200 protein-coding genes, 10 tRNA genes and 6 pseudogenes (1 of these 216 cut by a window edge) are annotated in these 230,686 nt (G+C 23.4%); 125 read left to right on the forward strand and 91 right to left on the reverse strand.

Going from position 1 to position 230,686, the window contains the following annotated elements; genetic code table 11:
* The first annotated feature begins 18 nt into the window (after positions 1–18).
* From D9V62_RS01350 to ribA, 7 genes are all read left to right on the forward strand, one after another.
* Positions 19–801 (forward strand): enoyl-ACP reductase, encoded by a 783-nt coding sequence (locus tag D9V62_RS01350; protein ID WP_158340019.1) that lies wholly within the window; start codon positions 19–21, stop codon positions 799–801.
* 117 nt (positions 802–918) lie between these two features.
* Complete coding sequence (rnb, locus tag D9V62_RS01355; protein ID WP_158340020.1) at positions 919–2,865, forward strand: exoribonuclease II; 1,947 nt, start codon at positions 919–921, stop codon at positions 2,863–2,865.
* Positions 2,866–2,980: 115 nt separating this feature from the next.
* Positions 2,981–3,622 carry a YchE family NAAT transporter gene (locus D9V62_RS01360; protein WP_158340021.1) on the forward strand — a complete coding sequence of 214 codons (642 nt, stop codon included), beginning with the start codon at positions 2,981–2,983 and terminating at the stop codon, positions 3,620–3,622.
* 54 nt (positions 3,623–3,676) lie between these two features.
* Positions 3,677–4,342, forward strand: coding sequence for a lipoyl(octanoyl) transferase LipB (gene lipB, locus D9V62_RS01365; RefSeq protein WP_158340022.1), 666 nt, complete (start codon positions 3,677–3,679; stop codon positions 4,340–4,342).
* A 69-nt stretch (positions 4,343–4,411) separates the two neighbouring features.
* Complete coding sequence (gene lipA / locus D9V62_RS01370; protein ID WP_158340023.1) at positions 4,412–5,311, forward strand: lipoyl synthase; 900 nt, start codon at positions 4,412–4,414, stop codon at positions 5,309–5,311.
* A gap of 101 nt (positions 5,312–5,412) precedes the next feature.
* Positions 5,413–6,123 carry an orotidine-5'-phosphate decarboxylase gene (gene pyrF, locus D9V62_RS01375; RefSeq protein ID WP_158340024.1) on the forward strand — a complete coding sequence of 237 codons (711 nt, stop codon included), beginning with the start codon at positions 5,413–5,415 and terminating at the stop codon, positions 6,121–6,123.
* An 82-nt stretch (positions 6,124–6,205) separates the two neighbouring features.
* Positions 6,206–6,796, forward strand: coding sequence for a GTP cyclohydrolase II (gene ribA, locus D9V62_RS01380; RefSeq protein WP_158340025.1), 591 nt, complete (start codon positions 6,206–6,208; stop codon positions 6,794–6,796).
* 249 nt (positions 6,797–7,045) lie between these two features.
* Here ribA and cls read toward each other — a convergent pair whose 3' ends face one another.
* The 8 genes from cls to trpD form a co-directional block, all read right to left on the reverse strand.
* The gene (gene cls / locus D9V62_RS01385) at positions 7,046–8,506 is read right to left on the reverse strand and encodes a cardiolipin synthase (RefSeq protein ID WP_158340026.1); all 1,461 of its coding nucleotides are present in this window, start codon (positions 8,504–8,506) and stop codon (positions 7,046–7,048) included.
* Between the two features lie 267 nt (positions 8,507–8,773).
* On the reverse strand, positions 8,774–9,184 hold the full coding sequence (gene yciA, locus D9V62_RS01390) for an acyl-CoA thioester hydrolase YciA (protein ID WP_158340027.1): 411 nt from the start codon (positions 9,182–9,184) through the stop codon (positions 8,774–8,776).
* Between the two features lie 43 nt (positions 9,185–9,227).
* Positions 9,228–9,761, reverse strand: a complete 534-nt coding sequence (locus tag D9V62_RS01395) for a septation protein A (protein WP_158340028.1) — start codon at positions 9,759–9,761, stop codon at positions 9,228–9,230.
* Positions 9,762–9,787: 26 nt separating this feature from the next.
* Positions 9,788–10,531, reverse strand: coding sequence for a YciC family protein (locus tag D9V62_RS01400; protein WP_158340029.1), 744 nt, complete (start codon positions 10,529–10,531; stop codon positions 9,788–9,790).
* Between the two features lie 113 nt (positions 10,532–10,644).
* Positions 10,645–11,454 carry a tryptophan synthase subunit alpha gene (gene trpA, locus D9V62_RS01405; protein ID WP_158340030.1) on the reverse strand — a complete coding sequence of 270 codons (810 nt, stop codon included), beginning with the start codon at positions 11,452–11,454 and terminating at the stop codon, positions 10,645–10,647.
* The gene (gene trpB / locus D9V62_RS01410) at positions 11,451–12,638 is read right to left on the reverse strand and encodes a tryptophan synthase subunit beta (RefSeq protein ID WP_158340031.1); all 1,188 of its coding nucleotides are present in this window, start codon (positions 12,636–12,638) and stop codon (positions 11,451–11,453) included. Before trpB ends, trpA begins: the two co-directional genes overlap by 4 nt.
* Before the next feature lie 34 nt (positions 12,639–12,672).
* The gene (gene trpCF, locus D9V62_RS01415) at positions 12,673–14,031 is read right to left on the reverse strand and encodes a bifunctional indole-3-glycerol-phosphate synthase TrpC/phosphoribosylanthranilate isomerase TrpF (RefSeq protein ID WP_158340032.1); all 1,359 of its coding nucleotides are present in this window, start codon (positions 14,029–14,031) and stop codon (positions 12,673–12,675) included.
* Between the two features lie 2 nt (positions 14,032–14,033).
* Positions 14,034–15,044, reverse strand: a complete 1,011-nt coding sequence (gene trpD / locus D9V62_RS01420) for an anthranilate phosphoribosyltransferase (RefSeq protein WP_158340033.1) — start codon at positions 15,042–15,044, stop codon at positions 14,034–14,036.
* Between the two features lie 143 nt (positions 15,045–15,187).
* Here trpD and D9V62_RS01425 point away from each other — a divergent pair, with 143 nt between their 5' ends.
* From D9V62_RS01425 to topA, 3 genes are all read left to right on the forward strand, one after another.
* On the forward strand, positions 15,188–16,117 hold the full coding sequence (locus D9V62_RS01425) for a DMT family transporter (RefSeq protein ID WP_158340034.1): 930 nt from the start codon (positions 15,188–15,190) through the stop codon (positions 16,115–16,117).
* On the forward strand, positions 16,086–16,820 hold the full coding sequence (locus D9V62_RS01430; RefSeq protein ID WP_158340035.1) for a pseudouridine synthase: 735 nt from the start codon (positions 16,086–16,088) through the stop codon (positions 16,818–16,820). Before D9V62_RS01425 ends, D9V62_RS01430 begins: the two co-directional genes overlap by 32 nt.
* Positions 16,821–16,948: 128 nt before the next feature.
* The gene (gene topA, locus D9V62_RS01435; protein WP_158340036.1) at positions 16,949–19,516 is read left to right on the forward strand and encodes a type I DNA topoisomerase; all 2,568 of its coding nucleotides are present in this window, start codon (positions 16,949–16,951) and stop codon (positions 19,514–19,516) included.
* A 4-nt stretch (positions 19,517–19,520) separates the two neighbouring features.
* Here topA and D9V62_RS01440 read toward each other — a convergent pair whose 3' ends face one another.
* Positions 19,521–20,327 (reverse strand): inositol monophosphatase family protein, encoded by an 807-nt coding sequence (locus D9V62_RS01440; RefSeq protein WP_158340037.1) that lies wholly within the window; start codon positions 20,325–20,327, stop codon positions 19,521–19,523.
* A gap of 210 nt (positions 20,328–20,537) precedes the next feature.
* On the opposite strand from D9V62_RS01440, the gene rlmN reads away from it, so the two are divergent.
* The 4 genes from rlmN (at position 20,538) to glyA (ending at position 25,467) form a co-directional block, all read left to right on the forward strand.
* A complete protein-coding gene (gene rlmN, locus D9V62_RS01445; protein ID WP_158340038.1) occupies positions 20,538–21,620 on the forward strand; it encodes a 23S rRNA (adenine(2503)-C(2))-methyltransferase RlmN in 1,083 nt (360 codons plus the stop codon).
* Positions 21,621–21,720: 100 nt separating this feature from the next.
* Positions 21,721–22,836, forward strand: coding sequence for a flavodoxin-dependent (E)-4-hydroxy-3-methylbut-2-enyl-diphosphate synthase (gene ispG, locus D9V62_RS01450; RefSeq protein ID WP_158340039.1), 1,116 nt, complete (start codon positions 21,721–21,723; stop codon positions 22,834–22,836).
* A 40-nt stretch (positions 22,837–22,876) separates the two neighbouring features.
* Positions 22,877–24,154 carry a histidine--tRNA ligase gene (gene hisS, locus D9V62_RS01455; RefSeq protein ID WP_158340040.1) on the forward strand — a complete coding sequence of 426 codons (1,278 nt, stop codon included), beginning with the start codon at positions 22,877–22,879 and terminating at the stop codon, positions 24,152–24,154.
* Positions 24,155–24,213: 59 nt separating this feature from the next.
* Positions 24,214–25,467: a serine hydroxymethyltransferase gene (gene glyA / locus D9V62_RS01460; protein WP_158340041.1), complete on the forward strand. Its 1,254-nt coding sequence runs from the start codon at positions 24,214–24,216 to the stop codon at positions 25,465–25,467.
* A 58-nt stretch (positions 25,468–25,525) separates the two neighbouring features.
* Here glyA and bioD read toward each other — a convergent pair whose 3' ends face one another.
* Positions 25,526–26,230, reverse strand: coding sequence for a dethiobiotin synthase (gene bioD, locus D9V62_RS01465; protein WP_158340042.1), 705 nt, complete (start codon positions 26,228–26,230; stop codon positions 25,526–25,528).
* 199 nt (positions 26,231–26,429) lie between these two features.
* Positions 26,430–27,452 carry a biotin synthase BioB gene (bioB, locus tag D9V62_RS01470; RefSeq protein ID WP_158340043.1) on the reverse strand — a complete coding sequence of 341 codons (1,023 nt, stop codon included), beginning with the start codon at positions 27,450–27,452 and terminating at the stop codon, positions 26,430–26,432.
* A gap of 79 nt (positions 27,453–27,531) precedes the next feature.
* Here bioB and bioA point away from each other — a divergent pair, with 79 nt between their 5' ends.
* Positions 27,532–28,818 (forward strand): adenosylmethionine--8-amino-7-oxononanoate transaminase, encoded by a 1,287-nt coding sequence (bioA, locus tag D9V62_RS01475; protein WP_158340044.1) that lies wholly within the window; start codon positions 27,532–27,534, stop codon positions 28,816–28,818.
* Positions 28,819–28,824: 6 nt separating this feature from the next.
* On the opposite strand, the gene pgl is transcribed toward bioA, so the two are convergent.
* Both pgl and mfd read right to left on the reverse strand, forming a co-directional pair.
* On the reverse strand, positions 28,825–29,829 hold the full coding sequence (gene pgl, locus D9V62_RS01480; protein WP_158340045.1) for a 6-phosphogluconolactonase: 1,005 nt from the start codon (positions 29,827–29,829) through the stop codon (positions 28,825–28,827).
* 46 nt (positions 29,830–29,875) lie between these two features.
* Complete coding sequence (mfd, locus tag D9V62_RS01485; protein WP_158340046.1) at positions 29,876–32,296, reverse strand: transcription-repair coupling factor; 2,421 nt, start codon at positions 32,294–32,296, stop codon at positions 29,876–29,878.
* A gap of 733 nt (positions 32,297–33,029) precedes the next feature.
* On the opposite strand from mfd, the gene D9V62_RS01490 reads away from it, so the two are divergent.
* The 4 genes from D9V62_RS01490 (at position 33,030) to gap (ending at position 37,245) form a co-directional block, all read left to right on the forward strand.
* Positions 33,030–34,229: an FtsX-like permease family protein gene (locus D9V62_RS01490; RefSeq protein ID WP_158340047.1), complete on the forward strand. Its 1,200-nt coding sequence runs from the start codon at positions 33,030–33,032 to the stop codon at positions 34,227–34,229.
* Entirely contained in the window at positions 34,222–34,914 is a 693-nt protein-coding gene (gene lolD, locus D9V62_RS01495) for a lipoprotein-releasing ABC transporter ATP-binding protein LolD (protein ID WP_158340048.1), read from the forward strand. Before D9V62_RS01490 ends, lolD begins: the two co-directional genes overlap by 8 nt.
* Positions 34,911–36,152, forward strand: a complete 1,242-nt coding sequence (locus D9V62_RS01500) for an FtsX-like permease family protein (protein ID WP_158340049.1) — start codon at positions 34,911–34,913, stop codon at positions 36,150–36,152. The genes lolD and D9V62_RS01500 overlap by 4 nt, the downstream gene beginning before the upstream one ends.
* Before the next feature lie 97 nt (positions 36,153–36,249).
* Entirely contained in the window at positions 36,250–37,245 is a 996-nt protein-coding gene (gene gap / locus D9V62_RS01505; RefSeq protein ID WP_158340050.1) for a type I glyceraldehyde-3-phosphate dehydrogenase, read from the forward strand.
* A gap of 88 nt (positions 37,246–37,333) precedes the next feature.
* Here the strand turns inward: gap and queF are convergent, their stop codons facing one another.
* Both queF and fldA read right to left on the reverse strand, forming a co-directional pair.
* A complete protein-coding gene (gene queF, locus D9V62_RS01510) occupies positions 37,334–38,125 on the reverse strand; it encodes an NADPH-dependent 7-cyano-7-deazaguanine reductase QueF (protein WP_158340051.1) in 792 nt (263 codons plus the stop codon).
* Between the two features lie 72 nt (positions 38,126–38,197).
* The gene (fldA, locus tag D9V62_RS01515; protein ID WP_158340052.1) at positions 38,198–38,707 is read right to left on the reverse strand and encodes a flavodoxin FldA; all 510 of its coding nucleotides are present in this window, start codon (positions 38,705–38,707) and stop codon (positions 38,198–38,200) included.
* Between the two features lie 288 nt (positions 38,708–38,995).
* Here fldA and phrB point away from each other — a divergent pair, with 288 nt between their 5' ends.
* The 7 genes from phrB (at position 38,996) to D9V62_RS01550 (ending at position 48,240) form a co-directional block, all read left to right on the forward strand.
* Positions 38,996–40,438: a deoxyribodipyrimidine photo-lyase gene (phrB, locus tag D9V62_RS01520; protein ID WP_158340053.1), complete on the forward strand. Its 1,443-nt coding sequence runs from the start codon at positions 38,996–38,998 to the stop codon at positions 40,436–40,438.
* A gap of 5 nt (positions 40,439–40,443) precedes the next feature.
* The gene (locus tag D9V62_RS01525; RefSeq protein WP_158340054.1) at positions 40,444–41,187 is read left to right on the forward strand and encodes a Nif3-like dinuclear metal center hexameric protein; all 744 of its coding nucleotides are present in this window, start codon (positions 40,444–40,446) and stop codon (positions 41,185–41,187) included.
* A 60-nt stretch (positions 41,188–41,247) separates the two neighbouring features.
* Complete coding sequence (locus D9V62_RS01530; protein ID WP_158340055.1) at positions 41,248–43,986, forward strand: 2-oxoglutarate dehydrogenase E1 component; 2,739 nt, start codon at positions 41,248–41,250, stop codon at positions 43,984–43,986.
* Between the two features lie 16 nt (positions 43,987–44,002).
* The gene (sucB, locus tag D9V62_RS01535; RefSeq protein ID WP_158340056.1) at positions 44,003–45,217 is read left to right on the forward strand and encodes a dihydrolipoyllysine-residue succinyltransferase; all 1,215 of its coding nucleotides are present in this window, start codon (positions 44,003–44,005) and stop codon (positions 45,215–45,217) included.
* A 242-nt stretch (positions 45,218–45,459) separates the two neighbouring features.
* Positions 45,460–46,152, forward strand: coding sequence for a 2,3-diphosphoglycerate-dependent phosphoglycerate mutase (gpmA, locus tag D9V62_RS01540; protein ID WP_410051781.1), 693 nt, complete (start codon positions 45,460–45,462; stop codon positions 46,150–46,152).
* Between the two features lie 235 nt (positions 46,153–46,387).
* Positions 46,388–47,350 (forward strand): 6-phosphofructokinase, encoded by a 963-nt coding sequence (gene pfkA, locus D9V62_RS01545; RefSeq protein WP_158340058.1) that lies wholly within the window; start codon positions 46,388–46,390, stop codon positions 47,348–47,350.
* 104 nt (positions 47,351–47,454) lie between these two features.
* Positions 47,455–48,240: an MIP/aquaporin family protein gene (locus D9V62_RS01550; RefSeq protein ID WP_158340059.1), complete on the forward strand. Its 786-nt coding sequence runs from the start codon at positions 47,455–47,457 to the stop codon at positions 48,238–48,240.
* Here D9V62_RS01550 and tpiA read toward each other — a convergent pair.
* The 7 genes and pseudogenes from tpiA to serS form a co-directional block, all read right to left on the reverse strand.
* Positions 48,237–49,010 carry a triose-phosphate isomerase gene (gene tpiA, locus D9V62_RS01555; protein ID WP_158340060.1) on the reverse strand — a complete coding sequence of 258 codons (774 nt, stop codon included), beginning with the start codon at positions 49,008–49,010 and terminating at the stop codon, positions 48,237–48,239. The genes D9V62_RS01550 and tpiA overlap by 4 nt on opposite strands.
* 117 nt (positions 49,011–49,127) lie before the next feature.
* A pseudogene (gene ihfB, locus D9V62_RS01560) lies at positions 49,128–49,413 on the reverse strand (integration host factor subunit beta).
* 79 nt (positions 49,414–49,492) lie between these two features.
* Complete coding sequence (rpsA, locus tag D9V62_RS01565) at positions 49,493–51,169, reverse strand: 30S ribosomal protein S1 (RefSeq protein WP_158340061.1); 1,677 nt, start codon at positions 51,167–51,169, stop codon at positions 49,493–49,495.
* A 140-nt stretch (positions 51,170–51,309) separates the two neighbouring features.
* Positions 51,310–51,959: pseudogene (cmk, locus tag D9V62_RS01570) on the reverse strand ((d)CMP kinase).
* Positions 51,960–52,038: 79 nt separating this feature from the next.
* Complete coding sequence (gene aroA, locus D9V62_RS01580) at positions 52,039–53,322, reverse strand: 3-phosphoshikimate 1-carboxyvinyltransferase (RefSeq protein WP_158340064.1); 1,284 nt, start codon at positions 53,320–53,322, stop codon at positions 52,039–52,041.
* A 58-nt stretch (positions 53,323–53,380) separates the two neighbouring features.
* A complete protein-coding gene (serC, locus tag D9V62_RS01585; RefSeq protein ID WP_158340065.1) occupies positions 53,381–54,466 on the reverse strand; it encodes a 3-phosphoserine/phosphohydroxythreonine transaminase in 1,086 nt (361 codons plus the stop codon).
* 24 nt (positions 54,467–54,490) lie between these two features.
* The gene (gene serS / locus D9V62_RS01590) at positions 54,491–55,774 is read right to left on the reverse strand and encodes a serine--tRNA ligase (protein WP_158340066.1); all 1,284 of its coding nucleotides are present in this window, start codon (positions 55,772–55,774) and stop codon (positions 54,491–54,493) included.
* Between the two features lie 269 nt (positions 55,775–56,043).
* Between serS and trxB the strand changes: the two genes are divergently transcribed.
* The 3 genes from trxB (at position 56,044) to aspS (ending at position 59,297) form a co-directional block, all read left to right on the forward strand.
* The gene (trxB, locus tag D9V62_RS01595; protein ID WP_158340067.1) at positions 56,044–57,000 is read left to right on the forward strand and encodes a thioredoxin-disulfide reductase; all 957 of its coding nucleotides are present in this window, start codon (positions 56,044–56,046) and stop codon (positions 56,998–57,000) included.
* A gap of 111 nt (positions 57,001–57,111) precedes the next feature.
* Positions 57,112–57,330, forward strand: coding sequence for a translation initiation factor IF-1 (gene infA / locus D9V62_RS01600; RefSeq protein ID WP_158340068.1), 219 nt, complete (start codon positions 57,112–57,114; stop codon positions 57,328–57,330).
* A gap of 197 nt (positions 57,331–57,527) precedes the next feature.
* Positions 57,528–59,297 (forward strand): aspartate--tRNA ligase, encoded by a 1,770-nt coding sequence (gene aspS / locus D9V62_RS01605; protein ID WP_158340069.1) that lies wholly within the window; start codon positions 57,528–57,530, stop codon positions 59,295–59,297.
* Here aspS and znuB read toward each other — a convergent pair.
* Both znuB and znuC read right to left on the reverse strand, forming a co-directional pair.
* Complete coding sequence (gene znuB / locus D9V62_RS01610; RefSeq protein ID WP_158340070.1) at positions 59,292–60,092, reverse strand: zinc ABC transporter permease subunit ZnuB; 801 nt, start codon at positions 60,090–60,092, stop codon at positions 59,292–59,294. The genes aspS and znuB overlap by 6 nt on opposite strands.
* A 39-nt stretch (positions 60,093–60,131) precedes the next feature.
* Positions 60,132–60,848 carry a zinc ABC transporter ATP-binding protein ZnuC gene (znuC, locus tag D9V62_RS01615; protein ID WP_158340071.1) on the reverse strand — a complete coding sequence of 239 codons (717 nt, stop codon included), beginning with the start codon at positions 60,846–60,848 and terminating at the stop codon, positions 60,132–60,134.
* 530 nt (positions 60,849–61,378) lie between these two features.
* Between znuC and D9V62_RS01620 the strand changes: the two genes are divergently transcribed.
* A complete protein-coding gene (locus D9V62_RS01620; protein ID WP_158340072.1) occupies positions 61,379–62,458 on the forward strand; it encodes a peptidoglycan DD-metalloendopeptidase family protein in 1,080 nt (359 codons plus the stop codon).
* Between the two features lie 61 nt (positions 62,459–62,519).
* On the opposite strand, the gene pyk is transcribed toward D9V62_RS01620, so the two are convergent.
* A complete protein-coding gene (pyk, locus tag D9V62_RS01625; RefSeq protein ID WP_158340073.1) occupies positions 62,520–63,965 on the reverse strand; it encodes a pyruvate kinase in 1,446 nt (481 codons plus the stop codon).
* Between the two features lie 279 nt (positions 63,966–64,244).
* On the opposite strand from pyk, the gene zwf reads away from it, so the two are divergent.
* From zwf to tsaB, 5 genes are all read left to right on the forward strand, one after another.
* On the forward strand, positions 64,245–65,720 hold the full coding sequence (zwf, locus tag D9V62_RS01630; protein ID WP_158340074.1) for a glucose-6-phosphate dehydrogenase: 1,476 nt from the start codon (positions 64,245–64,247) through the stop codon (positions 65,718–65,720).
* 174 nt (positions 65,721–65,894) lie between these two features.
* A complete protein-coding gene (gene htpX, locus D9V62_RS01635; RefSeq protein ID WP_158340075.1) occupies positions 65,895–66,770 on the forward strand; it encodes a protease HtpX in 876 nt (291 codons plus the stop codon).
* Between the two features lie 302 nt (positions 66,771–67,072).
* Positions 67,073–67,282, forward strand: coding sequence for a cold shock-like protein CspC (gene cspC, locus D9V62_RS01640; protein ID WP_158340076.1), 210 nt, complete (start codon positions 67,073–67,075; stop codon positions 67,280–67,282).
* Positions 67,283–67,568: 286 nt separating this feature from the next.
* Positions 67,569–69,122, forward strand: coding sequence for a TerC family protein (locus D9V62_RS01645; protein ID WP_158340077.1), 1,554 nt, complete (start codon positions 67,569–67,571; stop codon positions 69,120–69,122).
* 92 nt (positions 69,123–69,214) lie between these two features.
* On the forward strand, positions 69,215–69,886 hold the full coding sequence (gene tsaB, locus D9V62_RS01650) for a tRNA (adenosine(37)-N6)-threonylcarbamoyltransferase complex dimerization subunit type 1 TsaB (RefSeq protein ID WP_158340078.1): 672 nt from the start codon (positions 69,215–69,217) through the stop codon (positions 69,884–69,886).
* A 128-nt stretch (positions 69,887–70,014) separates the two neighbouring features.
* Here tsaB and minE read toward each other — a convergent pair whose 3' ends face one another.
* Genes minE through minC form a run of 3 tightly spaced genes read right to left on the reverse strand, consistent with a single transcriptional unit; the run spans position 70,015 to position 71,857 of the window.
* Complete coding sequence (gene minE / locus D9V62_RS01655) at positions 70,015–70,266, reverse strand: cell division topological specificity factor MinE (protein WP_158340079.1); 252 nt, start codon at positions 70,264–70,266, stop codon at positions 70,015–70,017.
* A 2-nt stretch (positions 70,267–70,268) separates the two neighbouring features.
* On the reverse strand, positions 70,269–71,081 hold the full coding sequence (minD, locus tag D9V62_RS01660) for a septum site-determining protein MinD (RefSeq protein ID WP_158340080.1): 813 nt from the start codon (positions 71,079–71,081) through the stop codon (positions 70,269–70,271).
* A 23-nt stretch (positions 71,082–71,104) separates the two neighbouring features.
* Positions 71,105–71,857 (reverse strand): septum site-determining protein MinC, encoded by a 753-nt coding sequence (minC, locus tag D9V62_RS01665; RefSeq protein ID WP_158340081.1) that lies wholly within the window; start codon positions 71,855–71,857, stop codon positions 71,105–71,107.
* A gap of 270 nt (positions 71,858–72,127) precedes the next feature.
* Here minC and rsmC point away from each other — a divergent pair, with 270 nt between their 5' ends.
* Positions 72,128–73,144, forward strand: coding sequence for a 16S rRNA (guanine(1207)-N(2))-methyltransferase RsmC (rsmC, locus tag D9V62_RS01670; RefSeq protein ID WP_158340082.1), 1,017 nt, complete (start codon positions 72,128–72,130; stop codon positions 73,142–73,144).
* 7 nt (positions 73,145–73,151) lie between these two features.
* Here rsmC and D9V62_RS01675 read toward each other — a convergent pair.
* A tRNA-Leu gene (locus D9V62_RS01675) sits at positions 73,152–73,239 on the reverse strand.
* A gap of 10 nt (positions 73,240–73,249) precedes the next feature.
* Positions 73,250–73,320 (reverse strand) — tRNA-Cys (locus D9V62_RS01680).
* A 172-nt stretch (positions 73,321–73,492) separates the two neighbouring features.
* Here D9V62_RS01680 and D9V62_RS01685 point away from each other — a divergent pair.
* Positions 73,493–73,577: transfer RNA gene (locus tag D9V62_RS01685), tRNA-Ser, on the forward strand.
* 65 nt (positions 73,578–73,642) lie between these two features.
* Here the strand turns inward: D9V62_RS01685 and D9V62_RS01690 are convergent.
* A complete protein-coding gene (locus tag D9V62_RS01690) occupies positions 73,643–74,665 on the reverse strand; it encodes an OmpA family protein (protein WP_158340083.1) in 1,023 nt (340 codons plus the stop codon).
* A 180-nt stretch (positions 74,666–74,845) separates the two neighbouring features.
* The gene (gene murJ / locus D9V62_RS01695; RefSeq protein ID WP_158340084.1) at positions 74,846–76,381 is read right to left on the reverse strand and encodes a murein biosynthesis integral membrane protein MurJ; all 1,536 of its coding nucleotides are present in this window, start codon (positions 76,379–76,381) and stop codon (positions 74,846–74,848) included.
* A gap of 141 nt (positions 76,382–76,522) precedes the next feature.
* Between murJ and pyrC the strand changes: the two genes are divergently transcribed.
* Complete coding sequence (gene pyrC, locus D9V62_RS01700; protein ID WP_158340085.1) at positions 76,523–77,566, forward strand: dihydroorotase; 1,044 nt, start codon at positions 76,523–76,525, stop codon at positions 77,564–77,566.
* A 39-nt stretch (positions 77,567–77,605) separates the two neighbouring features.
* Here pyrC and flgN read toward each other — a convergent pair whose 3' ends face one another.
* Entirely contained in the window at positions 77,606–78,013 is a 408-nt protein-coding gene (gene flgN, locus D9V62_RS01705; RefSeq protein WP_158340086.1) for a flagellar export chaperone FlgN, read from the reverse strand.
* A gap of 50 nt (positions 78,014–78,063) precedes the next feature.
* On the reverse strand, positions 78,064–78,720 hold the full coding sequence (gene flgA, locus D9V62_RS01710) for a flagellar basal body P-ring formation chaperone FlgA (RefSeq protein WP_158340087.1): 657 nt from the start codon (positions 78,718–78,720) through the stop codon (positions 78,064–78,066).
* 234 nt (positions 78,721–78,954) lie between these two features.
* Here flgA and flgB point away from each other — a divergent pair, with 234 nt between their 5' ends.
* From flgB to D9V62_RS01760, 10 genes are all read left to right on the forward strand, one after another.
* On the forward strand, positions 78,955–79,371 hold the full coding sequence (gene flgB, locus D9V62_RS01715) for a flagellar basal body rod protein FlgB (RefSeq protein WP_158340088.1): 417 nt from the start codon (positions 78,955–78,957) through the stop codon (positions 79,369–79,371).
* Positions 79,372–79,376: 5 nt separating this feature from the next.
* Positions 79,377–79,787, forward strand: coding sequence for a flagellar basal body rod protein FlgC (gene flgC / locus D9V62_RS01720; RefSeq protein WP_158340089.1), 411 nt, complete (start codon positions 79,377–79,379; stop codon positions 79,785–79,787).
* Between the two features lie 10 nt (positions 79,788–79,797).
* Positions 79,798–80,475, forward strand: a complete 678-nt coding sequence (locus tag D9V62_RS01725; protein WP_158340090.1) for a flagellar hook assembly protein FlgD — start codon at positions 79,798–79,800, stop codon at positions 80,473–80,475.
* 51 nt (positions 80,476–80,526) lie between these two features.
* Positions 80,527–81,738 carry a flagellar hook protein FlgE gene (locus tag D9V62_RS01730; protein WP_158340091.1) on the forward strand — a complete coding sequence of 404 codons (1,212 nt, stop codon included), beginning with the start codon at positions 80,527–80,529 and terminating at the stop codon, positions 81,736–81,738.
* Positions 81,739–81,760: 22 nt separating this feature from the next.
* The gene (gene flgF, locus D9V62_RS01735) at positions 81,761–82,501 is read left to right on the forward strand and encodes a flagellar basal-body rod protein FlgF (RefSeq protein ID WP_158340092.1); all 741 of its coding nucleotides are present in this window, start codon (positions 81,761–81,763) and stop codon (positions 82,499–82,501) included.
* A gap of 12 nt (positions 82,502–82,513) precedes the next feature.
* Complete coding sequence (gene flgG / locus D9V62_RS01740) at positions 82,514–83,296, forward strand: flagellar basal-body rod protein FlgG (protein WP_158340093.1); 783 nt, start codon at positions 82,514–82,516, stop codon at positions 83,294–83,296.
* Between the two features lie 73 nt (positions 83,297–83,369).
* Positions 83,370–84,086, forward strand: coding sequence for a flagellar basal body L-ring protein FlgH (locus D9V62_RS01745; RefSeq protein WP_158340094.1), 717 nt, complete (start codon positions 83,370–83,372; stop codon positions 84,084–84,086).
* A 196-nt stretch (positions 84,087–84,282) separates the two neighbouring features.
* The gene (locus tag D9V62_RS01750) at positions 84,283–85,389 is read left to right on the forward strand and encodes a flagellar basal body P-ring protein FlgI (protein WP_158340095.1); all 1,107 of its coding nucleotides are present in this window, start codon (positions 84,283–84,285) and stop codon (positions 85,387–85,389) included.
* Positions 85,389–85,703, forward strand: a complete 315-nt coding sequence (locus tag D9V62_RS01755; protein ID WP_158340096.1) for a rod-binding protein — start codon at positions 85,389–85,391, stop codon at positions 85,701–85,703. Before D9V62_RS01750 ends, D9V62_RS01755 begins: the two co-directional genes overlap by 1 nt.
* Before the next feature lie 20 nt (positions 85,704–85,723).
* The gene (locus D9V62_RS01760; RefSeq protein WP_158340097.1) at positions 85,724–87,358 is read left to right on the forward strand and encodes a FlgK family flagellar hook-associated protein; all 1,635 of its coding nucleotides are present in this window, start codon (positions 85,724–85,726) and stop codon (positions 87,356–87,358) included.
* A 135-nt stretch (positions 87,359–87,493) separates the two neighbouring features.
* On the opposite strand, the gene rne is transcribed toward D9V62_RS01760, so the two are convergent.
* On the reverse strand, positions 87,494–90,199 hold the full coding sequence (gene rne, locus D9V62_RS01765; protein ID WP_158340098.1) for a ribonuclease E: 2,706 nt from the start codon (positions 90,197–90,199) through the stop codon (positions 87,494–87,496).
* A 310-nt stretch (positions 90,200–90,509) separates the two neighbouring features.
* Between rne and rluC the strand changes: the two genes are divergently transcribed.
* From rluC to D9V62_RS01820, 11 genes are all read left to right on the forward strand, one after another.
* A complete protein-coding gene (gene rluC / locus D9V62_RS01770) occupies positions 90,510–91,454 on the forward strand; it encodes a 23S rRNA pseudouridine(955/2504/2580) synthase RluC (protein ID WP_158340099.1) in 945 nt (314 codons plus the stop codon).
* A gap of 65 nt (positions 91,455–91,519) precedes the next feature.
* Positions 91,520–91,684 carry a 50S ribosomal protein L32 gene (gene rpmF / locus D9V62_RS01775; RefSeq protein WP_158340100.1) on the forward strand — a complete coding sequence of 55 codons (165 nt, stop codon included), beginning with the start codon at positions 91,520–91,522 and terminating at the stop codon, positions 91,682–91,684.
* A gap of 109 nt (positions 91,685–91,793) precedes the next feature.
* The gene (fabD, locus tag D9V62_RS01780; RefSeq protein ID WP_158340101.1) at positions 91,794–92,723 is read left to right on the forward strand and encodes an ACP S-malonyltransferase; all 930 of its coding nucleotides are present in this window, start codon (positions 91,794–91,796) and stop codon (positions 92,721–92,723) included.
* A 4-nt stretch (positions 92,724–92,727) separates the two neighbouring features.
* Entirely contained in the window at positions 92,728–93,459 is a 732-nt protein-coding gene (locus D9V62_RS01785) for a beta-ketoacyl-ACP reductase (protein ID WP_158340102.1), read from the forward strand.
* Positions 93,460–93,509: 50 nt separating this feature from the next.
* Entirely contained in the window at positions 93,510–93,749 is a 240-nt protein-coding gene (acpP, locus tag D9V62_RS01790) for an acyl carrier protein (protein ID WP_158340103.1), read from the forward strand.
* A gap of 50 nt (positions 93,750–93,799) precedes the next feature.
* Positions 93,800–94,435 carry a dTMP kinase gene (gene tmk / locus D9V62_RS01795; protein WP_158340104.1) on the forward strand — a complete coding sequence of 212 codons (636 nt, stop codon included), beginning with the start codon at positions 93,800–93,802 and terminating at the stop codon, positions 94,433–94,435.
* The gene (locus tag D9V62_RS01800) at positions 94,411–95,415 is read left to right on the forward strand and encodes a DNA polymerase III subunit delta' C-terminal domain-containing protein (protein ID WP_261979496.1); all 1,005 of its coding nucleotides are present in this window, start codon (positions 94,411–94,413) and stop codon (positions 95,413–95,415) included. Before tmk ends, D9V62_RS01800 begins: the two co-directional genes overlap by 25 nt.
* 41 nt (positions 95,416–95,456) lie before the next feature.
* Entirely contained in the window at positions 95,457–96,230 is a 774-nt protein-coding gene (locus tag D9V62_RS01805; protein ID WP_158340105.1) for a TatD family hydrolase, read from the forward strand.
* Positions 96,231–96,288: 58 nt separating this feature from the next.
* Positions 96,289–97,722: a PTS glucose transporter subunit IIBC gene (gene ptsG, locus D9V62_RS01810; protein ID WP_158340106.1), complete on the forward strand. Its 1,434-nt coding sequence runs from the start codon at positions 96,289–96,291 to the stop codon at positions 97,720–97,722.
* Positions 97,723–97,806: 84 nt separating this feature from the next.
* Positions 97,807–98,151 (forward strand): histidine triad nucleotide-binding protein, encoded by a 345-nt coding sequence (locus D9V62_RS01815; protein WP_158340107.1) that lies wholly within the window; start codon positions 97,807–97,809, stop codon positions 98,149–98,151.
* A gap of 28 nt (positions 98,152–98,179) precedes the next feature.
* On the forward strand, positions 98,180–98,737 hold the full coding sequence (locus tag D9V62_RS01820) for a hypothetical protein (protein WP_187312786.1): 558 nt from the start codon (positions 98,180–98,182) through the stop codon (positions 98,735–98,737).
* A gap of 179 nt (positions 98,738–98,916) precedes the next feature.
* Here the strand turns inward: D9V62_RS01820 and D9V62_RS01825 are convergent, their stop codons facing one another.
* From D9V62_RS01825 to pncB, 3 genes are all read right to left on the reverse strand, one after another.
* Positions 98,917–100,032: a porin gene (locus tag D9V62_RS01825; RefSeq protein WP_158340109.1), complete on the reverse strand. Its 1,116-nt coding sequence runs from the start codon at positions 100,030–100,032 to the stop codon at positions 98,917–98,919.
* A gap of 71 nt (positions 100,033–100,103) precedes the next feature.
* Complete coding sequence (gene asnS, locus D9V62_RS01830; RefSeq protein ID WP_158340110.1) at positions 100,104–101,504, reverse strand: asparagine--tRNA ligase; 1,401 nt, start codon at positions 101,502–101,504, stop codon at positions 100,104–100,106.
* 46 nt (positions 101,505–101,550) lie between these two features.
* The gene (gene pncB, locus D9V62_RS01835; RefSeq protein WP_158340111.1) at positions 101,551–102,771 is read right to left on the reverse strand and encodes a nicotinate phosphoribosyltransferase; all 1,221 of its coding nucleotides are present in this window, start codon (positions 102,769–102,771) and stop codon (positions 101,551–101,553) included.
* Between the two features lie 282 nt (positions 102,772–103,053).
* On the opposite strand from pncB, the gene pyrD reads away from it, so the two are divergent.
* From pyrD to D9V62_RS01850, 3 genes are read left to right on the forward strand one after another with little or no spacing between them, the layout of a single operon-like run.
* On the forward strand, positions 103,054–104,061 hold the full coding sequence (gene pyrD / locus D9V62_RS01840; protein ID WP_158340112.1) for a quinone-dependent dihydroorotate dehydrogenase: 1,008 nt from the start codon (positions 103,054–103,056) through the stop codon (positions 104,059–104,061).
* Positions 104,062–104,074: 13 nt separating this feature from the next.
* Positions 104,075–106,168, forward strand: coding sequence for a bifunctional 23S rRNA (guanine(2069)-N(7))-methyltransferase RlmK/23S rRNA (guanine(2445)-N(2))-methyltransferase RlmL (rlmKL, locus tag D9V62_RS01845; protein ID WP_158340113.1), 2,094 nt, complete (start codon positions 104,075–104,077; stop codon positions 106,166–106,168).
* Between the two features lie 21 nt (positions 106,169–106,189).
* Positions 106,190–107,971 (forward strand): ATP-binding cassette domain-containing protein, encoded by a 1,782-nt coding sequence (locus D9V62_RS01850; protein WP_158340114.1) that lies wholly within the window; start codon positions 106,190–106,192, stop codon positions 107,969–107,971.
* 35 nt (positions 107,972–108,006) lie between these two features.
* Here D9V62_RS01850 and D9V62_RS01855 read toward each other — a convergent pair whose 3' ends face one another.
* The 3 genes from D9V62_RS01855 to D9V62_RS01865 all read right to left on the reverse strand — a co-directional run bounded on the left by D9V62_RS01855 (position 108,007) and on the right by D9V62_RS01865 (position 113,439).
* On the reverse strand, positions 108,007–108,945 hold the full coding sequence (locus D9V62_RS01855) for a rhodanese-related sulfurtransferase (protein ID WP_158340115.1): 939 nt from the start codon (positions 108,943–108,945) through the stop codon (positions 108,007–108,009).
* A gap of 59 nt (positions 108,946–109,004) precedes the next feature.
* Positions 109,005–111,878 (reverse strand): valine--tRNA ligase, encoded by a 2,874-nt coding sequence (locus tag D9V62_RS01860; protein ID WP_158340116.1) that lies wholly within the window; start codon positions 111,876–111,878, stop codon positions 109,005–109,007.
* A 67-nt stretch (positions 111,879–111,945) separates the two neighbouring features.
* The gene (locus D9V62_RS01865; protein WP_158340117.1) at positions 111,946–113,439 is read right to left on the reverse strand and encodes a leucyl aminopeptidase; all 1,494 of its coding nucleotides are present in this window, start codon (positions 113,437–113,439) and stop codon (positions 111,946–111,948) included.
* A 202-nt stretch (positions 113,440–113,641) separates the two neighbouring features.
* On the opposite strand from D9V62_RS01865, the gene argF reads away from it, so the two are divergent.
* From argF to D9V62_RS01885, 4 genes are all read left to right on the forward strand, one after another.
* Complete coding sequence (gene argF / locus D9V62_RS01870) at positions 113,642–114,658, forward strand: ornithine carbamoyltransferase (RefSeq protein WP_158340118.1); 1,017 nt, start codon at positions 113,642–113,644, stop codon at positions 114,656–114,658.
* 112 nt (positions 114,659–114,770) lie between these two features.
* Positions 114,771–115,703: an aspartate carbamoyltransferase gene (pyrB, locus tag D9V62_RS01875; protein WP_158340119.1), complete on the forward strand. Its 933-nt coding sequence runs from the start codon at positions 114,771–114,773 to the stop codon at positions 115,701–115,703.
* A gap of 10 nt (positions 115,704–115,713) precedes the next feature.
* Positions 115,714–116,172, forward strand: coding sequence for an aspartate carbamoyltransferase regulatory subunit (gene pyrI, locus D9V62_RS01880; RefSeq protein ID WP_158340120.1), 459 nt, complete (start codon positions 115,714–115,716; stop codon positions 116,170–116,172).
* A gap of 39 nt (positions 116,173–116,211) precedes the next feature.
* The gene (locus D9V62_RS01885; RefSeq protein ID WP_158340121.1) at positions 116,212–116,595 is read left to right on the forward strand and encodes a Rid family detoxifying hydrolase; all 384 of its coding nucleotides are present in this window, start codon (positions 116,212–116,214) and stop codon (positions 116,593–116,595) included.
* Between the two features lie 68 nt (positions 116,596–116,663).
* Here the strand turns inward: D9V62_RS01885 and D9V62_RS01890 are convergent, their stop codons facing one another.
* The 13 genes and pseudogenes from D9V62_RS01890 to greA form a co-directional block, all read right to left on the reverse strand.
* Positions 116,664–118,463 carry a DEAD/DEAH family ATP-dependent RNA helicase gene (locus D9V62_RS01890; protein WP_158340122.1) on the reverse strand — a complete coding sequence of 600 codons (1,800 nt, stop codon included), beginning with the start codon at positions 118,461–118,463 and terminating at the stop codon, positions 116,664–116,666.
* Between the two features lie 368 nt (positions 118,464–118,831).
* Entirely contained in the window at positions 118,832–120,955 is a 2,124-nt protein-coding gene (gene pnp / locus D9V62_RS01895) for a polyribonucleotide nucleotidyltransferase (RefSeq protein WP_158340123.1), read from the reverse strand.
* Between the two features lie 266 nt (positions 120,956–121,221).
* A complete protein-coding gene (rpsO, locus tag D9V62_RS01900) occupies positions 121,222–121,491 on the reverse strand; it encodes a 30S ribosomal protein S15 (RefSeq protein ID WP_158340124.1) in 270 nt (89 codons plus the stop codon).
* Positions 121,492–121,588: 97 nt separating this feature from the next.
* A complete protein-coding gene (gene truB, locus D9V62_RS01905; protein ID WP_158340125.1) occupies positions 121,589–122,509 on the reverse strand; it encodes a tRNA pseudouridine(55) synthase TruB in 921 nt (306 codons plus the stop codon).
* A gap of 14 nt (positions 122,510–122,523) precedes the next feature.
* The gene (gene rbfA, locus D9V62_RS01910; RefSeq protein ID WP_158340126.1) at positions 122,524–122,895 is read right to left on the reverse strand and encodes a 30S ribosome-binding factor RbfA; all 372 of its coding nucleotides are present in this window, start codon (positions 122,893–122,895) and stop codon (positions 122,524–122,526) included.
* 58 nt (positions 122,896–122,953) lie between these two features.
* A complete protein-coding gene (gene infB, locus D9V62_RS01915; RefSeq protein WP_158340127.1) occupies positions 122,954–125,560 on the reverse strand; it encodes a translation initiation factor IF-2 in 2,607 nt (868 codons plus the stop codon).
* Between the two features lie 17 nt (positions 125,561–125,577).
* Positions 125,578–127,065, reverse strand: a complete 1,488-nt coding sequence (gene nusA / locus D9V62_RS01920; protein ID WP_158340128.1) for a transcription termination factor NusA — start codon at positions 127,063–127,065, stop codon at positions 125,578–125,580.
* A 151-nt stretch (positions 127,066–127,216) separates the two neighbouring features.
* Positions 127,217–127,298, reverse strand: a tRNA-Leu gene (locus D9V62_RS01925).
* Positions 127,299–127,349: 51 nt separating this feature from the next.
* Positions 127,350–127,679, reverse strand: a complete 330-nt coding sequence (gene secG, locus D9V62_RS01930) for a preprotein translocase subunit SecG (protein WP_158340129.1) — start codon at positions 127,677–127,679, stop codon at positions 127,350–127,352.
* Between the two features lie 116 nt (positions 127,680–127,795).
* Positions 127,796–129,135: pseudogene (gene glmM / locus D9V62_RS01935) on the reverse strand (phosphoglucosamine mutase).
* Between the two features lie 223 nt (positions 129,136–129,358).
* A complete protein-coding gene (ftsH, locus tag D9V62_RS01940; protein WP_158340130.1) occupies positions 129,359–131,191 on the reverse strand; it encodes an ATP-dependent zinc metalloprotease FtsH in 1,833 nt (610 codons plus the stop codon).
* An 84-nt stretch (positions 131,192–131,275) separates the two neighbouring features.
* A complete protein-coding gene (gene rlmE / locus D9V62_RS01945; RefSeq protein WP_158340131.1) occupies positions 131,276–131,896 on the reverse strand; it encodes a 23S rRNA (uridine(2552)-2'-O)-methyltransferase RlmE in 621 nt (206 codons plus the stop codon).
* A gap of 63 nt (positions 131,897–131,959) precedes the next feature.
* Entirely contained in the window at positions 131,960–132,439 is a 480-nt protein-coding gene (gene greA, locus D9V62_RS01950; RefSeq protein WP_158340132.1) for a transcription elongation factor GreA, read from the reverse strand.
* A gap of 500 nt (positions 132,440–132,939) precedes the next feature.
* Between greA and D9V62_RS01955 the strand changes: the two genes are divergently transcribed.
* The 5 genes from D9V62_RS01955 to cgtA all read left to right on the forward strand — a co-directional run bounded on the left by D9V62_RS01955 (position 132,940) and on the right by cgtA (position 136,253).
* On the forward strand, positions 132,940–133,194 hold the full coding sequence (locus D9V62_RS01955; RefSeq protein ID WP_158340133.1) for a BolA family protein: 255 nt from the start codon (positions 132,940–132,942) through the stop codon (positions 133,192–133,194).
* Positions 133,195–133,226: 32 nt separating this feature from the next.
* Positions 133,227–134,501, forward strand: a complete 1,275-nt coding sequence (murA, locus tag D9V62_RS01960) for a UDP-N-acetylglucosamine 1-carboxyvinyltransferase (RefSeq protein WP_158340134.1) — start codon at positions 133,227–133,229, stop codon at positions 134,499–134,501.
* 70 nt (positions 134,502–134,571) lie between these two features.
* Positions 134,572–134,895 (forward strand): 50S ribosomal protein L21, encoded by a 324-nt coding sequence (gene rplU, locus D9V62_RS01965; RefSeq protein ID WP_158340135.1) that lies wholly within the window; start codon positions 134,572–134,574, stop codon positions 134,893–134,895.
* A 1-nt stretch (position 134,896) separates the two neighbouring features.
* Positions 134,897–135,151, forward strand: coding sequence for a 50S ribosomal protein L27 (rpmA, locus tag D9V62_RS01970; protein ID WP_158340136.1), 255 nt, complete (start codon positions 134,897–134,899; stop codon positions 135,149–135,151).
* A 100-nt stretch (positions 135,152–135,251) separates the two neighbouring features.
* Positions 135,252–136,253: an Obg family GTPase CgtA gene (gene cgtA / locus D9V62_RS01975; protein ID WP_158340137.1), complete on the forward strand. Its 1,002-nt coding sequence runs from the start codon at positions 135,252–135,254 to the stop codon at positions 136,251–136,253.
* A 133-nt stretch (positions 136,254–136,386) separates the two neighbouring features.
* On the opposite strand, the gene rpsI is transcribed toward cgtA, so the two are convergent.
* Positions 136,387–136,779, reverse strand: a complete 393-nt coding sequence (rpsI, locus tag D9V62_RS01980) for a 30S ribosomal protein S9 (RefSeq protein ID WP_158340138.1) — start codon at positions 136,777–136,779, stop codon at positions 136,387–136,389.
* A 22-nt stretch (positions 136,780–136,801) separates the two neighbouring features.
* Positions 136,802–137,230, reverse strand: coding sequence for a 50S ribosomal protein L13 (gene rplM, locus D9V62_RS01985; protein WP_158340139.1), 429 nt, complete (start codon positions 137,228–137,230; stop codon positions 136,802–136,804).
* A gap of 295 nt (positions 137,231–137,525) precedes the next feature.
* Here rplM and D9V62_RS01990 point away from each other — a divergent pair, with 295 nt between their 5' ends.
* The 6 genes from D9V62_RS01990 to rplS all read left to right on the forward strand — a co-directional run bounded on the left by D9V62_RS01990 (position 137,526) and on the right by rplS (position 142,146).
* Positions 137,526–138,671: a chorismate mutase gene (locus D9V62_RS01990; RefSeq protein ID WP_158340140.1), complete on the forward strand. Its 1,146-nt coding sequence runs from the start codon at positions 137,526–137,528 to the stop codon at positions 138,669–138,671.
* 100 nt (positions 138,672–138,771) lie between these two features.
* Positions 138,772–140,124 (forward strand): signal recognition particle protein, encoded by a 1,353-nt coding sequence (ffh, locus tag D9V62_RS01995; protein ID WP_158340141.1) that lies wholly within the window; start codon positions 138,772–138,774, stop codon positions 140,122–140,124.
* 79 nt (positions 140,125–140,203) lie between these two features.
* Positions 140,204–140,461 (forward strand): 30S ribosomal protein S16, encoded by a 258-nt coding sequence (rpsP, locus tag D9V62_RS02000; RefSeq protein ID WP_158340142.1) that lies wholly within the window; start codon positions 140,204–140,206, stop codon positions 140,459–140,461.
* 29 nt (positions 140,462–140,490) lie between these two features.
* Positions 140,491–140,988: a ribosome maturation factor RimM gene (rimM, locus tag D9V62_RS02005; RefSeq protein WP_261979516.1), complete on the forward strand. Its 498-nt coding sequence runs from the start codon at positions 140,491–140,493 to the stop codon at positions 140,986–140,988.
* A gap of 14 nt (positions 140,989–141,002) precedes the next feature.
* On the forward strand, positions 141,003–141,758 hold the full coding sequence (trmD, locus tag D9V62_RS02010) for a tRNA (guanosine(37)-N1)-methyltransferase TrmD (RefSeq protein WP_158340143.1): 756 nt from the start codon (positions 141,003–141,005) through the stop codon (positions 141,756–141,758).
* A gap of 40 nt (positions 141,759–141,798) precedes the next feature.
* Positions 141,799–142,146, forward strand: coding sequence for a 50S ribosomal protein L19 (gene rplS / locus D9V62_RS02015; protein WP_158340144.1), 348 nt, complete (start codon positions 141,799–141,801; stop codon positions 142,144–142,146).
* Positions 142,147–142,220: 74 nt separating this feature from the next.
* Here rplS and tldD read toward each other — a convergent pair whose 3' ends face one another.
* Positions 142,221–143,675 carry a metalloprotease TldD gene (tldD, locus tag D9V62_RS02020; RefSeq protein WP_158340145.1) on the reverse strand — a complete coding sequence of 485 codons (1,455 nt, stop codon included), beginning with the start codon at positions 143,673–143,675 and terminating at the stop codon, positions 142,221–142,223.
* A gap of 168 nt (positions 143,676–143,843) precedes the next feature.
* Here tldD and aroQ point away from each other — a divergent pair, with 168 nt between their 5' ends.
* Entirely contained in the window at positions 143,844–144,299 is a 456-nt protein-coding gene (gene aroQ / locus D9V62_RS02025) for a type II 3-dehydroquinate dehydratase (RefSeq protein ID WP_158340146.1), read from the forward strand.
* Positions 144,300–144,387: 88 nt separating this feature from the next.
* Here the strand turns inward: aroQ and fis are convergent, their stop codons facing one another.
* Positions 144,388–144,687 carry a DNA-binding transcriptional regulator Fis gene (gene fis / locus D9V62_RS02030; RefSeq protein WP_158340147.1) on the reverse strand — a complete coding sequence of 100 codons (300 nt, stop codon included), beginning with the start codon at positions 144,685–144,687 and terminating at the stop codon, positions 144,388–144,390.
* A 116-nt stretch (positions 144,688–144,803) separates the two neighbouring features.
* Positions 144,804–145,748 carry a 23S rRNA pseudouridine(1911/1915/1917) synthase RluD gene (gene rluD, locus D9V62_RS02035; RefSeq protein WP_158340148.1) on the reverse strand — a complete coding sequence of 315 codons (945 nt, stop codon included), beginning with the start codon at positions 145,746–145,748 and terminating at the stop codon, positions 144,804–144,806.
* A gap of 147 nt (positions 145,749–145,895) precedes the next feature.
* Between rluD and D9V62_RS02040 the strand changes: the two genes are divergently transcribed.
* From D9V62_RS02040 to gshA, 6 genes are all read left to right on the forward strand, one after another.
* Positions 145,896–146,624: an outer membrane protein assembly factor BamD gene (locus tag D9V62_RS02040; protein ID WP_158340149.1), complete on the forward strand. Its 729-nt coding sequence runs from the start codon at positions 145,896–145,898 to the stop codon at positions 146,622–146,624.
* 142 nt (positions 146,625–146,766) lie between these two features.
* On the forward strand, positions 146,767–149,403 hold the full coding sequence (gene alaS, locus D9V62_RS02045) for an alanine--tRNA ligase (protein WP_158340150.1): 2,637 nt from the start codon (positions 146,767–146,769) through the stop codon (positions 149,401–149,403).
* Between the two features lie 193 nt (positions 149,404–149,596).
* Positions 149,597–149,782: a carbon storage regulator CsrA gene (gene csrA / locus D9V62_RS02050; protein WP_158340151.1), complete on the forward strand. Its 186-nt coding sequence runs from the start codon at positions 149,597–149,599 to the stop codon at positions 149,780–149,782.
* Between the two features lie 141 nt (positions 149,783–149,923).
* A tRNA-Ser gene (locus tag D9V62_RS02055) sits at positions 149,924–150,013 on the forward strand.
* A 10-nt stretch (positions 150,014–150,023) separates the two neighbouring features.
* Positions 150,024–150,097 (forward strand) — tRNA-Arg (locus tag D9V62_RS02060).
* Positions 150,098–150,185: 88 nt separating this feature from the next.
* A complete protein-coding gene (gene gshA / locus D9V62_RS02065; RefSeq protein WP_158340152.1) occupies positions 150,186–151,733 on the forward strand; it encodes a glutamate--cysteine ligase in 1,548 nt (515 codons plus the stop codon).
* A 97-nt stretch (positions 151,734–151,830) separates the two neighbouring features.
* Here gshA and metK read toward each other — a convergent pair whose 3' ends face one another.
* On the reverse strand, positions 151,831–152,970 hold the full coding sequence (gene metK / locus D9V62_RS02070) for a methionine adenosyltransferase (protein ID WP_158340153.1): 1,140 nt from the start codon (positions 152,968–152,970) through the stop codon (positions 151,831–151,833).
* Between the two features lie 263 nt (positions 152,971–153,233).
* Here metK and D9V62_RS02075 point away from each other — a divergent pair, with 263 nt between their 5' ends.
* Positions 153,234–153,911, forward strand: coding sequence for an endonuclease (locus tag D9V62_RS02075; protein ID WP_261979517.1), 678 nt, complete (start codon positions 153,234–153,236; stop codon positions 153,909–153,911).
* Positions 153,912–153,936: 25 nt separating this feature from the next.
* Positions 153,937–154,673, forward strand: a pseudogene (locus D9V62_RS02080) (16S rRNA (uracil(1498)-N(3))-methyltransferase).
* 83 nt (positions 154,674–154,756) lie between these two features.
* Here the strand turns inward: D9V62_RS02080 and rpiA are convergent.
* From rpiA to D9V62_RS02100, 4 genes are all read right to left on the reverse strand, one after another.
* Positions 154,757–155,419, reverse strand: a complete 663-nt coding sequence (rpiA, locus tag D9V62_RS02085; protein ID WP_158340155.1) for a ribose-5-phosphate isomerase RpiA — start codon at positions 155,417–155,419, stop codon at positions 154,757–154,759.
* Positions 155,420–155,596: 177 nt separating this feature from the next.
* Positions 155,597–155,671 (reverse strand) — tRNA-Gln (locus D9V62_RS02090).
* 22 nt (positions 155,672–155,693) lie between these two features.
* Positions 155,694–155,775: transfer RNA gene (locus D9V62_RS02095), tRNA-Leu, on the reverse strand.
* A 19-nt stretch (positions 155,776–155,794) separates the two neighbouring features.
* Positions 155,795–155,871: transfer RNA gene (locus tag D9V62_RS02100), tRNA-Met, on the reverse strand.
* Between the two features lie 142 nt (positions 155,872–156,013).
* Between D9V62_RS02100 and glnS the strand changes: the two genes are divergently transcribed.
* From glnS to queE, 4 genes are all read left to right on the forward strand, one after another.
* Positions 156,014–157,720: a glutamine--tRNA ligase gene (gene glnS / locus D9V62_RS02105; protein WP_158340156.1), complete on the forward strand. Its 1,707-nt coding sequence runs from the start codon at positions 156,014–156,016 to the stop codon at positions 157,718–157,720.
* Between the two features lie 127 nt (positions 157,721–157,847).
* The gene (locus D9V62_RS02110) at positions 157,848–159,512 is read left to right on the forward strand and encodes a CTP synthase (protein ID WP_158340157.1); all 1,665 of its coding nucleotides are present in this window, start codon (positions 157,848–157,850) and stop codon (positions 159,510–159,512) included.
* Complete coding sequence (gene eno / locus D9V62_RS02115) at positions 159,505–160,818, forward strand: phosphopyruvate hydratase (RefSeq protein WP_158340158.1); 1,314 nt, start codon at positions 159,505–159,507, stop codon at positions 160,816–160,818. The genes D9V62_RS02110 and eno overlap by 8 nt, the downstream gene beginning before the upstream one ends.
* An 88-nt stretch (positions 160,819–160,906) precedes the next feature.
* On the forward strand, positions 160,907–161,560 hold the full coding sequence (gene queE / locus D9V62_RS02120; protein WP_158340159.1) for a 7-carboxy-7-deazaguanine synthase QueE: 654 nt from the start codon (positions 160,907–160,909) through the stop codon (positions 161,558–161,560).
* 14 nt (positions 161,561–161,574) lie between these two features.
* On the opposite strand, the gene queD is transcribed toward queE, so the two are convergent.
* The 13 genes from queD to mutS form a co-directional block, all read right to left on the reverse strand.
* Positions 161,575–161,937: a 6-carboxytetrahydropterin synthase QueD gene (queD, locus tag D9V62_RS02125; RefSeq protein WP_158340344.1), complete on the reverse strand. Its 363-nt coding sequence runs from the start codon at positions 161,935–161,937 to the stop codon at positions 161,575–161,577.
* A 26-nt stretch (positions 161,938–161,963) separates the two neighbouring features.
* Positions 161,964–162,635: a peptidoglycan DD-metalloendopeptidase family protein gene (locus tag D9V62_RS02130; protein ID WP_158340160.1), complete on the reverse strand. Its 672-nt coding sequence runs from the start codon at positions 162,633–162,635 to the stop codon at positions 161,964–161,966.
* A 431-nt stretch (positions 162,636–163,066) separates the two neighbouring features.
* Positions 163,067–163,579, reverse strand: coding sequence for a 2-C-methyl-D-erythritol 2,4-cyclodiphosphate synthase (gene ispF, locus D9V62_RS02135; protein WP_158340161.1), 513 nt, complete (start codon positions 163,577–163,579; stop codon positions 163,067–163,069).
* A gap of 17 nt (positions 163,580–163,596) precedes the next feature.
* Complete coding sequence (ispD, locus tag D9V62_RS02140; protein WP_158340162.1) at positions 163,597–164,307, reverse strand: 2-C-methyl-D-erythritol 4-phosphate cytidylyltransferase; 711 nt, start codon at positions 164,305–164,307, stop codon at positions 163,597–163,599.
* Between the two features lie 52 nt (positions 164,308–164,359).
* Positions 164,360–164,560 carry a septum formation initiator family protein gene (locus tag D9V62_RS02145; RefSeq protein ID WP_158340163.1) on the reverse strand — a complete coding sequence of 67 codons (201 nt, stop codon included), beginning with the start codon at positions 164,558–164,560 and terminating at the stop codon, positions 164,360–164,362.
* 40 nt (positions 164,561–164,600) lie between these two features.
* Complete coding sequence (gene cysC, locus D9V62_RS02150; protein ID WP_158340164.1) at positions 164,601–165,221, reverse strand: adenylyl-sulfate kinase; 621 nt, start codon at positions 165,219–165,221, stop codon at positions 164,601–164,603.
* 18 nt (positions 165,222–165,239) lie between these two features.
* Entirely contained in the window at positions 165,240–166,658 is a 1,419-nt protein-coding gene (gene cysN / locus D9V62_RS02155) for a sulfate adenylyltransferase subunit CysN (RefSeq protein ID WP_158340165.1), read from the reverse strand.
* Positions 166,659–166,691: 33 nt separating this feature from the next.
* Positions 166,692–167,600: a sulfate adenylyltransferase subunit CysD gene (gene cysD, locus D9V62_RS02160; RefSeq protein ID WP_158340166.1), complete on the reverse strand. Its 909-nt coding sequence runs from the start codon at positions 167,598–167,600 to the stop codon at positions 166,692–166,694.
* 9 nt (positions 167,601–167,609) lie between these two features.
* Complete coding sequence (gene cysG / locus D9V62_RS02165) at positions 167,610–169,028, reverse strand: siroheme synthase CysG (protein WP_158340167.1); 1,419 nt, start codon at positions 169,026–169,028, stop codon at positions 167,610–167,612.
* A 158-nt stretch (positions 169,029–169,186) separates the two neighbouring features.
* Positions 169,187–169,924 (reverse strand): phosphoadenylyl-sulfate reductase, encoded by a 738-nt coding sequence (locus tag D9V62_RS02170; protein WP_158340168.1) that lies wholly within the window; start codon positions 169,922–169,924, stop codon positions 169,187–169,189.
* Positions 169,925–169,936: 12 nt separating this feature from the next.
* On the reverse strand, positions 169,937–171,640 hold the full coding sequence (cysI, locus tag D9V62_RS02175) for an assimilatory sulfite reductase (NADPH) hemoprotein subunit (protein WP_158340169.1): 1,704 nt from the start codon (positions 171,638–171,640) through the stop codon (positions 169,937–169,939).
* Positions 171,640–173,454 carry an assimilatory sulfite reductase (NADPH) flavoprotein subunit gene (locus tag D9V62_RS02180; RefSeq protein ID WP_158340170.1) on the reverse strand — a complete coding sequence of 605 codons (1,815 nt, stop codon included), beginning with the start codon at positions 173,452–173,454 and terminating at the stop codon, positions 171,640–171,642. The genes cysI and D9V62_RS02180 overlap by 1 nt, the downstream gene beginning before the upstream one ends.
* 171 nt (positions 173,455–173,625) lie before the next feature.
* Positions 173,626–176,034, reverse strand: coding sequence for a DNA mismatch repair protein MutS (gene mutS, locus D9V62_RS02185; RefSeq protein ID WP_158340171.1), 2,409 nt, complete (start codon positions 176,032–176,034; stop codon positions 173,626–173,628).
* Between the two features lie 161 nt (positions 176,035–176,195).
* On the opposite strand from mutS, the gene D9V62_RS02190 reads away from it, so the two are divergent.
* Together D9V62_RS02190 and D9V62_RS02195 are read left to right on the forward strand one after the other, a co-directional pair.
* Positions 176,196–176,825 carry a DsbA family protein gene (locus D9V62_RS02190; RefSeq protein ID WP_158340172.1) on the forward strand — a complete coding sequence of 210 codons (630 nt, stop codon included), beginning with the start codon at positions 176,196–176,198 and terminating at the stop codon, positions 176,823–176,825.
* Between the two features lie 173 nt (positions 176,826–176,998).
* Positions 176,999–177,874, forward strand: coding sequence for a 5'-3' exonuclease (locus tag D9V62_RS02195; protein WP_158340173.1), 876 nt, complete (start codon positions 176,999–177,001; stop codon positions 177,872–177,874).
* 22 nt (positions 177,875–177,896) lie between these two features.
* Here the strand turns inward: D9V62_RS02195 and yihA are convergent, their stop codons facing one another.
* Positions 177,897–178,502, reverse strand: a complete 606-nt coding sequence (yihA, locus tag D9V62_RS02200; protein ID WP_158340174.1) for a ribosome biogenesis GTP-binding protein YihA/YsxC — start codon at positions 178,500–178,502, stop codon at positions 177,897–177,899.
* A gap of 168 nt (positions 178,503–178,670) precedes the next feature.
* Here yihA and typA point away from each other — a divergent pair, with 168 nt between their 5' ends.
* Positions 178,671–180,500, forward strand: a complete 1,830-nt coding sequence (gene typA / locus D9V62_RS02205) for a translational GTPase TypA (protein WP_158340175.1) — start codon at positions 178,671–178,673, stop codon at positions 180,498–180,500.
* Between the two features lie 127 nt (positions 180,501–180,627).
* Here the strand turns inward: typA and gmk are convergent, their stop codons facing one another.
* A complete protein-coding gene (gmk, locus tag D9V62_RS02210) occupies positions 180,628–181,251 on the reverse strand; it encodes a guanylate kinase (RefSeq protein ID WP_158340176.1) in 624 nt (207 codons plus the stop codon).
* Between the two features lie 106 nt (positions 181,252–181,357).
* Positions 181,358–182,317: a tRNA-modifying protein YgfZ gene (gene ygfZ, locus D9V62_RS02215; protein ID WP_158340177.1), complete on the reverse strand. Its 960-nt coding sequence runs from the start codon at positions 182,315–182,317 to the stop codon at positions 181,358–181,360.
* A 148-nt stretch (positions 182,318–182,465) separates the two neighbouring features.
* Between ygfZ and prfB the strand changes: the two genes are divergently transcribed.
* The 13 genes and pseudogenes from prfB (at position 182,466) to tusA (ending at position 195,586) form a co-directional block, all read left to right on the forward strand.
* A protein-coding gene (prfB, locus tag D9V62_RS02220) for a peptide chain release factor 2 (protein ID WP_187312787.1) occupies positions 182,466–183,564 on the forward strand; the annotation gives its coding sequence in 2 pieces (ribosomal slippage) (positions 182,466–182,540 and positions 182,542–183,564; 1,098 coding nt in all).
* An 8-nt stretch (positions 183,565–183,572) separates the two neighbouring features.
* The gene (gene lysS / locus D9V62_RS02225; protein ID WP_158340178.1) at positions 183,573–185,081 is read left to right on the forward strand and encodes a lysine--tRNA ligase; all 1,509 of its coding nucleotides are present in this window, start codon (positions 183,573–183,575) and stop codon (positions 185,079–185,081) included.
* A 39-nt stretch (positions 185,082–185,120) separates the two neighbouring features.
* Positions 185,121–186,368 (forward strand): diaminopimelate decarboxylase, encoded by a 1,248-nt coding sequence (gene lysA / locus D9V62_RS02230; RefSeq protein WP_158340179.1) that lies wholly within the window; start codon positions 185,121–185,123, stop codon positions 186,366–186,368.
* 46 nt (positions 186,369–186,414) lie between these two features.
* A pseudogene (gene lgt, locus D9V62_RS02235) lies at positions 186,415–187,250 on the forward strand (prolipoprotein diacylglyceryl transferase).
* A gap of 14 nt (positions 187,251–187,264) precedes the next feature.
* Positions 187,265–188,059: a thymidylate synthase gene (gene thyA, locus D9V62_RS02240; RefSeq protein ID WP_158340180.1), complete on the forward strand. Its 795-nt coding sequence runs from the start codon at positions 187,265–187,267 to the stop codon at positions 188,057–188,059.
* Between the two features lie 76 nt (positions 188,060–188,135).
* Positions 188,136–189,455 carry a tRNA (N6-isopentenyl adenosine(37)-C2)-methylthiotransferase MiaB gene (gene miaB, locus D9V62_RS02245; RefSeq protein ID WP_158340181.1) on the forward strand — a complete coding sequence of 440 codons (1,320 nt, stop codon included), beginning with the start codon at positions 188,136–188,138 and terminating at the stop codon, positions 189,453–189,455.
* A gap of 8 nt (positions 189,456–189,463) precedes the next feature.
* Complete coding sequence (locus tag D9V62_RS03160; RefSeq protein WP_187312788.1) at positions 189,464–189,610, forward strand: hypothetical protein; 147 nt, start codon at positions 189,464–189,466, stop codon at positions 189,608–189,610.
* An 11-nt stretch (positions 189,611–189,621) separates the two neighbouring features.
* Complete coding sequence (ybeY, locus tag D9V62_RS02250; RefSeq protein ID WP_261979520.1) at positions 189,622–189,948, forward strand: rRNA maturation RNase YbeY; 327 nt, start codon at positions 189,622–189,624, stop codon at positions 189,946–189,948.
* Between the two features lie 71 nt (positions 189,949–190,019).
* Positions 190,020–190,883: a CNNM family magnesium/cobalt transport protein CorC gene (gene corC, locus D9V62_RS02255; RefSeq protein ID WP_158340183.1), complete on the forward strand. Its 864-nt coding sequence runs from the start codon at positions 190,020–190,022 to the stop codon at positions 190,881–190,883.
* Between the two features lie 141 nt (positions 190,884–191,024).
* Positions 191,025–193,616 (forward strand): leucine--tRNA ligase, encoded by a 2,592-nt coding sequence (gene leuS / locus D9V62_RS02260; RefSeq protein WP_158340184.1) that lies wholly within the window; start codon positions 191,025–191,027, stop codon positions 193,614–193,616.
* A gap of 28 nt (positions 193,617–193,644) precedes the next feature.
* Positions 193,645–194,649: a DNA polymerase III subunit delta gene (gene holA, locus D9V62_RS02265; RefSeq protein WP_158340185.1), complete on the forward strand. Its 1,005-nt coding sequence runs from the start codon at positions 193,645–193,647 to the stop codon at positions 194,647–194,649.
* Positions 194,650–194,669: 20 nt separating this feature from the next.
* Complete coding sequence (gene nadD / locus D9V62_RS02270) at positions 194,670–195,302, forward strand: nicotinate-nucleotide adenylyltransferase (protein WP_158340186.1); 633 nt, start codon at positions 194,670–194,672, stop codon at positions 195,300–195,302.
* Between the two features lie 47 nt (positions 195,303–195,349).
* Positions 195,350–195,586 (forward strand): sulfurtransferase TusA, encoded by a 237-nt coding sequence (gene tusA, locus D9V62_RS02275; RefSeq protein ID WP_158340187.1) that lies wholly within the window; start codon positions 195,350–195,352, stop codon positions 195,584–195,586.
* A gap of 109 nt (positions 195,587–195,695) precedes the next feature.
* Here the strand turns inward: tusA and asd are convergent, their stop codons facing one another.
* Entirely contained in the window at positions 195,696–196,808 is a 1,113-nt protein-coding gene (gene asd / locus D9V62_RS02280) for an aspartate-semialdehyde dehydrogenase (protein WP_187312789.1), read from the reverse strand.
* 324 nt (positions 196,809–197,132) lie between these two features.
* Here asd and D9V62_RS02285 point away from each other — a divergent pair, with 324 nt between their 5' ends.
* From D9V62_RS02285 to recD, 8 genes are all read left to right on the forward strand, one after another.
* Positions 197,133–197,720 (forward strand): YhgN family NAAT transporter, encoded by a 588-nt coding sequence (locus tag D9V62_RS02285; RefSeq protein ID WP_158340189.1) that lies wholly within the window; start codon positions 197,133–197,135, stop codon positions 197,718–197,720.
* Positions 197,721–197,865: 145 nt separating this feature from the next.
* Positions 197,866–199,053: a phosphoglycerate kinase gene (locus tag D9V62_RS02290; RefSeq protein ID WP_158340190.1), complete on the forward strand. Its 1,188-nt coding sequence runs from the start codon at positions 197,866–197,868 to the stop codon at positions 199,051–199,053.
* 30 nt (positions 199,054–199,083) lie between these two features.
* The gene (gene fbaA, locus D9V62_RS02295; RefSeq protein WP_158340191.1) at positions 199,084–200,166 is read left to right on the forward strand and encodes a class II fructose-bisphosphate aldolase; all 1,083 of its coding nucleotides are present in this window, start codon (positions 199,084–199,086) and stop codon (positions 200,164–200,166) included.
* Positions 200,167–200,296: 130 nt separating this feature from the next.
* Positions 200,297–201,142: a small-conductance mechanosensitive channel MscS gene (mscS, locus tag D9V62_RS02300; RefSeq protein ID WP_158340192.1), complete on the forward strand. Its 846-nt coding sequence runs from the start codon at positions 200,297–200,299 to the stop codon at positions 201,140–201,142.
* Positions 201,143–201,186: 44 nt separating this feature from the next.
* Entirely contained in the window at positions 201,187–201,774 is a 588-nt protein-coding gene (locus D9V62_RS03195) for an exodeoxyribonuclease V subunit gamma (protein WP_261979498.1), read from the forward strand.
* Positions 201,775–201,812: 38 nt separating this feature from the next.
* Positions 201,813–204,416 (forward strand): exodeoxyribonuclease V subunit gamma, encoded by a 2,604-nt coding sequence (locus D9V62_RS02305; protein WP_410051783.1) that lies wholly within the window; start codon positions 201,813–201,815, stop codon positions 204,414–204,416.
* On the forward strand, positions 204,391–207,879 hold the full coding sequence (gene recB / locus D9V62_RS02310) for an exodeoxyribonuclease V subunit beta (RefSeq protein ID WP_158340193.1): 3,489 nt from the start codon (positions 204,391–204,393) through the stop codon (positions 207,877–207,879). Before D9V62_RS02305 ends, recB begins: the two co-directional genes overlap by 26 nt.
* 14 nt (positions 207,880–207,893) lie before the next feature.
* Positions 207,894–209,711: an exodeoxyribonuclease V subunit alpha gene (gene recD / locus D9V62_RS02315; protein ID WP_158340194.1), complete on the forward strand. Its 1,818-nt coding sequence runs from the start codon at positions 207,894–207,896 to the stop codon at positions 209,709–209,711.
* On the opposite strand, the gene argA is transcribed toward recD, so the two are convergent.
* Positions 209,712–211,040, reverse strand: coding sequence for an amino-acid N-acetyltransferase (argA, locus tag D9V62_RS02320; RefSeq protein ID WP_158340195.1), 1,329 nt, complete (start codon positions 211,038–211,040; stop codon positions 209,712–209,714).
* A 167-nt stretch (positions 211,041–211,207) separates the two neighbouring features.
* A tRNA-Met gene (locus D9V62_RS02325) sits at positions 211,208–211,284 on the reverse strand.
* A gap of 159 nt (positions 211,285–211,443) precedes the next feature.
* On the opposite strand from D9V62_RS02325, the gene mltA reads away from it, so the two are divergent.
* The 5 genes and pseudogenes from mltA to nusB all read left to right on the forward strand — a co-directional run bounded on the left by mltA (position 211,444) and on the right by nusB (position 215,558).
* Entirely contained in the window at positions 211,444–212,514 is a 1,071-nt protein-coding gene (gene mltA, locus D9V62_RS02330) for a murein transglycosylase A (RefSeq protein ID WP_158340196.1), read from the forward strand.
* A gap of 11 nt (positions 212,515–212,525) precedes the next feature.
* The gene (gene ribE / locus D9V62_RS02335) at positions 212,526–213,005 is read left to right on the forward strand and encodes a 6,7-dimethyl-8-ribityllumazine synthase (RefSeq protein ID WP_158340197.1); all 480 of its coding nucleotides are present in this window, start codon (positions 212,526–212,528) and stop codon (positions 213,003–213,005) included.
* A complete protein-coding gene (thiL, locus tag D9V62_RS02340) occupies positions 213,006–213,980 on the forward strand; it encodes a thiamine-phosphate kinase (RefSeq protein WP_261979499.1) in 975 nt (324 codons plus the stop codon). It begins immediately after the preceding gene.
* A gap of 45 nt (positions 213,981–214,025) precedes the next feature.
* Positions 214,026–215,126, forward strand: a pseudogene (ribD, locus tag D9V62_RS03200) (bifunctional diaminohydroxyphosphoribosylaminopyrimidine deaminase/5-amino-6-(5-phosphoribosylamino)uracil reductase RibD).
* Between the two features lie 12 nt (positions 215,127–215,138).
* Complete coding sequence (gene nusB / locus D9V62_RS02355) at positions 215,139–215,558, forward strand: transcription antitermination factor NusB (protein WP_158340199.1); 420 nt, start codon at positions 215,139–215,141, stop codon at positions 215,556–215,558.
* Between the two features lie 69 nt (positions 215,559–215,627).
* On the opposite strand, the gene dxs is transcribed toward nusB, so the two are convergent.
* The 3 genes from dxs to D9V62_RS02370 form a co-directional block, all read right to left on the reverse strand.
* Positions 215,628–217,391, reverse strand: a complete 1,764-nt coding sequence (gene dxs, locus D9V62_RS02360; protein ID WP_158340200.1) for a 1-deoxy-D-xylulose-5-phosphate synthase — start codon at positions 217,389–217,391, stop codon at positions 215,628–215,630.
* A gap of 19 nt (positions 217,392–217,410) precedes the next feature.
* Entirely contained in the window at positions 217,411–218,295 is an 885-nt protein-coding gene (locus tag D9V62_RS02365; protein ID WP_158340201.1) for a polyprenyl synthetase family protein, read from the reverse strand.
* A 63-nt stretch (positions 218,296–218,358) separates the two neighbouring features.
* Positions 218,359–219,549, reverse strand: a complete 1,191-nt coding sequence (locus D9V62_RS02370; RefSeq protein ID WP_261979500.1) for an MFS transporter — start codon at positions 219,547–219,549, stop codon at positions 218,359–218,361.
* Between the two features lie 45 nt (positions 219,550–219,594).
* On the opposite strand from D9V62_RS02370, the gene D9V62_RS02375 reads away from it, so the two are divergent.
* Complete coding sequence (locus tag D9V62_RS02375; RefSeq protein ID WP_158340202.1) at positions 219,595–219,942, forward strand: TusE/DsrC/DsvC family sulfur relay protein; 348 nt, start codon at positions 219,595–219,597, stop codon at positions 219,940–219,942.
* A 6-nt stretch (positions 219,943–219,948) separates the two neighbouring features.
* Here the strand turns inward: D9V62_RS02375 and cyoE are convergent, their stop codons facing one another.
* The 5 genes from cyoE to cyoA form a co-directional block, all read right to left on the reverse strand.
* Positions 219,949–220,800, reverse strand: coding sequence for a heme o synthase (cyoE, locus tag D9V62_RS02380; RefSeq protein ID WP_158340203.1), 852 nt, complete (start codon positions 220,798–220,800; stop codon positions 219,949–219,951).
* A 27-nt stretch (positions 220,801–220,827) separates the two neighbouring features.
* Positions 220,828–221,154 carry a cytochrome o ubiquinol oxidase subunit IV gene (cyoD, locus tag D9V62_RS02385; RefSeq protein WP_158340204.1) on the reverse strand — a complete coding sequence of 109 codons (327 nt, stop codon included), beginning with the start codon at positions 221,152–221,154 and terminating at the stop codon, positions 220,828–220,830.
* A complete protein-coding gene (gene cyoC, locus D9V62_RS02390; protein WP_158340205.1) occupies positions 221,154–221,768 on the reverse strand; it encodes a cytochrome o ubiquinol oxidase subunit III in 615 nt (204 codons plus the stop codon). Before cyoC ends, cyoD begins: the two co-directional genes overlap by 1 nt.
* Position 221,769: 1 nt before the next feature.
* The gene (gene cyoB, locus D9V62_RS02395) at positions 221,770–223,743 is read right to left on the reverse strand and encodes a cytochrome o ubiquinol oxidase subunit I (protein ID WP_158340206.1); all 1,974 of its coding nucleotides are present in this window, start codon (positions 223,741–223,743) and stop codon (positions 221,770–221,772) included.
* A 65-nt stretch (positions 223,744–223,808) separates the two neighbouring features.
* Positions 223,809–224,648, reverse strand: coding sequence for a ubiquinol oxidase subunit II (cyoA, locus tag D9V62_RS02400; protein WP_158340207.1), 840 nt, complete (start codon positions 224,646–224,648; stop codon positions 223,809–223,811).
* Between the two features lie 291 nt (positions 224,649–224,939).
* Here cyoA and D9V62_RS02405 point away from each other — a divergent pair, with 291 nt between their 5' ends.
* The 5 genes from D9V62_RS02405 to lon form a co-directional block, all read left to right on the forward strand.
* Positions 224,940–225,245: a BolA family protein gene (locus D9V62_RS02405; RefSeq protein WP_158340208.1), complete on the forward strand. Its 306-nt coding sequence runs from the start codon at positions 224,940–224,942 to the stop codon at positions 225,243–225,245.
* Between the two features lie 142 nt (positions 225,246–225,387).
* Complete coding sequence (gene tig / locus D9V62_RS02410) at positions 225,388–226,701, forward strand: trigger factor (RefSeq protein ID WP_158340209.1); 1,314 nt, start codon at positions 225,388–225,390, stop codon at positions 226,699–226,701.
* 120 nt (positions 226,702–226,821) lie between these two features.
* Complete coding sequence (gene clpP / locus D9V62_RS02415) at positions 226,822–227,415, forward strand: ATP-dependent Clp endopeptidase proteolytic subunit ClpP (protein ID WP_158340210.1); 594 nt, start codon at positions 226,822–226,824, stop codon at positions 227,413–227,415.
* 87 nt (positions 227,416–227,502) lie between these two features.
* Positions 227,503–228,783, forward strand: a complete 1,281-nt coding sequence (gene clpX / locus D9V62_RS02420; protein ID WP_158340211.1) for an ATP-dependent Clp protease ATP-binding subunit ClpX — start codon at positions 227,503–227,505, stop codon at positions 228,781–228,783.
* Positions 228,784–228,962: 179 nt separating this feature from the next.
* Positions 228,963–230,686 carry the 5' portion of an endopeptidase La gene (lon, locus tag D9V62_RS02425; RefSeq protein ID WP_158340212.1) on the forward strand. The gene runs 610 nt beyond the window's last position, so only the first 1,724 of its 2,334 coding nucleotides appear in the window; its start codon is at positions 228,963–228,965; its stop codon lies beyond the right edge, outside the window.

The following is a 230,686-nucleotide window of genomic DNA, read 5'->3' on the forward strand; positions in this document are numbered from 1 at the left end:
TACTTTTGGAAATGTATTATGGGGTTCTTAAAAGGTAAAAAAATTTTAATAACTGGTATATCTAATGAAAGATCAATTGCTTTAGGTATTGCAAAATCTTTATATGTACAAAACGCAGAACTGAGTTTTGTTTGTCAAAATAAAAAAATTATTAATAAAATCAAATATTTAATTAATCCAATAAATTCGAATTCTATTTTTTTTTGCGATGTATCTGATGACGAAAACATTAAAGAATTGTTTTTTAATTTAAAAAAAATATGGAATAAATTTGATGGTTTTATTCACTCTATTGCGTATTGTCCTAAAGATCAAATGTATAAAGATTTTGTAGAAAATAGTACTAAGGAATCTTTTAATTTAGCTCATGAAATTAGTTCATATAGTTTTTTAAGTATGGCTAGAGAAGCAAAAAATATGTTAAATAAATTTTCTTCTTTAATTACATTATCTTACTTAGGAGCAAAAAGAGTTTTATCTAATTATAATATGATGGGACTTGCTAAAGCTTCTTTAGAGTCTAATGTTCGATATATGGCTTATTCATTAGGTAAAAAAGATATTAGAGTTAATGGTATTTCATCTGGACCTATTAAAACTATATCTTCTTATCAAATTAAAAATTTTTGCAAAATACAAAAATATCAAAAGTCAGTTTCATTAATTAAAAACTATATTACTAGTACACAAATAGGGAATGTTGCTGCTTTTTTATGTTCTAATTTATCAATTGGAATAACTGGTTCAATTATTTATGTTGATAATGGTTTCAATGTTAATATACCTAATGGAATAATTTAAAATTTAAAAACGAAGAATTTTTTTAATAAAATTTATCTATGATAATTTATAAATAAGTTATATATTAAAATTTATTAAAAAATAAAATTATTTGTTGAATAGTTAGGTCTTATAATGATGTTCCAGAACAATCCATTACTTGAACAATTAAAAAAAAATTTAAATAAGAAAACACCACGGGTTGAAGGAATAGTAAAAAGCACTGAAAGAGGATTTGGTTTTTTAGAAGTTGATACTCAAAAAAGCTATTTTATTCCTCCTAAAAACATGAAAAAAGTTATGCACGGAGATAAAATAACAGCGTTGTTAAAAATTGAAAAAGATCGTGAAATAATTGACCCCGAAAAACTTATTGAACCTTTTTTAAAAAGATTTGTAGGAAAAATTCAAAGAAAAGATAATAAATTATTCATCTTTCCAGATTATCCTTTTTTAAAAGATTTAATTATAATATGTTATCCTAAAAAAAACTGTAATAATTTATTTCAAACTGGAGATTGGGCAGTAGCTAATTTAGTACAACATAAACTTAATGGTAATTCTATATTTTGTGCTGAATTAATTGAAGAAATAGTAAAAGATAATGATCCATTAACACCATGGTGGGTAACTTTATCACGTCATAATCTCGAAAAAAAAGCACCTCTAATTGAATCACAAGATATTTTATTAAAAGATAATTTTAAAAGAAAAGATCTAACAAATCTTGATTTTATTACAATAGATAATGTTAATACAAAAGATATTGATGATGCTTTGTTTATTGAATCAACTAATAATGGAGATTTTTGTTTAACTGTAGCTATTGCAGATCCAACTTCATATATTGAAGTTGGCAGTAGATTAGATATAATTGCTGCTAAAAGAGGTTTTACAAACTATTTACCAGGTTTTAATATTCCTATGTTACCTAGGGAATTATCAGAAAATATATGCTCATTAATCCCTAATGAACGTCGTCCAGTTTTAGCATGTTCTATAATAATTAAAAAAGATGGACACATTTCTAATGTAGTTGATTTTTTTTTGGCATGGATTATATCAAAAGAAAAGTTATCATATGATGATGTATCAAATTGGATTGAAAAAAAAGGATTATGGAAACCATCAAAAAAATCTATTAAAAATCAAATTTCACTATTACATAAATTATGCTTATCACGTATTAAATGGAGAAAATTAAATGCTGTATTATTTAAAGACAGCTTAGAATATAGGTTTCAATTTACTGAAATTGGAATAGTAAAAAATATAATTATTGAAAAAAGAAGAATTGCTCATAAAATTATTGAAGAAGCAATGATAATTGCAAATATTGTAGCTGCAAATTTTTTATCAAAACATCTTGGATTTGGAATATACAATACACACTCTGGTTTCGATTCTATTAATGCTGAAAATGCAGTTTCTTTTTTAAAGCATTATCATTTAAAATTTACTGCAAAAGAAATAACAACATTAAAAGGATTCTGTAATCTTAGACGTGTTTTAAATATTTTATCAAATAATTATATTAATAGTCGTATTCGTAGATATCAATCGTTTGGAGATTTTAGTACGACGCCTAGTCCACATTTTGCATTAGGATTTTCAGAATATGCTACTTGGACTTCACCCATCCGTAAATATAGCGATATGATTAATCATCGTTTATTAAAATCAATTATCAAAAAAGAAAAAATCATCAAACCTAATGAAGAAATAAAGTTAAAAATTAGTGAGCAAAGACGTAGAAATAGAATAGCTGAAAGAGATATTTCAGATTGGCTTTACACATTATTTTTACAAAAGAAAGAATATCAGAATAAAAAATTTTCTGCCGAAATTACTGATGTTTCTAAAAGTGGAATACGAGCTAAAATACTAGAAAATGGTGCAAATGTTTTTATTCCTGCATTATTTTTACATCCTATTCGAGAAGAGTTAATCTTAAATCAAGAAATAGGAAAAGTATTTATTAATGGAAATTTACATTATAAAGTATCTGATTTAATTCAAATAAAATTATCTGAAATTCGCTTAAAAACAAGAAGTATTATTGCGAAACCTGATTATACAATATGAGTTTAACATTTTTAAATAATCTAAAATGAAATTAACTTATTATTTTGTTAAATATTTCAAAATTTATTTATTTTAATTTTTTTAAAACAATTTTAATATTAATTAAGAGTTCAATATGCATATTTCAATTTTTGATTTTTCTATATATATAAAGTTTTTTATTAGTTTATGCGCATTAGTTAATCCAATAGGAATGATTCCTATTTTTACAACTATGACAGCTCATCAAACTATTCTAGAACGAAAAAAAACTAACTTACTAGCTAATTTTTCTGCATTTTTAATATTATTAATATCGTTGTTTTTAGGTGATAGTATTTTAAATATTTTTGGAATATCTATTAATTCGTTTCGTATTGCAGGCGGTTTGTTGATTATGGGTATTGCTTTTTCCATGATTAATGGAAAATTCACACAAAATAAAAGAATAAAAAAAGATAAAGAACAAATTCAAGAAAATATTAGTGTCGTTCCCTTAGCCATGCCGTTGATCGCAGGACCTGGGGCTATTAGTTCAACTATTGTTTGGAGCACCTATTATTCTACTTGGTTAAATTTAGTAGGATGTACTATATCTATTTTTTTATTTTCTTTAGTTTGTTGGTTATGTTTTCGAGCTGCTCCATGTGTAGTTCAAATATTAGGAAAAACAGGAATTAATATTATTACACGTGTAATGGGTTTGTTATTAATGTCTTTAGGAATAGAATTTTTGAGTGTTGGAATAAAATCTATTTTAAATGAATTATTGCATTAATCTTTAAAATATCATTTGATACTTTATACGTTAAATATAATATTAGGTATTTCATTGAAAAATAAAATTATTTTTTTTAAAAATATAGGATTAACAGATTGGATTAAAGTTGCTAATAAAATGAATTATTTTACAGAACATCGTGATAGTTTTACATTTGATGAAATCTGGTTTGTTGAGCATTATCCTATTTTTACTCAAGGTTTATTAAAAAAAAATTATTCAATAATATCTAAAAATAATTTTATTAATAATATTCCTGTAGTAAATACTGATAGAGGTGGTCAAATTACATATCATGGTCCTGGACAACAAATATTATATTTCTTAATTGATTTAAGACGTCGAAAAATTAATATTCGTCAATTAATAGATATTATTCATATTTTAATAATAGATACTTTGAATTATTTTTCTATTAAATCAAATATTAAAAAAAAATTTCCAGGAATTTATGTAAATAAAAAAAAAATATGTTCTTTAGGACTAAGAATTAAAAAAGGTTGTACTATGCATGGTTTATCATTAAATGTAAATATGGATTTAACTCCATTTAATTACATTTACCCTTGTGGAGATATATATATAACAATGACACAAATAAAAGAATTTAATTCCGTTTTAACATTAGAAGATATTCGAATTGTATTAATTAAAAAATTATCTCAGTTATTAAATGTTAAAATTATAAAAAAATCATACTTTTTAGAAAATATTTAAATATTTTTAAAATAATTTTTTCTTAATTACAATATATATATTCTTTCTAATTTTGCGATAATAAAATTTATGAATAAAAAAATACATTTAATACCTACTAAATATATTTTAACAAAAAAAAATAAATTAAATAAACCAAACTGGATAAAAGTTAAATTACCTACTAATACATCTCGTATAAATCAAGTAAAATCTGCTTTACGTAAAAATAATTTATATTCTGTTTGTGAAGAAGCACATTGTCCAAATTTATCAGAATGTTTTAACAATGGAACTGCAACTTTTATGATTCTTGGAGCTATATGTACTAGAAATTGTCCATTTTGTGCGGTATCACATGGAAAACCTAAAAATTTAAATTTAGAAGAGCCGGAAAAATTAGCAAATACTATATTTGATATGGGAATCAATTATGTAGTGATTACCTCAGTTGTCAGAGATGATTTATATGATGGTGGCGCACAACATTTTGTCAATTGTATGAATTCTATTCGAAATAAAAATAAAGTAAAAATTGAAATATTAGTTCCTGATTTTAGAGGTAGAATTGAATTAATTTTAAAAATTTTTAATGCGGAATTACCTGATGTTTTTAATCACAATATAGAAAATGTTCCTCGACTTTATAAAAAAATACGTCCTGGAGCGAATTATAGAAAATCATTATTGTTATTAGAATCATTTAAAAAAACATATAATCAAATTCCTACTAAATCCGGTTTAATGTTAGGTATAGGTGAAAAAGATAAAGAAGTTACTCAAGTAATGAAAGATCTATATTCTAGCGGTGTGACATTGTTAACAATAGGCCAATATCTTCAACCAAGTAAAAATCATCTTCCAGTACAACGTTACATATCACCTTTAGAATTTGAAAATATTAAAAAAGAAGCAATATCTATTGGTTTTAAAAATGCTTATTGTGGACCCTTTGTACGTTCATCATATCATGCTAGTTTTCAAAATTAATATATAAAATTATTTATTTAGTTTTTGAAATATTCTTTATATTATTACAATTAAATATTCATAAATAATAAGATATAAATTATTTTAACAGAGGTTAAATAGTGTTAAATACTGATTATTTTAATATTCCAAAAATTATTATTGCATTAGATTTTAATAATAAAAAAGCAGCTATGAAATTGGTAGATCTGCTTGATCCATCGTTATTTTATTTAAAGATTGGAAAAGAAATGTTTACAATTTTAGGAAAAAAATTTATCAATGAATTACATCAATTAGGATTTAATATATTTTTAGATTTAAAATTTCATGATATTCCTAATACTGTATTTAATGCTACGAAAGCAGCAGCGGATTTAGGAATATGGATGTTAAGTGTACATGCTGCTGGGGGCAAAAAAATGCTAACATATGCAAAAAAAGCATTAAAATCGTTTAAAAAACGTCCTTTATTAATAGCTGTTACAGCACTCACTAGTTTAAAACAAGAAGATTTAAAAAATATTGGGATTCAAATATCATTACAAGATTATATTTTAATTTTATCTAAATTATCTTATGATTGTGGTTTAGATGGGGTGGTATGTCCGGGTAAGGAAGCAGAAAAAATTAAGTTGTTATGTGGTGATAAGTATAAAATTATAACTCCAGGTATCAGATGTTTTAACGATTCTAATTTTGATCAAAATCAAACTATTACTCCTAAACAAGCAAAAAAATTTCTAATAGATTATATAGTTATAGGTCGTTCTATTACATCTTCAATCAATCCAATTAAAAAATTAAATTTTATAATACAATCTATGCAATAATATTTTTGTATTTAAAAACATTTTTTTATATATTTATTTTAAGTAAAATTTATAAAATTCTGATAAAAATAATGGAGTATTTATGCAATTAACTAAAATAGCAAAATCTATATTACCTACACGTTGGGGAAATTTTATTATATTTGGATTTGAAGAAAAAAAGAATGGTAAAAATCATATAGCTCTTGTTTATGGTGATATAAAGAAAAAAATACCTATTCTTTCTAGAATACATTCTGAATGTTTAACAGGAGATGCTTTATTTAGTTTAAGATGTGACTGTGGGATTCAATTAAAAATGGCAATGAATAAAATTGCACATGAAGGAAGAGGTATATTAATATACCATCGTCAAGAAGGTAGAAATATTGGTCTTCTTAACAAAATTAAAGCGTATTCTCTACAAGATCAGGGATTAGATACTGTAGAAGCTAATTTAAAACTTGGTTTTTCTGCAGATGAAAGAGATTTTTCATTATGCGCTGATATTTTTAATATTTTAAATGTAAAAAAAATTCGATTATTAACTAATAATCCATTTAAAGTAAATATGCTTATGTCTGCTGGAATTGATATTGTAGAAAGAATCCCTCTTATAGCTAAAAAAAATGATAAAAACTGTTGTTATTTAAAAACTAAAGCAGAAAAAATGGGCCATTTATTATTTAAGTAAAAATTTTTTAAAAACATATATATAATACGATTATTATTAAATGTACTTTAATATATTACTTAATAGTATTACGTGTATGTTTTTAAAAATTTTATACTATTGTTCAAAATGGAAGGGGTTTTATAAACCCCTCATTGAACTATTTAATTTATTTATATTTTTAAAAATTAATAAAAAATTTATTTTCTCTAAAATTTTAGGATATATATAAATATATAATTTATTTATAATAAAATTTTTAATAAATATTTATAATAAAGGACTCAAAAAATAAAAAATTTTTTCTAAAATCTTTTTCCAATTTGAACGAGTAGACCAAATATCTTTGTCTAATAGTTCAGAATTAGAAATATATTCTTTTTGTATTAAAAGTAATTTATGACTAAAATCATTATCATCAATTACTAAAGTAATTTCAAAATTTAACCATAAACTTCTCATATCTAAATTGACTGTTCCAATTAAACTTAGTTGACGATCAACTAAGATACTTTTACTATGTAATAATCCATTTTTAAATTGATAAATTTTTACTCCTGCTTCTAATAATTCACTAAAAAAAGCTCGACTTGCCCATTTTACTAAAATAGAATCATGATATAATGGTATAATAATGCTAACTTTGACACCTCTTTGAGCTGCTGTACATATAGCATATAATAAATCATCACTAGGAACCAAATATGGAGTAGTCATAATCAATTCATTTCTAGATGAATAAATTGCGGTTAACAAAGCTTGATGAATTACATTTTTTGGAAATCCAGGTCCGGATGCAATTACTTGAATGCTAGAATTTTGATTACATGTATTATGCAACATTTCTCTACTAGGTAATTTAGGTAAAATTTTAAAACCTGTTTCAATTTCCCAATCACATGAATAAATCATACCTATTGTTGTAGCTATAGGCCCTTCAATTCTTGTCATTAAATCAATCCACTGACCGACTCCAGAAGATTTTTTGAATAAATTTGGATCTACTAAATTCATACTCCCCGAGTATGAAATATAATTATCAATTAATATTATTTTTCTATGTTGCCTTACGTCTAATCGATGTAAAAACATTCGTACTAAATTAACTTTTAATGCTTCTACAATTTGAATTCCAGATTTTTTCATTTTTTGAACCCAATGACTTCTAAAAAAATCGAGACTTCCAGCTGAATCTAACATTAATCTACAATGTATACCTCGGTTAGCAGAATCAATCAGCGCTCTTGCTACATCATCAGCAAGTCCTCCTGGTTTCCAAATATAAAATACCATTTCAATATTTTTGCGTGCTAAATAAATATCACGAATTAAAACACTAATAGTATTTTTATTATCAGTTAATAATGTTATTTTGTTATTTTTAATACCAGATATTCCCTGTCTATGTTTGCAAAGTTGAAATAAAGAAGTAGCAACTTCACTATTTTTTATTTGAAAAATATATTTACAAGATTTAAGTTGATTCAGATATTGATTAGATATAGACCAGATTTTTTTTGCTATTATTTTGTGTCTTTTTTCTAAATAAAATTCACCAAAAAAAAACCAAGTTATAATTCCAACAAAGGGAATAATATAAATAGTTAACAACCAAGACATTGAAGAAGGTATACTACGACGTTTAATCAAAATACAGTAAGTAATGTTAATAATTATTAACCAGTATATTAAAAGAACTAAAAATGTAGTTGAATCATAAAAAATATCCATTCATTTAAAGGTCCTGTTTATACTTTTTAAAAAAAGTTTTTATTTAGTTGAATGTTTTCATGGTTCTTAAACAATTTTATTTATTTTGTAGTGATAAATAATTATTACTTTTTATAAAAATTTAAAATTAAATATTTTTTAACACTTTTAAAAAAAGTAATAATTTTCTGCAATTAAAATATTTATATTATTACTTTTTAAAAGTGTTGATTTTATTTTAAAAAGTGTTTGATAAAATATTAATGATTTATATAATTTAAAATATTTTTAAATAATACTCATTGGTAATAATTCAAGAGGCTTACCCATCTGATCAATTGCTACATAGATAAATATTGCTTCTGTAGCACAATAATATTGTCCTAATGGTTTAGAATAAATTTTTTTAATCCAAACTTCTACCTTAATAGTAATCGAAGTTTTACCAATTTTGATACAATTAGCATAGCAGCTAACGACGTCTCCAACTGATACAGGTTTTAAAAAAGTAATTCCATCTACTCTTACAGTAACTACTTTTCCTCCTGCTATTTCTTTAGCTAATATAGCTCCACCCATATCCATTTGTGACATAATCCAACCTCCAAATATATCGCCGTTTGCATTAGTATCTGAAGGCATTGCAAGAGTTTTTAATACTACTGTTCCTTGTGGTAATAATTTGTTTTGTTTAAGCATTATCAAAATATTCACTCTATTATATATTTAAATAATATAAAAATTATTTTTTTTTTAATATTTTACAATTTATATAAATACTTGTAGTTAAAATGGAAAATAGCATTAAAATTGAAAGTCCAAAAACTTTAAAATTTACCCAAGTTTCTTCTGAAAAAAAATATGCTATATAAATATTTAAAATACTACAAAATAAAAAAAATAATGCCCAAAAAAAATTAATTTTTTTCCAATAAGTATTAGAAAGTTTTATATTTTGTTCTAAAAATCTTTGTATTATTGGTTTTTTTTCATAAAATTGACTAATTAATAGTATAATAGAAAAAAACATATAAATTATTGTTATTTTCCATTTAATAAATTGACTATTATGAAAAAATATTGTTAGTGAACCAAAAATAGCAACTAAAATAAAGCTAATTAAATTCATTTTATCTATTTTTTTATATATAATCCAATGTAATATACAGGTTATACCCGAAATAACAATTAAATATTTAGATGCTATAAAAATATCATATATTTTATAAAATATAAAAAAAGTTACTATTGGTAATAAATTTAGTATTTTTTGCATATTCAGACCTAAAATATTTTTTATTTTTAAGTTCGTTGAAATAACATATAAAATCTAAATAAATATATTATTAAAATAGAAAAAAATACATTTATATTAATATTTAATATTAAAAATATAAAACTTTTATTCATTAAGTGAATATTTAGTAATATTTTTGTTAAAAAAAACTTTACACACATCCAAAATAATACTCCTGTACCTATAATATTCATATATTTCCAAGAGATGGAAATACTCATTCGTATGGAATCTATTAAAGTATTTTTTTGAAATGCTAAAATAATAGGTGATAAAGCAAGTAAAATTGATAAAAATATACCCGGAAAAATAAAAAACATAAAACCTATTTGAATAATAATATTATTAATACAATTTAATATAAATAAACTTGGTAGAAGTTTAGCAAAAAAAATCATTAAAAATGTAATTGGTTGTTTTTTATTATCTGATAAATATGTGATTAAAGTAATTATACTTCCTAATAAAAAAGTTTTACTAGTTAAAAATTCAATTATTTTAAATGTTGAATATCTTAATAATGCTTTTTTTTCATATTCTGTCATATTATTTATAAAATCGAAAACTGAGTGAGAATTAATAAATTTATTATTTTCTATCATAGAAATAATATGCATATCAGGTTTAATTAACATATTTATTAAAACACTTATAAAAGCTGCTATAATAGATATTAAAAAAATAGTTTTTATTTCTTTAGATACAAAGTGATATGTATCATTACATAGTTCACGTATTGTAATAAACATATGTATATCCCCTATAAATATTTTATAAAATTTTAAGATAATACATATTATTTTAGATTAACATATTCTTTAAAAATTTGTGATACATAAAAATAAAGTATTTAAAAATTTATTTAAATAAATTTTGTAGATTGTATTAACTTATAACTAAAATTTTTTATTTTATTTAGAATTTCATTTTCTTTATTTAAATTTTTTTCAATAATGTTTATAATTGCTGAACCACATATTACACCATTAACTCCTGATAAAATCGATTTTTTAATTTGTATAGAATTTTTAATTCCAAAACCTTGCAATAATGGAATATTATTATATTTTTTTACATTTTTTATAAACTTATTTGAAAGTGCAATTGTTTTTTTTTCAATTCCAGTAACACCAGGACGAGATAACAAATAAATATAACCCCTTGCATATGAAGAAAGTTGAGATAAAAAATTATCATCTGCATCTGGAGGGCATATAAAAATCGAATCAATGTTAAATTTATTAGCATATTTATAAAAAAGACTATATTCTTCAATAGGTACATCAGCTATTAATACAGAATCTAAATCATATTTTGAACATTGTTTATAAAAATTTTTTATACCCTGACTATATATAAGATTAGCATATAATAATATACCTATAGGTATATTTGAATATTTTTTACGTATTATTTGAATAATTTCAAAACACTTTAAAATACCATAATTTTTAGATAAAGCACGTAAATTCGATTTTTGAATAATAGGTCCATCTGCTAATGGATCTGAAAATGGAATTCCTAATTCTAATGCATCTGCTCCACTTTTAATTAATATTTCAATAATTTTTATTGACATGTTTAAAGAAGGATCACCTATAACGACAAATGGAACAAAGCATCCTTCTTTAAGTAATGTTTTTTTTTCAAACATTTTTTTATAACGACTCACAGTTTTTTCCTATTTTTTAAAATTTCACTTACTGTAAAAATATCTTTATCTCCACGACCAGAAAGGTTGACAATTAACACTTGATTTTTATCCGGATTAAGATTCATTATTTTTAAGGCATAAGCTAATGCATGAGAAGATTCTAAAGCTGGAATAATACCTTCTTTTTTAGATAAAATTTGAAATGCTTCCAATGCTTCTTCATCGGTAATTGAAACATATTGAGCACGTTTAATGCTATTTAACCAAGCATGTTCAGGACCGACTGAAGGAAAATCTAAACCTGCAGAAATAGACCAAGATTTTTGAATTTGGCCCTCTTCATTTTGCATTAAATAAGATTTCATACCAAAATAAATACCTGTTCTACCATGACTTAAAGGTGCACCATGTTTACCTGTATTTATACCTTGACCTGCTGGTTCTACACCAATTAAATTAACTTTTTCATTTATAAAATCGGAAAATATACCAATAGCATTTGAACCTCCTCCAACACATGCTATAATTGAATCTGGTAATTTTTTTTCTTGTTGTAAAATTTGTTTCTTTGTTTCTTCGCCAATTATTTTTTGAAATTCTTTAACAATTTTTGGATAAGGATGTGGACCTGCAGCAGTGCCTATCATATAATGTGTATATTTATAACTATTAGACCAATCTCTTAATGCTTCGTTACATGCATCTTTCAAAGTTCCAGAACCACTTTTAACAGATATAACTTCTGCCCCCATTAATTTCATTCGAAATACATTTGGTTTTTGACGTTCAATATCTTTAAAACCCATATAAATTTTACATTTTAAATTTAATAATGCACAAGCAATTGCAGTAGCTACGCCGTGTTGACCTGCACCTGTTTCAGCAATAATTGCTTTTTTTTTCATTTGAATAGCTAACATTGCTTGACCTAGTACTTGATTAGTTTTATGTGCTCCACCATGTAATAAATCTTCTCTTTTTAAGTAAATGCGTGTTTTTGTACCTTTAGTTAAGTTAGCACATAAAGTTAATGGTGTAGGTCTTCCTGCATAATTTTTTAAGAGATATAAAAATTTTTGTTGAAAACTTAAATCTTTTTTAGAGATAACAAAATTTTTTTCTAACTCATGTAAAGCTGGCATTAATATTTGAGGAACATACATGCCTCCAAATTCACCGAAATAAGGGTTTAGCAAAGTCATTGAAAATTATTCCTCTAATTTATAAACAAATAAGTTATTCAGATCTTAATTTTTGAAAAATTAATTTTATTTTATTATGATCTTTAATACCAGGTGATATTTCTATTCCGGAATTTAGATCTAATCCAAAACAATTTAATTTTAACGCAAGAGTAATATTATCAATATTAATACCTCCGGCTAATATTACATCATTTAATGTATAGTTTTTTAAAATTGACCAATTAAATGATGTATTACTTCCTCCAAAAGCAGAATCAAATAGATATTTATTAACATAATTCCAATTAAGCAAAGGTAATTTTGATTGAATAGAAAATGCTTTCCAAATTTTAATATCTTTCGGTAATTTTTTTCTTAATGAATTAATATATTTTTGATTTTCATCCCCATGCAATTGTATTGCATATAAATTTAATTCATTAGAAATTTCTAAAATAGTATTTATATCTTGATCTTGAAATATACCTATATATTTTAAATTACTATTTAAAATAATATTTTTCGCTATTTTTTTTGTAATTTTACGAAGCGAGTTTTCTGCAAAAATTAATCCACCATAAACTGAACCATATTTTTCACTTATCTGAGCATCAATAGAGCGAGTTAATCCACATACTTTATTATGACCAAAAAGTAAGCATTTTGTACTAATTTCTAAATTTCTTTTTGACATTAAACTTGATCCAATTAAAAAACCATTAACAATTTTACTTAATTCTCTTATTTGATAATTTTTTTCTATACCTGATTCGCTAATAACTATTTTATCTTTTATTAATGGAGATAAAATTCGAGTTCGATTTAAATCGATAGATAAATCATGTAAATTACGATTATTAATTCCAATAATTAAAGCATCTAATTCAATTGCACGATTTAATTCTTCAATATTGTTAACTTCTGTTAAAACTCCCATATTTAATTTTTTTGCTATTTTAGATAATATAATATATTGTTGGTTACTTAAAATAGATAACATTAGTAAAATAGCATCTGCATTATAATATCGAGCTAAATAAACTTGATATGGATCAATAAAAAAATCTTTACATAAAATTGGCTGAGAAACATTATTTCTTACAATATTTATGAATTTTAAATTTCCATGAAAATATTTTTCATCTGTTAGAACTGAAATTACAGAAGCATATTTTTTATACACATTAGTAATTTTAATTAAATTAAATTTTTTTTTGATAATTCCTAAAGAAGGGGATGATTTTTTACATTCTAAAATAAAAAAGGGATTTTTATTTTTTAAAACATTATAAAAATTTCGAGTTTTTATATTAATTTTATTTTTTATATCTTTAAAAGGTTCTATTTTTTTTCTGTGTTTAATCCAATCTACTTTATCTCTTATAATTTTGTCAAGTATTGTTTCTTGCATATTTATTTATCTTCTTTTAGCATATTAGAAATTTTAATTATATGTTTATAAATTTCACCACTACGGATTTTATTTAATATCATTTTTGTATTATTTTTTAAATTTGTATATCCAAAATTTTTTAATAAAATCGCAACATTTACAGCAATTAATTCTTCGTGTAATTTGTCTCCTTTTCCTTGCATAATTTTTTTAATAATATCATAGCTTTCTTCCGAAGAATTTATTTTATATATTTCTTTAGGATGCGATTTTAAACCAAAATCCTTTGCTTCTAATTGATATGAATAAATTTTTTTATTCAATAATTCTGAAATATATGTGATACCATTTAGTGTTACTTCATCCGTTCCATTACCATGAAGTATAATACCTCTTTGATATTTTAATTTTTTTAAAATTTTAATCATAGGATTTATTAAATCTTTTTTATAAACTCCTATTACTGTAAGTAAGGGACGAGAAGGGTTTAAAAATGGTCCTAATAAATTAAAAATCGTTTTAATTTTTAAAATTTTTCGAATATTGGAAACATGTTTAAAACTATTATGATATTGAGGAGCAAATAAAAAACAAATATTTAATTTGTCTAAAGTTTTTAAGGAGTTTTTTAAGGATGGATTTAAATTAATTTTAAATTTTTTTAAAAGATTAGATGAACCTGATGTGCTTGAAACGCCTTGATTACAGTGTTTAATAATTTTAAATCCACAATAAGAAGCAACAAAAGCACTAGCGGTTGAAATATTTATTGTATTTTTGTTATCTCCACCTGTGCCAACTATATCAGAAAATACATAATTAGGTCTAGGAAATAACTTCATTGTTTCTAAAAAAGCATAAATTGCACCTAATATTTCTTCCATTGATTCATTACGAACATGCATAGCAGTTATAATAGATGCTAATTGTATTTCATTTATTTTACCAGAAGTAATGGATCCAAATAATCGATAACTTTCTTCTTGATTTAAACATTCTAATTTATAAATTTTTTTAAATATATTTTGCATTGATCACCTTTTAAAATTTTAATTTGAAATTAATATTTTTTGATTTTTTACAATAATCGATTGAGTTAAATAATTCAATTTAAATTTAAAAAACTTTATTTATAATACGTTATATATCACAATTTTATTATTGGAAATTTAAAATGAAAAAAATAATAATAATATTATTATTTTCCTTGGTCTCCATTACTTGGGGAACTACTTGGATAGCTATGAAAATTGCTGTAGAAACAATCCCACCATTATTTGCTACTGGGATACGATTTTTAATTGCTTCTCCTTTACTTATTATACTTGCTTATATTACGAAGGTACCCCTATTATTTCCGTATGGTCAAAGAAATTTTCAAATTCTTATTTCTTTATTTTATTTTTCAATACCTTTTACGCTAATGCTATATGGAGGAAAACATGTAAGTTCTTCTATTGCTTCAGTTATTTTTTCAAATATGCCAGTTATTGTATTAATGCTTTCTGCTTTTTTTTTAAAAAAAAAAATAGATTTAATTAAAAAAATTGGTATATTTATTGCTTTAGTTACATTATTTTTTATTTTATTAATATATTTAAAATCAGAACACTTTATTCAATGGAAGGGTGTTTTAGCTTTAATATTAGCATTACTTAGTCATGCATTAATTTATATAGTATGCCAAAGAAAATGCACTAATGTTTCTGTTATTACATTTAACGCATTACCATCTTTAATATCTGGAGTATTTTTATCAACTATTTCTTGGTTTTTAGAACATCCTAATATTCATTCATTTTCTTATAAGTCAATTCTAGCTATTTTTTATCTTGGAGATTTTTCTGGTATTTTTGGTATTTTATCTTATTTTTATTTACAGCAAAAAGTAAGTTCATTTTATGCTTCTACTGTTTTTTTAATTTTTCCATTAATTTCTTATATTTTAGAAATTTATTTATTTAAAAAAACATTTTTTTTATATAAATTATGGTGTGTTTTACCTCTTTTTATAGGAATATTATTAACATTACTTCCTATAAATTTTTTTAAAAATATTAAAAGGTGTATTGATGAAAGAAAAAATACAAAAAATACTTTCTGATTTAGGATATGGTTCTCGTCGTTATATAGAATCAATAATTAAAGAAGGAAATGTATTGATAAACGGAAAAAAAGCAATTATTGGGCAATATTTAGATAAAAAAAATCCTGGAGAAGTCTTTCTTAATAAACAAAAAATAGTTTTTAAAACAAATAAAAAATTAAAAATTATTATCTATAATAAACCTATAGGTGAAATTTGTACTAGAAACGATCCAAAAAAAAGACCAACTGTATTTGATAAATTACCTGATTTGAATTTTAGTAGATGGATTAATATTGGTCGATTGGATATAAATACTAAGGGATTATTATTATTTACAAATGATGGAAATTTAGCAAATAAACTTATGCATCCAAAAAGCCAAATTGAACGTGAATATTATATACGTGTTTTTGGTAAAATAAATAAAAATACAATAGATATTTTAAAAAAAGGAGTTAAAATTAAAGACGATTATATTTCATTTAAAAGTATTCAACCAATTTTTAATTATAAAAGTAAAAACAAATGGTTTAAGGGTATTTTATGTGAAGGTAAAAATCGAGAAATTAGATTAATTTTTAATGCAATAAAATGTCAAGTAAATAAATTAATTAGAATACGGTATGGAAATATTTGTTTGCCAAAAAATTTAAAAGAAGGAGATTGGAAAAAATTAAATTACACATCATTAAATAATTTATGTAATTTAATTAAATAATAAATTTAAGTTATTTAATAAAATTTATATTTTTATGTTTATATTTTAAATATTTTAAAAAAATTGTAAAATATAAATTTTAATCATTATACTTATCACGATATTTATATTATTCATTGGATTAAAAAATGTATAAATCTCTAGTTATAGTTGAATCACCAGTTAAAGCAAAAACTATAAACCAATATTTAGGTGATAAATATATAGTAAAATCTAGTGTTGGTCATGTACGAGACTTATTAAGTAATCAATCTAAAAAAAGAAAAAAAAAGAAAAATTCTTTTTCAGAATATTATCAAAAACAATTTATAGTTCAGAAAATGGGGATTAATCCATATAAAAATTGGAACGTTGAATATCACATTTTACCTGGTAAGGAAAAAATTGTTAATGAACTAAAAAATATTGCAAAAAACGTTGATCGTATATATCTTGCTACAGATTTAGATCGAGAAGGAGAAGCAATAGCTTGGCATTTAAAAGAAGTTATCGGAGGAGATTCTTCTAAATTTATTCGTGTAGTATTTAATGAAATAACTCAACATTCAATCGAGAAAGCTTTTAAAAATGTTGGTCAAATTAATATGAATCGAGTTTATGCACAACAAGCTCGTAGATTTATGGATCGAATTGTAGGATATATGATTTCTCCTTTATTATGGGAAAAAATTTGTAGAGGTTTGTCTGCAGGTCGAGTACAATCAGTAGCTGTTAGAATTGTTGTAGAACGAGAAGAAGAAATAAAAAATTTTATAGCAAAAGAACATTGGAAAATCAATATTAGTTTCCTTACATCTGAAAAAAAAAATATTGTTTTAGAACTTACGCATTATAAAAATAAAAAAATTACTTTAAACAATGAAAAAAAAGTAAACTTAATAATTGAAAAAATTAAACATCAATCTTTCTACGTGACTGATCGAAAAGATAAAATTTTATATCAAAAACCACCTGCTCCTTTTATTACTTCTACTTTGCAACAATCATCTAGTCTTCATTTAGGTTTTAGCGTAAAAAAAACTATGTTTTTAGCTCAAAAGTTATATGAAGAAGGATATATAACTTATATGAGAACTGATTCTTTTTTCTTAAGTAATCATGCAATTAAAAAAGCAAGAAATTATATAAAAAATTATTATGGTAATAACTTTTTACCTATAAAACCTAATATATATCTTAATAAAAAATATTCCCAAGAAGCGCATGAAGCAATCCGTCCTACAGATGTAGAAGTAACTACAATTAATCAAAATAGAATGAGTTCTGATGCTATTAAATTATATAAATTAATTTGGAATCGCTTTATAGCTTGTCAAATGAAATCAAAAAAATATAAATCTATTATAATAAAAGTAATTACAGATAAATTTAAATTAAAAACATCTGTAAATATTATACTATTTAAAGGTTGGACAAAAATAATACAAAAATCAAATATAATTACATGTAATTTTTCAGAAATTAACGTAGGTGATATTTTATTTATAGAAAAAATTTTACCAACTAAAATTTTTACTAAACCATCTCCAAGATTTAATGAAGCATCATTAGTTCGGGAATTAGAAAAAAAAGGGATTGGAAGACCTTCAACTTATGCAAGTATAATTACAAAAATAAAAGATAAAGGATATTTAAAAATTGAAAATAATAAATTTTATGCTACTAAAATAGGTGCGATTCTTATTAATCAATTAAAAAAATGTTTTACTGATTTAGTTGATTATGATTTTACTGCTCGTATGGAAAAAAAACTTGATCAAATTTCTGATAATAAAATTTCTTGGAAAAATGTACTTAATATATTTTTTGAAAATTTTTCTAAACAATTTGAGCAAGCAAAAAAACCCCCAGAAGAAGGTGGAATGGCAAATAACATTACTATTTTAACAAATATTAATTGTTCTATTTGTAATAAAAAAATGGGTATTAAAACAGCTATTACAGGTGTATTTTTAAGTTGCTCAGGATATAATTTAAAACCCAAAGAACGTTGTAAAAATACTATAAATTTAATTTCATTAAATGATGCTAATTTGATTAATAAAGATAATATGACAATTAAAAAATTAAAAAGAAAATGTGAAAAATGTCATATTATAATGGATGAATATTTAATTAATGACAAATTAAAAATTTATATTTGTACAAATAGTCCTATATGTACAATTTTTTATATTAAAAAAGGAAAGTTTGAAAGTCCTATTTATTTATCTAAAACATTATATTGTGAAAAATGTAAAAATAATATGTTATTAAAAATAGGAAAATTTGGTAAATTTTTTATGTGTGTTAATAAAATGTGTAAAAATACAAGAAAAATTTTATCTAATGGTGAAATAGCACAACCTAAATTAGAACCTATTCCATTTCCGGATATATCCTGTATTAAATCTGATGCATGGTTTGTTTTGCGAGAAGGAATATCTGGTATTTTTTTTGCTGCTCATACTTTTCCTAAATCAAGAGAAACAAGATCTCCCCTTGTTGAAGAATTAGCTCAATTTAAACATTTATTACCTAAGAAATTACATTATTTAGCTGATGCTCCAAAAACAGATAAAGAAGGAAATAAAACGATCGTTTGTTTTGACAAACTAAATAAAAAACAATATATTGCTTCGAAAAAAGAAGGTAAATTCACAGGTTGGTCAGCATTTTTTGTTAAAAATAAATGGTTGATTTCTAATAAATCATAATAAATTAACTTAATGTTATATCTTTACTAACTACATAACATTCACGTATTTTTTCAGTAATTAATTTGATAAATTTAGAACTACTAGTTAAATTTAGATTAAGATCTACATTTTTTTCTTGAAAGTTACTTGTTAAGCATCCAGATTCTAATGCTTGTGCTTGTCCAGCAATAAAATTAGGAGAATTTAATGAATCACAGTTAACGATTAAACAATCTATTCTACCAGAAGATACATATGCTAAATCAAGTAAAGTTGATCCAGTATATCTAAATGAAATACCAGATAAAATTAATTTTTTATATATCTTGAAATAAGATTTAAACTGTATTTCTTGGAATATTAGATTTGTTGATATTGTAGTATCACTTAAACTATTTATATTAGCACATCGAGTACGATATCCATTTAATTGTGAACCTTGACCTCGAACAGAGGTAAATAAATCATTTTTTATAGGATCATATATTACTGATATTTCTGTATTTTTTTTTATTATTACTGCTATTGATATGCAAAAATGTGGAAAATTTTTAATAAAATTTTTTTTACCATCTAATTCATTGATAATCCATAAAATTTTTTTATCATTAAAAATATAATTAGTATTTTTTTTAATAATTATATGATTTGGGTAATATTTATAAATAATTTCACTAATTGTTTGATATGTTTTGTACATTACTTTTTTAATAAAATACTGTTTTTTTTCGAAATCTTCTTTAATAAATTTTTGAGCATCATAATTTTGTGCAATAATATTCCCTCCCTTTCGAATAGCACGAATTGCAATATTTAACATCGGGTGCATTAAATTCTCCTAATTTTAAAATAATTTATTTAAGATATATATTTTATTATTAAAATAATAATATCATAATTTAAATATATTTAATATTTTAAATCTTTTAAATTAGTTTATGTTATAACAATTAAACGTTAATTCAATTTATTTTAATATTATTTTTTTATACTTACTGGAATATAGATAAAATAATTATTTTTGATTCAGGTGTTTTAAATGAATACAAATATCAATTTAAATATTGTTAATTCTAAAATTAATTTATTAAATTTAAGTCCTAAACAAATTCAATTATTTCTTAAATCTATAGGAGCAAAGAATTTTACTTCGGAACAAATTATGCAATGGATTTATAGTCATAATTGTTTTGATTTTAATAAAATGTTAAATATTAGTAAAAATATTAGAGAAAAACTAAATCAAACTTCTTATTTAAAGATATCAAATTTTTCAGAAGAACAAATATCATTTGACGGTACAATGAAATGGATTACATTTTTAAACAATAAAAAAATAGAAACAGTTTATATACCAGAAAAAAAACGATCTACTCTTTGTGTTTCATCGCAAATCGGTTGTGCTTTAAAATGCGATTTTTGTGCTACAGGAAAACAAGGATTTTATAGAAATTTAACAGTATCTGAAATTATTTCGCAAATTTTACAAGCTAAAAAAAGAATAGATAATAAAAAAATAACTAATATAGTATTTATGGGAATGGGTGAACCATTGTTAAATTTAAATAATGTTGTTTCAGCGTTAAAAATTATTTTAAATAAAAATGGATTCGGATTATCCAAACGTCGTATTACTGTATCAACTTCAGGAATTGTACCAGCAATAAATAAACTCAGTCAAAAAATTGATATTAACTTAGCAATTTCTTTACATGCTCCAAATAATTATATTAGAAATCTTATTATGCCAATTAATAAAAAATATAATATTGAGTCTCTTTTAACCGCAGTATCTAGATATTTAAAACACTCTAATGCAAATCGAAATGGTGTTACTATAGAATATGTAATGCTTCAAAATATTAATGATTCTAATCAAAATGCTGAAGAATTAGCTTGTATTTTAAAAAAAGTACCTAGTAAAATTAATCTTATTCCTTGGAATTCTTTTAAAAATTCGAGTTTTATATCTAGTACACCGGATAAAATCAATATTTTTGCAAATATTTTAAGGCAAAAAGGATTTAATACGACAATTAGAAAGAATAGAGGTGAAGATATTAATGCTGCTTGTGGTCAATTAACAGGAAATATGATCAATCGTAGTAAAAATCATTTATAAAATTTAAACAATATTATATATTATATAATTTTCTTTGAAATTTTATAATTAATAATTTAAAATTAAATTTTTTTAATTTTTAAAAAATATATATAATAAAATGAATAAATATAAAACTATTAATAGAAGAAAGTCTGATCGTATTTATGTAGGAAATATACCTATTGGAAATAATGCTCCTATTTCTGTACAATCTATGACAAATACAAAAACAACAGATATTGTAGATACAATTAATCAGATTCATCAATTAAAAAAAGTAGGAGTTGATATTGTAAGAATTTCTATTCCAACACAAGAAGCTGCAGAGGCATTTAAAATAATTAAAAAAAAAATAAATATTCCATTAATAGCAGATATACATTTTGATTATAGATTAGCCATTAAATCTATAGAATATGGTGCTGACTGCATAAGAATTAATCCTGGAAATATTGGTAAAAAAAGAAAAATTAATGAAATAGTTAGTTGTGCTAAACATAATAATATTCCGATTAGGATAGGTGTTAATTCTGGTTCATTAGAACATGATATATTAAAAAAATATAGATCTCCTATCCCAGAAGCCTTAGTAGAATCTGCTATAAGAAATGTAGAATATTTAGATAGTTTAAATTTTAATCAATTTAAAGTTAGTGTAAAAACATCTGATGTTTTTTCCGCAATTGAAGCCAATAAAATGTTATCTAAAAAAATTACACAACCTATACATATAGGAATAACAGAATCAGGAAGTTTTCGTAATGGTACAGTTAAATCGTCTATTGGTATTGCTGCATTATTATCAGATGGTATTGGAGATACTTTAAGAATCTCATTGGCCGCTAATCCAGTAGAAGAAGTAAAAGTAGGTTATGATATTTTAAAAGTTTTAGGAATTAGGTTTCGAGGTATTAATTTTATTGCTTGTCCTACTTGTTCCAGACAAGAATTTGATGTTATTAAAGTGGTAGAAGAATTAGAAAAAAAATTAGAAGATATTGAAACTTCTATGAATATTTCTATTATTGGATGTGTTGTAAATGGTCTAGGAGAAGCAAAAATGGCTGATTTAGGAGTAACTGGAGGATATAAAACAAGTGGGTTATATGAAAACGGTATACGTCAAAAAAATAAATTAAATAATAAAAATATAGTTGAGGAACTAGAAATATATATTCGAAAAAAATCAAATGAATTAAAAAAATTAAAAATTATAAACAAAACTGATATCTAATTATTAGAAATGTATATATATTTATAAATAAGAGATCATAGTGAATAAACAAATTAATTCAATCAGAGGAATGCATGATTATTTTTCTGAAGATTTAGATATTTGGAATAAATTAAAAAAAATTTTTAAACAAGTCTTAAATAGTTATTCTTATGAAGAAATTAATCTACCTATACTAGAAAAAACAGAAATTTTTCAAAGAGCTATTGGTGATGTTACAGATATTATCGAAAAAGAAATGTATTCATTTTATGATAAAAAAGGCAATAGTTTAACTTTACGACCTGAAGGAACTGTAGGTTGTGTTCGATCTATAATACAAAATAATTTATTATACAAAAAAAAACTAAAATTTTGGTATTTAGGACCTATGTTTCGATACGAACGACCTCAAAAAGGACGATATCGTCAATTTTATCAACTAGGTGTAGAAGTTTTTGGATTAAAAACAATAGATATTGATCTAGAAATAATTTTATTAACAAATCGTTTATGGAAAATTCTTGGTATTGATTTACATCTAATGTTAGAAATAAATTCAATTGGTTCTCAATTAGATCGTATTAGATATCAAAAAGAATTAGTTTTATTTCTTGAAAAAAATAAATCTTTTTTAGATGAAGAATCTAAAAAACGTTTATATTCTCATCCATTTCGTATTTTAGATTCTAAAAATTTAAATGTTCAACATATATTAAAAAAAGCTCCATTATTAAATAAATATATTAATGAAAAATCATTAATTAAATTTAATAATCTATGTAAGATGATTAATTCATATGGTATTAAATATAAATATAATCCTAATTTAATCAGAGGACTAGATTATTATAATGATACTGTATTTGAATGGAAAAGTCATAGAATAGGATCTCAAAATACTATTTGTGCTGGAGGTAGATACGATTCTTTAGTTCAAGACCTAGGGGGTATAAAAACATCAGCAATAGGATTTGCTATAGGAATTGAACGTTTAGTTTTGTTAATGAAATCTTTAAATATATTTTCCATTCAAACAGAACAAATTAATATTTATATTATTTTTATAGGAGAAGAAAATAAAATTCATGCTATTAATTTGTCAGAAGAAATAAGAGATATATATCCTCATTTAAAAATATTTGTAAGTTTTTCAAATTGTAGTCTTTCAAAAAAGATAAAACATGCTGTTGAATCATTATCTCGGATTGTTATTTTAATAGGTTCGAATGAAATTAAAAAAAAATGTTATTTAATAAAAGAATTATCAACACAAAAAGAATTTTATCTTATTAAAAATGAGTTAATGCTCAAAATTAATAATATTTTTAAAAAATAATTTTTTTAAAAAAATTAATTATTTTTAAATTTAATTTAAACTTTTATTTTAGGAAAAAAATGTTTAATAAACAAATAGAGTTTGAAAAATATGATCCAGAATTATGGATGGCTATGTATAAAGAGCAAGAAAGACAAGAAAATCATATAGAGTTAATCGCATCAGAAAATTATGCTAGTACTTATGTCATGTATGCGCAAGGTTCTCAATTAACTAATAAATATGCAGAAGGCTATCCTGGAAAAAGATATTATGGTGGTTGTGAACATATAGATGTTATAGAACAATTGGCAATTGAACGTGCAAAAAAATTATTTAATGCTGATTATGCAAATGTTCAACCTCATTCGGGCTCTCAAGCTAATTTTTCTGTTTATACAGCATTGTTAAAACCAGGAGATATAATTTTAGGGCTTAAATTATCTCATGGAGGTCATTTAACACATGGTTCTTCTGTAAATTTTTCAGGTAAATTATATAAAGCTATTACATATGGAGTTGATCAAAGCGGAACAATTGATTATGAAGAAATATTAAAATTATCAAAAAAATATCGACCTAAAATGATAATTGGAGGTTTTTCAGCATATTCCGGTATTTGTGATTGGTTAAAAATGCGAAACATTGCAGATGAAGTTAATGCTTATTTAGTTGTAGATATATCGCATGTTGCTGGATTAGTTGCTACAAATCTTTATCCAAATCCAATAGATTGTGCACATGTTGTTACTAGTACTACGCATAAGACTTTAGCTGGGCCTAGGGGGGGTATTATTCTTGCTAAGAATGGAAATAAAGAATTTTATAATCAATTAGATTTATCTGTTTTTCCGGGTGGACAAGGTGGGCCACTTATGCATGTAATTGCAGGGAAAGCAATTGCTTTTAAAGAAGCCTTAGAACCAAGTTTTAAAACATACCAAAAACAAATATTAAAAAATGCTAAGATGATGGTTCAAGTATTTTTAAGAGAGGGATATGAAATTATTTCAGGAAATACCTTTAATCATTTATTTCTCATAAATTTAACGAATAAAAAAATTACAGGTAAAGATGCGGACCTTGCTTTAGGAAAAGCTAATATTACTGTTAATAAAAATACAATTCCAAATGATATTAGAAGTCCTTTTATCACTTCAGGTATACGTATTGGTACACCTGCGGTTACAAGAAGAGGTTTTAAAGAATTAGAAGTTTCACAAGTTGCATTGTGGATAATAAGTATTTTAAATAATATTAATAATACAAAAAATATTTTTGAAATAAAAAATAAAGTATTAAAACTTTGTTCTAAATATCCTGTTTATATTTAAATTGTATAAACATATCCATCTTTGTTAAATATAATATTAATTTTGCTACAAATATAGTTTATTCAGGTAATTCAATTTTTATTTTATTAATATTTATTTCATTTATATTTTTTAAATAAGGAACTATTCCTAATAATGGCGACTTAATATAACTTAACAAAGTTTGGATATAATATGAAGTATATTTATCACTTGGAAAAATATTATTAGCAATCCATCCTGCGCATACTAAATTATCTGCAAGAATAGCTTTTTCAGTTAAAATTGCATGATTAATACATCCTAATTTTATTCCTACAACTAAAATAACTGTTAATTTTTCTTTTTTAACCCAATCTGAAAAAGTATTTTTATTAGAAATAGGTGTATACCATCCGCCAGCTCCTTCAATTAAAATCCAATCAGATTTTGTAGTAATTTTTTTTAAACCTAAAGATAAATATTTTTTATTTATTTTTTTATTATTAATGATACTTAATATATTAGGTGGAGCATTTTCAAGAAATGAAACTGGATTAATTTCTTTATTAGTTAAATAGACAGAACTATTTTTTTGTAAAATAGAAGTATCTTCATTGACAAATTGAGATTTTTTTTTAATAATTTTTGAAACTATATTATTACACTTTTTAATTCCAGAAGATATTGGTTTGTAACCTGCTGTTTTATAACCGTAATTACTTGCTTTTTTTAATAAAATACTACTTATCGTAGTTTTTCCTATATTTGTATCAGTACCAGTAATAAAAAATTTTTTTATCATAATTATTTTTTTGTATTTTATTAATAAATTTTATGTTAATTTTAAATATAATTTGCTTTTAAAATATATAAAATATATAAATTTTAAATCAGGTAACTCAAACCAGTTTATTCTATGTATTTGAATATTAAATCAATACAAGAATATAGTGGTTGGTTACTTAAGAAATAATTTTTTATTTAAAATTTTAAAAAATTATTTAAATTCCAGCATTATAATATTTTTCTTTATTTATCTTAGTAGCATTTAAATTAAAATTATTTTCTTCTGTTAAATTTTGTTTTTTATATTCAGGAAATAGATTTAATTTTTGAAACAGCTTTAAATCACTCTCCTCTTTAGGATTATTAGAAGTTAATAATTTACATCCATAAAAAATAGAATTTGCTCCAGCCATAAAACACATCGCTTGTGTTTGATCATTCATTTCCTTTCGTCCTGCTGATAATCTAATATAAGATTTTGGAAGCATAATGCGAGTAGCTGCTATAACTCGGATAAAATCAAATGGTTCTACATCTAAGTTATTTTCCATCGGTGTTCCTGGAATTTTGACTAACATATTTATTGGAACACTTTCCGGTTGTACAGGAAGATTAGATAATTGCATTAATAATTCCATTCGATCTTGTATTTTTTCTCCAAGACCAATTATTCCTCCTGAACAAACTTTCATACCTGCATCACGAACTACTTTTAAAGTTTTTAAACGTTCTTCATATGTTCTTGTAGTAATAATATTTTTATAAAATTTAGCAGATGTATCTAAATTATGATTATAATAATCTAAACCTGCATTTGATAATTTTTTTGCTTGAATATTATTAATTGTTCCTAAAGTCATACAAGTTTCCATACCCATTTTTTTTACTGCTTTAATAATTTTTTCTAAATATGGCATATCTCTGTCATTAGGATTTTTCCATGCAGCACCCATACAAAAACGAGTAGAACCTGAATTTTTAGCATGTTTTGCAGATTTTAAAATTTGTTTTAATTCTAATAATGGTTCTTTTTTTAATCCTGTTTTATATCTAGCGCTTTGTGGACAATATTTACAATCTTCTGGGCATGCACCAGTTTTAATAGATAATAACGTACTAATTTGTATTTTATTGGGATTAAAATATTCGCGATGTTTTTTTTGAGCTTCAAATATAAGATCAAAAAAAGGTTTATTAAATAATAATTTTGTATCTTCTAGAGTCCATTTTTGTTTCATATAATCTCCAAAAAAAATAGGATTTTATTTAATTAAATGCTTATAATAAGATATTTAATATTTTTATATATAAATCATAATGAGTCAATCTGATATATTATTCGATTATAAACATATTTGGCATCCATATTCTTCTATTACAAATCCACTATCTTGCTATTCTGTTATATCAGCTAAAGGGGTATATTTAAAGTTAAAAAATGGAAAAAATATAATAGATGGCATGTCTTCATGGTGGTCTACTATACATGGATACAACCATCCTATACTAAATAAATCTTTGAAAAAACAAATAAGAAAAATGTCGCATGTTATGTTTGGAGGAATAACGCATCCATCAGCTATTTTACTTTGTAAAAAATTAATTAAATTAACTCCAGAAAAATTAGATTGTGTTTTTCTTTCAGATTCTGGATCAATAGCTATTGAAGTTGCAATAAAAATGCTTATACAATATTGGGAATCTTTAGGACAAAATAGAATAAAAATATTAACTATTCGGAATTCTTATCATGGTGATACTTTTGGTGCTATGTCTATTTCTGATCCTAACAATTCTATGCATAAAATATATCATCGATTTTTACCAAAAAATTTATTTGCAAATGCCCCTAGTTCAGATTTTCACCAACAATGGAATGCTAATGATATTATATCGTTTCAAAAAATAATAGAAAAAAATGCATTTAAAATAGCTGGTGTAATATTAGAGCCAATAGTACAAGGTGTAGGCGGGATGAGGTTTTATCATCCTATATTTTTGAAAAAAGTTGAAGAATTATGTAAATATCATTCAATCCCATTAGTTTTTGATGAAATTGCTACAGGATTTGGTCGGACTGGAAAATTTTTTGCCTTTCAACATGCTAATGTTATTCCTGATATTTTATGTTTAGGTAAAGCTATGACAGGAGGTACAATAACACTAGCTGCAACTTTAACTTCACGAGATATTGCTAACACTATCAGCAATAGTAATACTCGTTGTTTTATGCATGGACCAACATATATGGGTAATCCATTAGCATGTGCTGTAGCTAATGCTAATATAAAAATTTTAGAAAAAAACGAATGGAAAAAGCAAGTTATTAATATTGAAAAAGAGCTATGTAAAAGTTTATTACCCTTAATTGATCATTCAAGAGTAATCGATGTTCGTGTTTTAGGTGCTATAGGTGTGGTTGAATGTAAACAACAAGTTAATTTAGAACTAATACAAAAATTTTTTGTAAAAAACGGTGTTTGGATTAGACCTTTTAAAAAATTAATTTATATTGTACCACCTTATATCATCAGTATCAATAATTTGAAAACACTTATCAATGTTATTAAAAAATCTTTAAATGAAAATAACTTATTTATTTAAAAATATTTATATTGTATGGATTAATATCCATAAAGGTTCTTTTCCTGTAAAATATGTATTTAATTTATTTAGATCTCCTGTTTTTTTATTAATACTATATACTGTAAATTTATTAGATTTTTGACCTGCAACTATTAAATACTTATTGTTAACATCGATACAAAATGTTCGAGGTTGTATTTCTGTATGATAGATTTTAATAAAAAGAATTTTACCGTTGCTTTTATTTATATGAAATAGTGAGATACTATTTAATAGTCTATCAGAAACATATAAAAAATTACCACATGATGTTATATGAATATCTGAAGACCAATATTTATTGGAAACCATGTGTTTTTCTACTAATGAAATATTTTGTATATTTTGCACCATTGGTATATTTTTTTGAACATATATTTTCCAAACGTCTATAGTTCCATTTAATTCATTTATAGTATAAATAAAATTTTCATTAGGGTGAAATACAATATGACGTGGTCCTGAATTAAACTTAGTTTGAATAAATTTTTGTTCTGTACTTTTTAATATTCCATGTTTGGTTAAGTAATATAAATAAATGTAATCTTCTTTTAAAGCAGTTATGAACAATATGTTATATTTAACATTAAATAATGCTGCATGACAACCCTGAATATTATGAATAATTTGTATTGGATCTTTAGGAATACCATCTTGATTTAATGGTATAACACTTACTGAATTATTATGATATGAACTACAAAATAAAAATTTTTGATTAGCACTGAAAGAAATATAATTAGGACTTCCTGGAATATAAACTTCACTGATTTTTTCTAAATTACCATTTTTTTTAATAGTGTATACAATTATTCGATTTTTAGGACGCACACCAGCATATAATAAATTTTTATTTTGAATAATATTTATTGGTTGTACTTGTCCATCAGTATCAATTTTTTGAATTAATTCCATATTTCCATCTTGATATAAATTCCAAACTTCTATATTTTGACTTGTAGAATTAGCAATATAAACAATTTTTTTCATATAATTCCTTTCTATTAAATTTTAAATATACAACGGAATATTATTTTTACATAGTATTTTTTATTTCATGTGTTTTTAAATTTTTTAACAAATTTAAAATCCAATTTAAACGTGAAGTATCATCTTCAAAATTATGCATAAATTTTAATTTTTTAGAACTTATCATTTTCCAAAGATGAGGTTCTTTTTGAAAAACTACAAGTAGATATTCCATATTAATTAAGTTATTTTCATTGAATTTTATAATTCCTATGCTTTTACTAGATTTAATATATGAAATACCAATGTTTTTTGTTAATAATTTAATCTTAGCAATTAACATTAAATTGTTAGAAGCTATTGGTAATTTTCCAAATTGATTTAAGAGTTCTAAGCATATTTTTTCTATTTCTTTTTCATTTTTAGCATTTTCAATTTTTTCATAAAAAAATAATCTTTGATTTACATCGGAAATATAATTTTTTGGTAATAATGAAGGAGCATTTAATTGAATATCTGATTTTTTTACTAAATCTTCTAATAATATCTTTTTTTCTCCATTTTTAAAAAATTTAATAGTTTTATTTAATAATTTCATATATAAATTAATTCCTATTCCATCTATATGACCACTTTGTTCTTTTCCAAGTAATTCACCTATTCCTCTAATTTCTAAGTCTCTATTCGATAAGTTAAATCCACCACCAAAGTTATTTGTTAAAGTAATTGCATCTAATCGTTTTTTTGCATCTGGTGTAATTTTTTTAAAATTATTAACAAATAAAAAAGCATATCCTTGATTATTAGATCGTCCAATTCTACCCCTAAGTTGATGTAACTGAGATAAACCAAAATGATCTGCATTTTCAATAATAATAGTATTTGCTTTAGGTATGTCAATCCCGCTTTCTATAATAGTTGTACAAACCAATATATTAAAATAATTTTGATAAAATTCATTCATTATTTTTTTTAATTCAATATTATTCATTTTACCATGACCGACTTTAATTTTAGCACTAGGAATTAAATTAGATAGTTTTATAGCTATATTTTCAATTCCTTTAATTTTATTATATATATAATATACCTGACCACCTCGAGACATTTCTCTAAAAATTGCTTTTTTTATTAAAGTAGGATTATATTCTTCTATAAAAGTTTTTATTTGTTTTCTTTCTTCTGGAGGATTAGATATAATAGATAAATCTTTTATACCATTTATTGCCATATTTAATGTACGAGGAATTGGTGTTGCAGTTAAAGTTAATATATCGATATGAGAATATATTTTTTTAATTATTTCTTTATGAATAACACCAAATCGATGTTCTTCATCGATAATTAATAAACCTAGATTATACCATTCAATATGTTCAAATAAAATTTTATGAGTTCCTATTAATATATTAATATTACCAGATTTAATATTTTTTAAAATTTTTTCTTTTTCTTTTTCACTTCTAAATCTAGATAATATTTCTATATTTAAAAACCAATTACGAAATCGATTTGAAAAACTATTAAAATGTTGTTCTGCTAATAATGTTGTAGGTACTAAAATAACGACTTGTTTTTTATTTGATATACATATAAAAGCAGCTCTCATTGCAACTTCCGTTTTTCCAAAACCTACATCACCACAAACTAAACGATCCATAGGAATAGGTTTATACATATCATTTAATACAGATTTTATAGCTTCTTTTTGATCTAAAGTAATTTTAAATGGAAAATCTTTACAAAAAAGATTATATTCTTTTTTATATTTTATAAATGCAAACCCCTTTTTAGATAATCTATCTGCATAAATGTTTAATAAAATTGCTGCATGGTCATATAAATTTTTATTGATTTTATTTTTTTCTTTATCCCATTTATCATTTCCTAATTTATGTAAAACAATATTTTTTTCTAAACTTCCAACATATGGTGAAACAAGATGTAAATATGCAATAGGAACATATAATTTATTTCCTTCTGCATATAAAATAACTAAATATTCAGATTCACAACTAGCTGTATTTATTGTAGTTAACCCTTGATATCTTCCAATACCGTGTTGAATATGTATGATAAGATCATTAATTTTTAATTGATATAAAAACTGATTTTTAATTGGTAAAATAATATTTTGATTAGTAACAACTTCAAAAGTTTCTTTTGTAGAAATAAATAATAAATTTTTTTTAGTATCTATAAAACTATTATACAAATTTCCTATAATATAAAAAAAATTATCTTTATTATTAATATCACAAACATTTTCTATATATTTAGGATAAATATTTTTTAAATTTAAAATTTTTAAAAATGTTATTAAACATTCCTTTTTTGTTATAAAAAAAATAGTTTTTCCTGAAAAATTATATAAAAAAGAAAAAATTTTATTATAGTTTTTTTTGTTTTTATTATTTTTAAAAAAACTTGGTAATGTTTGATAATTAATAGAATTTTTATTTTTTATATTTTTTAATGCTATTTTCATAGTGGAATATTTTTTAAAATAAAATGAAAATTACTAGACATTAATTAATATTTCAACAAATAATATACTATCTAAAATATTAAATTTTTAAAAAATATATATTTTAATAATTTTTTATAAATTATATTTATTAATCAGTATATGATTCAATAAGTAATTAAATAATTTTAATCAAGAATTTTCAAAAAATGGTTATAAATAAATATTATATTGTTAATTATATTTAATTAATATTTAAAATTTTTATATAAATTGATTATTATTTATTTGTTTTACAAATAGTCTAAAATCAAATTTTATATTTTAAATAAAAAATAATTATCTAAAATAATGTATAAAAAAAACTAAATAATTGTAGTTATTAATATTATATACATTAAATAAACAAAATATTTAACATTAAGAATACTTGTAAAGATATAAAACATAATCTTATTTTATAATTTAAAAATATTAATAATTAAGTCGTAATTACAACATATATAAAAAAAATAATAATTCATAAACTTTAAAAAATACATATTTTATAAATAATTTTTATATTATATTCAATATATTATTTATTTTTTATTTCTTTTTTAATTTAAAATATTATAATTTTTTTAGTAAAATATTTATTTGAACTTTCAATGATTAATTAGTTATATTTAAAATTATTTATTAAATTATGATAAAATATTATTTTCAATATAAAAATTTATTAAAAACATTTTAACTATAAAAGATATCTTTAATGTATAAGCCTATATATATATTTATTGGTTTACGTTATTTATGGAACTCTCATTTAACAAGTTTTAAAAAAATTATCACTATTTTATCTATTATAGGTACAAGTCTTGGAATATCATCTATTGTTATTACAATATCTTTAGTTAATGGATTTCAAAATGAATTTCAAAAAAATATTCTATCGTTTGTTCCACATTTAATAATTACTAATAAAAATTATTATATCAATGAATCAGAATTTCCTAGAAACATTTTAAAATCATCAAATGTTCAAAAAATATCTAGTTTTATTAATAGTAAAGTTTTAATTCAAAGCAAAAAAAATATAACTATAGGAGAAATTATTACTTTTAAAGAAAAAAATTATGATTCTTTTAAAAACTATAATATTACAAATATTTTATATACATTAAATTCTAAAGAAAATAATGTAATCATAGGGAAAAAATTAGCAAAAAAATTAAATATCAATATTAATGATTCAATTAAATTAATAACTTTACCTAAAAGTAAAAAAAATTTTTTAACAAAACAATTCAATGAAAAAACATTTAAAGTCACTGGTTTTTTTTGTACAGAAAATGAAATTGATAATTATCAAATATTAATAAATAGTAAAATCGCTTTAACGTTTTTACACTATTGTAAAAATTATATTACTGGTTGGCGAATTTGGTTAAAAGATCCATTTTATTTTGATATAAATATGTTTAAAAAAATAAAAAATAACTTGATTTTATTAAATTGGAAATCAAAAGAAGGAGAATTATTTAAAGCAGTTCAAATTGAAAAATATATCATGTTACTTTTTTTTATATTAATTTTATTAGTTGTAGGATTCAATATAATTATTACTTTAACAGTTAATATGATAGAAAAACAAAATGTTATTGCAATCTTACAAACACAAGGTTTATGTCGAAAAAAAATTATGTTAATATTTATTACAATAGGATCAAGCATTTCTATAATTGGAAATTTATTAGGAATATTAATTAGTTTTACATTAATTTTTCAAAAAAAAATTTTAAACTTGTTAATCAATTTATTTTTTAACACTACTAATATTTCAATGAAAATTTTTCCTTTCCAAGTTTTTTTAGTTAATATTACATTTATATTACTTTCTATTTTATCAATGTTATATCCAATTTGGAAAATCACCAAGTCAACACCTGCTAAAATTTTATCTCATGAATAATATAATTTTACAATGTATTAATCTCACTAAATCTTATCAAGATAATATAAAAAAAATTCATATCTTAAAAAAAACATCATTTTACCTTAATAAAAGTGAAATAGCAGTTATTATTGGAAAATCAGGCTCTGGAAAAAGTACTTTTTTACATTTAATAAGTGGTTTAGAAGAACCTAGTTCTGGAACTATTTTATTTAATGGTATACCATTAAACTCTATGTCATCTAATCAAATAGCTAAATTAAGAAATTTACATTTAGGGTTTATTTATCAATTTCATCATTTACTTTTAGATTTTAATGTACTTGAAAATGTTGCAATACCATTGCTAATTAGTAATAAAAGTATTAAAGAAGCAAAAGAAAAATCATATGAAATATTAAAAAAAGTAAAATTAGAAAAAAAAATTGATAAATATCCATCTGAGTTATCTGGAGGAGAAAGACAACGGGTAGCAATCGCTCGTGCTTTTGTTAATAAACCACAATTAATAATAGCAGATGAACCTACTGGTAATTTAGATTCTTATAATGCAAAAATAATTTTTGACTTAATATTTGAATTAAATAATAACTTAAATACTTCTTTTATAATTGTAACACATGATCTTTTGCTTGCAAAAAAAGCACATGTTTTATGTGAAATAAAACGTGGTCAACTAAATATAAAAAAAAATATTAAATGAATTTTTTACCTTTTTTTATTGCAAAACGATTATATTGTCAAAATCATAAAAATCATGCAATGTTATTAATTTCTATTTTATCGAAAATAGGGATTTCTATTAGCGTTTTTATACTAATTATTAGTGTTAGTGCTCTTAATGGTTTTAAAACATTAATTAATAAAAATGTTTTATCATCTTTACCACATGGTATTATTCAATCAATAGATCAACCGTTTTTTTATTGGAAAGAAATTATTAAAAAAATTAATTGTATATCAGGAATTAATTATTCTGAACCATATATTTTAATGAATGCAGTTTTATTTAAAAAAAATCAAATTAGACTTTTTAATATTAAAAGTTTTAAAAACATAAAATATATAAAAAAATATTTTTCTTTTCAAAAAAAATCTTATCAAATATCACAGTTAAATAATTTTAAAAGTAATCAAATAATTCTTTCTTCTAATTTATCTAAAGAATTACTAGTAAAGAAAGGAGATTGGATTGATGTAATGATTTTAGATAATAATTTTTCTTTCCAACTAAACAAAATAAAAATATTTTCTTTTCAGATTAAATCTATATTTAATTCTAATGGAATTTCAAATGCGAATATTGGACTAATTTCTTTTTCTTTTTTTGAAAATCATTTCAATATAAATAATTATATTAATACTATTGAATTATATATGTCTAATCCATTACAAGCTAATAAAATTATTTTAGATGTAGCTAAAAAAATTCAACAACCTGTTTTTTTATATACTTGGATAAATAATTATAAATATATATATGATGATATTAAAAAAATTAAAATAATAATATTTACGACATTATTTTTAATAATAATAATTTCTTGTTTTAGTGTTATATCTATATCGTTACTTTCTATATCTAAAAGAGTAAAAGATATTGCTATTTTACGTAGTATAGGAGCTAATAATATTCTTATTCAATTAGTTTTTTTATATTATGGATTTCGTTTGGTTTTTATAGGAAATATAATAGGTTTAATAGCTGGTTTTATAACAGTTTTAAACTATAAACAAATTATGTTTTTTTTAGAAAAATATTTTAATAACAATTTATTATTAAATAATATTTATTATCATCATTTTTTATTATTACAATTAAATCTATCAGATATAATTATTATATTTTTAAGTACTATAATAATAGGATTAATTACAAATTGGTATCCTTCATATTACGCTTCAAAAATAAATCCTAGTAAAATATTAAAAAAATTTTAATTTTTTCAAACGGTGTTAAAAATATTTTTAATTAATTAAAATTTTTTTATGAATATAATATAAATTTACAATCTATTAATAAAATAATGGTGAAATTATGACTATTAAAGTAGGTATAAATGGCTTTGGTCGTATTGGACGTGTTTTATTTCGTTTAGCTCAAAAACGTGAAAATATTGAAATTTTAGCAATAAATGACTTAATGGATCCAGAATATGTAGCTTATATGTTAAAATACGACTCTACACATGGGGTTTTTAACAAACATATTGAAGTAAAAAATAAAAATATTATTGTAAATGGAAAAAAAATTAGAATTACTTCAATAAAAGACCCTAAAGAATTAATGTGGAATGATTTGTCAATTGATGTTGTAATTGAATCTACAGGTCTTTTTTTAACTAGGGAAACTGCTTATCAACATATTTTATCTGGAGCAAAAAAAGTTGTAATAACTGGCCCTTCTAAAGATGATATTCCAATGTTTGTTAAAGGAGCTAATTTTGATAAATATAAAGGCGAAAATATTGTATCTAATGCATCATGTACAACTAATTGTTTAGCTCCTCTATCAAAAGTAATAGATGATAATTTTAATATTATTGAAGGTTTAATGACCACTGTGCATGCTAGTACAGCTACTCAAAAAGTTGTTGACGGTCCTTCTAAAAAAGATTGGAGAGGAGGTAGAGGTGCACTTCAAAATATTATCCCTTCTTCAACTGGTGCAGCTATTGCGGTAGGAAAGGTATTACCAAATTTAAATGGAAAATTAACAGGTATAGCGTTTCGTATTCCTACATCTAATGTATCCGTCGTAGATTTAACAGTTCGTTATAAAAAATCAGCTACATATAATGAAATATGCTCTGTGATTAAGAATGCTTCACAAAACGAAATGAAAGGGATTTTAGGATATACGGAAGACGAAGTAGTATCATCGGATTTTAATGGAGAAGAATTAACTTCAATATTTGATGTCAATGCAGGTTTATCATTAAATAAAAATTTCGCTAAATTAATTTCTTGGTATGATAATGAAACTGGTTACTCTAGTAAAGTTTTAGATTTAGTTACATTAGTTGCTAAATAATAAATTCAGATTGATAAAATAGCAGTATTAAGTTTTTCTTAATACTGCATTTTAAAAAAAATTATAAGAAATATTTAATAAATAATGTTTATTGTCTTGCTAATCTAACAAGAGAAGGTTTTAGAAAGCTATTACTACGCCATGGATTAATATCGATACCACCTCTTCTAGTATATCTTGCATATACACTAAGTTTTTTAGGATTGCAAATATTTTGAATATCATTAAATATTCTTTCTATACATTCTTCATGAAATTCATCATGATTACGAAAAGAAATTAAATATTTCAATAATGCAGCATGATTAATTTTTTTGCCAGTGTATATAATGTTTATTGATGCCCAATCAGGTTGCTGAGTTATAGGACAATTTGATTTAAATAAATTACTATATAAAGATTCAGTAACTAATTCTTTTTCTTCAAAAGAACTTTCAAGTAAAGATTTATTATAATTATATGATTTTATTGAAATATTTTGATTGTCTATACACGTACCTGAAAACTTTGATATACCAATATTTTTAATTTGATTTAAGTTAAATAATTTTACAAAAACTTCTCCTATTACACAATTGTTAAGATCAAATGTAATTTTTTCTATTAAATTAACACTTTTTTTGAATTTAACTTGATTTAAACTATTTATATACAACTTTAAACTTTTAGATTCAATAATGTTTTTACTTGTTATATTAAATTCTAATCTAGCAATAGCAATTTGTGGTAATCCATTTACATTTAACCAAGATAGTTCATATAATGTCCAAATATCTTTACCGATAAATGGAAGATTTTTATAATTTATTTCAATATTTTTACGATGTTTTTTTCTTGGTATACCTTGCAATAAATTAAATTGGTTTGTTTTAACAATCATATTTGTTTCTTTTATATAATAAATAAATTATAATAATATTTAATTTTTTAAAATAAATAATTTAATAATATTTTAAGAAAATTCAGAAATAATATTTTTTATCCATTGTTTGATTCGAATTTTGGTTTGATCTGCTTGACGATCTTCGTCTAAAATTAGTCCTATAAAATAATCTTTATTTAATAAAGATTTAGAAGAATCAAAACTATAACCCTTTGTAGACCATTGACCAATTATTTGTGCTTTATTATTTTTTACAATTTTATATATTACACTTAATGCATCACAAAAATATTCGCTATAATCTTCTTGATCACCACATCCAAAAAGTGCGACAGTTTTATTTAAAAAATTTATTTTTTTTAAAATAGGTAAAAAATCATCCCAATCACACTGCACTTCACCATAATACCAAGTAGGAATACCAAATATTAAATTTTTAAAACTTTCAACATCTTTTTTAGAAGCATTACTAATGTCGTATAAAACAGAATTATTTACTCCAATTTTTTTGTGAATAATTTTTGCTATTTTTTCTGTATTACCAGTATCACTTCCAAAAAAAATACCTATTTTTTCCATATTTTTGCCTATTTATTAAAATATCTCTTATTTAAATATTTAAAATTAAATTTTACTTTAAAAATATAAATTAATACAAATATTTTTAAAAAATATATAAAACTACATTTATTTCAATCATAAAATTTTTATAATTTATTTTTATATTTTTTATATTAACTTAATGTTTTAAAAATATTTTTTATTTTCAACTTACCATAAAATAATTGTTTTTAAAAATTCACTAATATTTTAATACAAACTATAATATGTTATTTTTATAAATATAAAAACTTAAAAATTTAAACTATGAATAAAAATTTAATATGGTTTCGTAATGACCTTCGTATATATGATAATACAGCTTTACATCACGCATGTTTATCTGATGTAAATGAAGTGATGGGTTTATTTATTTTTACTCCCAAACAATGGAATAATCATTGTGTTGCTATTAAAAAAATATCTTTTCTTTATCAAAATCTTATATTTTTACAAAAAGAATTATTGAAATTAAACATTGTTTTATATCATCACGAATGTACTGACTTTTCAAATTCAATAGAGTATTTATTATATTTTTGTCAAAAAAACAAGATTAATCATTTATTTTATAATTATCAATATGAAATAAATGAAAAAAATAGAGATAACTTAATAACACGTAAATTACATACACAAGGTATTTCTGTTAAAGGTTTTCATGATAATCTTTTAATTAAACCTGATAAAATAAAAAGTAAAGATAATAAACCTTATAAAAAATTTTATTTTTTTAAAAAAAAAATAATAGAATGTTTATCAAAAAAAATTCCAATATGTTTTCCTGTTCCTAGAAAAAGAATTTTTAATCATGATAATATATTTCAAGTATGTTTGATTAAAAATTATAATATAAATTTTAATCAAAATTTGTTTCCCATTGGAGAAAAAGAAGCTATTAATAAATTGAAATACTTCTGTACCAATAAAATTGAAGATTATTTTTTAAAAAGAAATTTTCCATCTTTAAATAATACTAGTATGCTCTCTCCTTATTTATCTTTAGGAATAATATCTACAAGACATTGTTTACAAATGGTTTTAAACAAATATAAAACAAAATCATTAAATACAATACTCAATTCATCTTGGATAAATGAAATAATATGGCGTGAATTTTATTATCACTTACTAATCAATTTTCCTATACTCAGTAAATCTCAATCGTTACTCACATGGGAAAAAAAAATTAATTGGGAAAATAATTTAAATTATTTTAATGCTTGGAAAAATGGAAGAACTGGTTTTCCTATCATAGATGCTGCTATGAGACAATTAAACAAAATTGGATGGATGCATAATCGATTAAGAATGATTACATCTAGTTTTTTAGTTAAAAATCTTTTAATTGATTGGAGACAAGGTGAAAAATATTTTATGTATCATTTAATTGATGGGGATTATGCATTGAATAATGGAGGATGGCAATGGTCTGCTTCTATTGGCAGTGATTCAACACCTTATATACGTGTTTTTAATCCGTTACGTCAATCTAAAAATTTCGATAAATTAGGTGTTTTCATCAGAAAATATCTACCTGAATTAAAAATGGTACCAAATAATTATATTCATAATCCATATGAATGGACAATTAAACATAATTATAGAATCGATTATCCAAAGCCAATTATTGATTATGCAAGTAGTAAAGAAAAATTTTTTTTAGTATATAAATTAGCTCAATCATTTTTAACAAATAAAAAGGATTAAATTATATGGAAAATTTCATTTTAGAAAAAATTATTAATAAAAAATTATTTAACAACTATAATAAAGATATAGTACCCAATGGATTACAAATAGAAGGAGATAAAATAGTTAAAAAAATAATTACAGGTGTTAGCGCTTGTCAAGATTTATTAAATTCAGCTTTATATTACAAAGCTAATGCTATTATTGTTCATCATGGATATTTTTGGGAGAAAGAATCTAAATATATTCAGAATGTACAAAGAAATAGATTAAAAACTATACTTTCTAATAATATTAATTTATACAGTTGGCATATGCCATTAGATATTCATCCAGAATTAGGTAATAATATACAAATTGCTAAAAAATTAAATATTTCTATTAAAGGTGAAATTTTACCTTATGTATTATGGGGTTTTTTAGAACACAAAATTAATGCTTTTGACTTCGCTAATAAAATAGAAAAGGTTTTTAAAAAAAAACCTATACATTTTTATAAAAACGCTCCGGATTATATTAATCGTATTGCATGGTGTAGTGGTCGAGGACAAAATTTTATTAAACAAGCATACAAATTTGGAATTGATGCTTTTTTAACAGGAGAAATTTCTGAAGAAACAATATATATCGCTAAAGAATTAGGTGTTCATTTTTTTTCAATTGGACATTACTGTAGTGAGAAATATGGAATTAAATCTTTAGGAAAATGGTTGCATAAAACATATAATTTAGATGTTATGTTCATTGATGTTTATAATCCTGCGTAATTATTAAAAATTATTTTCTTTAAATTTAATAAATAATTCATCAACACTTTAGATAAAATTATGAATAAAAATATACTAAAAAAAATGTTTGATTCTTCTTGGTTATCTTCCAATAATCAAGAATATATTGAGTTTATATATCAAGAATTTTTAAAAAAGCCATCATCTATTGATGATACATGGCAAAAAGAATTTATAAAATTATCTATTAGTAATACAAATAAAAAAAAAGAATTAAAAAAATCAGATCAACAAAATAATAATAAATTAAATAAAAAAGTTAATCAGATGATTAACTTATTTCAAAAAAAAGGGTATAAAAAATCTTTAATAGATCCTCTTCAATTAAAAAAACAAAAAAAATACTCATATTTAGAATTATTATTTTATGAATTTAATAAAGATGAGTTAGAAGAAATAGTAGAAATTAATTTTCAAAAAAATTCTAACTATAAAATAAAAATAATAGATTTGTATAATAAATTAAATAGTAAATATTGTAGTTCTATTGGTTTTGAATATATGTATATTGATAATGTATACCAAAAAAAATGGATTACAGAATATATAGAATTATATTTTAAAGAAAATTTAGTCTCAAACCAAAAAAAAATACAATGCTTAAAAGAAATAATTTATGCAGAAACTTTTGAAAAATATTTAGGCAAAAAATTTGCTGGTACAAAACGATTTTCTTTAGAAGGGGCAGAAACACTTATTACAATATTACATGAAATAATAAATTATTCAAAAAACAATAATATTTCAGATATTATTATAGGTATGGCACATAGAGGCAGATTAAATGTATTAGTAAATATGTTCAATAAAAATCCTAAAATATTATTTGATGAATTTGCTGGTAAGAACATATCTATAGAAAAAAGCGGGGATGTTAAATATCATATGGGAGGTTCCTCTAATATTAAATATAAAAACAAAATAATTAATTTAAAATTAGAATACAACCCATCACATTTAGAAATAATAAATCCAGTAATTCTTGGTGTCGCAAGAGCATCTATAGATAAATCAAAATATTTTAAAAACCAAGTTTTATCTATTAGTATTCATGGAGACGCTTCAATTATTGGGCAAGGCGTAGTACAAGAAACATTAAACATGTCTCAAACTGAAGGTTATACAATAGGTGGTACAGTTCACATTGTAATTAATAATCAAATTGGTTTTACTACTTCTAACCCTAAATACCTTAGATCTAGCAAACATTGTACCGATATTGCAAAATTAATTCAAGCACCTATTTTTCATGTTAATTCTGACGATATAGAAGCTTCTATTTTTTCTATTCAGTTAGCTTTAGATTTTAAAAAAAAGTTCAATAAAGATGTTTTTATAGATTTAGTATGTTATAGAAGACATGGTCATAACGAAGTAGATGATCCCTTTGTTACTCAACCTATTATGTATAAAAAAATTCAAAATCATCCTACGATAACTCAAATATATTCTAATTTATTAATTAAAAAAAAATTAATTACATCTAACGATGTTAATAAAATTGTAGAACAATACTCTCATAAATTAAAAATAGGAAAATCAATTTTTTCTGAAGAATATATAGATTTTCAATATAGAGATTTAAACAGTTTAAAAATTCAAAAAAATTCGAAGAAAATAAATTTGAAAAATATTCAACAATTACTATACTCTATTAATACTATTCCTCCATATATTCAAGTGCATCCAAGAGTTAAAAAAATTTATCAAGATAGAATTGAAATGTCTAACGAAAAAAAACCATTTGATTGGGGTGCTGCCGAATCTTTAGCATATGCAACAATACTTAGTGAAGGTATTTCATGTCGTCTTTCGGGTGAAGATATTAGAAGAGGAACTTTTTTTCATCGTCATGCTTGTATTCACGATCAAGGTAATGATTCTATTTATATACCTTTACAAAATATTAAAGATAATCAAGGAAAATTTGAAATTTGGGATTCTGTTTTATCAGAAGAAGCAGTTTTAGCTTTTGAATATGGATATTCATTATACCCTTCAAATACGCTAACAATTTGGGAGGCACAATTTGGAGATTTCGTTAATGGAGCTCAAGTGGTTATCGATCAATTCATTAGTTCTAGTGAACAAAAATGGAATAAAACATCTAATTTAGTTATGTTTTTACCCCATGGTTACGAAGGACAAGGACCAGAACATTCTTCAGGAAGAATTGAACGATTTCTTCAACTCTGTGCACAAAATAATATACAAATTTGTATTCCTACTAAATCTTCACAAATATTTCATTTATTAAGAAGACAAATTTTGAATCATATTTATAAACCATTAATTGTTTTTACTCCTAAATCTCTTTTACGACATCCGATGGCTACCTCTTCTTTAAGAGATATAGTGAATAACGATTTTAGTAAAGTAATTGATGAAATTGATTATAATATAAAAAAAATAAAACGTGTTATTTTTTGTGCTGGTAAAATATATTATGATCTTTTAGAATGTAGAAATAAAAATAACATTATGAATATTGTTATAATCCGCATTGAACAATTATATCCATTTCCTATTTATGAGATATCCAATATATTAAAAAAATATTTTTATGTTCAAGATTTTGTTTGGTGTCAAGAAGAACCATATAATCAAGGTGCATGGTTTTATATAAAAAATTATTTATATGATATTTTACCATCTTCTGCTAAATTAAATTATATTGGTCGTTTATCTTCTGCTTCTCCTGCAGTAGGTCATATTTTACTACACAAACAAGAACAAGAAAAATTAATATGCAATGCTTTAAATTTAATAATTACTTAAATAATAGGAATAAAAAATGAATACAATTAATATTCTTGTTCCAGATTTACCGGATTCTGTAAGTGATGCAGTAATAGTAAAATGGCACAAAAAAATTGGAGAAATAGTGTATTGCGATGAAAATATAGTTGATATTGAAACAGATAAAATAATGTTGGAAGTATCATCTCCATGTAATGGAATATTAAGTGTTATTTTAGAAAAAAAAGGGTCTATTGTTAAATCTACTCAAATAATAGGTAGTATAACTGAATCAAACGATATTGAAAAAAAAAAAATAAATCCAATAATAAATAAAAAAATAACTTCTACAAAAAAAATTCCTATTTTAAATGAGAATAAATATGATAATTCTCATATAAATAAACATATAAGTAATTATTTAACACCTTCTGCTAGACGTTTCATGAAAATTCATAACATTGATGAAACTTTAATTACACCTAATCAGTTCAATCATACCTTTAGAAAACAAGATATTCATAAAATTGTTGAAAAGTCTTCTAATTTAAATAATATTGTTAATAATACAAATAATACATATAGAGTTCAAATGACTCGATTGCGTCAAAAAATAGCTGAGAGGTTGTTAGCAACAAAAAACAATACAGCTATGCTTACTACTTTTAATGAAGTGAACATGCAACCAATTATTTCTTTACGAAAAAAATATAATACATCTTTTGAAAAAAAATATGGTGTTCGTATTGGCTTTATGTCTTTTTTTGTAAAAGCAGTAGTAGAAGCATTAAAACATTTTCCAGAAATAAATGCTACTATTGATAAACAAGATATTGTATTTTATAAAAATTTTGATATTAGTATTGCTGTTTCAACGCCCAGAGGTTTAATAACTCCAGTATTAAGAGATGCTGATAAAATGTCGATGGCACATATAGAAAAAAAAATAAAAGAATTTTCTATTAAAAGCTTAAATAATAAAATAAAAATAGAAGAATTAATTGGAGGTAATTTTACTATCACCAATGGTGGTGTTTTTGGATCTTTAATGTCTACACCAATTATAAACCCACCACAAACTGCTATATTAGGAATGCATGCTATTAAAGAACGTCCAATGGCGGTAGATGGAGAAATCAAAATTCTTCCTATGATGTATTTAGCATTATCTTATGATCATTGTTTAATTGATGGAAAAGAATCTGTTAGTTTTCTAAATAAAATAAAAAATATATTAGAAGATTTTAATCGTATTTTAATTAACATTTAACAAATTAAAAAATTAAATAATTTATTCTTTATATATATTAAAAGTACAGTGTGTAAAAATAATAAACTGTACTTTTATTACTAATATTTAAATGTTTTATTTAAATCATTTCATTATAGTATTTTAAAACAAAATATTTAATATTTTAATAAATATAAAAGCTTATTTGATTTTGAAAAAATAATGATATACTGAAATATACATCTTATGTATATATTGTAGAATAAAATATAAGGGATGAAATGATGAATAAAGTAGTCTTAATTAGACATGGTGAAAGTGAATGGAATAAATTAAATAAATTCACTGGATGGCATGATGTAGAGCTTAGTCAAAATGGAAAAAAAGAAGCTGAAAAAACAGGTTTATTGTTAAAAAAAGAAAAATTTTTTTTTGATTATTCACATACTTCAATGTTAAAAAGAGCAATATATACTTTACAATATATTTTAAATAAATTAGATCAACCTTGGTTATCTGTGCAAAAATCTTGGCGTTTAAATGAAAGACATTATGGTGATTTAGAAGGATTCGATAAAAATGAGATTATTCAAAAATATGGAGATAAACAAGTTCTTTTATGGAGACGTAGTTTTAATGTTAATCCACCTCAAATTGATATAAAAGATAAACGTTTTCCAGGAAACGATATACGTTATTCTAATGTCAATATTAATGAACTTCCTACAGGTGAAAGTTTAGAATTAACTGTAAAAAGAGTTATTCCTTATTGGGACCAAGTAATTTATCCACAATTAAAAAGAAGAAAAAAAATACTAATTGTAGCACATGGAAACTCATTAAGAGCATTAATGCAACATTTAAACAAAATTGATAATAAAAACATTATAGAATTAGAAATTCCAACTGCAATTCCAATTATTTTAGAATTCGATGAAAAATACATTCCTAGTAAATGGTATTATTTAAAATAAATTATTTAAAAACACATTCTCGATTTAAAATCAATATATATTAATATTTTATCTCTCATCTTAATAAGAGAAGATTTTTTTTTGATGAAATATGTATATTTTAAAATTATATAATCAAAGTTAGTTAAAATTTTTAATATTTTAAATTCTCAGTTTCAATATAAAATTAATATATTAAAATATATTTTAAATATATAAAAAGTAATTTTTTATAGTAGTTAAAAACGAGATTATTATGATTAAAAGAATTGGAGTGTTAACTAGTGGTGGAGATGCTCCTGGAATGAATGCAGCAATTAGGGGAGTAGTAAGAACAGCGTTAAGTGAAAAATTAGAAGTATTTGGAATTTATGATGGATATTTAGGATTATACCAAAATCGTATGATCAAACTAGATAGATCTAGCGTATCCGATATGATTAATAGGGGCGGGACATTTCTTGGTTCAGCTAGATTTTCTAACTTTTATAAAGATGAAATACGAACTATAGCTATCAATAATCTTAAAAAAAGAAATATAGATGGACTTGTTGTCATTGGAGGTGATGGATCTTATATAGGAGCTCAAAAATTAACAAAAATGGGTATGCCATGTATTAGTATTCCAGGAACTATAGATAACGATGTGGCAGGTACTGATTATACAATTGGTTATTTTACTGCTTTAGAAACAGTTGTTGAAGCTATTGATAGGTTAAGAGACACTTCTTCTTCTCATCAACGTATTTCTATTGTAGAAGTTATGGGCAGATATTGTGGTGATTTAACATTAGCTGCTGCAATTGCTGGTGGTTGTGAATTTATTGTTCTACCAGAGATTAAGTATACAAAAGAAGAATTAGTTTCAGAAATAAAAGCAGGAATTGAAAAAGGTAAAAAACATGCAATTGTTGCAATTACAGAATATATATGTGATGTAGAAGCGCTTGCTAAATATATTGAAAATGAAACTAATCGCGAAACAAGAGCTACTATATTGGGTCATATCCAAAGAGGCGGCGCTCCAGTAGTATATGATCGTATATTAGCTTCTAGAATGGGTGCTTATTCTGTTGAATTATTAATTAAAGGTTATAAAGGTAAATGTGTTGGTGTTCAAAATGAAAAAATGGTTTTTAATGATATAACAAATGCATTAAAAAATATGAAGCGTGTTTTTAAGAAAGATTGGTTGATTACTGCTAAAAAGCTTTATTAATATAAAATTAGTGCCGGTTTTTCCGGCGCTCTAAGTTTTTAGTTTTATTATTAAATTAAAATAAAAAATTAATTTCATAATAAAATTACATAGGCATCTAAGAAATGAATCTATATAGTAAAAAAAATACATTTCAACAGTGTATTGTTGAGTTTTTAGGAACAGGTTTAATAATATTTTTTGGAATAGGATGTTTAGCAACATCAAAATTAACAAATTTTCATTTTAGTCAATATGAAATAAGTATTATTTGTGGGTTTGCAGTATCTTTATCAATTTACTTGAGTATTTCAATATCTGGAGCTCATTTAAATCCAGCAATTACTATTTTTTTGTGGCTATTTTATAAATTTAATAAAAAAAAAGTAATTCCATATATTTTTTCTCAAATTTCTGGTGCTTTTTTTTTTACAATGTTAATATATTTTATATACTATAATAGATTAGTATTATTTGAAAACAAATACAATATCGTACGAGGCACAAAAGAAAGTCTTCAATTAGCTTCAATTTTTTGTATTTATCCTCAAAAAAATTATCTTCTTATATATGATTTTATAATGGAAATAATTATTTCGATAATTTTTATTATTATGCTTATGAGAATTAATGATAAAAAAAAAATATTTATTGTTCACAAAAAATTTAGTCCATGTTTAATAGGAATATTAGTTACAATTATTAATATATCTTTAGGTTCTTCATATAATATTACTTTAAATCCAGCACATGACTTAGCTCCTAGAATATTTTTAAGTTTAATAGGATGGGGTAAAATAGCTTTCACTGGATTAAATAGTAATTTTCCATATTTTTTAATACCTACAATTACTCCTATATTAGGTATAAATTTAGGTGGTTGGATATATAAAAAATTTATAAATAGTTAATTATTTACTAAAATATCATTAGATATTTTAAGAATTTTTAAAAATTCTTCATATATTAAAGAAGCACTTCCAATTAACAATCCATCAATATCAGGTTGTTCAAGAAAATTTTTAGCGTTTTTAGAATTAATAGATCCACCATATTGAACGATTAATTTTTCTATATTATTTGCATCATATGTATTAATATAATTTTTTATAAATTTATGTATTGATTGTACATAAATAGGGTCGGCTGATATACCTGTTCCAATTGCCCAAATAGGTTCATATGCAATTATTGTATTTGTAAATATTTTATTTCCAAAACGTTTAAGAATCATGCTTAACTGATTTTTTATAACTTCTTTAGTTTTATTTTCTTTTCTTTCGTTTTCACTTTCACCAATACATAAAATAGGAATTAAATTTAAGCTTTTAATTAAACCAAACTTTTCTGTAATTAATTTATTATCTTCATTATGTAAAAAACGTCTTTCAGAATGTCCAATAATAACATATTTAACACCGATATCTTTTAACATTAATATAGATGTTTCACCTGTAAAAGCGCCTTTTTTATTTATATCAACATCTTGAGCACTAACAAAAATATTTATGTCTTTTATATTTTTATAAACTCTTTCAAGGTATATTGTTGAAGGAGCAATGATAATAGTATTATATTTTAAATAAAGTGGTGCTTTTAATTTTAAATTTTTTAAAAAATTAGAAATTGTTTTAATATCACCGTTTAATTTCCAATTTGCTACAATAAATTTTTTCTTCATGTGAAAACTCTTTAATAACATTTAAAAAATGCTTAAATAAAAATCTATAAAATATAGAAACTAAGTGTTTTATAAAATATATTGACTTAGTTTCTAAGATTAAGATATTAAAATATTTTATTTATATATATTAGCACGATTTCGCAATTGTTTTCCTGGTTTAAAATAAGGCACATATTTTGCATTTAACTTAACTGTTTCGCCAGTTTTAGGATTTCGACCGATACGGGAACCTCGATAATGTAAAGAAAAACTTCCAAACCCCCGAATTTCAATTCGTTTTCCATTAGCTAATGCAAGAGACATGTGTTCTAACATTTCTTTTACAGCAAGCTCTATTATTTTACCTTCAATATGGTTTTTTTTTTTCTGCAATTCTTTCGAATAATTCTGATTTCGTCATATATCCTCTATTTTAAAAATTTATTTATTTTAAATAATTTTAATTATAAAAATAAAAAATATATTTTATTTTTGATCTATTACTCGGTATTTTGAGCAGCTTTAAAAGCTTCTGTCATTACATTGGAGAATGTTTCATCATTTTGTTTATTGTTTAATTTATTTTTTATATCTTTTTTATCATCATTGTTATCTATAATATGAATATTTAAACTAATACTTCTATTTTTTCGATCAAAACTAGATATTTTTACTGGAATATTATCATTAATGTTAAACATTTTTATAAATTCTTCGTGTTGAATAGAAGAATCAGAAAATTTGATATTTCCGTAAATACCTTCTGATAACTGTATAATAACTTGTTTGTTATCAAAAGATTTAATTAAACCATTAATAATCATTCCTTTTTTGAAATTTAAAATATATGCATTAAAAGGATCTTCTTCTAATTGTTTGATTCCTAATGAAATACGCTCTCTTTCTGCGTCTACTTGCAATACTACAGCTGAAATTTCATCACCTTTTTTATAACCCTTTACAGCTTGATCACCTGGTGTAGTCCAAGAAATATCAGATAAATGCACTAATCCATCAATGCCTCCTTTTAAACCAATAAAAATACCAAAATCTGTAATAGATTTAATTTTACCAGAAACATGTATTCCTTTTTTATGAGTTTCAGAAAATTCTTGCCATGGATTAATTTTGCACTGCTTTAGTCCAAGTGAAATACGACGACGATCTTCATCAATATCTAATACTATAACGTCTACTATATCATTTACGGCAACTACTTTAGAAGGATGAATGTTTTTATTTGTCCAATCCATTTCCGAAACATGGACTAATCCTTCTACACCTTCTTCAATTTCAACAAAACAACCATAATCTGTAAGATTTGTAACACGTCCACTTAATTTAATTCCTTCAGGATAACGTTTTGAAATAGCTATCCACGGATCTTCTCCTAATTGTTTCAATCCAAGAGATACACGTGTTTTTTCTTTATCAAATTTTAAAATTTTAACATAAATTTCATCACCAACATTCACTATTTCACTAGGATGTTTCACTCTTTTCCATGCCATATCTGTAATATGTAATAATCCGTCTACACCTCCTAAATCTACAAAAGCTCCATAATCTGTAAGATTTTTTACAATTCCTTTAAATTTAATACCTTCTTGTAGATTTTCAAGCAATTGATTTCTTTCAGCACTATTTTCTGATTCAATAACAGCTCTTCGAGAAACAACCACATTGTTTCTTTTTTGATCTAATTTTATTACTTTAAATTCTAATTCTTTACCTTCAAGATGAATAGTTTCTCGAACAGGTCGAATATCAACTAAAGAACCGGGTAAAAATGCTCGTATATCATTTAATTCAACAGTAAATCCACCTTTAACTTTACCATTAATAATACCAGTTACTGTTTTTGATGTTTCATGAGCTTGTTCTAATACTAGCCATGATTCATGTCTTTTTGCTTTTTCACGAGATAAAAGTGTTTCTCCAAATCCATCTTCAATAGCATCTAAAGCAACATCAACATAATCTCCAACTTTAACATCAAGTAGACCTTGAGAGTTTTTAAATTGTTCTAATGGAATAGCAGATTCAGATTTAAGACCAGCATCAACTAAAATTATATCCTTTTCTATAGAAACGATAATACCACGAACAATCGAACCAGGACGTGTTTTAATTTCTTTTAGTGATTCTTCAAATAATTGAGCAAAAGATTCATTCATATTAATAATATTAAAAAATTTTTATTAATGTTCATTTTAACTTCATGCTAAAATGAGATTATTTTATATATCTTATAATAATCCTTATTATAAAGTTTATTTTTTTAAAATTTAGATTGTTAGTTTGTATTATTATTGAATCATATAATTATTTTTTTTTTGATTTCTTTCATAGAATATTCAATTACTTCAGAAAGTGTCATATTAGTAGAATCTAATATTATAGCATCTTTTGATGGGTATAAAGGAGAAATTAATCGATTTTGATCACGTTCATCACGAATTTTTAATTGCTGGAATAATTCTTTATCATTAACAGATAATCCTATCTTTTTAAATTGTTGTATTCTTCGATGAACACGAGTTTCTAAATTAGCATTTAAAAAAAATTTAACAATAGCATCGGGAAATACTATTGTACCCATATCTCTTCCTTCTGCTATTAAACCAGGTGCTTTACGAAAATATCTTTGTTTATAAAGTAAAATTTTTCTAATTTTAGAAAAAGTAGCTAATTTAGAAGCTATTTCTCCTACTATTTGAAGATGAATAATTTTAGAAGTTTTATTTTTTTTTTTAATAAAGAAAAATTTAAATTTTTTAAAATCGAAATTATATTTTTTTCAATAATAGGAATATTTTTTTTTAATATTGTAATTGCTAATAATCTATATATTACACCAGATTCTAGAATACACCAATTTAATTTATTAGCTATTAAATTGCATAAAGTACTTTTTCCAACACCACTTGGTCCATCAATTGTAATTACAGGAATATTATTTTTCATATTTTTTATACATCAACTGTTAAAATAAAAAAATATCATTTATTACATATTATTATTTTTTAAAATTTTATTATATTTATTAGTTCTTACAAATGTTTAAAAAATCGTGAAAATATGTTGGATAAGTTTTAACTACACAATCAGGATTAACTATATTAACACCAAAATTAGACAAACATAATAATGAAAAACACATTGCCATACGATGATCATCATATGTATTAATTTCAGCAAATTTAAAATTCTTAGGTGGAGTAATAGATAAAAAATCTTTTCCTTCTTTAACTATAGCACCAATTTTTTTAAGTTCATTAGTCATAGCAGATAATCGATCTGTTTCTTTGACTCTCCAATTATATATGTTTCTAATAATAGTGGTTCCATGAGAAAATAAAGCTACTATAGCAATAGTCATTGCAGCGTCAGGAATATGATTCATATCTAAATCTATTGATTTTAATTTGTTTTTAGTAGATATGATAAAAGAATCACCCCAACTAATAATTGCACCCATTTTTTCAAGAATACTAGCAAATTGTATATCACCTTGAATACTTTTTTTTCCAACTCCTATAACTTTGACTGAACCCCCCTTAATTGCAGAAGCAGCTAAAAAATATGAAGCGGAAGAAGCATCTCCTTCAACTACATAATTACCTGGTGTTTTATATTTTTGATTTCCTATAATATTAAAAATAGAATAAGACTCATTTTTAATATGTACACCAAATAATTTAATTAGTTTTATCGTAATATCTATATAAGGTTTGGAAACTAAATTACCTTTTATAAATATAGTTGTATTTTTTAATGCTAGTGGAGCAATCATTAATAAAGATGTTAAAAATTGACTAGAAATACTTCCATCTAATGTAATTAAACCACCTATAAACCCACCTTTTACACAAATTGGAGGATATCCTAAATTATTTTTATATTCAATAATTGCACCTCCTTGTTGTAAAGCATCAACAAGATGCTTAATAGGTCTTTCATTCATTCTGTTGTTTCCAGTTAATACAATATCGTTTTTAAATAATGAAAAAGCAGAAAGAAGTGGTCTAATCGCTGTACCTGCATTTCCTAAAAATAATGAAAGAGCATGTGGTACTTTAAATAATTTAATATTACCTTTGATATGGCAAGTTGTATTTTTATTTGATAAAGAATAAACAATACCAATTTCTTTTAAAGCAGATAACATACATTGAGTATCTTCGCTATCTAATAAATTGTTAAGAGTAGTCATACCATCGGAAAAGGCTGATAGTAATAGCACTCTATTTGAAATGCTTTTTGAACCCGGCAAATATACAGTACCATTAATATAAGATACTGGGTTTAATTTTAAAATTTTCTGCATAATACATACACACTCTTTATTTAATAAATAAAAATTTTTTTAATAAAATTATAGCTTGTCATCCATATTTTTTTTCGAAAAATAACATAAATTTTACTAATTGTTTTACACCTTCAATAGGCATAGCATTATAAATTGAAGCTCGCATACCCCCAACTATAGAATGACCTTTTAAAGCATGTAAACCAAATTTTTTAGACTCTTTTAGAAATATTTCATTTAATTCTGAATTAATTAAATGAAATATAATATTCATCTGAGATCTATTCTCTTTAACTATATTATTAATATAAAAATCACTATTATCTATTACTTGATATAATAAATCTGATTTTTTTTGATTTAATTTTTCAATAATTTTTACTCCTCCTTTTTTCTTAAGCCATTTAAAAACTAATCCTGATAAATACCAAGCAAATGTAGGTGGTGTATTAAACATAGAATTATTTTTATTAATAATACTATAATCTAAAATAGATGGACATGATTTAGAAGCATATCCTATTAAATCTTTTCTGATAATCACAATGGTAATACCTGAAGGACCAATATTTTTTTGAGCACCAGCATAAATTAGTCCATACTTATTAATATCAATTGAACGAGATAAAATATATGAAGAAAAATCTCCAACAACTACTTTATTATTAAAATTTGGTTCTTCATATAGTGATATTCCATCTATTGTTTCATTAGGACAATAGTGAATATATGCAGAAACATCTCTAATATTCCATTGTGAAGGTTTTAGAAGAAAAATTTTTTTGTTTTTCAATTGTCTAATTAATATATTGTTTGAATTACAGTATTTTTTTGATTCTAAAAATGCAGAATTAGACCAATAACCACTGTTAATATAATCAGCTTGTGTAAAATTCCCTAATAAATTCATAGGAATTGCTGAAAATTGACCTCTAGCTCCACCTTGACAAAATAATATTCTATAATTATCAGATATGTTTAGTAAAGATCTTAAATCTTCTTCTGCTTCTATAACAACTTGATAGAATTCTTTAGTACGATGACTAATTTCCATTACAGAATATCCTAAATTATTCCAATTCTTTAGTTCTTTTTGAGCTTTATAAAGAACTTCTTTAGGAATCATAGCTGGTCCTGGACTAAAATTATAAATTACATTCATTATTTCACCGAAAATTATTCACAATTAGTTTATAAATGTCATATTTTTCATATATTTAGTGTGTAATATTGTCGGGATCTTTACCCGACCATCTTCTTGTTGGTAATTTTCTAATATTGCTGCTAGCGTTCTACCTACAGCTAAACCAGATCCATTTAATGTATGTACAAAACTATTATTTTTTTCTAATTGTTTTCGATATCTAGTTTGCATACGACGTGCTTGAAAATCACCCATATTAGAACAAGATGAAATTTCTCTATATTTATTTTGTGAAGGAAACCATACTTCTAAATCATATGTTTTAGTTGCAGAAAAACCCATTTCTCCGCCACATAACAAAACTTTTCTGTACGGCAATTCTAAAAGCTGTAGAATTTTTTCTGCATGATTAGTTAAAACTTCTAATGTTTCCATAGATAATTCTGGTTTAACAATTTGTACAAGTTCGACTTTATCAAATTGATGTAACCGAATTAAACCCTTACTATCACGCCCATAAGAAGACGCCTCTGATCTAAAACAAGGTGTATAAGCAGTTAACATAATAGGTAAGTGCTTTTCATCTAATATTTCATTTCTAAATAAATTAGTTAAAGAAACTTCTGCAGTAGGTATAAGTATATACTTTTTTTTGTCTATACTATTAACATGAAATAAATCATTGCTAAATTTAGGTAATTGTCCTGTACCATATAAAGCATCATAATTTACCAAGTAAGGAACATATGTTTCTATATAACCATGTTGGGTCGTATGTACATCTAACATAAACTGACTTAATGCTCTATGTAAAAGTGCGATTTGTCCTTTCATAACAACAAATCTTGAACCTGATATTTTAGCTGCAGATTTCCAATCTATTTGATTAAGTTTTTTTCCTAGTTTTATATGGTCCTGAATAGGAAAATTATATTGCTTTTTTTCTCCCCAATATTTGATTGCTTGATTATGTTTTGGTTCCGTTCCTTCTGGAACATCTTGAGATGGTATATTAGGTATAGACATAGAAAAATTATAAATTTTTTCTTTTAAAAGATTAAATTTATTTTTTAATATCTCTAAATTTTGACTAGATTTAATAACTTTATTTTTTAAAGTTGTATTACTTTCTTTTAAAATTTTTGATTTTCTAAATAAATCTGATAATAATTTATGATTGTATTGCAAACTTTCAGTTTGCACTTGTAATGTTTTTCGTTTATTTTCCATTTTAGATATTAATGAAACATCTAATTCAAAACCTTTTTTTAATAATTTTTCTGCAACTAAAAGCAGTTCTTTTCGTAACAAATAAGGATTTAACATAATTTTTATATCTTTTTAATAAAATAACAAAATTTATAATTACTGTTAATTATATTTTATAATTAACAATTTAATTATATTAATTAAACAAATATTTAAAAATTTGAGATTCTATTATATTTTAAAAAATTTATTTTATATAACATTTTATATTAATTAATGATATTGACATTAAATAATAAAATTTTTATATATATTTATAGTAATTTTAAAAATTATAAAATAATAGCAATAATGAATTTAACGTCTTAATTATTAAAGGAAATAATATGCAAATCATAAAACATAATAAAATTATTATTTTAGGATCAGGTCCAGCTGGATATACTGCTGCTATATATGCAGCTCGAGCAAATTTACATCCTATATTAATTACTGGAGATAATAAAGGAGGTCAATTAATGAATACTAACGAAATTGAAAATTGGCCTGGAGACAAAAATCAAATTACTGGTTCAGAATTAATGAACCGTATGTATGAACATGCAATAAAATATCAAACAGAAATTATATCTGATAAAATTATTTCAGTAGAATTTAGTAAAAAACCATTTGTTTTATTAGGTGAAAAATACAAATATACAGCTAATTCAGTAATTATAGCCACTGGTTCAAATCCTCGTTATTTAGGACTAAATTCCGAAAAAAAATTTAAAGGAAAAGGTGTTTCTACTTGTGCTATATGTGATGGTTTTTTCTATAAAGATAAAGAAGTAGCAGTAGTTGGAGGAGGAAATACCGCTATAGAAGAAACATTATATTTATCTAATTTTACAAAAAAAATACATTTAATACATCGTAGAAATCAATTTAAAGCAGAAAAAATATTAATTAATCGATTACTAGAACTTGTAAAAAATAATAAAGTAAAACTTTATTTAAAATATACTATAAAAGAAATATTAGGAAATAAATTAGGTGTTACACATTTAATAATAAATAACATGAGCTTAAAAAAAGATTTTCAAGAAAAAATTATTGTATCTGGGTTATTTATTGCAATAGGACACACCCCAAATACAGATATATTTATAAATAAATTAGAAATAGAAGATGGATATATCAAAATTAAACAAAACAAACATGGAAACTATACACAAACAAGTATTCCAGGTATTTTCGCGGCAGGTGATGTAACAGACCATGTATATAAGCAAGCAATTACATCTGCTGCTAGTGGTTGTATGGCAGCTATAGATAGTGAGCGTTATTTAAATTCTATTTAATTAAAAAATTAGATTTTCTCTACAAAAAACATACTAGTCAAAGTGACTAGTATCAGTTATAATTAAAATATAAAAAATTATTTATTTTTATTTATTATGTTAGAGACAAAAATGCCTAAAGAAGAAAATATTGAAATGCAAGGAACAGTAATTGATACATTACCTAATACAATGTTTCGTGTCGAATTAGAAAACAAACATATTATCACAGCTCATATTTCAGGAAAAATGCGAAAAAACTATATTAGAATATTAACAGGTGATAAAGTTACTATTGAATTAACACCATATGATTTAACAAAGGGTAGAATTATTTTTAGAAGTCGTTAAAATATGTAAATTTTATTAAAAATTTAATAAAATAAATTTTTTAAATCTATTATTTTATTAAAAAACACAACACTTTCTGAAAATTTTTAAAATATTTTTTTAGTTATCTCTTCTGAAAAACTAATTTTATAAAATATACTTATAAAAAAATTGTATTTTGAGAAGATATTATTAAAAATAAATTTTACAGAGAATTTATGCGTACTAAATATTGTGGAAATATTAGAATTATTCATTTACATAAATTTGTTGTTTTATCTGGATGGGTAAATAAAATAAGAAATTTTGGTCAATTTATTTTTGTAGATATGAGAGATTATACAGGTATTGTTCAAATTATTTTTCATTCAAATAATCATGATATCTTTCAAAAAGCATTAAGTTTAAAAAACGAATCATGTATTCAAATAGAAGGAATTGTACAAAAAAGAGATATTAAAAATACAAATCTAAAATTAGATACTGGACAAATAGAAATCCTAGCTAAAAAAATAAATATTTTTAATATTTCAGAACCACTCCCATTAGATTATTTAAATAATAACAGTGATGATTTAAAATTAAAATATCGTTATTTAGATCTTCGACAATTTAATTTATTTAAAAATTTAAAAATTAGAAATGAAGTTACTTGTTTAATACGAAATTTCATGACAAAAAAAAATTTTTTAGATATTGAAACACCATTATTAACAAAATCTACTCCAGAAGGAGCTAGAGATTATTTAGTTCCTAGTCGAAACTATCCTGGTAAATTTTATGCTTTACCACAATCACCACAACTATTTAAACAACTATTAATGATTTCTGGAATTGATAGATACTATCAAATAGTAAAATGTTTTCGTGATGAAGATTTAAGATCCGATCGACAACCCGAGTTTACACAAGTAGATATTGAAGCTTCTTTTTTGAATTCTACAAAAATTAGAAAAATTATAGAACAATTAATAAAAAAAATTTGGTTAAAAACATTAAATTACAATTTAAATAAATTTCCTGTATTATCTTTTAACGAAGCAATAGAAAAATATGGATCAGATAAACCTGATTTACGTAATCCTATAGAAATAATTGATATATTTGATATTTTTAACAAAAAAAAATACCTTGATTTTTTTGAAATTCAACCATCAAAAAAAAATAGAATAGCTTTATTATGTTTTTCTGAAGGTGAAAAAATAAGTCGAAAAAAAATTGAAAAATATTGTAATTATGTGAATAAATTTGATGCAAAAAAATTATTTTATATTAAAGTTAACAAATATAAATTAGGTCAGGATGGTTTTCAAAGTTCAATAAAAAACATATTAAATCAAATAATATTAGATAAAATTATAAAAAAAACAAATGCTAAAAATGGAGATATTTTATTTATCATGGCTGATAAAAAAGATATTGTAAATAAATCACTTGGAATGTTACGTATCAAATTAGGCAATGATTTTAAAATTTTTAAAAAAAATATTTGGAAACCAGTATGGATTATCAATTTTCCTATGTTTAAAAAAAATAATCTTGGCAATTTTTCTTCTGTTCATCATCCCTTTACTGCGTTTAAAAAAAATCATGAAAAAAAATTTTTTAATAATCTAGATTATGCTATGTCAGATAGTTATGATCTAGTAATTAATGGGTATGAAATTGGAGGTGGATCAGTTAGAATTCATGATGCTAAAACACAAAAAAAAGTTTTTAATATTATTGGTATAAGCAAAAAAGATCAAAAAGAAAAATTTGGTTTCTTAATAGAAGCGTTGCAATATGGAGCTCCGCCGCATGCAGGAATAGCTTTAGGACTAGATAGAATAATTATGTTGTTAAGAGAAACAAACAATATTAGAGATGTAATTGCTTTTCCTAAAACAACATCTGCATCATGCCTTATGACTAATGCACCTAGTAGATTAAAAAATAAAAATTTAAATGAATTAGGTATAAATATTATTAAAAAATCTATATTATAATTTTTTATAAAAAAAATTTTTTAAAATACTTAATAAATAAATAAAAGAAGCAAATAATACAATAGATGGACTTGTAGGTATATTTAACAGTATAGATAAAATTATTCCGCCTGTAATAGAAAAAATACTAATTAAAATTCCAATAATTGCCATTTTTTCTGGAGAATTAGAAAAATATTGTGCAGTAGCAGGGGGGATAACCAATAAAGAAGTTATTAATAATGCTCCTACAAATTTCATTGCAATAGAAATAGTTAAAGCAGTTGTTAACATTAAAGTTAAACGCGCATAAAAAATATTTATACCATCAATTTGAGCTAATTCTGGATTAATTGTGACTAATAAAATAGTATTCCAACGGATAATTAAAACAATTAAAACTATTATACTTCCTAAAGAAATAGTAATTAAATCAGATTTTGTTACAGATAATAAATCACCAAATAAATAATTATTAAAATTTATTGGTTCTGAAGTAGAAATCAAACTAATTAATACTATACCTAAGGCAAGTGAGCTATGTGATATTATACTTAATATAGTTTCTAATGAAATTGGCAATATTTTTTCTAACCATGCCAAAAAAATAGCAAGTAAGCTTATAAACCCTAAAATAATATAAAATGAATTACTTTGAAAAGCTACAGATATAGCTAACCCAAGTAAAGACGAATGTGATAATGTATCACCAAAAGATGACATTCGACGCCAAACTATAAAACAACCTAAAGGTCCTATGGCTAAAGAAAGAAATACTCCAGATAACCATCCTGGCAAACAAAATAGTTCAAACATAATATAACCAACCATACTCTAAAATTTGATTTTACAGTTTTAATATCGATGGATATGATCATGACGATGATGATAAATGGCTATTTCTTGAATTCGTTCGAAACCAAACATTGAAATAAATTCTAAATTTTTAAATACTTTTTTTGGACTGCCAGAACAACAAATATGCTTGTTTAAACAAATTACATGATCAGTTTTAGCCATAACAAAATTTAAATCATGCGAAACTATTAAGATAGTACAATTTAATTCACTACGTATACAGTGAATTAAATTATACAAATCTAACTGACCCATGACATCAACGCCTTGTACAGGTTCATCTAAAACAAGTAAATTAGGATTATTTAATAAAGCTCTAGCTAAAAGAACACGCTGCATTTCACCACCAGATAATCTTTGTAACGATAAATATCTAAGAGAATCTGCTTTTACACGTTTTAATATTTTTAAAACATTTGTAGTTTTTTTGTATTGAGATAATTTCATAAATCGTTCTACTGTGATTGGTAATAAATTATTAAGATATAATTTTTGAGGTACATAACCAATAGATATATGTGGAGAACGAAAAACTGTTCCTGATGTAGGTTTTATTAATCCTAATATAACACGTATTAAAGTAGATTTTCCAGCTCCATTTGGACCAATTAACGTAATTATGCGATTAGAAGTTAAAGATAATGATATATTGTAAAGAATAGAACGATTATCAAAATTAACATGAATATTTTTTAAAACAATAAATTCTAACATAAATAAACTTTTTATATCGTCCTATAATTTTTTATTATAAAATATTTTTCTAAAAATAAATATAGATTTTATTAAAAATAAATTTTGTCATTCTATTAAATTAAGTATTGAATCTTATGTTAAACTATTTTTTATAATTCAATATTTTATAAGAGTAAATATTAAAATTTATATATTTTAAATTGCATATTTAATGTACAAATAATTAATAATACGATAAATAATAAATTAAAACGTTTTTAATATATAAATATTAGAATAAAAAATACTTTACAAAATAATATAAAAATTAATATTATATTTATGTATCTATAAAATTCTATAAAATAGAATTCTATAGAAGAATTTAAATTATAATTAAATATTATATAATAAAAATTTTTATAATTTAATTTTATTAAAATTTCTTTAGATTATTAGAAGTTTTTATAAATATATTTAAAAATATTTAAGACAGATAACATCTATATTTATATTAAACTTTTTTAATACAATATTATTGCTTTTAAAAACAGTTAAGGAATAAAAAAGTGCAGTATATTTATAAAAAAATTTATAAAAAAATTTCTTTATTTTTTAATTATAAATTTAATTTTTATAATATATCTACATGTTTTATAAACACTGTCATTATTTCCACAATATTTTTAAGTAATAGTGTTTTTTCTGAGAATAAAAAATTTTTTTATCAATTTATTATTAACAAAAATTACGAAGTAAAAAATAATATTTTTAATAAACAAAATCAAAAAGTTAATATTCAAGATTTAAAAAATTATAAAAAAATTAAAAATAAATCTAATTTAATTCCGTATTTATCAAAAATATCAAATCATAAATTTATAAAAAAAGTAATTTATATTAAAAATCATTCTAATTTTTTTAAAAGCGCATTTAAATCAGGTTTCAATTTATATGATATCAATACCATTATTAAAGCAATAGAATGGCAAATAAGTTTTCATAAATTAAATACTAATAGTGTATTTAACTTAATTTTTTTGAAAAAAAAAATAAATTCCAAAAAAAATAAAAACATATTATTAGGTATAAAATTAAATAATTTAAGAAAAACGTATTATGCCATAAGAGCAGTTAATGGACATTTTTATAACCTCAACGGTTTTAATAAGGCAAAAATGATTATGAATTTTTCATTTTTAAAAAAATATCGAATTTCTTCTCATTTTAATTTACATCGTTTGCATCCTATTACACATCATATCAGTCGTCATTTAGGAGTTGATTTAGCAATGCCTAAAAACACTTTAATACTAGCAACTAGTAATGGTAAAACAATAAAAACTGGGTTTAATAAAATTTCAGGATTTTTTATAGTTTTAAAACATCATAATGAATGTTTAACTAAATATATGCATCTTAATAAGATTTTAGTTAAAGTAGGTCAAATTGTCAAAATAAATCAAAAAATTGCATTATCTGGAAATACTGGAAGAACAACTGGACCTCATTTACATTATGAAATCTGGATTAATAAACATCCAATTAATCCAATATGTGCTCCATCTAATTTCGTAGAACAACTTACAAAAAAAGAACGTATTTCATTTTTAAAAACATCTAAAATAATTTTATCGCAATTAAATTGATATTTTTAAAAATTTTTAGTTAATTTAAATCAAAAAAATTTAAAAATGATTTAACAACTATTTAATAAACTACTTTTAAAATTCTACTAGTATTTGTTTTTCCTGTTTTTCCCATTATATCACCTTGAGTAACAATAACTAAATCATTATTAAATAAAAAACCTTTTTTACATAATAATATTATAGCTTCATTAGCAGCTTTAACCCCATCATTTTTACTATCAAAATAAATCGGAACTACACCTCTATATAGTGTTGATAAATTTAAAGTTTTTTTATGTTTTGATAAAGCAAAAATAGGAAGTCCAGATGTTATTCGAGAAGTCATTAAAGCGGTTTTTCCAGATTCAGTCATAGTAATAATTGCTGTAATACCATTTAAATGATTTGCTGCATACATAGCTGACATAGCAATGGCTTCTTCTATATCATTAAATTTTATATTAATACGATGTCTAGACACATTAATACTAGGAATTTTTTCAGCTCCTATACAAACCTTTGACATATTTAAAACAGTTTCAGATGGATATTTACCAGACGCAGTTTCAGCAGATAGCATAACTGCATCACTTCCATCTAATACAGCATTTGCAACGTCCATAACTTCTGCTCGAGTAGGCAATGGATTTAAAATCATAGATTCCATCATTTGAGTGGCAGTAATAACTACTTTATTTAATTTTCTAGCACTTCTAATTAAATTTTTTTGAATACCTACAAGTTCTGCATCTCCAATTTCAACTCCTAAATCTCCTCTAGCAATCATAATTGCATCTGAAGATAATATTATATCCTCTATAGAATTTTGGGTTCTTACAGCTTCTGCTCGTTCTATTTTTGCTATAATTTTAGCTTGACTACCAACTTGATTTAATAAAAATCTTGCTTGTTTTATATCTTCTCCACATCTAGGAAAAGATACTGCTAAATAATCTACATCTATCTTCGCAGCTAGTATGATGTCTTTTTTATCTTTTTCTGTTAAAGCATCTGCTGATAATCCACCACCTAGTTTATTAATACCCTTATTATTTGATAAAACACCTCCTATAATAACTTTGGTAAATATTTCAAAATCATTTACTTTAAATACTTTTAATTGTATTTTGCCGTCATCTAATAGTAAAATATCATTAATATTTAAATCTCTAGGTAATCTTTTATAATCAATTCCGACTCTTTCTTGGTCGCCATTACTATTTTCTAAATTAGAATCTAATATAAAAATTTCATTTTTTTGAAGAAAAATACTATTTTCTTTAAATTTGGAAATTCTAATTTTAGGTCCTTGTAAATCACCAAGTAACGCAATATTACAATTTAAATCTAACATTATTTTTCTTGCTTTTTTCGCTCTTTCTATATGTTCGTCAGATGAACCATGAGAAAAATTTAAACGAAGAACATTTGCTCCAGACTCAATAATTTTTTTGAGATTATTATTTTTATCTGTAGAAGGTCCTAAAGTAGCAACAATCTTAGTTCTTCTTAATCGATTTAACATAAAAACCTCTATAATTTGTTATCTAATGATTAAATTTGTTTATTAATTTTTTAAAGCTAATTTTTCAAAAATATAACAAAGGGATATCAAATAGTTATTTATATTTATTTATATTTATTTATTTAGTAAAATTAATAAAAATAGTTTTAATTTAATAATACCTGATATCAAACAAAAAATCTTAAACAATATTTGTTTTAATACATAATTTTTTTAAAAAATATATTTTTAAAAATAATTTATTCATTTTTTAAAATATTATTAATAAAGAGAAAACTCATGATAAAAATTAATCAAGCTTGCGATTTAATTATTTTTGGAGCAAAAGGAGATTTAGCTAGAAGAAAGTTGTTACCTGCTTTATACAAATTAGAAAAATTTAATAAAATACATTCTAATACACGTATAATTGGAGCAGGTCGTGCTAATTGGACTAAAGAAGAATATATAAAAACAGTAAAAACAGCAATTAAAAATTTTTTAAATGAAGATATTAACGAAGACATTTGGAATAAATTTAGTTTACGTTTACATTTTTTCAATATTGATGTTCATAAAGAGCTTTATTTCATAAAATTAAAAAAAATGTTAAATAAAACAAAAAATGTAATTATTTATTATTGTGCTGTACCTCCAAGTGCTTTTAATGCTATTTTTCAAGGGTTAGGAAAAGTTAATTTAAATTTATTACCATCAAGAATAATAATAGAGAAACCGATGGGAATATGTTTAAAAACGTGTAAAAAAATTAATGATCAAATATCTAAATATTTTTTAGAATCACAAATTTTTAGAATTGATCATTATTTAGGAAAAGAATCAATATTAAATCTTTTTTCCTTACGTTTTTCTAATTCATTTTTTTTTAATAATTGGAATAATAAAGTTATTGACCATGTTCAAATTACTGTATCTGAAGAAGTAGGTATTGAAAACAGATGGAATTATTTTGATGAAATGGGTCAAACTAGAGACATGGTCCAAAATCATCTTTTACAAATACTAACTATCATTGCAATGAATCAACCAAGAGATATTTTGCCAGAAAATATTAGAAATGAAAAAATAAAGATTTTACGTACACTAAAAACTATTAATTCAGAAAACATCAATACTAAAACTGTAAGAGGTCAATATACATCTGGTAATATTAATGGTAAAAAAGTACCTGCATATATAGAGGAAAATGGAGCAAATTCAACAAGCCAAACTGAAACATTTGTATGTATTAAAGTTGATCTTGAAAACGATCAATGGTTTGGTGTACCTTTTTATTTACGAACAGGTAAAAGATTAGCACATAAATATTCCGAAATAGTAATTGTTTTTAAAAAAATGCCTATAAATTTATTTACAAAATATAATTATAATTTATCTCAAAACAAATTAATTATACGATTAGATCCTAATGAAAATATTAAAATAAATTTTTTAAAAAACTTACCAGGATTACATGAAACATATAAATTAGAAAACGATATAATTCAATCACATTGTTCTAAAAAAACGAATGAAAATAAAATTGATGCTTATGAAAGACTTCTATTAGAAAGTATGAAAGGAGTACAATCTTTATTTGTATGTCGTGAAGAAGTAGAAGAAGCGTGGAAATGGATCGATCCAATTATAAGTGCTTGGAAACAAAGTTCAAAAAATACTCTACAATTATATACAGCAGGTACATGGGGGCCAAAAAATTCAGATAAAATAATTATGCAAGATGGAAGACATTGGAATAAATTTGATTTAAAATAATTACAATTAATTTATCTATCTTGACTTGATTAAGAAAACTATGTTAGTTTAAAAATATTTTTAAATATTTGAATATAAAATTAATATTTACACTTAATTTATTTAATACAACTATTATTTTTAAATTAATTTCAAAAAATACTATTTTGCCTGAATTGAGGAAGATAATATCTTATGATACGTATTATTCTTTTCTTATTAACTAACTTAGCAGTTACATCAACATTTGCTTTAATCCTTGCTTTAACAGGAATCGATTCTGATAGTATTTATGGTATATTAATTATTTCTAGTTTATTTGGTTTTAGTGGATCTTTTGTATCACTTCTTATATCTAAATGGATCGCATTACGTTCAGTAAAAGGTAGAATTATTAAATCTCCTGATAACCATGTAGAACAATGGCTATTTGATACTATTAGTAAACAAGCTATACAAAAGGGAATAAAAACACCACAAATAGCGATATATGATGCTGTCGATATAAATGCTTTTGCAACAGGTTTTCGACGTAATTCAGCATTAATTGCAGTATCTTCGGGATTATTAGAAAAAATGACTCGAAGTGAAGCTGAAGCTGTTATTGGGCATGAAATTAGTCATATTTATAATGGTGATATGATTACAATGAGTTTAATACAAGGTGTAGTAAATACCTTTGTTATTTTTATCTCTCGTATTGTTTCACAAATATTAAATAGTGTATTATCAAACAATGATGAAAATAATGAAAATGAAAAACATTCATTTGTCTTCTTTGTAATTTCAACAATATTAGACATAATATTTGGTATGCTTGCAAGCATTGTGACTATGTGGTTTTCTAGACATCGAGAATTTTATGCGGATGCTGGTTCTGCAAAATTAGTAGGTCGAGAAAAAATGATTTCTGCATTAAATAAATTAAAATCAAGCCATGAACCACAGGAATCTGATAGTATTATTGCGTTGTGTATTAATGGTAAATCTAAATCAGTTGTAAAATTATTTGCATCTCATCCTTCTATAGATAAAAGAATACAAGCTTTAAATAACGAAAAATACATGTAAAATAAATCCCATAAAAACTTCTCTTAGTAGAAATAGTCTATTAAGAGAAATATTAAATAAAAATTTATCTTTATTAATTTTTTTAAGCTTGTTTTTTTTTATAAAAACGTTTATAATCATTAAGAAAAAATATAGTTGAAAAAAGCAACAATTCTGTTTATGCATGGCATTTTAAAATTAAAAAATTTTAGAGTAGAAGACGTTAAAAAATTTTCTTGAAAAATCTTAAATTCATGCCTCATGCAGTAATGTTTCTAATTTCTTAAAATAATCAAAAAATTCATAATTTTAAAGGAAAAAAAATGAGTAAGATTAAAGGTCAAGTGAAGTGGTTTAACGAATCTAAAGGTTTTGGTTTTATTACGCCATCAAATGGAAGTAAAGATGTTTTTGTGCATTTTTCATCTATTCAAGGAAATGGTTTTAAAACATTATCTGAAGGACAAAACGTTGAGTTTGAAATTCAAGACGGACAAAAGGGTCCATCCGCAATCAATGTATGTTCTATATAAAAAATAGATAAAATATTTTAGAAAAAGACCTCTGTTAAAAATCAGAGGGCTTATTTTTTAAAATAAATTTTTATAATATCAAAAATTATCAAATAATCCATAAAATATATTTCATTACATAATATTTTAACTTCACAGATAAATTCTCTCAAAATCTGTTCATTCAAACATATGATCTAGCTATATCTAAATTATTTTTTAAACTTCTCGAAAAATAAAATATATAATATTATTATAGATAAATTAAACACTATGCTGTCCTATTTTTTTTTACGGAGTTTTTCTGATGGATTTTTTTTTAGAACCGTCAACTTGGGCCGGCTTATTAACACTAGTTGTTTTAGAAGTAGTTCTAGGAATTGATAATTTAATATTTGTAGCAATCTTATCAGAAAAATTACCTCCTAATCAAAGAGATAAAGCAAGATTGATTGGGTTGGGATTTGCATTAATAATGCGATTAGGATTATTATCATTAATATCTTGGATTGTAACTTTAACAACTCCTATCATTAACAATAGATTTTTTGTTTTATCAGTACGTGATTTAATTTTACTTATAGGTGGTTTATTTCTATTATTTAAAGCTACAATTGAACTTCATGAAAGATTAGAAAATGAAGATCATGAAAATTCAGAAAATAAAAACTATGCTAGTTTTTGGGCTGTAGTTATTCAAATTGTTATATTAGATGCTGTTTTTTCATTAGATGCCATCATTACTGCAGTAGGTATGGTGAATCAGTTATTAATTATGATGATTGCAGTTGTATTAGCTGCAATACTTATGTTATTAGCTTCAAAAGCATTGACTAATTTTATCAATTTACATCAAACTGTTGTAGTTTTATGTCTTAGTTTCTTATTAATGATTGGTTTTAGTTTAGTAGCAGAAGCTTTAAAATTTTATATTCCAAAAGGATATTTATATACAGCTATAGCGTTTTCAATTTTAATTGAAATATTTAATCAAATAGCTCGACATAATTTTATGAAAAATCAATCTAGAAAACCTATGAGACAAAGAGCTGCTGAAGCAATTTTGCGGCTAATGGTAAGAGAAAAAAATAAACAAACAAGTACAAAAAAAATACAAAAAAATAATAGTGAAAAAATATCTATTAGTCCTTCATTAGAAACAGAAACGTTTAAAGATGAAGAAAAATACATGATTAATGGAGTTCTCACATTAGCAGGTCGATCAATTAAAAGTATTATGACACCAAGAAGTAATATATCTTGGGTCAATACAGAAAAAAATACTAATGAAATTCGTACTCAGTTATTAGATACACCTCATAGTTTATTTCCAGTTTGTAAAGGTGAATTAGATGAAATTATTGGTATTGTACGCGCAAAAGAACTATTAGTTGCCATTGAAAACAATATAGATGTTTATAACTTTGCTGCTCAAATACCACCTATTATTATACCTGATACTCTTGACCCAATAAATCTTTTAGGTGTTTTACGTCGTGCTCAGGGGAGTTTTGTAATTGTCAGCAATGAATTCGGTGTAGTTCAGGGATTAATTACCCCATTAGATGTGTTAGAAGCTATAGCTGGAGAGTTTCCAGATGCCGATGAAACACCAGATATTATAAAAGAAAAAAACAGCTGGTTGGTAAAGGGAGAAACAGATTTACATTCATTACAACACTTACTCAATACAAAAGAACTTATCAAAGAAGATGACTGTGCTTCATTAGGTGGATTACTTATAGCTCAGAATGGTCAGTTACCCATTCCAGGAGAAGTGATTAATATTCACTCATTTTCTTTTCATATTGTTAAAGCAACAGAATACCGTATTGATTTAGTCCGAATTATTAAAAATTAAAATACTAATTAAATTAAAAACAAAATAATTATAATATTTAAAGATTAAACTATATCTTATAAAATAAATAGATTTAAAATATTGAGAAAAGTATGTCTAATATAATTTTAGCAATTGATACTTCAATTAATTATTGCTCAGTAGCTATATACAAGAAACAAAAAATATATGCATTATCAGATAACTGTAATCAAGAGCATACTATCAAAATATTACCAATGATTCAAAAAACACTATTACTTGCAAATATAAAACTTAAAGAAGTAAATTACATAGCTTTTTCGAAAGGACCAGGTAATTTTACTGGCATCCGAATTGCTACAGGCATTGCACAAAGTTTAGCTATAAGTTTAAAAGTACCTATTTTAGGGATTTCAACGTTAGCTATTATGGCTGAAAAAGCATGGCGAAAATATCATCAAACAAAAATACTAGTTATAATGTATGCTAAAACTGAGAAGGTATATTGGGCTAAATATATTAAAAATAATACATTATTATGGACAGGAGAAAAAACAGAGTCTTTACTTAATTTTAATGAACTTAAAGAAAAAATAAAAAATTTGAAAAAAGATAATTGGTCATTTTTTGGAAGTGGATTTGAAAAAGTTAATTGCATAAAATTTTTGAATTTTAAAAAAATGAGAATCATATTTCCTCATGCAAAAGATATAATCCCATTTTCTTTATATAATATAAAAAATAGAAATTTTTTACATGCTACTGAAGTAACTCCTAATTATTTAAATAATTTTTTAAAATAAATATTTAAACGTAAATATCAATACTGAAATACTAAAGATACTTCAGTATTGATTTCAATATTATTCTATATAATATATATATTAAATTTGATAAATGATTTTAATACTTATTTAATTGTTTTAAATTATTAATCTGGCAAAACAACATTTAGCTCTAATATAGAAATTTCTTCATTCCTTTGTTCTAATTGTATTGTCACCATATTAGGATCTATATTTACATATTTACAAATTACCGAAAGTATTTCACGTTTTAATTGTGGAAAGTAATCTGGTTCATTTTGAAATTTTCTTCGTTCTGCGACAATAATTTGTAATCTTTCTTTAGCTACATGAGCAGTATTTTTGTTCCGGGATAAAAAAAAATCTAATAAAGCCATGTCTATCTCCCGAATAAACGTCGTAAAAAACTTTTTTTTTCTTCTTCAATAAATCGAAATTTATGATTTTCACCTAACAAGCGATGTACTGTATCAAAATAAGCATGTCCTGCATTTGAAGTATCATCTAAAATAACAGATTCTCCTTGATTTGATGCTCGTAACACAGAAGTATCTTCAGGAATTACACCAATAATTGGTATTCGAAGTATTTCTAAAACATCATTCATACTTAACATCTCACCATTTTTAACACGTGTAGGATTATAACGTGTTAATAAAAGGTACTCTTTAATAGGAGTATTATTCTGTTCAGATCTTTTTGATTTAGATGATATAATTCCTAATATTCGATCGGAATCTCGAACTGAAGAAACTTCTGGATTTGTAGTAATAATAGCTTCATCTGCAAAATATAATGATAAAATAGCTCCTTTCTCGATTCCTGCAGGTGAATCGCAAATAATAAAATCAAAACCCATGTTAATTAACTCATTTAAAACTTTTTCTACTCCTAAATATGTAAGAGCCTCTTTATCTCGAGTTTGAGATGCTGGTAAAATAAATAAATTTTTAGTTTTTTTATCTTTAATTAAAGCTTGATTGATTTTTGCTTCACCTTGAATTACGTTAACAAAATCATATACTACTCTACGTTCGCACCCCATAATTAAATCTAAATTTCTTAAACCTATATCAAAATCTATAACAACAGTTTTTTTTCCTTTTTTTGCCAAACCAGTTGCAATAGCAGCACTTGAAGTAGTTTTACCTACACCTCCTTTCCCTGAAGTAACTACAATAATCCGTGTCATATAAAAAGTTCCTAAAAATACACTTAACTAAGAGAATTTATAGTTAAAACTTTATCATTTAAATAAATTTGAGCTGATTTTCCAATAAACTTTAATGGTATTTGATCTGATAACCAATATTCACCAGATATTGATAATAGTTCTGCAAACAATGCTGTACAAAATATATTACTTGTAACATCTCCGTTAGCACCTGCAAGTACTCGTCCTCGAACTGATCCGTAAATATGAATATTTCCATCAGCAACTAATTCTGCTCCAGCACTTACATTATTTGTTACTATTAAATCAGAATATTTAGCATATATTTTTTGACCTGAACGAACAGGTGTTTTTATAATATGAGTTTTTTCTGTTTTTTTAGTTGTTTTTTTATTAATTATATTTTCAAAATTATGTGTTCTATAAAAAAAACTAACATTTTGTTCTATATTTTGTTCTATATTTTGTTCTATATTTTCTATTTTTTTACCTTCTAATAAAATAGGCAATCCTGAATCAATGATAATTTTTTTAAGATAGTTATCTTTACACCCAGTTACACCTACAATAAAAAAACTATGTGAAATAATAACTTCTTGTATTTTTCTCCAATTTATTTGATTTAATGATAAATTTGAAACATTAAGAATAATAGGTGCATTTTTAAAAAATTGAGGATATTCTTGAATTTTTTTATATAATGATTTATTAATTAAATCTATATTATTACTTTTTATGTACAATACTAATAATGTAAAATTACTACCTTTTATTTCAATAGACGTTTTTTGCATATATATTGCTCAATAATTTATATTTATATGCATATTAAATGTAAATGTATTATCTTTATAAAAACTAACAGTGATAAATTTAATTAAATTATAATATAAATATCATTTGATAACAATTTCTATTTTTTAAAGTTTTTAGATAATTTATAATATTTAAATACAATTAATATAATATAAGGTTGATATAAATTTAATAATTTACAATTGACATTGCTAATTAATAACAATATTAAATATTTTAATATAAAATCCATAAGGAAAACTAAAACCTTGTTATTTTCTCAAAATAGTCAACTAATATTACGTCATCAAAATATTTTTAAAAATAAAAAAATTTTTTTTTCAGGGAATATAAAAGATGAGTTACCAATACACTTATACAGTATAAAAACGAGTATACACCTGAGTACAAATTATAACTTTGATATTAATCAAAAAAATAATCTTAATAAATTGAGTATATATTATAATTTACTTGTGTCAGAAAAAATTGTAAAAAATTATAATACACTGATTTACTATTGGCCTAAAAGTAAATCAGAAGCGATATTTCAATTATATAATTTATTATCTTGTTTTTCTATTGGAACTGAAATTTTTATTGTAGGTAAAAATTCAAGTGGAGTTAAAAGCGTAATAAAAATATTGGAAAACTGGGTTCACTTAAGTAAATTAGAAAGCGCAAAACATTCTATTTTATTCTCAGGCATTCTTAAATGTAAAACACAATTTACATTAAAAGATTTTTTTAAAACACATATATGGGAAAATTTATATATAAAATGTTTACCAGGAGTTTTTGGTTATAAAAAAATAGATTTAGGCAGCAAACTACTTGCTTATACTTTTTCTAATAAAATTAATGGTGAAATTTTAGATATAGGATGTGGATCAGGATTTTTATCTGCTTCTTTATTAAAAAAATCGAGAAATTCTGTTTTAACTATGATAGATAATAAAGAATCAGCAATAATATCAAGTCGAGAAACTCTCTATTCTAATCAATTAAAAGCAAAAGTTTTTTCTAGTAATATTTACTCAAATATATTTAATAAATTTGATTTCATTATATCTAATCCACCATTTCATGATGATTTACAAGTAAATTTTAATATAATAAAAAAAATTATAATTAATTCTGTAAAATACTTAAAAAAAAGAGGGGAATTAAGATTTGTTGTTAACAGCTGTTTTAATTATGATTTTATTTTAAATAAAAACTTTAAAAAATATAATATTATTGAAAAAACAAAGTTTTATAAAGTATATCAAGCTTTATTAAATTAATTTAAGTTGGTACCCGGAGCGGGATTTGAACCCGCAAAGCTTTTAAAGCCGAGGGATTTTAAGTCCCTTGTGTCTACCAATTTCACCATCCGGGCCTATTTTTATAGGCGTATCCCGGAATCGAACCGGGTTATACGGATTTGCAATCCGCTACATAGCCAATCTGTCAACACGCCTTTATTTTCTTATTATAAAAAAAAAAAAACAAAATTACAAATAAAATTTTATAAATATAAATATATTTATATAAAAAGTTCTAATAAAATAAAAAATTATCTTTACATTCATTAATATAATGTTTTAATATTACTGTAATTAATTTATATAAAATATTTAATAGAGATATATGGAGAGGTGGCCGAGTGGTTTAAGGCAGCGGTCTTGAAAACCGCCGATGAGAAATCATCCGAGAGTTCGAATCTCTCTCTCTCCGAAAAATTATTAAATATATAAGTTAATTAATAATATCTCCTCAAACAATGTGAATCAAAAAATAATTTATTGATCAGCAGAAACCTCAATTTCTACACGACGATCAGGTGCTAGGCAACTAATTAATAAAGGTCTACTCTCTACATCTTTACATACTTGATCAGTTATAGGATACTGATTGCCCATTCCTTGAACATTTATTTTATTTTCAGATATTCCATGAGAAGTAAAATAATTTTTAATACTATACGCACGATCTTCAGATAATTGTTGATTATATTCCTTATTACCTATTCTATCAGTATGACCTGACAGTGTAATATAAATATTTTTTGATTTAATATTATTTATTTCATTATCAATTTTTTTTAGCTTGTCATAAGATATAGGTTTTAATTCTGTACTATTAAAAGGAAAGTTAATATTTTCATTAAGTGCAATATATTGTTTATTAGATGTTTCTGGAGAATATGATGCAAACATGTCATTAATATTAGATTTTCCAAATTTCCATGCAAAGGAAACAACTGCATCTCCTAAAGTAGGTTTAGATAAATTCATAATTTTATCAACACTACTTTTCCATGTATAATCAAATCTAGTAATAAATTCATCGTTGAAAATATATTCAGCCCCTAAAGATAAACTAGGAAACACTAAGCTATTTCTAGTAAAAACAGTTTGTAAGTCTTCTTTAGTTAAATTTTCCCAAAACATCATTCCTCCTAATCGAGTATATACTCGGAAATCATCGGTAATAGGATATGATAATTTTGTTGAAATTTGAACATTGTTAGCTTGCATAGTTTCTTTAGGTTTTTGAAACATTAAATGCGGATGTAATCCAGTTGTATTATTTTCTATTTCTAAACCAAAATATGGGTTAAATTCATATCCTAAAAATAATCCAAAAACAGGAGCATTTATATTTTCTTCACTTTTTATAGATTGTAGTTCTTTATATTTTAAAAGATTAAAATTAGACCATCCTACTTTAGCACCTAAATACCATCCATCATTACTTTTTGAGTGAACATTAGTGACTAAGCTTACTAATAGAACGATAATAGTAAGAGCTCGTTTTTTCATTTGAAAACTCCATTTTGAGATAAATTATAAAAAATTAAGAACATGTAAATAACTTTAAAAATAAATTATAGTATATTTTATTATATAATATATATTATATTAATAATATAAATCGATATATTTATATTATTTATATAATATATATTTCAAATCTTAATATATATCCTTAAATTTTTTTAATTAATTAACATTATTAGAATTATTTAAAAAAGATATTCCTAAAAAATATAAACTAATCAAATAAATCATTCCAGAAACAAATAAAATTATAAATAAACGCGTTATTTTCGTAAAAAAAGAACTAATATCATATAGAGGTATAAAATATATCATAAAAATTAAAACAAATGTCATAGAAAGTATTGCAATTAATAAACGAAATATAAAAATACATTCATTAAAATTAAAATGAATTAGTTTTTTTTGATACATTTTCCAATACAATAAAAAAAAATTTATCCAACCAGATATACTAAAAGATAGAGCTAAACCTGCATGTTGAAAATAAAAAATTAAACATGGATTTAATATTTGTGTTATTGATAAAGTAAAAAGTGCTATTCTTGTGGGAATATTTACTTCTTGAGAAGCATAAAAAGCTGAAGATAAAACTTTAACTAAAATAAAAGCAACTAAACCAATAGAATATAATTCTAATGCTTTTTGTGTCATTAAAACATCAAAATTTGTAAATTTTCCATATTGGAATAAAATAACTACTAACGGTTTAGCTAAAACAAATAATATAATAGAACTAGGTAAAGATAAAATTAAACCAATACGAAATCCCCAATGAAGTAATTGTTTATATTCTTTAAATCTATTTTTTGAATAACTTTTTGATAAAGATGGAAATAAAATTGTACTTAAAGAAACACCTAGCATACCAATTGGAAATTCAATCAATCTATCAGCATAATACATCCAAGATATCGAACCTGAATTTAATAAAGAAGCAAAAATAGTGTTAAAAATTAAAGAAATTTGATTTGCAGAAGCTCCTATAAGACATGGTCCTATTTTTTTTAAAACTTTTAAAAGCCCAATATTATTAAAATTAAAATTAGGCATTATAAACATATTTATTTTAATTAAAGATGGAAGCTGATATATTAATTGAATAATTCCTCCTATAATAACAGACCAAGCCAATACAAGAATTGATGGTTGAAAAAAACTATTAAAAAAAATAGATAAAATAATAATAGTAATATTTAAAATACTTGGTGCAAGTGCAGGAATAGAAAAATAGTTCCAACTATTTAAAATAGAAGAATATAATGAAGATAAAGAAACTAATAAAATATAAGGAAACATAATTTTTAACAACGTAGAAGATATTTGAAATTTTTGAATTGATTGAGTAAATCCTGGTGCACTAAATTCAATTATATAACTAGAAAATATTATTCCCAATAATATAATAATAGATAAAAATATAATAATTAGACCTGATAAAGATGCAATAAAATCTTTTGTATATTTTATTTTTTTATACGATTTATAATATATTAATATAGGAACGAAAGATTGTGAAAAAGCCCCTTCAAAAAATAGTCGACGTAATAAATTTGGAATTTTAAAAGCAACAAAAAACGCATCAGTATAAATAGAAACACCAAAAATATGAGCAATTACAAGATCTCTCAAAAAACCTAATATACGTGATATTAATGTCATAAAACTAAGAGAAAATAAAGATTTTAAAAGATTCATCTTAAATTAACCTAAACGGTTTAAATATAAACTGAAAAATATTTTAAGTATTAATAAAATTATCTTGCTTATAAAAGATTTAACATGCTATAAAAGATATTTAAAAATATTTAATCCTTAACAACTAAATTAAACTAAGAAATGTCTTCTTTAAAGAAAATAAAAATAATTAAACCTGATGATTGGCATCTTCATTTAAGAGATAAAAAAATTTTAAAAAAAATTCTACGATATACTCAAACATTTTATCGACGTGCAATAATTATGCCTAATCTTAACAAACCTATTACAAATTGTAAAAAAGCTATTGCTTATAAACGTAGAATTATAAATGCATCTCAACTAAATACTAAATTTGAACCATTAATGATTTGTTATTTAACAAAAGAAACTTCTTTACAAGAACTAAAATATGGTTTTTTTAAAAAAATATTTATAGGAGCAAAATTATATCCCGATCAATCTACAACAAATTCAAAAACTGGTATAAATAAAATTAGTGAAATTTTTCATATATTAGAGCTAATGCAAAAAATAAATATGCCATTACTAATACACGGAGAAGACAATAATTTTGACATTGATATTTATGATCGAGAAGCTAAATTTATTGAAAATACGCTAGTATTACTACGTAAGACATTTCCAGAATTAAAAATAATATTAGAACATATTACTACTAAAGAAGCCGTATATTACATTGAAGAAAATAATTCACCATATTTAGCAGGAACTATCACACCGCATCATTTAATGCTTAATCGAAACAACATGTTTATTGGTGGAATTCAACCTAATCTTTATTGTCTACCTATTTTAAAAAGAAATATACATCAAAATGCTTTAAGGCAAGCTATATCTAATGGTAGTACAAGATTTTTTTTAGGAAGTGATAGTGCTCCACATCTTTATGAAAATAAAATTAATTTAATTGGATGTGCAGGAATATTTAATGCCCCATCATCTTTATTATGTTATGTCACTGTTTTTGAAGAAATGAAAGCTTTAAAATATTTTGAATCTTTTTGTTCAAAAAATGGGCCCAATTTTTATAATATCCCAATCAATAAAGAAAGCATCACACTAATAAAAAAACCTTATAAAATTTTAGAAAAAGTTAGCGTTGGTAAAGAATTTATTATACCTTTTTTATCTGGTGAAATACTAAACTGGTCTATTCTTTAAATATTTATTATTCAAATTTAATATTGTAAAAAATTAATTTTATAAGTTTCCATGAACATCATAAATAGTATTATTTTTATTTTTAAAAGATTTATACAAATTTAAAAAATTTTGATTTAAGTAAAATTTATTTTTTATAAGTTTTTTATTCTCAAGGTTAATTTTGTTTAAAAATATACATTTATTTACTATTTTATTTGAATAATTATTCAATTCATTATATTCTAAATACGGAGGAAAAACATTATAAATTTTTTCAAGTGATATCTGTATTTTTCTTTCTTTATTTAATTTATTTAATAAATAATGTTTTTTTTCTATAATAGAAAATAATTTCTTTATATTAGTTTTAGAATCTAATAAATTTATATGTTCTTCATGTATGATTTTATTTATCAAGACAAGAATATTATCTATTTTTTGTAAGGTATTAATTAATTTTTTCATTAAATATCTCTTTAAATGTATAATATTTATTAAATATAATATTATTCACTTCATAAAACAACTATTACTTCTCCATCTGTATTAATTGTTCCAGTAACAATTTTTCCATTGTTCATTTTTACACGTATTATTTCTTTAATACCTCCATTAGATAGTGCTTTTCCAGTACTAATAATTTCGAAACTAGTTCCTTTAACTCTAATAGTTACTTTTTGGTTTACTTTGATAGTCCAAAATACGCGTGTCATAAAAGATGTAATTGGTTCAAAAGGTAAAATATCACGTATATTTACTTTATTTATAACGTCTTTTTTATGTAAATAAGTACCATTAGGTAGACGATCTAAACGTCCCATTATAGTTTTTAAATCAGATTCGACAATTTTTGTACCACGAAAAATAGTTTTATTTGCTACAATGTATTTCCCTTGTACTTGTAATGCTAATTGTAAATGTTGAAATTGAGGACCACAAATATATAAAATATTAAATAAACCAAAATGATCAAAATTATTTGCTAATAAAAAGTGTGGTTTTTTACAAATTTGATTTTGTTTTAATGGAGTATGTATTAATATTTTAAAATTATTTGTATCAAGAGAGTATTCTTTTTTAAAAAATTTGTTTAAATGACTTATATAATCATTTGCATTAATTTTAAAAGATAAAAAAAGTAATAATATAAAAAAAAATTTTACTAATTTCATTTTTTTCCTTGTTGATTGAAATAATATTCAATTTATTAAAATTGATCAATAAGTACAATATATTTTAAAATTTCAAATCTGTAGTAATTTATATATAATGATAATTTATAAATTTAATTTTTAAAATTAATTTAAAATAGATTTTTTATATTAAAATATTTAATATTAAAAAAAAATAGAAATAAAAATATTATTACTGTTAAATATTATTAATAATAAGTAAAGGATATAAATATGTTTGAAAAAATAAATAAAATGTTTGATTTAAATGAAAATTTATTAAATTTCTATGCTAGAAGAGAAGAAGTTTTATCATCAAACATAGCTAATTCTGAAACGCCCAACTATAAAGCAATGGATATTAACTTTAAAGATACATTTAAAAAGATATTAAAAAAAAATAATATGAATTTTTCTAAAATTGATTTACAACTAACTTCAAAAAAACATTTAACACCAATAATAAAAAAAAATGATATTTCTTTATTCGAAACTAAACCTATTAAAACTAAAAATATTAAGGTTGATGGAAATACAGTAGATATGAATCGTGAACGAATAGAGTTTATAAAAAACACTTTAAAATATGAAGAAAATTTAATATTTATAAAAAATGAGATTAAAAATATAATGCATGTATTAAAAGGATAAAACTTATGTCTTTATTTAATATACTCAATATTGCCGGTTCAGCAATGACTGCGCAGTCAGAAAAAATAAATATTATTGCTACAAATTTAGCAAATGCAGAAAGTATAATATATAAGAATGGAAAATATTATCCATATATTGCAAAAAAGGTTATATTTAAAGCATGTAATTCCAATAAAACAGGGATCGGAGGAGTAAAAGTTTCAGAAATAATTAATGATAAAAATCCAATGCAAATGATATACGATCCAATTAATCCTTTATCTAATACAAATGGATATGTTTTAAAATCCAATGTTAATCCAATTGCAGAAACTATAGATCATATTTCAGCGTCAAGAGCTTACCAAGCTAATATAGAAGTATTAAAAACTGCTAAATATATAATATTAAAAACATTATCTATTGGTGAATAAGGAAGGATAAATGAGTCATATTAATATTGATTCTGTTATAAATAATAATGTTATTGAACAAAATAAAAATGAATCAAATAACGAATCTAATCCATTAGATCTACAAAATAATTTTTTAAGTTTATTAATTGCTCAAATTAAAAATCAAGATCCCACTGATCCTATTAAAAATACCGAATTAACATCACAGTTAGCTCAAATTAACACAGCAACTGGAATTGAAAGATTAAATAATACTGTAGGACACTTTTCTGATAAAATAAATCAAAATCAAAATATTCAAATATCTTCTTTAATTGGTCATCGAGTTATGATACCTAGTTCACAAATTGTACATACTAAAGACATGAAGACAGAATTTGGAATAGACTTAATTGGTTACGCAACATCAGTCGAAATAAAAATATTAGATAGTGATAATAAAGTTATACATGTGACAAAACTGAAAGATGCAAAACCTGGCGTATATAGCTTTATATGGGATGGTTTAGATTTAGATGAAAATACAGTTCCTACTGGAAAATATAATATTACTGTAGTAGCTAAAAATAGAGACAAAGACGTTCCTGTTCAAACTTTATGTGAAGCATTAGTAAATAGTATTATTACTTCTTCTAAAGATCCTATAATAGATTTAGGAGTAATGGGAACTACAACATTGTCTAAAATTCGTAAAATTTTCAAGTAATAATATATATTTAAAAAAATATTTAAACGTTAAATGATAAAGGAAAAACATATGTCAACTATGGAAGCTATCAGTGGATTAATGGCTAATAGTAATAATATAGATGTTGTATCTAATAATGTAGCAAATGCTTCTACTGTAGGATTTAAATCTAGTACTCTTTCTTTTTTCGATATAATATCTAATTCATTCTACTCTAACAGACCAATCGGATCTGGTGTTGGAATTGCTAATACGAGACAAAATTTTAGCAATGGAGTATTAATGCAAACAGGAAGAGATTTAGATTTAGGCATTGTACAGGATGGTTTTTTTAGAGTTTTAAATTCCAAAGGATATGTCTATTATACAAGAAATGGTCAATTTTTATTAGATAAAGATAAAAATATTATTACTATGGATGGCATGTATTTAACAGGTCAAAATCAATGTAACTTTAAAAACAATTTAAATAATATATCTAAATTAGAACCTATTAATTTAAAAAATTCTGATGTTCTTCAATCAAAACCAACAACTGAAATTAAATTAAATGCAGATTTAATTGATAATGCTAATTCTAGTAATACTATTACAGGTTCTAATGATCACATAACAAATATAGAAACAAATAATATTACTGTTTATGATCAAGACGGAAAAGCTCAAAATATAACTATTTCTATTGATAAGCAAGACAATGAATGGATTATAAAAGTTAAATCAAATAATGTAAATAATTCAAACGATGAAAAAATTGATGATACTATTCATTTAAAATTTGATTCTCAAGGCAAATTAATTTCTGATTCAACTATTAAAATTAAGTCAAAAAATTTTAAAAATCTTACTTTAGATATAAAATGTACGCTTAAACAATCAGAAAATCATAACAGTACTATACAACTTTCTCAAAATGGATATCCAAAGGGTCTTTTGAAATCTTTTGAAATTTTAAATAATGGTGAAATTCTTGGGCAATATACAAATCAAAGAATAGAAAAAATTGGACAAATATTTTTATCAAAGTTTATGAACCCAGAAAAGTTAAAACCTGAAAGTGGAAATATTTGGTCTGCAACTCAAGAATCTGGAAATGAAAATATTGGAATAGCAGGAGATAAAGGATTTGGAATTATGATTTCAAAAACTTTAGAGTCATCTAATGTTGATTTAAATAAAGAATTAATTAATATGATTGTAGCGCAACGTAATTATCAATCTAGTGCACAAGCTTTTAAAACAGAAGACAAAATAATTGGTACTTTAATTAATTTAAGATAATTTTCAAAGTTAGGTACTATAAATGGAAAATACGATTTATCAATCAATGAAAGCTGCTATTCGATTATTAGACAATCAAGGTATTATTGCAAATAATTTAGCAAATGTATCTACTAATGGTTTTAAAGAAACATTTAATCTTACTATTAAAGATGAAGATATAAATAATTTACATAAAATTAGAACACAAAAATATTATAATTTTTCAGAAGGTATACTAACAAATACTCAACGCAAACTTGATTTAATTGTTAAAGACAATGGCTGGTTAGCAATAAAAGATATAAATGGAAAAGAAGCATATACAAAAAACGGACATTTAAAAACCAATTCGAAAGGACAACTTACTATTCAAAACTATAAAGTAATTGGAAACCAAGGATATATAAAAATACCAAATAATATAAATATAAAAATTTTATCTAATGGTAAAATTCAAAAAATAGATGAACAAGAAAATAAAGATTTTGATAAAGAAATAGGATCATTAAAATTAGTACGTTTTTCCAAAAATGATCTGATCCAAAAAGATAATGGTTTATTTTATTTAAAAAATAATAAATTAAATCAATATTCAGAAGCATTACATGATGATACTGTACGAGTACAATCGGAAGTATTAGAAGCAAGCAATGTTAATCCAACTAAAAATATGATTGATATGATTTCGAATGCACGACAATTTGAAATGAATATGAAAATGATATCAATGTATGATCAAAATACAGAACGTGCAAATCAATTATTTAACATTAATAATTAAAAGGATAAAAATATGATTCCTTCTTTATGGATTTCTAAAACAGGTCTTGATGCTCAGCAAATTAATATGAATGTTATTTCTAATAATTTAGCAAATGTTAGTACAAATGGATTTAAACGAGCTAGAGCAGTATTTGAAGATTTAATGTATCAAACAATACGAGAAGCAGGAACAAATTCATCTATTGATACAACTTTACCATCAGGCTTGCAAATAGGCACAGGAGTAAGACCGGTAGCTACTGAAAGAGTTCATAATCAAGGAAATTTGTCAAAAACAGACTCATCAAAAGATGTAGCTATTAATGGTCCAGGATTTTTTCAAGTACAATTACCAGATGGTAACGTAGCATATACAAGAGATGGTTCATTTCAATTAGATCAAAATGGTCAGTTAGTAACTAATAGTGGATTTGCAATAGTACCTGAAATAAATATTCCACCTAATTCAACAAATATTAATATAGCAAGAGATGGTATTGTAACTGTCACCATACAAGGACAAACACAACCTATTTCGATTGGTCAATTAAATTTAATTAACTTTATTAATAATTCTGGATTAGAAAATTTAGGAGAGAATTTATATCAAGAAACAAAAGCTTCTGGTAACCCAATAGAAACTACACCAGGTTTAAACGGAACAGGTTTATTATACCAGGGATATGTTGAAACATCTAATGTTAACGTTGCTGAAGAATTAGTAAATATGATTCAAACTCAAAGAGCTTACGAGATTAATAGTAAATCTATCAATACTTCAGATCAAATGTTACAAAAATTATCTCAACTATAACAATTGATTTTTATGACAAAAATAAATTTAAAATTTATATATTAAAATTTTTTTTATTAAGGATCATGTTTCTGTGGTAAAGTTATTTAGTTATAAAATTAAATATTATTTAACTATTCTTGCTTTGTTATCTATTCAAAGCTGTGCTTCTATTGAACACCAATCTTTAGTAAATGGAATTACTACATCTATCGCTCCAAATGTATTTCCTAAAACTAAAAATGGTTCTATATTTCAAGAAACTGTACCTATTCATTATGGATATCAACCATTATTTGAAGACCATCGGTCGCATAATGTTGGAGATACAATAACTATTGTATTGCAAGAAAACATTAGTGCAAGTAATAGCTCGGCTTCTAATATGACTCGAAATAGTACTGCTAATTTAGGTATGACGATTTCACCAGGACAATTAAATCCTATATTAGGATTTAATATAAATGATGGTAAAACAGGTTTTGATAGTATAGGAAAAAATGATTTTTATGGAAAAGGCAGTCATTCAGCCAAGAATAAATTTACTGGACTTATTACTGTTACTGTAAAAAGAGTATTTCCAAATGGAAATTTGCAAGTAGTTGGTGAAAAACAAGTTGCTATTAATGAAGGCATAGAATGTATTAGATTTTCAGGTGTAGTTAATCCTCATAACATTAATAAAAATAATTTAGTTGCTTCAACTCAAATTGCGGATACGCGTATTGAATACGTAAGTAATAGTGGTGTTAATGAAGCTCAAAAAATGGGTTGGTTGCAACGATTATTATTAAAAATTTCTCCTATTTAGTATTGAAATTTATAAATTATCATTCTTAATATTATTTAAACTCATAAAGGATTTAAAATAATCCTTTATGAGAAAAATTTCATAATAAAACTAAAACTTATCAATTAAAAATTATTCAAAATGACATATTATATATTTTATATATAATATATATATTAAAAAAGTAGAATTAATAAGTAAATGTATAAGGTATATTATGTTCAAGATAATATCGTTATTAAAATTTATTATTTGTATTTTAATAAGTTTTTATTCTTTTGCTCATGCCGAAAAAATACGTGATTTAACTAGTATTGAAGGTATAAGGGACAATCAACTAATTGGGTATGGTTTGATAGTAGGTTTAGATGGAACTGGTGATCAATCAACACAAGCTCCATTCACTAATCAATCATTATACAATATGCTTTCTCAATTAGGTGTTACTATACCCCCAGGTACCAATATGCATTTAAAAAATGTTGCTGCTGTAATAGTCACAGCACAACTGCCTCCATTTAGTCATTTAGGAGAAAAAATAGATGTAGTAGTATCATCTATGGGTAATGCGAAAAGTCTGAAAGGAGGAACGTTGCTAATGACTCCTTTAAAAGGAACTGATAATCAAATTTATGCAATTGCCCAAGGAAATATATTAATTTCTGAAAGATTTAACCATAAAAATAATAATTTTATTAGATTTAACCAGGTAAATTCAGGAAGAATTAATCATGGAGCAACAATCGAAAAGGAAATAAATACTGATTTTGGAAAGAAAAAAATAATTAATTTACAATTAAATCAAGAAGATTTTAGTATTGCACAAAAAATTAGCGATATGATTAATGTAAAGTATCCAGATACAGCCATAGCCATTGATGCTAAAACAGTTCAATTAAATACATATGCTAATAATACAATACAAGTTCATATGCTTTCTAATATTCAAAATATAGATATTTCTATTCCCTCACAAGAAGCTAAAGTAATAATTAACCCCCGGACTGGTTCAATTGTTATGACTGAAGAAGTAAAATTAGGAACATGTATTATTTCACATAAAAATTTATCTGTAGTTATCCATAAATTAATTAATCAAAGTAATCATTTAAGTTTGTTACAATCATTATCAAATGATACAAATAATTCACTGACGAATATTATTTATAAAAATTACCTTGAAAATAAAATATTTAATCATGAAAATTTAAATAATGTAATACGAGCACTAAATTCTTTAGGAACTAAGCCTGATGAACTAATATCTATTCTTCAATCAATGAAAAGTGCGGGTTGTCTTCATGCTAAATTGGAAATTATTTAATGCAAAATTATTTATCTTTATTTAATATAATGAACCATCATGCTAAATTTGTCGATGATTTACAACATAAAGTAAAAATTAATCCGAAAAAATATGCCTTAGAAACAGCTAGGGGAGTTGAAGGTATTTTTATTCATATGCTATTAAAAAGTATGAGATGTTCTTTAACAGAAGGAAATTTATTAGATAATAATCAAAGTCGTTTATATACTGAAATATATGATGAACAAATTTCGAAAGAATTAACTAAAAAGGGAATTGGATTAACAAAGATCATTTTACAACAAATTGAACAAAAAAAAATATATTTATAACAATTTTTTAAGGGGGCCATATGAGTTCCATATTAACTTCGACTATTTCTAGTATTGATGCTATAAAAATTTTAATTGATAATACATCAGAAAAAGTTTTAAATCCTAATCATAGAAATTCATCAGAACGTATTGCAATAGAAAATAATATAGATGATTCTAATGCTAATGCAGGATTAAAAATACAAAGAGTATATGATGAATATAATGATTTTATTGAAGAAGAAAAACGAAAAACTAGTGAACGCGTACAAGATGAGCAAACACGAATTGAAGAATATTTAAAATTAGAGAATTTATTTATTGAAAAAATACATATATTTAATGATTTAATGAATACACTATACTCTTCTATACAAGAAAATATAGTTAATAAAAATCAAAATGTATTTAATGAAGAAATTGAAAAAAATTTAAAAAATATTGTAAATGGATTGAAAAATTTTAATGAAAAATTAACTTTTTTAGAAAAAGATGTTAAAAACATTATATTAGAAAAAATAAAAAAAGCAAATATATTAATTAATAAAATTTATAATCTTAATATTGATATTCGTTATTTTCCAGTTAAACAAGTTCCTAATGGTATCTACAAATATATTGATCAAAGAGATCAGTTGGTTAATGAGCTAAACGATATTATTGGTGTAACAGTAGTTAAAGATCATAATAATTTTGAAGTACGTTTACATAACGGTATGTGTCTTATTAATGATGATAAAAAACAAAATTTAATGGTATTAACATCTGAGACTGATGATAAATATATAAGCGTAGCATATTGGGATAATAATGAGAAAAAACTAAAAAAAATGGAACATATGATTCCAAGTGGATCTTTAGGTGCTCTTTTTTCATTTCGAAGAGAAGAATTACAAAATGCTAAAAATAAGCTTGGACAACTAACTATAAATTTTGCTGATAGTATTAATGAAAATCATACATTAGGATACGATATACTTGGTAATCTTGGTAAACAAGTATTTAATATTAGTACACCTGAAATCATATCTAGTTCAAATAATATATCAAATCCTTTTACCTCTATTAAATGGATATCTACTAGTGATGCACAAGATACTAATTACATCGTATCTATGCAGAATAACCATTGGATTGTTAAAAGATTACGCGATCAAACAATATGTGAGGAACTAGAAGTATACAAAAACAGTAACAATACATATCTTACCTTCGATGGTATGGAATTAAAAATTGAAGGAAATAATAATGAAGGTAATATGTATATGATTAAACCATATTCTAAAACATTAGATGAGTTAGAATTATTAATTGTAGAAAATAGTCCATTTGCATTTTCTTCAACAAATGATATCAGTCAGCAAAATAAAAATAACGCAATTATTATACATAATTTAAACAAAGACAAATTAGTAAACAAAAAAGATACATTAGGTACATCTTATTTAAAATTTTTAAAATCTATATCTTATAAATGTAATGATCTTGAAGAAAAAGTACCTTTTAAACGTCAAATGATTGAAATATTAAAAAAGAAAAAACTATCAGTTTCTGACGATATAAATGAAGATTATCAAAAACTCAGTTATGAACAAAAATGTTATATTGCGAATGTTAAAATTTTAAAAATGGCTGAAAGTATTTTTAATGATATTGTCGATTGTTATAGCTAATATTTATATTTTTTTTTAAAAATAAAAACTTACTTTTAAAAAGTAAGTTTTTATTTTTTATATTTAATCCTTAATGAAAAATAACATATTTTTAAAATTTTTAATATAAAATTAATTAATTTATAAAAAATAATCTTATTCAGTTTTGGTAATAGGAGAAGTAGACAAATCCGTTGCAGAATGTGCTCCAGCAGAATTCTTTTGTTTATTCATTTTTTTTAAAAAAATCGAAGATTTTAATATTTCTGTATTTTTATTATAAAATATATTATTAATAATTTTAGTAATAGGTGCTGAAGCTTGGTTTTTCGTATTTTCTTTTTTTAGATTTTGATTGATAGAAATTGTTTTTTGATTTGATATTAATATATAATTTTTTTTACAAAATAGTTTAAGTCTTTTTTTTTCTCGAAGTATATTTTGATCTTTAAAGTATTTTTTACTTTTAGAAATACAGTTTTTTTTGTGTTCTTTTAAATGTTTAAATTTTTTAAATGATATATTTTTTTTAATAATTGTATTATTTTTGTATATAGATGAAATATTTATTTTTTTTTTCAAATCTAAATTATAATCTTTTTTTATTTTATTAATTTTTATGAATGAGTTTTTAAACCAAACTCTTCCTAGTGCTAAATCTAGCGAAAAAATAATATTATTATTCATATGTTGAGAAGATTGAAAATAATATATATTAAAAAATTTATTTTTTAAAGGTGTTGAATATTTAAAGTTAGATGTTTTTTGAGCTTGATAAATAATATAATTATCATTATCAATTAAATGACTATATTTATCTTTATTTAAAAAAGTATTTTTATTTTGAGAAAAAATATTTCTAAATAATGATTTTTTTTTAAACAAAATACTATTTTTTATATTATTTTTACTTAATTTAAAAAAGTTAAATGGTTCTATATAATTAATAATATCAATTTTTTTTAAAGATATATTATTAAAATCATCTTTATTAACTATATTTTTTTTAATTTTATTACTTTCAGATATAACGTCAATGTTTTTAGAATTATTCATTGAAAGAGTATTTTCTTTTTTAAAAAAAATATTATTTTTATATTGAAAAATATTTTTTTTTAATATTTCACTCTTAATACAAATATTTTTTATAAAAAAAGATTCTTTTATCCAAGATATAAAATTAATAAAAAAGTTGTTATAAATATTTTTTTTAGAAATTTTTTTTTGAATAATATCTTTTGAATTGGTAGCATAGTTAAATAATGTACTTTTTTTAAACAATGGTTTCGATTTAATTTTTTTTTCTACGATTTCCTTTTTAACATTTTTTAGATTTTTATTTGTTCTAATATTAGATAGATAATAACTCATTGATGGTATTTGCTCCCCTTTTCTAATTCTAGAAACAAGATAATGAGGAGTTTTCATATTTTTATTAGGAACAATAATTGTTTTTCCACCTGCTTGTCGTTTTTCAATTGCGTGAACTGCATCTCTTTTTTCATTTAATAAATAACAAGCAATTTCTATAGGTACAATAGCATGTACTTCATATGTATTTTCTTTTAATGCTTCTTCTTCAATTAAACGTAAAATTGACAAAGATAAAGATTCGTTATCTCTAATAGTACCTGTTCCTGTACATCTAGGACAAACATGATGGCTAGATTCACCTAAAGATGAACTGAGTCTTTGTCTAGACATTTCCAATAGACCAAATCTAGAAATATTTCCAACTTGAACACGAGCTCTATCTTCGCGTACAATTTCTCTAAGTTTATTTTCTATAGCTTTTTGATTGCTTAAAGGTGTCATATCTATAAAATCAATTACTATTAAACCACCTAAATCTCGTAATCTTAATTGTCTTGAAATTTCTTCAACTGCTTCTAAATTAGTATTAAATGCAGTAGCTTCAATGTCTACACCACGTGTAGAACGAGCTGAATTAATATCAATAGCTGTTAAAGCTTCAGTACTATCTACCATGATTGAACCTCCAGAAGGAAGGCATACTTTTCTTTGAAAAGCAGAATTTATCTGAGATTCAATTTGATAATAACTAAATAAAGGAATTTCTCCAGTGTAAAGTTTAATTTTATTAATAAAATCTGGACGACCTAAAGAAGAAATATGTTCTCGAGCTATATTAAATATATTAGGATTATCAATCAAAATTTCACCGATATCTTGACGTAAATAATCTCTAAATGCACGGAAAATTACATTGTTTTCTTGATGAATTAAAAATGGTGCAGATTTTTTTTCTGAAGCTTTTTGAATAGCATCCCAATGCTTTAATCTAAGAGATAAATCCCATTGCAATGATTGTATAGATTTTCCAACTCCGGCGCTTCTAATAATTAAACCCATATTTTTTGGTAATTTTAAAGATAATAACAATGCTTTTAATTCAGTTCGATCATTTCCTTCAATTCTTCTAGATATACCAGCAATATTAGGACTATTAGGCATTAAAACTAAATAACTGCCTGCTAAAGTAATAAAAGTCGTTAAAGCCGCACCTTTAGTACCTCTTTCTTCTTTGTTTATTTGAACTATAATTTCTTGCCCTTCTTGTAAAATATCTTTAATATTTAAACGTATATTATTGTTATAATTTTTAGAAAAATATTTTTCAGTAATTTCTTTGAAAGGTAAAAAACCATGTTTTTCTATCCCATAATCTACAAAAGCTGCTTCTAAACTAGGTTCTATTCGAGTAATTTTTCCTTTATATATATTTGATTTTTTTTGTTCTGATCCAGAATTTTCTATATCAAGATCATATAAACGTTGACCATCAACAAGAGCTACACGCAACTCTTCCTGTTGAGTTGCATTAATTAACATTCTTTTCATTATAACATTTTCTCTCTTATTTTTATAAATAAGTAAATACATCAACAGGAAATATATACTTTTAAAAAATTAATATTTTATTGTTTAACTATGATTTTTATTTAAAATATATATAAAAATAAGTTGTTTTAAAATACTATAAAAATAACTTAAAAATTAATAAATACAATCTTTAAAAATTAAAAAATATTATTTTGCCTACAATTTAAAATTGTAAATAATTTAATTATTGATACTAATATATTTATGTATTTAATTATATTATAATTAATAAAATTAAAAAAATTACTTAATTATAGAGATTTTTTTAATGACATATAAAACATTATCTGCATCTATTATATATATTAATGAAGATATGATAAATCAACGAATTGATAATTTTTTGAAAAAAAAGTTTAAAAATATACCTAAAAGTATGATCTATCGTATTATTAGAACAGGAAAAATTCGAATTAATAAAAAAAGAATTCAACCAAGTTATAAATTAAAAATTGGAGATCATCTAAAAATTCCTTCAATTAAAATTGAAGTTGAAAAAAAAACACACTTTCACATTAATGATTATCAAAAAAATTTATTGAATAATATACTTTACGAAGACAATTATTTATTAATAATAAATAAACCTTCTGGCATTGCAGTGCATGGTGGAAGTGGTGTTAATTTTGGGGTTATAGAATATTTTCGAAATATTCGTCCACTAGATAAATTTCTTGAACTTGTGCATCGTATTGATAGAGATACATCAGGTATATTAATTTTAGCAAAGAAAAGAACATCTCTTATATCTATGCATAAGCAAATTAGAGAAAAAAAAATAAAAAAAGAATATATTGGATTAGTACATGGTTTATGGCCTCATAATTTAAAAAAAATATCAGAACCATTATTGAAAATTCATTTAAAAAACAAACAAAAAAAAATGTTTGTTAATAATTCGGGAAAAGCTTCAGAAACTTATTTTAAAATAAAAAAAAAATATTCTTGCACAACGTTAATTTCTATTTTTCCAAAAACAGGAAGAACACATCAAATTCGAGCACATACATCCTATGCAGGTTATCCGATATTATTTGATAAACGTTATGGAAACTCAAATTTAGATAAATCTATTAAAAATCAAACAAATCTGAATAGACTGTTATTACATGCTATTTCAATCAATTTTATACATCCTAATAATGGTAATATATTACATGTAGAAGCACCATTAGATATGAATATTAGAAATTTTTTAAAAACTCTTATATGATATGTTTAAAAGACACTAAATAAAAATCATTTATTTCCATCTAACAATACACATAGAGAGATAATATGGCTGTACAAAAAAATAAACCTACACGTTCTAAAAGAGGAATGAGACGTTCGCATGATTTCTTAAAAAACATAACATTATCTCAAGATAAATTTTCTGGAGAAACGCATATTCGTCATCATATAACTCAAAAAGGATTCTATAAAGGTAAAAAAGTTATTTAAATAAAAATATAAAATCGGTATTTTAAAAAATACCGTTTTATAAAAAATTAATTTTAATTAAATATTATGCATTTTATTTATATAATTAATTTGATAAAAGGTTATTTTAATGTGTTTATTTGCTATGCTATTTCCAGGTCAAGGTGTTCAATATATAAACATGTTATCTTCTTTTTTGAAAAAAGAAAAAATTTTTCAAAATACTTTTAAAGAAGCATCAGAATATATAGGATATAATTTATTAAAACTAATTAAAAAAGGACCATTAAATATAATAAATAACAGTAAATACACACAACCAATAATATTAACTTCATCATTTGCTATTTATAAATTTTGGAAGAAATATAATGGAAAAAATCCATCGTTTATGTGTGGACATAGTTTAGGAGAATACTCTGCATTAGTTTGCGCTAAAGCAATTAAATTCAGTGATGCGTTAAAAATTGTTTCTTTACGTGGACAATATATGCAAAAAATTATTTTGAATCAATCATGTTTAGTAAAAGCAATAATCGGTTTAGATAAAAATATTATTAAAAAAATTTGTCGAAAATATGCATCAAAAACTGTTTCTATTGCAAGTATTAATTCTGATAATCAAATAATTATTTCAGGCAATAAATTAGATGTACATCAAGCAAGTATAGAATGCAAAAACAATGGAGCTAAATTTATACTAGATATTAATCTTAATATACCAATACATAGCCATTTGATGAAACCAGTCTCTAAAAAAATTGAATCTATATTAAAAAATATAGAAATAAAAAAACCTAGAATACCAGTTATTAATAACGTAGACGTAAAATGTGAAAGTAATAGTGAAAATATAAAAAAAGCTTTAATAAAACAAGTTTATAAAACCGTACGATGGAAAGAAATAATAGATTTTATACAGTCAAAAAATATTTTTACTATGCTAGAAATAGGACCAAATAATGTTTTAACTAATTTAAATAAAAAAAACGTGAATCTTATTTCTCTTCATACAAGTAATAAAAAACATTTTTTACAAGCATTGAAAAAAATTAATTAAAATAATGAAAAATATAAAAAAAACCGCTCTAGTAACAGGAGCAAATAAAGGAATTGGAAAAGCAATAGCGATAAAGTTAATAAAAAATGGAATAAAAGTTATCGGAACATCTACTACTCAATATGGAGTGCAAATAATTAATAAATATGCAAAAAAAAATGGTTTTGGATTAATTTTAGATTTAAAAGATACTAATTCTATCACAGAAAAAATTAAAGAAATTTATAAAAATAAATATGCTATCGATATATTAATTAATAATGCCGGAATTAAATTAGATAAATTATTAGTTTATATGAATGATCAAGAATGGGAAGATGTAATAAAAATTAATTTAACATCGATATTTTACACCTCTAAAGCTGTTATTCGTTCTATGATTAAAAAAAAATCAGGACGAATTATAACGATTAGTTCTATAATTGGTTATATAGGAGGGAAGGGTCAAATTAATTATAGTACCTCCAAATCTGGTCTTATTGGGTTTCATAAATCATTAGCACTAGAAGTAGCTTCAAAAGGAATCACTGTTAATATAGTTTCTCCAGGATTAATTCAGACAGATTTTATTAAAGATTTAAATATATTTCAATATAAAAAATATTTATCTCAAATTCCAATGAAAAGATTAGGAAAAGTAGAAGAAATTGCAGATGCTGTAATATTTTTATCTTCTAAAAAAGCATCTTATATTACTGGCCAAACATTACATGTAAATGGTGGTATGTATATGTAATATAAAACTATATTATTTATAATATAAACAATAACAATGGGTAATCTAACATGCAAAATATTGAAAAGAAAATAAAACATATTATTTCAAAAAAATTAGATATAAAAACAAATAATATTACCAATAAATCTTTGTTTTTAGAGGATCTTGGAGCTGATTCATTAGATATTGTTGAATTAATTATGACTTTAGAAGAAGATTTTAATATAGAAATATCTGATGATGAAGCCGAAAAAATAAAAACAGTTCAAAATGCTATTGATTTTGTTAATACTAAACTTAAAGATTAAAATAATTAAATTTTATTCAAAATTAATTTATATCAAAAATTTTTAAAATAATGATAAAAAATAAATTTATTGTAATTGAAGGATTAGAAGGTGCTGGAAAAACAAGTGCGTGTACTTACGTAAAAAAAATTCTAAGACAAAATAATATTACAAACATCATATTAGTTCGACAACCAGGAAGTACACCTATTTCAGAAAAAATAAGAAAATTAATTAAAATATATCATGGTGAAAAAATTGTAAAAGAAGCAGAACTATTATTAATATATGCAGCAAGAATACAGTTAGTTAAAAAAATTATTAAACCTGCATTAAATCGCGGAGATTGGGTAATTTCAGATCGTCATGACTTATCTTCTTTAGCTTATCAAGGTGGAGGATTAGGTATTAATAAAAATATTATCAATCAATTAAAAAATTTATTCTTAGAGAATTTTATTCCAGATTTAACTATATATTTAGATGTAATGCCTGAAATTGGTTTAAAAAGAGCATTGAAAAGAAGTTCATTAGATAGGATAGAAAATCGATCTTTAAAATTCTTTAAAAAAACAAGAAAAAGTTATTTAAATCATATAAAATTAGATGAAAAAATTATTAAAATTAATGCTAATTTAGATATCGAAAATGTTACTCAAAATATTAAAAAACAACTATTAAAATGGCTTCAAAAACAATTCATATGAAATTCTATCCTTGGCTGAAAAATCCATATAAAATAATTATTAAACAACATCAAAATAAAAAACCACATCACGCATTCTTGATAAAAACCATAAAAGGATTAGGAGTATTTGAATTAATTTGGCACATTAGTAAATGGTTACTATGTAATGCAGTAAATAATACTAAATATTGTAATAAATGTCATAGTTGTAAATTAATGTCATCAGGAAATCATCCAGACTGGCATCAATATATGAAAAATCCAAGTGAAATTATTACTATTGATCATATTCGTGAAATTAACGAAAAAATATTTAAATATCCACAACAAGGAAAAAATAAAATAATATTTTTATCTGATATTCAAAAATTAACTGAATCTGCAATAAATGCTTTATTAAAAAATTTAGAAGAACCACCCGAAAAAACTTATTTTTTTTTGATAGATTATAGTAATTTAAAAGTAAGTTCGACACTATATAGTCGTTGTTTAATATATAAATTATTTCCTCCAAAAGAAAAAAATAGTTTGAATTGGTTAAATAATCAAAAATTATTAAATAAAACATTTAATATAATTTCATTACGTATTAACCAAGGATCACCAATATCTGCTAAAAAATTTATTAGCGATGGACTTTGGGAAGAAAGAAAAAACTTATTTATATATTTTTTAAAATCTATTAAAGATAAAAACCTACTAAAAATATTACCAATCTTATCTGTAAATAATACTTTATTGAAAATAGACTGGATTTGTCTATTATTGTTTGATGCTATGCAAATTTATTTTAATTATAAAAAAAAAATAATTAACTTTGATCAATTAGAACTTATTCAGTTTTTTTCTTGTAATTATAATTATTTGATTTTAGATAAAAGTATTCAAATTTGGACTAAATGTAGATATACATTATCAAATATACCTGTTATTAACAACGAATTATTATTAATAGAACAATTACTTAAATGGGAAAAAATTTTAAGTTTTATTGTTTAATATTCATTCATACATAATTTTAAAATTAAAGAGACAAAATTATGTTTTTAATTGATTCTCATTGTCATCTTGACCAATTAAATTATAATTTATTACATAAAGATATAGAAGATATGCTTAGAAAGTCAAATGAAAATTATGTAAAAAAATTTTTAACAGTATCTACTTCTATTAATAATTTTTATAATATAAAAAAATTATTTGATAATTATAATTTTATTTTTTATTCCTGTGGTATACATCCTTTACACTGTCAAAAAGAAATAAATATTTTAAACCAATTAAAACCATTATCGATAAACCCACGAGTTATTGCATTAGGCGAAACAGGTTTAGATTATTATTATTCTCCTGAAACAAAAAAAATACAACAATATTTCTTTCGCAAACATATACGAATCGCAATACAATTAAACAAACCTATTATAGTACATACAAGAAATTCTATAAACGATACAATACAAATATTAAAAGAAGAAAACGCAGAAAAATGTGGAGGTATTTTACACTCCTTTACAGAAAACGATAAAATAGCATTTAAATTATTAGATTTAGGATTTTATATTTCTTTATCTGGAATTGTTACTTTTAAAAATTCAATTGAATTACAAAATACATTAAAAAAAATACCATTGAAAAATTTATTAATAGAAACAGATTGCCCATACTTATCACCAATTCCACATAGAGGAAAAGAAAATCAACCAGCATATTTACTTGATATAGCAAAATACATTTGTTTGATAAAAAAAATACATTTAGAAGAATTTGCTGAAATTATAAAAAATAATTTTTATACATTATTTAAATTTTAAAAATAAAATATATTATTTAATTAATTTTATATTTTATATAGACTTAGGAGTTTTTAATATGTTTAAAAATGTATTTGCAAGCCTTCAAAAAATTGGAAAATCACTTATGTTACCTGTGTCAGTATTACCGATTGCAGGAATATTACTTGGTGTAGGATCTGCTCATTTTAGTTTGATACCAGATACTATTTCAGAAATTATGGCTCAAACAGGAGGTTCTGTTTTTTCAAACATGCCACTAATTTTTGCAATTGGAGTTGCTTTAGGATTTACTAATAATGATGGTGTAGCAGCATTGGCTGCAGTTGTTGCATATAGTATTTTAATAAAAACGTTATCTGTAGTTGAACCAACTATATTACATGCAAATATTGATACAATAAAAAATAAAAATTTTTCTGATATAGGAATATTAGGAGGTATTATAGCAGGATCAATTTCTGCATGTATGTTTAATAAATTTTATAAAATTCAACTACCTGAATATTTAGGATTTTTTGCAGGTAAAAGATTTGTTCCTATTATTTCAGGTTTATCTGCAATATTTATAGGATTAATATTATCCTTTATCTGGCCATCAATTGCAAAAAAAATTCAAATATTTTCTCAATGGGCTGCTTATCAAAATCCTATTATTGCTTTTTCTTTATATGGTTTAATTGAAAGAGCACTTGTACCATTTGGCTTACATCATATATGGAATGTGCCATTTCAAATGCAAATTGGAGAATATACTAATTCTGTTGGACAAATATTTCATGGTGATATTGCAAGATACATGGCAGGAGATATTACTGCTGGAAATTTATCAGGTGGATTTATTTTTAAAATGTATGGACTTCCAGGAGCTGCTTTAGCAATTTGGCATACAGCAAAAAAAGAAAACAGAAATAAAATAGGTAGTATTATGATTTCTGCAGCTTTGACCGCTTTTTTAACTGGAATTACAGAACCTATCGAATTTTCATTTATATTAGTTGCCCCAATATTATATGTTGTTCATGCGTGCTTGGCAGGATTGTCTTTTCCATTATGTATTTTTTTAAATATGCGTGCTGGCACAAGCTTTTCACATGGATTTATAGACTTTGTAGTATTAAGTGGGCATAGTAACAAGCTATTTCTTTTTCCAATTATTGGTATTTTATATGGTGCTTTATATTATATTATATTTTATTTACTAATAGTTACATTTAACTTAAAAACTCCAGGAAGAGAATATGATCAAAATAATACGATAATAAATAACAATATTGAAATAGCACCTCATATTATTATAGCTTTAGGAGGAAAAGAAAATATTAAAAGTTTAGATGCTTGTATTACTAGATTACGTGTTACAGTATTAGAAATATCAAAAGTTAATAAAAATGCTTTAAAAAATCTTGGAGCAGCAGGAGTAGTAATATCAGGATCAGGAATACAAGCTGTTTTTGGTACTAGATCTGAAAATATTAAAACAGCTATGGACGAATATATAAATAAAACATAAAAAAGGGGGGTGAGTAAAACTTAACTCGCCCAATAATTAATATAATATGTTACATATAAAATATATAAATAAAAAAATTTAATTATGAATAATCATTTAATTTTTCAAAAAATTATAAATAAAGAAATTCCATCGAATATTTTATACCAAGATAAAATAGTCACTGCTTTTGAAGATATAAATCCAAAAGCTCCTATACATATATTAATTATACCAAATTGTTTTATAAAAACACCAAATGATATTAACGCAAATAATAAAAACATTGTTGCACATATGTTTTATACTGCTGTACAAATTGCTAAAGAAAAAAAAATTAGCAAAGATGGATATAAAATAGTTGTTAATTGCAATGAAAATGGGGGACAAGAAATAAATTATTTACATATGCATTTATTAGGAGGGGTTAAATTAAAAACATTATATTAAAAATATAATTCTATTAAAAGGTAATTATTTGAATAAAAATTTAATATTTTTCTTTATTATTTTATTGTATATCAATAGTTGTTCAGTATTTGAACAAACAAAAAATTTATTAAAAGAAAATAATAGTGCTAAAGAAAATACAAATCTTATTTTTTTAAATTTTAAAAGTGCTATCGAAAATATTGTTTTAGAAATGTCGCATAATGAAAGTATATTTTTTTCTAAAAAAATATCGTTATATATTAATATGTTAAACAATGAAAGCCATATTTTTTTAGAAAATAAAAAATTAACAAATCTTATAAGAATCCAAATTTTTAAAAAAATTAATAAATTTAATATTATTCATACTAATCAAATCAATAAAACTAAAAAAGAGTTAGGTTTATCTGAAGATGATAATTTTATAAATGTAAACACTGCAATATTATTAGCTCGAAATAATCAAGCTACATATTATCTTGATAGCAAAATTATTATTAATAATAAATTATTATTATTAAAAGTTAAATTAATACTTGTAAAAACGGGAGAAATTATATTTCAAAAAACAAAAAATTTATATTATATACAAAATATATATTAATAATAAATTATTATAAACATATTTAATAGAGTAGATCTTTCTACTAAAATTTATATTATAAAATATATATTTTTAATATTTAAATAAAAGATATATTTTACTAATTATAAATCAGTAGAAAGTTCTAACTCTTAATTTTGAATATTATTTTTTTTTAAAATAATTAATTTAAAAAATAATTAAAATTGATAGACTAATCCAGCACCAATAATGTTATCTGTAGAAATTTTATTTGTTTTAATAAAATCATTTTCTTTTAATAAATTAATCTTATAATTCATATAAGTTGAAATATTTTTATTAAATTCATAACGAGTCGCAATGTTAATTTGTTTAGCTAAAGCTAATTCACTTTTATCAATACTGTTAACATTATAACCTTTAGAATCTAAATAGCTTAAAGATGGATGAAATCCAGATTTAAAACTATATTCTGCAATTGCTTCAATATTTTGTGTTTCATTAATATAGGTATTATTGCTCTTAATAGTATTAGGTAGCACATTTCTTGAAGAACCATAGAAAGCAGCAAGATATATATTATTAGCATCGTATTTAAAACCTAATCCATACGCATTTATAGAATTATCTTTTAAATTGTTTTTATCTTCTGTTATAGATTCTGGTTTTTTAGATGTAAAGCAAGAACCAATAGCAGTCAGTCCTGAATCACTTTCATATTTTAATGATGCACCCCAACTTGAATTATTTTTTTGATTTTGATTTTTATTTTTAGTTTCATCTTGATATTGTAACGAAAAACTCATTCCCTTAAATAAACCAAACATATTATCATTTCTATAAGTTAATAAACTACTATTTCTATTTAACATATAATTGTCATTATATGAAAAAAAGCTATCCTTCATAATATATGGAATATGATTAGTTAAAGATGCTACATCATAAATAACACCGTAATTTCTACCATAATCTACAGATCCTAAATTACCATATTTTAAGCCAGCATATCCTAAACGTATAGAATTAAATTGATGTTCAGCTATTAATTCTTCAGGCATAAAAAAATCAGTTTTATATTCAATTTTTGCATAACTAGAAAGTTTGTTGGTAATATTAATTTTTCCTGATAATCCTAAAATAGCATTGGTATTATCATTTTTAGTAATAACTTTTTTAGATAAAAAATTGTTAGAAAATTCATGATGAGGATTTATAATTCCATATAATTCTAATTTATTACCATTTTTATTAAAAACTTCTGCAGCTGTCACTGTCGTACTAGTTGCAAATAATATTGGTATTAACATTGATAAAGATTTTTTTTTGTTCATAATTTTTAAATTACCTTATTAGTAAACGTAATACAAACTAAATCATTATAAATAATTTAATATGAAAAATATTAAAAATGAGAACTATTAACAGTGCGTGGAAATGGAATAATATCTCTTATATTAGAAACTCCAGTAATATAAGAAATAAATCGTTCAAAACCCATTCCAAAACCTGAATGTTGAACAGTACCATAACGTCTAAGATCTCGATACCACCAATATTCTTCTTTCTTTAAATTAAGCTCAGATAAACGTAAATCTAGTATAGAAATACGCTCTTCACGTTGAGAACCGCCTATTAATTCGCCAATACCTGGCACTAAAAGATCCATTGCAGCAACGGTTTTTTCATCATCATTTAATCTCATATAAAATGCTTTTAATTCTTTAGGATAGTCAGTAATTATTACAGGTCTTTTAAAGTGTTTTTCCACAAGGAAACGTTCATGTTCAGAATTTAAATCAATTCCTGGAAAAACAATATTATCAAATTTATTTTTAGAACTTATTAAAATATTTATAGCATCAATATATTTTATACGTACAAAATCTAATAATAAAAATTTTTCAAGACGGTTAATTATATCACTATCAATATAATTTTTAAGAAATTTAATATCTGTAATACAGTTTTTTAAAACATATTTACAAATATATTTCAACATTTCTTCTGAAAATTTAGATATTTCATCTAAATTTAAAAAAGCTGATTCAACTTCTAACATCCAAAATTCTGCTAAATGACGAATAGTATTTGAGTTCTCAGCTCTAAAAGTAGGTCCAAAGGTATAGACTTTTGATAGAGAACAAGCATATGTTTCTAGATTAAGTTGACCCGAAACAGTTAAAAAAGATTCTTTTCCAAAAAAATCTTTTTTAAAATCAACGGAACCATTATCTTTTTTAGGAATATTCTCCATATTTAATGTTGAAACATTAAACATCTCTCCAGTACCTTCGGTATTAAGAGTGGTAATAATAGGTGTAGGAATCCAATAGTAACCTTTTTTATGTAAAAATTTATGTAATAACTGAAATACATAATTTCGTATTCTTACTATCACTCCAATTAAATTAGTTCTACTACGTAAATGTGCGACTTCTCTTAAATATTCTAGACTATGTTTTTTCGCAGAAATTGGATAAGTATTTGGATTTTCAACCCATCCTAATACTTTAATCTCCGTTGCTGTTATCTCATATTTTTGTTTTTCACCTAAAGATAAAATTAAAATACCTTTAATTAATAAAGAACATCCAATGGTTAAATGAAGTATTTCTTTATAATAGTTGTATAAAGTATTATTGGCAATAACTTGTATAGAATGAAAACATGAACCATCATATACTGTAATAAAAGAAAAACCAGATTTTGAACTTCTACGACTTCGAACCCATCCATATACAGTAATTGAAGTGTTTAATATAATATCATTTTCATATATTTTTGATATTGATACTGCATTCATAATTTTTTTTATACCTCATATCTCCAAGAATATCTATAAAACAAACTTAATTAAAATCATTAATATTCTTTTGTATTTTTACAGGTAAATTAAATGCTTTAAATAAAGATTTCATAAATTCTTTATCTAAACACAATGTTTTACCAGGACTATCAGATATTTTTGCTACTGGTTTTCCGTTACATTTAACTAATTTAATCACAATATTTAGTGGTTTTACATTTGGAATATCGCAAGTTAATTGTGTGCCAATACCAAATATAACATTAATTCTATTATTAAATTTTCTATATAAAGTAATAATTTTCTTAAAATTTAAATTATCTGAAAATAATAACGTTTTAGTAGAAGGATCAATACCTAAACGTTTATAATGTTTTAAAGCCTTTTCACCCCACTGTATTGGATCACCTGAATCATGTCGGATACCTTGATATGATGTAGATAAAGATAAATTAAAATCACGTAAAAAAGCATCCATTGTAATACAATCTGTTAAAGCAATACCTAGATGTTTTTTATATTGACTTAACCATATTTTTAAAGCTAAGGATTGACTATGTTTTAAACTAGAACTAATTTGCTGATGTGCTTGAAACCATTCATGCGCTTGAGTTCCTACTGGAGATAATTTTAAAACACGAGAGATATGATAATTACTTGATCCAATTAAAAAAGGAAATTGTTCTTTTAATTTTTTAAGAATAGAATATTGTATATTATATGAAAATCTACGTCTTGTTCCAAAATCAACAACTTTTAAACGAGATAAATCTAAATTCTTAGTATCTTGAAAAAATTTTTTTAACTTTAAATTTAAATGATCTACAGCAATTTGTGAAGTAATTTTAGGATAATTATTTCTATGAAAAATTTCACTAATCAGAGATAGAATAGGAACTTCCCATAAAATTACTTCTTTCCATAAACCAGTAATTCTAATTTTTAATTCACCATAGTAGTTATTTACTTCTACTTGTGTAATATTATAACGAAAGCTTTTTAACCAATGTAAATATTCTTTTTTAAAAAAAGGAAAAGAATTCATATATAAATATTCTTCATCACTTAAAGATAAAGATTTCATCATATTAATTTGATCTAACAAAACATTCGAATAAACCCCTAAAAAATTGGGTCCTCTACAAATAAATTCCGAAACAACATTAACATTTTTATAATAAAAAAATACTGCTTGCTGCATATGAAGTTTGTATGCATCAGTATCTAACAATGTTTTTACTATTGGATTATTATATTTTTTCATAGTATATCTGTTTTTATATTACTGTTTTCATATCATTTTTTTATATATGAAAGTTGATGTATAATTTTACATATAAAATTATGCATAAAATTTATATAAAAATATAACATAAATAAAAAAGTTATCAATTTTTGAAAAAAATATCTGTGCATTATAACTGAATAACAATTTTAAATTTTTTAATTGTAATTAAAATTAAGAAAATAATTATGATTTTTTTATATATCAATAAAAAATATCTTAAAAAAGACATATGTTATATAGTAACAAAAAGGAATTATAATGTTTTACTATTTAATTCGTAAACTTTTATTTTTAATAGATCCTGAAACAGCACATATATTAATATTAAAATATCTTAATTCTAAGCACATGCAAGTATTAATGAATCTATTTTTCAAACCTATTCCATCGATACCAATTAAATGTATGGGACTAACATTTCCTAATAAAGTTGGTTTAGCTGCTGGAATGGATAAAAATGGAGAATATATAGATTTGTTTGCTAAAATTGGATTTGGCTTTATTGAATTAGGCACAGTAACACCATTACCTCAATTAGGAAATTCAAAACCAAGAATGTTTCGTGTTCTTTCAGTAGAAGCAATTATTAATAGAATGGGGTTTAATAATCTTGGTATAGATAATCTTATTTATAATATTAAAAAATCTAAATTTAAAGGTATAATTGGAGTAAATATAGGAAAAAATCAACAGACTTCTATTGAAAACGCAATTAATGATTATTTAATATGTATAGAAAAAATATATGTTTATGCTAATTATATTGTTATTAATATTTCTTCTCCTAATACAAAAAATTTAAGAGATTTACAATATGGAGTATTATTTAAAAATCTATTAAAAAACATTAAAAAAAAACAAAAAGAAATGTATCATAAACATTTTAAATATGTACCAATAGCAATTAAAATTTCACCAGATTTATCAAAAGATGAAATAATTTATATTTCCGATCAACTAATTAAATTTAAAATAGATGCTGTTATCGCAACCAATACTACTTTAGATCATTCATCAATACATAAAATCAAAAATAAAATTCAAGGTGGATTAAGTGGTTTTCCTTTACAAAAAAAAAGTAATAATGTCGTTGCAATATTATATAAACTACTTAAAAATAAGATTCCAATAATTGGAGTAGGAGGGATTAATTCTTTAAATTCAGCTAAAGAAAAAATGGAATTAGGAGCTGATTTAATACAAATATACACTGGATTAGTATATCATGGTCCAAAATTTATTAGAAATATAATTAAAAAATTATAAAAGAAAGATTAAAATGAACTGTTTATATGCAAGTACAAATTTAGGATGTGAGAAATTATTAGAGCGTGAACTTATTTTTTTAGGAGCAAAAATTATAAACATTACTAAAGGAGGAATTTATTATAAAGCTGAAGATATATTATTATATAAAAGTTTAATATGGAGTCGAATTGCTTCAAGAATTTTTATATGTATTAAAAAATTTATTATTCAAAATAGTAATGATATATATATTAATACCTATGAAATTAATTGGGACGAAATTTTATATTTAAATAAAACTTTCTTAATAAAGTTCAAAGGAAACAATAATATTATTCGAAATAGTTTATTTGGAGCATTAACTATAAAAGACGCTATCGTTGATCAATTTTATAAAAAATATTCTATTCGACCTAATATTAATCTTCTTAATCCTGATATTCGTATTCAAGCAATATTAATGAATAATACAGTAGATATTATGTTAGATTTAAGTGGTGATTCTTTAAATAAAAGAGGATATCGTAAATATTCTAATATTTCACCACTTAAAGAAAATCTAGGTGCATCAATTATATTCAGTTCTACCTGGAAAAAAAATATTCCTTTAATAGATCCAATGTGCGGATCAGGAACATTTTTAATTGAAGCTGCAATGATTTATTCTGATAGAGCTCCAGGATTAAAGAGAAAAAAATGGGGATTCCAATCTTGGAAAGGATATGATAAATTTTTATGGGATATAGTACTTAAAGAAGCTAATAAAACGTTTGAAACTAAAATTCAAGAATGCAAACAAAACTTATTTATAGGTTATGATTATAATAATGAGATTATAGAAAAAGCTAAAGAAAATGCATTTAATGCAAATGTATTAGATATTATTCAATTTTCAACGTGTAATTTAAACAATCTAAGTAATCCATATAAAGGTAAAGAAGTTGGAATAATATTAAGTAATCCACCATATGGAGAAAGATGCAATACAGAAAATACACTACCAGCTTTATATATTCAGATGGGGATAACATTTAAAAAACATTTTAAAAATTGGAAACTATCAATATTTACTTCATCAAAATTTCTATTAAATTTTATACAAATGAAATCCTATGAAGATATTTTTTTTAAAAATGGACCATTAGACTGTTTTTTAAAAAATTATAAAATATTTTCAGAAAAACTTAACAATGAAAATGAAGAATATAAAAATAGATTAAAAAAAAATATTCAAAAATTAAAAAAATGGAACGATTTTCAAAAAATAGAATGTTTTCGTATATATGATAGAGATATACCTAATTATAATATTGTCGTAGATGTTTATAAAAAATGGTTAGTAATTCAAGAATATCAAGCACCAAAAACAATAAGTACGCATTGTTCTTATAAGAGATTATGTTCTGCAATCTATCAAACTAAAGAAATACTTTCTATTCCAATTAATAATATAGTATTAAAAACCAGAAAAAAACAAAAAAATAAATTACAATATCAAAAATTTTTTAATAGTAATAAATTTTTTACCATTCAAGAATATAATGTAAAACTTTTAATAAATTTAACTGATTATTTGGATACTGGATTATTTTTAGAACATCGACGTATAAGAAAGTTAATCAATACAATGTCTTATGGTAAAGATTTTTTAAATTTATTTGCATACACTGGTAGTGCTAGTGTTTATGCTGGATTAGGAGGCGCTAAAACTACCACTACTATAGACATATCTAATACATATATAAAATGGTCGATACGAAATATGTCAATTAATAATTTAGTAGGAAAAAAACATTTTTTTATTCAATCTAATTGTTTAGAATGGATTGACTCAAATTATCAAACATTCGATTTAATATTTTTAAACCCACCTACCTTTTCAAACTCTAAAAAGATGAAAAAAGTTTTTGAATTAAAAAAAGATTATATTCATTTAATAAATAGTTTAAAAAAGAATTTACGAAAAAATGGTTATATTATTTTTTCAAGTTCTACACATAATTTTAAACTTGATTTTCATAAAATTAATAAAATAAAATTATATATTAAAAACATTACGAATTTAGTACAATCAAAAGATTTTTTAAACAAAAAATACAATTCTTGGTTAATACAACATATATAATAAAATTTAAATGAGAAAACTATGAATTTAATCAGTATAAAAGATGCTTCTTTATCGTTTAGCGATTTAGAAATATTAAAAAATACTTCTTTTTATATCAATAACAATGAACGTGTATGTTTAACTGGTAAAAATGGAGCTGGAAAATCAACTTTATTAAAAATAATTAACAAAAAACAACATTTAGATCAAGGTTTAGTTGTTTATAGAAATAATATTCAAATTTCATATTTAAAACAAGAAAATTTAGATCATTTAAATATTTCTATTTTTGAATTTATTAAAAAAAAATTTACAAAAATAAATATTCATGAAATGCTAAAAATAGAAAAAATTATTGAAATATTAAAATTAAATAAAAATACTTTACTTTCAGAAGTATCTGGAGGATTTTTAAGAAAAATTGCATTAGCTGCTGCTTTAGTAAATAATCCTGATATATTATTACTCGATGAACCAACTAATCATTTAGATATAAGTACTATTACATGGTTAGAAAACTTCTTAAAAAAATTTTCTGGCAGTATTATTTTTATATCACATGATAGATCATTTATTGACAATATATCTACAAGAATAGTTAATCTTGACCGAGGGAAATTAATATCCTTTCCAGGAAATTATACAAAATTTATTATGTTAAAAAACAAAAATGATCATATTGAAAAAGTTAATAAAAAATTATTTGATCAAAAGTTAGAAAAAGAAGAAATTTGGATTAAAAAAGGAATTAAAGCTCGTACTACAAGAAATGAAGGTAGAGTAAAAAATTTAGAAATTTTAAGAAAAACAAATGAAAATTATAAAAAAGTAGAAAATTTTAACAACATACAAATTAATGAAATAACAGATTATTCTGGAAAAATAGTCTTTAAATTAAAAAATATAAATTTTTGTATAAAAAATAAAACTATTATTCACGATTTTTCTTCAATAATACAATATGGAGATAAAATAGGATTAATTGGTGATAATGGCTCTGGAAAAAGTACTATGATTAAAATATTAATAGGAGAAAATAAAATTCAAAAAGGAAATTTTTATTCAGGAAAAAAAATAAAAATAGCATATTTTGATCAAAATCGATTAACATTAGATTCTCAAAAATCTATTTTAGATAATATAAATGAAGGAAAAGATAAAGTATTAATTAATAATAAAGAACAACATTTAATAGGATATCTAAAAAAATTTTTATTTAAACCAAATGAACTACAACGATTAGTAAAAACTTTATCTGGCGGAGAATGCAATAGACTACTTTTAGCTAAATTATTTTTAAAAAAAAATAATGTATTAATTTTTGATGAACCAACTAACGATTTAGATCTAGATACATTAAAACTATTAGAAAAAATTATTATTCAATATTCCGGAACAGTTTTAATAGTAAGTCACGATAGATATTTTATTCGAAATGTAGTAAATAAATATTGGTTATTTAAAGGTAACGGATTAATTACTACACACTTAGGTGTGTACGATCATTCAATAGAAAAAGAAATTAAAAAAAATAAAACTAAAAAAAATACACATATTTTAAATAAAGATAAAAAGTTAAAATTATTAAATACAAACCAACTAAAAAATAAACTAAAAAATATATTGAATCAAATTGATTATATAGAAAAAAATATTAAAATTTTACAAGAGCAAATAAATAAACCGGAATTTTTTAAACAAGACATTATTAACCAATTACCTATATTAAAAGAATTAAATTTAGAAGAAAAAAAACTAGAAATTAAACTAAAATATTGGGAAAATTTAGAAAAAAATATAAATGAAAATTTTAATGATTAATTTTAAATTAAATATATAATTATTTTAATAAAATATTATATATGTTTCATACATTCAGAAGAACAACAATTTTTAAAACTAACTGCACAATTATGACATTGAATAAATAATAAATGACATAAATTAAAAATACAATTTACATAATTATCTGAAGGTTGATTACATTGTTTACAAACAGATATGATATCTTCTGATATTTTTTCGCTCATACGATTGTCAAATACAAAATTACTACCTTGAAAATGAATAGGTAATCTCTTTTTTTTAGCTTCATTTATATATCCAATTATTCCGCCTTCTATATGATAAATATGTTTAAAACCGTTAAAAATCATCCAAGATGTTGCTTTTTCACAACGTATACCACCTGTACAATACATTACAATGTTTTTATCTTTAGCGTAATTCATAACTTTTATTACATTTTTTAATTGTTCTCGAAAAGTTTTACTTTTAATTTCTATAGCATTAGGGAAATGACCTATTGCATATTCATAAGAATTTCTCATATCAATAAAGATTGTTTTTTTATCATTTAACATTAAATTGACTTTTTCTGCTTTAATATATAAACCAACATTTTCAAATTTAAATAAAGGATTTTTAATACCATCATTTACAATGTATTTTTTAATTTTTACAGAAAGTAACCAAAACGCATTTGCATTATTAATATTAAATGTTTTATTAATACGTAAATTGTTTAGAACTGGGTGAAATTGATATAAAAATTTTTTAAATATTGTATAATTATGAATAGGAATACTAATTTGAGCATTGATTCCTTCATTAGATATATATACTCTTCCTAATATATTATACTGAAAAAATTTCTTATAAATTTCATCCCTAAATTTTTTAAGCTCTGTAATACAAAAATACTTATAAAATGAAAGAATCAACCGAGATTCATTTTTGAGAAACATGTTTCTTTTTAATTCTTTTTTAGAAATATAATTATGTAAAATAGACATAATAAACCTGTAATATTTTAAAAACTAATATCGTGTTTAATTAATAATGATAATTATCATCAATTTTTACAAGATAGATTATTAAAAATTTTTATTTGATCAGATAATTTTAAATATATTTGATCTAAATTTTTTAGTTTTTCTTTTTCTGTTTTAATAATATGTTGAGGAGCGTAACGTAAAAAATTTTCATTTAAAATTTTTTCTTTTATAAATGAAATCTTTAATTTTATATCTTTTATTTCTTTATTTAATCTTTTTAATTCATTTTTTTTATCTATTATTTTAACTATAGGAATTAAAATTTCTATTCCATCAATTATTTTTTTTATAGATAGAAAAGGTTCTTTATATTCTTGAGAAACAATTTCAATTTTATCTAAATACGCTATATTTTTTAATAATAACAAATTTTCTTGAATAATTTTTTTTTGTTCATGAGAAACATTTTTTAAAAACAATGATAATAATTTTTTAGAACTAATATTCATTTCAACTCTAATATTTCTTAGAAAAATTATTATTTGTTTTATTAAATTCATATAAAATAAAGTTTTTTCATCAAATAATAAATTGTTATATGTTGGAAAAGGCTGAAGCATAATTGTTTTTTCTTTAATTTGCTTTATTTTTTTTATACGTTGCCAAATAGTTTCAGTAATAAAAGGAATAATCGGATGTAATAATTTCAAAAGTTGTTCTAAAACATAAACTAAAATATTTTTAGTAAAACATACATCTTGAGATGAATTAAATTTTATAATTATTTTAACAAATTCTAAATACCAATCACAAAAAGTATTCCAAGTAAAATCATATACAATATTTGCTGAAATATCAAATCGATAGCTATCTAATGAATTTCTATATAATTTTATTGTATTATTTAATTCTATTAAAATCCATTTATTTATAAATGACATATTATCATTCATTTTAAATTTAACAAAATGATGATCTTTTATATTCATAAAAACAAATCTACTAGCATTCCAAAGTTTATTACAAAAATTTCTATATCCTTTTAATCTACTCATATCCCATTTTATATCACGTGTATTAGAAGCTAAAGCACAAAATGTAAAACGTAGGGCATCTGTACCTGTAGGGTTGATTCCATTAGGAAATTGATTTATAGTACGTTTTTTAATTTGATCTGACAATTGTGGTTGTAATAAATTATTTGTTCTTTTTTTAATTAAATTCTCTAATGAAATTCCATCTATCATATCTAAGGGATCAATGACATTTCCTTTTGACTTAGACATTTTTTGACCTTCTTCATCACGTATTAAACCTGTAATGTAAACGTTTTTAAAAGGTACTTGAGATATTCCAAGATTATCTTTAATAAGATATGTAGTTAACATAATCATCCTGGCTATCCAGAAAAAAATAATATCAAAACCACTGACTAATACATTAGTAGAATGAAATGTTTTTAAAAATTCTGTTTTTTTAGGCCATCCTAATGTAGAAAAAGTCCATAACCCCGAAGAAAACCAAGTATCTAAAACATCTTCTTCTTGAATTAAAATTGTATTATTTAATATATTATATTTTTTCCTTATTTCATTTTCGCTATGTCCAACATATATATTTTTTTTACAATCATACCATACTGGAATACGGTGCCCCCACCATAATTGACGTGAAATACACCAATCTTCAATATTATTCATCCAAGATAAATACATACTTTCATATTGTGAGGGAATAAAATTAATTTTTTTATCTTTAACTACAGAAATAGCTAAATTAGCTAGTTTTGATGTTTTTAAATACCATTGATTAGTTAACATAGGTTGAATAATCGCGCCACTTCTATCACTATGCGGTGTAAGAATATCGCAATCTTCAACTTTTTCTAAAAGTCCTATTTTTTTTATTTCTTCAACAATTTTCTTTCTTGCAGACGTAATATCTAAGTTTTGAAATTTTATTGGAACTAGTGAATTATATATATCAGATATTTCACCTTTATAATTATAAATATCAAAATTACTTTTAATTTTTCCATTAAAAGTGAAAATATTGATCATAGGAAGCTTATGACGCAAACCAACTTTATAATCATTAAAATCATGTGCAGGAGTAATTTTTACACAACCTGTTCCTTTAGATATCTCTGCATATGCATCGCCGACAATAGGTATAATTCTATTAACTAAAGGGCATATAACAAATTGACCAATAAGTTGATTATAATTACTATCTTGGGGGTTAACAACTAAGGCTGTATCACCTAATAAAGTTTCAGGTCTAGTTGTAGAAACTATTAAATATTTTATAGAATTGTTATTTTTTTTTTTATTGCATATAATCGGATATCGAATAAACCATTTTTTACTTTTTATTAAACGATGTTCTACTTCTAAATCTGAAATTACTGTTTCTAATTTTGAATCCCAATGCACTAATCTTTTTTTTTGATATATTAATTTATTTTTATAAAAAATAATAAAAGCTTCTTTAACAGAATCACAAATATCAGGATCTAAAGTAAATTTTTCATGATCCCAATCAACAGAATTACCTAAACGTCTCATTTGGTTTGTAACAATTAAACTATATTTATTTTTCCATAACCATATTTTTTTAATAAAATCATTTCTATTGTAATCTTTTTTAGTTTTATTTTCTGTAAGATATATTTGTCGTTCAACTAAAATTTGTGTTGCTATACCAGCATGATCTGTTCCAACTTGCCAAAATGTATTATCTCCTTGCATTCTATGATAACGAATTAATATATCCATAATCGTTTGTTGGAACGCATGTCCCATATGTAAATTTCCAGTAATATTAGGAGGTGGCATCATAATACAAAATGATGGTTGAGTCAAATCATTATTAGGTTTAAAATATCCATTTTTTTCCCAAAAATTATATAACGGCTCTTCAATATCTTTAGGGTTATAAGTTTTTTCCATTTTTTTAATCATTTTTTTATTTAAGAAGGTGATATTACATATTAGATATAAAATGCTTTAATATTATTTAATATTTAGTACAATTTGATATATTTAATAAAAATTGACATAGAAGTTCGACAGGACGTCCTGTGGAACCCTTATTTCTACCAGATTCCCATGCAGTGCCAGCTATATCTAAATGCGCCCAATTATATTTTTTTGTAAATTGTGATAAAAAACAAGCAGCTGTGATTGCTCCAGCTCCGTTTTTTCCCACATTTGAAAAATCAGCAACGTTTGAATATATATCTTGTTCATATTCTTTAAACAATGGTAATCGCCAAATTTTATCATTTGTTTGCTGAGAAGCTTTTTCTAAATTCTTAACTAAATCTTCATTATTTGAAAATAAACCAGTAACATAATGACCTAATGCTGTAACACATGCTCCAGTTAAAGTTGCAATATCAATAACTATATTAGGTGAAAAACGTTCTACATAACTTAAAACATCACATAAAACTAAACGTCCTTCAGCATCTGTATTTAAAACTTCTACTGTTTTTCCAGACATAGTATTTAAAACATCTCCTGGTCTAAAGGAATTACCTCCAGGCATGTTTTCACATCCCGCTAAAACTCCAATAATATTCAAAGGTAAATTTAATTCAGCAGCCGCAACTAAAGTTCCATAAACAGATGCTGCTCCACACATGTCATATTTCATTTCATGCATATTTTTAGACGGTTTTATAGAAATGCCTCCAGAATCAAATGTTAATCCTTTTCCTATTAATACAATAACTTTTGTGTTAATAGTATTTTTGCCAGTATATTTTATAATAGACATATATGGTTTATTTTTAGATCCATTTCCTACTGCTAAATAGGCATTCATACCTAAATTTTTCATTTGATTTATATCAATAGATGTAACACTAATATTGTCTTTATATTTTTTAGATAATTTTGTTGCTTGTAAAGATAAATATAATGGATTACAAATATTCGGAGGCAAATTGCTTAATTTTTTTGCAGAAGTGACTCCTAAATCAATTGCTAAAGAATGCTTTAAAGCAATTTCTGCTAATAAGAAAAGTTTTTTGTCTATTATGTTGAATGAAATTGAATTTAAATAAATATCTTTTTTTAAAAATATATTTATTTTAAAAACTTGTTTTTTAATAGCACTGATCGTTTGCCGAATAAACCAATATATATTATTATAAGTATCTAATTCAGTTAAAGAAAAAATAATATGTTTAATAGAAATCTTATTGAGTATTTTCATACTATTCTTCATAATTTTAGTAATAGCAAGGAAAGTAAAATCATTTTTTTTTCCACATCCTACTAATAGTATTCTTTTAGATGTAATATTTGGAACATTATATAATAATAATGTTCTTCCTATTTCTCCATCAATATCTCCTTTATTTACTAATTCGCTAATATAACCATTACTATGCTTGTCTAAATTATTAGCAGAAATTGTTAATTTACATGATTTAAAAACACCTACAATTATACAATCTGTCTGTTCTTTATGTAAAAGAAAACTTTGTATAAAAAATTTCATAGTATATCTCTATAATTTTAATTTTTTAAAGTTTATAATAATTCAATTTAATAAAAACAAAATAAAAAAAATTTATAATATAAAAAGGCATTATATACTATAATATTATTAATATCTTAAATTGTAATTATATTAATATTTTTATTTATTTTAATTTTATATATATCCTATATATAAATCTAATTTTAAGAGAATTTAAGTTATGAATTATCTTTATCAACGTCATTTTTTAAGATTATTAGATTTTTCTGATATAGAATTAGAAAATATTATCATATTATCTGAAAAACTAAAAAAAATAAAAAAAAATAATCAAGAAATTCAATTACTGAAAAAAAAAAATATTGCTTTAATTTTTGAAAAAGAGTCGACTCGTACAAGATGCTCATTTGAAATTGCTGCATTTGACCAAGGTGCTCATGTTACTTATCTTGGGCCAGGTAGTACTCATCTTGGTACAAAAGAATCAATTGAAGATACAGCAAAAGTACTTAGTCGTTTATATGATGGAATTGAATATAGAGGGCATAATCACGAAGTAATAGAAACTTTAGCAAAATATTCTAATGTTCCTGTATGGAATGGATTAACTGAAAAATTTCATCCTACACAAATAATTGCAGATTTGTTAACAATGAAAGAAGTGTTTCCAAAAAAACAATTCTTTGAAATAAAATGTGCATATGTTGGTGACTCTCATAATAATATTGCAAATACTTTATTAGAAGCTGCATCTATTTTAGGAATAGATTTACGTTTAATATCTCCTAAAAAATATTGGCCTGAAAAAAATATTTTAAGTTTATGCCAAGAAAAATCAAAAAAAAATAAAAAACAAATTATATGTACTGAAAATATTGAAGAAGGTATAAAAAATGTAGATTTTATTTATACCGATGTTTGGGTTTCTATGGGAGAACCTGAAAAAACATGGAAAGAAAAAATAAAACTCTTAAAAAATTATCAAGTTAATCAAAATATGATAGATATGACCAACAATCCTTCTGTAAAAGTATTGCATTGTCTTCCTGCATTACACGACCAAAAAAATATTATAGTTAAATCAATATTAAAAGAATATAATTTACAAGATGGAATAGAAATTACAGATAATATTTTTCAAAAAAATCAAGGAATTATTTTTGAGCAAGCAGAAAACAGATTACATACTATAAAAGCTATTCTTATATCTAGTCTTATTAAAACAATTAATTTATAAAATTAAAAATATTTAATTTATAAAAAATTATTTGTTAATATTGTTTCTCATCTTGTTTATAAAAAATAACGCTAACTACTTTTGTTTTATCTATATTCAAGGAATTTAGAAGTTGAGAAACTCTCTATATAAAAAAAATATAATTTCAATAAATGATCTTCAGCGTAATGAATTAGAATTAGTTTTAAAAAAATCTGCTATTTTAAAGAAACAACCGGCACCTAATCTACTAAAAAATAAAATTATTGCCAGTTGTTTTTTTGAAGCATCTACTCGAACACGTTTATCTTTTGAAACTGCAGTTTATCGATTAGGTGCTTCCATAATAGGTTTTTCTGATGGAAATAATATTTCTTTAGGCAAAAAGGGAGAAACTTTAGCAGATACTATTTCAGTAATCAGTTCATATGTAGATGCTATTATTATTAGACATCCTCAAGAGGGATCTGCTCGTTTAGCTGCAGAATTTTCTAATAATATACCTGTATTTAACGCTGGAGATGGATCTAATCAACATCCCACTCAAACATTATTAGATTTGTTTACTATTCAAGAAACGCAAAATCGACTTAATGATTTAAATATTGCAATGGTAGGTGATTTAAAATACGGAAGAACTGTTCATTCTTTAACACAAGCATTAGCTAAATATAAAAAAAATAAGTTTTTTTTTATTTCGCCTGATGCCTTAAAAATGCCAAATTATATTAACGATACACTTTTAGAAAATGGTATTAGCTGGATAAGATGTCAAAACATAGAAGAAATTATTTCTGAAATCGATATTCTTTACATGACACGTGTTCAAAAAGAAAGATTGGATTCTACTGAATATGCAAATGCTAAATCAAAGTTTATTTTACATAGTAAAATGTTAAAAAATGCCCGGAGTAATTTAAAAATATTACATCCTCTTCCTCGAATAGATGAAATTGATCATGATGTTGACTATACACCTTATGCTTGGTACTTTAAACAGGCAGCAAATGGTATTTATGCACGTCAAGCAATATTATCATTAGTATTAATAGAAAATCATTTTTAATAAGAAACATATGCAAATAAACAAACTTCAAGTGGAAGCTATAAAATGTGGTAGTGTAATAGATCATATTCCTTCTCAAATTGGTTTTAAACTATTATCTTTATTTAGATTCACAGAAACAGAAAAACGAATTACTATTGGTTTAAACTTACCTTCTCAAAAACTAGGTAAAAAAGATATCATCAAAATTGAAAATACTTTTTTAAGTGCAGATCAAATTAATCAATTAGCTATTTATTCACCTTGTGCTACAGTAAATTATATTGATCAATATAATTTAGTAGGGAAAATATTTCCAACATTACCTAAAAAAATCGATCGTATTTTAATCTGCCCAAATAGTAATTGTATTAGTCATAATAATTGCATAACTTCTAGTTTTCTTTTTATAAAAAAACTAGATAATAACATGAATTTAAAATGTCAATATTGTGAAAAAGAATTTTCTAAAAATATAGTTTTATCATAAAATATTAAGCAAAAGTTTTTATCAACATAATGGTGTCATATGAATATTATCAATACAAACAATGCTCCTCAACCTATTGGACCATATTCACAAGCTATACAATTCGATAATTTTTTAATTACATCAGGTCAAATACCCATTGATATAAAATCTGGAAATATACCAGAAGGTATCGATGATCAAACATATATAGTATTAAGAAATATAAAATATATTCTTAAAGAATCAAAATATACAGTAAATGATATTACTAAAATCACAATATTTACTATTGATTTAAAAAAAATTGAAATAATCAATAAGATATATAAAAATTTTTTTTTAAAAAATAAATCATCTTTACCAGCAAGATCTTGTGTAGAAGTAGTCGCTTTACCAAAAAATGTTCAAATTGAAATGGAAGCTATTGCTTATAGAAAATAAAATAATTAAAATTAAATTTATTCTAATTACTTATCAATGTTCAATATGCCGCGAAGCGGCATAAAAAATTAAATATTTTTCCGACGAGAAAAAGATGGTTTTATTTCATTTTTATTAGAATGAGATTTGTTTAAACGATTTTCAGAAAAACGACGATTAGTATTTATATCTTTATTAAAAACAGATCGATTATATGATCTATTTTGATTGAATCTCAGATCTCGTAATAATTTTATATTTATTGATTTATTTAAAATCCTAGTTTTCATAAGATGCTGCAATAATTCTTTAGATAAACCTTTAGGTAATTCAATAATAGAATACGAAGAAAATAATTTTATATTACCAATATTTCGACTGTTTATATTTCCTTCATTAGCAATAGCACCAACTATATGACGCACTTCAACTCCGTCATTACGACCAATTTCAATACGATATAAATCTATATCTTTTATATCTTTTCGATTTCTATTATTTCGATTATTTCGATTTTCATCACGTCTACGATCATCTTTATAAAACATTTCTTTCAGAGGACGTTTTAATAAATCTTTTTTAATAATTAAAGGACGACCTCCTTGAGCCATTTTTAATAAAGCTGCTGCAAGAGTTTTAATATCTAAATCATCAGAAGAATATAATTTATCTAATAAAGCTACATATTCATCTAAATCTCTACTCTCTAATTGCTGTTGTACTTTTTTTGCAAATTGTTTTAGACGTTTTTCACATAATAATTCAATTTTCGGCAATTGTACTTCTGGAATAGATTGATTAATTGTACGTTCAATATTACGTAATAATCGACGTTCACGATTTTCAACGAATAATAAAGCTCTTCCTGCTCTTCCTGCTCTTCCTGTTCTTCCAATACGATGCACGTAAGACTCAGAATCCATTGGAATATCATAATTAATAACAAAACTAATTCGATCAACATCTAAACCACGAGCAGCTACATCTGTGGCAATTAAAATATCTAATCTACCATTTTTTAAACGTTCTAACGTTTGTTCACGTAATGCTTGATTCATATCTCCATTTAATGCTGCGCTGTTATATCCATGTTTTTCTAATGCTTCAGATACTTCTAAAGTGGCATTTTTTGTTTTTACAAAAATAATTGTGGCAGAAAATTCTTCTACTTCTAAAAAACGAATCAAAGCATCTGTTTTTCTACCATATACCATCCAGTAACTTTGCTTTATATCTGGACGTGTAGTGATATTAGATTTAATTTTTATTTCTTTAGGATCTTTCATAAATCGTTTAGAAATACGTCGTATTACTTCAGGCATAGTTGCTGAAAATAAAGCAGTTTGATGTTCCTTAGGTATTTTCGACATAATTGTTTCTACATCTTCTATGAACCCCATTCTCAACATTTCATCTGCTTCATCTAAAACTAAAGCATGTAAATTTGAAAGATTAAGTGTTCCTCTTTTTAAATGATCTAATAAACGTCCTGGAGTTCCTACAACAATTTGAGGTCCTTGTTTTAATGCACGCAATTGTAATTCGTAACGTTGCCCTCCATATAAAGGTAATACATGTACTCCGACTATATATTTAGAAAAAACCGAAAAAGCTTCAGCTACTTGTACAGCTAATTCTCTTGTAGGAGCTAATACTAAAATTTGAGGCGCTTTCAAATTAGTTTTTAAATTATGCAATAATGGTAATGAAAAAGCAGCTGTTTTTCCACTTCCTGTTTGTGCCATACCTAATACATCTTTTCCTTGTAAAAGTAGTGGAATACAAGCCGCTTGAATAGGAGATGGCTTAACATATCCCATTTCATCTAAAGATTGAATAATAAAAGGATTTAAACCAAGAACAGAAAATGTTTTTTCAATATGAGTCATGCAATAGATATGCCTTTTAAGTTACAGTGGCCAGTCTACATAGCTCATTATGAAAATATATATATTATTTATTCTCATTGAAAAGTGTGAACCGGCTCCAATTAAATGATCTAATAAAAAAAATACAAAATAAATAATATTGATTGCTAATAATTTACTAAATGTAACATCAGCAACTAATTAAAAATTTTACAATATAGTATCTATATTATTAGATAAGAAAAATCAACTAAAATGAATAATAACATTATTACTTATATTATATTTTATATATTATACTTTTCAAAAAATATAAGTTTATGTTTTATTAAAATAAAAATTTTTATTTAAAATATTTAAATAAAATAATTTATTTTTAAACAATTATATCAGATAAAAATATTATTTATAGATTTATTAGATACAATAGAATCTTTTACTTCTTTAATACTTAATCTTAAACGTCCTTGTCGATCTATTTCTAATACTTTTACAGGTATAATTTGATCTAGTTTTAAATGATCAGAAACTTTTTCTACTCTTTTATCAGAAATTTGAGAAATATGTACTAATCCTTCTTTTCCAAATCCTATTGTAATAAAAGCACCAAAATCTACAATTCGAGTTACTTTTCCAGAATAAACACGTCCAACTTCAATTTCTGCTGTAATTTCTTCAATTCTACGAATAGCATTTTTTGCTTTTTCTCCAATTGCAGCAGATATTTTTACTGTTCCATCATCTTCAATTTCAATTATAGTTCCTGTTTCTTCAGTTAACATTCGAATAACAGATCCTCCTTTTCCTATTACATCTTTAATTTTTTCAGGATTAATTTTAATTGTATGAATTCTAGGCGCAAATTCAGAAATTTCATTTCTAGGTTTACTTAATGCTTTTTGCATAACATTTAAAATATGCAACCTAGCGGCTTTAGCTTTATTTAAAGCAATACGCATAATTTCATTAGTTATGCCCTCTATTTTTATATCCATTTGTAAAGCTGTAATACCTTCTTGAGTTCCAGAAACTTTAAAATCCATATCTCCTAAATGATCTTCATCACCTAAAATATCTGAAAGTAATACATAACGATCACCTTCTTTTACTAAACCCATAGATATTCCAGCTACAGCAGATTTTATTGGCACACCAGCATCCATTAAAGCTAATGATGCACCACATACAGAAGCCATAGAAGAAGAACCATTTGATTCCGTTATTTCAGAAACAATTCTAATTGTATATGGAAATTCATCAATTTTAGGCATTACTGCTAAAAGACTTCTTTTAGCAAGACGACCATGCCCAATTTCCCTTCTTTTAGGTGATCCGACTATACCAATCTCTCCAACAGAATAAGGCGGAAAATTATAATGAAATAAAAAATTATCTGTTTTGTCACCTAATAATTCATCTAAATTTTGAGCATCGCGAGAAGTTCCTAAAGTAACAGAAACTAAAGATTGTGTTTCACCTCGAGTAAATAGAGCGGAACCGTGTGTGCGAGGTAAAACACCCGTTCTAATATCTAATGCACGAATCATATCTTTTTCTCTACCATCAATACGATGTTCGTTATTTAATATACGTTTTCGTACAACATTTTTTTCAATCTTTTGAAAAATTTCATCAATTTCATTAATATCAATATTTGAATTTTCATTTAGCAATAATTTAATAATATAATCTTTAAAAAAAATTAGTTTTTCATGTCTCTCTTGTTTATTAAAAATTAAATAAGCATTACTTATATCTTTCTCAACTAATTTGATAAGTTTAGATTCCAGAGTAGAATTTATTTCAGGATAAGATATAACCCAAGGTAATTTACTTGCTTCATTTGATAAAGAACGAATATTATTAATAACTACTTGTTGTTGCTGATGACCAAAAATAATTGCTCCAAGAACTTTTTCTTCACTTAATATTTTTGATTCTGCTTCTACCATTAAAACAGCATTCTGAGTACCTGATATAACTAAATCTAACGAACTAGATTTCATATCTTCAGTGGTAGGATTTAAAATATATTGATTATTAATTAAACCAACTCTTGCAGCTCCTACTGGTCCGTAAAATGGAATACCAGATAAACTTAATGCCGCGGAAGCTCCAATAATAGAAATTATATCAGGATTTATTTGAGGATTAACTGATACTACTGTAGCAATTATTTGAATTTCATTAAAAAATCCTTTAGGAAACAAAGGTCGAATTGGTCTATCAATTAATCGAGCAGTTAATATTTCACTTTCACTTGGACGGCCTTCTCTTCTAAAAAAACCTCCAGGTATTCGACCAACAGCGTATGTTCTTTCTTGATAATTTACTGTAAGAGGAAAAAATTTTTGACCAGGATGAATAGTTTTATCCCCAACAACAGTGACAAAAACAGCAGTATCATCCATACTTGCCATTACAGCTGCCGTTGCTTGTCGGGCCATTATACCTGTTTCTAATGTAATTGTATGTTGACCATATTGAAATTTTCGTACAATGGGATTCAGCAAAATAATATCCTTAATATAAAATTGATTTTTTTTGTTAATTGTGAACTAATTGATTTAAAAAATAAAAATATCAATATATTTATATAAAAATCATCTATAAATTATAAATTAAATATTTATTTTTAATGATAATAAATCGATAGCATTGATTTATTAATAAAATATTTTAATAAAATTGTAAAAAAAGGGCTAATAAAGCCCTTTACAAAAAAATTTTACATCTAAAAAATTAAAATATTTCTATAATTTTATAATATAAAAAATATTTATCGTCTTAAATTTAAATTTTCAATTAATATACTGTAACGAGACACATTTTTTTTCTTTAAATAATTTAATAATTTGCGACGTTTAGAAACCATATTTAACAAGCCTCGACGACTTGAATGATCTTTTTTATGCTGAGAAAAATGTAATTGTAGATGATTTATTTGATGTGTTAACAATGCAACTTGAACTTCAGTATTTCCACTATCTTTATCATTTTTTCCATATTTTAAAATTTTTTCTTTTGTATTTATGATACTAAGAGACATATAATACCTCATATATTTTTAATTATATTTAACTAATATTTTAGTAAAATTATTTAAAAATAATATCATGCTACTCTTAAATTTAATAGAAAATAACTTAATTAGTACATATAGAAATTAACCGATATGGAATTAAGATTAATTCAGTATTAATTTTTCCTAATCCAAGAAATAATTTTTTTTCTTTATCGAAAACACGTACTAAACTATTTTTAATATTAGATTTAAAATTGATCTTTTGTCCTAATTTAAAATTAAGAGATTGTTGTTTAGAAAGATATACCTTTGATAAAAAATCAACAGGAGTGTCAATAGGCATTAATAAACTATCTATTTTTTTTGTACCTGTATTACTTAATAATTCCTTTAAATAAGGTATTGTGATTAATTTAGCACAAGAAAGCAATCCTACTTGTGTACGACGTAATGAAATAACATGCGCACCACAACGTAATTTTTCTCCTAAATCATCAATAAGCGTTCTAATATATGTTCCTTTTGAACAATGTACATTTAATTCGATTAAATTATTTTTTTGCTCAATAAGATTTAATTTATATATTTTAATATGTCTTACATTACGTGAAATATCTAATCCCTTTCTTGCATATTTATATAAAGGGATACCATTATACTTAATTGCTGAATACATTGAAGGTATTTGACTAATTGCACCAGTTAATTCTTTTAAAGCATTATTTAACTCAATAAATGTAAATGAAATTGTTCTTTTCTTTAAAATAATTCCAGAAGAATCACACGTAGATGTTTTTTCACCTAATTTAGCGATTACATTATACTTTTTATCAGAATTATTTAAATAATGAGAAAACTTTGTGCTTTCTCCGAAACAAATTGGTAACATTCCTGTAGCTAAAGGATCTAAAGTACCAATATATCCGGCTTTTTTAGCATTAAAAATACCTTTTACTTGTTGTAAAGTATGATTAGAAGATATTCCTGTGGGTTTATCTATTAACAAAAATCCATTAATATCACGTTTTTTATAAAAAAGCATCCAACTAACCTATATTAAATAACATTATTTTTTTTTATCAGTTTATTCAACAATAAAGAAATTTTATTACCTTTTGAAAAAGAATCATCATAATAAAAAACAATATTTGGTATAATTCTCAATTTTAGTTTTTTACATAATAGTTTACGTATATAACCAGATGCTTTGTTTAATAAATTTAATAATTTTTTTATACTTAAGTTATGATTTTTTTCTAAAAAACTAACAAAAACCTGAGCATAAGATAAATCTTTAGATACAACAACTTCGGAAACTGTTATAATTGTTTTAAAACGTGGATCTTTAAGAAAATATTGTATAATGATTGCAATATGCTTTTGTAACTCCTGAGCTATTCTAGAAGATCGACTAAATGATTTTTCCATATTTTTATTACCAATATTTTATATATATTTAAAAATATTAATTTATCTGTAAAATTTTTTATAATATTCTTTGTATCTCGTTTACTTCAAAAACTTCTATATTATCTCCAATTTTTATATCATTATAATTTTTTATTCCAATTCCACATTCCATTCCATTACGTATTTCATTTACATCTTCTTTAAAACGACGTAAAGATTCTAATTCACCTTCATAGATTACTACATTATCTCTTAGCACACGAATTGAATTATTTTTTTTAATGACACCACTAATTACCATACATCCTGCAATTAATCCAAATTTAGGTGATTTAAATGTATTTCTAACTTCTGCTAACCCAATAATATTTTGTTTATATTCAGGAGATAAAAGTCCTGTCATAGCCGCTTTTACTTCATCGATTAAATCGTAAATAACAGAATAATAACGAAGATCTAAACGTTCTGTATCAATTATTTTTTTAGCAGAAACATCTGCTCGTACATTAAAACCTAAAATAATAGCATTAGACGCTAATGCTAATGAAGCATCTGTTTCTGTAATTCCACCTATACCTAAACCAATTATATTAATTTTGACTTCATCAGTAGATAATTTTAATAAAGCTCCAGAGATAGCTTCTAAAGAACCTTGAACATCTGATTTAACAATAACTTTTAATTCTGCAAAGTTAGATTTTTTAATATTATTAAACATATTTTCTAGACTTGATCTATTTTGATTTGCTAGTTTTAGTTCACGAGATTTATTTTTTCGATAACATGCAACTTCCTTGGCTTTTTTTTCATCTCGAACTACAGTTACTTGATCACCAGCAAATGGAACTTTAGACAATCCTAAAATTTCAACAGGGATAGAAGGTCCGGCATATTGTAACAACTTACCAGTTTCGTTACGTAATGATTTAATACGACCATATTCTAAACCACATAGTATTATATCTCCTTTTTTTAAATTTCCTTTTTGAACTAATACAGTTGCTACTGGCCCTCTCCCTTTATCAAGAGAAGATTCTATTACAACACCTTCAGCCATACCTGTAGAAATTTCTTTAAGTTCTAACATTTCTGATTGTAATAAAATTGCATTTAATAATTCATCTATACCTTTTCCAGTTTTTGCTGATATAGAAACAAATATGTTTTCACCACCCCATTCTTCTGAAATAATATTATGTTTGGTTAAATCGTTCTTAATTTGATTTGTATCAGAATCTATTTTATCTATTTTATTAATAGCTACAATAATTGGAACATTAGCTTCTTTTGCATGTTGAATAGCTTCAATTGTTTGAGGTTTTACTCCATCATCAGCAGCAACTACTAACACAACAATATCAGTAATTTTAACCCCACGAGAACGCATACCAGTAAAAGCTGAATGACCCGGGGTATCTAAAAAGGTAATTGATCCTAAATCTGTTTTAACATGATAAGCACCAATATTTTGAGTAATACCACCTGCTTCATTAGATGCTATTTTTGTAGAACGAATATAATCTAATAATGAAGTTTTACCATGATCTACATGTCCCATAATAGTAACTACTGGAGATCTTATAATAAAAGTATCATTACCTAAATCACGATCTTTCATTATTAATTCTTCTAATGCATTTTCTCTACGTAAAATAACTTTATGACCCATTTCTTCTGCAATTATTTGAGCAGTATCTTGATCAAGAATATGATTAATTGTACCTATTATACCCATATTCATCATTGTTTTAATAACTTCAGAACTTTTTACTGCCATTTTATTAGCTAAATCAGATACTGTAATAACATTACTAATAACTACATCTCTATTAATAGAAGATGCAGGTTTTTTAAAAACTTGTTGTAATAAAACAGATTTGTTTTTTAATTTAACATTTTTTTTATTTTTAAAAATTCGATTTTCTTCTTTTTTATTCTTTATATTAATATTTTGTTTATTATTTTTCTTTTGACGACTATTTTTTACATTTCGATTATAATTTCTTTTATTTTTTTCAATATCATTATGATGATCATCATTTTCTATATTTTGAGTATGAAAAAATGTAGTTAAATTATAATCTTTTGTTTCTTCTTTAAATTTTTTATGTTCTAAATTTTCTTTTATTGTTTTCTTTACATTCAAAGAATACTTGTTTAAATCTACATTTCTTTTTGAAATTTTATTTTTTTCATTTTTTTTAAGAGTACTAGAATTTTTTAATCGATTTAATTTATTTAAAGGATCTTTATTAGATTTACTTTTTTCTACAATTTTAATATTTTCTTTAAAAATTTTTTCTTTTATAACTTTTTTTTCAAAAGGTTTTGAAAAATTATTTTCTTTGTTTTTAACTAATATTTTATCTTTTAACAAATTATTGACTTCTTGTGTCATATTTTTGGTATATGTTCTTTTTTTTCGAACTTCTACTTGAACAGATTTATTTTTTCCACCAGCTAAAGAAACATTTAAAGTACTACGAGTTTTTCTTTGTAAAATAAAAGTATTTTCAGAAATATTTTCTTTTTTTCTTAAATGTTTTAATAAAACTTTTTTCTCTGAAATATTAACAAGATCATTTTCATTTTTAGAAATACCAATTTCAGAAAAATTTTTTATTAATTCTTTTACTGATATTTTGATTTCATTAGACAAAACTTTTAAACTAATATCAATCATACTATTTTTTCCTATTGTTAAACTTTGGTATCAAACCAACAAATATTACGGGCAGTCATGATTAATAAACCAGCTTTTTCAGAATTTAGATTTTCAATATCAGTTAAATCATCTACTCCTTGATCAGCTAATTCTTCTAAAGTAAATATATTTTTTTTAGCTAGTTTTAATGCCAATGCTTCATTCATACCTTTCATATTTAAAAGTTTTTTTTCTGTTTTTTTATTGTTTACCATCTTTTTTCTATCTAATTCAATAAGAGTTAATCCATTTTTTGCAGATTCTTGAACTAGTTTTATTTCTTCTTCAGTTAATTGATTAATAGAGGATAATTCATGAAGTGGTATATAAGCTAATTCTTCAAGAGAAGAAAATCCTTCTTTGACTAAAATTGTTATAATTTTTTCATTAACATTTAAATATTTTTTAAAAATATTAAAAGCAGCGGAAGCTTCTTCTTTATGTTTGATTTGTAAATCTTCTGTAGTCATAACGTTTAATTCCCAACCACTAATTTGAGAAGCTAAACGAACATTTTGTCCATTTCTACCAATAGCCTGAGCTAAATTATTAGAATCTACAGCAATATCCATTATATGATGATCTTCATCTACTATAATAGAAGTAACATCTGCAGGAGCCATTGCGTTAATAACAAATTGAGCTGGATTGTCATCCCATAAAATAATGTCAATACGTTCTCCACATAATTCACTAGAAACTGCTTGTACTCGTGCACCTCGCATTCCTACACATGCACCTACTGGATCAATTCGTTTATCATTAGTTTTTACTGCAATTTTAGCTCGTGAACCGGGATCACGAGCAGCTGCTTTAATCTCAATAATTTCTTCGCCAATTTCAGGAACTTCTATACGAAATAACTCTATAAGCATTTCGGTCTTTGAACGACTCATGAATAACTGAGTACCACGAGCTTCAGGATATACTCCATATAAAATACCACGAATACGATCACCTGGTCGAAAATTTTCCCGAGGTAACATACCTTCTTTTAAAATAATGGCTTCCGCATTATTTCCTAAATCTAATGTAAGATTATCTCGATTTATTTTTTTAATAATACCAGTGATAATTTGTCCAATATATTTTCGAAATTGATCAACTAACATAGCACGTTCTGCTTCACGTACTTTCTGCACAATTACTTGTTTAGCAGTTTGCGTGGTAATTCTATCAAAATTAACAGAATCAATTTTATCTTCTATATAATCATTAATCTCAACTTTATCACCTTCAAAACATGCTGCTTCTAAAGTAATTTCTTTTGTTGGATGATTTACAATATCTACTACCATCCATCTTCTAAAAGTGCTAAAATTACCAGTTTTACGATTAATACTTACTCGCACATCAATTTCTTGTTCATGTTTTTTCTTTGTAGCTGTTGCTAATGCAACTTCCAAAGCCTCAAAAATTTTTTCACGTGGTAGTGATTTTTCATTAGAAACAGCTTCTACAACAGCTAAGATTTCTTTATTCATCTTAGTGAACCTCTGAATAAATTTTTTTAAAATATTCTAATAAAAAACCCCGAGAATTCGGGGTTTTAGGTAAAACTACCCTATTTATATCATTGAACATAATATTTTTTAATATATTTGATATATAATATTTATATATTAAAAAAAATTATACCGAGGATGGGACTTGAACCCATATGCCTTTCGGCACTATCCCCTCAAGATAGCGTGTCTACCAATTTCACCACCTCGGTATGTAATATTTAGTATTAATAAAAAACTGTTAATCATTTACAAAATTAAATCTAATTAGGTATTTCAGTATTTAATCTTTTATTTTTTTTTAACTTTAATATTTTTTCATTTACAACATCATTATTATCTTCAAACAAACTTGAATTTATTTTTTTATCGTTAATATTACATAACACAAGACTTATTATTAAAAACAAACAAGCACAAAATCCAATAATATTAGTTACAAAATTATTGCTTCGAACACTATTAAACAACTTAATATTATTAGATGTATTTGAATGTATAATATTACTTACATTTTTACCTGGCTGTAACAAAATTAAAAAATTCAAAAAAATAGAAATAAAAATTAAAAAAACTAAAAAAAATAAATACATAAAAAAATAATTTTCCTTTTTCAAATAAGAATAAAAAAATTACTATTTTAATAAAAAATTTTTATTAAAATTAGTATGTTTAGATATTTGTAAATTAATATAATAAAATTAATACTTTATATATTTATTGATTTAATTACATTTGAAATAATACAAGCTATTTTTTTTACTTTATTATAATCTTGATCTTCTATCATAATACGAAAACAAGATTCAGTACCAGACTTTCGTATAAAAATACGACCAGTATTTCCTAAAATATTTTTTGATCTTTTAAGAATAGATCGAAATTTTTTATTTGTTTCAAAATTTTGAGCTTTTTGAACGAAAATATTTAACAAGATTTGAGGAAATAATTTTACTTGATTAGATAAACAGTATAAAGATGTATTATTTTTAATCATAGTTGATAATACTTGCAAACTAGCTATAATTCCATCACCAGTAGAGTGTTTATCTAATAAAATAATATGCCCTGATTGTTCAGCACCGAGCATCCAGTTTTTTTCTTTAATTTTTTTATATATATAACGATCTCCTATTTGTGTGGTTACAAATGGTATTCCCATTTTTTTAAAACCAAGAATAATACCCATATTAGTCATTAAAGTACCTACAACTCCACCATTTAATTTGTTATTTTTAAAATATTGTTTTGCAATTATATAAACAATTTGATCTCCATTTATTTCATTTCCTAAATGATCTACCATAATAACACGATCTCCATCACCATCAAATGCCAATCCAATATCGGCTTTATTTAACATAACTAATTTTTTTAATTTAATAATGTTAGTAGATCCTGAATTTTGATTAATATTAACTCCATTTGGATTAATAAAAGAAGTTATTATATTTGCACCTAAGTCTTGAAAAATTTTAGGTGCTATATTATAAGTAGATCCATTAGCACAATCTAATACAATAGTTAATTTAGATAAATTTATATTTCTAGGAAAAGTATTTTTACAAAAACTAATATATTTTTTTTTAGCATTATTAATTTTTCTAGAAATCCCAAAATTTTTTACATAAGAGAAATCATAAGAAGGATCGTTTAATGCTTGCTCAATTAAAATTTCTATATCTCTAGTTATTTTGGATCCATTTTGAAAAAATATTTTTATTCCATTATCCTCAAAAAGATTATGAGAAGCTGAAATGACGATACCTGCTGAAGCATTTAAAGCTTTTGTTAAATATGCAACGGCAGATGTCGGTATACAACCAACTAGTAAAGTAGAAATTCCTTTTGATAGAATTCCGAATTCTAAAGAATACTGTAGCATACATCCTGAAATACGAGTATCTCTTCCTATAACAATTTTTTTTTATCTCCACCTAAAATATTGGCAATAATTTGTCCTAATTTTAACATAAAATCTGGAGTTATTGGTTTTTCACCTACCTTTCCACGTATTCCATCTGTTTTAAAATATTTTAAATCTTTCATATTAATTTATCTCTATTTTTAGTTATTTAAAAAATATAAAAATATTTATTATTTTTATAAATTTTATGTTTTCAAAAAAAACAAGATGAAGTTATAAGAATTTTATTACTTCATCTTATTTTAGTAAATGTTAAAATATAATACTAATTGTATTAAATTTGTATATAATTTAATGCGTATATAAAAATATTGTTTTAATTTAATACAATATTAATAATGTATTTTAATTTTGATTCATTTCAGACCATCCTTTTGGTTTTCGAACCTCTCTTCTTTCCATTAAATCATCAATTTGAAAAGCATCAATTGTTTCATACTTTATTAAAGCATCTTTCATAGAATGTAAAATATCAATATTTTCATTTAAAATATTTCTAGCTCGAATATAATTAACTTCTATTAATAACTTTACTTCTTCATCAATAATTCTAGCAGTTTCATCAGACATGTGTTTGGCTTTAGCTACTGTTCTACCTAAAAATACTTCTCCTTCTTCTTCAGCATATAACAAAGGACCTAATTTATCTGAAAACCCCCATTGAGTTACCATATTTCTTGCTAAATTTGTTGCAACTTTAATATCATTAAAAGCACCTGTTGATACTTTTTTAGAACCATAAATAATTTCTTCTGCTAAACGTCCGCCATATAAAGTTGATATTTGACTTTCTAGTTTTTGTCTGCTAATACTAAATGTATCTGATTCTGGTAAAAAAAAAGTAATTCCTAATGCTTGACCTCTAGGAATAATTGTAACTTTATGAGCAGGATCATGATCTGGAACTAACCGTCCAACGATTACATGACCAGCTTCGTGATATGCCGTAGATTCTTTTTGAAAATCACTCATTACCATTGATTTACGTTCAGAACCCATCATAATTTTATCTTTTGCTTTCTCAAATTCAATCATAGAAACTACACGATTATTTAAACGAGCTGCAAAAAGTGCTGCTTCATTAACTAAATTAGCTAAATCTGCACCCGAAAAACCTGGTGTTCCGCGAGCAATAATTATAGGATCAACATCTTTAGATAAAGGGACTTTGCGCATATGTACTTTTAAAATTTGTTCTCTTCCACGAATATCTGGAAGTGCTACAATTACTTGACGATCAAACCGACCAGGCCGCAATAAAGCAGGATCTAATACATCAGGCCTATTAGTAGCGGCTATTAAAATTACACCTTCATTTCCATCGAAACCATCCATTTCTACTAACATTTGATTTAATGTTTGTTCTCTTTCATCATGCCCCCCACCTAATCCAGCACCTCTTTGTCGACCTACCGCATCAATTTCATCAATAAATATAATACATGGCGCAGACTTTCTAGAATGTTCAAACATATCTCGCACTCTGGATGCACCTACTCCAACAAACATTTCAACAAAATCAGAACCAGAAATGGTAAAAAATGGAACTTTTGCTTCTCCTGCAATTGCTTTTGCAAGCAATGTTTTTCCAGTTCCAGGAGGTCCAACCATTAGTATACCTTTGGGTATTTTACCGCCTAATTTTTGAAATCTACTAGGTTCTTTTAAATACTCAACTAATTCACTTACTTCCTCTTTAGCTTCATCGCATCCTGCAACATCATCAAAAGTAGTTTTAATTTCATCTTCTGATAACATTCGAGCTTTACTTTTACCAAAAGACATAGCTCCTTTTCCACCACCCATTTGCATTTGTCGCATAAAAAAAATCCAAACACCAATTAGTAATAGCATGGGAAACCAAGAAATAAATATAGAAAGTAAAACACTTGGCTCTTCTGGTACTTCTCCTATAATTTTTACATTTTTTGTTATAAGATTATCTAATAATTTAGGATCATTTATAGGAATATAAGTGGTATATTTATTGCTATCTTTTTTAATAACACTAATCATACGTCCATTAATATATACCTCACGGACCTGATCTTGATTAACTTCGGATAAAAAAGTAGAATAATCAACTCTGTGATTATTTGAATCACTAGTATTAAAATTTTGAAAAACAGACATTAAAATCACTGTAATTACTAACCAAAATATCAGGTTTTTAACCATGTCACTCAAGGGAACAACCTCTCATTACATCTATTTTAAAGAACAACACAGATTTAAAATTTTAGAAATAATTAAATAATATTTTTATCTGGTTGCTAGAATGAATATTTCTCGTGATCTTGATCGAGAAGTTTTTGGTTTACAAATTTTAATCTTTGAAAATAGCATTTTAATTTCTCTAAAAAATTCATTTAAACCTTCTCCTTGAAAAGATTTTACTAAAAAAATACCATGTTTAGATAACAAATGTTTAGATATTGTAAGAGCTATTCTACATACTTCTATAATACGTGGCATATCAATAGACCAGCATCCTGTAATATTAGGTGCCATATCAGACATAACTACATTAAAGGTATTATTAGATAAATAATCTATTATAAAATTTAATGTATTTATATTGCGAAAGTCTCCTTGAAAAAATTTAACTCCTACTATTTTTTCCATAGGTAATATATCACATGCTATAACAGATCCTGTTTTTCCAATTTTATTTACTGCATATTGTGACCAACCTCCGGGTGAAGCACCTAGGTCAATTATATTCATTCCAGGTTTAAATATTTTATTATTCTTATCAATTTCTTCTAATTTAAACCAAGATCTAGATCTAATTTTGTTTTTTTTTGCTTCCTTAACATATATATCTTGAAAATGTTCTGATAACCAACGCTTAGAACTATTTGATTTTTTCTTAACAATCATATTATTTATTTTTTTTTATAGATTTATAACAAATCTAATGATTTTTTTGAAACAAATTATAATTTAGATATAATCTATTTTTAAAATTTTATATTCAACATTACCAGCAGGTGTGAATATAGTAGTAACAGTATTAATAGTTTTACCAATTAAACCTCTAGACATAGGAGAATTAATTGAAATCAAATTCTTTTTAAAATCAGATTCATCATCACCGACAATTTGATAAGTAAATATTTCGTTATTTTTTATGTTTAATATAGTTACCGTTGATCCAAATACAACTCTTCCATCATTAGGTATTTTGGTAATATCTATAATTTGACAATTAGATAGTTTTAACTCTATTTCTTTTATTCGTCCTTCGCAAAAACTTTGTTCTTCACGGGCTGAATGATATTCAGAATTTTCTTTTAAATCACCATGCTCTCTAGCTTTTGCTATATCAATAATAATACGAGGACGTTTTATATTTTTTAATTGTTCAAGTTCTTTACGAAGTTTTTTAGCACCTCTAATAGTCATTGGAATTAAACTAACCATTTAACATACCTCATTTTTTTTTCTAAAGAATATAATTAATTATTAATTTAAAAAATATTAAAAATTTTTATATAATTTTTTAATATAAAATATATTTTAAAGAAAAAAGAATTAATTTTAATTGAATATTTTTAAAAAATTAAATCATTAGATTGTTTTGATAAAATAATTAAACTAAAAAATATAGCAATATTAATTTATCATTGATAAAATCTAATATAAGTCAAAATTAAAATTTTAATATTAATTATGATCTAGTATTTAAATTATTCTATATGTAATAAATTTATTATTTTTTCTAAAAACATCAATTTTTTATTTTAATATAACTGAAGAGACACATATCTATTTTAATGTAAAAAATAAAATTTATCAAAAATTTCAATTTTATGAAGTGAAATTCTTTATTAATATTTAATAAAAAAACTTAAAAATATATTTTATTCGTATAATATTCAAAATTTTTATATTTTAAAAAATTAATCTAAAGCATACTTAAAATGAATAATGAACAAATAATATCAATATTAAACAAAAAACTAAATTTAAAAGAAATATATATTACAGGAGATAGTAATCATATCAAAATAATTGCTATAGGAGATATATTCAAAGGTAATAGCCAAGTAAAAAGACAACAAATAATTTATGCACCTTTAATTGATATAATTACAGAAAAAAAAATTCATGCGTTATCTATAACAACATATACAATAGACGAATGGAAAAAAACAAAAAAAAAGCAATCTGACTAACATATTGAAAATAAATAGAGATTTAATAATGAATGAATAAATTATATATAGAGGGTAATAAAAAATTAAATGGAAATGTCTTGATTTCTGGTTCTAAAAACGCAGCTTTACCTATTTTATTTATGACAATATTAACAAAAGAAAAAATTGAAATAAGTAATATTCCAAAATTAACAGATATAAGTATAGCAATTAAAATACTTAGATCTTTAGGAATAAAAATAGTAAATAAAAATAAAACTTTATATATTGATCCAAGTGTAATTAATATTTCTTGTCCATCATATAATCTAACTAATAAAATAAGAGCATCTATATGGATGTTAAGCCCACTTTTAACACGATTTGGAAAAGCTAAAATATTTTTTCCAGGTGGTTGTAAAATAGGTTGTAGACCTATTAATCTTCATTTAAAAGGCTTAATAGAATTAGGTGCTAAAATTGTTGAAAATGAAAATTATATTATTGCATCGATTCAAAAGCCTTTACAAGGCAAGTATATCTATATGGAAAAAGTTAGCGTTGGAGCAACTATTACCATTATGAGCGCTGCAATTTTAGCAAGGGGTTTGACAATAATTGACAATGCTGCTAAAGAACCAGAAATTATCGATGTTGCAAAATTCTTGAATACTTTAGGAGCTAATATTACTGGCTCAGGAAGTAATAAAATATATATAAAAGGAGTATTAAAATTACATGGTGGATTCCATAAAATAATACCAGATCGAATTGAAACAGGAACTTTTTTAATAGCGGCCGCAATTTCTCAAGGATTGATTACATGTTATAACACCGAACCAAAACATTTAACAAACGTACTAAAAAAACTATCTGAAACTGGTGCAAAAATTCAAACTGGAAAAGATTGGATTAAACTGGATATGAAAGAAAAAAAACCTAAATCTGTAAATATTTCAACATCTCCATACCCAGGGTTTCCAACTGATATGCAATCACAATTCACTTTACTTAATAGCATCTCTTCAGGTAAAAGTGTTATCATTGAAAATATATTTGAAAATCGTTTTTCTTATGTTACAGAATTAATTAAAATGGGAGCTAAAATAGAAATTAAAAATAATTATATTATTTGCAAAGGTATTCCAAAATTATATGCTAAAAATTTATTTTCTACTGATTTAAGAGGTTCGGCTACATTAATTTTAGCAGGTTGTATTGCAAAAGGTATTACAGTAGTTAATAATATTCATCATTTCAAAAGAGGATATGAATCATTTTTAAAAAAATTAAATAAATTAGGTGCAAATATTCAATATATTAATAATAATTTTTCAATTTTTTAATCTTAATATATCAAATAAGTAATTAATATTTCATTAATTAAAAATAAATAAAAAATAATTGGAGTATTATATGTATGCAGTTTTATTAAGTGGTGGAAAACAATATCGAGTTAAAAAAAATCAAGTAATTCAATTAGAAAAATTAAACTATCCAACTGGTTCAATAGTAGAATTTAAAAATATTTTGATGATTTCAAATAAAGATGAAATAAATATAGGAAATCCTTTTTTAACTGGCAGTAATGTTAAAGTATGTATTAAAGATCATGGTAGATTAAAAAAAATTAAAGTAATAAAATTTAATCGTCGTAAACATTATAAAAAACAGCAAGGTCATCGTCAATATTTTACTAATGTAAAAATTATAGATATTTATAATAATGTAGAGAACTAATATGGCACATAAAAAAGCTGGCGGCTCAACTAGAAACGGAAGAGATTCGAACGCTCAAAGATTAGGTGTAAAACGTTTTGGTGGTGAATTAGTAATGGCAGGTAGTATTATTGTCAGACAAAGAGGAACAAAATTTCATCCAGGAAAAAATGTAGGTTGCGGAAAAGATCATACTATTTTTGCAATTACTAAGGGAAAAATAGAATTTAAAAGAAAAGGAATAAACAAAAGAACATATATTAATGTTATTAATTAAACAATTAATATTTTTAAAAACCCCTTTTTTTAGGGGTATTAGCTTGTCATAAAAAAATATTTTTAAAAATTATAGTTATTTTTAAAAACAAGGAATATAAATGAAATTTATTGATCAAACTGTTATTCAGGTTATTGCAGGTAATGGAGGAAATGGATGTGTTAATTTTAGAAGAGAAAAATATGTCCCTAAAGGAGGTCCAGATGGAGGAGATGGAGGAAATGGTGGAAATATTTGGATAGAATCTAATAACAACCTAAATACTCTTATAGATTTTAGATTTAAAAAAGTATTTCAAGCTGAACATGGAAGTAATGGATTGGGTAAAAATTGTTCTGGTAAAAAAGGAAATGATATTAGAATATATGTGCCAATTGGAACTAAAATAATTAATTATCAAACACGTGAACTCATAGATGATTTAATAGAAGATAAACAACAAATACTTATTGCAAAAGGAGGATGGCATGGATTAGGTAATACTAGATTTAAATCTTCTACTAATAGAACACCAAGACAAAAAACATTAGGATCAATAGGAGAGAAAAGACATATACAATTAGAATTGCTATTAATAGCTGATGTAGGAACATTAGGAATGCCTAATGCTGGAAAATCAACGTTAGTAAAAAATATATCTGGTGCTAAAACAAAAGTTTCAGATTATCCATTTACTACATTAAATCCTATTTTAGGAAGTGTGAAAATTAAAGATAAAAAATTCATTATAGCTGACATCCCAGGGATAATAAAAGGTGCATCTCAAGGGACAGGGTTAGGTATTCATTTCTTAAAACATTTAGAAAGATGTAAAATATTACTTCATATTGTTGATTTATGTCCTACAGACTATTCTAATCCTATAGAAAATATTAAAACTGTATTATATGAATTAAAAAAATATAGTGAAAAATTGTATAATAAACCAAGATTTTTAATATTAAATAAAATTGATTTAATACCAACTTTAAAAATAAATAAATTTATTAAGACCATTAAAAATAATTTAAATATACAAGAACCATATTATTTAATTTCTTCTCTTCAAAAAATAGGAACAAAAAAATTATGTTCCGATATCTTATATTTTTTAAAAAAATAAAATTTTTTTAGGTTTATTTTTTTAATTTTTAGTTTGTTTAAAATAAAACTATAAAATTATGAAAAAATTGATAAAAGAACTCGGTTTATTATGAAGAAACCAAGTTCTTTAAGATAAAATTTATTATTTAATTCTAACGTTTAGAAAACTGTATACGTTTTCTAGATTTACGAAAACCTACCTTTTTTCGTTCTACTTGTCTTGAATCACGTGTAACGAATCCAGATTTTCTTAATTCACTACGTAATAATTGGTTATAATCAATTAAAGCTCGAGTAATTCCTTGTCTAATTGCACCTGCTTGTCCCGAAATACCTCCTCCTTTAACTGTAATATAAATATCAAAATTATTTATCATATCTGTTAATATTAATGGTTGACGAACAATCATACAAGAAGTTTCTCGACCAAAATAATCATTTAATAAACGTTTATTTACAACTATTTTACCTGTCCCAGGTCTAAGAAAAACTCTAGCAGAAGAACTTTTACGACGACCAGTTCCGTAATTTTGAATTTTCATCATGTATTTTTTTAAAAAACCTTTATTAAATATTTAAAAATTGCGGACATTGTGCTATATGATTATGATTTTCATCTGAAAAAACTTTTAATTTTTTAAACATTAAACGACCTAAAGGACCTTTTGGTAGCATTCCTTTAACTGCTATTTCAATAATTTTTTCAGGATTTTTTGCCATAATTTCTTCAAATTTAAATTTTTTTATTCCACCAACATAACCTGTATGATGATAATACATTTTATTATATTTCTTTTTACCTGTAACCAATATTTTAGAAGCATTTAAAACTATAATATAATCACCAACATCCAGATGCGGTGTATATTGAACTTTATGCTTACCTCTAAGACGTAAAGATAAAGCACTAGCAAGTCTTCCTAAAACTTTGTTAGTAGCATCAACATAAAACCAATCTCTATGTATATTTTTTTCCTTAATTGAAAAAGTTTTCATTAAACGACTCACTTATAAAAATTATATATAAAAGAATACTATGATTAGAATTAATAAGATACAGTAAATATATTATCATTTATCATATCTAGGAAAATATTTAAAAAAATTAATAATTATTAAATAAAACTTTTTATAATAATTTTTTTAAAAAACAACATACTGTTTTTATATAAAAATAGTATATTATATAATGTGTTATTATTTTTTAAATTTAAAAAAATTAATACTAATTAAATAAAAATATTTTATTTTAATCTGAAACATATTAGATATTTAATAGGTAAAATAAACTATGCTGTCTAAAAATGATTTATTAAATTTTCGCAATGAAATTAACAACATTGATAAAGAAATCGTTACGTTGCTCGCAAAAAGAAAAAAATTAGTATTAAATATAGCTCAATCTAAAATACAAAACAATCAACCTATACGTGATAAAGATCGTGAAAAAAACTTATTAGCTGAATTAATTAATATAGGAAAAAAAGAAAATTTAAATCCTGACTATATAATACGTTTATTTCAATTAATAATTGAGGAATCTATAATTATTCAAAAAACATTATTAAAAAAATTACAAAATAATAAAAATATAAATAAAACTATTTTTTCGTTTCTTGGCTCTAAAGGTTCTTATTCACATATTGCAGCATCTAAATATGCAAAAAAAAAATTAAAAATATTTGTTGAAAAAGAATGCTTTAATTTTAAAGAAGTTGTTCAATCAGTTGAAAATAGCAAATCACATTATGCTATTTTACCAATAGAAAATAGTTGCTCAGGTCCTATCAATGAAATATTTAACATTTTGAAAAATACAAATTTATTTATTGTTGGGGAAATCAAAATTCATATAAATCATTGTTTATTAGCAATAAAAAATGTTGAACTTAATGCTATTAAAAAAATATATAGTCATTCTCAACCATTTAAACAATGTAGTAAATTTGTTAATCAATTTCCGCATTGGAAAATTGAATACACTAACAGTACAACAGATGCAATTAAAAAAGTTATTAAAAATAATAAAACTACTAATGCAGTTTTGGGAAGTGACATAGGTAATAAACTTTATGGATTAAAAATTTTATCTGAAAACATATCAAATAAAAAAAATAATATTACAAGATTCATTTGTTTATCGAAAATACCTGTTAAAATTCTTTTAAATATACCAGTAAAAACCACAATAATATTTACTCTAGAAAAAACATCAAAAAAACTTGACGAAATTATTTCAATGCTAAAACAAAAAAAAATTATTATAAAATTACTAACTTTTTATAATACTAAGTCACAAGAAAAAATATTTTATCTTGATATTAAAGAAAATTTATCATCTAATATAATACAGGATGTTATTACAAAAATTCAAAAAATTACAAATTTCATCAAAATATTAGGTTGTTATCCTATAGAAAATAAAAAACTTGATTAATTAAACTATTTTAAATATTTATCTGTTAAAAAATATTTTAAAAATTAATCAAAATATTATATAAAACAATTTAATATTAATTTATAAAAGAGCAAGAAATATGTTTAGTAACTTAACTGAACGTCTCTCAAAAAGTTTACGTAATATCATTAACAAAGGAAGACTGACAGAAGAAAACATTAAAGATACTATTAGAGAAGTAAGAAAAGCATTATTAGAAGCAGACGTTACATTATCAGTAATAAAAAAATTTATAAAAAATGTTACACAAAAATCTATTGGTTATGAAATTAACAAAAGCCTTACTCCTGGACAAGAATTTATAAAAATTGTAAGAAATGAACTAATTTCAGCTATGGGCGAAAAAGACAATGATTTAAATTTATCTGTTCGACCACCTGCAGTAATATTAATAGTTGGTTTACAGGGAGTAGGAAAAACTACTACTGTAGCAAAACTAGCCAAATGGATACAGGAAAAATATAAAAAAAAGATACTTGTCACATCTACTGATATATATCGTGCTGCTGCTATTAAACAACTTGAAGTTTTATCTGAACAAATTAATATAAATTTTTATTTATCTAATATTAATCAAACACCAATCAAAATAACAGAAGAAGCAGTTAATCATGCCAAACTAAAACTATATGATATCTTATTAATAGATACAGCAGGACGTTTGCATATCGATGAAACAATGATGAATGAGGTGCAGGAAATACAAAATTTTTCCAACCCAATTGAAACACTATTAGTAGTTGATTCTATGATGGGTCAAGATGCAATTAATATGGCAACAAGTTTTAATCAATATTTATCTATATCTGGTATTATATTAACTAAAACTGATAGCGATGCTAGAAGCGGAATTGCATTATCAATGCGCTATATTACTGGAAAACCTATTAAATTTATAGGAACAGGAGAAAAATTAACAAATTTAGAAATATTTAATCCAGAACGTATAGCTGATAAAATTTTAGGAATGAATAAAGTTATATCTATTATTAAAGATATTGAAGAAAAAATTAATCAATCTCATGTAAAAAACTTAACTAACAAACTTAAAAAAGGTCATGATTTTAATTTAAATGACTTTTTAACACAAATAAAAGAAATGAAAAAAATGGGGGGGTTAAATTACTTTATAGATAAGTTTACAAATAATAAAATGATATCAGATAATCTATTATTGGATAATGATAAATATGCTCTAAATAAAATAGAAGCCATAATATATTCAATGACGCCGAAAGAAAGAAATAACCCAATGATTATAAAAGGTTCTCGTAAGAGAAGAATTGCTTTAGGGTCTGGTACACAAATTCAAGATATAAATAAATTATTAAAAAATTTTGATAATATAAAAAGAATTATGAAAAAAATTAAAAATAATGGAATCGGAAAAATTATTCGTAATATTAAAAATATATTACCTAAACATTTTTAAAAATATACCAACATAATTATGTTAATTAATTTAATAAAAAAATAATTGTATTGTTAAAGAAATTTTAAAGGAGAAAAAAATGGTAAAAATTCGATTAGCTCGATATGGTAATAAAAAACGTCCATTTTATAAAGTAGTAGCAGCTGATAGTCGTTTTTCTAGAGATGGTCGTTTTATCGAAGGATTAGGTTACTTTAATCCATTATCTAAAGATACTACTCATTCTATCAAATTAAATATCAATCGTATTGAATATTGGCAAAATAATGGAGCAAAACTTTCAGAACGATTAAAAAAATTAATTAAGTTATTTAACAAAAATAAGGAAATATTATAAATATTAAATTAAATAAGTCAATTGATCCTATTCTAGTAGGAAAAATTGGAAAAGTTTACGGAATATTAGGTTGGATCAATTTTTTTTCTTTTACAGAAATTAAAGAAAAAATTTTTAATTATTATCCATGGTTTATTTTAAAAAACAAAAAATGGGAAAGTATTCAATTAAAAAATTGGAAACAACATAAGAATCATTTTATTATTCAAATTAATAATGTTATAGATCGATCAATTGCTAATACATGGACTAATACTGATATTTTTATAGATAAAAATAATCTTCCAAAACTTAAAAAAGATGAATATTATTGGCATGATATCATCCAATGTAAAATATTTAATACAAAAAATCAATATTTAGGTATAGTAATTAACTTAATAAGTAATCAATATAATGATATTATGATTATACAAAATAACTTAAAAAAACAAAATATAAAAGACATAATGATTCCATTTATTAATCAAAAAATAATAAAAAATATAGATATTAAAAATAAAACTATAATAGTCAAATGGAATTAAAATATGATATTTAAATCAAAAAAAAAGATAATCGCACATTAATATCATTTTATATCATTACAATATTTCCCGAAATGTTTTATTCTATTTCAAATTATGGAGTAACTGGAAAAGCAATTCAAAAAAAAATTATTAATCTTAATTATTTAAATCCAAGAGATTTTGCTAAAAATAAATATAAATCTATAGATGATCGTCCTTATGGAGGAGGGCCGGGAATGTTGATGAGTGTTCAACCACTATATTCATCAATCAAAAAAGCTAAATCTTTGTTGAAAGATGCGATAGTTATTTATTTATCTCCACAAGGAATAAAATTAAATCAAAATAACATTTATAAATTAATTCAAAGGAAAGAGATTATTTTTGTATGTGGTAGATATGAAGGAATAGATCAAAGAATTATTGATTCTTTAATTGACGAAGAATGGTCAATAGGGGACTATATACTCACTGGAGGAGAACTTGCAGCAATGGTAATAATAGATTCTATTGCAAGATTTATTCCTGGTGTTATTAACACAAAAAAATCAGCAGAAAAAGAATCTTTTTATAATAACTTACTTGATTATCCAAATTATACTAGACCAAAAACAATATATGAAATGACAGTTCCAGATATATTGCTTTCTGGGAATCATAATAAAATTAGATTATGGCGTTTACAAAAATCTTTAGAAATAACTTTACAAAAAAGACCAGATTTATTGGAAAAAAAGTTGTTTAATAAAGAAGAAAAAGTAATTTTAAATAAATTTAAAAAAAAATAAAAATATTGTTTACTGATAATGATTTTATTAAGAGGCGAAAATGATAAATATCATTCAAAAAATAGAACAAGAACAACTAAAAAAAAATATACCTAACTTTCGACCTGGAGATACAGTAGAAGTAAAAGTATGGGTAATTGAAGGAACTAAAAAACGTTTACAATCTTTTGAAGGGATAGTAATTGCTATAAAAAATCGATCTTTAAATTCATCTTTTACTGTTCGTAAAATTGCCAATGGAGAAGCTGTAGAGCGAGTATTTCAAACTCATTCTTATAATATTGACAATATTATTATTAAAAGAAAAGGATTAGTCAGAAAAGCAAAATTATATTATTTAAGAACACGTACTGGAAAATCTGCTAGAATTAAAGAAAAAATTAAATAATTTTTTTAAAAAAATAAATATGCAGTCACGACGTTATTCTTGACTGCACTAATACTTTTATATTTTTAAAAATATTAAATAGTTCCACCTATAGTTAATTTATCTATTTTCATAGAAGGTTGTCCTATACCTACAGGAATATTTTGACCTTCTTTACCACACATCCCCATACCTTGATCCATTTTTAGATCATTTCCAACCATAGATATTTTTTGCATAACTTCTACACCAGATCCTATTAATGTAGTATTTTTAATCGGAGTACAAATTTTTCCTTTTTTTATTAAATATGCTTCTGCAGTGGAAAAAACAAATTGTCCAGAAGTTATATCTACTTGACCACCTGAAAAATTAACAGCATATATTCCATAATCAACACTTTTAATGATATCTTCTATCTTAGATACACCAGATAACATATATGTATTAGTCATTCTTGGCATTGGTAAATGTGAATAAGATTCACGACGGCCATTTCCAGTAGATTCAACGCCCATTAGACGAGCATTAAGTTTATCTTGCATATATTTTTTTAAAATTCCATTTTCAATTAATATATTATATTTTCCGAAAACTCCTTCATCATCAATATTTAATGAACCACGTTGATTTTTTATTGTTCCATCGTCAATTACAGTACATAATTCTGAAGCAACTTTTTCCCCAATCATATTAGTAAACGCTGAGGTACCTTTTCTATTAAAATCACCTTCTAAACCATGCCCTACAGCTTCATGTAGCAAAACACCTGGCCATCCAGATCCTAAAACAACCGGAAAAGTTCCGCAAGGAGCTTCTTTTGAAGATAAATTTAATAAAGCTATACGAACAGCTTCTTTAGTCCAATAATCAATTCTAATTTCTTCTAAAAAATCATCTTTATCTAAAAAAAAATTATAATTAGTACGGCTTCCACCTCCACTTTTACCTCGTTCTATTTTCCCGTTTTCTTCTACTATAACACTAACTGAAAATTCAACTAATGGTCTTATATCTGTAGCTAATTTTCCATCAGTAGATACAATTAAAATTTTTTCATAAGATCCATTTAAATTAGCATGTACTTGTACTACACGATGATCAAAATTACGAGCAATATGATCTACTCTATAAAGTAAATTGGTTTTTTCGATAGAATTAAATTTTTTTAATGGATTTAAAATGTCATAAAAAGAATGCTTATTATTTTCTGTAAATATTTTTGTATTTATTTTTTTCTTTTTACTATCAATGATGCCTTTTGCTATTTGAGCGCTTTTTCTTATAGATTCTATTGATATTTGATCAGTATAGGAAAATCCTGTTTTTTCACCAGATATTGCTCTTATACCTACACCTTGATCTATATGATAAGAACCTTCTTTAATAATTCGGTTTTCTAAAGACCAAGTCTCACAAATACGAGATTGAAAATATAAATCTCCATAATCTAAACCATGAATAGACATATCTTCTAATATTTCAGAAAGATCGTGACGACTTATTTTATTTATAGTTAATAAAGCTTCGCTAACTAATTCTAATGTCATTTGAACTCACTTATTATTTTTTAAATATTATTATATTTATATTATAAAATATAAAAATAAAAAATAAAAAATATTTTTTATAAAAATATTATATATAATCTTAATAATTTATTATAAAATAGAATTTTAAACTTTTTAAATCAATTTAATTACTATATCAAATAAAAAATGAAAAAAAAAATCAATGTTTTATTAATTAATGGTCCTAATTTAAATCTTTTAGGTACTAGAGAACCACATATATATGGAAGTGATACTTTAATAGATTTAATAAATAACTTAATAAAAAAATCAAAAAAATTAAATATATTATTAAGTCATATACAATCTAACGCAGAACATATATTAATTGAAAAAATACATTCTGCAAAAGAACATAACATTGATTATATAATAATCAATCCAGCTGCCTTTACACATACTAGTATAGCATTAAGAGATGCTTTAATTGCGATTTCTATACCATTTATTGAGGTACATATTTCTAATATTCATAGTAGAGAAAATTTTAGATCTCATTCATGGTTTTCTGATGTGTCTCAAGGTGTTATTACAGGATTAGGATTAGAAGGTTATTATTGGGCTTTAAAAACAATATCTAAGAGATGTTTAATAAAAAAATAAAATTTTTTAATGATAATTTTTGCACCTTCTTCATGATAAATGTATAGAAAGTGCAATTGAATTAAAATAATCGAAAAAAATTACATTATTAATTCATACCATATTTTTTCAATTTTTTTCGTAAAGTACTACGATTTATACCCATCATTAAAGCAGCTTTTGTTTGGTTTCCACGTGTATACTGCATAATTACATCTAATAATGGTTGTTCAAGTTCAGATAATATTAATGAATATAAATTATTAATATATTTAGTATTATCTAGATTTAATAAATAATTTTCTAAAGATTTTTTAACTAATAAACGTAAAGGTTTTTTTATAATTTCATTTTGATTATCTTTAGTATAATTTACTAAAAATTTTGTATTTGTTAAGTCTTCTGACATAAAATTATCAACTCTGTAATCTTTTTTTATATTTTAAATGAAGTGAAGAATGATTAAAAATTAAAATGTATTCTATAAGAAAATAACATATGTTATTATGTTCAAATATTTTATAGTTACTTATTTAAATCTAATATAAGATTTTTCATATCATTAGGTAAATCAATTTTCCAACTCATTAACTTGTTAGTAATGGGATGAAAAAACTCGATATGATGAGCATGTAATGCTTGTCGAGAAAAAATTTTATTTTTATATAAACACTTTTTTTTAAAATTATTGCAAGAATAATTAATACCACGATATAAAGGATCGCCTAATACAGGGTATCTAATATGTAACATATGAACACGAATTTGATGCGTTCGACCCGTCTCTAATTTTAATAATATATGTGTATGAAATTTAAAACGATGAATGATTTTATAATGCGTAATAGCAGGTTTTCCTGAAGGATGTACTATCATACATATTCTTTTAGTAGGATGACGCATTATAGGATAATCTATTATACCACCAGAAATCATATTTCCTTTGACAATAGCTTGATATTTTCGCACAATCGTTTTAGATTTTAATAATTTAACTAAATAATAATATGCAAAAATAGTTTTTGCTATTACCATTAAACCACTTGTATTTTTGTCTAAACGATGAACAATTCCACAACGGGGTAAATATTTACTAGTTTCATAACGATATAATAATGCATTTAAAATCGTACCATTATCATTTCCAGCTCCAGGATGAACAACTAAACCAGCAGATTTATTTATAACTAATAAATTATTATCTTCATAAATAATGTTTAAAAATATATTCTCTGGTAAATCAGGTGTTATTTCTTTAACAATAGGATAAATAGTAATTTTCTCACCTCCTAATATTTTTTTATCAGGTTTATTTTCTATTTCCCCATTAACATATACACGGTTGTTAATAATCCAATTCTTTAAACAAGAACGAGAATACTGCAAAAAAATTTTAGAAATAGTCTGATCTAATCTTTTTCCTAATATTGTAGTATAAGGAGCTAATATACTTAATTCTGTTTGTTTCAATATAAAAATCCTTATTTTAAAATATATTTTTAATCTAAATCTTTAATTTTTATAGAATATGATATTCTAATATATATTAAATAAATATTATTAATATAATAAATATTATTAATATAAAATTTTATTAAATTGCAGAAAACATACATTATGCTTAAAAAAAATATTTTAATTATTTTAATACTATTATTTGTATACTCTTCAGCGTATTCTCAAAATATACAACAAAAAACATTTATTCAAGAAAAAATATTTTATGAATATTGTAGAACAGAACTAAAAGAAAACAAATTTAATGATGCAATATTGCATTTAGAAAATATGAAAAAAAATGTTTCTAACATTTACTTTGATAAAATTCAAATTAATTTAATTTATGCTTATTATAAAATTGACAATTTTAATATGGCACAAAAAAATATAGAGGAATTTATAAGACTATACCCTAATCATCCAAATATTGATTATATTTTTTATATAAAAAGCTTAATAGATATATCGCTTGATAAAAACATTTTCTTAAAAATTATAACTATAAAAAATTATAAAAGTGATCCTATTTATGCAAAAAGAGCTTTTTTTCAATTAAAAAATTTTTTATATCATTACCCTAAAAGTATTTATATTATAAATGCAAAAAAAGATTTATTTAATTTAAAACAACGTTTATCAAGATATAATTTAGAAATATTAAAATATTATTTTAATCGTAAAAAATATGTAGCAGTGATTAATCGAGGTGAAGAAATACTTCAAAAATATCCAGAAACTTCATCTGCAATAGAATCGTTAAATTATATTAAACAATCTTTTATTAAATTGAAAATATTTAATACTGCTGAAAAAATATCTAAAATTATTTCGATAAATAAAATTTAAAGATTGTTAATACACATAATAAAAATATTTTTGTCTTTGATTTTTAATAAAATAATTTTTATTTATAGTAAAATTAAATTATGAATTATATTTTAAAAACATTTTAATAGCATTAACGTTATTTTTAAAAAAATTAAAAAATATGAAAAATACAACCAATGAAATACGAGAAAAATTTTTACAATTTTTCCAAAAAAAAGGACATATTATTCTTCCAAGTAGCTCCTTAATTCCAACAAATGATTCTACATTACTATTCACTAATGCCGGGATGAATCAATTTAAAGATTTTTTTTTAAATCCAAAAAAAAAAAAATATTCTCGCATTACTACTGCACAACGTTGTTTAAGAACAGGAGGAAAACATAATGATTTAGAAACTGTAGGATATACAGAAAGACATCATACATTTTTTGAAATGCTTGGAAATTTTAGTTTTAATGATTATTTTAAAAAAGAAGCAATTATATATGCATGGGAATTATTAACATCTAAACAATGGTTTAATATCAATAAAAATCAATTGTGGATTTCAGTATATAAAAATGATGAAGAAACATATAAAATATGGCGTGATATTATAAAAATTTCTCCTGAACATATCATTAAAATAGGTGATAAAAATAACTGTAAGTATAATTCTGAAAATTTTTGGCAAATGGGTGATACTGGACCATGTGGACCATGTACTGAAATATTTTACAATTATGATACAAAAAAACATCATGATTTTGCTAGATTTTTAAAAAATAAAAACGAATTTTTTATTGAAATCTGGAATATTGTTTTTATAGAATATAATCGTATTTCTTCAACAAAAATAATTCCTTTAAAATATAAATCTATAGATACAGGTATGGGCTTAGAAAGAATTGCCTCTATTTTACAAAATGTCAATTCAAATTATAAAATTGATGTTTTTCAAAAATTAATTAAAAATGTATCTAATTTTAGCAATATAACAAAATTAAATAACATATCCTTAAAAATAGTTTCAGATCATATTAGATCTTGTATATTTCTTATTTACGAAAATATAGTTCCATCAAATGAACATCGCGGATATATTTTAAGAAGAATTATTAGAAGAATGTTAAGACATGCTTATAAAATTGGAATAAAGAAAAATTGTTTTTATAAAATTGTTCCTTATTTCATTGAAAATATAAGTGAAAATTTTAATTTTTTAAAAGATAAAGAAAAAAAAATTAAAGAAATATTAAAAACAGAAGAAATACAATTTTCTGAAACTCTTGAAAAGGGATTAAAAATATTAAACATAGAAATTAATAAAACATCTAATCACACAATTTCTGGAAAAACTATTTTTCATCTTTATGATACCTTTGGATTTCCTTTAGATTTAACATTAGAGATTTGTCGTGAAAAAAATATAAACGTTGATCTTAACAGCTATTATTTAGAACAAGAAAAACAAAAAAAACAATCAAATATAGGTAAAAAATTTCATGAAAATTATAACCAAATAATAAATATTCATGATAATTGTACTTTTGAAGGATATAAAAAAAATACAATTAAAGGATTAATAAAATATATTTATGTAAATAAAAAACCAGTTTCATTAATTTCAGAAGGCGAAAATGGAATTATTTTCCTTGATAAAACATGTTTTTATCCAGAATCTGGTGGACAAATAGGTGACATAGGTGAATTATATTATAAAAAATCACGTTTTATCGTTACAAATACAAGAAAATATGGAAATACAATTGGACATATTGGGAAAGTAATTATAGGAAAATTTGAAGTTAATAATTTATTATTTACTAAAATAGATACATTTTATAGAAATCAAATTCAAAACAATCATTCTGCTACACATTTACTTCATTCTGCATTACGTAAAGTTCTAGGAGATTTAGTTGTACAAAAGGGATCTTTAGTTACTAATACACGTCTAAGATTTGATTTTTCTTATCCTAAAATTATAAATTTATCTGATATACAAAAAATTGAAAGTACTGTAAATCATGAAATATGTAAAAATAATATAATTAAAGTTCAATATTGCAGTTTAGCAGAAGCAAAAAAGAAAAAAGCAATAGCATTATTTGAAAATAAATATGATTCTATTGTTCGAGTTATATCTATTAATAATTTTTCTATAGAGCTTTGTGGTGGTACACATACTACAAGAACGGGAAATATTGGATTATTTAAAATAATAGATCACACTAGTATATCATCTGGAATTAAAAGAATAGAAGCCATAACAGGATCTTCAGCAATAAATTTTTTACATATTAAAGAAAATGATATAGAAAATATATCTATTGCTTTAAAAACTAAAAGTGTTAATTTTAAAGAAAAAATAGAAAAATTAATAATACAAGTTAAAAATTTAGAAAAAAAAATAAATATATTACAAATCAAAGAAAATTTTTATCAAATTCAAAAAATAACTAAAAATATCGAAAATATAAAAGGAGTAAAATTACTAATTAATACATTTGATAATTATGATTATAAATCATTAAGATTAATAATAGATCAATTAAAAAAAGATTTTAAAAATATCATTATTATATTTGTAAATAAAAATAATAATAATTTTAATATAATTATCGGAGTAACTAAAGATTTAACTAATTATATAAATGCATTAGAAATTATGAAAATTTTTATTAAGCATACTAATGGAAAAGGGGGAGGAAAAAAAGAAATAGCTGAAGGTGGAAGTGTCAATATAATTAATTTATCTAAACTTTTAAAAATTATTAAATTATGGATTAATTTAAAATTACAGAATCAATAAAATGATTATTAAAAATAATTATATCAAAAAATAAATATACTTAATTTAAAACTACATTAATATATATATAATATTATATAATGTAAAATCATAATAATTATGCTTTAAATATTTTACAGTCTAAGTTTAGTCCTGTATTATTTGAACTTCAGGAATCAAATGGGATGAACTCTTTTATTTCAAGGAACAAAGAATGCTTATTCTAACTCGTCGAGTTGGCGAAACATTGATCATTGGCGATGAAATAACTGTAACAGTATTAGGAGTAAAAGGCAATCAAGTTCGTATTGGTGTAAATGCCCCTAAAGAAGTTTCGGTACATCGTGAAGAAATATATCAACGTATTCAAGCGGAAAAAAAACAAAAAAACAATCAATAGTAAATATTGCATCTTACTACCTATTAGGTAAGATGCATTTTTATATTTTTTAAAATAATTCATTGTAATTTATTGCTTAATTTTTAAAAAAAAATTGACTTATATTTAAAAAAAAGTAAAATTAAAATAATAAAAAAAATAGGTGAAATGGCCGAGAGGATTAAGGCGCTCCCCTGCTAAGGGAGTATGTAGAAAAACTCTGCATCGAGGGTTCGAATCCCTCTTTCACCGATGTACAATTGCATCCGTAGCTCAGTTGGATAGAGTACTCGGCTACGAACCGAGCGGTCGGAGGTTCGAATCCTTCCGGATGCAAAATAAACAATTCTAACCAATAATTTATTGTCCTAAATAATAAAAAGTTTTTTCAAAATAATTAAAAATGTAAACTTAGGAGAAAAAATTGATAGAGGATATCTCAAAAAAAATTAATTGGCTAGAAAAAAACTCATCGATATTAAAAAATATTTCTCGAGGTGTTGAACGAGAAACTCTAAGAATTAAAAAAAATGGAGATTTTTCTAATACTCAACATCCATATGAAATTGGTTCTGCATTAACCCATCAATGGATTACAACTGATTTTTCTGAAAGTTTGTTAGAATTTATCACACCAGTTACTCAAAACATAGATTACTTATTAAAATTTTTAAATGATATTCATTCTTTTGTGGCATATAAAAATCCAAAAGAATTAATGTGGCCGTTTAGTATTCCCTATCTTTATAAAAAGTCAACAAATATTCAACTCGCAAAATATGGAACATCTAACTATGGAAAGTTTAAAACTCTTTATAGAAAGGGTTTAAAAATAAGATATGGTGATTTAAAAAATACTATTTCAGGTATACATTATAATTTTTCATTACCAGAAATATTTTGGAAAAAAGAAAAAAAAGATGATATATCATCAGGTTATTTAAATTTAATTCGAAATTACCATCGATTTGGTTGGATTATTCCATACTTATTTGGAGCATCACCAGCAATATCCAAACACTTCTTAAAAAATGAAAAATATAAATTTAAAAAAAATAAAGATGGTATATTATATTTACCTTGGTCAACTTCATTAAGAATAAGTAATATAGGATATACTAACACTTCTATTGAAGATCTTAATATTACATTTAATGATTTAGCATCGTATATTACTTGCTTAAAAAAAGCAATGACAACATCATCAAGAAAATTTTCTAATTTAGGATTAAAAAATCAATTTGGAGAATTACAACAGTTAAATACTAATATATTACAATTAGAAAATGAGTTATATACACAAATTAGACCCAAAAGAACAACTTATCATGGAGAGTCACTTTTAGATGCTTTAGAAAACAGAGGAATTGAATATGTAGAAATACGTTCTTTAGATATAAATCCATTTTCACCAATTGGAATTAATAAAAATCAAATACTTTTATTAGATTTATTTTTAATTTGGTGTTCTTTAGTTGATGCTCCTAAAATGAAAACAACAGATTTTTATTTTATTACTAAAAACTGGAAAAAAATTATTTTTGAAGGAAGAAAACCAAATCAAAAAATTTATATTAATGAAAATAAACAGTATACATTAAAAAAAATCGGTAAAAGAATATTTCAAGATTTAAAAAAAATTGCTATTATTTTTGACTATCAACTAAAAAGTTCAGATTATCAACAAGTATGTGATAAAAAAATACTTTTCTTTCAATATCCAGAATTAACTTATTCATCTAAATTTTTAAAGTTATTTATTGAGAACAATAGAATTAAAAAAACCGGATTAAATTTAGCTAATACATATCATAATCAATTTATTAGTCAGTTTGATTGCAATTCACATAAAAAAATTTTTGAAAATGAAACTATTAATTCTCATAAAAAACAAATAGAAATAGAAAAAAATGAAACATTATCTTTAAAAGATTATCTAAAAAAAACAACTTGTTCTCCCATGCTAAATTAACATGGGGAAACTATTAATTATTTAATATAATTATCCATGTTAAGATATTTAAAAAAATTACATTTTTAAGAAAATATATATTAAACATCACAAAATTTTATTGAGATAATTGATCTACTTTATCTAATTTTTCCCATGGAAATTCTTCTCTTCCAAAATGTCCATACACAGATGTTTGAAAATAAATAGGTTGAAGTAAATTAAGCATTTCAATTAATCCGTATGGACGTAAATCAAAAATATCTCGTACTAAATTAATTAATGCTTTGTTACTAAGTTTTCCAGTTTGAAACGTTTCAATCATAATAGAAGTAGGTTCAGCTACGCCAATTGCATATGATAATTGAATTTCACAACGATCAGCTAAACCTGCTGCCACAATATTTTTAGCAACATATCTAGCAGCATACGCTGCAGATCGATCTACTTTAGATGGATCTTTTCCAGAAAAAGCTCCTCCTCCATGTCTAGACATTCCACCATAAGTATCTACGATAATTTTACGTCCTGTCAAACCACAATCTCCCATTGGACCACCAATAACAAATCTGCCAGTAGGATTAATAAAAAATTTAGTATTTTGAGTTAACCATTTTTTAGGTAAGACTGGTTTTATAATTTCTTCCATAACAGCTTCTTTTAAAATATTTTGATTAATGTTTTCTTCATGTTGCGTTGAAAAAACAACTGTGTCAATTCCTATTATAGCTCCATTTTTATATTTGAATGTTACTTGACTTTTAGCATCAGGTCTTAACCAAGATAAAATGTTTTTTTTTCTTAATTCAGATTGTTTTTTTACTAATAAATGAGCATAAGTAATAGGAGCGGGCATTAAAACTTCTGTTTCGTTAGTAGCATAACCAAAAATAATCCCTTGATCTCCAGCACCTTGTTCTAAAGGATTAGATCGATCAACCCCTTGAGTAATATCAGGTGATTGTTTTCCGATAGCACTTAATATAGCGCAAGAGTTTGCATCAAAACCTGTTTCTGAATTGATATAACCTATATTATTAATAGTATTTCGAGTAATTTCTTCAACGTCTACCCAAGCAGTAGTAGTAATTTCTCCACCAATTAAAACCATTCCTGTTTTTACATAAGTTTCACAAGCAACTCTTGCTTTAATATCCTGTTTAATAATTTCATCTAATAAAGCATCAGAAATTTGATCCGCAATTTTATCTGGATGACCTTCTGAAACTGATTCAGATGTAAAAAGATATTCATTCATTATATTTTTTGTTCCTTTTAATTTAAAAATATATTAAAATTAGTAAAATATATTTAAATACTCGTTTTTATACAAATCATTATGCAAAATATTTTTAATAAAATATATGATAATATATATCATTTTAAATATTTTCATTTAAAAATAAAAATCAAATAAACTATTTTAAAAGTAAAAATAAATAATTAACAAATTAATATAATTTCTAAATATAAAAACATGATAAAAAAAATATTTCTTATTGTAATTACTATTTTTTTTTAATTATAATTAACAAAAATAATATAAAAAAAAATAATATAAAAAAAAATAATATAAAAAATTTTCAACAAGCTAAAATTTTAGCAATAAAAATTCATAAAAATGCTCCTGGAACATTTTATTGCGGATGTAAAATTATTTGGCATAATAAAAAAGGAATTCCTAATTTATCATCATGTGGATACAAGATCCGAAAAAATAAAAATCGAGCAACAAGAATTGAGTGGGAACATGTGATGCCAGCATGGCAATTTGGGCATCAAAAAAAATGCTGGAAAAAAGGGGGTAGAAAAAAATGCATTAAAGATCGAAATTATCGAAATATTGAATCTGATTTGCATAATTTGCAACCTTCTATTGGAGAAGTTAATGCAGATCGATCTAATTTTATATATGGTGAATTAAATAGTGATATTAAACAATATGGTAAATGTAATATAAAGATAGATTTCAAAAAAAAGATAGTAGAACCACCTAAAATATCTCGAGGTCCTATAGCTAGAACTTATTTATATATGAGTGAAATATATAATATTAAATTATCTAAACAAGAAAAAATATTGTTTAAAAAATGGAATATTAATTTTCCAGTTACCAAATGGGAGTGTAAAAGAGAAAGTTTAATATTTAAAATACAGGGTAATCACAATAATTATATTTATAAAAAATGTAATAAATAAAATATTATTCTTTTAAAATACTACAATGAAAAAACGTATTCCACGTATTTATATTAATGAAAATTTACGAATAAACGAAAAAATAATTTTAAATTCATCTAATACACATTATATAATAAAAGTATTACGTATGAATATTGAAGATATAGTGGAAATATTTAATAATACAAATTATATTTTTTTATCTAAAATTATGAATATTCAAAAAAAAAAGTAACTATTTTAGTTTTAGACAAAGAAAAAAAAAATGTTGAATCTCCATTATTGATTCATTTAGGATTAGTCGTTTCGAAACACGAAAAAATGAATTTCGCTATTCAAAAATCTATTGAATTAGGCGTACATACAATTACTCCAATATTCTCAGAATATTGTAATTTTAATAAAAATAAAAAAAATATTTTGAAAAAAATTATTTATTGGAATAATATCATAATATCAGCATGTCAACAATGTAAACGTAATATTATCCCAAAAATTAATAATGCTGAAGATATTTATCTATGGTGTGAAAAATTTAATCAAAATGAAATAAAAATTATTTTAGACCCAAAATCTACAAATAATATCAATCAATTACCTAAAAACATTAATTATATTCGATTATTAATTGGTTGCGAAGGTGGATTTTCATCATTAGAAGTACAAAAAATAATTAAATATAAATTTATTCCGATTAAGTTAGGACCAAGGATTTTAAGAACAGAAACAGCTGCTATTGCAGCAGTAACTGCTTTACAAATAAAATTTGGTGATTTATAAATTAATGATATATAAATAAATGTTAATAATTAATGAAATTTCTTAATAAAAACAATTATTAATTCAAAAAATATATAAAAAATTTATTTTTCTATAATCTTTAAACTATTTTTTGTTCCCATTAATATTATATCTGCACCTCTTAATGCAAATAGACCAACAGTTACTACTCCTGGTAGGAGATTAATTTTTTTTTCTATTGAAATAGGATCATATATATGTAAATTATGTATATCTAAAATTATATTTCCATTATCTGTAATAACATTTTTTCTAATTTTAGGTATACCTCCTATTTTAACTATTTCATTTGAAACAAATGATGAAGCTATAGGAATGATTTCAATGGGTAATGGAAAAGATCCTAATATATCTACTTTTTTTGTTTCATCTATAATACAAATAAACTTTTTAGAAATAGCAGCAATAATTTTTTCCTTAGTTAAAGCGGCACCTCCACCTTTAATCATTTGCATATCATTATTTATTTCATCAGCACTATCAATATAAATTTCTAATGAATTAAAGGTGTTTAAATTTAAAATGTTATTAAATCCTTTTTTTTTTAATAATATTGTTGAAAAATTCGAACTAGAAACTACTCCAGATATTAAATGTTTTATTGTACTTAAAGCTTCAATAAAATAAAAAACAGTACTTCCTGTACCTACCCCAATAACAGTGCCAGGAGAAATATAATCTAATGCAGCCCATGCTGCTTTTTTTTTTAATTCATTTAAATTCATAATATAAAAACCTATTTTATTTTACATAAATATTCTAAAATAAAAAGATTATAAACTTTTAACATAAAAACGAGTATTTATTTTAAATATAATCAAACTATATAAAACTAAAATAGTTAGTATTTTATTTATAAAATATTATTTTTTATTAGAAAATTAAAAAAAGAATATATTAGATGGCTGGGGTACCTGGATTCGAACCAGGGATGCCGGTATCAAAAACCGGTGCCTTAACCACTTGGCTATACCCCAAAAAAAGGGAAAATCTTAAATATACGGGAGGCGAGATTTGAACTCGCACACCTTTCGGCGCCAGAACCTAAATCTGGTGCGTCTACCTATTTCGCCACTCCCGCATAAAATTTTACTTTTTTATGGTAGCTACGACGGGATTTGAACCCATGACCCCAGCGTTATGAGTGCTGTGCTCTAACCAACTGAGCTACGTAGCCATATTAAGTAAGTGAATTATTAGTTCAATGTTTTTAAATTAATTATTATTCATTTTATAATAAATAAAAAAAAATATCAATATAAAAAATATTTTTTTGATTTTTTAAAAAATATTTTAAAATAAATTGGATTGTAGAAAAAATGAAAACTCAAATTAACAAATACAGTAATAATTTTATTTATAATATTATTAACGAAGATTTTAAAAAAAATAAATGTTCGCTATTACATACTCGTTTTCCTCCAGAACCAAATGGATATCTCCATATTGGACATGCTAAATCAATATGCTTAAATTTTGAACTTGCAAGTTTATACAATGGATATTGTAATCTTCGTTTCGACGATACTAATCCTGTTAAAGAAAATATTAAATATATCAATGCTATTATAAATGATATTACATGGTTAGGTTACAAATGGAATAAAAAAATTTATTATTCTTCTGAATATTTTTCGGAACTATATAAGTATGCAAAAGAACTAATTAAAAAAAATTTAGCATATGTAGATCAATTAACCAAAAAACAAATACGTGAATACAGAGGGACATTAGTTATCCCTGGTAAAAATAGTCCTTATAGAAATAGAAGTATTGAAGAAAATTTACAACTATTTAAAGAAATGAAAAAAGGATATTTTAATCCAGGTGAAGCATGCTTACGTGCTAAAATTGATATGAGTTCTCCAAATATTATCATGCGGGATCCTGTACTTTATCGAGTTATTTTTGAAAAACACCATCAAACAAAGCATCAATGGTGTATTTATCCTATGTATGACTTTGCACATTGTATTTCTGATTCAATAGAAGGTATTACACATTCTTTTTGTACTTTAGAATTTCAAGACAATAAATGTTTATATAATTGGATTTTAGAAAATACTAGTGTTTTAAATCGTCCTAAACAATATGAATTTGCTAGATTAAATTTAAAATATTCAATTCTATCAAAAAGAAAAATAAAAATACTAATTGAAAAAAAAATAATTAATGATTGGGACGATCCTAGAATACAAACTATTTCTGGATTAAGAAGAAAAGGATATACACCATCTTCTATTAGAAAGTTTTGTGAAAAAATTGGTGTTACTAAACAAAATAATTTAATAGAGTTTTCTATGTTAGAATATTGTATTAGAAATGAATTAAATGAAAACGCTATACGTACTATGGCTGTTTTAGAACCAATAAAATTATATTTATATAATATTGATGATAACTATCAAGAAAATTTTATAGTTCCAAATCATCCTAAAAAACCAGAATTAGGTAATCATGAAATTACTTTTACTAATACTATATATATTGAAAGAGAAGATTTTAAAGAAAAATACGAAAACAATTATAAAAGATTAAAAATTGGACAAGAAATACGTTTAAGATATTCATATATAATTAAAGCAGAAAAAATAGAAAAAGATAAATATGGAAATATTATACAAATAATATGTTTTTGTGATCTTAATACGCTAGGAAAAAAACCAATTAATAGAAAAAACCCATCAGTAATACATTGGATTTCAGTAAAAAATTCGTTTTCATCAGAATTTAGATTATACGAAAAATTATTTAATATACATAATCCAGAACAAGAGCAAAATTTTTTATCTTTTCTAAATCCTAATTCAATGATTATTAAACATGGTTTTATCGAAAAACAAATAAGCGAAAAAATAAAAAAACACATAAATGACATTAAAAATAAAAATATAAACTTATTTTTTCAATTTGAAAGAGTGGGATATTTTTGTATAGATTTAATTGATTCAAAAAAAAATAAATTAATATTTAATAGAACTGTCAGTTTACGAGATACATGGAATTTAAAAAAACAATTAATATAATATTTATACTTTTTAAAATTTTAAACACAATACAACTAATAAACTATTTTAATTTATTAAAACATTCAATTAAAGATTTTAATCTTTAAATTACTTTTCTATTTTAACTAATATTTTTACATTTAGCATGACTAAAAATTATATTTTCATTACAGGTGGTGTTGTTTCATCCTTAGGAAAAGGTATTGCAGCAGCTTCTTTAGGAGCTATATTAGAAGCAAGAAATCTTAAAATAACTATTATGAAGTTAGATCCATACATTAATGTTGATCCAGGAACTATGAGTCCTATACAGCACGGAGAGGTATTTGTTACTGAAGATGGAGCTGAAACTGATTTAGATTTAGGACACTATGAACGATTTATTAGAACAAAGATGACATGTTTGAATAATTTTACAACAGGTAGTATTTATTCTGAAGTATTAAAAAAAGAAAGACGAGGCGACTATTTAGGCGCTACTATTCAAGTAATACCTCATATTACCAATGCTATTAAAGAAAGAATCATTTTATGTTCTAAAAATAGTAATATTACTCTTGTAGAAATAGGTGGAACAGTTGGTGATATTGAATCTTTACCATTCTTAGAAGCAATTCGCCAAATAGCAGTGGATATTGGAAGAAAAAATGTGATTTATATACACTTAACACTTGTTCCATATATCGAAACAGCTGGAGAAATTAAAACTAAACCAACACAACATTCTGTCAAGGAATTACTATCTATTGGAATACAACCAGATATTTTAATCTGTCGATCTAAAAAAGATATACCAATTAACGAAAGAAAAAAAATAGCACTTTTTTGTAATGTTCCTGTGAATGCTGTTATATCACTAAAAGATGTTAATTCAATATATACAATTCCAAAATTATTAAAAGATCAAAAATTAGATAATTATATTTGTAAATATTTTAAATTAAATGTTCCAGAAGCTAATTTAACAGAATGGGAAAAAGTAATTTATGAGGAACAACAATCTAATAATACAATTATAATTGGTATTGTTGGTAAATATGTTAAATTACCCGATGCATATAAATCCGTAATAGAAGCACTAAAACATGCAGGTTTAAAAAATAAAATTAAAGTAAACATAAAATTAATCAATTCTCAAGAAATAGAAAATAAGAACTTTCAATGTTTAAAAAATCTTAATGGTATTTTAATACCTGGAGGTTTTGGAGATCGTGGTATATCAGGTAAATTACTATCAGTAAAATATGCTCGAGAAAACAACATTCCATATTTCGGAATCTGTTTAGGAATGCAAATAGCAATTATAGAATTCGCACAAAACGTAATAGGAATTAAAGATGCAAACTCTACAGAGTTTGATCCTAAATGTAAATTTCCTTTAATTGATTTAATTAAAAAACAAAGTGATAATATAAAATATATTATTAATAATAAAAAAAGAAATAATTCTAATTTAGGAGGTACTATGAGATTAGGTAGCCAACCTTGTAAATTAACTTTTAATAGTTTATCTCGAAAATTATATAAAAAAGATATTATTTTAGAACGACATCGGCATCGATATGAAGTCAATAACAATTTATTAAAGAAAATTGAAAAGTTTGGACTTAAAATTACAGGACGATCGAAAAATAATAACATCGTTGAAATTATCGAAATATCTAATCATCCATGGTTTCTTGGTTGTCAATTTCATCCTGAATTTACTTCCACACCACGTGACGGACACCCTTTATTTATAGGTTTTATAAAATCAGCAGAACAATATAAAAATAAAAATAATAAATATATGAAGGTAAAAAATGTCTAAAATAATAAACATAATAGGACGAGAAATTTTAGATTCTCGAGGTAATCCTACAGTAGAAGCTGAAGTACATCTTAAAGGTGGATTTGTTGGTCTAGCATCTGTACCTTCTGGTGCTTCTACTGGATCTTTAGAAGCTTTAGAATTACGTGATCAAGATAACAATCGATTTATGGGTAAAGGTGTACTTAAAGCAGTAAAATTAATCAATAATAACATTTTTCATGCTTTAATAAATAAAAATGCTTGCGATCAAAATTGCATTGATCAAATTATGATTGATTTAGATGGTACTAAAAACAAATCTAAATTAGGTTCTAATTCAATTTTATCTGTATCTTTAGCAGTTGCAAAAGCAGCCGCATCTTTTAAAAGAATGCCTTTATATCAGCATATAGCAGAACTTAATAATTCATCGGGTATTTTTTCTATGCCGCTGCCAATGATTAACATTATTAATGGCGGAGAACATGCAAATAATAATATTGATCTTCAAGAATTTATGATACAACCTATTAGTGCAAAGTCAATAAAAGAAGCTATACGTATAGGATCAGAAATATTTCATTCATTAGGAAATTTACTAAAACATAAAGGCATAAGCACTACAGTAGGTGATGAAGGTGGATATGCTCCCAATTTAACATCTAACGAAGAAGCGTTAAATATAATTCAAGATGCAATAAATAGAACTAAATATAAATTAGGTAAAGATATTACATTAGCTATAGATTGTGCTGCTTCTGAACTATATAATATAAATAATAAAAAATATCAACTCAAGGGAGAGAAAATAGAATTTAATTCTAAAGAATTAACTCATTATCTTCAACAATTATGTAAAAAATATCCTATTATTTCTATTGAAGACGGTCAAAATGAATCTGACTGGGAAGGATTTTTATATCAAACTAAAATATTAGGAAATACTATACAATTAGTAGGAGACGATTTATTTGCTACAAATTTAGAGCTTTTAAAAAAAGGTATTAAAAAAGGAATCGGAAATTCTATTTTAATCAAATTAAATCAAATTGGTACATTAACGGAAACTATTGAAACTATAAAAATGGCAAAAAAAGCCAATTATAGTACTATTATTTCTCATCGTTCTGGAGAAACTGAAGATGCTACAATAGCAGATTTAGCAGTAGGAACAGCATCTGGTCAAATTAAAACAGGATCTATGTGCCGTTCTGATAGAACAGCCAAATATAATCAACTAATTAGAATTGAAGAAAATTTAGGTATAAAAAATGCTCCTTTCTATGGATTAAAAGAAGTAAAATCATCTTTTTTAAAATTATAAAATTTTTTAAAGAGAATCAGGTATTTTAATAAATATACCTGTTTCTCATTAAATTTAAAATAAATAATTAATTTATGGATACAATATAATGCATTATCCAATTAACGAAATCTTTCAAAGCATACAAGGCGAAGGTTATTATACTGGTACACCAGCAATTTTTATTCGACTACAAGGATGTCCAGTACACTGTGATTGGTGTGATACTAAATATACATGGATTCGTGCTGATCAAGATAATGTTTCCATAAAAGAAGTAATAAATAAAAATAAATTTAGCAGAAAATGGAGTTTTATGTCTATAAAAAATATATTAGAAATTTTAAAAAAATGGACTGCAAAACATGTGGTTATTAGCGGAGGCGAACCATGTTTATATAATCTTTCATATATAACAAAAATATTAGAGATAGAAGGGTATCAATGTCAAATAGAAACTAGTGGTATAGAAAATATTAAATGCTCTTTAAATACTTGGATTACTCTCTCTCCAAAACAAAATAAAAGACCATTATATGAATCTATAATACGTTCTAATGAAATAAAATTTCCTATTCTTAATAAAGAAGATCTATTATATGTATATGATATTTTATCAAATATCAGGGATGAAAAAAAACATATTATTTACTTACAGCCTATTAATCAAAACAAACAAGCATTAAAAATGTGTATTAACACATGCATAAAAAAAAATTGGAAGTTATCAGTACAACTTCATAAATATCTTAGAATTCAATAAAATATTATTATTTTTTAAATTTCTTGATAAATACATCCAGACGTACATGTTTCTTTTACTGTAACAGAGTTTAATGTTAATAAATTAGGTTTTAAACGATCCCATATCCATTTTGCTAAAACTTCACTAGTAGGATTTTCTAATCCAGGAATATTATTTAATAAATAATGATCAAGTTGGTCATAAATAGGCTGAAATAATAATTTTATATTACTATAATCCATGATCCAACCTTTATCTTGATCAATTTCACCTTTAATTTCCAAACGAACATAAAAAGAATGTCCATGTAACCTTCTGCATTTATGTGTTGCAGGAAGATTCGGTAAATAATGTGCAGCTTCAAATTGAAAATCTTTAAATATCATAGTATTTATCATATTTTATATATCTTATAAAAATTTTAATTAAATTTTTTAATATTTTTTAATTTTATATTAGGAAATAAATTGAATAAATTAATAGTATTTCCTTTACACCGTATTTCAAAGTATAATCTTGATAAATTGTTATTTGAATATCCCATTGTAGATATTTTTTGACTTTTATAAACTTGATCGTTTAGTTGTACAAAAATATTTTTGTTAAAACCATACATGCTTAAATAATTATTATCATGTTTAATAATAATTAATTTGCCATAATTTTTAAAAAAACCACCAATATATACTACTTTACCTTTAGAAGAAGCAAAAATAGGTTGTCCCTGAATACCAGCTATTTCAATTCCTTGATTATTATTAATAGAATAATTATAAAAAAAATTCATATGTAAATTTTTTAAAGGCCAATGCCAATATTGAGGAAAAATATTTTTTTTAGAAAAAACATAATTTTCTTTGTTATAATCTTTATTATAAAAAAAACATATTTCAGATAACAACATATTTTGATTTAAAATATTTATAATATTCAGTTTATTTTTAAAAAAATTAGTATATAAAATATGTTTTTTATATTGATTACTATAAATAACATAATTGATTTTTTTACTATTAATCATTGGAATATTATTTACTAGTATTTTTTGACCAACTAATATTGTATAAGGTTTGTGAAAATTGTTATATTGCAATAATTGATTAAAATTATAATGTAGATTTTTTGAAATAGAATATAAAGTATCGTTTTTTTTAACAATATAAAATATATTAAAAGAATTATTATATAAATATCCAATATAATTAGTGTTTTTAATAATAACTGAGTATTTTTTATGAAATTTTTTATTTTGTTTTACAAATAAAAAACATTCTTTTTTTATGATTTTTTTTTTAAGTTATTCTTAATATATATACATTTTTTATGATTTAAACAAATATTTTTTTTTTGTTTAAATATATTATTTGCGTATACATAGTTATTATAAATAAATAATATAAATATTAATAAAAATAATCTACTTATAAAAAAATTACATTGCATTAAATTACACCATTTTTATTATATAAATAATAAATTGTAATAAAAATATTACTTATAAACAAATTGAAGTTAAAAATATATTTAACATATATCACTATTGATATTTTTAATACTTTGTTGTTTTCGTTTTAAAAGCATTACAATAGATTGACATGCAATTCCTTCTTTCCGTCCAATGCATCCTATTTGCTTTGAACTTGTTGATTTAATGCTAATATTATTTATTTTAGTATTTAAATCATTTGCTAAATTTGATCTCATAAAAAAAATATAAGATAACATCTTCGGACTTTCGGCAATAATAGTACTATCTATATTAGATATGTAATAATTTTTTAAGTGAATTTTTTTCCAAATATTTTTTAACAAAATTCGACTGTCAATGTTCTTATATTTTTTTTTTGTACTTGGGAAAAATGTTCCAATATCCCCCATCGCAAGAGCTCCTAATAACGCATCTATTAAAGAATGTATCAAAACATCACCATTAGAATAAGCAATTAAACCTTGATGATTAAGAATTTTTACACCTCCAATAATTAACGGTTTTATACCTCCAAATGCATGTAAATCAAAACCATATCCAATTCTCATATTATAAATATATCCTTCTAAATATTAAATAATTCTTTAAGATAAATTTCAGCAAAAATAAGATCTTCGGGAAAAGTAATTTTAATATTTTTATAACTACCTAAAACTATTAATGGATGATATCCGCAATATTCTAAAGCTGAAGATTCATCTGTTATATCTATATTGTCTTGAATAATTTTTTTTAAACAAAATCGTAATAAATTTATTGGAAATAATTGAGGAGTTAAAGCATGCCACAATCTTTCTCGAGAAATAGTATGTGATATTGTTTTATTTTTATTAATTATATATTTCATAGTATCACACGTTGGTCGTGCTAAAATACCACCTATTTTGCTTTTTCCAATAATAGAAATTAATTTTTCTAAATCTTTATAGTTTAAACAAGGTCGAACAGCATCATGAACAATGACCCAATTTGCATTTGTTGGTATAATTAATCCTGATAAAACTGAATGAATTCTTTTATTACCACCAATTACAGATGTAACTCTTATATTGGATGCTATAGATAGTTTATGAAAATATTTATCTTTTTTATTTAAACTTACAACTACATGAACTATACTAGGATGTGATAATAATGTCATTAAAGTATATTCGAGAATAGTATAATTTTTGATTTTTATATACTGTTTAGGAATATCTGATAACATTCTTTCACCTATTCCTGCAGCTGGAACAACAGCTAAAATCATGGGTTTTAAACTGTTCCTAAATTTCATTTTTCACCTAATACTATATATTTAAAATATAATTTTATAAAAATAAAAAATTTTAATCTTTAACTTTATTATTAAAATTTTGAATTTCTAATAATAATTTATTATTTTCTATCTCAAGTTCTTGATTTATTTTTTTTTGAACTACAATTTTTTTATAAATTTTAATATAGTCTAAAACGCCATTTTTTCCGAGCCAAAGAGAATATTGTAACCAAATAAATAATAAAAATAATAATACTTTCAATATTCTCATATAATCACTCTAAATAATTTTATTTTAATATCTAAATAATTTACGAATATGTAGAAAAAAATATAATATTATTTTTGTACAATGTTTTAATTAATGTTTTAATATTTTCTGTTATGGAAACTGTTCCATTTAAATAAATATCAGGTTTTTCTGGAAGTTCGTATAAAGAATCTATACCAGTAAAATTTAATATTTCATTACTACGAGATTTTTTATATAACCCCTTAGGATCACGTTGTTCACATATAGTAAGTGGGGTATCAACGAAAACTTCTAAAATGTTACTTTTTCCTAAAATATTATAAGCTAATAATCTTTGCTTCTTATATGGAGAAATAGTACAAACTAAAACCATAATACCTGCATTTAACATTATTTTAGCTACTTCTGCAATACGTCGAATATTTTCATTTCGATCAATAGAAGAAAAAGTTAAATCTGAACATAATCCAGATCTAATATTATCTCCATCTAACACATAAGTATTAATATCATTCTTAAATAATATTTTTTCTAAAATATTAGAAATAGTAGATTTTCCTGATCCTGATAACCCTGTAAACCATATAACTTTAGATTTATAACCATTTTTATTTTCTCGTTTTATACGATTTATTTCATATTTTTGAAAAACAATATTTTTTTTAAATTTATTATTCATACTAATAAAACCTATGATTTACTTTTTTATTTTCCAATGTGGAAAATATTTTAAAATTAAATTATATAAATCTAGTTCAAAATTTTTTATATCATTTTCAATAACAGTATTGTCATTTTTTAAATATTTTTTTATCATACCTGCTCCGACTGTAGTATTATTTAAAAAATCAATAAAAATTAAATTACCTGTAAATTTATTTATTGTATAATCATCAAATAACATAGGTTCACTAAATAAAACTTTAACTCTTCCAATGCTATTTAATTTTAACGAATTAGATTTATTTTTAATTAAAGTATTGACATTTATTTGAAATAAAATTTCTTTAATATAAGCTCTTGTTTTTTTTCCAGATAATTTTACATTATATGATTCTCCTATCTTTAAAGACTTATCAGACATCCAAACAACATCAACAATAGCTTCTTGAGAAGGTTCTAAATTAGAATTAATATTTACGAAAAAATCGCCACGACTAATATCTATTTCATCTTTTAAAACTATTGTAATTGCTTCTCCAGGATTTGCTATTTTTAAATCTTGATTAAATGTTAAAATACGAGAAATATAAGAATTAATATTAATAGGTAATATTTTTATTGATTGACCTACATGAATTTGCCCAGAAAACAATGTACCTGAATAACCTCTAAAATTTGAATTTGGACGATTTACGTATTGAACTGGAAATCTAATTTCTTTTGAATAAATATTATTTTTAATTTCTATTGTTTCTAAAAGACTTAATAACGTATAATTCTTATACCAAGGCATTAAATTATTTGAAAATACTATATTTTCACCGATTAAAGCAGATGTAGGAACAAAAAAAATTTTTAGGTTTTTAGGAAGTTTTTGAGAAAATAAAAGAAAATTTTTTTTTATATTTAAAAACATCTCTTCACTATAATCAACTAAATCCATTTTATTTATTGCTACTACTAAATATTTTATACCAAGTAAAGTAGATATAAAACTATGTCGATAAGTTTGTTCTGATAAACCTTTTTTTGCATCAATTAAAATAACTGATAAATCGCAAGTAGAAGCTCCTGTGACCATATTACGTGTATATTGCTCATGACCAGGTGTATCTGCTATAATAAATTTACGTTTATCAGTTGAAAAATAACGATATGCTACATCAATTGTAATACCTTGTTCACGTTCCGATTGTAATCCGTCAACTATAAGAGCAAAATCAATATTTTCTCCTTGTGTCCCATGACGTTTACTATCTTTTTTTAAAGAAGATAATTGATCATCATAAATTTGCTTAGTATCATGTAACAAACGTCCAATTAATGTACTTTTTCCATCATCTACACTACCACATGTCAAAAATTTTAATAGAGTTTTTCTTTCATTTAAATATATCCAATTTTGAAAATGATCATAAGAATTGATGTTTTTTTTATTAACATTAGTATTCATTTGTTTTAAATTCAACCTATATTAAACTTATTTTTAAAAGTAACCTTGTCTCTTTTTAAATTCCATTGAATTTTTTTGATCATAATCAATAGATCGACCTGTTCGTTCGCTAGTTGTACTGATTAATGTTTCTTTAATAACATCTTGAAGAGTTTTTGCAGTAGATTCAATTGCACTAGTTAAAGGCCAACAACCCAATGTTCTAAATCGAACCATTTTATGATTAACGATTTCATTTTTATTAATTTTAATACGCTCATCATCAACTACTAAAAGAACACCATTTCTTTCTAAGACTGGACGTATATCAGCAAAATATAGAGGAACAATTTCAATTTGTTCTAAAAAAATATATTGCCAAATATCTAATTCAGTCCAATTTGATAAAGGAAAAACACGAATGTTTTCTCCTTTATTTATTTGGCTATTATAGTTCCACCATAACTCTGGACGCTGTTTTTTTGGATCCCATTGATGAAAGGAATCACGAAATGAATAAATACGCTCTTTAGAACGAGACTTTTCTTCATCTCTTCTAGCACCACCAAAAGCAGCATCAAACTTATACTTATTTATCGCTTCTTTTAATCCTTCTGTTTTCATTATATCAGTATATTTAGAATTGTTATCTTGAAACGGATTAAGACCTAATAGTTTTCCTTGCATATTATAATGTATAATTAATTCTAAATTATTAGTTTTAGCAATCTGATCTCTAAAAGTATACATTTCTTTAAATTTCCATCCAGTATCTACATGTAATAATGGAAATGGCAAACGTCCAGGATAAAAAGATTTTTTTGCAAGATGTAACATAACAGAAGAATCTTTTCCAATAGAATAAAGCATTACAGGATTTTCAAATTCAGCTATTACTTCTCTCATGATATATATACTTTCTGATTCTAATTGACGCAAATGAGTTGTATTTTTTTTAAACATTTTATTTCCCTACATATTTATTATAGAAGAAATAGTTTTACTATTATTAAAATAAGTAGAATTTTTAAACCATTCTAACTTTTTATGTAATAAAACTACTTGTCCAATAATTAGTAAAGATGGACTTATAGCAAGTCTAAATATTTTATCAAGTTCATCTAAACGTCCTATAATAACTTTTTGATTTATAGTAGTACCTTGACTAATAATTGCTATTGGAGTTGATTTTAAACGACCATGAAAAATAAGTTGTTTAGAAATTTCTAAAGCTTTTAAACTTCCCATATATACTACTATAGTATAATTAGAATTAGATAAGATAGACCAATTGTTTGTAAAATTATTAATACATTGATAACCAGTAATAAATATTACTCCTTGAGCATAATCACGATGCGTTAATGGTATACCAGAGTAAGCAGCAACACCAATTCCAGCTGTAATTCCAGGAACAACTTGAATGTTAATATTTGCATTTTTTGCAGCTTCTAATTCTTCGCCTCCTCGACCAAATATAAAAGAATCACCTCCTTTTAAACGAACTACTTTTTTACCTTGTTTAGCTAAAAAAATTAGTAATTTTATAATTTTTAGTTGAGTAATACTTTTAATACCGGCACGTTTTCCAACATAAATACATTTTGCGTCTCTACGAATGAGTTCTAATATATCTTGAGAAACTAAATTATCATATAAAACTACATCTGCTTCTTGCATTACTTGTAAAGCTCTTAAAGTTAATAAATCACTATTTCCAGGTCCAGCTCCAACTAAAATAATTTCTCCTGTTAATTTATTAGGTTTTTCAATCATATTTTTTAAAGTAGAAATAGCTTTTTTTTCTTTTCCATTAATAATATATTGCACGAATACACTATTAAATAATTTTTCCCAAAAATGTTTTCTTTCTAATAAATTAGAAAAACGTTTTTTGATTATCGATCTCCAATCTCCAGCAATTTTTGCAATATTACCTAATCTCATTGGAAGTATTGATTCGATTTTTTCACGTAATAAACGAAGTAAAACTGGTGCTTTTCCACCTGAAGATATAGCTATTACTATAGGAGAGCGATCGATAATAGAGGGAAAAATAAAAGAACATTTTGATTGATCATCAACTACATTGATTAATATTTTAAATTTATTACATTTTTGAAAAATTTTTTTATTTAATTCAGAATTACTAGTAGCTGCTATCACTAAAAAAAAATTTTTTAAATAAGATGTTTTAAACTCTCGAGCAATCCAAAATATTTTTTTTTGAACTAATAAACATCTAATTTCTGAACACATATTTTTTGAAATAACACTAATCAGAGCATTTGAACGTAATAATAATTTAATTTTATTTAAAGCAATATCACCAGCACCTACTACTAGTACATTTTTATATTTTAGATCTAAAAAAATAGGCAGATAATCCATATTAAACCTATAAGAATATAATAAATTTATATAAATTTTAAAAAATAAATATATAAAATAGATAAAATATTTAATTTAATATAAACATTAATATTTCATAAACACTTAATACAAGTATTTGAAATATTAATGTAAAAATTTAAATATTATAAATTTTATTATTTATCATCATGTAATCCACATTCACGTTTTAAACCAAAAAATCGTGTTTCTTCTTCAAGCATACCAGGAGTATATTTTTTTGTAGTATGTATATCTCCTACAGATATATAACCATCTTTCAACAAAGGATGATTATCTAAATTATAATTTTTTATATATTTATAAATTGTGTCATTGGACCAATTCAGAATTGGAAGAATTTTAAATACGCCTTTTTGAATGGCAACATACGGTAAATTCTTTCTACTATTAGACTGTTGGTGACGTAATCCTGATAACCATGTTTTTACTGACAATTCTTTTAAAGCTAAATTCATTGGTTCTATTTTATTAATTTGATTATATAAATCAATTCCTTTTATTCCTTGTTCCCATAATTTTCCATATCTTGATTCTTGCCATGCTGGCGAAATACTTGATCGAAAAACTTTTAAATTTAAATTTAATTTTTTTTTCATTGTATCAATAAAACGATATGTTTGAGGAAATAAATACCCTGTATCAATTAATATAATGGGAATATCAGGTTTTTGTTGGACTACAAGATGCAATAATACAACTGATTGAATGCCAAAGCTAGATGACATTATATGTGTTCCAGGTAATTTTTTTAATGCCCAAGATATACGTTCTTCTGCAGAATATTTCGACATTAATATATTGCATTCATGTAAAAATTCTTTTTTTTTTTCAAAATCTAGCAAATTTATATTTTTATAATCAACATTAAACATTTTTTCTCACTATTAATTCCAAAAATCATGAATAGGATTTATTACTTCTTTAACAATTTTTTTTCTAATAACAAAATCACCAAAATCTTCATTTTCTTTGCGATAAATTGACCAATTTTTTATTAAAAATTTTAAATGCAATAAAATTTCTTTTTCAGTAATGTTTTCTTTATATATTTTTGGAATTCTACTACCTATTCTATTTCCACCTATATATAAATTATATCTATCTATAGATTTTCCAATTAAACCAATTTCAGCTAATAATGATCTTCCACAACCATTAGGACATCCAGAAATACGCAAAACAATTATTTCTTTTTCCATATTATATTTTAACATGATGTTTTCTACTTTAGTAATAAAAAAAGAAAACATACGTTCTGCTTCCGCCATTGCTAGAGGACATGTAGGAAAAGAAACACATGCCATAGAATTTTCACGTAATTTACTAATTTTTGTAATTAATTTATAAGATTTGGCAATTTGTTCAATTTTATTTTTATTTTCATTTGATATTTCTGAAATAATAATATTTTGATTAGATGTTAATTTAAAATTTCCTGGATGAACATTAGCAATTTGTAATAATCCTGATTTTAATAATTGATGATTATTATCACATATACGTCCATTTTGTATAAATATTGTTAAACTCCAATGATTATTAATATCTTTTTTCCATCCTATTGTATCGCCTCTAGTAGTAAAAGAATAAAAACGAATTGGTTCAAAAGTTATATTTGCTCTTTTTTCAACTTCTTTTTTAAATATATCTAATCCTACTTTTTCTATAGTATATCTAGTTTTTGCATTTTTACGATTTGTTCTATTCCCCCAATCTCGTTGCGTTGTAACTATAGACTTAGCAACAGATAAAGTTTTATCAATCGTAATATAACCTAACTCTAGAGCAAGAAAAGGCCAAGTCTGTTTATTCCCATGAGTAATTGATAATCCTCCTCCTATTAATACATTAAAACCTACAATTATATTATTTTCTATGATAGCTATAAAATTCATATCGTTTGCGTATAAATCTACATCATTATGAGGAGGTATAACTACTGTTGTTTTAAATTTTCTTGGTAAATATGATTTTCCAAGAATAGGTTCATTATCAGTACTCAAAACTTTTTTTTGATCCAACCAAATTTCTGCGTATGCTTTTGTTTGAGGTAATAAGTAATCAGAAATTTTTTTAGCCCATTCATAACATTCTTGATGGATTTGAGATTGCATAGGATCAGATGTACAAAGTACATTTCTATTAACATCATTAGCTGTACCTAATGAATCTAAACCCAATTTATGTAATATTTGATGAATATTTTTTAGTTGTTTTTTTAAAATACCATGTAATTGAAAAGTTTGACGATTAGTTAGTCTAATAGTTCCATATAATGTATTTTTACTAGCAAATGCATCAATTTTTACCCATTGTTTAGATGATATAATTCCACCAGGTAATCTACAACGTAACATCATAGCATAACGAGGTTCTAATTTCTGTTGGTTACGTTCTACACGAAGATCTCGATCATCTTGTTGATACATGCCATGAAATCGAATTAGTGAAAAATTATCTCCGGTAAAACCATTAGTAATTTTGTTTTTTAAATCATTAGTAATAGTTCCTCGAAGATAATTACTATTTTCTTTAATATGTTCTTCTTTAGTAAGAGTTAAAGGTAATTTTTTTAAATTTTTTATCATTAATATACATCTCTTTGATAACGTTTATTTAAACGTAAATTATTTAAAAATTCATTTGCATTTTCTATACTCATTTTGCCGTTTTGGCTGATAATATATAGTAGTTCTTTTTCAACATCTTTTGCCATTTTAGAAGCATTTCCACAAATGTATATATAAGCATTATTTTCTATCCAATCCCATATTTCTTCACCATGTTCTTTTATTCTATTTTGTATATATATTTTTTCTTTTTGATCTCTTGACCATGCTAAAGTCATTTTATTAAGAATCCCTCTCTTTAAGTATTTTTGCCATTCTATTTGATATAGAAAATCTTCAGTAAAATTAGGATTTCCAAAAAAAATCCAATTTTTACCAGTGGAAGAATCGTTATCGCGTTGTTGTATAAATGCTCGATATGGAGCTATTCCAGTTCCAGAACCAATCATAATAATTGGTGTTTTTGTATTTTGAGGTAATCGAAAATTATTATTTTTTTCAATAAAAATTTTTACTGGATCATCAATTTTTAATAATTCTGATAAATAACCTGAAGCTCCACCTAAATGTAAACAACCAGATATAATTTTTTGTACTACACTAACTGTAATATGAATTTCATCATTAGTTTCAGCTTGTGATGAAGAAATTGAATATAATCTAGGATTTAAAGGACGAAGAATATTAACAAATTGTTGAGAAGAAATCTTTTGAGGATACTCATTAATCATATGAATTAAGGGGGTTTTTTTTACATAATTTTCTAATTCTTTATCATATAATATTATTTCTTTTAAAAATTTATTTTGCGTAATTTGAGCATATTGCTTTACAATTTTCTTAGTATTATTAGTTAATTCAAAATGATTTTTTAAAGCATCAAAAATATTTATATTTTTATTTTTAATATTAATTACATCAGATATATCGATAGATAGTAATGTTATTATTTGTTTTATTAAATTATCATTATTTTGATACCATACTCCTAATGCATCACCAGGCGTATATTTAAGATTGAGATTATTAATGTTTAATTCAATATGACGAATATCTTTAGTTGAATTTCGACCAGTTATTTTTTGATTAGTTAATATAGTTGCTATAGCAGGATTATATTTTGTATATGTATTTATTTCATTACAAAAAATTTTTTTTTTTGAAGAAATATCAGGAAAAACAGATATATCTATCTTATCAATTAAAACTAATAGTTCTTTAGACCATTTAATATAGTCATCTTCATACTCAATATCAGAATCGAATCGATCAAGTAATTTTTTACCACCTAATTCATTAAATCTTTTATCAAAATCTTTTCCAGCTTTACAAAATAAATTATAAGAACTATCTCCTAAGGAAAATATACTATACTGAAGATTAGATAATTTAGGAGCTCTTTTTGACATAATAAATTTATATAAGGATAACGCTTCTTCAGGAGGTTCACCTTCGCCTTGCGTAGAAATTATTAATATTAAAATTTTTTCATTTTGTATTTTTTTAAAATTATAATCAGCTGCATTAATTAAACAAGTTTTTTTATTATGATCATTTAAATATTTGTTAAGACGTTCTGAAAGTAATCGAGCATTACCAGTTTGAGAAGCTGATATAATTGTAATTATATTATTAACTATTTTTTTTTTCTTTGAAAATAATATATTTTTTTCTATGTTATCATTCGAAGAATTTTGATTAGCTAAATGCCAAAAATAGCCTGAAAGCCAAGCAAATTGAAGATTAGAGCAGTTTTTTTCAAAATTTTTTAAAAACTCTATTTGCTCTAATCTTAATGGAAACATGGAATCAAAAGGATTTTCATTCTTCATTATACTAAATACCTAAATTTCATTAAATTAAAATTAAATGTAACTAATCTGGTATAATTTACAGAAATTATTAATTTTTATCTACTAATAAAAAATCAAAATTTTATTATTTAAAATGAAATTATATTGTTTCTATATATTTTAAATATATTAAAATGTTTAAATAAAAATTTATTTACTTTCTAATTCAATCAATTTTAATTTTGCATTTTTTATTACGATATTAGGAATTCCAGATAATGAAGCTACTGATATACCATAACTTTTCTTTGATACTCCATTTTTAACTTTATATAAAAAAACTATATTATCTTCATATTCAATTGCATTAAAATAAATATTTTTTATATATTTATATAATATTTCTAGTTTTGTAAGTTCAATAAAATGAGTTGAAAATAAAACCATAGATTTGTTTGTAGAAATAAGATAATCAGAACATGACCAAGCTAAAGACAATCCATCATTAGTAGATGTACCTCTACCTAATTCATCTATTAGCACTAAACTATAAGAAGTTGCATTATGTAAAATATTAGATATTTCTGTCATTTCCATCATAAATGTTGAACATCCATTCGCTAAATCGTCTGCAGCACCAATACGTGTAAAAATTTTATCAACTGGACCAATACGTGCGTACTTTGCTGGTACAAAGCTACCTATACATGCCATAATAACAATAATAGCTACTTGTCTCATATAAGTGCTTTTACCACCCATATTAGGACCAGTAATAAGTAGCATTCGCTTTTTTTCAGACAGTAATAAAGAGTTACTTATAAATGAATTACTTGAATAATGTTCAACAACAGGATGACGACTATCTAATAAAGAAATACCATATTTTTTGGTCATTTTAGGACATACATAATTTAAAGATATAGCACGTTCAGATAAATTTGATAACACATCTAACTCAGATAATGCTAAAGCACTATTTTTAAGTTTAGCTAAAAATGGATCTATAATATCAAATAATTCTAAATATAATTTTTTTTCTAAAAGCAAAGATTGAAACTTTGCATGAATAACTTTCTCTTCATACTCTTTTAACAATGGAATATGATAACGTTCTATATTTTTTAAAGTTTGTATTTTTATATAGTATTTTGGAACTAATTCAGCGTGACGTTTACTTACTTGAATATAATATCCAATAACATTATTATAACCAATTTTTAATGATTCAATCATTAATTTTTTTTTCTCTTTTATTTCAAAATCTTGTAAATATTTTTGTGAATTTTCTTTTAAAAGTCTTAAATTATCAAGTTCTTGATTATAATTAGATGCTATTACGCCTCCATCTCGTATAGAAGCAGGAACTTTTAAATTAATAGATTTTTTTAACAATATTTTTATTGTATTAAAATTTCCAATATTAATACCTATTTTTTTTATATTTGTACAACTATTTTTTTTTAATATTATTTGTAAATCAGGAAGTATTGATAATGTTGATCGAAGACGTATAAAATCTCGGGGTAAAGCAGTTCGTAAAGCTAATCTTGAACATATTCTTTCTAAGTCACTAACTTGACGTAGAATAACTTGTATTTTCTGATAATATGGCTGAATAAATTTAATCATTTTATGACGATTTTTAATCAAATTAAAATTTTTTAATGGAGATCTCAACCATCTATTTAATAATCTTCCACCCATAGCAGTCATTGTTCTATTTAAGACAGAAAATAAAGTGTAATTAGCTTCACCTGATATATTTTCGATAATTTCAAGACTTTTACGAGTGCTAGAGTTAATAGCAATATCATCTTCTATATAATTAAATTTTATTTCTCTAATATGAGGTAAAAAATTTATATGCATTAATTTAATATATTGTAATAAACAACCAGCAGGACGTATAACAAAATGATTTTTTTTAATACCAAATCCGTCTAAAGTGCAAGTTTTAAATTGCAAATTTAATAATTTATATGAAGTATCTAAATCAAAATCTGATATAGGACGATTACGTATACAATTTCTTTTTGAAATTAATTGAATATCTTCAAAATTATCAGGATATAGTAATTCTTTAGGATTTGTACGATCAATTTCTGAAAGTAAAGAATTTATAGAAAAATATTCAGAAACACCAAAAAAACCTAAAGACAGATCTAAAATAGCATATCCAAATTTATTCTTTTCTTTCCAAATTGATGCAATAAAATTATCTTGATTTTCTTCTAGAAAAATTTCTTCTGTAATAGTACCAGGAGTAATTACACGAACAACTTTACGGTGAATTAATTTATTTTTATAATATTCATTTTTAATTTGATCACATATTGCAATAGATTCTCCTAATTTAACAAGTTTAGAAAGATAATATTCTGAAGTATGACAAGGAATTCCAGCCATCGGTATAATATTTTTATTTGAGTATCCTTTTTGTGTTAACGTAATTTTTAAAAGTTTAGAAATACGTTTTGCGTCATCATAAAACAATTCATAAAAATCACCCATTTGATAAAATAACAACATATTAGGATAATTGGATTTTATAGATAAATACTGTTTTATCATTGGAGTATGAGTATTATTTTCGAGAATAAAATTATTTTTTATCATTTGATATTTAATTAGTATTAAAATTATTTGAAATCAATCTTGATTTAAAAAAAAAATTTAAGTTAAACTATTTAACATTATATAAAAATATTTTTTTGAAATAAATTATTTTAAATAATATTTATTTTTCTAAGAATTAAAAAAGTACATTTGGATTAAAAATGAAAAAAATATTAATTTTTTTATGTGGTCTGTTTTTTTCTTATACTACCTTAGCTTTAGAATTTACTAACACAAAAGAATATAATATACAAAAAAAATATGTTTATAATACTCCTAAAATAATGAGATTTTTTTCTTTTCTTTGCCCATATTGCTATAAACTGGAAAAGACGTATGATATTAGAAATTTGATACGAAAAAAAATAGATAAAAATATCAGTATAAAAACTTATCACGTTAGTTTTTTAGGAGGAGAATTTGGAAAAATTTTAACAAAAACATGGATAATAGCTGAACAAATGGGAGTTGAAGAAAAAATAATAATGCCTATTTTTAAAGGAATTCAAGAAACACATACAATCAATAATATTAATAATATTAAAAAAATATTTATAAAAAAAACAGGAATCAGTGTAGAAAAATATAATCAATTTTGGAATAGCTTTTTTATACACATATTAATTCAAAAAAACAACAATGATATAAACAAAATACAATTAAATTATGTTCCTACTATGTTAGTAAATGGAAAATATATCATTGAATATTCTACATTAGAAGAATTATTTAAAAAAAATTTTTCAACAAAATATATACAACTAGTTAGGTTTTTATTATTAAAAAAATAATAAAAATTAAAATTATATAATTGTGTATGTAATACAAATATAAAATATATTTACAAATCTTATTTTTTAAAAAAATTATAAAATAAATTTCATTATAAAAATATTTTTTAATAAAATTATTTTATAATACATATTATAATTTTATATCATTCTTAATAACTATAAGATAAAAAATGTATTATATAAAAACAAAACCAGTCATTATAGTAGATGGAACTTTATATTTATATCGATCATATTTTACTTTTCAATATTTTAAAAACGATCAAGAAAATCCATATGGAGCAATATATGGTATATTAAAAACAATAAAAAATATTTTATTAAAATATTATAATTCAAAAAAAATTATTATTATATTTGATTCATCTCAAAAAACTTTTAGAAATAAAATATTCACTGCATATAAAAGTAACAGACCGAAAATGCCTAATGAACTTTACATTCAAATACAACCTCTTTTTCATATATTAAAAGAGATTGGAATTAAAACTTTAAGTATTCCCGGGATAGAAGCAGACGATATTATTGGAAGTTTTGCACATAAAGTTGAACAATCTGGAGAAAAAGTATTAATTGTTAGTCATGATAAAGATATGATACAACTTTTAACAAATAATATTAGCATATTAAATACAAGCAATAATGAAATTATTACTCCTATAACAATACAAAAAAAATATGGAATTAATCCTCAAGAATTTATTGATCTTTTAGCTCTTATGGGAGATAAGTCTGATAATATTCCAGGTGTTCCTAAAATAGGTATAAAAACCGCGTTATGTTTATTGCAAAAATTCTCAAATATTCAAAATATTTATGACAATATAGAACAAATACAATTTTTATCTTTAAGAAATGCTAAAAATGTTTCAAATCAATTAAAAATCCATAAAGATACTGCTTTTCTTTCATATAAATTAGCAAAAATTAATTTAGATATTCCTATCTATATAAATGCTAATGATATTATTTTAAAAACAGTATGTTTTCAAAAATTATCGAATATGATTAAAACGTATAATGTACATCAAAAAAGAAACTTATAAATAATTAATTTTATTTAACAAATCATCGATACTCTTTATACCAAGTATTTAGTTGAGATTGTAATTTTTTAATACCTATTTTTTTAAATGAAGAAAACAACTCTATATTAAATTCTTTTGAAAAAAATTTTAACTTTTTATATACAATTTGAAATTGAATTTTTTGCTGGCTTAATGTAAGCTTGTCACATTTAGTTAATAGTATAAAGGTAGGTATATTCTGATCTAGAGCTATATTAATAATATTTTGATCGTAAACTTTTAAAGGGTTTCTAATATCCATTAAAAAAACTAAACCTTTTAAGAGTTTCCTTTTTTTTAGATAACTATCTATTAAGTTTTCCCATTTTAATTTTATTGATATTGGACATTTGGCATAACCATAACCAGGTAGATCAACTATTCTAAAATTAGAAGTAACATGAAAAAAGTTAATTAACTGAGTACAACCAGGAGTTTTACTACACCTAGCTAGTTTTTTTTGATTAGTTAAAGAATTAATAGCACTAGATTTTCCTGAATTTGAATATCCAATAAAAGCAATTTCAATTCCATGTTCAATATTTATATCAGATAAGTTAGCAGCACTTTTTAAAAAAAAAGTTTTATTATAATTTATAATACTCAAGAGTTAACCTTAACTTTTAAAATTAAAATTTATTAAAATACTAAAAATATATTTTTTTATTATTAAGTATAAAAAACAATCCTCAAAATTTAATCTTTTCTAAAAATTTATCAAAATAATCTAAATCATATCTATATATTAAAAAATGAACTTTTTAAAGGAACAAAAATGCATCAAAATATAAGAAATATTGCTATTATAGCACATGTTGATCATGGAAAAACAACATTAGTAGATCAATTATTGCAACAATCAGGTACTTTTAAAAAACATGAAGAAAAAACTGAACGCATTATGGATTCTAATGATTTAGAAAAAGAAAGAGGTATCACAATATTATCTAAGAATACTTCTATAAAATGGAACCAATATAAAATCAATATTGTAGATACACCTGGTCATGCTGATTTTGGCGGTGAAGTAGAACGAGTAATGTCAATGGTAGACTCGGTTTTATTAGTAGTAGATGCATTAGATGGACCAATGCCACAAACACGTTTTGTTACTAAAAAAGCTTTTAAATATGGTCTTAATCCTATTGTAGTAATTAATAAAATTGATCGAAAAAATGCTCGTCCTGATTGGGTTGTAGATCAAGTATTTGATTTGTTTGTTAATCTTGATGCTAATGATACGCAACTTGACTTTCCTATTATATATACTTCTGCGCTTTTCGGAAGTTCTGGTGTTAATTATCTTCAATTAGAAAAAAATATGACACCACTATATGAAGCAATTATTAAATATGTACCTGCTCCTAATGTAAATCCTAAAGAAAAATTTCAAATGCAAATTTCACAACTTGATTACGATAACTATTTAGGACTAATAGGTGTTGGTCGAGTTAAACAAGGAAGTATAAAAAACAACGAATTAGTAACTGTTATTGATCACCTAGGTCATTATAAAAATGGAAAAATAAATAAAGTATTAAATTATTTTGGTATAAAACGAATAGAAGTAGAGAAAGGAGAAGCTGGAGATATAATCGCTATAACAGGTATTAGTAAATTAAATATTTTTGATACAATTTGTCACCCAGAAAATTTAAAACCTCTACCGATATTACATATCGATCAACCTACAGTAAATATGTTTTTTTCAGTTAATACATCTCCTTTTTCTGGACAAGAAGGAAAATATATTACATCACGTCAAATATTAGAAAGATTAAAAAAAGAAACCATGCATAATGTTGCTTTACAAATAAAAGAAACACAAGATTCTAATATTTTTTCTGTCTCTGGACGAGGTGAATTACATTTATCTATATTAATTGAAAATATGCGTCGAGAAGGGTTTGAGTTAGAAGTATCTCGTCCAAAAATTATTTTTAGAGAAATCGATGGTATTATAAAAGAGCCTTTTGAATATTTAACTTTAGATATTGAAGAAAAACATCAAGGAAATATTATGAAATTCATAGGAGAGAGAAAAGGTGAATTAAAAAATATGTTTATTGATCAAAATCAACGGGTACGTCTTGAATATATTTTATCAAGTAGAGCACTAATAGGATTTCGTTCCGAATTTATGAGTATAACTTCGGGAACAGGAATATGTCATATGTCTTTCAGTCATTATGAAAAAAATCAAAAAAATAATGTTGGACAAAGAAAAAATGGTGTTTTAATTTCTAATGGAAAAGGCACGGCAGTAGGATTTGCTTTGTTTAACTTACAAGAAAGAGGACGACTATTTTTAGGACATGGAACTAAAGTATATGAAGGGCAAATAATAGGACTACACAATCGATCTAATGATTTAACTGTAAATTGCTTAACCGGTAAAAAACTAACTAATATGAGAGCTTCAGGAACGGATGAAGCTATAATTTTAACAACTTATAAAAAATTTACCCTAGAAGAAGCACTATCTTTTATTAATGATGATGAGTTAGTAGAAATTACACCTAGTTCAATACGTTTACGTAAACGATATTTAAAAGAAAGCCAAAGAAAACAATCAAATAGAAATAAAAATCATTTAATTAATTAATTACAAATATTAAACTTTAAAAGTTTTATTAATTATATAATTCTATTTCATCAATAGAATTATATAAATAATTTTAAAATAAAAATAATCTAAAAATTATTTTTTAAATCCTTAACATTTTATAAAATTAACTATTTAATAATTGAGAAATTAATATGTTATGTTTCTTTTTTTGATGTAACAAACATAAATGTTCAGCTATAATAATAGTTTTTAAATCATTTATAGATTTTTCAAAATTATCATTAATAATCAAATAATCATACTCTGAATAATGATTCATCTCATCTACAGCTTTTTCCATTCTTTTTGAAATTACTGTATCACTATCTTGACCTCTTTCTCGCAATCTTTTATATAATATATCTTTAGATGGCGGTAATAAAAAAATACTTTTCGTATTAGGTATTTTATATCTAATTTGATTAGCACCTTGCCAATCAATATCAAGAAAAACATCAATTCCAGATAGTAACATTTTTTCAATAAATTTACGTGAAGTTCCATAATAATTATTAAATACTTTTGCATATTCTAAAAAAGATTCTTGTTGAATCATTACTCTAAATTCTTTTTTTGATATAAAATAATAATGCTTTCCATGAGATTCACCAGGTCTCATAATTCTAGTCGTATGAGATATAGAAACTTGAATGTTATATAAACATTGTGTTTTTAATAATCCTTGAATTAAACTTGATTTTCCTGTTCCACTTGGAGCTGAAATAATAAAAAGAATACCTTGTGACATGATGTTTTAATAAAGTATATTCTAAATTTTTAATAAATGTTTTAATTAATATTAAAAACATTATATATATTATAAAATTTTTATAAAATAAAAATATTTAAAAATATTAACTTTTAATTAAAAAAATTGTTTTAAATCCGCTAATTCTAAAAATATCTTTAATATTTACAGATTTTTTTAGTACTGCTTGTATCCATATTTGATTAGAACATACATGAACAATTGCTAATAAAAAACCAATTCTTAACCATGTATTTAATTTTTTTATTTTAATAATTGCACCAATTTTAGGATTTATATTTCCTGTACTAGATAATAAATATAACGCGTGTTTATTTGAATTGTTATAAAAAACTCGAGCTATTGTTTCTTGGCCATAATAACATCCTTTATTAAAATTTATAGCTTGTATTTTATCTAAATTAATAGATTGCGGTAAAAATTTTTGAGACATAGTTTTTCCAATAATTGGATATCCCGCCTCCATATCTAACAATATCCATTGTTTACTATTATTTAATATAATTTTTTCATTAATTTTTTTTTTAAATAATAAAAAATTTTTTAAAGAAAGAACTAATAAAAATCGTTCACATGGATTTGAAAACCAAAGTATAGTTATTTCTTTATCAGAAAAAACTGGGGTATTAGAATCTGGTATCTTTATAAATTGTTTTAATAAAAATAATTTTGAATCTTTTCCAGATATTCCTAATAATACAATATCATCTAATTGATAGATTTGAACTTTTAAAAAAATAGAATATTTTTTAAATTCTTTTATTTGTGAACTAGATAAACTTTTTTTTATAATACAAGCATATCCTTTTTCATAATGAAATACTAACATAGTACTATGTACTTTTCCGTTTAAATTACAATGAGCACCTATTTTATGTTGCTTTTTTTCTAGACAGTTCATATCAATTGTTAATTGATTTTGAAGAAATTTTTTACTATCAGGACCGTATATATAAATAACAGACCATTTTTCAAGAAACATCAATGTTAAAGGTAATTGAATTGATGAATAAATAGTATTTTTTAAAAAATTAAAAAACGACATTATTTCTCCTAAATATAGGTAAAATATATTAAGTAAAAAATAAATAAATTTATAAGATTAAATATATAATAAAAAATAAATTAATTTCTATATTTAAAATATTTTGTAAATTATTGTTTAAATCAATTTTTAGAAGAATAATAAAATTATGCTAGATATTAATATAATAAATAATCAAATTGAAATATTAAACAATCGAAAAAATAATTTGAAGAGGTATCTTTGACTACCATACAAAAAAATTAAGAATTTCAGAAATCGATTTAGAATTGTTAACACCTGAAACATGGAAAACAAATGAATATGTATATAAACTAAATAAAGAAAAAAACTCATTAAATATAATAGTTGATAATATTAATTATATTGAAAAAAAACTACAAGAAATAGATATTTTTTTAGAATTAGCTCAAGAAACAAAAGATAATACAGTAATAAAAGATATTATGATAGAAATAAAAAAAATAGAAGAAAAAATTAAAAAACTTGAATTTTATCGAATGTTTTCAAAAAAAAATGATAATTGTAATTGTTATATTGATATACAAGCTGGATCTGGTGGTACAGAAGCTCAAGATTGGTCAAAAATATTATTAAAAATGTATTTAAAGTGGTCTGATAAAAAAGGATTTAAAACAGAAATTATTGAAGAATCCACTGGTGAAATAGTTGGTATTAAATCTGCTACCGTCCAAGTATTTGGGGAATATGCTTTTGGATGGCTAAGAACTGAAACAGGAATTCACCGTCTTATTAGAAAGAGTCCATTTGATTCAGGTAAAAGAAGACATACCTCATTTAGTTCGGTTTTTATATATCCGGATATAGAAGAAAATATTAATATTGAAATTTTTGCATCAGATTTGAGAATAGATGTTTATAGAGCTTCTGGAGCAGGAGGTCAACATGTAAATAGAACTGAATCTGCAGTTCGAATTACTCATATTCCGACTAATCTTGTTACTCAATGTCAAAGTAATAGGTCTCAACACAAAAACAAAGAGCAAGCCATTAAACAAATGAAATCAAAATTATATGAGTTACAAATTCAAAAAAAAAGAAAAGAACAAAAAATAATAGAAAGTAATAAATCAGATATTAGTTGGGGCAATCAAATACGTTCTTATATATTAGATCATTCTAAAATTAAAGATCTTAGAACTGGAATAGAAAAACATGATGTACAATCTATATTAAATGGTGATTTAGATGATTTTATCGAAAAAAGCTTAATATTAGGATTATAGAGGTTAAAATGTTAAAAGAAAAAAACATACCTAATAACATAGGTAACGAAAAAAAAATAAGAAAAAAAAAATTAATTGATATGAAAAAAAATGGATTTTCTTTTCCAAATAATTTTAAAAAAACTATAAATACTATTACAATTCATAAATTATACGGAGAAAAAACAAATAATGAGCTTAAAATAATAAATATCCACGTTTCTATTGCTGGAAGAATGATACAAAGAAGAATTATGGGAAAAGCCTCTTTTTTTATATTGCAAGATATAGAAGGGCAAATACAAGTATACATAACAGAAAAATCAATTACATCTGAATTTTATTATGATCATTTTAAAAAATGGGATATTGGAGATATTTTAGGTGTGGATGGTTATTTATTTAAAACACAAACAAAAGAATTATCTATTTATGTTCAAAATATTATGATACTTAATAAATCCTTAAGATCTCTTCCAGATAAATTTCATGGATTATCTAATCAAGAAAAACGTTATAGACAAAGATATTTAGATTTAATTAGTAATAATAAATTGTACAGTATATTTAAAAATCGTTCAAATATCATTCAATTAATTCGAAAATTTATGATAGCAAATAAATTTTTAGAAGTAGAAACTCCTATGTTACAAAATATTCCTGGAGGTGCTTCTGCACGTCCTTTTGTAACTTATCATAATGAAATTCATAAAACAATGTATTTGAGAATAGCACCGGAATTGTATTTAAAAAAATTAATAATTGGTGGATTTGAACGTATTTTCGAATTGAATAGAAATTTTAGAAATGAAGGGGTTTCTACAAGACATAACCCTGAATTTACTATGATGGAAGCATATATTGCTTATTCTGATTATCAATATATGATGAATTTCACGGAAAAATTACTAAAAAATATAATAAATTGTTTATTTTCTACTAATACAATTAAATATAAAACACATTATCTAAACTTTGAAACACCGTTTTCTCGATTAACAATGAAAGAAGCTATTTTAAAGTTTAATTCTGATATTTCCACTTCTGATTTAAATAGTTTAAAAGCAATTAAAAAATTTGCAAATCATATCGGTATAGAAATAAATAAAGAATGGAAAATAGGTGAAATAGAAAATGAAATTTTCGAAAAAACAGTAGAAAAAAACTTAATTCAGCCAACTTTTATTACTGAATATCCAGTAGAAGTATCTCCACTAGCTAGACGTAATAATATAAATTCTAATATTACTGATAGATTTGAATTATTTATTGCAGGATATGAAATAGGAAATGGATTTTCAGAATTAAATGATGCAGAAGATCAAAAAACTAGATTTTTAAATCAAATAAAAATAACAGAAAAAGAAGAAAATAAAAATATATTTTATGATGCAGATTATATAGAAGCATTAAAATACGGACTACCTCCTACTTCAGGATTAGGAATTGGAATTGATCGATTAATTATGATATTAACTAATCAAAAAAGTATTCGAGAAGTAATTTTATTTCCAACTTTGCGTCCATCTCTAAAATAAAATTTACATAAATTTTACATCAATAAATTAGGAAAAAGAATGCCGGAATTAATTAATACAACTACAAGTAATCTTAATATTAAAAATATTCAATTACTGACAAAAAAATATCAATCTCCATTTTGGGTTTATGATGCAAATATAATTCGTAACAAAATTAAATTATTAAAACAATTTGATATTATTAGATTTGCTCAAAAAGCTTGTTCTAATACTCATATTTTAAAATTAATGAAAAAAAATAATTTAAAAGTCGATGCTGTATCACTAGGAGAAATAGAGCGAGCTTTATTTGCTGGATTTAAAAAAAATAGTAATGAAATTATTTTTACTGCAGATTTATTTGATGAAGAAACATTATCTAAAATTATTGAATACAATATTCCAGTAAACGCAGGATCATTAGATATGTTAAAACAATTAGGAAGTATTTCTTCAGGTCATCATGTTTGGTTGAGAATTAATCCTAAATTTGGATATGGACACAGTAAAAAAACAAATACTGGAGGAGAGAATAGTAAACATGGAATTTGGGATCCACGTTTAGCTCTACCTATTATAAAAAAATATAAGTTAAAATTAATAGGTTTACATATGCATATTGGTTCAGGTGTAAACTATGAGCATTTAAAAAAAGTTTGTCATGCTATGGTAGAAAGTGTAGTTCAAATAAATAAAAAAATAAAATTTATTTCTGCAGGAGGTGGGCTACCAATTCCTTATAAATTTGATGAAAAACCTATTAATATAAACAAATATTTTACTTTATGGGATGAGGCAAGAAAAAAAATTTCTCAGTTTTTAAACAAACCAATTCAATTAGAAATTGAACCAGGAAGATTTTTAGTTGCAGAATCAGGAATATTAGTCTCTCAAGTAAGAACAATTAAAAAAATGGGTAATAAAAATTTTGTTTTAGTTGATGCAGGATTTAATGATTTAATGCGACCTACAATGTATGGTAGTTATCATCATATATCTATTTTACCAAAAGACAATAGAGAAATTGAAGTAAATAAAACAATTGATACAGTTATAGGGGGACCTTTATGTGAATCAGGAGATATATTTACACAAGAAGAAGGTGGAAATATACAAACTAGAAAATTACCTTCTATAAAAATAGGAGATTATTTGATTTTTCATGATACAGGCGCATATGGTGCATCAATGTCATCAAATTATAATACTAGACCACTTATTCAAGAAATATTAATAGAAAACAATACTTTTAAAGTTATAAGAAAAAGACAAACAATTAAAGAATTATTAAGTTTAGAAGAATAATACAATTTTTAAAAAATTATTAATAAAAAAAAGAGAACGAAAAAATATGTATATTAATTTTCCAAAGCTTAATCCTATTATTTTTTCTATTGGTCCTTTTTCTGCACATTGGTATGGTTTAATGTATGTTATTAGCTTTATCTTTGCTCTTGTTTATGGAAAAAAAATATTAAAAAAAAAAATCAAATTCAATTAGAATCGTTTTTATATACTATTTTTTTAGGTTCTTGCATTGGAGGTAGAATAGGATATATAATTTTTTATAATTTTTCTTATTTTTCTCAAAATATATTATGTGTATTCCATGTTTGGGAAGGTGGTATGTCATTCCACGGGGGATTAATAGGAGCAATTATTAGTATATATTATCTTTCTATAAAAAATAAAATTAAAATTTTAATTATTTCTGATTTTGTTAGTCCTATTATACCTTTTGGTTTAGGAGCTGGAAGATTAGGAAATTTAATTAATGGAGAATTATATGGACGCATCGCACCTAATTTTCCATATGCCTTTCTTTTTTCTAATACAAAAAATCAAGATTTAGAATTAGTATTGAAATATCCTCAATTACAATCAGTTATGGAAAAATATGGAGCATTGCCTCGTCATCCTTCTCAAATTTATGAATTCATTTTAGAAGGTGTTGTATTATTTTTAATAATGTATTTGTTTAATAAAAAAGACAGACCTATAGGTAGCAATAGCGGTGTATTTTTGATTAGTTATGGAATATTAAGAATTATTGCTGAAATCTTTAGAGAACCTGATGCTCAAATTGGATTAATTCAAAATTGTATTACAATGGGTCAAATATTATCAATTCCAATGATTATATTTGGACTTATTATTATATTTATATCTTTTTATACAAAATCATAGAATTTTGAGGTGTTATGAAGGAATACTTACAATTAATAAAAAAAATAATTAAATATGGACAGCCTAAAAAAGATCGAACTGGAACAGGAACATTATCTATTTTTGGACATCATATAAGATTTAACTTACGACAAGGTTTTCCTCTTGTTACTACTAAAAAATGTTATATACCAGCTATTATTCATGAACTTTTATGGTTTCTTCGAGGAGAAACTAATATTAAATATCTTAATCAGAATAAAATATCTATTTGGGACAACTGGGCTGATGAATTCGGCAACCTTGGACCTATTTATGGAAAACAATGGAGAAGTTGGAATTCATTAGATGGTAAACAAATTGATCAAATAAAAAATGTGATAAATCAATTAAAACACGATCCAGATTCTCGTAGAATATTAGTATCTAGTTGGAACGTTGGAGAAATAAATCAAATGTGTTTACCTCCTTGCCATGTACTATTTCAATTTTATGTATTTAAAAACAAATTAAGTTGCCAATTATATCAACGTTCTTGTGATGTTTTTCTAGGATTACCATTTAATATCGCAAGTTATGCGATTCTTATACATATGATAGCACAGCAATGTAATTTTGAAGTTAATGAATTTATATGGACAGGTGGCGACATTCATTTATATAACAATCATATTGAATTAGCAAAAACACAACTTCTTCGAAGCCCTAAAAAATTACCAACATTAATAATTTTAAATAAACCTAGTTCGTTATTCAATTACGTTTTTGAAGATTTTAAAATTATTAATTATGATCCGTATCCTTCAATTCAAGGTATGATATCTATATAAAATTTGTCAAGAGTTAATTGATTTATTAAATAAACTACATTTTAGATACTAACTAATACTGATTTAATTTAAAAAAATGAAATATATATATATTAAAACTTGGGGCTGTCAAATGAATGAATATGATTCTTCTATGATAGCAAGATATTTAGAAAAAACAGGTCAATATTTAATTACTCAAAAAACTGAACAAGCAGATATTTTGGTTTTAAATACTTGTTCAATAAGAGAAAAAGCTCAGGAAAAACTTTTTCATCAATTGGGTAGATGGAAAACGTTAAAAAGTAAAAATCCTACTATTATTATCGCTGTTGGAGGTTGTGTAGCAACTCAAGAAGGTAAAGAAATTATTAAAAGAGCTAAACATGTAGATATTATATTTGGTACTCAAAGTTTGCATAAATTACCTAAAATGATTAGCGAAGTAGAAAAAAATAAAAAATTTATGATAGATATTAGTTTTCCACAATTAGATAAATTTAATTATTCTTTACCAATTAAAACAAAAGGGTATACAGCACTTGTTTCAATTATGGAAGGATGTAATAAATATTGTTCATTTTGTGTAGTACCATATACAAGAGGTAAAGAAATTAGCCGACCATCTGATGATATTTTATTTGAAGTAGCAAGTTTAGCTGAAAAAGGCATAAGAGAAATTAATTTATTAGGACAGAATGTAAATGCATATCAAGGCGTAACATTTAATGGAAAAACCTGTTTTTTTTCTGAATTATTAAGATTAATATCAGAAATAGATGGTATTGATCGAATTCGTTTTACTACAAGTAATCCACTTGAGTTTACTGATGATATTATTGAAGTATATAAAGATACTCCTAAATTAGTTAGTTTTTTACATCTTCCTGTACAAAGTGGATCTAATAAAATATTACAACTTATGAAAAGGTCATATACTATAGAAAAATATGAAAAAATTATTGAAAAATTATTGAAAGCGCGTCCAAATATTCAAATTAGCTCAGATTTTATTGTAGGTTTTCCAGGGGAATCTAAAGAAGACTTTAAACAAACTATAAATTTTATAAAAAAAATTAATTTTGATATGAGTTATAGTTTTATATATTCAAGTAGACCAGGAACACCTGCTTCAGAAATGAAAGATGAAATTAATCTTAAAGAAAAAAAAGAACGTTTATACATATTACAAGATTGTATTAACAAACAAACGATGTCTTGGAGTAGAAGAATGTTAGGAAGTACGCAATCTGTATTAGTCGAAGGTATATCAAAAAACAATTCCATGCAGATATATGGAAAAACAGAAAACAATAGAATTGTAAATTTTTACGGACCATTAGAAATAATTGGTCAATTTGCTCAAGTTCAAATAAATGAAGTACATACTCATAATTTACAAGGCATATTATTATAAAAAACTATATGAAAAAAAAAGATAATTTTATTTTAAATATACAAATAAATTCTAATAACAAAGAAAAAATACCAAAAAAAATAATGTTTAAAAAATGGATTAGAAAAATTTTATATAAAAAAAAAATATTAAAGTTATTACAATTAGAATCGTAGATGAAATAGAAATAAAAAATTTAAATTTAAAATATAGAGGAAAAAATTATCCAACAAATATTTTATCTTTTCAATTAAATTTTTATATACAAAAAAATATAAAATTACTAGGGGATTTAGTTGTATGTAAACCAATTATAGAAAAAGAATCTATAAAATATAATAAAACATTAGAATCTCGTTGGGCACATATGATTATACATGGAACACTACATTTATTAGGATATGATCATAAAAATTATAAAGAACAAAATATTATGGAAAATATAGAAAATAAAATTATGCTATCTCTAAATTATAGAGAACCATATTTTCAAACAATTAGCAATTATTTATAAAAATTATTTTAACCTAAGATTTTATAACATAGAATAGTAAAATATATTTTAAAAATAGACAACTAAATATTATGAGTGAAAAAGATTCAAAAAATTTAGAAAAAATTAATAAAAAAGGTTTCTTTTCTATTCTACTGAATCATATTTTTCATGAAGAACCTAAAAATAGAGAAGAATTACTCGAATTAATTCGAGATTCAGAACAAAATGAACTCATTGATCAAGATACATGTGATATGTTAGAAGGTGTAATACATATTGCAAAGAAAAAAATTAAAGAAATAATGATACCTAGAACACAAATGATAACATTAAAATTAAATTACGATTTAAATAAGTGTCTCGATGTGATTTTAGAATCTGCACATTCACGTTTTCCAGTAATGAATAGCGATAAAAACTATGTAGAAGGATTTTTAATTGCTAAAGATTTATTACTATTTATGAAAAATAAAAACAAAAATTTTCATATAAAAAATATATTAAGACCGGCTTTCGTTGTACCTGAAAGTAAATATGTAGATAGAATGCTAAAAGATTTTCGATTAAAACGAACACATATGGCAATAGTAATAGATGAGTTTGGAGCTGTCTCTGGATTGGTGACTATAGAAGATATCCTTGAGTTAATAGTTGGAGAAATTGAGGATGAATACGATGAAGCAGAACAGGTAAATATTCGTAAATTACAAGAACATATATTTTCTATTAGAGCTCTTACAGAAATAAAAGAATTTAATGATTTTTTTAATACTCATTTTAGTAATGAAGAAGTAGATACAATTGGTGGATTGGTTATGAAAGCATTTGGACATTTACCAGGTCGCGGAGAAGACATTAATATTAATGGATATAATTTTAAAATATCTTTAGCAGATAGCAGAAAAATTATACAAATACATGTCACTCTTCCAGAGAAAAAACTTCTAAAATAATATAAAAATAAAATATATTTTACATTCAAATCTATATTTTTACATATTTATTATTATTTGAAAAAATTATTTTTTAACATAATTAAATAGTTAAAAATTTTTATTTATTTTAAAAATATAAAATTATTATAGAGAAAAATCATGGAACAAGAATATTGTCCAAAAAATATTGAAATATATGTACAAAAATATTGGAAAAATAATAAAACTTTTCATGTAAATGAAGATAATACTAAAGAAAAATATTACTGTCTTCCAATGCTGCCATATCCTTCTGGAAAGTTACATATGGGTCATGTTAGAAATTACACTATTAGTGATGTAATCTCAAGACATCAAAGAATGTTGGGAAAAAATGTTTTACAACCTATTGGTTGGGATGCTTTTGGATTACCTGCAGAAGAAGCTTCTATTAAAAATAATACAATCCCATCATCTTGGACATATAAAAACATCAAATACATGAAAAAACAGCTCGAATCGTTAGGTTTTAGCTATGATTGGAGCCGAGAAATAACTACATGTAAACCAGAATATTATAAATGGGAACAATGGTTTTTTATTCAGTTATATAAAAAAAAATTAGTTTATAAAAAAAATAGTTTTGTAAATTGGTGTCCATATGACAAAACTGTTTTAGCTAACGAACAAGTTATAAATGGTTGTTGTTGGAGATGTCAAAGTACTGTAAAAATTAAGAAAATACCACAATGGTTTATAAAAATTAGAAATTACGCAGAATCTTTACATAATGACTTAAAAAAATTAAAAAATTGGCCTGAAAAAGTCAAAAGTATGCAAAAAAATTGGATTGGAAGATCCAAAGGATTTGAAATTTTTTTTAATATCAAAAATAGTAATAAAAAAATTAAAATATTTACTACTAGAATAGATACCATAATGGGTGTTACATATATTGCAATATCTTCTTCTCATCAATTTGCCAAATATCTTTCAAAAAAAAATGAAGTATTAAAAAAATTTATTCATGAACAAAATAATGAAAACTTTTCTAAAGAAGAAATAGAAAAAATAAAATTTAAGGGAATCAATACTAATATATTTGTTCTTCATCCTATTACAAGAAAAAATATACCTATTTGGATAGCAAATTTCGTGCACCATGAGTATGGTACTGGAGCAGTTATGTCAGTTCCAGGACATAATGAAAATGATTGGAATTTTGCTATAAAAAACAATTTAAAAATTAAATATGTTATTCAGCCATCAAACGTAGAAGATATAAAATTAGTTAAAAAAACATTTTTATCTAACAAAGGTATATTAATTAATTCTGGAGAGTTTAATCAACTTAATTATTATAATGCTACTAAAGCGATAAAAAAAAAATTATCAGAAAATAAAAATATAAAAACAAAAATTGTTTATAAATTAAAAGATTGGTGTATATCTAGACAACGTTATTGGGGAACTCCAATTCCTATGGCAACAATGGACAATGGACAAATTGTTCCAATACCAGAAAAAGACTTGCCTGTATTATTACCAGAAATCAAAAATCATTTCGATTTGTCAAAGAATTCTTTAAACAATCTATCAAGTTGGTCTACTATTAAAATTGATAATAAATCTGCTATCCGTGAAATAGATACCTTTGATACATTCATGGAATCTTCTTGGTATTATGCAAGATATACTTGTCCTAATTTTCAAGAAGGAATTATTGATCCGATAGCATCGAAATATTGGTTGCCTATCGATCAATATATTGGAGGTATAGAACATGCTATTATGCATCTAATGTATTTTAGATTTTATCATAAATTATTACGTGATTTTAAATTTGTAGAATTCGATGAACCAGCAAAAAACTTAATATGTCAAGGAATGGTGTTATCAGAAGCATTTTATCAAATTGGTAAAAATAATCAACATCATTGGATTAACAAATCTAATGTATATATCAAGAAAAATATTAAAGGAGAAATTATAAACGCATATGATAAAAATGGTAAAAAAGTTATATATGCAGGTATGATTAAAATGTCTAAATCTAAAAACAACGGAATTGAACCAGAATTAATAATCAATCATTTTGGAGCTGATACAATTCGATTATTTATTATGTTTGCAGCTCCTATAGAATCATCATTAGAGTGGCGTGAATCTGGGTTGAGAGGGATCTACCGATTTTTAAAAAAATTATGGAAATTATCATTTAACTATATTCAAATGAAACATGAATATAAAAATATAGATTTTAATTCTTTAAATATAAAACAAAAAAAAATGTATCATTTATTACATAAAACAATTGCCAAAGTTTCTGATGATATTAGTCGAAGAAAATCATTTAATACTGCTATTTCTACTATTATGGAATTAGTAAATGCACTAAAAAAATTTCAATTAGAAAATGAAGAAGATAAATGTATTATGAAAGATGTATTAATATCAATTATAAAAATGCTTTATCCATTTACACCACATTTATGCTTCACATTATGGGAAAATTTAACTAACAATTGTTTGATAGATAACGAACAATGGCCTGTTTTTCAAGAAAAATTTTTATTAAAAACTAATAATATATTAGTCGTTCAAATTAATGGAAAAAAAAAATGCACTATAGAAATTCCAAATAATCTAACAAAAGAAAAAATTCTTTTTTATGTTAAAAACAGTTTATTATTAAAAGAAAAATTAAAAAATAAAAATATAAAAAAAATAATTTATATTCCTAAAAAAATAATTAACTTCGTAATATTGTAAAAAATCTAACAACTGTGTGTTTATTAATATGAAATTTATATATACAGAAAAATTAAAAAAAAAAATAATTAAAAAATTTAATTTATTTTATATCCTTTTAGGAGAAGATTTAATATTTTTAAATAAAAATAAAAAAATAATATTGAATTGTGCTAAAACACAAGGTTTTGTAGAAAATCATGTTATTAATATAGAAAAAAATACAGATTGGAATAAAGTTATCAATTTTTATAATTCAAAAAATTTGTTTTTTAAAAAAAAAATTTTAATTATAAATTTAATTTTAAAACAGTTAAATTCTTTATTAATACAAAATATAAATAAATTATTATCTTTTGAAAATTTAGATATATTAACAATAGTAAAATTTAATCAATTATCTAATAATTTTAAAAATTATTTATTAACACAAAAAAATACGTTAAAAACTGACATTATATGGTGTTTTACACCATATGGTTTAACTTTTAAAAACTGGTTAAAGCATGAAATTAAAGAAAAAAAAATAGAAATAACAGAAAATGCTTTTTTATTATTATACAAGTATTATGAAGGAAATACTTTACTTGTACATCATATATTAAATATGATACTACTTATATGGAGAAATGAATATATTACATCACAAAAAATAAAAAATATTATTAATAAATTTGCTATTTTTACTCCATTAGATTGGATAAATGCTATTTTTCAAAATAAAATAGAACAAGCATTTTATATATTAGATACTTTTTATAAGCAAAAGTATAATGTTCTTATTTTAATACGATCATTACAAAAAGATTTATTAATATTAATTAATATGAAACGTGAAAAAGAAATAAATATGAATATATTTTTAAAAAAAAATAATGTTTTTTTAAATAGAATTAAATTTTTTAACTTTGCTATTAAATCAATAAATTTTAATAACGTTCTTAAAGTAATTAGAATTTTATTACAAATAGATATTAAAATTAAAATAGAATATAATCATGATGTTTGGATGGAATTAAAAACATTGACATTATTACTATCTTCTCCAATATAAAATACTAAAACATTAAAAAAATGAAAGAAATATATGCAATATTCGGAGGTAATTTTGATCCTATTCATTATGGACATATTTTTTCTGCAGAAAAATTAGCAAAAGAAATTTCAATAAAAAAAATAATATTATTACCTAATCAAAATCCTCCTCATCGATCTCAAACTAAAACAGATATCAAACATAAATTAAAAATGATTGAATATGCTATTAAAGATAATAATTTGTTTGAAATAAGTTTATTAGAAACAACAAAAAAAAAAATTTTTTATACTATAGATACGTTAAAAACAATAAGATTTAAAATTGGCTTTTTAAAACCATTATGTTTTATTATAGGAGAAGACAACCTAAATAATTTAAATCTTTGGAAAAATTGGAAGAAAATATTATTATATGCGCACTTATTAATTCTTCCAAGAATAACTATAAAAAAATACAATGATGAATTAGAAAAATGGATTATTTCGCATACTATAAAAGATAAAAATTGTCTATATCAGAAACCATTTGGATTTATTTTTTTTTCATCTATACCTATTATACAAATTTCTTCTACTGAAATTAGAAGAAATTTTATGCAAGGTAAAAGTTCAAGTAAATTATTACCTACAGAGATTGAAAAATATATTTTATCAAAAAAATTATATTAAAATCTAATTTATTTTAAATAGAATTAAACATAGTAAATTTATAGAACATGAAAAAAATAAATATTAAATTAAATTTAATTGGACTTAGATGTCCAGAACCAATTATGATAATTCGAAAAACAATTAGAAAAATACAGCAAGATGAAACTATATTAATTATATCAGACGATCCATCTACTAAAAGAGAAATTCCACATTTTTGTGCTTTTATGGAACATCAACTTATAGAATGTTGTACTCATGTGAAACCCTATCGTTATCTTTTAAAAAAAGGGCTATATTAAAATTAGTTCTAAAAATTATTCAATTAGTATGTTATTAAAAAAATAATATTAATATACACACAAAGTGTGTATATTAATTTAACGTTTTATAATATTTATTAAATAAAAATCAAATATTAATTAATAAATTTAACATTCTTCTTAAAGGTTCTGCAGCTCCCCATAATAATTGATCTCCTACAGTAAAAGCTGAAAAATATTTATCACCCATACTTAGCTTCCTTACCCTACCTACTGGTATTTTTAATGTACCAGTAACTGCTGATGGAGTTAATTTACATATCGTTTCTTGAATATTATTTGGTATAAAATCAACCCACTTATTATGACTGACAATTATTTCTTCTATATTTTTTAATGAAATATTTTTATTCAATTTAATTAAAAATGATTGACTGTGACATCTTATTGAACTTATTCGAACACATGTTCCATCTATTATTATTTTACTTTTAGAACCTAATATTTTATTAGTTTCAAATTGTCCTTTCCATTCTTCTCGACTTTGACCATTTCCCATATCAATATCTATCCATGGTATTAAGCTTCCAGCTAAGGGTACAGAAAAATATTTTAATGGAAAGTCATTATCTTTCATTTTTTGACTAATCTTTTTTTCAATATCTAAAATCGAAGATAATTCATTTGATAAATCTTGAGATACAACATTATATAGGGAACCCATTTGTTTTAATAGTTCAATTACATATTTAGCGCCTGCACCTGATGCTGCTTGATATGTAGATACAGAGATCCATTCTATTAAATTATTTGAAAATAACCCTCCTAAAGCCATTAACATCAAACTAACAGTACAATTACTACCGACAAAAGTTTTAATTCCATTGTCTAAAGCTTTTTTAATAACTTTTAAGTTAACAGGATCTAACACAATAATAGAATCATCTTTCATTCTTAGGGTAGAAGCAGCATCTATCCAATAACCTTGCCAATTATTTTTACGTAATTTAGAATAAACAGTATCAGTATAAGATCCTCCTTGACAGGTAATAATAATATCCATTTCTTCTAATAAATTAAGATTATAAGCATCTTTAAGATTTTTAAATACTATGTTATTTATAGTAGGACCATATTGACCAGATTGAGAAGTCGAAAAAAAATGAGGTGTTATTTTTAAAAAATCATTTTCTTCTCTCATTCGATTTAATAAAACTGAACCTACCATACCACGCCATCCAATGAATCCAACTGATTTCATCATGAATAAATATACGGAGTTTTTATAAAAAATAATTTTAATTACAGTATAATAAAAAAATTCTTTAGTAAAAACTTTCCGACCTCCAAAGATAAATATAATTATTATATAATTTCATAAACAATAATTATTTATAAAAATACTAAATTTTATTAAAAATTTTAATATACTATAAAATTATAAATTTATCTTAAAAACAATATTTTTATATAAAAAATAATTTTAAAAAAAATTATATTAGTAATATAAAATTTCTATTATTTTTTATATACATTGTATATAGTTAAAAAAATTTATATCTTTACAAGGACATAATAAATTAAAATGACTGAAATAATCTCTACAACTATATTATTAATTTTGATAATGGATCCTTTAGGCAATCTTCCTATTTTTATGACAATACTAAAAAATTTAGATGCAAAAAGAAGACGAATAGTAGTCATAAGAGAAATGATTATAGCTTTAATTGTTATGCTATTATTTTTATTTATTGGAGAAAATATACTAAGTGTTCTTAATTTAAAAACCGAAACAGTATCTATATCTGGTGGAATTATTCTATTTTTAATTGCTATCAAAATGATTTTTCCTTCCGAAGACAATAACGGCGTATCTTCAAACGAAGAACCTTTTTTAGTTCCATTAGCAATTCCATTGGTTGCAGGGCCATCTTTATTAGCTACATTAATGTTATTATCTCATAAATATTCAAACCATATGTCATATTTAGTAGGATCTTTATTAATAGCTTGGTGCTTTACTATTATAATATTGTTACTATCAGGTTGTTTTTTAAAATTATTTGGTTCTAAAGGTGTAAATGCTTTAGAACGATTAATGGGTTTAATATTAATTATGCTTGCTACTCAAATGTTTCTTGATGGAATCAGAACATGGTTTCAAAATTAAATAAATTTGTATTTTAAAAAATTAATTTTATTAAAAATTAAATTATTATACGTTTTTATATCACCTGTTATTAAAAACAACTGATAACAGGTATAAATAATATTACTTAAAAATTTGTAAAATATAAATATAATAAGGTGTGTATATGAAAATACGGAATATGAATGAAATAAATATAACAGGAAAAAGAGTATTAATAAGATGTGACTTAAATGTTCCAATTAAAAATGGAATTATTCAATCTGATGCTAGAATACTAGCTTCGCTTCCTACGATTGAATTAGCAGTGCGAAACAAAGCAAAAGTTATTATTATGTCACATTTAGGACAACCAAAAAATGAATGTTATGAAAAAAAATACTCTTTATTTCCTATATTTGAATATTTAAAAAAAAAAATACATTATACTAAAGTATATTTTTCTAACGATTATTCAAATATTATTGCTATTAATCCTGGAGAGATATTAGTTTTAGAAAATGTTCGTTTTAATTCAGGAGAATTAAAAAATGATGCAATTTTATCTAAAAAATATGCTAAATTATGTGATATTTTTGTCATGGACGCTTTTGGAAGCGCACATAGAAAACAAGCATCAACCTATGGGATTGGCAGCTTTGTAAATGTTGCATGTGCTGGTCCTCTTTTAATATCTGAAATCACTATGTTAAAAAAAGTATTAAAAAATCCAAAGCGTCCTATGGTATCTATAGTAGGAGGAGCAAAAGTCTCAACTAAATTTAATGTATTAAATAAGCTCGCTAACATCTCAGATCATGTGGTAGTAGGAGGCGGTATTGCCAATACTTTTCTGGCAATTGATTATGATATTGGAAAATCATTGCATGAATCAGAATTTATATTAAAAGCGAAAAAATTACGTGATAAACATAATAATATTATAATACCAATTGATTCTCGTATAGGAAAAAATTTTTCTCATACTGAACCATCTACAATTAAATCACCATCAAAAATTAAAAAAAATGAAGAAATTATGGATTTTGGTGATGAAACTATTAAAAAAGTTATTAATATCCTTGAACACGCACAAACAATTATCTGGAATGGACCCGTAGGAGTATTTGAGTTTCCAAATTTTAGAAAAGGAACAGAAAAAATCGCAAAAACAATAGCAAATAATTCAGGTTTTTCAATAGCTGGAGGTGGTGATACTTTATCTGTTATTGATATGTTTGATATTAAAAATAAAATATCTTATATTTCAACAGGAGGTGGTGCATTTCTAGAATTTATTGAAGGTAAAAAATTACCGGCAATAGAAATGTTAGAAAAAAATTTTTCTCAACAAATATTAAACAATATTGTTTAATTTAAACAATTTTAAATAGTAGGAAATAATTTGAATAATTTAAACTCTATTAAACCTGGTGTTGTCACAGGTGATGAATGTCAAATAATATTTGAATTAGCTAAAAAAAAACAATTTGCAATACCAGCAGTGAATTGTATAGGTACTGATTCAATAAATACTGTATTAGAAACAGCTTCTAGATTAAAATCTCCTGTTATTATACAATTTTCTTATGGAGGAGCGTCTTTTATTGCCGGTTATAAAAAAATATTTAAAACAGATCATGAACAAGCCATAAAAGGTGCTATATCAGGAGCAAAACATGTGCACTTGATTGCAAAAAACTATAATATTCCAGTAATACTTCATACTGATCATTGTTACAAAGAAATATTACCATGGATTGATGGTCTAATTAATGAAGGAGAAAAACATTATAAAATTTATAAAAAACCTCTTTTTACCTCTCATATGATTGATTTATCTAAAGAATCATTAGAAGAAAATATTATAACTTGTAGTTCATATTTAAAAAAAATAAAAAAAATTAACATGATGTTAGAAATTGAATTAGGATGTACAGGTGGAGAAGAAGACGGAATAGATAATAGTAAAATGAATAAAGAATTACTTTATACACAACCGAAAGATGTTAATTATGCATATGAAAAATTAATTAAAATTAGTAACAATTTTACTATAGCTGCTGCATTTGGAAATATGCATGGAGTATATAAAACTGGAAATATTGATTTAAAACCTATTATTTTAAAAGAATCACAAAAATATATTAGTCTTAAACATAACTTGAAAAAACTACCATTAAATTTAGTATTTCATGGAGGATCAGGGTCAAATTTAAAAGAAATTCAAGAATCTATTAAATATGGTGTAGTTAAAATGAATATTGACACTGATATGCAATGGGCTGCTTGGAAAGGTGTATTAAACTTTTATAAAGAAAATAAAGATTTTTTACAACATCAGTTAGGTAATAAAAAAGGGAAAGATCAACCAAACAAAAAATATTATGATCCAAGATCATGGATAAAAAAATCTCAAGAATCAATGTCTATAAGATTAGAAAAAACATTTCAAGAATTAAATGCCTTAAACGTTTTAAAAAAATAATAAATATTTTATATTTAAATACGGGGAATAAATTAAAATATTCTCCGAAAACTTATAAAACTAAATTTTATATAATTTAAGCATTTTAATTATATAATTATTTTCCACAACTTATAAAAAAGAGATAAAAATGGATGAATTAAATGTAGTAAATGACATTAATCACGCAGGCAATTGGTTAATACGAAATCAAGAATTGTTGTTTGGATATATAATTAATTTAACGTCATCTGTTGTTATTTTAATCACAGGAATGTTTATAGCAAAAATTATATCTAATGGAGTAAATCAAATATTAATTACTAGAAATATTGATGTTACTATAGCAGGTTTTCTTTCTGCATTAATGAGATATATTATCATTACTTTTACATTAATTGCTGCATTAGGCAGAATAGGAGTTCAAACTACTTCTGTCATTGCTATATTGGGAGCCGCCGGAATGGCTATTGGATTAGCATTACAAGGTTCTCTATCTAATTTTGCAGCAGGTGTTTTATTAGTTACACTCAGACCTTTAAAAGCAGGAGAATACGTAAATTTAGGAAGCGTAGCAGGAACAGTATTAAATATTCATATTTTTTATACAACTTTACGTACTTTAGACGGTAAAATTGTTGTTGTTCCAAACAATAAAATTATTTCTGGAAATATTGTTAATTATTCAAGAGAACCTGCTCGAAGAAATGAATTTTCTATTAGTGTTTCATATGATTCAGATATTGATTTAGTTACAAAAGTACTTCGAAAAGTTATAGATGATGAAGATAGAGTAATAAAAGATCGAGATATTATAATTGGTTTAAGCGAACTTGCGCCATCTTCTTTAAATTTTGTTGTGCGATGTTGGAGTAATACAAATGAATTAAATACAGTATATTGGGATTTAATGGCTAAATTTAAAAAAGCATTAGATAAAAATAATATTAATATTCCTTATCCACAAATCGACGTTCATCTTTATAAAAAAAAATAAATATTAATTCTAATATTTTATATTTTTAAAATAAAAAGGTTTTTATGTTTTATCTATATAAATTTAATCAATTAAATAGACTATTTTTAAAAATATGTAAAACTATTCAAAAAAATCCACTTCCTTATATTTTTGAAAAAGAAATTATTATTCATAATAATGAAGTATTATTTCAATATTTAAATATATTCACAGCTAATTATACAGGTATTTCATCAGATTTTAAATTAATCAACCCAAATATTTTTATTTGGAAAATATTTAAAAAAATAATACCTGAATATGAAGTAAAAAACATTTTAAAAAAAACAACTAATATTTGGAAAATAATAAAAATTATTGAAAATAAGAATTTTTTTAAAAATATTAGAAAAAACGATAATAAAATAAAAAAATTTGAATTTTCATATTTAATGGAATCCTTATTTCAACAATATATTTTATATAGACCAAAATGGATTCAAGAATGGCAAATAAATGAACAAAAAATACTAAAAATTAATTCAGAAAAATTATGGCAAATGAAATTATGGAATGCAATTATAAAAGATAATAAAAAATTTAATCAATCTGAAAAAAATTTTTCAAGTTTATTTTGTGATTTTAAAAATATAATTAAAAAAAAAAAATAGAATTACCAAAACGTATTTTTATTATTTGGTCGCTTGCTATCAATCCATCATATATAGAAATATTCCATGAAATAAGTATATATACTGATGTATATTTTTTGTATTTAACAACTTATAAAAACAATATAATTGTTTCTAACATTAATTCTTTAAACAATAAATTATCTGATTTAACACTAAAAAATAATTTTAATAATACATTAGAAGAATTATGGGGAAAATATGATTATACTTATTTGTTTTTTATAAAAAAATTAAAAAATATTAAAATAAATAGTTATTTTGACAAATATAATACAAATAATTTATTAAATAATATTAAAAATAATATTTTAAATTTTAAAAAAAATAAAAAATCATCAAAAAAAACTTTAAACCCTAAAGATAATTCTATTTCTATAAATATTTGCTATAGTAAACAACATGAAATTGAAGTGCTATACAAAACATTAATAGAAATTCTTAATGAAAATGAAAATATAGCACCTCATGATATTGTTGTTACTTCGTTTTCATTAAATAATTACATAACATGTATTAATTCGGTATTTAAATTAAAAAATAAAAAAGAAAAAATTTCTTTTTATATTTCTAATCAAACTCATAAAAGTTCACAAAAAATATTATATCTTTTTAATAAAATATTAAATTTATCTAATATTCGATTTAATAATGAAGAGATTTTAGAATTACTAAATATTCCAACTATAGCAAAAAATTTTAATATTTCAGAAGAAGAAATAAATATTTTATATAGTTGGGTTGAATCTACAAATATTAGATGGGGTGTAAACGAAAAACATAAAAACGATTTATATTGTTTAAAAATCAATCAAAATACTTGGTTTTATGGCATTGATAAATTATTATTGAGTTATGCAACAAATGAAAAAAATAAAATTTGGAATCATATTTTATCATGTACTTCTATTGATTTTTCTAAATCAGAATTAATAGGAAAATTATCAAATGTAATTAATATATTAAATAAATGGCGTTTAAAACTGTCAATATCAAAAAAAATTAAATATTGGCGTTCGTTGTTTAAATGTTTTATAAACGATTTTTTTCAAGAACAGACAGAATTAGATACAATGCTTAAAATTATTAATAAAAATTGGATAAAAATGATTGATGAAATCATACTATCTGAATATCCAAACAAAATATCTATTAATATCTTACAAAAAAATTTTTTATATATTACAAATTATACAAGTAATCAAAAATTCAAAGTAGGAGCTATAAATTTTTGTCATCCATCTCTAATATGTTATATCCCATTTAAAATAATATATATTATAGGATTGGGTTATAAAGAATTACCACAAAACAACGATATAGATAATTTTAATCTTTTAAAAAAATATCCATCTATTACTGATATTAATGTAGACGATACAACATATTACTTATTCTTACAAAATTTTATATCTGCGAAAGAATATTTTTACATGAGTTATATTGGATACTCATTAAAAAATGAATCTAAAATATATCCATGTAAATTAATTGAACAACTAATAACTTATATAACATTATATTTTTGTTTTAAAGGAGATGAAAAATTAAAAATAGAAAACAACAGAAAAAAAATTTCTCATCATCTTTTTAAAATACATAAAAAAGAACATCTTTATAATATATTAAATATACAAAAAATAGAACATACAAAAAAAAATCAAGTTAAAAATATTCATAAAATGTTTTTTAAAAATATAATTAGTTTGAAAAATATTAAAATAAATCATTTTTCAATTAATTTAAAAAATTTAATAGCTTTTTGGCAGCATCCAATACGATATTTCTTTAATTTTACCTTAAACACTAAATTTATAATAAAAAAAAAGCTATCTGTAACTGAACCATTTTTCATTGACCAATTAGAAAACTTTAAAATAAGCAACCTTTTATTAGAAAATATGATAAATAAAAAAGATATAAAAAATATATTAAAACAAATAGAATTATCTGGAACAATACCATATAAAGGTTTCGGAGAAATAGCTTTAACAAAAAAATGTAAAGAAATAAAAGAAATAGCAAATATAATCAATCAATATAGAATACTTCCTAAAACAAAAGACTTTAGTATTAAAATAGAAAAATATTATATTAAAGGTACTTTAACAGAGATACAAAATACAGGTTTACTTCGATGGAAAACAAGTTCAATTAACTATTCTGATCGAATATCGTTGTGGTTAGAACATTTAGTTTACTGTATTTTAGGGGGTATCGGAGAAAGTCGAATTATAGGAAATAAAAAACAAATATTTGCATTTCGTTCTATACCACATATTGTAGCATACAACTATTTATTAGCATATATTAAAGGATATATAGACGGAATTAAAAACCCTTTATTATTAATAAAATCAGGTGCAGCTTGGCTTGATAAAGTTTATGATATTAAAAATCATTGTATTCATAAAAACAAAAATATTAAACAAGAAGCATATAAAATATTATGTAATAAATGGATAGGAAATTCTTATATAAAAGGAGAAAAAGAAGATGTTTATATACAAAAAATTATTTCAAAATTAGATGTAAAAAAAATTTGTAATATTTCTAAAAAATGGCTAACTCCATTATTAATGTATAAAAAAATTAATGAAAAAAAAATTAAATATATTTAACATACCATGTAATGGTATAAAATTAATTGAAGCTTCTGCTGGAACTGGTAAAACCACTTCAATTGTATTAATGTATTTACGTTTATTGCTTGGAATAGGAAGCAAAAAAAATAATAAACCACTATTAATACAAGAAATATTAGTAGTAACTTTTACTAATTTTGCAAAAGAAGAAATATATAAAAGAATTAAAAAAAATATTGAACAATTATATTTATATTGCATTACTAAAAATACTAATAATTCTATTTTAAAACCATTTTTTAAAAAAATAAAAAATTTAGAAGAAACTATACATCTTTTAGAACAAGCAAAAAAAAATATAAATCACATGTCTATATATACAATACATGGATTTTGTAAAAATATTTTAAAATTAAATTTTTTGAATTTTCATCAAAAAATCATTGAAGATGAAAAATTATTATATTTACAAGCTACTGAAGATTTTTGGAGATCTTATTTCTATGAAGTACCTAAAAAAATAATTAATATAATCTTGCAAGATTATAAAAATCCAGAATCTCTTTTATCTGAGTTAAAACCAATATTTAATTTTAGAAAAGTATATTTTAAAAAAAAATTCAATAAAAATCAAAATCTTATAACATGTCATGAAGAAAACATTAACATAATAAATATTTTCAAAAAAAAATGGTTAGATTATAACCCGATTATATTAAATATAGTTAAAGAATTAAAACCTAATAAAAAAATATATAATGACTTTAATATATCTAGATGGCAAAAAAATATTACGAAATGGGCTGAATCTGAAACTGAAGATTATCAGATACCGATTACTTTAAAATATTTTTTAAAAGACACAATAATAAAAAATATAAAAAGTAATCAAATTCCATGTCATATTTTTTTTCAAGATATTGAAAAAATACTAAAAATAAAATTTTCTTTAAAAGATATTATTTTATTTCAAGCTATTAAAAAAATAACTAAATTCTTAAACAAAGAAAAACAAAAAAAATTTTTATTAGGATTTAATGATTTGTTAGATACCCTGCTAAAATATATTAAAAAAGAAAAAACATTAAGAAAACTAATAATTGAAAAATATCCAATAGTATTTATCGATGAATTTCAAGATACTGATATTCAACAATATCAAATTTTTAATATTTTATATAATAAAAATAATAAACAAACAGGATTGTTTCTTATTGGAGATCCAAAACAATCAATATATAGTTTTAGAGGAGCAGATATTTTTTCTTATTTATATGCCAAATCTAAAATTAAAAAATATTATTATCTTAATAATAATTGGAGATCTTCAAAAAATATATGCAAGGCTATAAATTACTTATTTTTACGTAACAAAAACCCATTTCTTTTTAAGGATATTCCATTTATAAAAATTTCTTCTTCATTCAATAATCAAAATATACAATTCAAAATTAAAGGAAGAATTCAAACTGCAATAAGTTTTTTCTTCAAAAAAAAAGAAAAAATATATATTAAAGACTATCAAGAATGGATTTCAAAACAATGTGCAAACGAAATTTGTTATTGGTTAATTTGCGCGAAAAAAGGTGAAGCAATACTAATTAATAAAGATAAAGAAAGAATTTTAAAAACAAACGATATTGTCATATTAGTCAGAAACAAAAATGAAGCAAATATTATTCAAAATTCATTAGAAAAAGTTAATATTCAATCTATTTATTCCTCTTCTAATCAAAATATATTTAAAACTACAGATGCTTTTGAACTACTTATAATACTGCAAACTATTTTACAACCAACTAATATAAAACTATTAAAACAATCTATTTTTACACACATCTTTTATAATATTTTATTACAAGGTAAAAAACAAAATAAGATAAAACAATCATATTTTATAATAAAAAAATTGTATGAATATCGTGAAATATGGAAAAATGTAGGAATTTTTTATACTATTAAAACTATAGTACTAGACTATCAAAAATATTCTAATGATTTAAATAAAACTCAATATTATCAAAAAAATATAAATTTTTTACACATAGCAGAATTATTAGAAAAACAATCGGAATATTTATATCAAGATTCATCTTTAATAAGATGGTTTGAAAACAAAATATTAGAAAAACAAAATATATTAGAAGATGAGCATATTCGATATTTTAAACAATCTAACGCAATTAAAATTATTACCATACATAAGTCTAAGGGATTAGAATATCCTATAGTTTGGATTCCATTTGCTGCAACTTATAAAAAATCAAATGTATATTTATATCATGATAAAAAAACATTTAAAATGTTTTTAGATCTAAATCAAAATAAAGAAACTGAAAAAATAGCAGATGAAGAAAGATTGGCAGAAGATTTACGTTTTTTATATGTTGCTATCACAAGATCAATTTTCCATTGTAGCATAGGTATGGGAGATATTATTAATAAAAAACACCAAAAAACAAATAATAATCATAAAAGTGCTTTAGGATATATTATACAACGTGGATGTTATATGAATTATAATAATTTATTAAATGAATTAAGTTTATTAAATGCTAAATCATATATTAAAGTAAAATATGATACAATGAATATTAAACTTCCTTATACTAAACAAGACGTATACTTACTATCTCCACCTCAATATATAATAAAAAAAATACAAAATTGTTTTCAAATAACAAGTTTTACAAAATTAAAAAAAGAACATGTTTCTCTTAATAAATCGCAAGACAATTATAATATAAATAATATTTTGGATTATAAAAGTATTTACAAAAAACAAATAATATTTGAAAATTTTCCAAGAGGAGAAAAAACAGGTATTCTCATGCACTATATATTAAATAAAATTAATTTTATAGAAAAATTAAATATTAACTTTTTTTATAAAGTCTTAAAACAATATGAATTTTCAGAAAAATGGGCTCCAATATTAATGTCTTGGGTAAATAATATTATTAATGTAAAATTAAAGAACATAAATGTTAATTTATCTATGTTAAAACAAAATCAATATATAAAAGAAATGAAGTTTTTTTTACCTATACAGAAAACATTAAATAGTATAGATTTTAATCATATTATTCAATCTTTAGATCCAATTTCATCTCTTACTTCTAAAATCTCGTTTAATCCAATTACTGGAATTTTAACAGGATCAATTGATTTAGTTTTTATTTGGAATGAAAGATATTATATAATAGATTATAAGTCTAATTATTTAGGAGATAATCAAAATTTATATTCTCTAAAAAATATAAAAAAAGAAATAATTAAAAATCGATATGATTTACAATATCAAATATATACAGTTGCATTACATCAATATTTAACTAAAAAACTTAAAAAATATAAATATAAAAACAACTTTGGTGGAGTTTTTTATATGTTTCTAAGAGGGATAAATAAAATAAATGAAAATAACAGTATTTTCTATACAATTCCAGATTACTTATTAATTAAAAAATTAATTAATTTATTTTTAATAAAAAATTAAATAATATTATTTACATGAAAACATTATTAAAAAATCTAGTAAAAATAAAAATTATACGTATAATCGACTTTACTTTCTCACAATTTATATCTCAAACAAATAATATTATTATGCTGATAGCAGCATGTATAAGCTTCGAAAGCAACAATGGTTATATTTGTTTATCTCTTGATTATTTTAAAAAAAACAATTTTTTTTCTATTCAAAATAAAAACATTATTAAAAAAATATTGTTTATTTTAAATACAAAAAAAATAAATTGGTCATTGGAAATATTAAACCATCATGCTTTTAGTAATGGAAATATTATAACACCTTTGGTGTTTTCTCAAAAAAAAATTTATCTTTATAAAATATGGAAATCTGAAAAAAATATCTTACAATATTTAAATCAACAACAAATTAATAATAATTTTGATTTAACTAAAACTCAAAAATTATTACAAGAATTATTTCCCAATGAAGAATATAATTATCAAAAAATAGCTGTAGTGTTAAGTATGATTAATCAAATAGTTTTTATTTTAGGAGGACCCGGTACTGGAAAAACTACTATAATAATTAAAATTATTATTATATTGATAAAAAATATAAAAAAAAATATTAAAATACAATTAGCAGCACCTACAGGAAAAGCAAAATCACGTTTAATTGAAGTATTAAACAATAGTCAAATATTTAATTTATACCTATCGTTAGAAGAAAAAACAAATTTCCTTTTAAAACCTGTTACTATACATGAATTATTAGGAATATCGCAAGTATCTGAAAAAATTTTTTTTCATAAAAAAAACCCTTTAAATATAGATGTTTTAATCATTGACGAAGTATCTATGATAGATATTTTAATGATGAATAACATTTTATCTGCTATTCAAAAAAATACTAAGATAATTTTTATTGGAGATCATAATCAATTATCTCCGATAGGAACAGGTTCTGTTTTAAAAAAAATTTATAATTATTCACATTATGGATATAGTTATGAAACTCAATCTATTTTAAATAAAATTACACAATGTTCCAATATATATAATAAAGAAAATAAAAATAATACTTATTTAATAGGCGATAAAATATGTGTTTTAACAAAAAATTATAGATTTCAAAAAAATTCAGGAATTTATATTTTATCAAATGCAATTTACCAAAATAAAAAAGAAATTTTTAGTAAATTATTTAATAATTTAATAAAAAATGTTTTTTTTTATGAGATTAATTGTGAAAACCAATATAAACAAATGATAGATAAAATTATTTTTTATAATAAAGAATATTGGGATAATATAGAAAAAAAAGAAAATATACAAAAAATTATAGAAACATTTCATAGTTATCAGGTATTATGTGTTATTCGAGATGGTCTATTTGGAATAAATAATATAAATAATATTTTAGAACAAACAATGTATAAAAAAAATATTATTAAAAAATATTTTTATATAAATAAAAAAAAATGGTATATAGGGAAACCAATTATGATCACTAAGAATAATAAATATTTTAATTTATCCAACGGAGATATAGGAATTACTTACTTAAATAATAAAAAAAAATTACACGTATATTTTTTAAACAATAATAATATTAAATATATTCCTGTTGATTTATTAGAAAATTATGAGACAGCTTGGTGTATTACTGTTCATAAATCACAAGGTTCTGAATTTAATCATACAACATTAATACTTCCAAATAAAAACTTAGAAATTTTAAATAAAGAGATTTTATATACAGCAATTACAAGATCTCGTAAAAAATTAAGTATTTTTTCAAATAAAAACATATTTATTATGACAGCAAAAAATACAAAAACAAAAAATTTTAATTAATTAAAATAAATCTATCATTAAAATTTTAGAACAACGTTGATAATTATACATTTTTTTCTTACTTTCAGGCAACATATCAATATTAACAATCATAAAACCTCTTTCTTGAAACCAATGAATACTATGAGTTGTTAATACAAATATTTTTTTTAAATTTATTTTTTTAGCATTCAATTTAATTGTTTTTAGTAACCAGTCACCTCTAGAAGAATTACGATAATCAGGATGCACTGCAACACATGCCATTTCTCCTAAACTTTCTTCAAAAAAGGGATATAATGCAGCACATGCAATAGTTAAATTATCACGTTCAATAATTGTAAATTTGTCTACTTCCATTTCTAATTGTTCCCTTGATCGACGTACTAAAATGCCTTTTTTTTCTAAAGGTCGAATTAATTCTAAAATTCCTCCAATATCATTAATATTAGCTTGTCTAATTTTTTCCGCAGATTCCATGACCATCTGTGTTCCAATACCCTCTCGAGAAAACAATTCTTGTAATAAAGCTCCGTTTTTATGGTAACTAATTAAATGACTACGATTTACGCCATTTTTACAAGCTTTTATAGATCCTTTTAAAAAACGTACTGTTGAAGAAATATAATCTCCATTATTTTCTAATTTTATGATCTTATTATTTATATCATTAGGTAATAATTCAGAAATAGTTGTTCCTTGATCGTCAAGAACTCCTTGATTACTACAAAAACCTATCATTTTTTCTGCTTTTAATTTAATACTAACTTGAGTAGCAATCTCTTCAGAAATTAAATTAAAACTTTCTCCTGTAACAGAAACAGCAACAGGACCGATTAAAACTATAGCACCATTTTTTAATTGACAATCAATGGCTCTTTTATCAATTCTTCTGATTTTACCAGAATGAACATAATCTATACCTTCATCTACGCCTAATGGTTGTGCAATAATAAAATTGCCACTTACAACATTAATATTTGCTCCTTGCAAAGGAGTATTACTTAAACTCATTGAAAGTCTTGCAGTAATATCAAGCTGTAATCTCCCGGCTGCTTGTTTTACTTGTTCTAAACATAGTAAATTAGTTACACGTATATATTTATGATATGTTATTTTAATTTTTTTCTCATTTAAATTAGAATTAATTTGAGGACAAGCTCCATATACTACTACTAATCGAATACCCAAGCTATGTAATAAACCAATATCATTAATAATACCAAAAAAATTTCCATATTTAATTGCTTCACCACTTAACATAATTACAAATGTTTTCCCACGATGTGCATTAATATAAGGAACACTATGTCGAAAACCCTGAACTAATTCAGTAGTACGCTCTTTCATAATAATCCTCTTGCTTTTTAACTTGAACCTATATATTATTTTTATCTAAACTAATATTTAAATTGAGATAATCTATAATTAAAATTTTAAAAATTAGAAATCTTATCATTATAAAATGATATGAATATTATAAAATTTGGAAGTTTTTTAAAAGATAGGATGTGTTTTGGTTGCGGGGGCCGGATTTGAACCAACGACCTTCGGGTTATGAGCCCGACGAGCTACCAGACTGCTCCACCCCGCTTTAATTAGTAAAAGAATACATCTTTAATAAACAAAATGCAACCTTTTTTTAAATACATTTTTAATTTTTTTTAAATATACTAATTTATATAAATTTAATAAATACTTAACAATATTAATATGTAATTTTAATATTTTAAAAATTTAAAATAATAAAAATATGAAGAAAATAATACTAAATATAATACTTATATGTATAATTTCATGTAATAATTATAATTTTAATCAAGGTCAACAATATAAAAAAAAACTAATTAAAAATTTTACTGAAGTCAATCAAATACATATTAAAACTAAAATAATTAATGAAAAAGATTTTCTTATACAATTAGAAAAAATTAAAAAATTTTCTCCAAATTTATATTCAAAAAATTTATATCTTTATAATAATATTAAAAAATGGTTAAAAAAATCGGATTTTAGTACATTAAACAAATTTGGAATTAAAACATTTCAAATGAAAGGAGTTGATAATTATGGGAATGTTAAAATTACTGGGTATTATACACCTATAGTGCAAGCTAGAAAAATAAAAAAAGATAATTTTATATACCCAATATATAGAATACCATCTATTTTTAAAAAACACCAAATTTTACCACAAAGAAAAGATATATATAATGGTGTTTTAAAAAAAGAATATATTTTAGCTTATAGTAATTCTTTACTAGACAATTTTATTATGGAAGTTCAAGGAAGTGGATTTATAGATTATGGAAAAAAAAATTCATTGACTTTTTTTAGCTATTCAAAAAAAAATAATTGGCCGTATACAAGTATAGCTCAAGTATTAATAAATCGAAGAGAAATTAAAAAAAATAATATATCTATACAAAGTATTAAAAATTGGTGTAATAAACATACAAATTTAGAAGTTCAAAAATTACTTGAAGAAAATAAATCTTTTGTATTTTTCAAGGAAACTTCAAAAAAAGAAGTATTTGGATCCAGTTCTATACCATTGGTAGCAAAATCAGCAATTGCCGTAGATAAATCTATAATAAAAAATGGAAGTATATTATTAGTACAAATACCTATACTTGATGAAAACGGTATTTTTGTTCATAAATATGAAATGCGACTATTATGCGCATTAGATGTAGGAGGTATGATTAAAGGGCAACATTTTGATATTTATCAAGGAATTGGAGAAAAAGCAGGTATACAAGCAGGGTTTTACAATCACTACGGGTATGCTTGGATATTAAAAACAAATTTAAAAAATAACTGAGCATCGAAACAATGAATATTATTCAATCAGGAATTACAAATAAAACAGCATCTATTGCAATAATAATTTCTAGATTTAATCAATTTATTAATAATAGTTTATTATCTGGAGCACTAGATACTTTAATAAGAATAGGTCAAATAAAAGAAGAGAATATTTTTAAAATATATGTTCCTGGAGCCTATGAAATCCCATTAATAGCAAGTTACATTGCAAAACATAAAAAATATAATGCTATTATTACAATAGGAACAATTATTAAGGGTAGTACAGATCACTTTAAATATATTTCAGGTGATATATATAGTAATCTTTCAAAAATTAGTATAAAACATTTTATTCCAATCACATTAGGAATATTGACAACAAATAATTTAGAACAATCTATTGAAAGATCAGGTTTGAAAATGGGAAATAAGGGATCTGAAGCTGCATTAGCAGCATTAGAAATGATAAATATTATAGAAAAATTAAAAAAAAATGATGATTAAATGATAAAATATAATGAATTTGAAATTATCTCTAATTTTTTTAATAAATATCAAAAAACAGATAAAAACCTTATTAAAGGTATTGGAGACGATAGCGCATTAATCAAAATACCAAAACATAATATCCTTGCAATTAGTACTGATACTTTAGTAGAAGGAACTCATTTTTTTAAAAATATAACTCCTAAAAATTTAGCGTATAAAACCATTGCTGTTAATCTTAGCGATCTAGCTGCTATGGGTGCTCTTCCTAAATGGATTACATTATCGATTACTATGCCTAAATCAGATAATCAATGGTTAAAATGTTTTAGTGAAAATTTTTTTAAAATTTTAAATCAATATAAAATTATACTTATTGGTGGAGATACTAATTGTGGTCCTTTAAGTATTACAATAAGTGTTTATGGGTTAATTCAAGGTGAAAAAGCGTTATTAAGGGAAAATGCTAAAGAAGGAGATTTAATATATGTAACAGGATATCTTGGAGAAAGCGCTGCTGGTTTTTTTTTATTACAAAAAAAAAAATATTTAATTAATATAAAAACAAAAAAATATCTTATTCAAAAACATCTTAATCCTATTCCACGCATTTCTGAAGGCATAATACTAAGAAATTTTGCTAATTCAGCAATAGATATCTCAGATGGATTAATTTCTGATTTAGGACATATATTAAAAAAAAGTCAATGTGGAGCTGATATCTATTTAAATAAATTACCTATTTCAAAAAATTTAACAAATAATTTTAAAAAAACTAATTATTTTAATTGGGCATTATATTTTGGAGAAGATTATGAATTGTGCTTTACAATTTCCAAAAAAAATATTAAAAAATTAAATTTAGCTATTCAAAAAAATTTAATTCAATGTAAACATATTGGATATGTTACTTCACAAGAAAAAGGTCTTAATTTAATAAAAAACAATAAAAAAGTTAATTTTAAAAACATAGGTTTTAATCATTTTAATTAAAATAATTTTCAAAAACTTTGGTAAAATATGAAAAATATATTTTATATGAAAAGAGCAATACAACTTAGTAAATTAGGAGAATTTACAACTGCTCCAAATCCTAATGTTGGTTGTGTAATTGTTAATAAAAATCATATTGTTGGCGAAGGATGGCATAAAAAATATGGAGAAAATCATGCTGAAGTGAACGCATTAAATATGGCAGGAGAAAAAGCAAAAGGAGGAGTTGCATATATTACATTAGAACCATGTAACCATTTTGGAAAAACTCCTCCATGCTGTGATGCACTAATTAATTTTGGTATAATTCATGTAATTATATCAAATTTAGATCCAAACCCAAGAGTATCCGGAAAAGGAGTAATTTATCTTAGAGAACATGGTATTTTTGTAGAAGTAGGCTTATTATCAAAAGAATCTAAAAAATATAATAAAGGTTTTTTTAAACGTATGAATACTGGATTTCCATGAATACAACTTAAACTAGCAATGTCAATAGACGGAAGAATTGCTATGCAAGATGGTGAAAGTAAATGGATTACTTCTCAATATTCACGTCAAGATGTTCAAATGTTTCGGGCTAAAAGTTCAGCAATCTTAAGTAGTAGTAAAACTATTCTACAAGATAATGCACAATTAACTGTACGTAAAGAAGAATTTAATAAAACAACACTATCTAAATTTCCTGAGCACGATTTTAAACACCCAATAAGAGTTATTATAGATAGTCAAAATAGAATGAAAAAATCACATAAGATAATGCATACAAAAGAAAAAATTTTATTAATGAGGTTAAAACCAGATAATGAATTATGGCCTGAAAATATAAAACAAATTATCATAAAACCATATAAAAATAAAATTAATATTAAATCTACATTAAAATTTTTAGGAAATTTAAATATTAATAATCTGTGGATAGAAGCTGGCAGTACTTTATCTGGTTGCTTATTAAAAATGCAATTAATAGATGAAATAATTATATATATCGCACCTAAAATATTAGGACATGAAGCAAAACCATTATTTGTATTAAAAAATGATTTAAAACTATTCGAATGTTTTAAATTTAATTTTTTAGATTTTAGAAAAATAGGACCAGATATTAGATTAATATTAGAACCTCTACAAAAAATAAACAATTAGGAAAGTTGTATAATGAACCCAAATTTTCGGAGAAAAGCCCGTGCTTGTGCTGTACAAATGCTTTATTCCTGGGAGATTTCCCAAAATAACATAAAAGATAATGCAATAGAATTTTTAAAAGAGAAAAACAAAAGAAATATTGACTTAAAATATTTTTATGATTTAATTTTAGGAATAACAAGTAACTGTAAAAATATAGATAATTTAATAAAACCTTATTTATCTCGTTCTTTAAAAAAATTAGGACAAGTAGAAAAGGCGATTCTTCGAATTTCATTTTATGAATTGTATAATAGAAATGATATACCTTATAAAGTTTCTATTAATGAAGGTATTGAATTGGCTAAATTATTTGGATCTGAAGATAGTCACAAGTTTATTAATGGAGTTTTAGATAAAGCTGCATTACAAAAAATAAACAAAAAAAAATAATGTTATTTTAATTTTTAAAATTTTACTTTTTTTACAAATAAAATCATATACTAAAATATATTTATATTTTTAATATGATGATATCCAAGAAAAAATTTTTTTTTCAATTCCTTCCGCATCTAATTGATAATTACTTCTAATTTCTTTTTGACTACCTTGAGCAATAAATGTATCTGGTAGTCCAATATTTAGTACTGGAAGTAAAATTTTTTTTGTCATAATAAATTCATTTACTGAACTACCTGCTCCGCCTGAAATAATTCCTTCTTCAATAGTAACTAAAAATTGATATTTAGAAGATAATGTAACAATTATATTTGTATCTAATGGTTTAACAAATCTCATATCGACAAGTGTTGCATTTAAATTATTTGCTGCTAATAAAGCTGATTCTAGTAAAGCACCGAAATTTAAAATTGCTATTTTACATCCTACTCTTTTTAAAATAGATTTACCCAATGGTATTATACGCATTGGCATTAATGGAACACCTATTCCTTTACCTTTAGGATATCTGACTACAGTAGGACCTTTTTTGTACATATATGCAGTATATAGCATCTGTCTACATTCATTTTCATTGCTTGGAGTCATAATAACAATCCCAGGAATACATCTTAAATAAGCTAAATCAAAAATACCTTGATGAGTTGGTCCATCATTACCTACTATCCCAGCTCTATCAATAGCAAATAAAACAGATAATTTTTGCAATGCAACATCATGTATAATTTGATCATAAGCACGTTGTAAAAAAGTCGAATAAATTGAAACAACAGGATTATATCCTGCAACAGCTAAACCAGCCGCAAAAGTAACTGCATGTTGTTCGGCAATAGCAACATCAAAATATTGATTAGGAAATAAACGAGAAAAATTTAACATACCCGAACCTTCACACATCGCAGGCGTAATAGCAATTAACTTTTTATCAATACTAGCTATTTCACAAAGCCAGGAACCAAATACTTCTGAATAAGTAAGAATTTTATTATTAGAAGATGAAAAATTATTTTGAGGAACTGTATGCCATTTAATTGGATCTAACTCTGCTGGAAGATAACCTTTTCCTTTTTTTGTTACTAAATGTAATAAACAACTACTTTTTTTCTTTTTTATATCTTTTAATAGATTAATTAAATTAAAAATATTATGTCCATCAAAAGGTCCTAAATATTGAAAAGATAAATTTTCAAAAAATGAATTTTTTACTATATGATTGTGTTGAATAGTATTTAAACTTTTAAAATGTTTATTTAAAGCACCTATATTTTTAGAAATAGACATTCCATTATCATTTAATATAACCAATAAGTCAGATTGTATTTCGCCAGCATGATTCATTGCTTCAAACGCCATTCCAGCGCTCATTGCTCCATCTCCAATAACAGAAATAGTTTTTCTATTTTTTCCTTCTTTTTGAGCTGCAACTGAAAGACCTAAACCTGCACTAATGGAAGTTGAAGAATGACCCGTACCAAATACATCGTACTTACTTTCTCCACGAAAAGGAAATGGATGTAATCCATTTTTTTGTCTAATACTAATAATCTTTTTAAATCTTCCAGTTAATATCTTATGAGGATAAGATTGATGTCCGACATCCCATAATAAATTATCAAAAGGCGTATTATAAACATAATGTAAAGCGACTGTAATTTCAACTACACCTAATCCAGATGCACAATGTCCTTCAGTAATGAAAATTATATCTAATAAATATTTTCTCAATTCAATACATAATTGAGGTAATTGTTTAATTGATAAATATCTTAAACTTTCGACTGAATTAGCTAAAGATAAAATTGGATATTTTTTAATATCAAAATTCATTAGGAACTCATTATTAAATTCATTTTGAGCGTTTAATTATAAAATCTGTTAATAATTTTAATTTATTAATAATAAAATGTTTTTTTTTAAAAAATTTTAAAATAGATAACGCTTCTTGATGTAAAATTTGTATTTTCTCTTGAGATTTTTTTATTCCAATTAAATACGGATATGTATTATATATATTGTGATTTTTATTTAATTTTTTAGTATCGTTATTAAAATCAAAAATATCATCTTGAATTTGAAAAGCTAAACCTATTGAAATAGCATAACGATCTAATAGTAACAATATTTCTTTAGAAAAAAAATTTGAAGATAAATATGATAATCGAATAGACGATCTAATTAAAAACGCAGTTTTATATAAATAAATTTTTTCCAATTCAGTAATGTTAAGTTCTTTTGTGTTTTTTTGTAAATCCAATGCTTGTCCAATACACATACCAGTACATCCAATAGCATAAGATAATTCAGAAATAATTTTTAAACGTTTTCTATTTGAAACACCAGGCATAACATGCGTAGATAAAATATTAAATGCTAAGCTTTGCAGTGCATCTCCAGCAAGTATAGCAAAATTTTCACCATATTTTATATGACAAGATAATTTACCTCTTCGAAAATAATCATTATCAATACATGGTAAATCATCATGAATTAATGAATAAGAATGAATTAGTTCAATAGATATAGATATTACATCTAATGTAACAATATTTACTTTAAACATTTCTCCAATAGTATAAACTAAACATGCACGTAATCTTTTTCCTCCTATTAAAGTACCGTATTTCATAGATTTTATAAGAATCGAAGTCTGAGAAGGCAAATTATTTAATACATTAAGTAATTTATTATTTATACGATTTTGATAAATATTATAAAAATTAGAAAAATTCATATTTAAATGCCTAGAAATTAAAAAATAGTTAATATAAATTTTTATTAATTATACTTATAAATATTATTTTTTACAAAAACAATTAAATATAAACCATATAAAAACTAAAAAAACTTCGAATAAAAAAATTTGTGAAACATTTAAAAAAGTATATAACCATCCATTTATAATACCCCCTAAAGATATCCCTAAATATTGACTAGTAGAATAAATGCTCATAATACTACCTTTATAATCATTAGTAGATATTTTTTGATTTAAATATGAAGGAAGAAATATTTCTAATATATTAAAAGCTATAAAAAAAACCTGTAAAGATAATATCAAAAATAATAAATTATTATAAAAAAATAAAAAACATAATGATGACAAAAAAATAAAAAACACACATACTTCAATAATGTTTTTTAAACAAAAATAAAACTTACCATAAAATATAATAAAATATAAAATAAAAAAAGAAAAAATTATAGTAACCAAATAAACAATCCAATGATAATTTAATACAAGTCCAGAAATCTCTAATTGATGCGGTATAATTAAGAAATGCATTGTTAATAAAAAATGCAAACAAAATATACTAAAATAAAATCTAAAAAAATTTATATTAAATAAATACTTAATATTATTTTGATTGAAAAAATTTATTTCTTTTTTTAATTTATTATTTCTATTTTTTTTATTTACATATGAAGGAATTGTACAAAAAACAATTAACATACAAATAATTGAAAATATAGCAGAAATCCAAAAAATAAAAGCAAAATTAAATTTTTCAATCACTAAAGAACCGAAAACAACAGCAATTAAGAAAGAAATAGCAAAACTTGCACCTATAGCAGAAATAGATTTAATGCGATTTTCTTTCCTTATCAAATCAGATAACAACGCCATAGAAACACCAGAAATAGCTCCAGCACCTTGTATAGCTCTTCCAATAATTAACCCCCAGATAGAATTTGTATTTGCAGCTATCATACTACCGATAAAGAAAATAAAAAGACCAAATATAATTATTTTCTTTCGACAAAATTTATCAGATAAAACACCAAATGGAACTTGAAATATCATTTGAGTAATAGCATAAACACTCACTGATAATCCAATTAAAAATTTATTCCCTCCATTTAAATATAATCCATGTTTGCTTAAAACTGGAAGAATAGAAAAAATTCCCAACATACGTAACAAAAAAACAATACAAAAACTTAATGTTACTTGTAATTCAAAATAATTCATTTTATAATTTTTCATTTTAAACTCAATATTTTTTAAAAACTTTTTATATTATAAAAAATTATGCTATCAATAAAAAATACTAAAAAAAATCTAAATTACGAAAAAATAGAAAAAGATTTAGAAGGATACTTAAAAAATAATAACGATTGGGATATTCATGTAGCAGAAGAAATCGCAAAAAAAGAAAAAATTATACTTACAGATAATCATTGGGAAATAATATATTTCATAAGAAAATTTTATATTAAATATAATTTGACTCCATCAATGCGTATGTTAATTCATGGTATTGAAAAAGAATTAGGAAAAAAAATTCATAGTATTTATTTATTCCAACTATTTCCTAAGGGTCCTGCAAAACAAGCTAGTAAAATAGCTGGAATACCGAAACCTTCGCAATGTTTATAAAAAATATTAAAATTTAAAATGAATCGAAATTAATATATTAAAAAAAACAACGATTATAATAGATAAATAAAATATTTTTCTAGAAAATTTAAAGTGATTTTTTTCTTGTATGTTCAAATACGATATATATAACCAGTAGAAATTTAAAATAAGATTAAAAAAAAGAAAAATATAACCTAAATAACCTAAAAATGTTAACATAGAACTAGATAATATAAAACATATTATATAATAAAAAATATGTTTTTTTGTTTTTAAAACACCTTTTACTATTGGGAAAAGAGGCAAATTTGCATTTTTATAATCTTCTATATAAATAATAGAAATAGCATAAAAATGAGCCATTTGCCAAAATATAAAAATAATAAATAATAAAATACAAACTGAATTAATAGTATTATTAGCTGCAGTATATCCAATTAAAGATGGTATTGATCCCGAAAAGCTTCCAATAAAAGTAGAATATATTGATTTTCTCTTTAAAAATGTATAAATAAAAACATAAATAACAAATCCAATTATTGATAAAAACATTGATAAAGCATTTACTAAAAAACCTAATATAAATACACCTAATCCACCTATAATTAATCCAAAAATAAAAACTGAAATAGGTTGAAGTAATTTTTTAACTAAAACTCTATTTTTTGTCCTATGCATTTTCGAATCTATTTCTATATCAATAAAATTATTAAATACACAACTAGAAGCAATAACCAAAGACGCTCCTAAAATAGTAGAAATAAACAAAAAAATATTAAAAGATAAGTGAGACGAAAATAAAAAACCACCTATAATTAAGATTATATTCCCAAAAATAATACGAGGTTTTATTATTTCTAAATAATATTTCAACATATAAATAAACATATTTTCAAATTATTTTTATATCATAACATGATGATTTAAATTAAACATAATCCATATAGAACCAAAAACAACAATAAACATAATAATTAAAACAAACAATAAAGACGCTAAATACCAATAATTTTTTTGAATACTATTTAAATGTAAAAAATATATAAAATGTATAATAATTTGAAGTAAAGCACAAAATACAACTATTAACCGACTAATTGAATCAGAAAAATATTGATTTATAACAATTAAAAATGGAATGATAGTTAACAACATAGAAAATAAAAAACCATATATATAAGATTGCACTTTATGATTAAAGCAAAACTTTAATTTAAAAGATTTACGCATTAAATTACTCCATTTAAATAAATAAAAGTAAAAATACAAACCCATATAATATCTAGAAAATGCCAAAATAAACTAAAACATGATATGCGAATTTGAATAGTATTAGTTAAACCTAATTTAAAAATCTGATAAATAATTGATAATAATAAAATTAAACCAAAAATAATATGAATACCATGTATACCTACAATTGTGAAAAAGATAGAAAAAAAAGCATGTTGATTAGGAGTATAGTTTTCTATAAATAAATTATAAAACTCATTAGCTTCTAGAATAAGAAAAATTACACCTAAAAAAAAGGTAATAATCAAATAAAAATAAATCATTTTTATATTTTTCTTATCTTTTTCTATAGTTAACATGGCACATGTAAATGAACTTAGTAATAAAATAAATGTTTCAAAAAAAATAGAAGATAAATTAAAAATTTTATAACTAATAAAATTTATAGTTAAATTATGAAAAATAATTGCATATACGGCAAATAAAACAGCAAACATAATGCAATCACTCATTAAATATATCCATAATCCAAACAATTTATTATTGTGTAATTTTTCATCTTTTTTTTTGAAAAAAGGATATGATATTTGATCTTTTGTTTTTTTTGTCATTTTAACCTACTTTTTTAACATTAAAAGATTTTTGATCTTCTATTTTTTTAATTTCTTCTATAGAAATGATATAATCATTATCTTCATTAACACTTTTAATAATTAAACTTGCAATTATTACAAAAAAAGATAATGAACATAACCAAAAAATATGCCAAACAGCAGAAAAACCAAATATTAAAGATAAAAAACCAATAAAAAATCCTAATTCTGTATTTTTTGGCATATGAATTTCATGATAATTAATATTTTTTATACGTTTATTTTGCTTTTTTGTTTCCCAAAAATCATCTCTATGTTTAATATCAGGAATAATAGCAAAATTATAAAATGGAGCAGGAGAAGAAGTAGACCATTCTAACGTTCTTCCATCCCATGGATCACCAGTATGATCTAAATTATTATGACGATTTTTTATTGAAATATAAAATTGAATTATCTGACATATAATACCTATTCCAATAAAAAAAGCACCAATAGCAGCAATACATAATAAAAAATGAAATTCTGTATCAATATTCTGACTTAAACGACGAGTCATTCCCATAAAACCTAAAAAATATAAAGGCATAAAAGCAGTAAGGAAACCTATTATCCAAAACCAAAATGCACGTTTCCCCCAAGTTTCATTTAAAGTAAAACCAAATAATTTTGGAAACCAATAGTTAATTCCAGCGAAACAACCAAAAACAACGCCACCAATGATTACATTGTGAAAATGAGCAACTAAAAAGACACTATTATGTAAAATGAAATCAGCTGGAGGAATAGATAATAATACACCAGTCATTCCACCAATAGAAAAAGTTAATAAAAATCCAATAGTCCATAACATTGAAGAATGCATATGAACACGACCTTGATACATAGTAAATAACCAATTAAAAATTTTTACTCCAGTAGGAATTGCTATAATCATAGTAGTAATTCCAAAAAAAGCATTAATATTTGATTGCGCACCCATCGTAAAGAAATGATGTAACCAAACAATAAAAGATAAAATAGTAATAGCTAATGTTGCCCAAACTAAAGAAACATATCCAAATAAACGTTTCTTTGAAAAAGTAGCTACTATTTCTGAAAAAATACCAAATACAGGTAAAACTAAAATATATACTTCTGGATGTCCCCAAATCCATATTAAGTTAACATACATCATAGCATTTCCACCAAGATCATTAGTAAAAAAATGAAAATCAAAATAACGATCTAAGGTTAATAATAACAAAGTTACAGTTAATACTGGAAAAGATATAACTATTAATATATTTGTGCATAAAGATGCCCAAGTAAATACAGGCATTTTGAAAAAATTCATACCAGGAGCTCTCATTTTTAGAATAGTTACTAAAAAATTAATTCCTGTTAAAGTTGTTCCAATACCGGAAATTTGAAGACTCCAAATCCAATAATCCACTCCCACTCCAGGACTATATTTAATACCAGATAATGGTGGATAAGCTAGCCAACCAGTTTGTGCAAATTCACCTACTCCTAAGGAAATAGTTAATAATACAGCACTACTTACATTTAACCAAAAACTTAAACTATTAAGAAAGGGAAAAGCTACATCTCTAGCACCAATTTGTAATGGCACTACTAAATTCATCAATCCAATTACAAGAGGCATTGCCACAAAAAAAATCATTATTACACCATGTGCTGTAAATATTTGATCATAATGATGTGGTGGTAAAAAACCATGCTGTCCTGAAGAAGAAATTACTTGTTGAGCACGCATCAATATTGCATCTACAAATCCTCTAAATAACATAATAAAAGCCAATATTCCATACATAATAGCTATTTTTTTATGATCAACAGTAGTAAACCATTCTAACCATAGATATTTCCATTTCTTATAATAAGTAATACCCGAAATTAAGCATAATCCAATTAAAATAATAACAGTGTACGTAATCATTATAATAGGTTCATGATAAGGTATAGAGTTTAATGTTAATTTTCCAAACATATTCATCTCTCCCGTACTTTAAAAAAAAGTATATTAAATCTATTCAAAATTTATTTTTAAAAAAATTAATGAAATATTTTATTAAATAACGTTTTATCAACATTAGAAAAATATTCTACATAATGATTTTCATTAGGCAAAGAGACTTTATTAAACATTTTTATAGTATTTAATTTTTTTGGCGAATTTTTTATATTATTAATCCAATTTGTAAACATTTTTTTGTTTGGTAATGAGATTACAGTAAATTTCATATTAGAAAATCCTTTTCCACTATAATTAGCAGATATTCCTTTGTATTTTCCTGAATCATTAGAAATTAAATTTAATTTCGTTATCATTCCAGGCATAGCATATATTTGACTACCCAGAGAGGGAATAAAAAAAGAATTCATAACAGAATTTGATGTTATACGAAAAACTACTGGTCTATTTGTAGGAAAAGCAATTTCATTAATACTTGCTATGCCATATTCTGGATAAATAAACAACCATCTCCAATCTAATGCAATAACATCTATTTTTATAGGCTTATATTTAGATACTATAGACTTTTTAGGGTCTAAAATATGACAATAGTTCCATGTTAATAATGCTAAAAAAGAAATTATTAAAATAGGTATAATCCATACTACTGTTTCTATTATTTTAGATTCAGACCAATTTGGTTTATATATTTGATTAATATTTGAAGAACGATATTTGACTGAAAAATATATTGTCATAAAAAGAACAGGAATAACAACAAATAACATCATTATAAACGATGTTAAAATTAAAGAAGATTCTTGTTTTGCAATCGTTCCATGTGGGCTCAATAACATACTATTACAACCATTTAATATAAAAATAATTGAAGTTAATAATAATATCTTAAAAAATTTGTAAAAATTTACACATATCATTTCAAAAAAACTCCAAAATTTAATATTTATTAATTAAGTGATAATTATTTTACTTAATTACAAATTTTATATTTTTAAAATACTAATAATTTTTGAAATAATTGAATTATTTTTCAAAAATTGATAAAATTTAAAATAAAAAAATCTGTTTTTATTAAGTATTTAAATTATAGTAAATAATAGAATTATTACTTAAAGAAATTATTTTAAAATAGTTTTATAAAATCTCATATAAAAAAAATTTTATAACTATTTTTCTTATAATATGAATTAGGATATAAAATTAATTTTATGTGTTTAGAAAAAATAAAAAAATATTTAATCTCAAAAATAAATATAAGCAATATTGAAATTTATAATGATAGTAAATTTCATAAATACAATCAAAGTAGTCTTACACATCTAAAAATAATTATTGTTAGCGATAATTTTATTAATAAAAACACAATTAATAGACATCGTTTAATCTTTAAAAGATTAAATGAAATACACAAACAAAAAATATATTCAATTACATTATATACTTACACTGTAAACGAATGGGAACATAAAAAACATAAAAAAATTAATTCTCTAAAATGCTTTAAAAAATCATAATAAAAAAACTATCATAATATAAGATAAAAAATTTTAAGATAAATGTTCAAATAAAAATTTCAATTAAACAAGTATAAAAATTTTATAAAAATAAAAAAATATCTAAAATTAACTGATAAATGTAATTGTTTAAGGTAATAAGATGAAATTTCTTCTGGAAAAAAACAAAGACGCAGGTCATCGTGTTACAATCAATATTCCAAAAATAATAATAGATAATGCTCTTATTAAAGAGTTTGCTAAAATTAATCAAAAAACAAATATTAATGGTTTTAGAAAAGGGAAAATACCTATTAAAATAATACAGAATAGATATGGAAATAGTGTTTATTATGATGTATTTAACAAACTAATGCAAAAATTTTTTTTAGAGTTTTTAAATAAAGAAAAAATTAATATTATTGGTTATCCTAAATATCATATAGATAAAAAAGAAGAACAAAATGACAATTTTAAATATTCTGTTACTTATGAAGTATATCCTAAAGTTAAAGTAAAAGATTTAAGCTTAATTAAAGCAGAAAAAATTATTGTTAATGTTACCGACGAAGATATAAAAAAAAATATAATAGATAGCCAAGAAGAAAAAAACACATGGTATCAAGTTAGTAGATCTATTAAAATTAATGATCGCGTTACAATTAATTATTGCGCTTATGAGAATAATAAAAAAATAGAACAATTTGATAAAAAAAATGTTCAATTTATTGTTTTTAAAAATCATTTATTAAATGAATTAAATAATAAAATTATTAATCATTATACTAATGATATTATTTTTTTAAAAATATTTTTTTCTTCATTTCACCCAGAAAAAGAACTTACTAATAAACACATAACGTTGAAAATTAAAATAATAAAAATTGAAGAAAAACAAGATATACAAATAGATACAAAGATTAAAAATACAAAATTTATTGAATTAAATTTAAAATCCATAAAAAATAAAACAATTAAAGATATAAATCAATTAACTCAAAATTATTTAAAAAACCAAATTATACAAAAGTTAATAAAAGTAAATCCAATCAAAATACCCCCTATTTTATTACAAGAAGAAATAAAAAATTTACATAAAAAACTAATAGAAGAATACAAATCAGAAACAAAAAATATTTTAGATAAAAAATATCATGTTAATCTTTCATTACACGCTAAAAAAAGGTTATATACTAAATTTATTCTAGAAAAAATTATTAATGATAATAAAATTTCGATAGATGATAAAAAAATAAAATTAAAAATTAAAGAAATGGCTGAAAAATATAAAAAATCATTAGAAATTATTAATTTATATAAAAAAAATGAAATGTTAAAGAAAACAATAAAAAATTTAGAATTAGAAAAAAAAGTTATAAAATTTATAAAAAATAAAATTAAAATTACAGAAAAACCTTATACTTTCAATGAATTTATAAATTATCACTTAAATTATCAAGAAGAATTATTTTTTTAAAAATCATAATTTTTTATAATTCTATATATCTTTATATATATCTTTAAAAAATAGTTTAATTATTAAAAATTTTAATATTTTACTTTTTAAACTTAATTTTTACCAAGAGAATCCTAAATAATGTCTAATTCAATATTAATTCCAATGGTTGTTGAACAACATTCAAGAGGAGAACGTTCATATGATATATATTCAAGATTATTAAAAGAACGTATAATTTTTATGAGTGGTAATATAGAAGATAGTATGGCTAATACTATTATAGCTCAAATGCTCTTCTTAGAATCTGAAAACCCAGAAAAAGATATATTTTTATATATTAACTCACCAGGTGGAATTATTACTTCTGGTATGTCTATTTATGATACGATGCAATTTGTCAATCCAGATATAAGAACTATTTGCATAGGTCAAGCATGTTCAATGGCTGCTTTTTTATTAGCAGCTGGTACTAAGGGAAAAAGATGTTCTTTATTAAATTCTAGAATTATGATTCATCAACCGTTAGGTGGATTCCAAGGACAAGCATCAGATATTGCTATTCATGCCAAAGAAATTATTACAATGAAAAAAAAATTAAATCAATTATTTTCTTTTCATACTGGACAATCTATTAAAAAAATAAATAAAGATACAGAAAGAGATTGCTTTTTATCAGCAAATCAATCTATTAAATATGGATTGATTGATTTAATTCTAACGAAACGAACATAAAAATATAAAATATTTTTTTATTTTAAAAATCAAATAGAATCTATTTACTCAAAAAAATCAATCAATATAAAAAAAGAGGTTTAAAATATGACAGATAAGAGTAAAGATGATTCTACAACATTACTTCATTGCTCTTTTTGTGGAAAAACACAAAAAGAAGTAGACAAGCTTATTGCTGGACCATCAGTTTATATATGTAATGAGTGCATAAAATTATGTAATAATATTATTGAAGAAACAAAGACATTAAAAGATGTTCAGAATGATAATTTAAAAGATTTACCTACACCATCTGAGATAAAAAAATATCTTGATAGCTATGTAATAGGACAAGATCATACAAAAAAAGTTTTATCTGTAGCTGTTTATAATCACTACCAACGTATTCGAAATATCAATACAAATCCAGAAAAAGCTGAACTTGGTAAAAGTAATATTTTATTAATTGGACCTACTGGAAGTGGAAAAACTTTATTAGCAGAAACATTAGCAAAACTATTAAATGTACCATTTAGTATTGCAGATGCTACTACTTTAACTGAAGCAGGATATGTAGGGGAAGATGTCGAAAATATAATACAAAAATTATTGCAAAAATGTAAATATAATATTAAAAAAGCAGAATTAGGAATTATATATATAGATGAAATAGATAAGATTTCTAGAAAATCTGATAATCCTTCTATAACTAGAGATGTATCAGGAGAAGGAGTTCAACAAGCTTTGCTAAAACTAATTGAAGGAACTCTAGCATCTGTTCCACCACAAGGTGGTCGTAAACATCCACAACAAGAATTCTTACAAATTAATACTTCAAATATTTTATTTATATGTGCAGGAGCATTTTCAGGATTATCAAAAATAATTGCGAAAAGAATTAATATAAACAGTGAAATTGGATTTAATGCAGAAATCAATAATAAAAATCGTAAAAAATCAGAAAAACACCTATTAAAACAAGTCGAACCAAAAGATCTAATAAAATTTGGATTAATTCCTGAATTTATTGGACGTTTACCTATTATTACAATAGTAAACGAATTAACAGAAACTGCACTAACTGAAATATTATGTAAACCTAAAAACGCTTTAATTAAACAGTATCAAACATTATTTAACTTAGAAAAAGTTAAATTAGAATTTGATAAAAAATCAATTAAATTAATTGCAAAACAAGCAATATTAAAACAAACAGGAGCAAGAGGATTAAGATCTATTATTGAAAAAGTTTTATTGAATATAATGTATGAATTACCATCAATGCAAAATGTGGAAAAAGTAATAATCAATGAAGAAGTAATAAATTTACAATCGTCACCTAAAATAATATATAAAAAAAATCAATCAAAAAAAGCATCTGGTGAATAAACAATAAAAGTCCTAATAAAATTTGACTTGAACTTTACTTATTTTTAAAAAACTGAATATCAAATGTAAAATAATTATTAATATAAATTAGATTAATTATAAATATAACTGTATATTTTTATATCTTGCAGTTTTCAAATTTACACACAGTAGCGGAAATTCAACTAAGAGAGAGCTCTATGAATTCTGAGCGTTCTGAACGCATTAAAATTCCCGTTTTACCATTAAGAGATGTAGTTGTATATCCTCATATGGTCATTCCATTATTTGTAGGTCGTAAAAAATCAATTAAATGTATTGAAACATCTATGAATAATGATAAAAAAATTATGTTAATTGCACAAAAAGAAGCATCGAAAGATGAACCAAATACAAATGATTTGTTTAATATAGGAACTATTAGTTCAATTTTACAAATGTTAAAACTTCCAGATGGTACAGTAAAGGTATTAGTTGAAGGTTTACAACGTGCTTATATAAAAAATTTAATTAATACAGGAGAACATTATATTGCTGAAGTAGAATTAATCAGTACTTCTAATATTTTAAATAAAGAACATAAAGTATTAATTAGAACTACAATTAATCAATTTGAATCTTATATTAAACTTAATAAAAAAATTCCATCAGAAATATTAAATACTCTTAATAATATAACAAATTCAGAAAAACTAGCAGATACAATTGCAGCTCATATGCCATTAAAATTAAATGATAAACAATCAGTACTTGAAATAAAAAATATAAATAAAAGACTAGAATTTTTAATGGCAATAATGGAATCAGAAATAGATCTATTACAAGTAGAAAAAAGAATTAGAAATCGTGTTAAAAAACAAATGGAAAAAAGTCAAAGAGAATATTATTTGAATGAACAAATAAAAGCTATTCAAAAAGAACTCGGTGATATGGATGAAATTCCAGATGAAAATAAAGTTTTAAAACGTAAAATTAAATCTTTAAAAATGCCTAAAGAAGCTAAAGAAAAAACAGAATCAGAACTACAAAAACTAAAAATGATGTCACCTATGTCTGCAGAAGCAACTGTTGTACGAAGTTACATTGATTGGATGATACAAGTTCCTTGGAATGTAAAAACAAAAATAAAAAAAGATATTCAAGAAGCTAAAAAAATTCTTGATATTGATCATTTTGGACTTGAAAAAGTTAAAGAAAGAATATTAGAGTATTTAGCAGTACAAAGTAGAACAAATAAAGTTAAAGGTCCTATTTTATGTTTAATTGGACCTCCAGGTGTAGGTAAAACATCGTTAGGTAAGTCTATTGCAAGATCTACAGGTAGAAAATATGTAAGAATGGCACTAGGTGGAATAAGAGATGAAGCTGAAATTAGAGGTCATCGTCGTACATATATAGGATCAATGCCTGGAAAATTAATTCAAAAAATGATTAAAGCTAAGGTAAAAAATCCATTATTTTTACTTGATGAAATTGATAAAATGTCTTGTGATGTTAGAGTAGATCCAGCTTCTGCATTATTAGAAGTTCTTGATCCAGAACAAAATATTAATTTTAATGATCATTACTTAGAAGTAGATTACGATCTCTCTGACGTAATGTTTGTTGCAACTTCAAATTCAATGAATATACCTGCTCCACTACTTGATAGAATGGAAATTATTCGACTTTCCGGTTATACAGAAAATGAAAAATTAAATATTGCAAAATCTTATTTATATCCTAAACAAATTGAAAGAAATGCTTTAAATCCCAATGAATTAACAATTACTGATTGCGCTATAATGAATATTATTCAATACTACACACGGGAAGCTGGTGTTCGTAGTTTAGAACGTGAAATATCTAAAATATGCAGAAAAGTAGTAAAAAAATTAATTTTGAATAAATCTTTAAAATATATTGAAATAAACAATAAAAATAT

The organism is Buchnera aphidicola (Aphis helianthi) (genome assembly GCF_005083845.1).
Classification (GTDB): Bacteria; Pseudomonadota; Gammaproteobacteria; order Enterobacterales; family Enterobacteriaceae; genus Buchnera; species Buchnera aphidicola_AW.

Coding starts and splice junctions, on each gene's coding strand:
- D9V62_RS01350 (WP_158340019.1), top strand. CDS start 19: ATGGGGTTCTTAAAAGGTAAAAAAATTTTAATAACTGGTATATCTAAT.
- rnb (WP_158340020.1), top strand. CDS start 919: ATGTTCCAGAACAATCCATTACTTGAACAATTAAAAAAAAATTTAAAT.
- D9V62_RS01360 (WP_158340021.1), top strand. CDS start 2,981: ATGCATATTTCAATTTTTGATTTTTCTATATATATAAAGTTTTTTATT.
- lipA (WP_158340023.1), top strand. CDS start 4,412: ATGAATAAAAAAATACATTTAATACCTACTAAATATATTTTAACAAAA.
- ribA (WP_158340025.1), top strand. CDS start 6,206: ATGCAATTAACTAAAATAGCAAAATCTATATTACCTACACGTTGGGGA.
- cls (WP_158340026.1), bottom strand. CDS start 8,506: ATGGATATTTTTTATGATTCAACTACATTTTTAGTTCTTTTAATATAC.
- yciA (WP_158340027.1), bottom strand. CDS start 9,184: ATGCTTAAACAAAACAAATTATTACCACAAGGAACAGTAGTATTAAAA.
- D9V62_RS01395 (WP_158340028.1), bottom strand. CDS start 9,761: ATGCAAAAAATACTAAATTTATTACCAATAGTAACTTTTTTTATATTT.
- D9V62_RS01400 (WP_158340029.1), bottom strand. CDS start 10,531: ATGTTTATTACAATACGTGAACTATGTAATGATACATATCACTTTGTA.
- trpB (WP_158340031.1), bottom strand. CDS start 12,638: ATGACTTTGCTAAACCCTTATTTCGGTGAATTTGGAGGCATGTATGTT.
- trpCF (WP_158340032.1), bottom strand. CDS start 14,031: ATGCAAGAAACAATACTTGACAAAATTATAAGAGATAAAGTAGATTGG.
- trpD (WP_158340033.1), bottom strand. CDS start 15,044: ATGCAAAATATATTTAAAAAAATTTATAAATTAGAATGTTTAAATCAA.
- D9V62_RS01425 (WP_158340034.1), top strand. CDS start 15,188: ATGAAAAAAATAATAATAATATTATTATTTTCCTTGGTCTCCATTACT.
- D9V62_RS01430 (WP_158340035.1), top strand. CDS start 16,086: ATGAAAGAAAAAATACAAAAAATACTTTCTGATTTAGGATATGGTTCT.
- topA (WP_158340036.1), top strand. CDS start 16,949: ATGTATAAATCTCTAGTTATAGTTGAATCACCAGTTAAAGCAAAAACT.
- D9V62_RS01440 (WP_158340037.1), bottom strand. CDS start 20,327: ATGCACCCGATGTTAAATATTGCAATTCGTGCTATTCGAAAGGGAGGG.
- rlmN (WP_158340038.1), top strand. CDS start 20,538: ATGAATACAAATATCAATTTAAATATTGTTAATTCTAAAATTAATTTA.
- ispG (WP_158340039.1), top strand. CDS start 21,721: ATGAATAAATATAAAACTATTAATAGAAGAAAGTCTGATCGTATTTAT.
- glyA (WP_158340041.1), top strand. CDS start 24,214: ATGTTTAATAAACAAATAGAGTTTGAAAAATATGATCCAGAATTATGG.
- bioD (WP_158340042.1), bottom strand. CDS start 26,230: ATGATAAAAAAATTTTTTATTACTGGTACTGATACAAATATAGGAAAA.
- bioB (WP_158340043.1), bottom strand. CDS start 27,452: ATGAAACAAAAATGGACTCTAGAAGATACAAAATTATTATTTAATAAA.
- bioA (WP_158340044.1), top strand. CDS start 27,532: ATGAGTCAATCTGATATATTATTCGATTATAAACATATTTGGCATCCA.
- pgl (WP_158340045.1), bottom strand. CDS start 29,829: ATGAAAAAAATTGTTTATATTGCTAATTCTACAAGTCAAAATATAGAA.
- mfd (WP_158340046.1), bottom strand. CDS start 32,296: ATGAAAATAGCATTAAAAAATATAAAAAATAAAAATTCTATTAATTAT.
- D9V62_RS01490 (WP_158340047.1), top strand. CDS start 33,030: ATGTATAAGCCTATATATATATTTATTGGTTTACGTTATTTATGGAAC.
- lolD (WP_158340048.1), top strand. CDS start 34,222: ATGAATAATATAATTTTACAATGTATTAATCTCACTAAATCTTATCAA.
- D9V62_RS01500 (WP_158340049.1), top strand. CDS start 34,911: ATGAATTTTTTACCTTTTTTTATTGCAAAACGATTATATTGTCAAAAT.
- gap (WP_158340050.1), top strand. CDS start 36,250: ATGACTATTAAAGTAGGTATAAATGGCTTTGGTCGTATTGGACGTGTT.
- queF (WP_158340051.1), bottom strand. CDS start 38,125: ATGATTGTTAAAACAAACCAATTTAATTTATTGCAAGGTATACCAAGA.
- fldA (WP_158340052.1), bottom strand. CDS start 38,707: ATGGAAAAAATAGGTATTTTTTTTGGAAGTGATACTGGTAATACAGAA.
- phrB (WP_158340053.1), top strand. CDS start 38,996: ATGAATAAAAATTTAATATGGTTTCGTAATGACCTTCGTATATATGAT.
- D9V62_RS01525 (WP_158340054.1), top strand. CDS start 40,444: ATGGAAAATTTCATTTTAGAAAAAATTATTAATAAAAAATTATTTAAC.
- D9V62_RS01530 (WP_158340055.1), top strand. CDS start 41,248: ATGAATAAAAATATACTAAAAAAAATGTTTGATTCTTCTTGGTTATCT.
- sucB (WP_158340056.1), top strand. CDS start 44,003: ATGAATACAATTAATATTCTTGTTCCAGATTTACCGGATTCTGTAAGT.
- gpmA (WP_410051781.1), top strand. CDS start 45,460: ATGATGAATAAAGTAGTCTTAATTAGACATGGTGAAAGTGAATGGAAT.
- pfkA (WP_158340058.1), top strand. CDS start 46,388: ATGATTAAAAGAATTGGAGTGTTAACTAGTGGTGGAGATGCTCCTGGA.
- D9V62_RS01550 (WP_158340059.1), top strand. CDS start 47,455: ATGAATCTATATAGTAAAAAAAATACATTTCAACAGTGTATTGTTGAG.
- tpiA (WP_158340060.1), bottom strand. CDS start 49,010: ATGAAGAAAAAATTTATTGTAGCAAATTGGAAATTAAACGGTGATATT.
- rpsA (WP_158340061.1), bottom strand. CDS start 51,169: ATGAATGAATCTTTTGCTCAATTATTTGAAGAATCACTAAAAGAAATT.
- aroA (WP_158340064.1), bottom strand. CDS start 53,322: ATGCAGAAAATTTTAAAATTAAACCCAGTATCTTATATTAATGGTACT.
- serC (WP_158340065.1), bottom strand. CDS start 54,466: ATGAATGTAATTTATAATTTTAGTCCAGGACCAGCTATGATTCCTAAA.
- serS (WP_158340066.1), bottom strand. CDS start 55,774: ATGTTAAATCCTTATTTGTTACGAAAAGAACTGCTTTTAGTTGCAGAA.
- trxB (WP_158340067.1), top strand. CDS start 56,044: ATGCAAATCATAAAACATAATAAAATTATTATTTTAGGATCAGGTCCA.
- infA (WP_158340068.1), top strand. CDS start 57,112: ATGCCTAAAGAAGAAAATATTGAAATGCAAGGAACAGTAATTGATACA.
- aspS (WP_158340069.1), top strand. CDS start 57,528: ATGCGTACTAAATATTGTGGAAATATTAGAATTATTCATTTACATAAA.
- znuB (WP_158340070.1), bottom strand. CDS start 60,092: ATGTTTGAACTATTTTGTTTGCCAGGATGGTTATCTGGAGTATTTCTT.
- znuC (WP_158340071.1), bottom strand. CDS start 60,848: ATGTTAGAATTTATTGTTTTAAAAAATATTCATGTTAATTTTGATAAT.
- pyk (WP_158340073.1), bottom strand. CDS start 63,965: ATGTTAAATCGATTAAGAAGAACTAAGATTGTTGCTACTTTAGGACCT.
- zwf (WP_158340074.1), top strand. CDS start 64,245: ATGATAAAAATTAATCAAGCTTGCGATTTAATTATTTTTGGAGCAAAA.
- htpX (WP_158340075.1), top strand. CDS start 65,895: ATGATACGTATTATTCTTTTCTTATTAACTAACTTAGCAGTTACATCA.
- cspC (WP_158340076.1), top strand. CDS start 67,073: ATGAGTAAGATTAAAGGTCAAGTGAAGTGGTTTAACGAATCTAAAGGT.
- D9V62_RS01645 (WP_158340077.1), top strand. CDS start 67,569: ATGGATTTTTTTTTAGAACCGTCAACTTGGGCCGGCTTATTAACACTA.
- tsaB (WP_158340078.1), top strand. CDS start 69,215: ATGTCTAATATAATTTTAGCAATTGATACTTCAATTAATTATTGCTCA.
- minE (WP_158340079.1), bottom strand. CDS start 70,266: ATGGCTTTATTAGATTTTTTTTTATCCCGGAACAAAAATACTGCTCAT.
- minD (WP_158340080.1), bottom strand. CDS start 71,081: ATGACACGGATTATTGTAGTTACTTCAGGGAAAGGAGGTGTAGGTAAA.
- minC (WP_158340081.1), bottom strand. CDS start 71,857: ATGCAAAAAACGTCTATTGAAATAAAAGGTAGTAATTTTACATTATTA.
- D9V62_RS01690 (WP_158340083.1), bottom strand. CDS start 74,665: ATGAAAAAACGAGCTCTTACTATTATCGTTCTATTAGTAAGCTTAGTC.
- murJ (WP_158340084.1), bottom strand. CDS start 76,381: ATGAATCTTTTAAAATCTTTATTTTCTCTTAGTTTTATGACATTAATA.
- pyrC (WP_158340085.1), top strand. CDS start 76,523: ATGTCTTCTTTAAAGAAAATAAAAATAATTAAACCTGATGATTGGCAT.
- flgN (WP_158340086.1), bottom strand. CDS start 78,013: ATGAAAAAATTAATTAATACCTTACAAAAAATAGATAATATTCTTGTC.
- flgA (WP_158340087.1), bottom strand. CDS start 78,720: ATGAAATTAGTAAAATTTTTTTTTATATTATTACTTTTTTTATCTTTT.
- flgB (WP_158340088.1), top strand. CDS start 78,955: ATGTTTGAAAAAATAAATAAAATGTTTGATTTAAATGAAAATTTATTA.
- flgC (WP_158340089.1), top strand. CDS start 79,377: ATGTCTTTATTTAATATACTCAATATTGCCGGTTCAGCAATGACTGCG.
- D9V62_RS01725 (WP_158340090.1), top strand. CDS start 79,798: ATGAGTCATATTAATATTGATTCTGTTATAAATAATAATGTTATTGAA.
- D9V62_RS01730 (WP_158340091.1), top strand. CDS start 80,527: ATGTCAACTATGGAAGCTATCAGTGGATTAATGGCTAATAGTAATAAT.
- flgF (WP_158340092.1), top strand. CDS start 81,761: ATGGAAAATACGATTTATCAATCAATGAAAGCTGCTATTCGATTATTA.
- flgG (WP_158340093.1), top strand. CDS start 82,514: ATGATTCCTTCTTTATGGATTTCTAAAACAGGTCTTGATGCTCAGCAA.
- D9V62_RS01750 (WP_158340095.1), top strand. CDS start 84,283: ATGTTCAAGATAATATCGTTATTAAAATTTATTATTTGTATTTTAATA.
- D9V62_RS01755 (WP_158340096.1), top strand. CDS start 85,389: ATGCAAAATTATTTATCTTTATTTAATATAATGAACCATCATGCTAAA.
- D9V62_RS01760 (WP_158340097.1), top strand. CDS start 85,724: ATGAGTTCCATATTAACTTCGACTATTTCTAGTATTGATGCTATAAAA.
- rne (WP_158340098.1), bottom strand. CDS start 90,199: ATGAAAAGAATGTTAATTAATGCAACTCAACAGGAAGAGTTGCGTGTA.
- rluC (WP_158340099.1), top strand. CDS start 90,510: ATGACATATAAAACATTATCTGCATCTATTATATATATTAATGAAGAT.
- rpmF (WP_158340100.1), top strand. CDS start 91,520: ATGGCTGTACAAAAAAATAAACCTACACGTTCTAAAAGAGGAATGAGA.
- fabD (WP_158340101.1), top strand. CDS start 91,794: ATGTGTTTATTTGCTATGCTATTTCCAGGTCAAGGTGTTCAATATATA.
- D9V62_RS01785 (WP_158340102.1), top strand. CDS start 92,728: ATGAAAAATATAAAAAAAACCGCTCTAGTAACAGGAGCAAATAAAGGA.
- acpP (WP_158340103.1), top strand. CDS start 93,510: ATGCAAAATATTGAAAAGAAAATAAAACATATTATTTCAAAAAAATTA.
- tmk (WP_158340104.1), top strand. CDS start 93,800: ATGATAAAAAATAAATTTATTGTAATTGAAGGATTAGAAGGTGCTGGA.
- D9V62_RS01800 (WP_261979496.1), top strand. CDS start 94,411: ATGGCTTCAAAAACAATTCATATGAAATTCTATCCTTGGCTGAAAAAT.
- D9V62_RS01805 (WP_158340105.1), top strand. CDS start 95,457: ATGTTTTTAATTGATTCTCATTGTCATCTTGACCAATTAAATTATAAT.
- ptsG (WP_158340106.1), top strand. CDS start 96,289: ATGTTTAAAAATGTATTTGCAAGCCTTCAAAAAATTGGAAAATCACTT.
- D9V62_RS01815 (WP_158340107.1), top strand. CDS start 97,807: ATGAATAATCATTTAATTTTTCAAAAAATTATAAATAAAGAAATTCCA.
- D9V62_RS01825 (WP_158340109.1), bottom strand. CDS start 100,032: ATGAACAAAAAAAAATCTTTATCAATGTTAATACCAATATTATTTGCA.
- asnS (WP_158340110.1), bottom strand. CDS start 101,504: ATGAATGCAGTATCAATATCAAAAATATATGAAAATGATATTATATTA.
- pncB (WP_158340111.1), bottom strand. CDS start 102,771: ATGAAAAAATATAATAATCCAATAGTAAAAACATTGTTAGATACTGAT.
- pyrD (WP_158340112.1), top strand. CDS start 103,054: ATGTTTTACTATTTAATTCGTAAACTTTTATTTTTAATAGATCCTGAA.
- rlmKL (WP_158340113.1), top strand. CDS start 104,075: ATGAACTGTTTATATGCAAGTACAAATTTAGGATGTGAGAAATTATTA.
- D9V62_RS01850 (WP_158340114.1), top strand. CDS start 106,190: ATGAATTTAATCAGTATAAAAGATGCTTCTTTATCGTTTAGCGATTTA.
- D9V62_RS01855 (WP_158340115.1), bottom strand. CDS start 108,945: ATGTCTATTTTACATAATTATATTTCTAAAAAAGAATTAAAAAGAAAC.
- D9V62_RS01860 (WP_158340116.1), bottom strand. CDS start 111,878: ATGGAAAAAACTTATAACCCTAAAGATATTGAAGAGCCGTTATATAAT.
- D9V62_RS01865 (WP_158340117.1), bottom strand. CDS start 113,439: ATGAAATTTTTTATACAAAGTTTTCTTTTACATAAAGAACAGACAGAT.
- argF (WP_158340118.1), top strand. CDS start 113,642: ATGAATTATCTTTATCAACGTCATTTTTTAAGATTATTAGATTTTTCT.
- pyrI (WP_158340120.1), top strand. CDS start 115,714: ATGCAAATAAACAAACTTCAAGTGGAAGCTATAAAATGTGGTAGTGTA.
- D9V62_RS01885 (WP_158340121.1), top strand. CDS start 116,212: ATGAATATTATCAATACAAACAATGCTCCTCAACCTATTGGACCATAT.
- D9V62_RS01890 (WP_158340122.1), bottom strand. CDS start 118,463: ATGACTCATATTGAAAAAACATTTTCTGTTCTTGGTTTAAATCCTTTT.
- rpsO (WP_158340124.1), bottom strand. CDS start 121,491: ATGTCTCTTAGTATCATAAATACAAAAGAAAAAATTTTAAAATATGGA.
- truB (WP_158340125.1), bottom strand. CDS start 122,509: ATGCTTTTTTATAAAAAACGTGATATTAATGGATTTTTGTTAATAGAT.
- rbfA (WP_158340126.1), bottom strand. CDS start 122,895: ATGGAAAAATCATTTAGTCGATCTTCTAGAATAGCTCAGGAGTTACAA.
- infB (WP_158340127.1), bottom strand. CDS start 125,560: ATGATTGATATTAGTTTAAAAGTTTTGTCTAATGAAATCAAAATATCA.
- nusA (WP_158340128.1), bottom strand. CDS start 127,065: ATGAATAAAGAAATCTTAGCTGTTGTAGAAGCTGTTTCTAATGAAAAA.
- secG (WP_158340129.1), bottom strand. CDS start 127,679: ATGTATTTATTTTTTTTAGTTTTTTTAATTTTTATTTCTATTTTTTTG.
- ftsH (WP_158340130.1), bottom strand. CDS start 131,191: ATGGTTAAAAACCTGATATTTTGGTTAGTAATTACAGTGATTTTAATG.
- rlmE (WP_158340131.1), bottom strand. CDS start 131,896: ATGATTGTTAAGAAAAAATCAAATAGTTCTAAGCGTTGGTTATCAGAA.
- greA (WP_158340132.1), bottom strand. CDS start 132,439: ATGGTTAGTTTAATTCCAATGACTATTAGAGGTGCTAAAAAACTTCGT.
- D9V62_RS01955 (WP_158340133.1), top strand. CDS start 132,940: ATGAATAATGAACAAATAATATCAATATTAAACAAAAAACTAAATTTA.
- murA (WP_158340134.1), top strand. CDS start 133,227: ATGAATAAATTATATATAGAGGGTAATAAAAAATTAAATGGAAATGTC.
- rplU (WP_158340135.1), top strand. CDS start 134,572: ATGTATGCAGTTTTATTAAGTGGTGGAAAACAATATCGAGTTAAAAAA.
- rpmA (WP_158340136.1), top strand. CDS start 134,897: ATGGCACATAAAAAAGCTGGCGGCTCAACTAGAAACGGAAGAGATTCG.
- cgtA (WP_158340137.1), top strand. CDS start 135,252: ATGAAATTTATTGATCAAACTGTTATTCAGGTTATTGCAGGTAATGGA.
- rpsI (WP_158340138.1), bottom strand. CDS start 136,779: ATGATGAAAATTCAAAATTACGGAACTGGTCGTCGTAAAAGTTCTTCT.
- rplM (WP_158340139.1), bottom strand. CDS start 137,230: ATGAAAACTTTTTCAATTAAGGAAAAAAATATACATAGAGATTGGTTT.
- D9V62_RS01990 (WP_158340140.1), top strand. CDS start 137,526: ATGCTGTCTAAAAATGATTTATTAAATTTTCGCAATGAAATTAACAAC.
- ffh (WP_158340141.1), top strand. CDS start 138,772: ATGTTTAGTAACTTAACTGAACGTCTCTCAAAAAGTTTACGTAATATC.
- rpsP (WP_158340142.1), top strand. CDS start 140,204: ATGGTAAAAATTCGATTAGCTCGATATGGTAATAAAAAACGTCCATTT.
- rplS (WP_158340144.1), top strand. CDS start 141,799: ATGATAAATATCATTCAAAAAATAGAACAAGAACAACTAAAAAAAAAT.
- tldD (WP_158340145.1), bottom strand. CDS start 143,675: ATGACATTAGAATTAGTTAGCGAAGCTTTATTAACTATAAATAAAATA.
- aroQ (WP_158340146.1), top strand. CDS start 143,844: ATGAAAAAAAAAATCAATGTTTTATTAATTAATGGTCCTAATTTAAAT.
- fis (WP_158340147.1), bottom strand. CDS start 144,687: ATGTCAGAAGACTTAACAAATACAAAATTTTTAGTAAATTATACTAAA.
- D9V62_RS02040 (WP_158340149.1), top strand. CDS start 145,896: ATGCTTAAAAAAAATATTTTAATTATTTTAATACTATTATTTGTATAC.
- alaS (WP_158340150.1), top strand. CDS start 146,767: ATGAAAAATACAACCAATGAAATACGAGAAAAATTTTTACAATTTTTC.
- csrA (WP_158340151.1), top strand. CDS start 149,597: ATGCTTATTCTAACTCGTCGAGTTGGCGAAACATTGATCATTGGCGAT.
- metK (WP_158340153.1), bottom strand. CDS start 152,970: ATGAATGAATATCTTTTTACATCTGAATCAGTTTCAGAAGGTCATCCA.
- rpiA (WP_158340155.1), bottom strand. CDS start 155,419: ATGAATTTAAATGAATTAAAAAAAAAAGCAGCATGGGCTGCATTAGAT.
- glnS (WP_158340156.1), top strand. CDS start 156,014: ATGAAAACTCAAATTAACAAATACAGTAATAATTTTATTTATAATATT.
- D9V62_RS02110 (WP_158340157.1), top strand. CDS start 157,848: ATGACTAAAAATTATATTTTCATTACAGGTGGTGTTGTTTCATCCTTA.
- eno (WP_158340158.1), top strand. CDS start 159,505: ATGTCTAAAATAATAAACATAATAGGACGAGAAATTTTAGATTCTCGA.
- queE (WP_158340159.1), top strand. CDS start 160,907: ATGCATTATCCAATTAACGAAATCTTTCAAAGCATACAAGGCGAAGGT.
- ispF (WP_158340161.1), bottom strand. CDS start 163,579: ATGAGAATTGGATATGGTTTTGATTTACATGCATTTGGAGGTATAAAA.
- ispD (WP_158340162.1), bottom strand. CDS start 164,307: ATGAAATTTAGGAACAGTTTAAAACCCATGATTTTAGCTGTTGTTCCA.
- D9V62_RS02145 (WP_158340163.1), bottom strand. CDS start 164,560: ATGAGAATATTGAAAGTATTATTATTTTTATTATTTATTTGGTTACAA.
- cysC (WP_158340164.1), bottom strand. CDS start 165,221: ATGAATAATAAATTTAAAAAAAATATTGTTTTTCAAAAATATGAAATA.
- cysN (WP_158340165.1), bottom strand. CDS start 166,658: ATGAATACTAATGTTAATAAAAAAAACATCAATTCTTATGATCATTTT.
- cysD (WP_158340166.1), bottom strand. CDS start 167,600: ATGTTTAAAAAAAATACAACTCATTTGCGTCAATTAGAATCAGAAAGT.
- cysG (WP_158340167.1), bottom strand. CDS start 169,028: ATGGATTATCTGCCTATTTTTTTAGATCTAAAATATAAAAATGTACTA.
- D9V62_RS02170 (WP_158340168.1), bottom strand. CDS start 169,924: ATGTTTAATGTTGATTATAAAAATATAAATTTGCTAGATTTTGAAAAA.
- cysI (WP_158340169.1), bottom strand. CDS start 171,640: ATGATAAAAAATTTAAAAAAATTACCTTTAACTCTTACTAAAGAAGAA.
- D9V62_RS02180 (WP_158340170.1), bottom strand. CDS start 173,454: ATGAAGAATGAAAATCCTTTTGATTCCATGTTTCCATTAAGATTAGAG.
- mutS (WP_158340171.1), bottom strand. CDS start 176,034: ATGATAAAAAATAATTTTATTCTCGAAAATAATACTCATACTCCAATG.
- D9V62_RS02190 (WP_158340172.1), top strand. CDS start 176,196: ATGAAAAAAATATTAATTTTTTTATGTGGTCTGTTTTTTTCTTATACT.
- D9V62_RS02195 (WP_158340173.1), top strand. CDS start 176,999: ATGTATTATATAAAAACAAAACCAGTCATTATAGTAGATGGAACTTTA.
- typA (WP_158340175.1), top strand. CDS start 178,671: ATGCATCAAAATATAAGAAATATTGCTATTATAGCACATGTTGATCAT.
- gmk (WP_158340176.1), bottom strand. CDS start 181,251: ATGTCACAAGGTATTCTTTTTATTATTTCAGCTCCAAGTGGAACAGGA.
- ygfZ (WP_158340177.1), bottom strand. CDS start 182,317: ATGTCGTTTTTTAATTTTTTAAAAAATACTATTTATTCATCAATTCAA.
- lysS (WP_158340178.1), top strand. CDS start 183,573: ATGTTAAAAGAAAAAAACATACCTAATAACATAGGTAACGAAAAAAAA.
- lysA (WP_158340179.1), top strand. CDS start 185,121: ATGCCGGAATTAATTAATACAACTACAAGTAATCTTAATATTAAAAAT.
- thyA (WP_158340180.1), top strand. CDS start 187,265: ATGAAGGAATACTTACAATTAATAAAAAAAATAATTAAATATGGACAG.
- miaB (WP_158340181.1), top strand. CDS start 188,136: ATGAAATATATATATATTAAAACTTGGGGCTGTCAAATGAATGAATAT.
- D9V62_RS03160 (WP_187312788.1), top strand. CDS start 189,464: ATGAAAAAAAAAGATAATTTTATTTTAAATATACAAATAAATTCTAAT.
- corC (WP_158340183.1), top strand. CDS start 190,020: ATGAGTGAAAAAGATTCAAAAAATTTAGAAAAAATTAATAAAAAAGGT.
- leuS (WP_158340184.1), top strand. CDS start 191,025: ATGGAACAAGAATATTGTCCAAAAAATATTGAAATATATGTACAAAAA.
- holA (WP_158340185.1), top strand. CDS start 193,645: ATGAAATTTATATATACAGAAAAATTAAAAAAAAAAATAATTAAAAAA.
- nadD (WP_158340186.1), top strand. CDS start 194,670: ATGAAAGAAATATATGCAATATTCGGAGGTAATTTTGATCCTATTCAT.
- tusA (WP_158340187.1), top strand. CDS start 195,350: ATGAAAAAAATAAATATTAAATTAAATTTAATTGGACTTAGATGTCCA.
- asd (WP_187312789.1), bottom strand. CDS start 196,808: ATGAAATCAGTTGGATTCATTGGATGGCGTGGTATGGTAGGTTCAGTT.
- D9V62_RS02285 (WP_158340189.1), top strand. CDS start 197,133: ATGACTGAAATAATCTCTACAACTATATTATTAATTTTGATAATGGAT.
- D9V62_RS02290 (WP_158340190.1), top strand. CDS start 197,866: ATGAAAATACGGAATATGAATGAAATAAATATAACAGGAAAAAGAGTA.
- mscS (WP_158340192.1), top strand. CDS start 200,297: ATGGATGAATTAAATGTAGTAAATGACATTAATCACGCAGGCAATTGG.
- D9V62_RS03195 (WP_261979498.1), top strand. CDS start 201,187: ATGTTTTATCTATATAAATTTAATCAATTAAATAGACTATTTTTAAAA.
- recB (WP_158340193.1), top strand. CDS start 204,391: ATGAAAAAAAAATTAAATATATTTAACATACCATGTAATGGTATAAAA.
- recD (WP_158340194.1), top strand. CDS start 207,894: ATGAAAACATTATTAAAAAATCTAGTAAAAATAAAAATTATACGTATA.
- argA (WP_158340195.1), bottom strand. CDS start 211,040: ATGAAAGAGCGTACTACTGAATTAGTTCAGGGTTTTCGACATAGTGTT.
- mltA (WP_158340196.1), top strand. CDS start 211,444: ATGAAGAAAATAATACTAAATATAATACTTATATGTATAATTTCATGT.
- ribE (WP_158340197.1), top strand. CDS start 212,526: ATGAATATTATTCAATCAGGAATTACAAATAAAACAGCATCTATTGCA.
- thiL (WP_261979499.1), top strand. CDS start 213,006: ATGATAAAATATAATGAATTTGAAATTATCTCTAATTTTTTTAATAAA.
- nusB (WP_158340199.1), top strand. CDS start 215,139: ATGAACCCAAATTTTCGGAGAAAAGCCCGTGCTTGTGCTGTACAAATG.
- dxs (WP_158340200.1), bottom strand. CDS start 217,391: ATGAATTTTGATATTAAAAAATATCCAATTTTATCTTTAGCTAATTCA.
- D9V62_RS02365 (WP_158340201.1), bottom strand. CDS start 218,295: ATGAATTTTTCTAATTTTTATAATATTTATCAAAATCGTATAAATAAT.
- D9V62_RS02370 (WP_261979500.1), bottom strand. CDS start 219,549: ATGAAAAATTATAAAATGAATTATTTTGAATTACAAGTAACATTAAGT.
- D9V62_RS02375 (WP_158340202.1), top strand. CDS start 219,595: ATGCTATCAATAAAAAATACTAAAAAAAATCTAAATTACGAAAAAATA.
- cyoE (WP_158340203.1), bottom strand. CDS start 220,800: ATGTTGAAATATTATTTAGAAATAATAAAACCTCGTATTATTTTTGGG.
- cyoD (WP_158340204.1), bottom strand. CDS start 221,154: ATGCGTAAATCTTTTAAATTAAAGTTTTGCTTTAATCATAAAGTGCAA.
- cyoC (WP_158340205.1), bottom strand. CDS start 221,768: ATGACAAAAAAAACAAAAGATCAAATATCATATCCTTTTTTCAAAAAA.
- cyoB (WP_158340206.1), bottom strand. CDS start 223,743: ATGTTTGGAAAATTAACATTAAACTCTATACCTTATCATGAACCTATT.
- cyoA (WP_158340207.1), bottom strand. CDS start 224,648: ATGATATGTGTAAATTTTTACAAATTTTTTAAGATATTATTATTAACT.
- D9V62_RS02405 (WP_158340208.1), top strand. CDS start 224,940: ATGTGTTTAGAAAAAATAAAAAAATATTTAATCTCAAAAATAAATATA.
- tig (WP_158340209.1), top strand. CDS start 225,388: ATGAAATTTCTTCTGGAAAAAAACAAAGACGCAGGTCATCGTGTTACA.
- clpP (WP_158340210.1), top strand. CDS start 226,822: ATGTCTAATTCAATATTAATTCCAATGGTTGTTGAACAACATTCAAGA.
- clpX (WP_158340211.1), top strand. CDS start 227,503: ATGACAGATAAGAGTAAAGATGATTCTACAACATTACTTCATTGCTCT.